Source organism: Streptomyces sp. NRRL F-525 (assembly GCF_000716605.1).
In the GTDB taxonomy this organism is placed as follows: domain Bacteria; phylum Actinomycetota; class Actinomycetes; order Streptomycetales; family Streptomycetaceae; genus Streptomyces.
This window is the reverse complement of sequence record NZ_JNXE01000001.1, coordinates 229,691-456,678: the sequence shown is the minus strand read 5'-3', so window position 1 is coordinate 456,678 and position 226,988 is coordinate 229,691. Positions and strand designations below refer to the sequence as shown.

205 protein-coding genes and 3 pseudogenes (2 of these 208 running past the window's edge) are annotated in these 226,988 nt (G+C 70.7%); 88 read left to right on the top strand and 120 right to left on the bottom strand.

The window, feature by feature from the left end; translation table 11 throughout:
* Window positions 1-805 carry the 3' portion of a serine/threonine-protein kinase gene (locus OO69_RS02025; protein WP_078652255.1) on the top strand. The gene continues 395 nt to the left of window position 1, outside the view, so 805 of the gene's 1,200 nt are visible here — the last part of the coding sequence; the start codon falls outside the window, past its left edge; it ends in the stop codon at window positions 803-805.
* A 2-nt stretch (window positions 806-807) separates the two neighbouring features.
* Here the strand turns inward: OO69_RS02025 and OO69_RS02020 are convergent, their stop codons facing one another.
* The 6 genes from OO69_RS02020 to OO69_RS49325 all read right to left on the bottom strand — a co-directional run bounded on the left by OO69_RS02020 (window position 808) and on the right by OO69_RS49325 (window position 10,770).
* Window positions 808-1,467 carry a hemerythrin domain-containing protein gene (locus OO69_RS02020; protein ID WP_033278550.1) on the bottom strand — a complete coding sequence of 220 codons (660 nt, stop codon included), beginning with the start codon at window positions 1,465-1,467 and terminating at the stop codon, window positions 808-810.
* An 8-nt stretch (window positions 1,468-1,475) separates the two neighbouring features.
* Complete coding sequence (locus tag OO69_RS02015) at window positions 1,476-2,393, bottom strand: TIGR03619 family F420-dependent LLM class oxidoreductase (protein WP_033278549.1); 918 nt, start codon at window positions 2,391-2,393, stop codon at window positions 1,476-1,478.
* Window positions 2,394-2,508: 115 nt separating this feature from the next.
* Entirely contained in the window at window positions 2,509-5,154 is a 2,646-nt protein-coding gene (locus tag OO69_RS02010) for an AfsR/SARP family transcriptional regulator (protein WP_234444319.1), read from the bottom strand.
* Between the two features lie 334 nt (window positions 5,155-5,488).
* Complete coding sequence (locus OO69_RS02005; RefSeq protein ID WP_078652254.1) at window positions 5,489-6,412, bottom strand: SGNH/GDSL hydrolase family protein; 924 nt, start codon at window positions 6,410-6,412, stop codon at window positions 5,489-5,491.
* 127 nt (window positions 6,413-6,539) lie between these two features.
* A complete protein-coding gene (locus OO69_RS02000; protein ID WP_033278548.1) occupies window positions 6,540-7,472 on the bottom strand; it encodes a catalase family peroxidase in 933 nt (310 codons plus the stop codon).
* A 127-nt stretch (window positions 7,473-7,599) separates the two neighbouring features.
* Window positions 7,600-10,770: an AfsR/SARP family transcriptional regulator gene (locus OO69_RS49325; protein ID WP_051800714.1), complete on the bottom strand. Its 3,171-nt coding sequence runs from the start codon at window positions 10,768-10,770 to the stop codon at window positions 7,600-7,602.
* Window positions 10,771-10,905: 135 nt separating this feature from the next.
* Between OO69_RS49325 and OO69_RS01990 the strand changes: the two genes are divergently transcribed.
* Together OO69_RS01990 and OO69_RS01985 are read left to right on the top strand one after the other, a co-directional pair.
* Window positions 10,906-11,268: a winged helix-turn-helix transcriptional regulator gene (locus OO69_RS01990; RefSeq protein WP_051800713.1), complete on the top strand. Its 363-nt coding sequence runs from the start codon at window positions 10,906-10,908 to the stop codon at window positions 11,266-11,268.
* Window positions 11,269-11,449: 181 nt separating this feature from the next.
* A complete protein-coding gene (locus OO69_RS01985) occupies window positions 11,450-12,460 on the top strand; it encodes a zinc-binding alcohol dehydrogenase family protein (protein ID WP_420707846.1) in 1,011 nt (336 codons plus the stop codon).
* Between the two features lie 462 nt (window positions 12,461-12,922).
* Here OO69_RS01985 and OO69_RS01980 read toward each other — a convergent pair whose 3' ends face one another.
* From OO69_RS01980 to OO69_RS01965, 4 genes are all read right to left on the bottom strand, one after another.
* Window positions 12,923-13,492 (bottom strand): sigma-70 family RNA polymerase sigma factor, encoded by a 570-nt coding sequence (locus OO69_RS01980; protein WP_033278546.1) that lies wholly within the window; start codon window positions 13,490-13,492, stop codon window positions 12,923-12,925.
* Between the two features lie 231 nt (window positions 13,493-13,723).
* A complete protein-coding gene (locus OO69_RS01975; RefSeq protein WP_033278545.1) occupies window positions 13,724-13,987 on the bottom strand; it encodes a zf-HC2 domain-containing protein in 264 nt (87 codons plus the stop codon).
* Between the two features lie 6 nt (window positions 13,988-13,993).
* Window positions 13,994-15,394, bottom strand: coding sequence for an FAD-binding oxidoreductase (locus OO69_RS01970; protein ID WP_033278779.1), 1,401 nt, complete (start codon window positions 15,392-15,394; stop codon window positions 13,994-13,996).
* 212 nt (window positions 15,395-15,606) lie between these two features.
* Window positions 15,607-18,765 (bottom strand): AfsR/SARP family transcriptional regulator, encoded by a 3,159-nt coding sequence (locus OO69_RS01965; protein ID WP_234444308.1) that lies wholly within the window; start codon window positions 18,763-18,765, stop codon window positions 15,607-15,609.
* A gap of 178 nt (window positions 18,766-18,943) precedes the next feature.
* On the opposite strand from OO69_RS01965, the gene OO69_RS01960 reads away from it, so the two are divergent.
* Window positions 18,944-19,240 (top strand): Dabb family protein, encoded by a 297-nt coding sequence (locus tag OO69_RS01960; RefSeq protein ID WP_033278543.1) that lies wholly within the window; start codon window positions 18,944-18,946, stop codon window positions 19,238-19,240.
* A 242-nt stretch (window positions 19,241-19,482) separates the two neighbouring features.
* Here the strand turns inward: OO69_RS01960 and OO69_RS01955 are convergent, their stop codons facing one another.
* The gene (locus OO69_RS01955; protein WP_234444307.1) at window positions 19,483-20,382 is read right to left on the bottom strand and encodes a hypothetical protein; all 900 of its coding nucleotides are present in this window, start codon (window positions 20,380-20,382) and stop codon (window positions 19,483-19,485) included.
* Between the two features lie 280 nt (window positions 20,383-20,662).
* Here OO69_RS01955 and OO69_RS01950 point away from each other — a divergent pair, with 280 nt between their 5' ends.
* Window positions 20,663-21,457: an SDR family NAD(P)-dependent oxidoreductase gene (locus OO69_RS01950; protein ID WP_033278541.1), complete on the top strand. Its 795-nt coding sequence runs from the start codon at window positions 20,663-20,665 to the stop codon at window positions 21,455-21,457.
* 136 nt (window positions 21,458-21,593) lie between these two features.
* Window positions 21,594-23,006, top strand: a complete 1,413-nt coding sequence (locus OO69_RS01945) for an MFS transporter (RefSeq protein WP_033278540.1) — start codon at window positions 21,594-21,596, stop codon at window positions 23,004-23,006.
* Between the two features lie 46 nt (window positions 23,007-23,052).
* Here the strand turns inward: OO69_RS01945 and OO69_RS01940 are convergent, their stop codons facing one another.
* From OO69_RS01940 to lnt, 4 genes are all read right to left on the bottom strand, one after another.
* Window positions 23,053-25,005 carry a helix-turn-helix domain-containing protein gene (locus OO69_RS01940; RefSeq protein WP_033278539.1) on the bottom strand — a complete coding sequence of 651 codons (1,953 nt, stop codon included), beginning with the start codon at window positions 25,003-25,005 and terminating at the stop codon, window positions 23,053-23,055.
* A 77-nt stretch (window positions 25,006-25,082) separates the two neighbouring features.
* Window positions 25,083-25,883 (bottom strand): 3-hydroxybutyrate dehydrogenase, encoded by an 801-nt coding sequence (locus tag OO69_RS01935; RefSeq protein WP_033278538.1) that lies wholly within the window; start codon window positions 25,881-25,883, stop codon window positions 25,083-25,085.
* A gap of 54 nt (window positions 25,884-25,937) precedes the next feature.
* Complete coding sequence (locus OO69_RS01930; RefSeq protein WP_033278537.1) at window positions 25,938-26,417, bottom strand: NUDIX hydrolase; 480 nt, start codon at window positions 26,415-26,417, stop codon at window positions 25,938-25,940.
* Between the two features lie 77 nt (window positions 26,418-26,494).
* Window positions 26,495-28,105: an apolipoprotein N-acyltransferase gene (gene lnt / locus OO69_RS01925; RefSeq protein WP_033278536.1), complete on the bottom strand. Its 1,611-nt coding sequence runs from the start codon at window positions 28,103-28,105 to the stop codon at window positions 26,495-26,497.
* A 235-nt stretch (window positions 28,106-28,340) separates the two neighbouring features.
* Between lnt and OO69_RS01920 the strand changes: the two genes are divergently transcribed.
* Window positions 28,341-29,408 carry an O-antigen ligase family protein gene (locus tag OO69_RS01920; protein ID WP_051800711.1) on the top strand — a complete coding sequence of 356 codons (1,068 nt, stop codon included), beginning with the start codon at window positions 28,341-28,343 and terminating at the stop codon, window positions 29,406-29,408.
* Between the two features lie 15 nt (window positions 29,409-29,423).
* On the opposite strand, the gene OO69_RS01915 is transcribed toward OO69_RS01920, so the two are convergent.
* Together OO69_RS01915 and OO69_RS01910 are read right to left on the bottom strand one after the other, a co-directional pair.
* Window positions 29,424-29,969, bottom strand: coding sequence for a hypothetical protein (locus OO69_RS01915; RefSeq protein ID WP_033278535.1), 546 nt, complete (start codon window positions 29,967-29,969; stop codon window positions 29,424-29,426).
* A 105-nt stretch (window positions 29,970-30,074) separates the two neighbouring features.
* Window positions 30,075-30,860, bottom strand: a complete 786-nt coding sequence (locus OO69_RS01910) for a glutamate racemase (RefSeq protein WP_033278534.1) — start codon at window positions 30,858-30,860, stop codon at window positions 30,075-30,077.
* Between the two features lie 69 nt (window positions 30,861-30,929).
* On the opposite strand from OO69_RS01910, the gene OO69_RS01905 reads away from it, so the two are divergent.
* Window positions 30,930-32,096 (top strand): glycosyltransferase, encoded by a 1,167-nt coding sequence (locus OO69_RS01905; RefSeq protein WP_199810867.1) that lies wholly within the window; start codon window positions 30,930-30,932, stop codon window positions 32,094-32,096.
* A gap of 4 nt (window positions 32,097-32,100) precedes the next feature.
* On the opposite strand, the gene OO69_RS01900 is transcribed toward OO69_RS01905, so the two are convergent.
* Window positions 32,101-33,414, bottom strand: coding sequence for a TerD family protein (locus tag OO69_RS01900; protein WP_033278777.1), 1,314 nt, complete (start codon window positions 33,412-33,414; stop codon window positions 32,101-32,103).
* Window positions 33,415-33,712: 298 nt separating this feature from the next.
* Between OO69_RS01900 and OO69_RS01895 the strand changes: the two genes are divergently transcribed.
* From OO69_RS01895 to OO69_RS01880, 4 genes are all read left to right on the top strand, one after another.
* Window positions 33,713-34,147: a DUF6643 family protein gene (locus OO69_RS01895; RefSeq protein ID WP_033278532.1), complete on the top strand. Its 435-nt coding sequence runs from the start codon at window positions 33,713-33,715 to the stop codon at window positions 34,145-34,147.
* Between the two features lie 42 nt (window positions 34,148-34,189).
* Entirely contained in the window at window positions 34,190-35,014 is an 825-nt protein-coding gene (locus tag OO69_RS01890) for an MOSC domain-containing protein (RefSeq protein ID WP_033278531.1), read from the top strand.
* 200 nt (window positions 35,015-35,214) lie between these two features.
* On the top strand, window positions 35,215-35,820 hold the full coding sequence (locus OO69_RS01885) for a hypothetical protein (protein ID WP_033278530.1): 606 nt from the start codon (window positions 35,215-35,217) through the stop codon (window positions 35,818-35,820).
* Window positions 35,821-35,926: 106 nt separating this feature from the next.
* Complete coding sequence (locus OO69_RS01880; RefSeq protein ID WP_033278529.1) at window positions 35,927-38,362, top strand: right-handed parallel beta-helix repeat-containing protein; 2,436 nt, start codon at window positions 35,927-35,929, stop codon at window positions 38,360-38,362.
* Here OO69_RS01880 and OO69_RS01875 read toward each other — a convergent pair.
* Window positions 38,332-40,674, bottom strand: coding sequence for a membrane protein (locus OO69_RS01875; protein WP_033278528.1), 2,343 nt, complete (start codon window positions 40,672-40,674; stop codon window positions 38,332-38,334). The two genes, OO69_RS01880 and OO69_RS01875, sit on opposite strands and share 31 nt — an antisense overlap.
* A 290-nt stretch (window positions 40,675-40,964) precedes the next feature.
* On the opposite strand from OO69_RS01875, the gene OO69_RS01870 reads away from it, so the two are divergent.
* Entirely contained in the window at window positions 40,965-41,795 is an 831-nt protein-coding gene (locus tag OO69_RS01870; protein WP_033278527.1) for a DeoR/GlpR family DNA-binding transcription regulator, read from the top strand.
* Window positions 41,796-41,865: 70 nt separating this feature from the next.
* Window positions 41,866-42,336 carry an SRPBCC family protein gene (locus OO69_RS01865; protein WP_033278526.1) on the top strand — a complete coding sequence of 157 codons (471 nt, stop codon included), beginning with the start codon at window positions 41,866-41,868 and terminating at the stop codon, window positions 42,334-42,336.
* Window positions 42,337-42,552: 216 nt separating this feature from the next.
* Here the strand turns inward: OO69_RS01865 and OO69_RS53815 are convergent.
* Window positions 42,553-42,792: pseudogene (locus tag OO69_RS53815) on the bottom strand (IS5/IS1182 family transposase); the annotation flags it as partial.
* Between the two features lie 117 nt (window positions 42,793-42,909).
* On the bottom strand, window positions 42,910-43,671 hold the full coding sequence (locus OO69_RS01860) for an SDR family oxidoreductase (protein WP_033278525.1): 762 nt from the start codon (window positions 43,669-43,671) through the stop codon (window positions 42,910-42,912).
* Window positions 43,672-43,838: 167 nt separating this feature from the next.
* Between OO69_RS01860 and OO69_RS01855 the strand changes: the two genes are divergently transcribed.
* Window positions 43,839-44,726 carry a helix-turn-helix transcriptional regulator gene (locus OO69_RS01855; protein ID WP_033278524.1) on the top strand — a complete coding sequence of 296 codons (888 nt, stop codon included), beginning with the start codon at window positions 43,839-43,841 and terminating at the stop codon, window positions 44,724-44,726.
* A 72-nt stretch (window positions 44,727-44,798) separates the two neighbouring features.
* Here OO69_RS01855 and OO69_RS01850 read toward each other — a convergent pair whose 3' ends face one another.
* Entirely contained in the window at window positions 44,799-45,923 is a 1,125-nt protein-coding gene (locus OO69_RS01850) for a PLP-dependent cysteine synthase family protein (RefSeq protein ID WP_033278523.1), read from the bottom strand.
* 362 nt (window positions 45,924-46,285) lie between these two features.
* Here OO69_RS01850 and OO69_RS01845 point away from each other — a divergent pair, with 362 nt between their 5' ends.
* Both OO69_RS01845 and OO69_RS01840 read left to right on the top strand, forming a co-directional pair.
* Window positions 46,286-46,609 (top strand): hypothetical protein, encoded by a 324-nt coding sequence (locus OO69_RS01845; protein ID WP_019058105.1) that lies wholly within the window; start codon window positions 46,286-46,288, stop codon window positions 46,607-46,609.
* Between the two features lie 339 nt (window positions 46,610-46,948).
* Window positions 46,949-47,494, top strand: coding sequence for an ATP-binding protein (locus OO69_RS01840; protein ID WP_033278522.1), 546 nt, complete (start codon window positions 46,949-46,951; stop codon window positions 47,492-47,494).
* 382 nt (window positions 47,495-47,876) lie between these two features.
* Here the strand turns inward: OO69_RS01840 and OO69_RS01835 are convergent, their stop codons facing one another.
* The 3 genes from OO69_RS01835 to OO69_RS01825 are packed head-to-tail and all read right to left on the bottom strand — an operon-like array spanning window position 47,877 to window position 51,492.
* The gene (locus OO69_RS01835; RefSeq protein ID WP_033278521.1) at window positions 47,877-50,438 is read right to left on the bottom strand and encodes an ABC transporter permease; all 2,562 of its coding nucleotides are present in this window, start codon (window positions 50,436-50,438) and stop codon (window positions 47,877-47,879) included.
* The gene (locus OO69_RS01830) at window positions 50,435-51,187 is read right to left on the bottom strand and encodes an ABC transporter ATP-binding protein (protein ID WP_033278520.1); all 753 of its coding nucleotides are present in this window, start codon (window positions 51,185-51,187) and stop codon (window positions 50,435-50,437) included. Before OO69_RS01830 ends, OO69_RS01835 begins: the two co-directional genes overlap by 4 nt.
* Window positions 51,184-51,492 (bottom strand): SHOCT domain-containing protein, encoded by a 309-nt coding sequence (locus OO69_RS01825; protein ID WP_033278519.1) that lies wholly within the window; start codon window positions 51,490-51,492, stop codon window positions 51,184-51,186. Before OO69_RS01825 ends, OO69_RS01830 begins: the two co-directional genes overlap by 4 nt.
* A 222-nt stretch (window positions 51,493-51,714) precedes the next feature.
* On the opposite strand from OO69_RS01825, the gene OO69_RS01820 reads away from it, so the two are divergent.
* From OO69_RS01820 to OO69_RS01795, 6 genes are all read left to right on the top strand, one after another.
* The gene (locus OO69_RS01820; RefSeq protein ID WP_199810862.1) at window positions 51,715-52,281 is read left to right on the top strand and encodes a TetR/AcrR family transcriptional regulator; all 567 of its coding nucleotides are present in this window, start codon (window positions 51,715-51,717) and stop codon (window positions 52,279-52,281) included.
* A gap of 12 nt (window positions 52,282-52,293) precedes the next feature.
* A complete protein-coding gene (locus OO69_RS01815) occupies window positions 52,294-52,689 on the top strand; it encodes a cupin domain-containing protein (protein ID WP_033278517.1) in 396 nt (131 codons plus the stop codon).
* 11 nt (window positions 52,690-52,700) lie between these two features.
* Complete coding sequence (locus OO69_RS01810; RefSeq protein ID WP_033278516.1) at window positions 52,701-53,285, top strand: DUF4865 family protein; 585 nt, start codon at window positions 52,701-52,703, stop codon at window positions 53,283-53,285.
* Window positions 53,279-54,193 (top strand): phosphotriesterase family protein, encoded by a 915-nt coding sequence (locus tag OO69_RS01805; RefSeq protein WP_033278515.1) that lies wholly within the window; start codon window positions 53,279-53,281, stop codon window positions 54,191-54,193. Before OO69_RS01810 ends, OO69_RS01805 begins: the two co-directional genes overlap by 7 nt.
* 102 nt (window positions 54,194-54,295) lie before the next feature.
* The gene (locus OO69_RS01800; protein WP_199810861.1) at window positions 54,296-55,309 is read left to right on the top strand and encodes a permease; all 1,014 of its coding nucleotides are present in this window, start codon (window positions 54,296-54,298) and stop codon (window positions 55,307-55,309) included.
* Window positions 55,306-56,034 carry a TIGR03943 family putative permease subunit gene (locus OO69_RS01795; RefSeq protein WP_033278514.1) on the top strand — a complete coding sequence of 243 codons (729 nt, stop codon included), beginning with the start codon at window positions 55,306-55,308 and terminating at the stop codon, window positions 56,032-56,034. Before OO69_RS01800 ends, OO69_RS01795 begins: the two co-directional genes overlap by 4 nt.
* A gap of 4 nt (window positions 56,035-56,038) precedes the next feature.
* Here OO69_RS01795 and OO69_RS01790 read toward each other — a convergent pair whose 3' ends face one another.
* Complete coding sequence (locus OO69_RS01790; RefSeq protein WP_033278513.1) at window positions 56,039-57,508, bottom strand: ketol-acid reductoisomerase; 1,470 nt, start codon at window positions 57,506-57,508, stop codon at window positions 56,039-56,041.
* A gap of 88 nt (window positions 57,509-57,596) precedes the next feature.
* On the opposite strand from OO69_RS01790, the gene ilvY reads away from it, so the two are divergent.
* The gene (gene ilvY / locus OO69_RS01785) at window positions 57,597-58,448 is read left to right on the top strand and encodes an HTH-type transcriptional activator IlvY (protein ID WP_033278512.1); all 852 of its coding nucleotides are present in this window, start codon (window positions 57,597-57,599) and stop codon (window positions 58,446-58,448) included.
* Between the two features lie 94 nt (window positions 58,449-58,542).
* On the opposite strand, the gene OO69_RS01780 is transcribed toward ilvY, so the two are convergent.
* From OO69_RS01780 to OO69_RS01750, 7 genes are all read right to left on the bottom strand, one after another.
* A complete protein-coding gene (locus OO69_RS01780) occupies window positions 58,543-59,724 on the bottom strand; it encodes an SPFH domain-containing protein (RefSeq protein ID WP_033278511.1) in 1,182 nt (393 codons plus the stop codon).
* Window positions 59,725-59,734: 10 nt separating this feature from the next.
* Window positions 59,735-59,986, bottom strand: coding sequence for a hypothetical protein (locus OO69_RS01775; RefSeq protein WP_033278775.1), 252 nt, complete (start codon window positions 59,984-59,986; stop codon window positions 59,735-59,737).
* A 130-nt stretch (window positions 59,987-60,116) separates the two neighbouring features.
* The gene (locus OO69_RS01770; protein ID WP_078652252.1) at window positions 60,117-61,358 is read right to left on the bottom strand and encodes an ROK family protein; all 1,242 of its coding nucleotides are present in this window, start codon (window positions 61,356-61,358) and stop codon (window positions 60,117-60,119) included.
* 121 nt (window positions 61,359-61,479) lie between these two features.
* Complete coding sequence (locus OO69_RS01765) at window positions 61,480-62,121, bottom strand: alpha-ketoglutarate-dependent dioxygenase AlkB family protein (protein WP_033278509.1); 642 nt, start codon at window positions 62,119-62,121, stop codon at window positions 61,480-61,482.
* Between the two features lie 25 nt (window positions 62,122-62,146).
* Complete coding sequence (locus OO69_RS01760) at window positions 62,147-62,758, bottom strand: DUF6879 family protein (protein WP_051800710.1); 612 nt, start codon at window positions 62,756-62,758, stop codon at window positions 62,147-62,149.
* A 17-nt stretch (window positions 62,759-62,775) separates the two neighbouring features.
* Window positions 62,776-63,993 (bottom strand): hypothetical protein, encoded by a 1,218-nt coding sequence (locus tag OO69_RS01755; RefSeq protein WP_051800709.1) that lies wholly within the window; start codon window positions 63,991-63,993, stop codon window positions 62,776-62,778.
* The gene (locus OO69_RS01750) at window positions 63,990-65,153 is read right to left on the bottom strand and encodes a HesA/MoeB/ThiF family protein (RefSeq protein ID WP_234444305.1); all 1,164 of its coding nucleotides are present in this window, start codon (window positions 65,151-65,153) and stop codon (window positions 63,990-63,992) included. The genes OO69_RS01755 and OO69_RS01750 overlap by 4 nt, the downstream gene beginning before the upstream one ends.
* 335 nt (window positions 65,154-65,488) lie before the next feature.
* On the opposite strand from OO69_RS01750, the gene OO69_RS01745 reads away from it, so the two are divergent.
* On the top strand, window positions 65,489-66,622 hold the full coding sequence (locus OO69_RS01745; RefSeq protein ID WP_033278771.1) for a methyltransferase: 1,134 nt from the start codon (window positions 65,489-65,491) through the stop codon (window positions 66,620-66,622).
* Here the strand turns inward: OO69_RS01745 and OO69_RS01740 are convergent.
* Window positions 66,612-67,493 (bottom strand): class II fructose-bisphosphate aldolase, encoded by an 882-nt coding sequence (locus OO69_RS01740; RefSeq protein ID WP_033278508.1) that lies wholly within the window; start codon window positions 67,491-67,493, stop codon window positions 66,612-66,614. The genes OO69_RS01745 and OO69_RS01740 overlap by 11 nt on opposite strands.
* A 33-nt stretch (window positions 67,494-67,526) precedes the next feature.
* Window positions 67,527-68,408, bottom strand: a complete 882-nt coding sequence (locus OO69_RS01735; protein WP_033278507.1) for an SIS domain-containing protein — start codon at window positions 68,406-68,408, stop codon at window positions 67,527-67,529.
* A 124-nt stretch (window positions 68,409-68,532) separates the two neighbouring features.
* Between OO69_RS01735 and OO69_RS01730 the strand changes: the two genes are divergently transcribed.
* Window positions 68,533-69,312 carry a DeoR/GlpR family DNA-binding transcription regulator gene (locus OO69_RS01730; protein ID WP_033278506.1) on the top strand — a complete coding sequence of 260 codons (780 nt, stop codon included), beginning with the start codon at window positions 68,533-68,535 and terminating at the stop codon, window positions 69,310-69,312.
* A 26-nt stretch (window positions 69,313-69,338) separates the two neighbouring features.
* On the opposite strand, the gene OO69_RS01725 is transcribed toward OO69_RS01730, so the two are convergent.
* The 4 genes from OO69_RS01725 to OO69_RS01710 all read right to left on the bottom strand — a co-directional run bounded on the left by OO69_RS01725 (window position 69,339) and on the right by OO69_RS01710 (window position 72,463).
* Window positions 69,339-69,929 carry a dihydrofolate reductase family protein gene (locus OO69_RS01725; RefSeq protein WP_033278505.1) on the bottom strand — a complete coding sequence of 197 codons (591 nt, stop codon included), beginning with the start codon at window positions 69,927-69,929 and terminating at the stop codon, window positions 69,339-69,341.
* Window positions 69,930-70,015: 86 nt separating this feature from the next.
* Entirely contained in the window at window positions 70,016-70,468 is a 453-nt protein-coding gene (locus OO69_RS01720; RefSeq protein WP_033278504.1) for a phospholipase, read from the bottom strand.
* Window positions 70,469-70,685: 217 nt separating this feature from the next.
* Window positions 70,686-71,423, bottom strand: a complete 738-nt coding sequence (locus tag OO69_RS01715; RefSeq protein ID WP_033278503.1) for a TIGR03943 family putative permease subunit — start codon at window positions 71,421-71,423, stop codon at window positions 70,686-70,688.
* Window positions 71,420-72,463: a permease gene (locus OO69_RS01710; protein WP_234444304.1), complete on the bottom strand. Its 1,044-nt coding sequence runs from the start codon at window positions 72,461-72,463 to the stop codon at window positions 71,420-71,422. The genes OO69_RS01715 and OO69_RS01710 overlap by 4 nt, the downstream gene beginning before the upstream one ends.
* A gap of 49 nt (window positions 72,464-72,512) precedes the next feature.
* Between OO69_RS01710 and OO69_RS01705 the strand changes: the two genes are divergently transcribed.
* Window positions 72,513-73,355 (top strand): PhzF family phenazine biosynthesis protein, encoded by an 843-nt coding sequence (locus tag OO69_RS01705; RefSeq protein ID WP_033278502.1) that lies wholly within the window; start codon window positions 72,513-72,515, stop codon window positions 73,353-73,355.
* Here OO69_RS01705 and OO69_RS01700 read toward each other — a convergent pair.
* Window positions 73,352-74,059 (bottom strand): FadR/GntR family transcriptional regulator, encoded by a 708-nt coding sequence (locus OO69_RS01700; RefSeq protein ID WP_234444303.1) that lies wholly within the window; start codon window positions 74,057-74,059, stop codon window positions 73,352-73,354. The two genes, OO69_RS01705 and OO69_RS01700, sit on opposite strands and share 4 nt — an antisense overlap.
* 293 nt (window positions 74,060-74,352) lie before the next feature.
* Here OO69_RS01700 and OO69_RS01695 point away from each other — a divergent pair, with 293 nt between their 5' ends.
* Genes OO69_RS01695 through OO69_RS01665 form a run of 7 tightly spaced genes read left to right on the top strand, consistent with a single transcriptional unit; the run spans window position 74,353 to window position 81,576 of the window.
* Complete coding sequence (locus tag OO69_RS01695) at window positions 74,353-75,249, top strand: proline iminopeptidase-family hydrolase (RefSeq protein ID WP_033278500.1); 897 nt, start codon at window positions 74,353-74,355, stop codon at window positions 75,247-75,249.
* A 58-nt stretch (window positions 75,250-75,307) separates the two neighbouring features.
* Complete coding sequence (locus OO69_RS01690) at window positions 75,308-77,035, top strand: ABC transporter substrate-binding protein (protein ID WP_033278499.1); 1,728 nt, start codon at window positions 75,308-75,310, stop codon at window positions 77,033-77,035.
* The gene (locus OO69_RS01685) at window positions 77,032-78,060 is read left to right on the top strand and encodes an ABC transporter permease (RefSeq protein ID WP_078652251.1); all 1,029 of its coding nucleotides are present in this window, start codon (window positions 77,032-77,034) and stop codon (window positions 78,058-78,060) included. Before OO69_RS01690 ends, OO69_RS01685 begins: the two co-directional genes overlap by 4 nt.
* 5 nt (window positions 78,061-78,065) lie before the next feature.
* The gene (locus OO69_RS01680) at window positions 78,066-79,034 is read left to right on the top strand and encodes an ABC transporter permease (RefSeq protein ID WP_033278497.1); all 969 of its coding nucleotides are present in this window, start codon (window positions 78,066-78,068) and stop codon (window positions 79,032-79,034) included.
* Window positions 79,027-80,070 carry an ABC transporter ATP-binding protein gene (locus OO69_RS01675; protein WP_033278496.1) on the top strand — a complete coding sequence of 348 codons (1,044 nt, stop codon included), beginning with the start codon at window positions 79,027-79,029 and terminating at the stop codon, window positions 80,068-80,070. Before OO69_RS01680 ends, OO69_RS01675 begins: the two co-directional genes overlap by 8 nt.
* Window positions 80,067-81,074: an ABC transporter ATP-binding protein gene (locus OO69_RS01670; protein WP_033278495.1), complete on the top strand. Its 1,008-nt coding sequence runs from the start codon at window positions 80,067-80,069 to the stop codon at window positions 81,072-81,074. Before OO69_RS01675 ends, OO69_RS01670 begins: the two co-directional genes overlap by 4 nt.
* A gap of 34 nt (window positions 81,075-81,108) precedes the next feature.
* A complete protein-coding gene (locus OO69_RS01665; protein WP_234444302.1) occupies window positions 81,109-81,576 on the top strand; it encodes a DUF5990 family protein in 468 nt (155 codons plus the stop codon).
* A 6-nt stretch (window positions 81,577-81,582) separates the two neighbouring features.
* Here OO69_RS01665 and OO69_RS01660 read toward each other — a convergent pair whose 3' ends face one another.
* The 3 genes from OO69_RS01660 to OO69_RS01650 all read right to left on the bottom strand — a co-directional run bounded on the left by OO69_RS01660 (window position 81,583) and on the right by OO69_RS01650 (window position 86,325).
* On the bottom strand, window positions 81,583-83,316 hold the full coding sequence (locus OO69_RS01660; protein ID WP_199810860.1) for an LCP family protein: 1,734 nt from the start codon (window positions 83,314-83,316) through the stop codon (window positions 81,583-81,585).
* A 187-nt stretch (window positions 83,317-83,503) separates the two neighbouring features.
* A complete protein-coding gene (locus tag OO69_RS01655; protein ID WP_106970945.1) occupies window positions 83,504-85,258 on the bottom strand; it encodes a hypothetical protein in 1,755 nt (584 codons plus the stop codon).
* A 197-nt stretch (window positions 85,259-85,455) separates the two neighbouring features.
* On the bottom strand, window positions 85,456-86,325 hold the full coding sequence (locus OO69_RS01650; protein ID WP_199810859.1) for a helix-turn-helix transcriptional regulator: 870 nt from the start codon (window positions 86,323-86,325) through the stop codon (window positions 85,456-85,458).
* Between the two features lie 158 nt (window positions 86,326-86,483).
* Between OO69_RS01650 and OO69_RS01645 the strand changes: the two genes are divergently transcribed.
* Window positions 86,484-87,374 (top strand): SDR family NAD(P)-dependent oxidoreductase, encoded by an 891-nt coding sequence (locus tag OO69_RS01645; RefSeq protein ID WP_199810858.1) that lies wholly within the window; start codon window positions 86,484-86,486, stop codon window positions 87,372-87,374.
* On the opposite strand, the gene OO69_RS01640 is transcribed toward OO69_RS01645, so the two are convergent.
* The 4 genes and pseudogenes from OO69_RS01640 to OO69_RS53465 form a co-directional block, all read right to left on the bottom strand.
* The gene (locus OO69_RS01640; RefSeq protein ID WP_234444301.1) at window positions 87,371-88,162 is read right to left on the bottom strand and encodes a DUF1963 domain-containing protein; all 792 of its coding nucleotides are present in this window, start codon (window positions 88,160-88,162) and stop codon (window positions 87,371-87,373) included. The two genes, OO69_RS01645 and OO69_RS01640, sit on opposite strands and share 4 nt — an antisense overlap.
* Window positions 88,163-88,229: 67 nt before the next feature.
* Window positions 88,230-89,105 carry a PhzF family phenazine biosynthesis protein gene (locus tag OO69_RS01635; RefSeq protein WP_033278491.1) on the bottom strand — a complete coding sequence of 292 codons (876 nt, stop codon included), beginning with the start codon at window positions 89,103-89,105 and terminating at the stop codon, window positions 88,230-88,232.
* Window positions 89,106-89,216: 111 nt separating this feature from the next.
* Window positions 89,217-90,965, bottom strand: a complete 1,749-nt coding sequence (locus OO69_RS01630) for an esterase (protein WP_234444318.1) — start codon at window positions 90,963-90,965, stop codon at window positions 89,217-89,219.
* 381 nt (window positions 90,966-91,346) lie between these two features.
* Window positions 91,347-91,589, bottom strand: a pseudogene (locus tag OO69_RS53465) (protein kinase domain-containing protein); the annotation flags it as partial.
* Between the two features lie 467 nt (window positions 91,590-92,056).
* On the opposite strand from OO69_RS53465, the gene OO69_RS01625 reads away from it, so the two are divergent.
* Complete coding sequence (locus OO69_RS01625) at window positions 92,057-93,163, top strand: sugar ABC transporter substrate-binding protein (protein ID WP_033278489.1); 1,107 nt, start codon at window positions 92,057-92,059, stop codon at window positions 93,161-93,163.
* 35 nt (window positions 93,164-93,198) lie between these two features.
* On the opposite strand, the gene OO69_RS01620 is transcribed toward OO69_RS01625, so the two are convergent.
* From OO69_RS01620 to OO69_RS01605, 4 genes are read right to left on the bottom strand one after another with little or no spacing between them, the layout of a single operon-like run.
* Window positions 93,199-94,578 (bottom strand): acyl-CoA reductase, encoded by a 1,380-nt coding sequence (locus OO69_RS01620; RefSeq protein WP_033278488.1) that lies wholly within the window; start codon window positions 94,576-94,578, stop codon window positions 93,199-93,201.
* On the bottom strand, window positions 94,575-95,918 hold the full coding sequence (locus OO69_RS01615) for a hypothetical protein (protein WP_078652273.1): 1,344 nt from the start codon (window positions 95,916-95,918) through the stop codon (window positions 94,575-94,577). Before OO69_RS01615 ends, OO69_RS01620 begins: the two co-directional genes overlap by 4 nt.
* An 18-nt stretch (window positions 95,919-95,936) precedes the next feature.
* Window positions 95,937-96,641 (bottom strand): ABC transporter ATP-binding protein, encoded by a 705-nt coding sequence (locus OO69_RS01610; RefSeq protein WP_033278487.1) that lies wholly within the window; start codon window positions 96,639-96,641, stop codon window positions 95,937-95,939.
* Between the two features lie 21 nt (window positions 96,642-96,662).
* On the bottom strand, window positions 96,663-97,898 hold the full coding sequence (locus tag OO69_RS01605; protein ID WP_033278486.1) for an ABC transporter substrate-binding protein: 1,236 nt from the start codon (window positions 97,896-97,898) through the stop codon (window positions 96,663-96,665).
* Window positions 97,899-98,040: 142 nt separating this feature from the next.
* Here OO69_RS01605 and OO69_RS01600 point away from each other — a divergent pair, with 142 nt between their 5' ends.
* Window positions 98,041-100,737, top strand: a complete 2,697-nt coding sequence (locus OO69_RS01600; protein ID WP_033278485.1) for an ABC transporter permease subunit — start codon at window positions 98,041-98,043, stop codon at window positions 100,735-100,737.
* A 233-nt stretch (window positions 100,738-100,970) separates the two neighbouring features.
* Here OO69_RS01600 and OO69_RS01595 read toward each other — a convergent pair whose 3' ends face one another.
* Genes OO69_RS01595 through fabG form a run of 5 tightly spaced genes read right to left on the bottom strand, consistent with a single transcriptional unit; the run spans window position 100,971 to window position 106,442 of the window.
* Window positions 100,971-101,765 carry an SDR family NAD(P)-dependent oxidoreductase gene (locus OO69_RS01595; protein WP_033278484.1) on the bottom strand — a complete coding sequence of 265 codons (795 nt, stop codon included), beginning with the start codon at window positions 101,763-101,765 and terminating at the stop codon, window positions 100,971-100,973.
* 16 nt (window positions 101,766-101,781) lie between these two features.
* Window positions 101,782-102,990, bottom strand: coding sequence for an acetyl-CoA acetyltransferase (locus OO69_RS01590; RefSeq protein WP_033278483.1), 1,209 nt, complete (start codon window positions 102,988-102,990; stop codon window positions 101,782-101,784).
* Window positions 102,987-104,426, bottom strand: coding sequence for an OB-fold domain-containing protein (locus tag OO69_RS01585; RefSeq protein ID WP_033278482.1), 1,440 nt, complete (start codon window positions 104,424-104,426; stop codon window positions 102,987-102,989). Before OO69_RS01585 ends, OO69_RS01590 begins: the two co-directional genes overlap by 4 nt.
* The gene (locus OO69_RS01580; protein WP_199810857.1) at window positions 104,426-105,673 is read right to left on the bottom strand and encodes an acetyl-CoA C-acetyltransferase; all 1,248 of its coding nucleotides are present in this window, start codon (window positions 105,671-105,673) and stop codon (window positions 104,426-104,428) included. The genes OO69_RS01585 and OO69_RS01580 overlap by 1 nt, the downstream gene beginning before the upstream one ends.
* A 22-nt stretch (window positions 105,674-105,695) precedes the next feature.
* The gene (gene fabG / locus OO69_RS01575; protein WP_033278481.1) at window positions 105,696-106,442 is read right to left on the bottom strand and encodes a 3-oxoacyl-ACP reductase FabG; all 747 of its coding nucleotides are present in this window, start codon (window positions 106,440-106,442) and stop codon (window positions 105,696-105,698) included.
* A 125-nt stretch (window positions 106,443-106,567) separates the two neighbouring features.
* Between fabG and OO69_RS01570 the strand changes: the two genes are divergently transcribed.
* Window positions 106,568-107,794: an acyl-CoA dehydrogenase family protein gene (locus OO69_RS01570; RefSeq protein WP_033278480.1), complete on the top strand. Its 1,227-nt coding sequence runs from the start codon at window positions 106,568-106,570 to the stop codon at window positions 107,792-107,794.
* Here OO69_RS01570 and OO69_RS01565 read toward each other — a convergent pair.
* Window positions 107,781-108,362 (bottom strand): DUF2889 domain-containing protein, encoded by a 582-nt coding sequence (locus OO69_RS01565; protein WP_033278479.1) that lies wholly within the window; start codon window positions 108,360-108,362, stop codon window positions 107,781-107,783. The genes OO69_RS01570 and OO69_RS01565 overlap by 14 nt on opposite strands.
* On the bottom strand, window positions 108,359-109,186 hold the full coding sequence (locus tag OO69_RS01560; RefSeq protein WP_033278478.1) for an enoyl-CoA hydratase-related protein: 828 nt from the start codon (window positions 109,184-109,186) through the stop codon (window positions 108,359-108,361). The genes OO69_RS01565 and OO69_RS01560 overlap by 4 nt, the downstream gene beginning before the upstream one ends.
* A 156-nt stretch (window positions 109,187-109,342) precedes the next feature.
* Between OO69_RS01560 and OO69_RS01555 the strand changes: the two genes are divergently transcribed.
* Together OO69_RS01555 and OO69_RS01550 are read left to right on the top strand one after the other, a co-directional pair.
* A complete protein-coding gene (locus OO69_RS01555) occupies window positions 109,343-110,161 on the top strand; it encodes a FadR/GntR family transcriptional regulator (protein ID WP_234444300.1) in 819 nt (272 codons plus the stop codon).
* A 136-nt stretch (window positions 110,162-110,297) separates the two neighbouring features.
* On the top strand, window positions 110,298-111,479 hold the full coding sequence (locus OO69_RS01550; protein WP_033278477.1) for an amidohydrolase family protein: 1,182 nt from the start codon (window positions 110,298-110,300) through the stop codon (window positions 111,477-111,479).
* 34 nt (window positions 111,480-111,513) lie between these two features.
* Here the strand turns inward: OO69_RS01550 and OO69_RS01545 are convergent, their stop codons facing one another.
* From OO69_RS01545 to OO69_RS01520, 6 genes are read right to left on the bottom strand one after another with little or no spacing between them, the layout of a single operon-like run.
* On the bottom strand, window positions 111,514-112,638 hold the full coding sequence (locus OO69_RS01545; protein ID WP_033278476.1) for a serine hydrolase domain-containing protein: 1,125 nt from the start codon (window positions 112,636-112,638) through the stop codon (window positions 111,514-111,516).
* Window positions 112,631-114,082 carry a class I adenylate-forming enzyme family protein gene (locus tag OO69_RS01540; protein ID WP_051800707.1) on the bottom strand — a complete coding sequence of 484 codons (1,452 nt, stop codon included), beginning with the start codon at window positions 114,080-114,082 and terminating at the stop codon, window positions 112,631-112,633. The genes OO69_RS01545 and OO69_RS01540 overlap by 8 nt, the downstream gene beginning before the upstream one ends.
* A 4-nt stretch (window positions 114,083-114,086) precedes the next feature.
* Complete coding sequence (locus tag OO69_RS01535) at window positions 114,087-114,509, bottom strand: MaoC/PaaZ C-terminal domain-containing protein (protein ID WP_033278475.1); 423 nt, start codon at window positions 114,507-114,509, stop codon at window positions 114,087-114,089.
* Entirely contained in the window at window positions 114,506-114,958 is a 453-nt protein-coding gene (locus OO69_RS01530; protein ID WP_033278474.1) for an FAS1-like dehydratase domain-containing protein, read from the bottom strand. The genes OO69_RS01535 and OO69_RS01530 overlap by 4 nt, the downstream gene beginning before the upstream one ends.
* Before the next feature lie 15 nt (window positions 114,959-114,973).
* Entirely contained in the window at window positions 114,974-115,825 is an 852-nt protein-coding gene (locus OO69_RS01525) for an enoyl-CoA hydratase-related protein (RefSeq protein WP_033278473.1), read from the bottom strand.
* Between the two features lie 4 nt (window positions 115,826-115,829).
* The gene (locus OO69_RS01520) at window positions 115,830-116,339 is read right to left on the bottom strand and encodes a PaaI family thioesterase (protein WP_033278472.1); all 510 of its coding nucleotides are present in this window, start codon (window positions 116,337-116,339) and stop codon (window positions 115,830-115,832) included.
* Between the two features lie 146 nt (window positions 116,340-116,485).
* On the opposite strand from OO69_RS01520, the gene OO69_RS01515 reads away from it, so the two are divergent.
* Window positions 116,486-117,682: a CaiB/BaiF CoA transferase family protein gene (locus OO69_RS01515; protein ID WP_033278471.1), complete on the top strand. Its 1,197-nt coding sequence runs from the start codon at window positions 116,486-116,488 to the stop codon at window positions 117,680-117,682.
* Between the two features lie 4 nt (window positions 117,683-117,686).
* Here OO69_RS01515 and OO69_RS01510 read toward each other — a convergent pair whose 3' ends face one another.
* From OO69_RS01510 to OO69_RS01495, 4 genes are read right to left on the bottom strand one after another with little or no spacing between them, the layout of a single operon-like run.
* On the bottom strand, window positions 117,687-118,442 hold the full coding sequence (locus OO69_RS01510) for an SDR family NAD(P)-dependent oxidoreductase (RefSeq protein ID WP_033278470.1): 756 nt from the start codon (window positions 118,440-118,442) through the stop codon (window positions 117,687-117,689).
* Window positions 118,442-118,954 (bottom strand): nuclear transport factor 2 family protein, encoded by a 513-nt coding sequence (locus tag OO69_RS01505; RefSeq protein ID WP_078652249.1) that lies wholly within the window; start codon window positions 118,952-118,954, stop codon window positions 118,442-118,444. Before OO69_RS01505 ends, OO69_RS01510 begins: the two co-directional genes overlap by 1 nt.
* Window positions 118,951-120,129, bottom strand: a complete 1,179-nt coding sequence (locus OO69_RS01500) for an acyl-CoA dehydrogenase family protein (RefSeq protein ID WP_033278469.1) — start codon at window positions 120,127-120,129, stop codon at window positions 118,951-118,953. The genes OO69_RS01505 and OO69_RS01500 overlap by 4 nt, the downstream gene beginning before the upstream one ends.
* 17 nt (window positions 120,130-120,146) lie before the next feature.
* Window positions 120,147-121,268 carry an acyl-CoA dehydrogenase family protein gene (locus tag OO69_RS01495; RefSeq protein ID WP_033278468.1) on the bottom strand — a complete coding sequence of 374 codons (1,122 nt, stop codon included), beginning with the start codon at window positions 121,266-121,268 and terminating at the stop codon, window positions 120,147-120,149.
* Between the two features lie 107 nt (window positions 121,269-121,375).
* Here OO69_RS01495 and OO69_RS01490 point away from each other — a divergent pair, with 107 nt between their 5' ends.
* Window positions 121,376-122,197 (top strand): enoyl-CoA hydratase/isomerase family protein, encoded by an 822-nt coding sequence (locus OO69_RS01490; RefSeq protein ID WP_033278467.1) that lies wholly within the window; start codon window positions 121,376-121,378, stop codon window positions 122,195-122,197.
* 25 nt (window positions 122,198-122,222) lie between these two features.
* Entirely contained in the window at window positions 122,223-122,726 is a 504-nt protein-coding gene (locus OO69_RS01485; protein ID WP_033278466.1) for an FAS1-like dehydratase domain-containing protein, read from the top strand.
* Here the strand turns inward: OO69_RS01485 and OO69_RS01480 are convergent.
* Together OO69_RS01480 and OO69_RS01475 are read right to left on the bottom strand one after the other, a co-directional pair.
* Window positions 122,705-124,114: a glycoside hydrolase family 1 protein gene (locus tag OO69_RS01480; RefSeq protein ID WP_033278465.1), complete on the bottom strand. Its 1,410-nt coding sequence runs from the start codon at window positions 124,112-124,114 to the stop codon at window positions 122,705-122,707. The genes OO69_RS01485 and OO69_RS01480 overlap by 22 nt on opposite strands.
* A 339-nt stretch (window positions 124,115-124,453) precedes the next feature.
* Entirely contained in the window at window positions 124,454-125,320 is an 867-nt protein-coding gene (locus OO69_RS01475; RefSeq protein ID WP_033278464.1) for a crotonase/enoyl-CoA hydratase family protein, read from the bottom strand.
* Between the two features lie 105 nt (window positions 125,321-125,425).
* Here OO69_RS01475 and OO69_RS01470 point away from each other — a divergent pair, with 105 nt between their 5' ends.
* Genes OO69_RS01470 through OO69_RS01460 form a run of 3 tightly spaced genes read left to right on the top strand, consistent with a single transcriptional unit; the run spans window position 125,426 to window position 128,378 of the window.
* Window positions 125,426-126,211, top strand: coding sequence for an enoyl-CoA hydratase/isomerase family protein (locus OO69_RS01470; RefSeq protein WP_234444299.1), 786 nt, complete (start codon window positions 125,426-125,428; stop codon window positions 126,209-126,211).
* Window positions 126,212-126,216: 5 nt separating this feature from the next.
* The gene (locus OO69_RS01465; protein ID WP_033278463.1) at window positions 126,217-127,359 is read left to right on the top strand and encodes an acyl-CoA dehydrogenase family protein; all 1,143 of its coding nucleotides are present in this window, start codon (window positions 126,217-126,219) and stop codon (window positions 127,357-127,359) included.
* Complete coding sequence (locus tag OO69_RS01460) at window positions 127,356-128,378, top strand: LLM class F420-dependent oxidoreductase (protein WP_033278462.1); 1,023 nt, start codon at window positions 127,356-127,358, stop codon at window positions 128,376-128,378. The genes OO69_RS01465 and OO69_RS01460 overlap by 4 nt, the downstream gene beginning before the upstream one ends.
* Window positions 128,379-128,385: 7 nt before the next feature.
* Here the strand turns inward: OO69_RS01460 and OO69_RS01455 are convergent, their stop codons facing one another.
* The 5 genes from OO69_RS01455 to OO69_RS01435 all read right to left on the bottom strand — a co-directional run bounded on the left by OO69_RS01455 (window position 128,386) and on the right by OO69_RS01435 (window position 133,534).
* Window positions 128,386-129,135, bottom strand: coding sequence for a FadR/GntR family transcriptional regulator (locus OO69_RS01455; protein ID WP_234444298.1), 750 nt, complete (start codon window positions 129,133-129,135; stop codon window positions 128,386-128,388).
* 14 nt (window positions 129,136-129,149) lie between these two features.
* On the bottom strand, window positions 129,150-129,533 hold the full coding sequence (locus OO69_RS01450; RefSeq protein ID WP_234444297.1) for a Zn-ribbon domain-containing OB-fold protein: 384 nt from the start codon (window positions 129,531-129,533) through the stop codon (window positions 129,150-129,152).
* A gap of 14 nt (window positions 129,534-129,547) precedes the next feature.
* Window positions 129,548-130,699 (bottom strand): thiolase family protein, encoded by a 1,152-nt coding sequence (locus OO69_RS01445; RefSeq protein WP_033278460.1) that lies wholly within the window; start codon window positions 130,697-130,699, stop codon window positions 129,548-129,550.
* A 4-nt stretch (window positions 130,700-130,703) separates the two neighbouring features.
* On the bottom strand, window positions 130,704-132,278 hold the full coding sequence (locus OO69_RS01440; RefSeq protein WP_033278459.1) for an AMP-binding protein: 1,575 nt from the start codon (window positions 132,276-132,278) through the stop codon (window positions 130,704-130,706).
* 113 nt (window positions 132,279-132,391) lie between these two features.
* Window positions 132,392-133,534 (bottom strand): acyl-CoA dehydrogenase family protein, encoded by a 1,143-nt coding sequence (locus OO69_RS01435; protein ID WP_033278458.1) that lies wholly within the window; start codon window positions 133,532-133,534, stop codon window positions 132,392-132,394.
* A gap of 85 nt (window positions 133,535-133,619) precedes the next feature.
* On the opposite strand from OO69_RS01435, the gene OO69_RS01430 reads away from it, so the two are divergent.
* Genes OO69_RS01430 through OO69_RS01405 form a run of 6 tightly spaced genes read left to right on the top strand, consistent with a single transcriptional unit; the run spans window position 133,620 to window position 138,966 of the window.
* Window positions 133,620-134,375, top strand: coding sequence for an SDR family NAD(P)-dependent oxidoreductase (locus OO69_RS01430; RefSeq protein ID WP_033278457.1), 756 nt, complete (start codon window positions 133,620-133,622; stop codon window positions 134,373-134,375).
* Between the two features lies 1 nt (window position 134,376).
* Complete coding sequence (locus OO69_RS01425) at window positions 134,377-135,156, top strand: enoyl-CoA hydratase/isomerase family protein (RefSeq protein ID WP_033278456.1); 780 nt, start codon at window positions 134,377-134,379, stop codon at window positions 135,154-135,156.
* A 30-nt stretch (window positions 135,157-135,186) separates the two neighbouring features.
* Window positions 135,187-136,353, top strand: coding sequence for a CaiB/BaiF CoA transferase family protein (locus OO69_RS01420; RefSeq protein WP_033278455.1), 1,167 nt, complete (start codon window positions 135,187-135,189; stop codon window positions 136,351-136,353).
* A gap of 3 nt (window positions 136,354-136,356) precedes the next feature.
* Window positions 136,357-137,268 (top strand): SDR family NAD(P)-dependent oxidoreductase, encoded by a 912-nt coding sequence (locus OO69_RS01415; RefSeq protein WP_033278454.1) that lies wholly within the window; start codon window positions 136,357-136,359, stop codon window positions 137,266-137,268.
* A complete protein-coding gene (locus OO69_RS01410) occupies window positions 137,265-137,798 on the top strand; it encodes a DoxX family protein (RefSeq protein ID WP_033278453.1) in 534 nt (177 codons plus the stop codon). Before OO69_RS01415 ends, OO69_RS01410 begins: the two co-directional genes overlap by 4 nt.
* Before the next feature lie 10 nt (window positions 137,799-137,808).
* On the top strand, window positions 137,809-138,966 hold the full coding sequence (locus tag OO69_RS01405; RefSeq protein ID WP_033278452.1) for an acyl-CoA dehydrogenase family protein: 1,158 nt from the start codon (window positions 137,809-137,811) through the stop codon (window positions 138,964-138,966).
* A 67-nt stretch (window positions 138,967-139,033) separates the two neighbouring features.
* Here the strand turns inward: OO69_RS01405 and OO69_RS01400 are convergent, their stop codons facing one another.
* Genes OO69_RS01400 through OO69_RS01370 form a run of 7 tightly spaced genes read right to left on the bottom strand, consistent with a single transcriptional unit; the run spans window position 139,034 to window position 145,943 of the window.
* Complete coding sequence (locus tag OO69_RS01400; RefSeq protein WP_033278451.1) at window positions 139,034-140,149, bottom strand: acyl-CoA dehydrogenase family protein; 1,116 nt, start codon at window positions 140,147-140,149, stop codon at window positions 139,034-139,036.
* Window positions 140,146-141,366 carry an acyl-CoA dehydrogenase family protein gene (locus OO69_RS01395; protein WP_033278450.1) on the bottom strand — a complete coding sequence of 407 codons (1,221 nt, stop codon included), beginning with the start codon at window positions 141,364-141,366 and terminating at the stop codon, window positions 140,146-140,148. The genes OO69_RS01400 and OO69_RS01395 overlap by 4 nt, the downstream gene beginning before the upstream one ends.
* A gap of 13 nt (window positions 141,367-141,379) precedes the next feature.
* A complete protein-coding gene (locus OO69_RS01390; protein WP_033278449.1) occupies window positions 141,380-142,528 on the bottom strand; it encodes a thiolase family protein in 1,149 nt (382 codons plus the stop codon).
* Complete coding sequence (locus tag OO69_RS01385; protein ID WP_078652248.1) at window positions 142,525-142,968, bottom strand: Zn-ribbon domain-containing OB-fold protein; 444 nt, start codon at window positions 142,966-142,968, stop codon at window positions 142,525-142,527. Before OO69_RS01385 ends, OO69_RS01390 begins: the two co-directional genes overlap by 4 nt.
* A gap of 4 nt (window positions 142,969-142,972) precedes the next feature.
* A complete protein-coding gene (locus OO69_RS01380; protein WP_033278448.1) occupies window positions 142,973-143,884 on the bottom strand; it encodes an SDR family oxidoreductase in 912 nt (303 codons plus the stop codon).
* Window positions 143,885-143,886: 2 nt separating this feature from the next.
* Window positions 143,887-144,621, bottom strand: a complete 735-nt coding sequence (locus OO69_RS01375; protein ID WP_033278447.1) for a hypothetical protein — start codon at window positions 144,619-144,621, stop codon at window positions 143,887-143,889.
* Window positions 144,621-145,943, bottom strand: a complete 1,323-nt coding sequence (locus OO69_RS01370) for a phenylacetate--CoA ligase family protein (protein ID WP_033278446.1) — start codon at window positions 145,941-145,943, stop codon at window positions 144,621-144,623. Before OO69_RS01370 ends, OO69_RS01375 begins: the two co-directional genes overlap by 1 nt.
* 163 nt (window positions 145,944-146,106) lie before the next feature.
* Here OO69_RS01370 and OO69_RS01365 point away from each other — a divergent pair, with 163 nt between their 5' ends.
* The 6 genes from OO69_RS01365 to OO69_RS01340 all read left to right on the top strand — a co-directional run bounded on the left by OO69_RS01365 (window position 146,107) and on the right by OO69_RS01340 (window position 153,051).
* Window positions 146,107-146,868 carry an electron transfer flavoprotein subunit beta/FixA family protein gene (locus OO69_RS01365; RefSeq protein WP_420707843.1) on the top strand — a complete coding sequence of 254 codons (762 nt, stop codon included), beginning with the start codon at window positions 146,107-146,109 and terminating at the stop codon, window positions 146,866-146,868.
* A 39-nt stretch (window positions 146,869-146,907) separates the two neighbouring features.
* A complete protein-coding gene (locus tag OO69_RS01360) occupies window positions 146,908-147,873 on the top strand; it encodes an electron transfer flavoprotein subunit alpha/FixB family protein (protein ID WP_033278444.1) in 966 nt (321 codons plus the stop codon).
* 85 nt (window positions 147,874-147,958) lie between these two features.
* Window positions 147,959-149,038: an amidohydrolase family protein gene (locus OO69_RS01355; protein WP_033278443.1), complete on the top strand. Its 1,080-nt coding sequence runs from the start codon at window positions 147,959-147,961 to the stop codon at window positions 149,036-149,038.
* Window positions 149,039-149,052: 14 nt separating this feature from the next.
* Complete coding sequence (locus tag OO69_RS01350; RefSeq protein WP_033278442.1) at window positions 149,053-151,470, top strand: GNAT family N-acetyltransferase; 2,418 nt, start codon at window positions 149,053-149,055, stop codon at window positions 151,468-151,470.
* Complete coding sequence (locus OO69_RS01345; protein WP_033278441.1) at window positions 151,467-152,441, top strand: LLM class flavin-dependent oxidoreductase; 975 nt, start codon at window positions 151,467-151,469, stop codon at window positions 152,439-152,441. The genes OO69_RS01350 and OO69_RS01345 overlap by 4 nt, the downstream gene beginning before the upstream one ends.
* A 16-nt stretch (window positions 152,442-152,457) precedes the next feature.
* Window positions 152,458-153,051, top strand: a complete 594-nt coding sequence (locus OO69_RS01340) for a PaaI family thioesterase (RefSeq protein ID WP_234444296.1) — start codon at window positions 152,458-152,460, stop codon at window positions 153,049-153,051.
* Here OO69_RS01340 and OO69_RS01335 read toward each other — a convergent pair.
* Window positions 153,045-154,196: an acyl-CoA dehydrogenase family protein gene (locus OO69_RS01335; protein WP_033278440.1), complete on the bottom strand. Its 1,152-nt coding sequence runs from the start codon at window positions 154,194-154,196 to the stop codon at window positions 153,045-153,047. The genes OO69_RS01340 and OO69_RS01335 overlap by 7 nt on opposite strands.
* 334 nt (window positions 154,197-154,530) lie before the next feature.
* On the opposite strand from OO69_RS01335, the gene OO69_RS01330 reads away from it, so the two are divergent.
* Complete coding sequence (locus OO69_RS01330; protein ID WP_033278439.1) at window positions 154,531-156,312, top strand: serine/threonine-protein kinase; 1,782 nt, start codon at window positions 154,531-154,533, stop codon at window positions 156,310-156,312.
* 211 nt (window positions 156,313-156,523) lie between these two features.
* On the opposite strand, the gene OO69_RS51845 is transcribed toward OO69_RS01330, so the two are convergent.
* The 3 genes from OO69_RS51845 to OO69_RS52820 form a co-directional block, all read right to left on the bottom strand.
* Complete coding sequence (locus tag OO69_RS51845; protein WP_158713344.1) at window positions 156,524-156,994, bottom strand: hypothetical protein; 471 nt, start codon at window positions 156,992-156,994, stop codon at window positions 156,524-156,526.
* Window positions 156,995-157,962: 968 nt separating this feature from the next.
* Window positions 157,963-158,409: a hypothetical protein gene (locus OO69_RS01320; protein WP_033278437.1), complete on the bottom strand. Its 447-nt coding sequence runs from the start codon at window positions 158,407-158,409 to the stop codon at window positions 157,963-157,965.
* Between the two features lie 28 nt (window positions 158,410-158,437).
* A complete protein-coding gene (locus tag OO69_RS52820) occupies window positions 158,438-159,976 on the bottom strand; it encodes a restriction endonuclease fold toxin-2 domain-containing protein (protein ID WP_234444295.1) in 1,539 nt (512 codons plus the stop codon).
* A 701-nt stretch (window positions 159,977-160,677) separates the two neighbouring features.
* On the opposite strand from OO69_RS52820, the gene OO69_RS01310 reads away from it, so the two are divergent.
* The gene (locus OO69_RS01310) at window positions 160,678-161,856 is read left to right on the top strand and encodes an MFS transporter (RefSeq protein ID WP_033278436.1); all 1,179 of its coding nucleotides are present in this window, start codon (window positions 160,678-160,680) and stop codon (window positions 161,854-161,856) included.
* Between the two features lie 162 nt (window positions 161,857-162,018).
* A complete protein-coding gene (locus OO69_RS01305) occupies window positions 162,019-162,834 on the top strand; it encodes an SAM-dependent methyltransferase (RefSeq protein ID WP_033278435.1) in 816 nt (271 codons plus the stop codon).
* 39 nt (window positions 162,835-162,873) lie between these two features.
* On the opposite strand, the gene OO69_RS01300 is transcribed toward OO69_RS01305, so the two are convergent.
* The gene (locus OO69_RS01300) at window positions 162,874-163,764 is read right to left on the bottom strand and encodes a helix-turn-helix domain-containing protein (RefSeq protein WP_033278434.1); all 891 of its coding nucleotides are present in this window, start codon (window positions 163,762-163,764) and stop codon (window positions 162,874-162,876) included.
* A 350-nt stretch (window positions 163,765-164,114) separates the two neighbouring features.
* On the opposite strand from OO69_RS01300, the gene OO69_RS01295 reads away from it, so the two are divergent.
* Genes OO69_RS01295 through OO69_RS01270 form a run of 6 tightly spaced genes read left to right on the top strand, consistent with a single transcriptional unit; the run spans window position 164,115 to window position 170,301 of the window.
* On the top strand, window positions 164,115-165,206 hold the full coding sequence (locus OO69_RS01295; protein ID WP_199810855.1) for a sugar ABC transporter substrate-binding protein: 1,092 nt from the start codon (window positions 164,115-164,117) through the stop codon (window positions 165,204-165,206).
* A gap of 59 nt (window positions 165,207-165,265) precedes the next feature.
* Window positions 165,266-166,360, top strand: coding sequence for a mandelate racemase/muconate lactonizing enzyme family protein (locus tag OO69_RS01290; protein ID WP_033278433.1), 1,095 nt, complete (start codon window positions 165,266-165,268; stop codon window positions 166,358-166,360).
* Window positions 166,357-167,418 carry an ABC transporter permease gene (locus OO69_RS01285; protein WP_033278432.1) on the top strand — a complete coding sequence of 354 codons (1,062 nt, stop codon included), beginning with the start codon at window positions 166,357-166,359 and terminating at the stop codon, window positions 167,416-167,418. Before OO69_RS01290 ends, OO69_RS01285 begins: the two co-directional genes overlap by 4 nt.
* Window positions 167,415-168,458, top strand: a complete 1,044-nt coding sequence (locus OO69_RS01280) for an ABC transporter permease (protein ID WP_033278431.1) — start codon at window positions 167,415-167,417, stop codon at window positions 168,456-168,458. The genes OO69_RS01285 and OO69_RS01280 overlap by 4 nt, the downstream gene beginning before the upstream one ends.
* Complete coding sequence (locus OO69_RS01275; RefSeq protein WP_033278430.1) at window positions 168,455-169,981, top strand: sugar ABC transporter ATP-binding protein; 1,527 nt, start codon at window positions 168,455-168,457, stop codon at window positions 169,979-169,981. The genes OO69_RS01280 and OO69_RS01275 overlap by 4 nt, the downstream gene beginning before the upstream one ends.
* The gene (locus OO69_RS01270; RefSeq protein WP_033278429.1) at window positions 169,978-170,301 is read left to right on the top strand and encodes an L-rhamnose mutarotase; all 324 of its coding nucleotides are present in this window, start codon (window positions 169,978-169,980) and stop codon (window positions 170,299-170,301) included. The genes OO69_RS01275 and OO69_RS01270 overlap by 4 nt, the downstream gene beginning before the upstream one ends.
* A 39-nt stretch (window positions 170,302-170,340) precedes the next feature.
* On the opposite strand, the gene OO69_RS01265 is transcribed toward OO69_RS01270, so the two are convergent.
* Window positions 170,341-171,069, bottom strand: coding sequence for a GntR family transcriptional regulator (locus tag OO69_RS01265; protein WP_033278428.1), 729 nt, complete (start codon window positions 171,067-171,069; stop codon window positions 170,341-170,343).
* An 84-nt stretch (window positions 171,070-171,153) separates the two neighbouring features.
* Window positions 171,154-172,725: an MFS transporter gene (locus tag OO69_RS01260; protein ID WP_033278427.1), complete on the bottom strand. Its 1,572-nt coding sequence runs from the start codon at window positions 172,723-172,725 to the stop codon at window positions 171,154-171,156.
* Between the two features lie 309 nt (window positions 172,726-173,034).
* Here OO69_RS01260 and OO69_RS01255 point away from each other — a divergent pair, with 309 nt between their 5' ends.
* The 3 genes from OO69_RS01255 to OO69_RS01245 all read left to right on the top strand — a co-directional run bounded on the left by OO69_RS01255 (window position 173,035) and on the right by OO69_RS01245 (window position 178,152).
* Window positions 173,035-176,715, top strand: a complete 3,681-nt coding sequence (locus OO69_RS01255; RefSeq protein ID WP_063744400.1) for a helix-turn-helix domain-containing protein — start codon at window positions 173,035-173,037, stop codon at window positions 176,713-176,715.
* 55 nt (window positions 176,716-176,770) lie between these two features.
* The gene (locus OO69_RS01250) at window positions 176,771-177,361 is read left to right on the top strand and encodes an RICIN domain-containing protein (RefSeq protein ID WP_033278425.1); all 591 of its coding nucleotides are present in this window, start codon (window positions 176,771-176,773) and stop codon (window positions 177,359-177,361) included.
* Window positions 177,362-177,543: 182 nt separating this feature from the next.
* Window positions 177,544-178,152 (top strand): flavin reductase family protein, encoded by a 609-nt coding sequence (locus OO69_RS01245; protein WP_033278424.1) that lies wholly within the window; start codon window positions 177,544-177,546, stop codon window positions 178,150-178,152.
* A gap of 28 nt (window positions 178,153-178,180) precedes the next feature.
* Here the strand turns inward: OO69_RS01245 and OO69_RS01240 are convergent, their stop codons facing one another.
* Entirely contained in the window at window positions 178,181-179,002 is an 822-nt protein-coding gene (locus tag OO69_RS01240; RefSeq protein ID WP_033278423.1) for a class I SAM-dependent methyltransferase, read from the bottom strand.
* Between the two features lie 198 nt (window positions 179,003-179,200).
* On the opposite strand from OO69_RS01240, the gene OO69_RS01235 reads away from it, so the two are divergent.
* Complete coding sequence (locus OO69_RS01235; RefSeq protein ID WP_234444294.1) at window positions 179,201-179,857, top strand: TetR/AcrR family transcriptional regulator; 657 nt, start codon at window positions 179,201-179,203, stop codon at window positions 179,855-179,857.
* An 82-nt stretch (window positions 179,858-179,939) separates the two neighbouring features.
* Here the strand turns inward: OO69_RS01235 and OO69_RS01230 are convergent, their stop codons facing one another.
* Complete coding sequence (locus OO69_RS01230) at window positions 179,940-181,577, bottom strand: MFS transporter (protein WP_033278421.1); 1,638 nt, start codon at window positions 181,575-181,577, stop codon at window positions 179,940-179,942.
* A 179-nt stretch (window positions 181,578-181,756) separates the two neighbouring features.
* A complete protein-coding gene (locus OO69_RS01225) occupies window positions 181,757-182,212 on the bottom strand; it encodes a MarR family winged helix-turn-helix transcriptional regulator (RefSeq protein WP_199810854.1) in 456 nt (151 codons plus the stop codon).
* Window positions 182,213-182,415: 203 nt separating this feature from the next.
* On the opposite strand from OO69_RS01225, the gene OO69_RS01220 reads away from it, so the two are divergent.
* Both OO69_RS01220 and OO69_RS01215 read left to right on the top strand, forming a co-directional pair.
* A complete protein-coding gene (locus OO69_RS01220; protein ID WP_033278420.1) occupies window positions 182,416-183,384 on the top strand; it encodes an alpha/beta hydrolase in 969 nt (322 codons plus the stop codon).
* 62 nt (window positions 183,385-183,446) lie between these two features.
* Window positions 183,447-184,181, top strand: a complete 735-nt coding sequence (locus tag OO69_RS01215) for a maleylpyruvate isomerase family mycothiol-dependent enzyme (RefSeq protein WP_033278419.1) — start codon at window positions 183,447-183,449, stop codon at window positions 184,179-184,181.
* 13 nt (window positions 184,182-184,194) lie between these two features.
* Here the strand turns inward: OO69_RS01215 and OO69_RS01210 are convergent, their stop codons facing one another.
* Window positions 184,195-184,572, bottom strand: a complete 378-nt coding sequence (locus OO69_RS01210; RefSeq protein ID WP_033278418.1) for a MarR family winged helix-turn-helix transcriptional regulator — start codon at window positions 184,570-184,572, stop codon at window positions 184,195-184,197.
* 87 nt (window positions 184,573-184,659) lie between these two features.
* On the opposite strand from OO69_RS01210, the gene OO69_RS01205 reads away from it, so the two are divergent.
* On the top strand, window positions 184,660-186,150 hold the full coding sequence (locus OO69_RS01205; RefSeq protein ID WP_033278417.1) for an MFS transporter: 1,491 nt from the start codon (window positions 184,660-184,662) through the stop codon (window positions 186,148-186,150).
* Between the two features lie 160 nt (window positions 186,151-186,310).
* Complete coding sequence (locus OO69_RS01200) at window positions 186,311-186,598, top strand: DUF6332 family protein (RefSeq protein ID WP_199810853.1); 288 nt, start codon at window positions 186,311-186,313, stop codon at window positions 186,596-186,598.
* Here OO69_RS01200 and OO69_RS01195 read toward each other — a convergent pair.
* From OO69_RS01195 to OO69_RS01185, 3 genes are all read right to left on the bottom strand, one after another.
* The gene (locus OO69_RS01195) at window positions 186,559-187,224 is read right to left on the bottom strand and encodes a response regulator transcription factor (RefSeq protein WP_033278415.1); all 666 of its coding nucleotides are present in this window, start codon (window positions 187,222-187,224) and stop codon (window positions 186,559-186,561) included. The two genes, OO69_RS01200 and OO69_RS01195, sit on opposite strands and share 40 nt — an antisense overlap.
* Window positions 187,221-188,429 carry a sensor histidine kinase gene (locus OO69_RS01190; protein ID WP_033278414.1) on the bottom strand — a complete coding sequence of 403 codons (1,209 nt, stop codon included), beginning with the start codon at window positions 188,427-188,429 and terminating at the stop codon, window positions 187,221-187,223. Before OO69_RS01190 ends, OO69_RS01195 begins: the two co-directional genes overlap by 4 nt.
* Before the next feature lie 159 nt (window positions 188,430-188,588).
* Window positions 188,589-189,281, bottom strand: coding sequence for a TetR/AcrR family transcriptional regulator (locus OO69_RS01185; RefSeq protein WP_033278413.1), 693 nt, complete (start codon window positions 189,279-189,281; stop codon window positions 188,589-188,591).
* A gap of 167 nt (window positions 189,282-189,448) precedes the next feature.
* Between OO69_RS01185 and OO69_RS01180 the strand changes: the two genes are divergently transcribed.
* The gene (locus OO69_RS01180) at window positions 189,449-189,898 is read left to right on the top strand and encodes a nitroreductase family deazaflavin-dependent oxidoreductase (protein ID WP_019065153.1); all 450 of its coding nucleotides are present in this window, start codon (window positions 189,449-189,451) and stop codon (window positions 189,896-189,898) included.
* Here OO69_RS01180 and OO69_RS01175 read toward each other — a convergent pair.
* Complete coding sequence (locus tag OO69_RS01175; protein WP_033278412.1) at window positions 189,888-191,156, bottom strand: geranylgeranyl reductase family protein; 1,269 nt, start codon at window positions 191,154-191,156, stop codon at window positions 189,888-189,890. The two genes, OO69_RS01180 and OO69_RS01175, sit on opposite strands and share 11 nt — an antisense overlap.
* A gap of 132 nt (window positions 191,157-191,288) precedes the next feature.
* Between OO69_RS01175 and OO69_RS01170 the strand changes: the two genes are divergently transcribed.
* From OO69_RS01170 to OO69_RS01160, 3 genes are read left to right on the top strand one after another with little or no spacing between them, the layout of a single operon-like run.
* Window positions 191,289-192,644: a dipeptidase gene (locus tag OO69_RS01170; protein WP_033278411.1), complete on the top strand. Its 1,356-nt coding sequence runs from the start codon at window positions 191,289-191,291 to the stop codon at window positions 192,642-192,644.
* A 38-nt stretch (window positions 192,645-192,682) separates the two neighbouring features.
* Window positions 192,683-192,985 (top strand): DUF1905 domain-containing protein, encoded by a 303-nt coding sequence (locus OO69_RS01165; protein WP_033278410.1) that lies wholly within the window; start codon window positions 192,683-192,685, stop codon window positions 192,983-192,985.
* Between the two features lie 15 nt (window positions 192,986-193,000).
* On the top strand, window positions 193,001-194,032 hold the full coding sequence (locus OO69_RS01160) for a hypothetical protein (protein WP_033278409.1): 1,032 nt from the start codon (window positions 193,001-193,003) through the stop codon (window positions 194,030-194,032).
* Here the strand turns inward: OO69_RS01160 and OO69_RS01155 are convergent.
* The 8 genes from OO69_RS01155 to OO69_RS01120 all read right to left on the bottom strand — a co-directional run bounded on the left by OO69_RS01155 (window position 194,029) and on the right by OO69_RS01120 (window position 202,673).
* Complete coding sequence (locus OO69_RS01155) at window positions 194,029-195,099, bottom strand: ABC transporter ATP-binding protein (RefSeq protein WP_033278408.1); 1,071 nt, start codon at window positions 195,097-195,099, stop codon at window positions 194,029-194,031. The genes OO69_RS01160 and OO69_RS01155 overlap by 4 nt on opposite strands.
* A complete protein-coding gene (locus OO69_RS01150) occupies window positions 195,096-196,193 on the bottom strand; it encodes an ABC transporter ATP-binding protein (protein WP_033278407.1) in 1,098 nt (365 codons plus the stop codon). The genes OO69_RS01155 and OO69_RS01150 overlap by 4 nt, the downstream gene beginning before the upstream one ends.
* 17 nt (window positions 196,194-196,210) lie before the next feature.
* A complete protein-coding gene (locus OO69_RS01145) occupies window positions 196,211-197,131 on the bottom strand; it encodes an ABC transporter permease (protein WP_033278406.1) in 921 nt (306 codons plus the stop codon).
* A complete protein-coding gene (locus OO69_RS01140) occupies window positions 197,124-198,110 on the bottom strand; it encodes an ABC transporter permease (protein WP_033278405.1) in 987 nt (328 codons plus the stop codon). The genes OO69_RS01145 and OO69_RS01140 overlap by 8 nt, the downstream gene beginning before the upstream one ends.
* 114 nt (window positions 198,111-198,224) lie before the next feature.
* Entirely contained in the window at window positions 198,225-200,042 is a 1,818-nt protein-coding gene (locus tag OO69_RS01135) for an ABC transporter family substrate-binding protein (protein ID WP_033278404.1), read from the bottom strand.
* Window positions 200,043-200,292: 250 nt separating this feature from the next.
* Window positions 200,293-201,333 (bottom strand): NUDIX hydrolase, encoded by a 1,041-nt coding sequence (locus tag OO69_RS01130; RefSeq protein ID WP_033278403.1) that lies wholly within the window; start codon window positions 201,331-201,333, stop codon window positions 200,293-200,295.
* A 143-nt stretch (window positions 201,334-201,476) separates the two neighbouring features.
* Entirely contained in the window at window positions 201,477-201,671 is a 195-nt protein-coding gene (locus OO69_RS01125) for a hypothetical protein (protein ID WP_078652246.1), read from the bottom strand.
* Between the two features lie 30 nt (window positions 201,672-201,701).
* A complete protein-coding gene (locus OO69_RS01120) occupies window positions 201,702-202,673 on the bottom strand; it encodes a TIGR01777 family oxidoreductase (RefSeq protein ID WP_033278402.1) in 972 nt (323 codons plus the stop codon).
* A 197-nt stretch (window positions 202,674-202,870) separates the two neighbouring features.
* On the opposite strand from OO69_RS01120, the gene OO69_RS01115 reads away from it, so the two are divergent.
* Complete coding sequence (locus OO69_RS01115) at window positions 202,871-204,892, top strand: NPCBM/NEW2 domain-containing protein (RefSeq protein WP_199810852.1); 2,022 nt, start codon at window positions 202,871-202,873, stop codon at window positions 204,890-204,892.
* A gap of 63 nt (window positions 204,893-204,955) precedes the next feature.
* Here OO69_RS01115 and OO69_RS01110 read toward each other — a convergent pair whose 3' ends face one another.
* Window positions 204,956-205,909 (bottom strand): ROK family protein, encoded by a 954-nt coding sequence (locus OO69_RS01110; protein WP_033278400.1) that lies wholly within the window; start codon window positions 205,907-205,909, stop codon window positions 204,956-204,958.
* 205 nt (window positions 205,910-206,114) lie between these two features.
* Between OO69_RS01110 and OO69_RS01105 the strand changes: the two genes are divergently transcribed.
* Together OO69_RS01105 and OO69_RS01100 are read left to right on the top strand one after the other, a co-directional pair.
* The gene (locus OO69_RS01105; protein WP_033278399.1) at window positions 206,115-207,152 is read left to right on the top strand and encodes a LacI family DNA-binding transcriptional regulator; all 1,038 of its coding nucleotides are present in this window, start codon (window positions 206,115-206,117) and stop codon (window positions 207,150-207,152) included.
* 31 nt (window positions 207,153-207,183) lie between these two features.
* The gene (locus OO69_RS01100; RefSeq protein WP_420707842.1) at window positions 207,184-207,897 is read left to right on the top strand and encodes a hypothetical protein; all 714 of its coding nucleotides are present in this window, start codon (window positions 207,184-207,186) and stop codon (window positions 207,895-207,897) included.
* Window positions 207,898-207,955: 58 nt separating this feature from the next.
* On the opposite strand, the gene OO69_RS49320 is transcribed toward OO69_RS01100, so the two are convergent.
* From OO69_RS49320 to OO69_RS01080, 3 genes and pseudogenes are all read right to left on the bottom strand, one after another.
* On the bottom strand, window positions 207,956-208,393 hold the full coding sequence (locus OO69_RS49320) for a hypothetical protein (RefSeq protein ID WP_158713343.1): 438 nt from the start codon (window positions 208,391-208,393) through the stop codon (window positions 207,956-207,958).
* Window positions 208,394-210,171: 1,778 nt separating this feature from the next.
* Window positions 210,172-211,080 (bottom strand): annotated as a pseudogene (locus OO69_RS51165) (serine/threonine-protein kinase); the annotation flags it as partial.
* A 71-nt stretch (window positions 211,081-211,151) separates the two neighbouring features.
* Window positions 211,152-212,459, bottom strand: a complete 1,308-nt coding sequence (locus OO69_RS01080) for a DUF6986 family protein (protein WP_033278397.1) — start codon at window positions 212,457-212,459, stop codon at window positions 211,152-211,154.
* A gap of 179 nt (window positions 212,460-212,638) precedes the next feature.
* On the opposite strand from OO69_RS01080, the gene OO69_RS01075 reads away from it, so the two are divergent.
* Window positions 212,639-213,535 (top strand): endonuclease/exonuclease/phosphatase family protein, encoded by an 897-nt coding sequence (locus tag OO69_RS01075; protein ID WP_033278396.1) that lies wholly within the window; start codon window positions 212,639-212,641, stop codon window positions 213,533-213,535.
* A gap of 55 nt (window positions 213,536-213,590) precedes the next feature.
* Here the strand turns inward: OO69_RS01075 and OO69_RS01070 are convergent, their stop codons facing one another.
* The 4 genes from OO69_RS01070 to OO69_RS01055 form a co-directional block, all read right to left on the bottom strand.
* On the bottom strand, window positions 213,591-214,553 hold the full coding sequence (locus OO69_RS01070) for an electron transfer flavoprotein subunit alpha/FixB family protein (protein ID WP_033278395.1): 963 nt from the start codon (window positions 214,551-214,553) through the stop codon (window positions 213,591-213,593).
* Window positions 214,554-214,783: 230 nt separating this feature from the next.
* Complete coding sequence (locus OO69_RS01065) at window positions 214,784-215,572, bottom strand: electron transfer flavoprotein subunit beta/FixA family protein (protein ID WP_033278394.1); 789 nt, start codon at window positions 215,570-215,572, stop codon at window positions 214,784-214,786.
* 243 nt (window positions 215,573-215,815) lie between these two features.
* The gene (locus OO69_RS01060; protein WP_033278393.1) at window positions 215,816-216,331 is read right to left on the bottom strand and encodes a flavin reductase family protein; all 516 of its coding nucleotides are present in this window, start codon (window positions 216,329-216,331) and stop codon (window positions 215,816-215,818) included.
* A 242-nt stretch (window positions 216,332-216,573) separates the two neighbouring features.
* Window positions 216,574-216,987, bottom strand: coding sequence for a TlpA family protein disulfide reductase (locus OO69_RS01055; protein ID WP_051800703.1), 414 nt, complete (start codon window positions 216,985-216,987; stop codon window positions 216,574-216,576).
* A gap of 75 nt (window positions 216,988-217,062) precedes the next feature.
* Between OO69_RS01055 and OO69_RS01050 the strand changes: the two genes are divergently transcribed.
* Together OO69_RS01050 and OO69_RS01045 are read left to right on the top strand one after the other, a co-directional pair.
* Complete coding sequence (locus OO69_RS01050; RefSeq protein WP_019062580.1) at window positions 217,063-217,479, top strand: DUF4395 domain-containing protein; 417 nt, start codon at window positions 217,063-217,065, stop codon at window positions 217,477-217,479.
* 186 nt (window positions 217,480-217,665) lie between these two features.
* Window positions 217,666-218,394 carry a lysophospholipid acyltransferase family protein gene (locus tag OO69_RS01045; RefSeq protein ID WP_033278392.1) on the top strand — a complete coding sequence of 243 codons (729 nt, stop codon included), beginning with the start codon at window positions 217,666-217,668 and terminating at the stop codon, window positions 218,392-218,394.
* Window positions 218,395-218,397: 3 nt separating this feature from the next.
* On the opposite strand, the gene OO69_RS01040 is transcribed toward OO69_RS01045, so the two are convergent.
* The 5 genes from OO69_RS01040 to OO69_RS01020 form a co-directional block, all read right to left on the bottom strand.
* Window positions 218,398-219,090 carry a B3/4 domain-containing protein gene (locus tag OO69_RS01040; protein WP_033278391.1) on the bottom strand — a complete coding sequence of 231 codons (693 nt, stop codon included), beginning with the start codon at window positions 219,088-219,090 and terminating at the stop codon, window positions 218,398-218,400.
* 8 nt (window positions 219,091-219,098) lie between these two features.
* Window positions 219,099-219,671, bottom strand: coding sequence for a transglutaminase-like domain-containing protein (locus OO69_RS01035; protein WP_033278390.1), 573 nt, complete (start codon window positions 219,669-219,671; stop codon window positions 219,099-219,101).
* A gap of 97 nt (window positions 219,672-219,768) precedes the next feature.
* Window positions 219,769-220,839, bottom strand: a complete 1,071-nt coding sequence (locus OO69_RS01030) for a threonine aldolase family protein (protein WP_033278389.1) — start codon at window positions 220,837-220,839, stop codon at window positions 219,769-219,771.
* Window positions 220,836-221,582 (bottom strand): SDR family oxidoreductase, encoded by a 747-nt coding sequence (locus tag OO69_RS01025; RefSeq protein WP_033278388.1) that lies wholly within the window; start codon window positions 221,580-221,582, stop codon window positions 220,836-220,838. The genes OO69_RS01030 and OO69_RS01025 overlap by 4 nt, the downstream gene beginning before the upstream one ends.
* 38 nt (window positions 221,583-221,620) lie before the next feature.
* Entirely contained in the window at window positions 221,621-223,018 is a 1,398-nt protein-coding gene (locus OO69_RS01020) for a DUF6421 family protein (protein WP_033278387.1), read from the bottom strand.
* A 426-nt stretch (window positions 223,019-223,444) separates the two neighbouring features.
* Here OO69_RS01020 and OO69_RS01015 point away from each other — a divergent pair, with 426 nt between their 5' ends.
* A complete protein-coding gene (locus tag OO69_RS01015) occupies window positions 223,445-224,128 on the top strand; it encodes a glycerophosphodiester phosphodiesterase (protein ID WP_033278386.1) in 684 nt (227 codons plus the stop codon).
* 21 nt (window positions 224,129-224,149) lie between these two features.
* Here OO69_RS01015 and OO69_RS01010 read toward each other — a convergent pair whose 3' ends face one another.
* A complete protein-coding gene (locus tag OO69_RS01010) occupies window positions 224,150-224,689 on the bottom strand; it encodes a GNAT family N-acetyltransferase (RefSeq protein WP_033278385.1) in 540 nt (179 codons plus the stop codon).
* Window positions 224,690-224,766: 77 nt separating this feature from the next.
* On the opposite strand from OO69_RS01010, the gene OO69_RS01005 reads away from it, so the two are divergent.
* Window positions 224,767-225,159 carry a VOC family protein gene (locus OO69_RS01005; RefSeq protein WP_033278384.1) on the top strand — a complete coding sequence of 131 codons (393 nt, stop codon included), beginning with the start codon at window positions 224,767-224,769 and terminating at the stop codon, window positions 225,157-225,159.
* A gap of 98 nt (window positions 225,160-225,257) precedes the next feature.
* Complete coding sequence (locus OO69_RS01000; RefSeq protein WP_033278383.1) at window positions 225,258-226,025, top strand: VOC family protein; 768 nt, start codon at window positions 225,258-225,260, stop codon at window positions 226,023-226,025.
* Window positions 226,026-226,047: 22 nt separating this feature from the next.
* Here OO69_RS01000 and OO69_RS00995 read toward each other — a convergent pair whose 3' ends face one another.
* Window positions 226,048-226,988, bottom strand: partial view of a cellulosome protein gene (locus tag OO69_RS00995; protein WP_420707845.1) — the 3' end only. It continues 1,678 nt past the right edge of the window; only the last 941 of its 2,619 coding nucleotides appear in the window; the start codon falls outside the window, past its right edge — the gene reads right to left on this strand; its stop codon occupies window positions 226,048-226,050.

Below are 226,988 nucleotides of genomic sequence, written 5' to 3'. Positions count from 1 at the left end.
GGACATCAAGCCCGGCAACCTTCTCCTCGGCTCCGACGGGTCCGTGAAGATCGCCGACTTCGGCATCGCGCACTTCATGAACGACCCGAACGGCGCGCTCACCGCGACCGGCCAGATCGTCGGGACCAGCCTGTACATCGCGCCCGAGCGCGCCCTGGGCCAGCCCGCAGGACCGCCGTCCGACGTCTACTCGCTCGGCTGCGTGCTCTACCAACTCCTCACCGGACAACCGCCGTTCCGCGCCGGCAGCGCCATCGCCGTCCTCCACCACCACCTCGACACACCCCCGGTACCCCCGCGGGAACTCGGCGTCGGACTCCCGCCCGCCTTCGAGAACTATCTGCTCGGTCTCCTGGCCAAGCGCCCCGAGGACCGTCCTACGGCGCGCCAGGTGGCCGAGTGGTTCGCGTCCGGCGCCTGGCGGGGGCGTCCCGAGCCCCTCCCGGCAGCCGCACCGCGCCCCGAGCCGACACCCAGCGCGACCGCCTGGGACGCGGCCGTGAAGCCCCGCACGAACACGGCTCCCCGCTCTGACTCCAGCCCCGGCTCCGTGACCACGTACGCCTTCCCGACCGCCGCCACCGCCGGCACCGCTCCGGCCCACCGCAACCGGCGCCGGCAGCGACCGGGAGGCCGCGGCGTCGCCGTACGCCGGTCGAAGACGCTGGTCACGGTCGCCGCCGTGGCGATCTTCCTCGGGGCACTGTTGATCGGCCTCGCCTGGTTCTCCCCCGACCACAGCTCGGCGGACACGACACCGACCGATCCGCCGAGCAGCACGAGTTCCGGCACGGCCGCGCCGTAGGCTCACGCCCCGCGCAGGCGGGCCTCCCAACGGGCGTGCGAGCGGCGGCCGGTGAGGCGCCACAGGACGCGGGCGGGCAGTGGCGCCTTGGCGAGGATCGCCCGCTGCTCCTCGGGGGTCGCCACCGCCATCAACGCGCTGAAGGCGCGCAGCAGATGCTTCTTCTCCAGTTTGGCCAGGCTGATCTCGCCGAGTTCCTCCCACTCGGCGACGCTCAGATGGTCGGCGGCCAGCGGGAGGATGGTGTTCTCCTCCTCGTCCATGTGCGCGGTCAACACCGTGCCCAGTTCGGTGAGTTGAGCCGCCACCTGCTCACAGACGGACGGCCGGGGATCGGCGGCCAGCCCGTCCAGCGCGCCCCTCACCAGCGTGACCAACTCCTCGAGCCGGTGGTGCTGTTCCTCCATGCGCGCGATCGCCTCGGCGTGCGGCGTCGTCCGCGCCGAGAGCCGGGGCCAGAGGAACTCGTCCTCGCTCACGTGGTGGGCTTCCAGACCCATCAGCATGAACCGCACCGCTTCCACGACCAGTTGGGCCCGCGCGGTGTCGCCGGGCCGCAGTCCGCGCACCAACTCCGGCAGTTCCGCGCTGGATTGGCGGAAGGTGCGGTGCACCACCACCATGTCGTGGACATCCGGCTTCGAGGTGACTACGTCAGACATGGTGCTCCCTAGCCCTTGCTCAGCTGGTCGTGGAAACGGTCTGCCAGGTCCGTCAGCTCTTCCGCGTCCCGCGCGGTCTGCTGCAGGTCGATGAGCACCTCGTCGGCGCCGGCCGCGTGGGCGGCGAGCAGGTAGTCCGAGACCTGTACGACCGTTCCCCGGTGCGGGACGGCATCGGTCGGCGCGGCCTCGGCCGTCACCGCGGGGTTCACCCGGACCACGGTGCGCAGGGCCTCGGGGTCACGTCCGTTGGCCTCCGCGATCTGCCTGATCTGGCTGATGACATAGGCGAGTTGGGGCACCGGAAGTGCCACGCCGGCCCAGCCGTCCGCGCGCCGGCCGATGCGTTCCAGCGTGGCCGGGGTGAAGCCGCCCAGGAGGACCGGCGGGCGGGGGCGCTGCACGGGGAGCGTGCCGATGTGCGCGCTCGGGATCGTCCACAGAGCGCCCCTGTGCTCGGCCGACGAACCGGACCAGACGTGATCGAGGACGTCCAGGATCTCCTCCAGGCGGGCCCCGCGCCCTCGCCACGGGACGCCGATGGCCTCGTACTCGTCGGACGACCAGCCGAGCCCGAACCCGATGTCGAGCCGCCCCCCGCTGAGGATGTCGACGGACGTCAGCGAACGGGCCAGTAGCAGCGGGGAGTAGAAGGGCGCGTTCAGCGTGCTGGTCCCCAGGCGCAGCCGTCGGGTGGCGTGGGCCAGGAAGGACAGTGTGGCGACGGGGTCCAGGAAGGTGCGGTACTCCTCCGGTACGGGACCGCCGCCCGGATACGGGTCGCGCGGCTGTGTCGGCACCAGGGCCCGGTCGCCCACCCACAGGCTGTCGTAGCCGATCGCTTCGACGGCGGAGGCGAAGCCGGAGATCGTGGCGGGGTCGGTGAACGACCCGTACTGGGGAGAGCCCAGGCCGATTTTGAGCATGTCTGTCACCTGTTCGAGGAGGTCTGCGGTCCGTTCTCGGATCACCCTCCGGGATACGGATCGACAGGCGATCAACGGCACGTGAACGCGGAACCGGCTCGGCGGACGGACGGCCTCAGCGCTTCGCCGCTTCCCGCCGCAGGCTGTCACTCACCTCGTACACATGCCGGGCCGCGGCGATGTCCACCTCGGCCCGGTCCGAGCTCAGGGCGGTGTACAGGCGGGCCACCTGCTGGAGGAAGTAGGCGGGGCTTTTCGGATCGTCCTCCGCTCCGGCGACGGTCTCCGACTCGGCGAAGAACATGACGGCCTCCGAGCTCCGTCCCTGGTCCACCAGCACGACGGACAGCAGCCGGGTGGCCATGAAGAACGTCAGCGGGTCGGCGCCGTCGCGCAGCCGCCGGACCGCCTCGCGCAGATCGGTCTCCGCCGCCGCGAGATCACCGCGGATGAAGGCGAGCCAGGCCCGGATGTGCCGGATCTGTGCCTTCAGCGCCAGGTCGTCGCCCCGTTCGGTGGTCGCGACCGCCTGGTCCGTGATCCGTTCCAGTTCCCGCTGGTGCGCGGGCCCGGCGAAGAGTCCGCTCGACGCGATCACCGACAGCGCGGCGACGACGATCGTCGAGGCGCCGGGAATGTCGCGCAGCACCCGGGCGAACACCGAGACCAGCAGCGTGTGTTCGGCCAGCAGCCAGGTGCGCGCCTCCTCGGCGTCGGCGAACCGCAGCCCGGTCAGCGGCACGGAGAAGAGATGGATGCTGAGCGAACCGGCCTGCTCGGTCGCGCTCATGGCCTGCAGCAGGGTGGCGTGCAGGAACATCGTCAGCCGCACCAGCGCCGCCTCGCGGTCCGCTACGGCGTCCTCGCGCTCGGCCCGCCGGGCGGCGAACGCCCGTACCAGATCGTGGAACCGGTAACGGTCGGCCGAATGCGGTTCGAGCAGACCGGCCTCCACCAGGTGCTCCAGTTGCTCCTCGGTCTCGTGTTCCGGCTGGTCGAGCAGGATCGCGGCGACGGCGACCGGGAAGTCGGCGGCGTCGAGCAGCGCGCACAGGCGCATCGCCCGGGCCCGGTCGGGGGCGAGGGCCCGGTATCCGACCTGGAAGGTGGCCTCCACCGACATGTCTCCGGCCCGCAGCTCGTCGAGCCGCCGTTCCTCGGCGCGCAGGCGCTGCAGCTGCGCGCCGAGCCCGCGTCCGGGACGGGCTGCCGTACGGGCGCCGATGATGCGCAGCGCCAACGGCAACTGCCCGCACGCGTGGACCAGTTCGAGCGCGAGTTCCGGGGCGGCGGCGATCTCGGCGTCGCCGGTGAACCGGCCCAGCATGGCCACCGCCTCCCGCTGATCGGGCACCGGCACCTCGAAACGCGTCGCGCCCGGCGGTACGAGCGACCGGTGCCGGGTCGTGATCAGCGCGGCGTTTCCGGGGGTGCCCGGGAGCAGCGGGGTCACCTGGGCGGTGTCGGACGCGTTGTCCAGGAGCACCAGGATCCGGCGGTCGGCGGTCAGGGTCCGATAGGCGCCGGCGCGGGCGGTGGGCGTCACGGGGATGTCGGCGGCGGGCATGCCGAGCGCGAGGAGGAAGTCGACCAACACGTCGGCGGGGTCGGCGGGTTGACCCCCGTCGCCCCGCAGGTCCACATAGAGCTGCCCGTCCGGATAGTCGCCGCGGATGCCGTGGGCGACGCGCAGCGCGAGCGCGGTCTTCCCCACGCCGCCGATCCCGCTGAGCACCGCGAGCGCGACCGCTTCCCCGCTGGGCCGCAACGCCAGCCGGAGCCGCTCCAGCAGCCGCTCCCGGCCGACGAAGTCGCCCGGCGCCGGGGGGAGTTGCTGGGGGCGGACGCGGGCCGGCGCCTCCTCGGTCCGTGTGGTCGCCGACGGGTCGGGGGCGACGGCGGAGGCTGTGGCATCGGTCGATGCCGTAGGAGCCGTAGGACCGGTCGAGGCGGTGGCACCGAACGACGGCGCGGCGCCGGCGAGTTGCCCCTCGGGGCGCGGCTCGACGGCGTCCGGCTCGGTGCCGCTGAGGATGCGGGTCTGCAACTCACGCAGTTCCGGCCCGGGATCCATGCCCAGTTCGGCCACCAGGGTCTCGCGGGCCTCGGCGTGGACGGCCAGGGCCTCGGCCGTCCGTCCGGCGCGGTACAGCGCTCGCATGCGCAGCGCGTACAGGTCCTCGCGCAGCGGATGGTCGGCGATCAGGGAGATCAGTTCTGTCGCGACGCGGGCGTGGTCGCCCAGTTCGTCGGCGCAACTCAGCCGCGCCACCTGGGCGTTGAGCCGGAGATCGACGAACCGTCCGCGGTGGCGGCGGGCGTAGGGGCCGGGTACGCCGGACAGCGGCTCGCCCGACCACAGCGCGAGCGCGGCGTCGAACGCGCGCAGGGCGGGGGCGGTCCGCCGTGCGGCGCGCAGTTCCTCGCCTTCGCGGACGAGCCGCTCGAAGCGCAGCGCGTCAACTGCCTCTTCCGGGATGCCGAGTTGGTATCCGCCCTGGGTGGTCTCCAAGCGGGACCGCTCCTCGCTCAGCGAGAGGCGGATGCGATAGACGTACGTCTGCACCGAGCGCACCGCGTTGCCCGGCGGCTCTTCCCACAGCGCGTCGATGAGGTGGTCGAGGCCGCACTGGCGTCCCTCTCCGAGCAGCAGCCGGACCAGAACCGCGCGCTGCAACGGGCTGCCGAGATCCAGCACCCGCCCGCCGAGCCGACCGCTCAATGGCCCCAGCAGCCCGAATTCGTACCCATCCACCGCCATTGCCACTTGACGGAGTCTAGTGGCGGAACAAAGCGGAAGTCGTACCGGCGCCGGTCGTGACCATGCCCGCCCGGGGATCCATAAAGGGGAATCCAGGGCGGGCTGTGGTTATGGCTGCTCGTGCTGTACGAGGGGCACGGGTCAGCCGCGGCGCAGCATCATGACGACCGCGACGATGACAATGATGACGACGACGGTGCCCAGACCTATGTACACGGGTTTCTCTTTCCCTCGGGGAGCGGCACCCCTGGGTGCCGCAGAAAGCCGAGTACCCCCGACAAAGCCTTTCAGCCCACTGCGGCACCATGTTTGGAAAAGCCCCGGAAAACTCAGGTCAGCGGCGGTACGTACCGCAGCGGACGGCCCGCTCCACCGTGGCGGCCATGGCCTGCTGGCCCTGGGCGTTGGGGTGGGCGGGCGCGATCGGGGCCGGCGCTACCAGGGGTTCGATCCAGCGCTCGCCGGCCGCCTTGCACATGTCGTGTCCGACGGTCGGGGAGTAGGTGTCGACGTACCGCGCGCCGTTCGCCGCCGCCCGGTCCGCGAGCATCGCGTTGAGCTTCTTCTCGGTGTCCCGCAGATAGGCGAAGTCACCGGCGGCGAGCGGCACGGCGGAGCTGGTGCAGCCGACCCCGTCGTCCGGGAACAGGTCGGGATAGCCGACCACCAGGACCTCGGCGTACGGAGCCCGCTGCCGTACGGCGTCCAGCGCGGCGGTGATCCTGGGAGCGATGTCGTCGACGCGCTGTGCCAGCCTGTCGGTGCCGTCGCTCGTGAAGAAGGTCTGGCACGGGTTGCCCGTCGGGTCCTTCGACGTCAGTCCGGCGCAGGTGGCCAGGTTGCTGGAGAAGCCGAGGTCGTTGCCGCCGATGGTCAGGGTCACCACGTCCGTGTCGGCGCCGAGTGCGTCCAGTTGCGGCGGCTGTGAACCCTGCGGTCCGGCCAGGGCCGTTGTGGTCGCGCCCGAGCAACTGACGTCGGTCAGCCGCCAGTTCCTCGCCGCCGCGAGGAGGGACGGGTAGTTCTGGTCGGACCGCGCGCAGGCGGCGTCGACCTGGGTCGGGATGCCGGGGCCTGAGGCGTAGGAGTCGCCCAGGGCAACGTAGTTGACGGGCGTACGCGCGGTGGATATCGGGCCGGCGCTCGCCGCTGTCGCTCCCGCGGCGGAGAGGGCCATCGCGCAACACGCCACCGTGGCGCCGCGCGACAGGCCGCGCCGGCCCGAAGTTCCCTTGGTCGGTTCGCTGTTCAAGTCCATCCATTCGTCGGGCCCCCGAAGCTCTCGTCGAGTCGCTCGGCCAACAGGCCTCAGCCTCGGGGGCGTTGTGCTGGCGTGACGTCAAACGGCCCGCGCACCAAGGAGGTTCACCGCTGGGGGCAGTGCCCTATTGGTTGTGGCTGCGCCGGAGGTGGGACTCGGCGTAGGCGTGGGCCCGGAAGGCGAGGACGGGGTCGTCGGAGAGCTGGATGCCGGCGGTGACACGGGTGGGGTTGAAGGCCTGCGCGTTCCCGTGGTCCTGGTCGTCGGCGGGTGCGGTGATCTCCAGTCGCCCGGCGGTGAACTCCCTGCGGTGATCGGGCCAGACGGTGCTGGGGTCGTGGGTGGGGTCGTCGGGTTCGGCGAGCTGGATCCGCAGGTCGAACGCCACCGGTGCGCGTTCCAGGCGCCGGTGCAGTTCGTCGGTCAGGTAGTGGGCGGTGCGGGTGGCGGCGTCGGCGGCGGTGAGTTCGGCGCGTCCGGCCTCCGGTTCCCAGCGGTACCGCACGGGCCGCCTGGCGCCGTCCGCGTCGACCCAGATGAAGGCGTGGATGGCCCAGTAGGCGGCGGTGGCGTAGCTGACGGGTATGGGCGGCCGCTGCGCGACGGCTTCCGCCAGGTGGGGATGGACACCGACGAACGCGTGCACCCGGGCCAGGTCCGGCCGGTGGGTCACGGGGTCGGGGCGCAGGGCCTCGGTCAGCTCAAGGAACTCCCTGGGCGTCGAGGCGACGAACCGGGGGACGCTGAGGGCGACGAGGTCGGTGTCACCGCCGTCGTACAGGTGGAAGCGGACCGCCATGCCACGGGTCACCGGCGCGGTGTCGGGCGTGCGCGGATCTCCCTCGGAGTTCGAGAACCGTACGGTCGCCGGAACCGGCCGCGTCTGCAGATGCGCGGCGGTGGTCAGCGCGGCCGCGGCCCCGCTGGGCGTGAAGGTGGCCCGGAAGCCGGCCCCCCGGGCACTGGACCGGCGGTATCCGGGATGCCTCCCGCTCATCCGCTCCATGCTGTCGACGACCCGGACGGCCATGGTCTGATCTGCGGTACTGCTTGACATGGCATTCCTTAGAGGACGAACCGATCACGGGGCCGTTGCGGTCTACGAGCCGCTCCGGGACCCGGTTCACTCGTCGCCGGGATCAGTCGCCACGATCGAAAGCAGTGCGGGTACGGGACTTCGCGGATCAGCGATGCCGGCCCGGGCCGTTCAGCACTCCGGTGAAACCGGCGAGCAGGGAAGGGTTGTTGGAGAGCCAGGCCCGCACATGGTCCGTCCCGATCGCGCCGCTGGGACCGGACGTGAAGTAGGCGTCCAGCTTCTCCAGCAGGGCGCCGACCGCTCGGCGGGCCAGCGGCTCGCGTACCCGGTCGAGCGCTTCCCCGGCGCGGTCCATCCACAGCCTCGCGTCGCCGGACGCCGAGGGGGTGGGCGGGCCGAACGTCGTCACCGCCACCAGGCCCACGGCGGCCATCGCCCGGCGGTCGAGCGGCGCCGTGGGGCTGTCCCAGACGGCGGCGAAGATCGTCCGCGCGTCCTCGAAGCGGCCGCCGTAGAACGCCAGGGTTCCGCGCAGGATGGCCGCCGCCGCCCGGAGGTCGTCCGCGCTCAGTTCGTCCGCGAGGCGGACCACCTCCGAGAGCCGGTCCTCGGCCGTCTCGACCGCGCCCTCCGCGATGTCCAGGCACACGATCCTGAGCGCGGCGTACGCGTACTGGCCGCGCGCGCCGATGGAACGGAGGATGCGTGCCGCCTCGGTCCAGTGCGCGCGGGCGCGGTCGCGGAGGCCGGCGCTCTCGTCCGCGTCGCCGCGGAGCGTGAGGGTGCACGCCCTGGCGAAGTCGTCGCCGGAGGCGACGGCCGCCGCGACGGCGGTCCGGCCGTGGCCGCGGGCACCGTCGATGTCGCCGACCTGGAGGCAGTACGTCGTCCAGTTGGTCTGGAGGATCGCCCGGTCCCAGTGGAACTCGGTGCCCGCGACGCCCTGTTCGGCCCGTACGAAGAGCTCCGCCACGTCGTCCTGCCCGGTCAGCATGGCGTGGAGCGGCTCGTAACAGGGGCCCAGGACAGCGAGGTCGGGGTTCTTGGCCTGGCGCCAGGCCTCCTTGAACCGGTCGATGAAGTGACCGCCCTCCGCGTACCGACCGACGACGTGGTTGAGCCAGACGAGCCACGCGAGGGCGTAGAAGAGCGCCCGCTCGTCCTCTTCGGTGGGCTCCGCGGCAGCCCCGTCATGGGCCAGCACACTGCGCTGGAGACGGTCGATGCCCTCTTCCTCACGGCCGCTGATGATCCAATAGCTGCCCCGCCGTGCCTCCAGCGACAGGGCCTGAGGTGCCCTCGACCGGGCCATCATGAGGTCCGAGGCCGCCCTGATGTTGGCGGACTCCGCGGTGTGCCGCCGGATCAACTCCCCTTGGTCGCCGGGCGCGTTGGCGTCGGTGCTCTCCTCTACGAAACGCAGGGCCCACGCCATGAAGCATTCCTCGGCCTTCGCGGCCCTTCCTTCGGCCCGGAGCCGGTCCAGCGCGTACTCGCGGACCGTCTCCAGCATCCGCAGCCGGCTTCCGTCGGGCGTCGAGACGGTGAACAGGAGGGATTTGTCGACCAGTTGGGCCAGTACTTGCAGGATCTCGTGGCAGTCCGCCCCGGGAAGGCAGATGGCCGTCTCCGCGAACTCGACGGAACAGCCGCCGACATACAGGGCGAGTTCCGTCAACACCCGCTGCTCGGTGGCGTCCAGGAGGGCGTAGCTCCAGTCGAGGACGGCCCGCAGGGTGCGGTGCCGGGCGGGAGCGGTCCGTTTGCCCTTGGCGAGCAGGGCGAAGCGGTTGTCAAGGCGGAGTTCGATCTCGCACACCGGCAGCAACCGCACGTGCGCGGCGGCGAGTTCGACCGCGAGGGGCAGTCCGTCGAGCCTGCGGCAGAGCGAGCGGATGTCGTGCATGGCCGTCTCGTCCGCGGTGAAGGACGGGTCGATCATGAGGGCGCGGGTGCTGAACAGGTCGGCGGCCTCACCGTCGGCCATCGGCGCCAGGGGATACAGCGTCTCGCCCGCAACTGCCAGCGGGGCTCTGCTCGTTGCCAGGACGGTGAGTGCGGGGCACCGGCCGAGCAGGACCGCCACGAGCGGGGCGACCGCGTCGAGCAGGTGCTCGCAGTTGTCGAGCACGAGCATCGCCCGGCGTCCGGCCAGGAACGAGGTGAGCCGGCGCACATAGTCGTGCGGCGGCTGATCGGGCCGGACCGACGCGTCCGACAGCCCCAGGACTCCGGCGATCGCCGCGAGGACACCCGCGCCGTCAGCCGCCGCCAGATCGACCCACCACACACCGTCGTACGCGGGCTGCGTCAGCACACACGCCTCAAGCGCGAGACGGGTCTTCCCGACACCGCCTGGCCCTACGACGGTCACCAGCCGCTCGCGACCCAGGGCCGCGCGCAACCCGTCGAGTTCCTCGGCGCGGCCGACGAACGGGCCGAGGGGATGGTCGGGACCGCCTTCGCCGGGCGTCGGATGGGAAGCGGGGCGGTCCGTCGGGCGGGGATCGGGGCGAGCCGAGGACAGCCGTACGGGGTCCGTGGCCGCCGTCCCGGGACGCGGGTCGCCCGCGAGTATCGCGTCGTGCAGGGAACGGAGTTCGGGGGACGGGTCGGCGCCCAGCTCGGACCTCAGGAGTCTGCGGCCCGATTCGTACACGTCCAGCGCTTCGGCGTGCCGCCCGCACCGGTGGAGCGCGAGCATCAGGCGCGCCCGGGACCGTTCCCGCAGCGGCGCGGCGGACACAAGTGCCGTGAGTTCGGGGACCAGTTCAGCAGCGCGGCCGAGTTCGAGACCCGCCGCGCCCGCGTCCTCCTGTGCGCCCAGGCGGAGTTCCTCCAGGCGCAGGCGCTCGGCGTCGAAGACCCGGCCCTTCAGGTCGTCCAGGGCGCGGCCCCGCCACAGGGCGAGTCCCCGCCGCAGAACGTCCTCGGCCTGCCGGTGCGCCCCGGCCGCCAGGTGCTCGCGGCCCTCGCGGACCGTCGTCTCGAAGCGGACCGTGTCGAGTTCGTCCTCCGGCGCCAGTACGAAGCGGTATCCCCCGTACTGCGACCGCAGCCGTCCGTCGCGGCCCCGGGTCGCGAGGGCCGCGCGGAGCTTCGTCACCTGGACCTGGAGGGCGTTGACCGGGTCCTTCGCCTCACGCTCCTCCCACAGTTCGTCGATGAGGGTGTCGCGGTGGACGACCGCTCCCCCGGCCAGCAGCAGCCGGGCGACGATCGCGCGGGAGACGGCTCCCGGAAGAGCGACGGCACCGCTCCCGTCGGCCAGTTCCAGGCGGCCGAGCAGTCGGAGGTGCAGGGCGTCGTCGTTCATGTGTCAGCCTTCATCGGCGGTTCCGATGCCCGAAACCTGGATTTCCCACCTGTATTCCGAGCATGCCCATGACCGTACGAGGCAGGCGGTGGTTACCCGCAAGGGATACTAGTACCCATTGGGTACTGTTGGCCTATGACCAAGACATCGGGCCTCTGCGACGACCCCAAGAGCGTCTACTCCGCGGCCTGCCCCTGCCGCGACATGCTGGACCTGCTCGCCAACAAGTGGAGCGCCCTCGCACTGGGCGCCCTCGAGGACGGACCCCAGCGCTTCGGCGCGCTGCGTGCCCGGCTGCAGGGTGTGAGCCCCAAGGTTCTCACCCAGACGCTGCGCCGCCTGGAGGACTACGGCCTGATCGACCGCGAGATCTACGCCGAGGTCCCGCCGCGGGTCGAGTACAGCCTGACCCCGCTCGGCAAGGACGCCTGCGCCCCGCTCTCCCATCTGCGCAGCTGGGTGGAGCAGAACATCGACCGGTTCCCGGAATCGGCCTGATCTCACGACACGCGGGGCTCCTCACGCCCTTCCTACCTGGATGGTTTCCATTGGGAAGCAGGATCCCTTGATGGTTACTACCTCCCGATAGGTACCTTGCGGGTCGTGGCCGCCGGTCCTCGTCGGCCCACCGCACGAGTCGAGGAGATCCATGATGAGTGAGACCCGGCAGTCGGCGACGATGCCCGCCGTCGCGTATCGCAAGAGCCTGCCGATCGACGACGCCGAGAGCCTGGTGGACGTCGAACTGCCCGTGCCGCAGCCGGGTCCCCACGATCTGCTGGTCCAGGTGGAGGCCGTCGCGGTCAACCCCGTCGACTACAAGGTGCGGCAGAGCAACGACCCGGGCGGCGAGCTCAAGGTGCTCGGCTGGGACGCCGCCGGCACGGTCGTCGCGGTCGGGGAGCAGGTCGAGCTGTTCGAGGTCGGCGACGAGGTCTTCTACGCCGGCGCGATCGACCGGCCGGGCACCAACTCCCGCTTCCACACGGTCGACGAGCGCATCGTCGGCCACAAGCCCCGCACGCTCTCCTTCGGCGAGGCGGCGGCGCTGCCGCTGACCTCCCTCACCGCCTGGGAGGGGCTGTTCGAACGCCTCGGTCTGCGCGAGGGCGCCACGGAGGAGACCGGCACCCTGCTGGTGACCGCGGCGGCGGGCGGCGTGGGGGCCATGGTCGCTCAACTGGCCCGAGCCCTCACCGGCTTGACCGTGATCGGCACGGCTTCCCGGCCGGAGACCGTCGAGTTCGCCCGTCGTATGGGCGTGACACATGTGGTCGACCACCACCGTCCGCTGCCGGAGCAGGTGGCCGAGGTGGCGCCCGGCGGGATCGACCACATCTTCGGCACCGCGGGGACGGACCGGAACCTCGCCGCGTACGCCGACATGCTCAAGCCGTTCGGCGGGCTGATCGCCATCGACGACTTCGGCCCCGTGGAGATCGGCCTGCTGAAGGCGAAGAGCATCTCCTTCCACTGGGAACTCATGTTCACCCGCTCGCTGTTCAAGACCCCGGACCAGGTGACGCAGCACCACATCCTCGACCGGATCGCCCACCTTGTGGACGCGGGCGCCCTGCGGACCACGGCCACGCGGGACCTCGGCACCGTCAACGCCGAGCACCTGCGCGAGGCGCATCGCATCCTGGAGTCCGGCAGCACCATCGGCAAGGTGACGCTCACCGGATTCTGAGTCCGCTGTGAACCTCCTTCTTCCTCGCTCCGTTTACAGGGCGGATGAAGAGCAGGCCTTCTCGTAACCATAGAAAGGTGACGGGCATGCAATTGATGAGGTTCACGCAGGAGCAGAGAATAGGCCACCTGCTCAGCTGGGCACATGAATGGAACGGAACCAGGCGAGGGCGAAGTATGTGGGCGTACTCCCTGAGCCTGGGGGGTTGTCACGCCCTTCTGAACGATTGGGTCAACAACGAACGGCTGATGAATCGACTCACCGCGGAGCAGCGGAACGCGGTGGAGGAAGCGCGTCAGCGGGCGGCCCGGCGTGAGACCGCCGTGGACCGGGTGGCTCGGTAACGGGCTATATCCGTCCGCCATTACGGGACCGTGTGCCGAGAAAGGGAGCGCCGAGGTCGTCGGCGCTCCCTCTGCGCGTTCCGGGCGGGCGTCACGCTCTCTCAGCATCGCCGGCCGCTCACGGGGTGTACCCCCGCTCGGCCAGCGCGGCCCGAAGTGCCTTGAGAGCAAGGTGTGTTCGGGACTTGACCGTGCCCGGCGGTATGCCCAGCGTCTCCGCCGTCCGGGCCACCGACCGGTCCAGGAACTCGACGTGGACGAGGATCTCGCGATGCTGCAGGGTCAGGTCGGCCAACGCCTCGCGCACGATCTTCCTGGTGAGGGCCGATTCCATGGACTCCGGGCCGGGCATGTCGTTCAGCGCGGTGTCGATCGTCTCCGGCGGCCGGGCCTTGCGTGCCCGGTAGCCGTCGATGACGAGGTTGCGGACGACCGCGACGAGCCACGGCCGGATGCCCTCCGCCTCGGGATCGAGGATGCCGGCGTTCTGCCAGGCGCGCAGGACGGCCTCCTGGACCAGGTCCTGGGCCTGATGGCTGTCGCCCCAGAGCAGTCCGGTGGTCACCCTCAGCAGGAACACCCCGTGTTTGTCGTAGACGGCGCGGATGAACGCCTCGTCGCGCGCCCTGTCGCGCGGTGCGCCGGTCCGGTCCGGCCGTACGTCCCGGATTCCTGTGTTGTGCCTCATGGCCACGTTCCCCCGATGCGCCGTGGGTCGATGCACGGCGCGCCAATTCGTTGAAAGCTGAACGGGGAAACCTTCGGGGGGACCCCTTGCCGGCGGCTTGATCTCCGCTTGCCCGGCCCGCGTCCGCGAGGACAGACGCAGGACAGCTGCAGGAAAGGCGCGGGAAAGGGCGCCCCGCCGAGCACGCGGACATGCCCTACAGGCGTGCGGGAGCCGGGGTGCCGGGGTTGCTCAGGAGCCGGCCACCCCCGGGATCTCCGCCAGGGCAGCGCGGACCGCCGCCTCCCGCAGTCCGGGGAGCTTGCCGGACCAGTCGCCCAGCAACTCGTCGCCGGGCAGGGTCCGGACGGCGGCGAGAGTGGTGCGGAGCCCGTCCACGTCGGCCGCACACGCCGGGCACTCCCGTACATGGCCGTCGACGCGTACGGCGTCCGCGGGATCGAGGGCCGCCAGGGCGTACGCGGCCAGTTCGGGTCTGTCCTGCTCGCAGTTCACCGCAGGTCACCGCTGTTCCGGAGCGACTTTGTGGTTGTTGACCCGGAACAGGTTGCGCGGGTCGTAGTGCCGCTTCAGGACCCGCAGCCGTTCCAGGTCCTCGGCGGTGAACACGTTCTCCGCCCGGTCGTCCCGCCCGGCGAAGTTCGTGTACGCCAGCCCCGTGGACCAGGGGCTCAGCCGCTCGACCAGCCCGCTGAGCATGGCCGTCCCGGCGTCGACGACCTCCGGCGGTCCGACGGTCGCTCCCCGCACGGTGAACACGGCGTCCCGGGCCGCGATGGGGCTCGCCGCGACCGGCCGATGGGCCAGCGCCCCGCCGAGATGCCTGATCTCCAGCACCGTGACGAGTCCGCCGGCCGCCAACTGGGCGCTCTCCACGAGGGATTCGACGGCCCGCGCCGGCAACTCGGCCAGCAGGGCGCCCTGTTCCTCGTACGGGAAGGGATCGGCCGGGTCGGCGTGCACGAGGGCGTACGCGCCGTAGGGATGACGGCCGACCGTGTCGATGACGCCCTCGCCGATGGCCCGGAAGGGTGCGATGCGCTTCTCGGCCTCCTCGTCGGAGCCGAGGTGGGTGACCCGGACGTGGGCGAGGAAGCGGCCGCGCAGGAGTTCCGGAATCTCCGGTACCGACGGGAAGTTGAGCAGCGCCACCGAGCAGGTGAAGGCGTCGGGTGCGTCGCGGACAACCTCGGGGAAGGTGCGGAGGACGGCCTCGACGTTCTCGGCGGGGAAGTAGATTCCGCCGCCGTAGAAGGAAGTTACCGGGAAGAGCCTGATCTCCAGCTCGGTCACGATCCCGAAGTTGCTGCGTCCGCCGCGCAGGCCCCAGAACAGCTCCGGTTCCAACTCCGGGGAGACGCGCCGCAGTTCACCGTCCGGTGTGACGACCTCGATCGCCACGACGTGGTCGGCGGCCCAGCCGTAGGACCGGCCGAGGAACGGGCTGAGTCCGCCGCCGAGCGTGGAGCCGACGGCTCCCAACAGCGGGCTGGATCCGTTCAGCGGCGCCAGTCCCTCCGCCTGGGCGGGCTCCACGACGTCCGACCAGAGCGCGCCCGCGGCCACCCGGGCCACGCCACGCTCGGCGTCGATCTCGACGGCGCGCATCGCACCTGTCGTGACGAGCAGGAAGTCGTCCTCGGCGGGGAACGGCTGGTGCCCGGTGGCCATGACCCCGACGGGCAGGTCACGCGCGGCGGCGAAACCGACCGCGGCCCGCACATCGGCGGCGCCGGCCGCGGCGACGACGAGGCAAGGCCGTTGCCGCGAGCGCGAGTTGAAGCCCGCGACCGCTCCCGCGTAGCCCGCGTCGTCCGGGGCGAACACGGATCCCTCGATCCGGTCGGCCAGTTCGGCGACGGTGTCCTCTCCGAGAACGATCCGCCCCTGGTACTCGGTCATGGTGCTGTGCCTTTCGTCGGAGAACCGGCCCTGTCCGACGGTCACTTGGCACAGCGAGGGACACGGCTCCGCGACCTGACGCAACGCGACACGGCGACGGAGACGTCCCGGGGACCAGGTGCCGTCTGGTCGCTGCTACGGCGCACACCCCGAAGAGGTTCACTGTCCGCGTACGACTCGTAGCCGACCCCGCCCGCCGCGGCCGGAGTCGCTCAGCTGAAGGCGGCCAGCACGGAGGGACTGTCCGCGAGCCAGTCGCACTGTGGGTGCGTCCCGCCCGGCGGGTTCGTCCCGTGGTGGGCGTCCAGCCTGTCCAGCAGTACGCCCACCGCGTGCCGGGCGAGCGGTTCCAGCAGTCCGGCGTGCGTCCGGCGCCCCCGGTCGATCCAGGCCCGCGCGACGTCCGGGGCGGTGGGGCTCGGCGGACCGAAGGTCGCGATCACCGCGAGACCGACGGCCGCTACGGCTCTGCGGTCGGGCGGCGCTGCCGGACAGTGCCAGACCCCGTGGAGAATCCGCTCCGCGTCCGCGAAACGACCGGCCCGGACCGCCAGCACCCCGCGCAGGTTGGCCACCGCCGCCTGGAGATCGTCGGCACTCAGTTCGTCCGCGAGCCGGCTCACGTCCGCCAACCGCTGCTCGGCCGACGCGAACTCCCGCTCGGTGATGTCCAGGCAGACCAGCCTGAGCAGGACATACGCCCAGCGGGTACGCGCCCCCACGGCACGCAGGATGCGGGCCGCCTCGGTCCACTGCTCGCGGGCCCGGGCGCGCAGGCCGTCGCTCTCGTCCGCGTCGCCGCAGAGGGTGAGGGAGAAGACCCGGGCGAAGTCGTCGTCGGCCGCGCGCGACGCCGCCACCGCGATCAGCCCGTGCCGCCGGGCGCCCTCGGTGTCCCCGTGCTGGAGGCAGTAGGTCGACCAGTTCGTCTGCAGGACCGCCCGGTCCCAGTGGAATTCCGTGTCCACCACGGCGGCCTCCCCCGCGGCGAAGCGTTCCTCCACGTCGTCGTGCCCGTTGAGCATCGCGTGGAGCGCGTCGTAGCAGCGGCCCAGGACGGCGAGGTCGGGGTTCTTCGCGTAGTGCCATGCCTCCTTGTGCCTGTCCACATAGGAACTGGCTTCCGTGTGGTGTCCGGCCACGTGATGGAGCCAGGTGAGCCAGGCGATGGTGTAGAAGAGCGCCCACTCGTCGTCCTCGGTGGGTTCCGCGGTCCGCCGGCCCGCTGTCGCGTCGTAGGCCTGAAGACTGCGCTGAAGGCGGTCGATTCCCTCCTCCTCGCGGCCGCTGATGAACCAGAAGTAGCCCAGCCGCGCCTCCAGCAGCAGGGCCTCGGCCTGCCTGGACCGGGCCGACATCAGGTCCGACGCCGCCCTGATGTTGGCGGACTCCTCGGTGAGGCGCCTGGCCCACTCCCGCTGGTCGGGCGAGGAGAGTCCCGCGCTGCCGTCACGGACGAAGCGGGCGGCCCACGTCATGAGCCGTTCCTCGGCCTCCGGTGCGCGGCCCTCCTCGCGGAGCCGGGTGAGCGCGTACTCGCGGACCGTCTCCAGCATCCGCAGCCGGTTGCCGTCGGGCGTGGAGACCGGGACGAGCAGGGACTTGTCGACCAACTGCCCCAGGACGTGCAGCAGTTCGGCACTGTCCGCCCCCGGCAGGGGAGTCGCCGCTTCCACGATGTCGAGGGAGCAGCCGCCCACGTACAGGGCGAGTTCCGTCAGCAGCCGCTGTTCGGTGGTGTCGAGGAGGGCGTAGCTCCAGTCGAGGACGGCGCGCAGGGTGCGGTGTCGGGCGGGCGCGGTGCGCTCCCCCTTGATCAGCAGGGTGAAGCGGTTGTCGAGGCGGGCCTCGATCTCCCGGACGGTCAGGAGCCGGACGTGCGCGGCGGCGAGTTCCACCGCCAGCGGCAGTCCGTCGAGCCTGCGGCAGAGGCGGCGGATGTCGTGCAGCGCCGCCGCGTCCGGGGCGAAGGACGGGTCGATCATCGCGGCGCGGGTGCCGAACAGGTCCGCGGCCTCCTCGTCCGGCATCGGCGCGAGCGGGTACAGCACCTCGGCCGCGACCTCCAGCGGCGCTCTGCTGGTGGTCAGGACGGTCAGTTCGGGACACCGGCCCAGCAGGGTCGCGACGAGTGGGGCGACGGCGTCGAGCAGGTGCTCGCAGTTGTCGAGGGCGAGGACGGCCGAGCGTCCGGCCAGGAACGAGGTGAGCCGGTGCACATAGTCGTGCGGCGGCTGGTCCGGCCGGACGGCGGTGTCGGACAGGCCGAGCGCGGAGGCCACCACCGCGAGCACGTTCGCGTCGTCGGCCGGGGCCAGGTCGACCCACCAGACGTTGCCGCGGGACGGCTGGACCAGCGCGCACACCTCAAGCGCCAGCCGGGTCTTACCGACGCCGCCCGGTCCCAGCACGGTCACCAGCCGCTCCCGGCCGACGACTTCGCACAGCGCTGCCAGTTCCTTGCGCCGGCCGATGAACGGGCCGAGGGGTCGGCTCAGGTTGCCTTCACAGGAGACGGAGCTCGGCTCCCGGACGTCTGTGCGCGGTGAGGAAGGTCGGTCGGGCCGGGTGACCGTCCCTCGGACAGCCGGCTCGGGCCCTTGCCGGGACGCCTCGGGCCCCTGGAGAGACGGATCGTGGCGGAGTATCGCGCCGTGCAGGGAACGCAGTTCCTCCGAGGGAGCGACACCGAGTTCGGACTTCAGCAGCCGACGCCCCGTGTCGTAGACCTCCAGCGCTTCCGCGAACCGCCCGCAGCGGTAGAGCGTGAGCATGAGTCGGGCCCGGGACCGCTCGCGCAGCGGTGCGAGGGACAGCAGGGCCTGCAGTTCGGGGATCAGTTCCTTCGCGCGGCCGAGTTCGAGGCCCGCGGCGGCCGCGTCCTCCAGAGCGCCCAGCCGCAGATCCTCGAGGCGGGTCCGCTCGGTCTCGAAGACCCGTCCCTCCAGGCCGTCCAGCGCGCGGCCGCGCCACATCGACAGCCCCCGCCGCAGCTCGCTCTCGGCCTTCTCGTACTCCTCCGCCGCCAGATGCTCACGCCCGTCCCGGACCACGGCCTCGAAGTCGGGTACGTCGATCTCGTCCTGCGGTCCCAGGACGATCCGATAGCCGCCGTGGTCGAACAACAGGCGGTTGTCCTCGCCCCGCGCCGCGAACGCCGCGCGCAGCTTGGCCATCTGGACCTGAAGGGCGCCGACCGGGTTCTTAGTGGTGCGCTCCTCCCACAGTTCGTCGACGAGGGTGTCGCGTTGTACGACCGCCCCGCGGGCGAGCAGCAGCCGTCCCACGATCGCCCGGGACACGGCGCCGGGCGGGACGACCGCGCCGTTGGCAGTCACCAGCTCCAGTCGGCCGAGCAGTCGAAAACGCATGCCCGCCATCCTGCCGTGGCCGGCCGAAAGCCCCGAAGGGCTCGTCGGCGCGTCGCGGAGCCGGCGGCCCGGGTCGACGTCCGTCGAGGTCCCTCGTGGTGAACCAAGTCGTGGGACGCGCCGTAGCCGTCAACGTTCACCGAGTTCGTCGCGGCACGACACGGCATCAGGAGCGGAAATGATCCGGAACATCGTCCTCTTCAAGCTCAACGAAGGCCTCACGCGCGAATCCCCCGAGGTCACGGAGGGATTCGAACTCGTGCGGAGACTCGACCAGGAGATCCCCGAGATCCGCCAGTGGGAAGTCGGATGGCACGTCTTCGACGAGACGCCCGCCTCCTACGACTTCGCCCTGAACAGCCTTTTCGACGACACCGCCGCCTTCCAGCGCTATTTCAACCACCCCGCGCACCTGGCCGCGATCGCCCACTGGATGCACCACGCTTCGTGGGTGGTCGTGGACATCCACATCTGAGGCCCGTGACGCCCGGAGCCTCGCGTTGCGGGCGTCGATCGCCTCCCGCGTGGGGGGAACCCCGAGGTCACCCCACCCGCCAAGGTGAACTGCCCCCGGTCTACGGCTACTTCCTCGCCGTGCTGCTGACCGGCCCGGTCCACCTGTACGTCAGCCGCGGCCCGCGCCACCCGGCCGAGCAGGGTGCCCGGCAGGCAGAAAACCCGCCGGGCACCCTTCCCCGATCACTGGCGCCTACCGCATCATCGCGACGTCAGGCCCGAGATCCGCCACAGACCGTCACCCGCGCCACCGGCCATGTACGCCTCCCCGGACGCCGTCAGCGAGAAGCTGAAGCCGTTGATCCCGAGGAGGTTGGTGACGTGGGACTGCACCCCGGTGGCGGCGTTCACCCGCTTCACCTCGTCGCCGACCATGAAGTAGACGAGGCCGTCGCCGCCCACCGAGATCGACGTGGGTTCGTAGGCCTCGCTCGCCAGCACCCGCGTCGTACCGGTGGTCACGTTCGTCTGCAGGATGCGGCCCTGGCCCATGTCCGCGGTGTAGGCGAGTCCCGCCTTGTCGAACGCGAGGCCGTAGGAGAAGCCGAGCCCCGTGGCCACCACGCGCGATGTCCCGCCGTCCGGGACGGCGACGATCTCTCCGTTGCCGTCGGTGACATAGGTCGTGGTGCCGGAGCGGGCCACGCCGAAGAGCGAGGGCAGGCCGGCGGCCAGGGTGCGGCGAGCGCCCGTGGCGAGGGTGACCTGCTGGAGCGTGCCGTCGAAGGCGGTGATGTACGCGCTGCCGTCGGCGACGGCGACCCCGCGGAGGTTGCCGAGCCCGGTGGTGACCGTGTCGAGCGCTCCGGTGGCCAGGTCGAGCTTGAGCAGATCGCCTCCCGAGTACGCCAGATACAGCGAGCCGGCGTTGTCGGAGGCGATGGCGACCGGTGAACCGGCCGCCGGCGCGATCCGTACACAGTCCGCGGACGGGCACTTGATGTCCCCCGTCGCGGCAACTGCCGGAGCGGCAAGGGTCATTGTGGCCCCCGACGCGAGCAACGCGCCGAGTGCCAGCGCCACGCCGAACGCGCGCCCACGGCTGGTGAGCGAGCGGGCGGGACGGTCGAGCGGGAGTCGCGTCGCGGTCCTAGATCTCATCATTGAGTCCATCCGTTCCTGTCCGTCGACGATGGGTACGCGCCCACGGGATCGCCGCGGGCACCGCACTGGCTACGCACAGGGATACGGGGAGGTTCACCAAGGGGTCGAATTCAGGTCCGGACTTTTGACGGCGGGCGGTACCCGGCCAGGAGCAGTACCGCGCCCGTCCGAATCCGCCGAAGTGGCGGCCCGATCGCCCTGCCGCCAGGCTGACAGCAGACGTGCCACCACACAGGACGAACAAGACCGCGCAGACACACAAGGGGACTGGTTCCACATGCAGATCGATCTGACCGGACGCACCGCCCTGGTGACGGGCTCGACGCAGGGCATCGGCGCCGCGATCGCCGCCGGACTCGCGCGCTCCGGCGCCCGGGTCGGGGTGAACGGCCGGGACGAGAAACGGGTCGCGGAGGGTGTGGCGCGGCTCGCGGCGGAGGTCCCCGGCGCGGACTTCGTCCCCGTGGCCGCCGACGTCGCGAACGAGGAGGGCGCCCAGCGCGTCCTGGAGTCGCTGCCCGAGGTGGACATCCTCGTCAACAACCTGGGCATCTTCGGCTCCGCCGACCCGCTGGAGATCAGCGACGAGGAGTGGCGGCGCTATTTCGAGGTGAACGTGCTGGCCGCGGTCCGGCTGACCCGCATGTACCTGCCGGGCATGACGGCACGCGGCTGGGGCCGGATCCTGAACATCGCCAGTGACTCGGCGGTCGTCATCCCGGCCGAGATGATCCACTACGGCATGTCCAAGACCGCCCTCCTCGCCGTCGGCCGCGGCTTCGCGAAGCAGGCGGCGGGCACGGGCGTGACGGTCAACTCGGTCATCGCCGGCCCGACCCACACCGGCGGCGTCGAGGACTTCGTCTACGAACTCGTCGACCGCGACCTGCCCTGGGACGAGGCCCAGCGCGAGTTCATGCGGAAGCACCGGCCGCAGTCCCTGCTGCAACGGCTGATCGAGCCCGAGGAGATCGCCCACATGGTCGTCTACCTCAGCTCCGACCAGGCCTCGGCCACAACCGGCGGAGCCCTGCGCGTCGACGGCGGATACATCGACTCGATCCTGCCCTAGCGCCCTCAACTCATAGTCGCCGCACGCACTTCGTCCCCCAGAACTATGGTGTCCCACCACATGTGCCGCTGACGTGCCCCTTCCTACCGTGTGCCATCACGTACCCGTCCCCACGGCACCCAAGGAAGTGGCGCACATGGCCTCGGCAACCCCCGCTCCCCCACCCCCCGCCAACCTCAAACGCATCGTCGCCGCCAGCCTCATCGGCACCACCATCGAGTGGTACGACTTCTTCCTCTACGGCTCCGCGGCCGCCCTCGTGTTCAACAAGCTGTTCTTCCCCGACTCCGACCCGCTCGTCGGCACCCTGCTCTCCTTCCTGACCTATGCCGTGGGTTTCGCGGCCCGCCCCCTCGGTGCCCTCGTCTTCGGGCACTACGGCGACCGGCTCGGCCGCAAGAAGCTGCTGGTGCTGAGCCTGCTGCTGATGGGCGGGGCGACCTTCGCCATCGGGCTGCTGCCGACCCACGCGACCGTCGGAGCTGCGGCCCCGGTCCTGCTCACCGCGCTGCGCCTGGTGCAGGGCTTCGCGCTCGGCGGCGAGTGGGGCGGAGCCGTCCTGCTCGTCTCGGAGCACGGAGACGCCCGCAGGCGCGGCTTCTGGGCGTCGTGGCCCCAAACCGGCGCCCCCACGGGGCAGTTGCTCGCGACAGGCGTGCTGTCCCTGCTCACCGCCGTCCTCTCGGACGAGGCCTTCGGCAGCTGGGGCTGGCGCATCCCGTTCCTGCTCTCCGGTGTCCTGGTCGCCGTCGGTCTGTGGATCCGTCTGTCCGTCGATGAATCCCCGGTGTTCCAGGAGGCGTTGGCCCAGGCACAGGCCCGCAAGGCCGCCGCCCGGACAACATCCGGAAGCACCGCCCCCGAGCAACTCCCGCTCGTCTCCGTACTGCACCACCACTGGCGCGACATCCTCGTCGCGATGGGCGCCCGCATGGCGGAGAACATCAGCTACTACGTGATCACCGCCTTCATCCTCGTCTACGCCACCACCTCGGCCGGCGTCTCCCGACAGACGGCCCTGAACTCCGTACTCATCGCCTCCGCCGTGCACTTCGCCGTCATCCCGGCCTGGGGCGCCCTGTCGGACCGGATCGGACGCCGGCCCGTGTATCTGCTGGGCGCGGTGGGCATCGGGCTGTGGATGTTCCCCTTCTTCTCGCTGATCGACACCGGCGACTTCGGCAACCTGGTCCTCGCCGTGACCGTCGGCCTGGTCCTGCACGGCGCGATGTACGCGCCCCAAGCCGCCTTCTTCTCCGAGATGTTCGCGACCCGGATGCGGTACTCCGGCGCTTCCATCGGCGCCCAGTTCGCCTCGGTCGCGGCGGGCGCCCCGGCCCCGCTGATCGCCACCGCCCTGCTGGCCGACTACGGCAGCTCGACCCCGATCGCCCTGTATGTGATCGCGGCGGTCGTCCTGACCCTGATCGCGGTGGGCCTGGCCAAGGAGACCCGGCACCGCGACCTGACCGAGATCGAGTCCACCACCGACGACCGGGCCGCGACGACCGCTCCCGCGAAGGACGCCGCGGACGCCCGCACCGCCTGACCACCGTGCGCGGCACCGGCCCTCGTACGCCCCGCGCCTACGAGGGTCACCGCCGCGCCGGAGCAGCCAACCTCCTGAGTCTCAGGGCGAGTTGGATCTCCAGGACACGTCCCGGTTCCTGCCAGTCCTCGCCGAGGAGCCGGCCCACCCGCTCCAGCCGCTGGGCGACGGTGTTGACGTGGACGTGCAGATCGTCCTTCGTCCGGGCCGGGCTCATGCCGCAGGCGAAGTAGGCGTCCAGCGTGCGCAGCAGATCCGTACGGCGCCGCTCGTCGTACCGCACGAGCCGCCCGATGGTCCGCTCGACGAAGCCCCCGATGTCCCGGTCCCCGGCGAGGAGCAGTCCGAGGAAGCCGAAGTCCTCGGCGGCGGCGCCGTCTCCCGTACGGCCCAACAGCCGCAGGGCGTCGAGGCAGCGACGCCCTTCCTCGTAGGCGGCGACCACTACGTCGGGCCGGGCACCGGGTTTCTCGACGGGGGCGGAGGCGCCGACGGTGACCGCTTCGTGGACCGCCGCTCCCAGGTGGGCGGCGGTGCGCCGGGCCAGGTCCGTGGCGGTGTCGCCGGGGTCGAGTGGCAGCAGGAGAACCGTGCCGCCGTCGCGGGCGGCGGCCAGTCCGTGCCGGGTCCCGGCGAGGTGCGAGGCGGCGGACCACAGGCGTCTGCGGGCGGCGGCCTCCTGGTCTGCGTCGCCGGCCGTGCCGTCCAGCCGGGCGGCGAGGACGACATGGGTGGCGTCCAGGTCGGCGTCCAGTCTGGACGCACGCTCCCGCAACAGCCGTGGGTCACCGTCACGGGCGTCGAGCAGATCGTCCAACAGCTCGCCGCGCACGCGCTGTTCGGCCTCGGCGGCCGACCGCCGGGCGAGCAGGAGCAGGGAGGTGACCATGGCGGCGCGCTCCAGGGTGCGCTGGTCGACGGGGTCGAGGCCGGGGTGGCCGCGCAGCACGAGCGCGCCGAGCAGTTCGCCGCCGGCGGCCACGGCGGCGATCCAGTCGTCCCGGTGCCGCACCGCGTGACCTTCGACGCGGGACGCCTCCAGCGCCTTCGTGGGAGCGGCGTCGATCTCGGTGAACTCGACCACTCCGTCGAGGACTTGGGAGACGGCGGCAGCCACGTCGTGGACTCCGCCGCCGCGCAGCACGAGTTCGGCCAGCCGGTCGTGGATGTCCGACGCGCGCTCGATGACTCCGCTGCGGTCCTGGATGATCTCGTTGGCGCGCTCCAGACCGGCCAGGGCCGAGCGCGTCTCGGTGAGCAGGTTCGCGGTGTCGATGGCGGCCGCGGCGAGCGCGGCGAAGGAGCCGAGCAGCGCGATCTGCTCCCGCTCGAAGACCCGCGCCCGCCGGTCCGCCGCGAACAGCACCCCGATGACACGGTGCCCGAGCATCAACGGCACCCCGAGGATCGCCACCAGCCCCTCGTCCCGCACCCCGGTGTCGATGGTGAGGGTGTGCTGGAAGCGGTCGTCCTTGAAGTAGTCGTCGGTGACGTACGGCCGTGCCGTCTGGGCCACGAGTCCGCCGAGCCCCTCCCCCATGCCCAGCCGCAGCTGCTGGAAGCGGGCCGCGACCGAGCCCTCGGTCACCCGCATGTAAGTGTCGCCCCTGGCCGGGTCGTTGAGGCTGAGGTAGGCGATGTCGGTGCCGAGCAGCGACCGGGCGCGCTGGACGATCGCCCGCAGTACGGCGTCGAGGTCGCGCAGTCCTGCGAGGTCGTGGGCCGTCTCGAAGAGCGCGGACAGCTCGGCCTCGCGCCGTCGGCGTTCCTCCAGCTCCGAACGCACGCGCAGCGCGAGCACCTTGGCGTGTTCGAGCCCGGCGATCGCCTCGGCCGGTCTTCCGTCGGCGCGGGCGAGCAGCACCGGCTGCTCGTAGGCGTCGGCGGAGGCGCCCCGGGCCAGCAGGTCGAGGAACGGCGTCTCGGCACTGCTCGGTCGCGCTGCGGCACCGGTGGCGGTGGCGGAGCGCTCGGCGGACTGCACGTGATCGCTGGACATGCTCACAGGATTCCCCATCGCCGGGCCGGCCGGTCAGGCCTGTGGATAACTCGAGAATCGCCTGCGCGCCCGGTGCTTCAGTGCGCGGTCCAGCCGCCGTCCAGTACCAGCGAGGTGCCGGTGACGAAGGACGCGTGCGGGCCGCAGAGATAGGCGACGGCCTCGGCGACCTCCTCCGGTTCGATGAGCCGTTTGACCGCGCTGTCCTGCAGGAGCACCTCGGTCAGCACGCGTTCCTCGGGGATGCCGTGCGCCTGTGCCTGGTCGGCGAGTTGTCGCTCGACCAGGGGGGTGCGCACATAGGCGGGGTTCACACAGTTCGAGGTGACGCCGTGGGGTGCGCCTTCGAGGGCGGCGGTCTTGGAGAGTCCCTCCAGACCGTGTTTGGCGGCCACATACGCGGACTTGAAGGCGGAGGCGCGCAGCCCGTGGACGGAGGACACATTGACGATCCGCCCCCAGCCCTGCCCGTACATGTGGGGCAGGGCCCCGCGGATGAGCCGGAAGGGCGCCTCCAGCATCACGGTGAGCACCGTGTGGAAGACGTCGGGCGGGAACTCCTCGATGGGGCGCACCAGTTGGAGCCCCGCGTTGTTCACCAGGACGTCCGTACCGGCGGCGGCGTGCTCGGCGGCGTCCAGGTCGGTGAGGTCGAGGACGTGCGGTTCGACGGTGCCGGCGAGGCCCTGCGCCTGCTCGGCGAGCGCCGCCAGTCCCGGGGCGTCCACGTCGACCGCTCTGACCTTCGCCCCGGCCGCCGCCAGCCGCAGCGTGCAGGCGCGGCCGATACCGCCGGCGGCACCGGTGACGAGGGCGGTACGGCCGCTGAGGTCGAGGAGGTTCGCGTGGGTCCCCGGGAGGGCGTTGGGCACGGTCATGGGGCGAGCCTAGACAGCGGCCCCGCCCTACCGCATATGGGCCGAGCACATACTTCAGTCGGAACTCGTGGTGTCAAACCATGTGGGTGCGTCGGCCAGGGTCTGCTTGATCCGCAACAGCTGGTGATCGCTGAGCTCGGGCAGCGCGTCCAGCTCGAACCAGCCGACCTCCAGCGACTCGTCGTCGTTCACGGCCGCCTCACCACCGACGGCCCGGCACTGCAGCGTGATGTCCATGAACTGGCAGGCATCGCCGTTGGGATAGCTGATCGGTCCCCCGGCCTTCACCATGACGACCCGCTCCGCGACGCACTCGACGGCCGTCTCCTCGAACACCTCGCGCACCGCGCAGACCGCGGGCTGCTCACCGGGGTCGGGGATGCCGGAGGGCAGCGCCCACTCGTGGTTGTCCGCCCGCTTGCCCAGCAGGATGCGACCCGCGTCGTCGAAGACGACGGCGCTGACCCCGGGAAGCCAGAGCAGTTGATGCCCCGCGGAGGCCCGGATCGTACGGATGAAATCAGGAGTAGCCATGCTCCGACCCTAACGGGACGATCCATGGCCACTCCACGAACTACCGTGCGCACGGCGGGCGTACAGCAGGCGTACGGCTACACGTCGCCCGCGCGCCGCCCGCGCACACCGGCGGCGACCGCCCAGCCGAGACCGGCCGCGGCGATGAGCACCAGGGCCATCTCGGGCAGGATGCCGAGCCTGGTGGCCGGGGTCTCCGAGGAGCGCAGCGGCACCTTCTGGACCAGGGAGTCGGCGACGAACATGCCGGTCTTCTGGGTGATCTTCCCGTCCGGCATGATGATCGCGCTCACGCCGCTGGTCACCGGGACGGTGACGGTCCGGCTGTGCTCGACCGCGCGGACCCGGGACATGGCGAGCTGCTGGTAGGTCATCTCGCTGCGGTCGAAGGTCGCGTTGTTGCTGGGCACGGAGATCAACTGGGCGCCGTCGGTGACCTCGGAGCGCACGGCCCAGTCGAAGGCGGCCTCGTAGCAGGTGACCAGGCCGATCTTGGCGCCGTTCATGGTGAAGACGCCCGGCTTGGTGCCCCGGCTGAAGTCCTGGCGGACCATGCTGGTCCAGTTCTTGTTGATCGCCCCGAGCAGCGAGCGCATCGGGAGGTACTCGCCGAACGGCTGGATCTGCCGCTTGTCGTAGGTGTCGGTCGGGCCCTTCACCGGGTCCCAGAGGATCTGCTCGTTGTAGAGCTTGCCACCCCGTTCGACGACACCGCCGACCGAGATGGGCGCGCCGATCGCCTTGGCCGCCGCGTCGATGTCGGTGTACGCCTGCGCGTCGGCGAAGGGATCGACGTCGGAGGAGTTCTCCGGCCACAGGACGACATCGGGCTTGGCGACCTTGCCCGCCTTGACCTTGGCGGCCAGCCGCAGGGTCTCCTTGACGTGGTAGTCGAGCACGGCCCGCCGCTGGGCGTTGAACTCCAGCCCCGCGCGCGGGACGTTGCCCTGGATGACCGCGACCGTCGTGGTGCCGTCCTCGGCCTTGTCACTGACCAGCCCCCGCGCGGCGACCGCACCGACCACGGGTACGGCCACGCTCAGCAGCGCCACGGCAGCGGCGGACCGCCGTACGACCCGGGTGTCGCGGGTCTCCAGGGCCAGGCGCACGATCTCGTACAGGCCGAAGCCGCACAGGACGACCGCGAAACCCAGGACCGGGGTGCCGCCCACCGCGGCGAGCGGCAGGAAGACGCCGTCCGCCTGGCCGAACGCGATCTTGCCCCAGGGAAAGCCGTGGAAGGGGACACGCGCGCGTACCGCCTCACCGGCGATCCACAGTGCCGCCGCCCACAGCGGCCAGGCGGGCAGCTTCGAGACCGCGGTGATGGCCGCGCCGACCAGCGCGACGAAGATCGCCTCGACCACGACCAGCGCGATCCAGGGCCCCGGGCCGACCTCGACGCCGGTCCACACCAGCAGCGGCAGCAGGAATCCGAGGCCGAAGAGGTAGCCGAGACCGAGGCCCGCCTTCCAGCTGCGGCCGCGCAGCACCCACCCGAAACAGGCGAACGCGGGCAGCGCCAGCCACCACAGGGTGCGCGGCGGGAAACTGACGTAGAGCAGCACTCCGGAGAGTGCGGCTACGGCGGCCGGGACCAGACGGACGAGGCGGGCGAGGCGCGATGTGGGCGCGGCCTGCGGCTCCAGCTGGTCCGACTCGCCCGCGGAAGTTGCGGTGACGGTCACTCCGGGAGTGTACGGCGGTAATCCTCGGCGCCGACAGCACGGTCCGGATGGCAGCCCGGGGCACTGAGCAGGGCCGCAGCAGCATCGTTCCTGCGCAACTCGTCCACAAATCGGTCATCAGCCGTTACGGTGTGCCGGAGCCCCAGTCGTGCGGTCGGTCCAGGCCAGGACGGCCGGGGCCGGTCACGGGTCGGGGAGGCCCGGTTCAGGGGGCGGCGGGGTGGGTTCCACGGGGATGGCGTCGGCGACCGGTCCGGACGCCGACAGTGAAAGACGAAACGTTTCCGATGCGGCGGGCATCGCCGTGCTCGGATCCTGCGCCGCGTGGTCGCTGATCACCGCCGCCATGCACGACGGCCGGCCCGAGGGCGTGCTGCTCGCGGTCCTGGCGGTCGCCGCCGGTTACGCGTCGGGGCGGATCTCCGGGGCGCTCGTACCGGTCGCCGCGCCCTGTGTGGGGGCGGTGGCCGGGCTCGGTATGGCGCTGGCCGAACCGCGTCTCGCCCCGGGCCCCCAGTTCGCCGTACCGCTGGGCCACGCCGGTGCGACCGCGGCCCTGCTGACGCTGGCCGTGGGTGCCGCGTGCTGCTCGGCCTGGGCCGCCCCGGCACCGGCCCTGCGGCTCGCGCTGCGGCTGCTGGCGGCCGGGATCACGGTCGTCGCGGCCGTCCTGGGCTCGCTCTCGGGATTCGTCCTGTGCACGGCGGTGCTGCTGTGCTCGCTCGCCGCCGGCCGCATGCGGCGCCGGGGTCTGGGCATCGCGGGCCTGGGCCTGGCCACGGCGCTGGTGACCGGCGCGACCTGGGCCGTGGCCGGGAACGTCCTCCCGGACGGGCTGACCGCATCCCTGGAGGGCCAGTTGACCCCGCACCGGGTCCAGCTGTGGCAGGACGCCCTGCACATGGCGCACCAGGATTCCGCCCTTGGGGTGGGTCCGGGGCGCTTCGGAGAGCTGAGCAGCGCGGCGGCCGAGGCCCTGCTCCCGGACGGCAAGCCGCACTCCGCGCCGCTTCAGCTGGCGGCCGAGCAGGGAATCGTCGGCGTGCTCCTGCTGGCGGCGGCCTACGGCTGGGTGCTGCACGCGCTGTGGCGCACCACGCGCTCCACGCCGATCGCGCTCACGGCGGGGGCGGCGCTGACGGGGCTCGCGATCGTCGCCGCGGTCGGCAACGCGCTGAGCTTCACCTCGGTGTCGGTCGGCGCGGGCTTCCTGGCCGGGCTGGCCACGGCCCACCCGCTCGCCGAGGAGGCCGCACGCACCGCGCCGGACGCACACGCGCGTGGCGACCGATTGGCCCCGTGACGCACGAGGAACGCGTCAGAGCACCGCGCCGGGCTTGGGCGGCGCCAGCCGGTCCGTGATGATCCGTACGGCCGTCTCCGCGTTGTCCACGGTGATCGTGAACGTGTGCCCGTCCCACAGCCGCAGGACGATGCCCTCACCACGCCGTACAACGACCGCGGTGCCCTTCTCGGGCCGCCAGCGGTAGCCCCAGCCGCCCCACTGGCGCGGGGTGACGTGCGGGGCGAACTCGGCGCCCGCGACGCTCGCGAGGGGGATGCGGCGGCGCGGCACACCGATGTGGCCGCAGCGCACTTCGAGGGACTCCGTGTCCACCTTCAGGCCGACGTGCACGAAGGCGAGCGTGCCGAACAGCATGAGCAGCCCGGCCGCGATGCACCCGACGACGGACATGACGAGCGGGGCGATGCCGGACGTCCAGGTGGAGTCCACGGCCAGCTCGATGCCGAGCGCCATGCAGGCGGCACCGGCGAGCGCCAGCAGCCACTGGAACCGGTTCGTGGCACGTCCGGTCCAGATCTCGCTCTGCGGGAAGATTTCGTCGCGGGGGTGGTCCCTCATGCCTACGAGACTACTCAGGTTTCGCTGCGCGGGTATGCCGTTGCGGAGGGTGACCGTTTTGTGGGGCGACACGGCGAACGCACAGGATCGCGGGCGTCGCCGTGGTCAGTGGGCGGGTGTGACGGCCCGCAGGAGCCGGCCCTCGGCGTAGACCGACGCGGCGGCGGGCAGCGCGCCCTCGCGGCCGTTCAGGAGCACCGTGACGGTGCCGTCGGGCAGCGCCTCCGGGGCGGGCTTCTCACCGATCCGGCGCAGTGCCTGGGCGGCCACCGCGTCGGCGGAGCCGTGCAGGACGAGTGGCGGGCGGTCGAGGCGCTGGACAGCGGCGCGGATGCGTTCGGCGACCAACTCGTAATGGGTGCAGCCCAGGACGACGGTCGTTACATCGTCGGGGGTGAGCTCGGCGGCCGCGGCGACGGCGGCGTCGATGGCCGCCTCGTCCCCGTGCTCCACCGCTTCGGCCAGTCCCCAGCACGGGACCTCGGTCACCGGCACACCGTCGGCGAAGTCCTTGATGAGGCCGCGCTGATAGGGGCTGCCGGTGGTGGCGGGCGTCGCCCAGATCGCGAAGGGCGTGCCACCGGCGGCGGCCGGCTTGATCGCCGGGACCGTGCCGATGACCGGGATACCGGGCTCCAGGTGCTCACGCAGGACCGTCAGGGCATGCACGGTCGCGGTGTTGCAGCCGATGATCAGGGCGTCGGGCCGGTGCGCGGCGGCGGCCTCGGCGACGGCCAGCGCGCGCTGGGCGACGTCTTCCGGTGTCCGCGGCCCGTACGGCATGCCCTCGGGGTCCAGGGACAGCACGAGATCCGCGTCGGGGCGCACCCGCCGTACCGCGGCGGTGGCCGCCAGAAGGCCGATTCCGGAGTCCATCAGCGCGATCTTCACCCGGCCACGATAGACGATGGCCTCGGTGGATCCGCCGCCGTGGGGCAGACTGCGGCCGTGAGCGCCATCGTGTGGATCGCCGCCGGATCACTCGCCGCCTGGCTGTGGCTGCTGCTCTGTCAGGGCTTCTTCTGGCGCACCGACATCAGACTCCCGGCCCGCACCGACCCGGACGACTGGCCGTCGGTGTGCGTGGTCGTCCCGGCCCGCGACGAGGCCGCCGTACTCCCCGAGAGCCTGCCCTCACTCCTCGCCCAGGACTATCCCGGGCGGGCCGAGATCTTCCTTGTCGACGACGGCAGTTCGGACGGCACCGGGGAACTGGCCCGCGAGCTGGCGTCCCGGCACGGCGGGCTGCCGCTGACCGTGGACTCCCCCGGCGAACCGCCCGCGGGCTGGACGGGCAAGCTGTGGGCCGTACGGCACGGCATCGCTCTGGCACGCGCGCGTGACCCCGAGTACCTGCTGCTGACAGACGCGGACATCGCGCACGCCCCGGACAGCTTGCGGGAGTTGGTGGCGGCGGCCCGCTCCGGTGGCTTCGACGCCGTGTCGCTGATGGCGCGGCTGCGCGTGGAGAGCCTGTGGGAGCGGCTCGTGGTACCGGCGTTCGTCTACTTCTTCGCGCAGCTGTATCCGTTCCGCCGGATCGGCAAGCGGTCGGCGAGAACCGCGGCCGCGGCGGGCGGCTGCGTCCTGCTGCGCGTCGACGCCGCCGAGCGGGCGCGGATCCCGGACGCCATCCGGCAGGCGGTGATCGACGACGTGGCGCTCGCGCGTGCCGTCAAGGGCGGCGGGGGTCACATCTGGCTGGGGCTCGCCGAGCGGGTGGACAGCCTGCGCCCGTATCCGCGGCTGCACGACCTGTGGCGGATGGTCTCGCGCAGCGCGTACGCGCAACTGCGGCACAACCCGCTGCTCCTCTTGGGCACCGTCCTCGGGCTGGCGCTGGTGTATCTGGTGCCGCCGGTTGCCCTGTTCACCGGTCTGGCCGTCGGGAGTACGGGGACCGCGGTCCTCGGCGGTCTCGCGTGGCTGGTGATGACGGGGACGTACATCCCGATGCTGCGCTACTACGGGCAGCCGCTGTGGCTCGCTCCCCTGTTGCCGTTCACCGCGTTTCTGTACCTCCTGATGACCGTCGATTCCGCGGTGCAGCACTACAGGGGACGCGGTGCGGCCTGGAAGGGCCGCACCTACGCGCGTCCCGACGCCGTTGTCGGCGAGGAGAGTTGAGGGCTCACTTGCGGCCCGGGGTCCAGTTCATGCCCCACCCGTAGACGCGGTCCACGGTCCGCTGCGGGCTCACCCCGCGATCCGGGACGAGGTAGCGGGCCTCGCGCTGGACGACGAGGTCGCCCCCGGTGTTGGTGATCAGGGCGAGCGCGCACACCGTGGAGGGCACCGTGCACTCGTCGAGCGAGAAGTCGATCGCGGCGCCGTGCTGCGGCTGGAGGGTGACCGTGGCGTGCAGGTTGGCGAAGGAACGGGCGCCTTCGTAGATGGTCACGAAGACGAGGATGCGCCGGAAGTCCTTGATGTGGTCGAGGTTCACGGTGAGGTTCTCGCCGCTCGCCGACGCGCCGCTGCGGTCGTCGCCGTCGAGATGGATGTACGGGGGCCGCTGCAGGGAGCCGAACGCGTTGCCGAGTGCCTGGACGACGCCCTTGCGGCCGTCGGCGAGTTCGTACAGGGCGCACAGGTCGAGGTCGAGGTCCGCGTGCATCGCGACCGCGCGGCCGCGCTTGCTGCCCCAGCCCGAGAACTGCTTGCGCACCTCCCAGTTGAGGTTCACGCGCATGGCACCCGAAGTGCCGCCCTGCTTCGTCAGCGAGACGGAGGGGGCTGCCTTGGTGAGCGTCACCTTGGAGAGCCGCACGGGGGTCACCGAAGGGGGCGGGCTCGCTGGAGGAGGCGGCATGGTCACGGGCGGCTGGACCGGCGGCGGCAGGTTCACGGGCGGCCCGGACGGCGGCGGCATGTGCACCGGTGGGCCGGCCGGCGGCGCCATGGTCGCGGCCGGTGCCGCCTGCTGCGGCTCGTCCACGGTGATGCCGAAGTCGGTCGCCAGGCCCTCGAGTCCGCTGTCGTAGCCCTGGCCGACGGCCCGGAACTTCCAGGCGCCCTGGCGGCGGTAGAACTCGCCGAGCACGAAGGCGGTCTCGACCGTCGCGCCCGTGCTGTCGAAGCGGGCGACCGCGGTGTTCTGCACGGCGTCCCGGACCTCGATGTACAGGTCGGGGACCCGGCCGAACGTTCCGCCGTCGGCGGAGGCGGCGAGGACGATGCGGTCGACGGCGGGCTCCACGCGCGCGAGGTCGACGAGGAGGCTGTCGGTCACCTTCCCGCCGGCGGTGCCCTTGCCCTCGTGGCGGACCGCGCCGGAGGAGTGCGCCGGCTGGTTGTAGAACACGAAGTCGCCGTCGGAACGGACCTTCCCGCCGACCAGCAGCAGGGCCGAGGCGTCCGCGTCCGGGACGCCGGGTCCGGACCGCCAGCCCAATTCGACGCGCAGTGCCGTCGTCGGCACCGGAACATTCGATCCCTTCGGCATCGACATGTCTGCCCCCATATCACGTCTCACCGTGCCAGGACACGCCCCGGCAGCCCATCGGGTGTCTACCGCACAACCTATTCCCCGGGGCGGCGAACGCCCATCAGGAGCGCGTCAACAGCGTCGGCCAACCGCTGGTAACCCGCCGGGAACTAGGCTTTTACCCGATCCGAACACAGGTCGATGCCCTTTTTTGGCAAGTTCGCTCGCATTGGGGATCCCGTGCCACCCCCGACACGGAAAACAACCCTCTAATCGGTCTCCCCAACCAGCACATCGTGGGCTTAACTTATGTGCCATGACCTCCCCCCGCTCCACTTATGGCGGCGGCTACTACTCCGCCTCCTTCCCGGACACCCCGATCTACGACTCCCTCGTGGCCGAGCGGGGTACCCCGCAGATCGCCCCGATCCGGGTCCCCGCCGCCTACGACATGCCGGGGAGCAACCTGCCGGCGCTGCCGTCGGCACTGCCCGCTCTGCCGGCGGGTCCCTCGCAGAACTACGGCTATCCGCAGGCTCAGCAGCCCGCCCCGCTGCAGCAGGCGCCCGCCGCCTACATCCCGCAGCAGGCCCCGCCGCGCGGTTACCCCGGGCAGCAGCAACAGCAGCCGCGCCCGATGGCGGCTCCGGCCGGTTACGAGGCGATGCGTCCGGCGGCTCCCCGCCCGGCCCCGGCGCCGTACCAGCAGGACCCGTACAACAACCAGCAGCAGCAGTACCGCGGTTACTGATCCGCACCCTGCGTTGTCGGTGCCACCTGGCACGATGGAGCGATGGGGAATGCGGAGCTGCGGTCGATCCACGTTCATCCGGTCAAGGCGCTCCGGGGCTTCTCGCCCCGGGAGGCTCTCGTGGAGCCTTGGGGACTGGCCGGGGACCGACGCTGGGCACTGATCGACGACGGGGGAAAGGTCGTCACGCAACGCGAGCACCCGCGTCTCGCACTGGCCGCCGCCGAGCTTCTGCCCGGCGGCGGTGTTCGTCTGTCGGCGCCCGGCCACGACCCGCTGACCGTGCCCGTTCCGGAGCCGGTCACCACCGTGGCGATGGAGATCTTCGGTACCAAGGTCGACGCCGTGCCGGGGCCGGACACAGCGCACATCTGGCGCAGCGACTATCTGGGCTTCGGCGTACGTCTCGTCCACATGGACGATCCCGCCACGCGCAGACCCGTCGACCCGGACTACGCGCTTCCCGGTGAGACCGTCGGTTTCGCCGACGGCTATCCGCTGCTGCTGACTTCCGAGGCCTCTCTCGACGCCCTCAACTCCCTTGTCACGCAAGGGGATCACCCCGCCGAGGGGCCGCTGCCCATGAACCGGTTCCGGCCCAATGTGGTCGTCGCGGGCACCGCCGCCTGGGCCGAGGACGACTGGTCGGGCGTCACGATCGGCGAGGTCGTCTTCCGGGTCGCGAAGAAGTGCGGGCGCTGCGTCGTGACCACCACCGACCAGGGCACCGCCGAGCGCGGCAAGGAGCCCCTGCGCACCCTGGCCCGGCACCGCCGTATCGGCGGCAAGCTCGTCTTCGGGCAGAACCTGGTGCCCCGGTCGACCGGCACGATCCGCGTCGGTGATCCGGTCCGGATCCTCGCGTAGGCGGAGTTCAGCCGAGAGCGCACGAGGTTCCGCCGAAGAGCGCGGGAGGCGGGAACCCTCCCCGTGGGCCCGGTCGTTGAGATCCCGTGAGAAGTTCATGAGAGGCCCTGGGAGAGGTGATTTCGCTCTCTCTTTGCCGGGGCTCTTGGGTGAACGGCCACGCCTGGAGTTATCACGGAGCGGGAAGGGGGTGCGGGACGGTGGGAGCAATCAGGGGTGTGTGGCGCTGGCGGCGCAATCCGCTGCGTCGCGCGACCGATCTGGTCGAGGCCTGGCTGGCCCTCGTGGTCCTGCTGCTGGTCCTGGTCGCCGCACCCGTGATCGGTTCGCTCGTCGGCGCGGTCGCGCAGGACAGCCTGCAGCGGTCGGTGCGGGAGCAGCGCGCGGACCGGCACGCCGTGACGGCGACCGTGGTCAAGAAGCTCAAGGGGGCCGAGCTGGACCCCGATCCCGACTCGTCCACCGCGCGGGACATCCGCAGCAAGGTCCTCGCCAACTGGACCGCCCCGGACGGCACCGCCCAGCACGGCGCGGTGATGGCGAGCCTCAACACCCCGCACGCGGGCGACCACTTCCGGCTCTGGACGGACCAGCAGGGACACATAGTGGCCCGCCCGCTGGACTCGGCCACGGCGACGACGCACGCCGTGCTCGCCGGGCTCGGCGCGGCACTGCTGACCGCCGGGCTCGTCGACAGCGGCAGACGGTTCGTGCTGTGGCGCATGGTCCGCCGCAGGTACGCCCGTTGGGACCGGGCATGGGAGCGGGCGGGCCCGGACTGGGGCAGGACCGGCACCGGCAGCTGACGGCCTTCCGGCTCTGGTCAACCCACCGCCCGCACGCACGCTACGGTGGACCGGCGAAGGCTTCGGCATCAACCCGCGTACCACGAGGTGGGGGCACAGCAGCGCCATGGCACAGGGCACGGTCCAGGTGACGCACACCGGTACATCGCGGTGGCGGCGCCGCACAGGTGAGTACGCGTCGCTCGCCGCCGCCCTGGAGGCCGCGGCCGAGGGAGACGTGCTCACCGTCGCCCCCGGCACCTACCGGGAGAACCTCGTCGTAGCGCGGTCGGTGACCCTGCGCGGCCCCGAGGGTTCGCCCGGCTCGGTGCGCATCGCGCCCCTGGACGGCGTGCCGTTGACCGTCCGCGCCTCGGCGATCGTCCAGGACCTGCATGTCGAGGGCCAGGACTCGGCCGCGCCCGCGCTCCTTGTCGAGGACGGCGCGCCGGAGTTGACGGACCTTCGGATCGTCACGCGGTCCGCGTCCGGCATCGAGGTCCGCGGCGGTGCCCGCCCCACCGTGCGGCGCTGCACGGTCGACAACCCGGCCGGCATCGGCATCGCCGTACTCGACGGCGGTGGCGGGGTGTTCGAGGAGTGCGAGGTCGTCTCGGCCGGCCAGGCGGGCGTAGCGGTCCGCGGCGGCGGTCACCCGCGCCTGGAGCGCTGCCGTATCCACCACGCGTCGGGCGTGGGTCTGTCCGCCACGGGTGAGAACTCCTCGCTGGAGGCGGTCGGTTGTGAGGTCTACGAGACGCGGGGCAGCGGCGTCCAGATCACCGGCCGGGCCACCGCGCACCTCACCGACTGCGATGTGCACCGTACGGCCGCGGACGGCGTCACGCTCGACACCGACGCGGTGCTGACCCTGGCCGACTGCCGCATCCACGACATCCCGGAGAACGCGGTGGACCTGCGTTCCCGTTCGGTGCTCACGCTGACCCGCACGACGGTGCGTCAGTTCGGGCGCAACGGACTGTCGGTGTGGGACCCGGGCACGCGCGTGGACGCCAACCAGTGCGAGATCTTCGACAGCACCGGCGACTATCCGGCGGTGTGGGTCAGCGACGGCGCGACCGCGGTCCTCGACTCCTGCCGGGTGCACGACGTACCGGACGCGCTGTTCGTGCTGGACCGGGGCTCACGCGCGGACGTCGTCGACAGCGACATCTCCCAAGTACGCAACACCGCCGTGTCGGTGAGCGACGGCGCGACCGCGCAGCTCGACGACTGCCGGATCCGGGACGCGGCCACGGGCGCGTGGTTCCGCGACCACGGCAGCGGCGGCACCCTCAACAACTGCACCGTGGACGCCACCCAGACCGGCGTGATCGTCACCAAGGGCGCCGACCCCACCATCGAGCGCTGCACGGTCGACTCCCCCGCCGAGGCGGGCTTCTACGTCTCCGCGGGCGGCCGGGGCACCTTCCTGGGCTGCCGCGTGACGGGCAGCGGCGGCTACGGCTTCCATGTGATCGACGGCTGCCGTACGACGCTCAAGAAGTGCCGTACGGAGCGGTGCGCGCGCGGCGGTTACGAGTTCGCGGACGCCGGACCGGACGCGGCACCCGGCACGGGACCCGTCGTCGAGGACTGCACCAGCGACGAGAGCAGCCTCAAGCCGTCCACCGCCCACGAGACGGCCGTGGAGACCGCGAGCCAGTCCACCAGCGTGCTGGGCGCGATCCCCACCCAGCGCACGGCCGAGCAGGACCCGCTGATCACCGCGACGGACCCGGAGAAGGAGTCCCGCTCCTCCAAGGCCGTCCTCGGTGAACTCGACGCGCTGGTCGGCCTGGACAGCGTCAAGCGCGAGGTGCGCGCCCTCACCGACATGATCGAGGTGGGCCGCCGCCGCCAGCAGGCCGGCCTCAAGGCGGCCTCCGTCAAACGGCACTTGGTCTTCACCGGCTCCCCCGGCACCGGCAAGACGACGGTCGCCCGGCTCTACGGCGAGATCCTCGCCTCCCTCGGAGTCCTGGAGAAGGGCCACCTCGTCGAGGTGTCCCGCGTCGACCTGGTCGGCGAGCACATCGGCTCCACCGCGATCCGCACCCAGGAGGCCTTCGACAAGGCGCGCGGCGGAGTCCTGTTCATCGACGAGGCGTACGCCCTCTCTCCGGAGGACTCGGGACGCGACTTCGGTAAAGAAGCCATCGACACGCTCGTGAAGCTGATGGAGGACCACCGGGACGCGGTCGTGGTCATCGTCGCGGGCTACACGGCCGAGATGGAGCGGTTCCTGTCCGTCAACCCCGGTGTGGCGTCCCGTTTCTCACGGACCATCACCTTCAGCGACTACAACCCCGAGGAACTGCTCCGGATCGTCGAGCAGCAGGCCGAGGAGCACGAGTACCGGCTGGCGGAGGGCGCGTCCGAGGGGCTGACGAAGTACTTCACGGCGATCCCCAAGGGCGCCGCTTTCGGCAACGGCCGCACCGCGCGGCAGACCTTCGAGGCGATGGTGGAGCGGCACGCGAGCCGGGTCGCCCAGTTCGAGGAGCCGAGCACGGACGACCTGACCCTGCTCTACGCGGAGGACCTGCCCGAGCTGCCCTGAGGCGGCACCTCGGGCCGCAGCCGGGCCAGCAGCCGTTCGCGTTCCTCCGCGAACGCCGGGTCGGCCTGGTAGTCGGAGTGGCCGAGGATCGGCGCGGGCAGCGGATGCCGTGCCGTACGGCCGTACTCCTGGGGGTCCTTGAGGGGCGGCTCGTGGTCGACCTCGGGGCCGCAGTCGCCGGACACGCGCACCGGGCCGCCGATGGGGTCGGTGAGCCGGTACAGATTGCGCCAGCAGTCCACCTCGCGGTGCAGCCGGGTCAGCGCGGCCGGTCCGAAGTGGGCGGGGAACCAGCGGCCGTAGAGGCGCTCCAGGGGTGAGCCGTAGGTGAGCAGGGCTACGCGTTTGCGCTGGGCGGGCTTGAGTTGCCAGGCCGCGGCGGCGGCGAGGACGCTGCCCTGGGAGTGGCCGGAGATGACGAGGCGGCCGCCGGTGGCGCGGGTCCAGGTGGCCATCCGCCAGGTCAGGTCGGGGACCGCGCGCTCGGCGTAGCAGGGCGGGGCGAAGGGGTGGGCGGCGCGCGGCCAGAAGGTGCCGACGTCCCACAGGATGCCGATCGTGCGCCGCGCGGAGGCGTCCTTGTAGGCGCGCCTGCCCCAGGTGACGAAGAGTATGAACCCGAGCCCGATCAGCCAGGACCCGAGGCCCTGCGAGGTCTGGGCGGCACCGTGCACGAAGGCGTGCCCGTCCTCTCCGGCCCGCGACGGTGTCCGGTCGGTGGTGAAGGCGCCGACGAGCGCTCCGGCGCCCAGGAGCAGGGTCGCGGTGGAGATGACCGCGACGAGAAGGGGTCCGCGGTCGGTGAGCGCGGCCATCGCGCGCGTGCTCGCGATCTTGGCGGTGCGCGCCCGGTCCTTCCGCCCGCCCGGGTAGTCGCGCGCCACCGCGGCCAGTTCGCTACGGCGCAGCCGCCACGTGCGATGGCCGATCCCGGCGCACAGGACGAGGACGACGACGAGCAGCGTCGGGATCACCGAGGCCTGCCAGGTGAGCAGGACGGGCGGGCCCGCGATGGACGTCCCGGTGCCGTCCAGCCAGTCGGAGACACGCTGGGAGACCCCGCCGGACATCACGCCGCCCAGGGCGCAGGCCAGCATCGCGACGGCCGGTCCGCCGAGGCCCCGCATCGCGGACCGCGGATCGGGGTGGGTGCGGTGCAGGAGATGCGCCACGACGGCCAGGGCGACCACCAACAGGCCCTGAACCAGGGCGATTCCGCCGAACGTCATGTCGCCCGGCAGCCGCCCGGACGACTCCCACCCCGGGCGCGACCAGCCGGCGTAGAGGAGGGAGAGGGCGAGCAGCAGGAGTGCGCCCAGCGGCAGGCGGCGGACGAGACGGCGGTCGAGGGCCTGGTCGAGGCGGTTCTCGCTGCGGCCCCGGCGGCACACTACGTAGACCACGACGAACGCGAGGCCGGTGAGTGCGGTCTCCAGGAGGGTGCCGAGGCGGGCCAGTGGGTCGGAGCCGTCGGGTCCGCGGTCGAAGCGGGCGGCCGAGACGGTGACGGCCGCGGCGACCGTGAGGAGGCCCGCCGCCGTGTGGGCGGCGCGCAGCCGGGCGACCAGGCGGCGGCCGTACCAGAAGCCGGGGCGGCTCAGGGAACTGCGGTCGGGCTCGTCGTCGGGCTCGGCTCTGCGGGGCATCGGCTGCTGGGACTCGTACTCGCTCCAGGTGCGGCGGGAGAGGTACCAGAGGAGGACGGTGAGCGCGGTCGGCACCAGAGCGGCGAGCGCGAGGCGGCGGCCGGGGCGGCTCCACCAGCTGTCGTGGGACATCGTGGGCGACAGGAAGCCCAGCCAGGTGTGCCGTTCGGCGCACGCGCGCGTGCCGGCGCACTGCCAGGCGGCGAGGTCCAGGGCGACCTCGCAGGCCGCCGCGACGAGCAGCACGGTCAGGGTCAGTCCCGCGAGCCGCACCAGCAGGCCGTAGAAACGGACCGTCCGTTTCCGGTCGCGGGCGGTGGGGCGCATCCAGTGCGCGAGGTTGACGACCATGAACGGCAGCAATAACAGCCACAACGCGCGCGTGCCGTTGCCGGAGGTGAGGTTGCACCAGACGTAGGCCTCGCGGATCGGTCCGGTGCGCCGGTCGGCGGGCCGGGACTCGGCGTCCACGTCGGCGGCGCGCCGGAAGACGGCCGCGGTGTCGTCGCCGGTGATCCGTACCGTGCGCGGATCGCCGAGCATCTCCTCGGGTGTGGCGCCGCCGACTCCGTGGACCAGGAGTTCCAGGGCGGGTTCGGTCTGGTCGGACCGTCCGGCGAGGCTCTTCGCCTCGCTCGTGACGGCGTGTTCCTGTACACGCTCCACTGTTCGCACATCCCCCGTGACGCACTGTCTGTCCGTGTCCGTGTGCACTCCAGGATCGTCCTTTCCGGCGCGTCGCACACGCCCCGTCACCGAATCTCCCCGATCCGTGTGACACGCGAGCGACGGATGATGACCGAATGACATGTGCGCGTCGGGACAGGCGGTGGCGCGGTGCTTGCGGGGGCGTGCGAGGATTGGGGCGTCCGCGCACCGCCGCCGGGGAAAATGTCCTGGTCGGGACGGGCGCGACGGGCAGTCTGACGGGTTGCGGCGAAAGGACCGGAGCGTACGTGAGTGAGAATCAGAACCTCCTCGCGGAGCAGCGGCGCGCCCTGATCCTCGACGAGGTCCGGCGCCGCGGTGGCGTCCGCGTCAACGAACTGACCCGCAAGCTCGGCGTGTCGGACATGACCGTGCGCCGCGATCTCGACGCGCTGGCCCGCCAGGGCGTCCTGGAGAAGGTGCACGGCGGAGCGGTCCCGGTCGTCGAGGCGAGCACGCACGAGCCGGGCTTCGAGGCGAAGTCGGGGCTGGAGCTGACCGCCAAGGAGGACATCGCGCGGGCGGCGGCGGAACTGGTGGCGCCGGGTACGGCGATCGCTCTCTCGGGCGGTACGACGACGTACGCGCTCGCGCATCACCTCCTTGAGGTCCCCGACCTCACCGTGGTCACCAACTCGGTGCGGGTGGCGGACGTGTTCCACGCGGCGCAGCGCACCTCGGGGCAGCGGCAGGGGGCGGCGACGGTCGTGCTGACCGGCGGAGTGCGCACGCCCTCCGACTCGTTGGTGGGGCCGGTGGCCGACCAGGCGATCGCGGCGCTCCACTTCGACATGCTGTTCCTCGGTGTGCACGGCATATCGATCGAGGCGGGCCTGTCGACGCCGAACCTCGCGGAGGCCGAGACCAATCGCCGGCTCGTGCAGTCCGCGCGGCGGGTCGTGGTCGTCGCCGACCACACCAAGTGGGGGACGGTGGGGCTGAGTTCGTTCGCCGCGCTGGAACAGGTCGACACGCTCGTGACGGACGCGGGGTTGCCGGCGGAGGCGCGCGCCGATATCTCTGAGCATCTGCGGCTCGTGGTGGCGGGCGAAGCGGCCGGTGACGGGGCAGACATCTGACGGTGCGCCAGCTATCGTGACGTCGCCCATCCCGGTCAACTTCCCTTAACCGTCAAGGGGGTTCGCGTCCATGGCCAACCAACTGCGGCCCGTCGGGCTCGACTTCATCGATACCGCTCCGGTACGGCTGGTCTTCACGCAGGAGATGACCGCGGCACCGGATGCCGTCTTCCATGCTCTCAACGACGATGTGCCGGGCTGGGCGGAGTGGTTCTCGGCCGTCACGAGCGCGCGGGCCGTCGACGACGGGGCGGGGCGGGATATCCGGCTCAGGGGCGGCGGGCACTTTCGCGAGACGGTGATCGCGGCGAAGTCGGCGGAGGTGTACGCGTATCGGGTCGACGTCACCAATGCGGTGGGCGCCCGCGCGATGGCCGAGGAGTGGCGGCTGAGCCCTGCGGGGAGTGGGACTCGGGTTCAGTGGACGTTCGCCGTGGATGGGACGGCTGTGTTCCGGGGGGCTGTGCGGGTGGCTCGGCCTGGGTTGGGGCGGGCGTTCAGGGGTGCGGTGAGGGAGTTGGACCGGCGGTTGGCCCGCTAGGAGCGTGGGTCAGTGACGGGCAAGTGTCCTCGCTGCCCGTGATCGGTTGATCGATCGTCGCCGCCGCTGTCGCTGTCGGCGCTTGCGAGGCTCCGGCTGGGGCCTGTTGTCGGCGTGCACCTGAGAAAGGCCCGTACTCCGGGTCCTCGGTGGTGTCGGCGATCTCGGCATCGGCCAGCACAGTCGCAGCCCGGGCTTCAGGAGCGCCGATCTCGGCTTCGACAAGCGAACCCCGGTGGTGTAGCCGTAGAGCAATGACCGCAGCGTCAACCGAGGATCGTAGGGTGGGTGGTCGCGCCGCGCGGTGCGGGACGTGCGGATCGCCGTCAAGTCCAGCACCTCGTCGACCAACTCGGCGACGAACCGGGCCAGATGCGCCTTGGGCAGCCAGTCGTCGAATGACATGGGCATCAGCAGCATCTGGTCCGGTGTGAACGCCCGGAACGTCTTGTCCAGCGGCGTGGAACGGGCCTTCCAGCCGTTCGGCTCGACGACACCGGCATCAGAGTTCGGTGATATCGCTCTGCTGAGTTCAGCGGTCCTGGGTCGGCGTCCGGTGAGGGGCCCTCGTGCTCACTGACGGCTCGGGAGCATCGCGAGTGCCTGCGAGCGTCGGGTGACCAACTCGGGGTAGGTGCCGTCGCGTTCGGCCCAGCGGTGCATGAGTACGCCCTGCACCAGGATCTCGTGCGGAGTGGGGTTGGTCTGGAGCAGGTCCATCACCTCGGTGGTGAATTCGGCCAGTTTGAGCGCGCTGGGGTTGCGCTGTTCGTGCTCCGGTGTGGTGGCGACGGCCGGAGGGACGAGCTCGGCGACCTCGATGCCGGTTCCGTCCAATTGCGCACGCAGTGCTTCGGAGTAGGCGTGCACGCCGGCCTTGGAGGCGGCGTAGGTGGGCATGACCGGGAACGGCAGGAACCCGATGCCCGAGGTGACCGTGACGATGGTGCCGGTGCCACGCGCGATCAAGTGGGGGGTGAACGCGTCAATGACGCGGATGGTGCCGAGGAGGTTGGTGTCGATCGTCTTTTCGGCAGCACTGAAGTGTGTGGGATCGCGGAGGTCCTCGGGGACTCCGATCCCGGACATCGTCACGATCGTGTCGAGGTTCGGGTGGGTGCGCAGGATCGTGTCGCGGGCACGGTCGACGCTGTCCTGGTCGGTCACGTCGATCTGAACGGTGGCCGGCCCCTCGGCTGCGATCCGGTCGAGCAGGTCGGTTCGTCGGCCGCCGACGATGACGGTACTGCCGGCCGTGGCGAAGCGTCGTGCGAGGTCGAGGCCGATTCCCGAGGTGGCCCCGGCGATGAAGACGGTGCGGCTGGTGATGTCCATGGCTGCTCCCGGCTCAGGGCGCCGACAGCGACAAGGCTGCGGGCGCAGTGGATATCAGGCGACTCCTTCAGCTTCGACCTGTTCCCCGACCCGAGGCAGTACCCCCGGCTTCCATGGTCCTCTCAGGGCCCCCCTTCCGTGACGGCGCCGGGGCTACGATTTTCACTATGGGTGACGATGACCGCGCGAACCTGCTTGGCAGCTATCTCCGGGCCCGGCGGGCGCTGGTCACTCCGGAGCGTGCCGGCATTCCCTCGGGTGCGCATCGGCGTGTTCCCGGACTGCGCCGCGAAGAGGTGGCCCTGCTCGCCGGCATCAGCGCCGACTACTACCTGAGACTGGAGCGCGGCCGCGACAACAACCCCTCGCTCCAGGTACTCGAATCGCTCGCGCGAGTCTTGCGACTCGACGAGGTGGAGCAGGAATACCTCCTCGGCCTCACCGCCGCACGCCCCAGGCCGCAGCGGCGCCGAAAGCCCGAACGCGTGCCCGCACGGCTGCACCAGCTGCTCGCAAGCGTGCGGATTCCCGCGTTCGTGGAAGGGCGCGCGTTCGATGTGCTCGCGTCCAACCAGCTCGCAGTCGCGCTCTCCCCGCGCCTTCAGCCCGGGTACAACCGCCTGCGATCACTGCTCCTCGATCCGGAGGAGCAGGCATTCCAGCAGGACTGGACGCGCTCCGCGGAAGGATTCATCGCCGCTTTCAGAAAGTCCGTCGGCGACGACGTCGACGACCCGCGATTCGTGGAACTGGTGGGTGAACTCGCCTTGTCGAGCGAGCGGTTCCGATCCCTCTGGGCACGCCATGACATCCGCGGCCTGGACGGCGGCACCACCACCGTGAACCATCCCGTCGTTGGCGAGCTCCGCCTCCACCGGGACAAACTCCCCGTCGGCGAGCTGCTCCTCGTCCTCTACTACCCCGACCAGAGCAGTGAGAGCGATGAGAAGCTACGGGTCCTCGCCTCCTTGGCCCAGACGGCTCACACCGAGATGCATGACGGATCGCACACGGCCGAACCGAACAGCCACTCCGAACACCGCAGCGACCACTGAGCACTGTCCCGTGAAGAAGGACGCTGACCAACCGGCGCTCATCCAGCGCGAGTTGGCCGTACTCCCGTCAACTCAGCTCGGCCATACTCCCGTTGCCAGAAGCGAGGTGATCGCCTTGCTGTACGGGGTGATGTCCAGGCCCTGTTCCGCCAGCCACGTGTCCGAGTAGTACTTGTCCAGGTAGCGGTCGCCCGGGTCGCACAACAGGGTTACCACGCTGCCCTGTTGGCCCGCCGCGACCATCTCGGCGATGATTTTGAGGGCGCTCCAGAGGCCCGTGCCGGTGGAGCCGCCCGCCTTGCGGCCGATGGCTTGTTCCAGGGCTCTCACGGCGGCGACGCTGGCCGCGTCCGGGACCTTCATCATGCGGTCGATGGCGCCGGGGACGAAGCTCGGTTCCATGCGGGGGCGGCCGATGCCCTCGATGCGGGAGCCGCAGTCACGGGTGACGTCCGGATCGCCGGTGGTCCAGCCCTCGAAGAAACAGGAGTTCTCCGGGTCGGCGACACAGACGCGGGTGTCGTGCTGCATGTAGTGGACATAGCGCGCGAGGGTGGCCGACGTACCGCCGGTGCCGGCCGTCGCGACGATCCACGCCGGCTCCGGGAAACGCTCCAACTCCAGCTGGCGGAAGATGGATTCGGCGATGTTGTTGTTGCCGCGCCAGTCCGTGGCCCGCTCCGCGTAGGTGAACTGGTCCATGTAGTGGCCGCCGGTCTCCACCGCGAGGGCGGCCGACTCCTCGTACATCTTGCGCGGGTCGTCCACGAAGTGGCACTGCCCGCCGTGGAATTGGATCAGGCGGATCTTCTCGGCACTGGTCGTGCGCGGCATGACCGCGATGAAGGGCACCCCGATCAGCTTGGCGAAGTACGCCTCGGAGACCGCCGTGGAACCACTGGACGCCTCGATCACCGGGCGGGCGGGCCGGATCCAGCCATTGCAGAGGCCGTAGAGGAAGAGGGAGCGGGCGAGGCGGTGTTTCAGGCTGCCTGTGGGGTGGGTCGACTCGTCCTTCAGGTACAGGTCGATGCCCCAGCTCTCCGGGAGCGGGAAGCGGAGGAGGTGGGTGTCGGCGGAGCGGTTGGCGTCGGCCTGCACCTTGCGGACGGCTTCTTTCAGCCAGCTCCGATAGGCGTCGTCACTGCGGTCGACGTCGAGGGTGGCACCGGTCAGGGCCTGGGGGGTGGTGCTCACGGCGGGGCTCCTTACGCGTTGCGCCGACGGCGCCTCGCGCGGCCGACACCTCGATCATATGCACCTTCCGCACGCTTCTCACCTGCATAAACATGCCTTTGGGCGGCCCAAAGGCGGCCCTGGGGGCAGGGTGTCGGTGGGCTCGTGGTGGGTTTGCGTTCGCTTTGCTACGGGTTTGCGATGGGCTGCCCGCAGGGCTCGGGGGCGCACTCGCGCGAGTGCTTCGGATACTCACCGTGACCGGGTCGTACGCACTGGTGCTCGACGGCCCCGGCGGGCAGACTGCACCGGAGCGGGACGAACGTCCTGAACGGGGGCGCACACTGGATCACCAGATGCCTGGACCAAGGGGGCGGGGAAGCATGGCGGAGCCGGAGTTCACGGCCACGGGCGTGCGGATCGGGAAGCGGCTGCGGTCGCTGACCCGGGCCGGACAGGTCCGGATCAATGACGGCAGGCTTGAGTTGCTCACCAGTTACGGCAGCGAGATCGACAGCGCGCCGGTGCAGGCGGTGCGTGCGTCGAAGCCGTGGTTCGCGCCTGAGGATCGGGCGTTGGCCGACCTCAACGGCAACAGGTATCTGTTGACCCTCGGCGAGCATGACCCAGCGCCCGGGCAGCCGGGGCCGCCTGCGGCACGGCGGTTCATCGAGGCTGTGCGGAAGGCGGCGGGGCGGGGCGGGTGAGCGGTGGGGGCGAGCAGTGTGGGCTAGGTCTGCGGTGGGGTGGCCGATCCGTGGGCGCTCCGTTCGGTGGAGCAACTCCGCAGCGCCATGCAGCAGCCCGTGCGTGCCGGAAAGCCGATCGCCGCGGAGCGTCGTATCCACGCCATTGATGAGCAATGACCGGCCGCGAGTTGCGGGACCGCGGCCCCTGAGTCACTCTGGTCTCACGTCACTCTGGGTTTACCGGCGATAACGCTGCGAACCAGCCCGCCGGACACAACAGCAGGCGGCCGTTTCTCCGACCACCTCGCTGGATCCGAACTCCGTGTTCTTCCGGACCTCAGTCGGGGAGTCGCAGCCGTGATCAGTCACCCAAGCAGGCACTGCACGGTGGAGCTCCAAGCCCTGCCGTCGCGGATCGGCCAGGTCCGCAGAATCGTATCTGCGCAATTGCGCTACTGGCATCTGGACCCTCTGATCGACCGGGCCGCGCTCGGTGTGACAGAGCTTCTGACCAACGTCCACCGGCACGCGCAGCCGGACAAGACGTGCGTCGTCGAGATCGAGCTGCTGCTGGACCAGCTCATGGTCTCGGTGCGCGATCGCGATCCCCGGCTTCCGGTGGTGGGCGACATCGACGAGGTTTCGCCTACGGCCACTTGTGGGCGGGGGCTCGCGATGGTCGCCGCGGTGAGCGAGAACTGGGGGGTGCGGGCGGACGGTGAGTCCGGGAAGGTCGTGTGGTTCACGCTGACCGCGCCCTCGTCCGCCACGGCTGCGCCGGCTCGTCCGCCGCGTCGTACGGCCGCGGAGAAAACCGCGCACCGGTTCGTCACCGAGGTCGAGCACCCGGTCGACGGCCACCGGCCCCAACACGCTCCCGCCCGGTCCGCCGTTGCCGGTTGATCGGGCGGTGATTCGTTATGGGTTGCGGGGGGGGGAGAGTCGGTCACGGACGGGACATCTAAGTCAGTCTTGAGACAACGACACCCAGGCCTGCGTTCAGACAACGACTTACCTGGGCCGGTATCGAGAACTCGCCATACCTGAACCGGTGTTGAAAACGCACCCCGCGCGCACCTCTTTTGGTTCGGTCGCCTTCGGGGCGCTGGGAGCCGGTGTTGAGAGCCCCACCGTGCTCGGCGCTGCGCGCCTCCGCGCGCTGGGGCTCTCAACACCGGCGCGCCCCTACGGCTCCCTCTCGGCCGTCCACGTGGGGACAGTTGGACTTGGTGGGCCCGCAGCGCTGGTGATGGATGACGCCGTTCGCTTCTCTAGCGGCGTTTGGTCATTCGGTGGCGATCGCCCGCAGTACGTCCAGCCGGGCCGCTCGGCGTGCCGGGCGCAGGCCCGCAAGGGCGCCTGCGGCTACGCCCACCAGGGCCACCACTACGAGTTGGACCGGTGGGAGTGCGAAGGCGAAGGCGCTGTCGCTCGCGCCGTCCGAGGCCTTGACCAGGACCCAGCCCAGGAAGGCGCCCAGGGAGAGGCCGCCGAGCGTGCCGAAGGCCGCCACCAGGACCGACTCCCAGCGGACCATCGCCCGGAGTTGGGAACGGGTCTGGCCTACCGCCCTCAACAGGCCCAGTTCGCGGGTGCGTTCGTGGATCGCCAGGGTGAGGGTGTTGGCGATGCCCAGGAGTGCGATGAGGACGGCGAGGGCGAGCAGTGCGTAGACGAGGGTCAGCATCATGTCGATGCCGCCGGCTGAGGACTGCGCGTACTCGTGGCGGGTCTGGACTTGGGGGTTGCCGTAGTGGGCGGCGGCTTTCTGGACTGCCGCCTTGCCTTTGGCCGTGCTCACGCCGGTCTTGAAGGAGACGGCGACCAGGGTGTCGGAGTCCTGGGTGCGGTGTGGGGCCCAGGCTGCGCGGGTGATGACGTAGTCACCGGCCAGTTCGGACTCGCCGTAGACCGCTCGGACCGTGAAGGTCTGCTTCTTGCCGTCGGTGAAGGCCAGTTGGGCCTTGCTGCCGGTGGTCAGGTGTTGGCGGTCGGCCTCTGCTTTGGTGATGGCGATGCCGTCCGTGCCTAGGGAGTTCAGGGAGCCGTGGACCGTGCCCAGGTCGAAGGTGCGGGACAGGGCGGTGGGGTCTGTCACTGTCAGCGCCCGTCCCTTTCCGTCTACTTCGGCTACGCCCCGGCCCAGTCCCACTGCCGTGTCCACCTCGGGCAACTTGCCGATCGCTCCGGCGAGTTGGGGGCTCAGGCCGCTGCCTCCCGCGCCGAAGGACGGGGTGCTCACGGCCACGTCACCGGCGAAGGAGCGGGACACCGTCTGGTCCATCGTCGCCTTCAACGAGGCCCCGAACACGGTGAACAGGGACACCACGGCCACGCCGATCATCAGCGCGCTCGCGGTCGCGGCCGTACGGCGGGGGCTGCGCAGGGCGTTGCGGCGGGCGAGGCCACCTGTGACGCCGCGCACGCGGTCGAGGGGGCTGCCCAGGATGCTGACCGCCGTGGTGGAAGCTACCGGGCCGAGGACCACGAAGGCGACCAGGGCCAGTACCGCCCCAAGTCCCGCCAGCAGCAGGGACGGTGAGATGAGTACGCCGGTGAGGGTGGCACCGATCGCGAGGGCGGCGAGGGCCATTCCCGTCACCGCGCGGACCGGGGACGCGCCTGACTGGTCCACGGCCGTCTCGCGCAGGGCCGCCAGGGGTGCGGTGCGGCCCGCTCGTACCGCCGGCATGAGTGCGGAGCCCAGGCAGACGATGATGCCGACTGCGAGGGGGAGGGTCATGGAGAGTGTGCGGATCACCAAGTCGCCCCCAGGGAAAGGGAATCCGATCGCCGGGAACAGCATCTTCAGGCCGGCCGCGATGCCGATGCCGCCCGCCAGTCCGGCGGCCGACGCGGTCACGGCTACGACGGTCGCCTCGGTGACCGTGGCCGCGGTGACCTGGCGGCGGGAGGCGCCGAGGGCCCTCAACAGGGCGTTCTCCCGGGCGCGTTGGGCGATGACGATCGCGAACGTGTTGTGGATGGAGAAGGTCGCGACCAGGAGGGCGATGCCGGAGAAGACCAGGAGGAACGTGGTGAAGATGGTCAGGAACTGGGACGAGATCATGTCCGTGTTCTCCTGCGCCGACTGCTGACCCGTGATCGCCTCAACTCCCTTGGGGAGGACGGGAGTCAGGCGGTCGACCAGTGATTGTTGGCTTACGCCCGGGCCTGCCCTTACCTGGATGGTCGCCGCCTCGCCCGGCTTCGCGGTGAGGTACTTCTCGGCGTCGGACTGGGTCATGCCTGTGAAGGTCACCTGGGCCATGCCGTCCTCGCCGCCGAAGGTCGCGAGGCCGACGACGGTCACCTTGACGGGGTCGGGGGTGCGCAGTGTTGTCGTGTCGCCGATCTTCAGCTGGCCCTTGTCGGCGGCACCCCGGTTGATGACAACCTCGCCCGGCCTGGCCGGAGTTCGACCCTCGGCGAGTCGGTACGGGTTGAGTTGCGGGTCGGTGATCCAGTTGCCGGCGAGGGTGGGCGGGCCCTTGCCGCCGATGGCCTCGCCGTTGGCGCCGACGAGTTGGCCCGCGCCCTGGATGTTCGGGGCGGCGGCCGCCACGCCGGGGACCTGGTCGATGGCCTTCACCAGGGCCGTGGGCACCGGTTGCCGAACTCCCTGGCTCTCGCCCGGTGTTGTGATGGCGTCGGCGCTGCGGACCACCGCGTCCGTGCCGCTGGTCGCGTCGCCGAACATGGTGTCGAAGTTGGCGCGCAGGGTGTCGCCCATGACGAGGGTCCCGGCCAGGAAGGCCACCCCGAGGAACACGGCGAGGAACGTACCGGCGAAGCGCCTTTTGTGGGCCCGCAGGGAGGACATGCTCAGGCGTACGGACGCGTTCACGACCTCACCTCCTCGAATGCCTTCAGGCGGTCCAGGACCTTGTCGGCCGTGGGGGCCCGCATGCGGTCGACGAGGTGTCCGTCCGCGAGGAAGACGACCTCGTCGGCGTGGGCGGCCGCTACCGGGTCGTGGGTGACCATCACGACCGTGCGGTCGGTCTGTTGTACGGCTCGGCGGAGCAGGCCGAGGACCTCGCCGCCGGAGCGGGAGTCGAGGTTGCCGGTCGGCTCGTCGGCGAAGACGACCTCGGGGCGGCCCGCGAACGCCCTTGCCACGGCGACGCGTTGCTGTTGGCCGCCCGAGAGTTCGGAGGGGCGGTGGTGGAGGCGGTCGCCCAGGCCTACGACGTCGACGAGTGCGTCGATCCAGTCCTGGTCGCCGCTTGTTCCGGCGAGGGCCAGGGGCAGGGTGATGTTCTCCGCGACGGTCAGCGTCGGCACCAGGTTGAACGCCTGGAAGACGAAGCCGACGCGGTCGCGGCGCAGGAGGGTCAGGCGTCGGTCGTCGAGGGAGCCCAGTTCCGTGTCGCCGATGTAGGCCGAGCCGGAGGTGAGCGTGTCGAGACCTGCCGCGCAGTGCATCAGGGTGGACTTGCCGGAGCCCGAGGGGCCCATGATCGCGGTGAAGCGGCCGGCCGGGAAGTCGACGCTCACCCCGTCCAGGGCGCGTACGGCGGTGTCGCCGACGCCGTAGACCTTGACGGCGTTGACGACCCGCGCGGCCGTGCGGGTGGTGGTCGCGGTGGTCATGCCGGGCCGCCCTTGCCGGCGGTGCGGCCGAACTGCTCGTCCAGGACGGACAGGCGGCGCCAGTACTCGTCCTCGTCGATCTCGCCGGAGGCGAAACGGCGGCCAAGGACGGCGAGCGGGGAGTCGCCGGTGGGGCGGGTGTCGGCCATCGCGCGCCACGGTCCGCCGCGCCCGATCCCCCGGCCGCGCCAGACGGTGCGGCGCAGGACGGTCACCACGCCGACCACCATGGCCGCCCAGATCAGCGGGAGGAACAGGATCCACGGGCCGGGGCCGCCGCCGTGCCAGTTCGCCAGAGTCTGCATGTCGATTCATCTCCAAGAGGTCCGGAGCCCCGGAGGGGGCTTCCTGTGATCCGGTGACGTCCGGTGATGTATCGAGACTGGCTCGCGGGAGGGGTCCGGGTCGTCGTACGGCCAGCGGCAGTGTGCGTACCTCCCGGGGAGTACGCGGGGTCGTTCCGGCTGCTCCGGCCGTCCGTCGATAACCCCTCGACTTCTGTACCTACTAGTATGTACAGTCCTACCATGAGCACCTCGGATCGACTGATCGAGTCCACCCGTGAGCTGTTGTGGGAGCGCGGCTACGTCGGCACCAGCCCCAAGGCGATCCTGGAACGCGCGGGCGCCGGGCAGGGCAGCATGTACCACCACTTCAAGGGCAAACCCGAGCTGGCGCTGGCCGCGATCCGGCGGACCTCCGAGGAGTTGCTGGCTACCGCCGAGGGAGTACTCGACGGGCCCGGCACACCGTACGAACGGATCGAGGCGTATCTGCGGCGCGAGCGGGATGTGCTGCGCGGGTGTCCGGTCGGGCGGCTGACGATGGATCCGGACGTGATCGCCAGCGCCGAGCTGCGCGAGCCGGTCGACGCGACGCTCGACGCGATCCGTGAGCGGCTCGCCGGGATCGTCGAAGAGGGCAAGGAACAGGGGCAGTTCGGGCCGGAGCTGGACGGCGAGGAGATCGCCGCCACCATCCTCGCGACCGTGCAGGGCGGTTACGTGCTCGCCCGCGCGTCCGGGTCTCCGGCCGCCTTCGACGCCGGTGTCCGGGGCCTGCTCTCCCTTCTCTCGCCCATGTCCTCCCGATAGGAGTCCAGGTACGTGCGGATCAACAGGAAGCGCCCCGACACCCGGCAGGGCCCGGCGGAGAACTTCACCGGCACGGTGTGGCTCGACGAACTCGCCGCGCCCGAACCGCCGTCCCGCATAAGGATGTTCAGCGTGCACTTCACGCCGGGCGCGCACACGGCATGGCACACCCACCCGCACGGCCAGGTGCTGCACGTGACGGAGGGCGAGGGTCTGGTGCAGCGCAAGGGCGGTGCCGTCGAGCCGATCCGCGCGGGCGACACCGTCTGGATCGAACCGGACGAGTGGCACTGGCACGGCGCGGCGCCACGCACGTTCATGACGCATCTCGCGGTCGTCGAGGCCGCGGAGGACGGTACGACCGCCTGCTGGTACGAGCATGTCGACGCCGCCGACTACCCTGCCTGAGGGGGCACTTGATGCACGCGATGCAGTACGAACTCACCCTGCCCGCGGACTACGACACGGGCATCATCCGAAGCCGGGTCGCCCGGGTCGGCCAGCTGCTCGACGACTGGGGCGGGCTCGGCCTCAAGACGTTCCTGCTGCGTGAGCGCGGGGTGCACGGATCGCCGGTCAACCAGTACGCGCCCTTCTATCTGTGGAACACGGTCGAGGGCATGAACCGCTTCCTCTGGGGCGGCGCCTTCCAGGGACTCGTCAACGACTTCGGGCGGCCGGAGGTCGCGCAGTGGACGGGTCTCGCCTACGAGGAGGGCGGCGCCGCGGGCTCACCGGCGGCCGTCGCAGTGCGGAGGCGCCAACGGCTGGCGGAGGGTGTGGAGTTGGCCGCGTTCATGGAGGACGCGGTGGGTGAGACCCGGCGGCTGGCCGGGGAGGAGGGCGCGGTGCTCGCGGCGGCGGCCGTCGACCCGCACCGCTGGGAGATCGTCCACTTCTCGCTCTGGGAGGACGAGACGCCGAAGGCGGAGGGGGACGTGTTCCAGGTGCTGCATCTCTCGGCGCCGGGGCGCGGCGAGCTACCGCGAGGTCGGCAGTGGTAAATGCCCTCATCCGTACGGTACTTGGGGATGTGGAGCCGCGGCTGTTGGGCCTGTGCGACGCGCACGACCATCTCTTCATCCGCAGCCCGCAGCTCCCCGGCCAGGAACTGGGCGACGCCTCGGCCGCGCGGGCCGAGCTGAACGCGTTCCGTTCCGTCGGCGGGGGCGGTGTCGTGCAGTGGACGCCGTACGGGCTGGGGCGGCGGGTCGCCGATCTGCCGCTGCTGTCCCGGGCGTCGGGGGTGCACGTGGTCTGCGCGACCGGGTTGCACCAAGCGGCGCACTACAGCCCGGAGTTGCTGGAGAGTCTGCGCGGCGGGCTGGCCGAGGTCTTCGTCTCCGAGCTGACGGAGGGCGTCGGTCCGTCCGGGATCCGCGCCGGGCTCATCAAGGTCGCGGGCGGCTTCCACGGCCTCGACGCGCACGCCCGCTGGACGATGACCGCCGCGGCCGAGGCCCACCGGGCGACGGGCGCGCCGATCGCCGTGCACCTGGAGCTGGGCACGGGCGCACTGGACGTACTCGACCTGCTCTGCGGCGCGTTGGGGGTCGAACCGCACCGGGTGATCCTCGGCCATCTCAACCGCTCCCCCGACCTCGTGGTCCAGCGCCAGGCCGCCGACGCGGGCGCCTATCTGGCGTTCGACGGCCCGTCCCGCGCCCACCACGCCACGGACTGGCGGATGCCGGACGCGGTCCGGGCGCTGGCCGAGGCCGGGTTCGGAGACCGGCTGCTGCTCGGCGGGGACACGGTGGTCGCCGGGGCGCGTTCGGCGGACGGCGGTCCGGGGATGCCGTATCTGCTGCGCCGGGTGGGGCCGCGGCTCGCGGTGGAGCTGGGTGAGGAGTTGGTGGAGCGCGTGTTCAGGGAGAACCCCGCCAGGGCGTTCTCCGTCGAGTGGCGTTGACGGAAATCCCGTGAGGCCGGACTCGCTCTCCCTGGAGGCGGTCGCCGAGGGCTGAGGCGGGCCCGCTATGTTCGACGCGAACATCGAACATGTGGAGCTCGTGTGCAGACGACGACGGTGGAGCCGCCGAGAGCGGCGGAAACGGATGTCGCGGCGTCCGGGTGGCCCCGGTCCTGGCCGCTCATGCTGCTCGGGGCGGCTGTCGTTCCGGGGCTGCTGCTGTTCGTCGTCGGACGGTGGCTGGACGCGCCGGCCGTGCAGGCCTGGCGGACCGTGTGTCTCGCCATCACCACACAGGCGCTGCCCTTCCTGCTGCTCGGCACGGCTCTGTCGGGAGCGATCAACGCGTTCGTGCCGGCGCGGGTGTTCACGAAGGTACTGCCCAAGCGGGCCGCGTTCGCCGTGCCGGTCGCCGGGATGGCCGGGGTCGTGCTGCCGGGGTGTGAGTGCGCGTCGGTGCCGGTCGCGAACAGTCTGATCGGACGCGGGGTCACCCCGGCCGCCGCGTTCGCGTTCCTGCTCTCCGCGCCCGCGATCAACCCGGTCGTTCTCACGGCCACCGCGATCGCGTTCCCCGCCAGCCCGGTCATGGTGCTGGCCCGGCTGCTCGCCTCGCTCGCGACCGCCGTGGTGATGGGCTGGCTGTGGCTCTGGCTGGGGCGCGAGGAGTGGCTGCGGCCGGTCGCGCGGCACACCGGACACCGGCCGGGGCACAGCCGTTTCACCGAGTTCCGCACCGGCTTCCAGCACGACTTCCTGCACGCGGGCGGCTTCCTGGTCGTCGGCGCGATGGCGGCGGCGACCTTCAACGTCGCGGTCCCGCGCTCCGTACTGGACACCTTCGCCGGCTCGCCCTGGCTCTCGGTGCTCTTCCTCGCCGCGCTCGCGATCATCCTCGCGGTCTGCTCCGAGGCCGACGCGTTCGTGGCGTCCTCCCTCACGGGCTTCTCCCCCACAGCCCGGCTCGCTTTCATGGTCGTAGGCCCCATGGTCGACCTCAAACTGATCGCCCTCCAGGCGGGCACGTTCGGCCGGGCCTTCGCGGCTCGCTTCTCCGCCGCCACGACGGTCGTCGCGGTGCTGTCCAGCGCGCTGATCGGAGCCGTACTGCTGTGAGACGCCCCCTCCAGGTGACCCTGCTCGTCCTCAGCGGCCTGGGCCTGCTGCACGCCTCGCTCTTCACCGACCTGTGCCTGCGCTACGTCAAGCCGAGCATGCGCCCGCTGCTCGTCGTGTCCGGGTTCCTGCTGATCCTGCTCGGCATCGCGGAGGCGTGGTCACGGCGGAGACCGGACGAAGGCGACGACCACGCGGGCCACAACCATTCCAAGGTCCCCCGAGTCGCCTGGCTGCTCTTCCTCCCCGCGCTCAGCCTCCTCTTCTACGCCCCGCCCGCCCTCGGCGCCTACACCGCCTCCCGCGCCGCCCCCAAGGCCGTCCCCGTGCAGGACGCCTTCGATCCGCTGCCCGCGACCTCACCGCTGCCGATCACCCTCACCGACTTCACGACCCGCGTGCAGCAGGACCGCAAGCGGGCCATCAAGGGCCGCACCGTCCAGATGACCGGCTTCGTCACGCCCGACAAGGGGTCCGCCTACTGGGACCTGACCCGCATCATGATCTCGTGCTGCGCGGCCGACGCCCAGTCCATCAAGGTGCGGGTCTACGGCATCCCGGCCCTGTCCGCCAACACCTGGGTGACGATCACCGGGACCTGGCACGCGAGCGGAACCCTGGGGACGAGTTCCGCCGTGGCCGCGCTCGACGGCGTCACCGTCGAGAAGGTCGCCAAGCCGGTGAACGCCTACCAGGACGCCCTGCCGTTCGGGGCCCCACACTGAGGCACTAGGCCACCGAGATGTCCACGGAGGGCCGCAGTTTCGCCGCCGCGGCCAGCGCCTCGTGCATGGGGTGGGTGTCGAAGGCCGCCAACAGGGCACCGTCCGCCGGGAGTTCGGCCGCCGGGTAGGCGATCTGCTCGTAGGCCGCCTGGAAGCGCGGGCCCCAACGCCGGGCGCCCAGGCGGGCCGTACGGGAGCAGTTGTCGACCATGTAGGCCACATCGCGGGCGTGCATGTAGGGCAGCAGGGAGTCGACCGCCTCGATGACGGACTCGTTGACGATCTCCGACCAGGGGTGGCCGCGCTCGGCGAACTCGTCGACCTGGGCGGTCATCGTCGCCACGAACACCCCGGCGGTGAACGCCTCGACGGGCAGGGCCCGTTCGGCCCGGCACGCCCGCACCTGCGCCCCGGCCGCCCACATCGGCGATCCACCAATACCGCTCATCTCCCGTGCCCCGAGCCGCCGTTCGGCGAGGACGACGCTGCGCAGCTCGGTGCCGTCGGCGACCTCGTCGTAGATCTCGGCGACGATCTCGCGGGCGGGGCCGTAGGTCGCCGAGTACGCGCGGTCGAAGACCTCGCGCCCTGCCGGGTCCAACTCCTCGCGGACGGCGCGGAGTCCGGCCTGGGAGATGGTGCGGGCGATGGGTCCTGTGACGTTCTCGCAGGAGCGCTCGTACGCGGTCACCGGGTCATCGCCGGTCAGGCGGTAGCGCGTGAAGAGGCTCTCGACGATGCCGTGGACGGCGCCGAGGAGGATGGCGCGTTCGCCGACGATGTCGGAGCGGTACTCGCTCTCCAGGGTGGTACGGAAGGTGTACGGCGACCCGAGCGCGACCGACCAGCCGAGCGCGCGGTCGCCGGCCCTGCCGTCGGGGTCGGCGTGGACGGCGTAACTGCTGTTGATTCCGGCGCCGTTGATCTCGGCGCCCTGTTCGTAGAGCCGGCGCACGGAGTCGCCCATGCCCTTCGGACAGACGGCGATGACTCCGTGCCCGGGCGGGAACTCCCCACCGGTGGCCCGGAGATGACCGAGCAGGAAGCCGTGCGAGAGGCCGATGGTGGCCCCGGGCTTGAGGACCGCGAAGATCTCCTCGTGGTGGGCGGCGAGGGCCGCGTCGGCGATGAGCAGGATCACCAGGTCGCTGTCGGCGGCGACGGCGAGCCAGTCGCCGAGCGAGCCGTCCGCCTCGGTGAAGCCGTGCGCGCGGGCATCCGCCGCCGACGCCGAACCGGGGCGCAGGCCGACGCTCACCCGGATGTCCGTACCGGCGAGGGAGTCGCGCAGGTTGCGCGCCTGGGCCCGACCTTGCGGCCCCCAGCCGATGACGCCGATGCGGCGGACGCCGGCGAAGGCCTGCGGGAGCAGCGGGAAGAGGTGCCGGCCACCGCGCAGGATGGTCTCCGTGCCGCCGGGCACGTCCATCGTTTCGAGAGGGAAGACGGCGGAGGTGTACGTGGTCGAGGTCATGGTGGAGTTGTAGGCTCCCGGCGAGCGTTGCGGCAAGCGCAACCTGTGCAGCGGCCTGTTGCACGAGCTGAAAGGCCCAGGTCACGGCATGCGGGACGACCATCGGGAGCTACGCCTTTTCCTGCATCTGGCGCAGACGCTGAACTTCGGACGGACGAGTCTCGACTGCCATGTCAGCCCCGCGACGCTGACGCGGACCGTGCAACGGCTGGAGGCCGACCTCGGACACCGCCTGTTCGACCGCGGGGCACGCGGGGTCTCCCTGACCGCCGAGGGCCACCGCTTCCGTGAATACGCCGTCCAGTCACTGGAGTTGTGGCGCGCCTACCGCGAGGAGCACCCCGACCCGGCCGAACTCACCGGCAGACTCGCCCTGTTCGCCACGGTGACCGCCTGCCAGGCCCTGCTCCCCGACCTGTTGGCGCCCTTCCGCGCCGCGCACCCTCAGGTACGGCTCGACCTGCGCACCGGCGACGCGGCGGCCGCGCTGGCCCGCCTCGACGAGGGCGAGGTGGACGTGGCGGTCGCGGGCATCCCGACCCGGCTACCCGAATCACTGGTGAGCCGGACGGTCGCGGTGACCGAGTTAGTCCTGGTCACCGCCCACGACCGTCCCGACCCGCATCTCGACGGCCCCTTCGTCCTCCCCCACCGGGGCCTGGTCCGCGAGGCCGCCGACCGCTGGTTCCGCACGCGGGGCACAACACCCGACGTAGCCTGCGAACCGGACGGCCACGAAGGCCTGTTGACCCTGGTCGCCCTAGGCTGCGGCACGGGCGTGGTACCCCGCCTGGTCCTGGACAACAGCGCCGTACGGGAACGCCTGACGGTGATCCCCGCGGACCCACCCCCGGAGCCGTTCCCGATCGGCCTGTGCGTACGGCGAGCGGACTTGCGCCGCCCACTGGTGTCGGCCCTATGGAGCCTCACAGCACCGTAGGCGCCCAAAGGGGCGCGGGGAACTGCGCGCCCAGCCACGACAGCGCCGCAGCAAACAGACGACGCACGCCGCCCCGCTACCCCCAGCGAAGCGCCTAGTCCAGATCAACCGGCCCGTCATTCTTCTTCTCGTCCTTCTTCGCCTGCAACTGAAGCAGGTTCTTGACCTCCTCGCCGGGCCGACGCCCATCGGGGTCCGCCCCGCTGAGGTTCCCCCGCACAGAGTCCAGAATCGTCAGCCCCTGCGAAACAAGCCCCGCGGCGATCTCGCCCAGCCCATCCGCCCCGTTGAGGACGTTGACGTTGGCCCCCGCAAGACCCCCCGCCGCTTCCTTCACGATCTGCGGAAGCTGGTCGATGAGCATCCGGTCCAGCGCGACGCGGTCGTACGACGCCGCCGCCTCCGCCTGGATCTTCATCCGATCCGCCTCGGCGATGGCGAGCAGCTTGATCCGCTGAGCCTCCGCCTCGGCCGGCTTCACGATCTCGGCGACGAGCTGCTGCTGCCGCAACTCGGCCTGGCGCTGCGCCAGTTCGGTCTGCGCGGCCAGCACCTCCTGCTGGGCGTGCGCCTGCGCGAGCGGCCCGGCCTGCGCGGCCTGCGCCTGCGCGCGGTCGACCTCGGCCGAGTACTCGGCCTTGACGACCGCGGTCTGCCGGGCGTACTCGGCCTGGTTACGTGCCGCGACCTGCTCCGCCTCGACGGAGGCCTGCGTGGCCTGGGCCTGGGCGATCTGGGCCTGCCGCTGGATGGCCGCCTTGTGCGGCGCGGACATGGCCTCGATGTAGCCGACCTCGCCGTCGTCGATCGACTGGATCTGCAGCGAGTCCACGATCAGGCCGATCTTCGCCATCTCGACCTTCGATGTGTCCAGCACCTCCGCGGCGAGCTTCTGCCGCTCCGTGACGATCTCCTCGACCGTCATCGAGCCGATGATGGACCGCAGGTGACCTGCGAAGATCCGGCCGGTCAGCACCGACATCTGGTCCTGGTCGGAGAGGAAACGCTGGCCCGCGTTGATGATGCTCTCCGTGTCGTTGCCGACCTTGAACGCGATCACGGCGCGGACGTGCAGCGCGATGCCCTGGCGGGTCACACAGGTCTCGGTGACCTCGGCCTCGCACATCGACAGCGTGAGAAAACGGGTCTTGCGGAAGACCGGCAGCACGAACTTTCCGTGCCCCGTCACCACTCGGAACGGCGCGCCCCCCAGTCCCCGCCTGCCACCCGAGATCAGCATCGCCTCATCGGGGGCGGGAACGCGGTAACCGAACATGTCTTGCTCCTCACTCTGCGCCGGCGGGTTCGCCGTCCAGCGCGTCCAATGGATCCGCCCACTCGATGACGTGCACGGCACGTCGTCCACGGGACTCGATCACGAGCACCCTGGCCCCCGTGGGCAGGGGATCATCCGACCAGGCCAGGAATGTCTCCGAGCCGCCCCGGACCCGCACGAGGATCTCGCCGGGCCCCGCGCTTCCCCGGGTCTCGATGATCACCTCTCCCGTGCATCCGATCACGGGCTCGTCCTGCGGCATCACCGGCCGCCTCCATCCTCTGGCCTTAGGTTTCCGACGATAGACCCACTCGGGTCACGGACCCAACGGGCCCACCACACACCTTTTCCACGGCGTCTTCCAGGCGGCCGCCGGGCGCCCGCGTCCGCTGTCAGGACAGTGCGGCCAGCGGGTCGTCGAGGACCGGCTGCCACGCCAACTCGGCTGCCCCGACCAGGCTGTTGTGATCCAGGGTGCAGGCGAGGATCGGCACGCCCCCGCTCTGCCCCCACAGGCTCCGGTCGGCGACGACCGCGCGCAGCCGGTCCGGGTCGGCGTCGAGGAGCGTGCGGTGCAGTCCGCCGAGGATGATCCGGTCGGGGTTGAGGATGTTCACCAGGCCCGCGAGCCCCAGTCCGAGCCGGTCGATGAGCGCTTCGGCGGCCTTCCGGACGGACGGGTCGTCGTAGTGGTGGCGGATCAGCTCGTTGGACTCCTGGAGCAGGGACACCTCGGGGCCGGGCTCACGGCCTGCGGCGGTGAGGAACGCGAGCGGGTCGGCCTCGACGTCCAGGCAGCCGCGGCTGCCGCAGTAGCAGGGGCGGCCCTCGGGGTTCACGGTGAGGTGCCCGACCTCCAGCGCGAGGCCCGAACTCCCCGTGTGCAGACGCCCGTCGAGCACCAGCGCGCCGCCGACACCCCGGTGCCCGGTCGCCACGCACAGCAGGTCGCGGGCGCCGCGGCCGGCACCGTGCCGGTGTTCGGCGAGTGCGGCGAGGTTGACGTCGTTGCCCGCGAACGCGGGTCCGGTGAGGCCGGCCGCGCGCACGCACTCGGCGAAGATGCGCCGCACGGGGGCGCCTGCGGGCCAGGCCAGGTGGAGGGGGTTGAGGGCCAGGCCCTCGGGCTCGGCTACGGCGGACGGTACGGCGAGTCCGGCGCCTACGCAGCGCCGGCCGGTCTCGCGCAGCAGATCCGCGCCGGCCTCGACGACTGACCCCAGTACCTTCGCGGGGTCGGCGTCCACGGCCTCGCAGCCGGGGGCGGTCGCGACGATCTGGCCGCCCAGGCCTACCAGCGCGGCGCGGAAGCCGTCTGCGTGCACCTGGGCCGCGAGGACGACGGGGCCGTCCTCTGCGAGGGCGAGGCGGTGCGAAGGTCGTCCCTGTGAACCGGCTGCGGCGCCGGGCCTGGCGTCGACCCTGATCAGGCCGAGGGCCTCCAGCTCGGCGGCTACCGCGCCTGCCGTTGCGCGGGTCACGCCCAGTTCGGCGGTGAGTACAGCTCGGGTGGGGGCGCGGCCGGTGTGCACGAGCTCGAGTGCGGGGCCGAGTGCTCCGCGACCCCGGTCCAGTCGTGCCCTTGAGGTGGTTCCATCCCCCGCCGGCCGGGGGTCCGCCTTGCCGCCGCTCATGAGGGCGAGTCTCCCATGATCCGCGGAGAGAACCGATGGAGGTCGAGTTCACAGTGACGGCCGGTGGGGGCTGGTCGCGCAGTTCCCCGCGCCCCTTCAGGGCGCGTCCCACTCCCCCCGTTCAGAAGCCGCTCACTCTCAGCGTCACGTTCAACCTCCCCCTCAGCCCCAACTCCCTTGGCCCCGTGCCCTCGTACACCCTCGGCACCCCGTGATACGCCAGCCTCGACGGCCCCCCGAACACGAACAGGTCGCCGCTTCTCAACTCGACGTCCGTGTACGGCTTCGTGCGGGTCTCGGTGTTGCCGAAGCGGAAGACGCAGGTGTCGCCGAGGCTGAGGGAGACCACGGGGGCGCCGGAGTGTTCGTCGCTGTCGCGGTGCATGCCCATGCGGGCGTCGCCGTCGTAGAAGTTGATCAGGGCGATGTCGTACGACGCCGTCGGTGCCCCCAGTGCGTCGGTGACCGCCCGCTGGGCGAGTTCGTCGAGCCAGGTCGGGAAGGGTTTGACAGGGGTGCCGTCGCCGTCGGTCGCCGTGCGGGAGTAGGCGTACGGGTACCAGTGCCAGCCCAGGCAGACCTGCCGGGCGGTCATCGTGCCGCCGCCGGGGGTGTGGACCGTGCGCAGGCCGGCGGGTGGGCGGGCCCAGGTGCGGCAGGCCTCCAGCAGGTCGCGCTGGTGCTCGGGGTCGAGCCAGTCCGGGAGGTGTACGGCGCCGGGAGCGACCTCCGTCCGGAGCCTCGGGAAGAGTTCGGCGTCCATGCCCGCCATTCTGCCCGGGCCGGCGTCACAGACCGCGGGGAGCCGGCAGTCCGGCCACCTCGCGCGGGAAATAGGTGTCCAGGGCCTCGCCGGCCGCGTAGAGGCGCTGAATGAAGGTGCGGGCCCGGGTCACCGTGGCGGGGTCGGTGTGGCGGACGGCGCCGTTGGGCTCGTCCGCCGGGGAGTAGTCGAGGACGTACACCGCGTCGGTGCCCATCACGCAGAGTTCCGGCAGAGGGCCCTCGGTCTCCTCCCCCGCCACCTCCGCGGCGTCCAGTACGTTGACGCGCTCCCCGTACCCGAACTTGGTGTGGAGGATGGTCAACTCCCACTGGATGTACGGGATGAGCGGGGTCTCGACGACACGGACCCGGTGCATCGCGAAGCCCGCCGCCGCGATCTTGCCGTAGTGCTCCTCGTACTCGGGGCGCAACTCCTCGATCAGGCGCAGGGATTGGTCCCAGTCGCCGTGGCGCAGCGCCTGCCAGCTGGGGAAGTCCCCCTCGTCGTAGCTCTGCATCCGCTCCAGTTTCCAGAAGCCCTCGGCGTCGGTGCGCCAGAAGCGGCGGTCGAAGTCGGCGATGTACGCGTCCTGGTCGAGGTATGTGCCCCCGGTGGCCGGGAACAGGTCTGACATGCGGGGACACCTTTCGGTCAACTTCCGCGACGGGACCGGCGGTTGCGCCAGCGCGTGGTGAGCCACAGCACGTGGATAGCGGCCAGCGAGGCGAGGGTCAAGAGCGCGTCGGCGAGGTCGGCGCCCGTGTGCGCCGCGCGCAGGTGGGCCACCGCGCGGACGGCGAGCCGGACGTCCGCGGGAGCGGTGTAGAACGCGAGTCCGGCCAGGCAGAGGGCGGTTCCGACGACCAGGACCGCGCTGTAGACCCGCACGGCACGCCGTTCGGCCGGCGGCAGCGGGCGGCTGGGGTCGGCCGCGGGGTCCTCCCGGCGCAGCAGGCGCCTGGTCAGGTGACGGGCGTAGGCGCGGCCGTCCCCGTACAGGTCCCGGCAGCCGGTCAGGTCCTGCAGGACGAAGTAGACGTCCGTGCGCATGAACATCATCAGCTGGAAGGTGAGCGGCAGCAGCGCCCACAGGACCGTCGCCGCGAGCAGCCGGTGCGCGGCCGAGCCGGGCGTTGTCACGGTGAGGAGCAGGAACGCGGTGGCGGCCACGCCGAGGTTGACGGCGATGCCGGCGAGATAGGCCGTCAACCGGTGGCGTCTGGGGGCGAGTTCGATGCCGCTGATGTCCGTCTGGACGACCAGGAACTGCAGTCTGGTCCCGAATCCGATCCGGCCGGGGACGCCTGCGGCCCGGCCCACGGCGAGGTGCGCCAGCTCGTGCAGCAGGACGATCGACCAGCCCACGACGGCACCGGTGAGGATCACGACGCTTCCCCGGTCGCTCCACAACAGGTCGTGGTAGGTGGGCATGAGTTCGGGATGCCGTAGGAAGGCGGTCAGGGCGGCGAGGACGAGGGCGGCCGGGAGCAGCGGGAGCCATGGGTTCAGCAGGAAGCGCACGTGTGCGGGCCGCAGTCCGGCGAGGGACGCCGGGCGTACCGGGTCCGTGGCCAGCGGGCGGCCCTCCGCCTCGGCCACGAAGCCCAGGGCGATGAGGTCGCGGACGAAGTCGGCCACGTCGACCTCCTCGCCGGTCTCCGCGAGCAGCCGCTCCTGGGACTCCTCGACGCTCAGGCCCCGCTCCAGCAGCCGGATGACGCGGATACCGGCTTCGGGTACGGCCACGAACGTCCGGGTCTCGCGGCGTCCGACGATCCACTCCCCACCGTCCGGCCGCCGGGTCAAGTCGTGCAGCCGCACCCGGGAGGCCGCCCCCACCGCGATCGTCGTCGCCGCGCCGTCGCTCACGGCGCGTTCCCGCCGCAGGACCGGCAGGCGGGTCGCCGGGGGTAGCGGTTCAGCTCCGCCTCTCCCGGCAGCATCAGGTTGATGCCGTACCGGTAGCCCGGTTCGACCGCCGGCACGCCGGTGAGGAGGCTGATCGCCGCGTGGACGAGCAGGCCGGCCGAGAGGGTGGCGGTCGCCGCGTTGACGGGGCCCCAGTCCATCCGCGGCGACACCGACTCCGGGTCCTGGCCGGGCGCGAGGCGCAGATCGCGGGAGTCGGCGTCCTGGTCGCGGTGGCACTCGAAGCAGGCGCCACGGCCGGGCGCGAACACCCCGACCGTGACGTACGGTCCCCGGTAGCCGCCCTCGATCCACGGTGTGCCGGTCCGCAGACAGGCATGGTTGGCCCAGTGGCGGATCTCGGGCGGATGGTCGGCGCTCAGCACGAGCAGGTCGGGGCCGCCGCCACCTGGTCCCGGGCCCAGGAGTGCCTCCAGTTCGTCGGGGCTGTCGATCCGCTGCCGCGCGCCGGTGATCTCGACATCGGAGTTCAGAGCACGCAGGGACTCCAGGGCCGCGTCCACCTTGGGCCGGCCGATGTCCCGTTCCCGGTAGAGGACCTGCCGGTTGAGATTGGAGAGCTCCACGACGTCGGGGTCCAGGCAGCGCAGGTGACCGATGCCGGAGGCGACGAGCCCCTGGGCCGCGCCACCGCCGGCGCCGCCGAGTCCGACGAGCAGCACGCGCGCGTGTGCCAGCCCGCGCTGCACCTCCCAGCTCCCGGTGCGGGGCGAGAGGTCCATCCAGCGCAGCAGGGCGACCCCGCGGCCGTAGCGCTCCCGGTCGCGTTCGGTGAACTCCGGGGGCAGCGGGGCGGACGCGTCCTCCAGGAACCCGGCCTCGGCGAGATCGGCGATGGCTCCCAGGACGTCGTCGGTGGTGAGTCCGGGGTGGGCCGCGGCGACGGCGGCGGCGATCTCGGGCGCGGTGCGGATGCCGTCCAGAGCCTGGGTCAGCGGCCACACCCAGCCGTCCGGGTCCTCGATCTCGGCGCCGATCCCGTGGACGACGCTCCCGATGCGGACATGGCCGTCGCGAGTCACGTAGGGACGGTGCTCCGGCTTCACCCGGGGCCGCCAGGGCGAGGTCGCGTTCCGCTCCCACAGGACAGGTTCCGTCACCCGGGCATCCCCCTCGCCTCACTTGACGCGCACATGACATACTGGTCCACTCGTGAACCACGTGACAAGGTTCTGCCCGTCTTTCGATGGAGGCACCCATGATCAAGAAGATCACGATCCGGCCGCTCGACAAGAAGGAGACCACCGACCTGAGTCAGGGCGGCAGCAACTGAGAACCTGAGCGACGGCACGAACGCGGCGGCCCCGGGACTCCCGTGCGACGGACGGGCGGACTCCGGGGCCGCCGCTCCAGGGCGGCCGCCCCCGGCGGTCCGATCGGCCATGAGCTGGCGCTCGGTTAGCCTTGGCGCACGATGGACGACCATATCGACCGAATGACGACTCCGTGGGGCGACCGCGCCCTGGCCCGCTTCCCCGAGGACCCGCGCGACCGGCTGCGCGCCTGGGATGCCTCCGACGAATACCTTCTGCGGCAGCTCGCGGAACAGGACACACCACTGTCCGGCACGGTCGTGATCGTGGGCGACCGCTGGGGCGCCCTGGCCACGGCGCTCGCGGCGCACGGTCCGGTGCAGATCACGGACTCGTTCCTCACCCAGGAGGCGACCAGGGCGAACCTCGCGCGCAACGAGGTGGACGCTGATTCCGTACAGCTCCTCACCACCCAGGACCCGCCGCCCGAGCGCGTCGACGTGCTGCTGGTCCGGGTGCCGAAGAGCCTCGCGCTGCTCGAGGACCAGTTGCTGCGGCTGGCGCCCGCGGTGCACGCCGACACCGTCGTCGTCGGGACCGGCATGGTGAAGGAGATCCACACCTCGACGCTGAAGCTGTTCGAGCGGATCCTCGGCCCCACCCGGACCTCGCTGGCCGAGAAGAAGGCCCGGCTGATCCACTGCACGCCCCGGTCGTCAGGGGCACGTGGCACCAACCCCTGGCCGCACAGCTACGCCCTGCCCGACGGCATCGGTGTCGTCTCGGGGCGGACCGTGGTCAATCACGCCGGTGTGTTCTGCGCCGAGCGCCTCGACATCGGGACTCGTTTCCTCCTCCAGCATCTGCCCTCAAATCGTGGGCTCGGCAAGGTCGTTGACCTCGGGTGCGGCAACGGAGTCGTCGGTACGGCGGTGTCGCTGGCCGATCCGGAGGCCGAAGTCCTGTTCGTGGACGAGTCGTTCCAGGCCGTGGCCTCGGCGGAGGCGACGTACAAGGCCAACGGCGCACCCGGGCATGCCGAGTTCAGGGTCGGGGACGGGCTGGTCGGGGTCCCGGCCGACAGCGTGGACCTCGTGCTGAACAATCCGCCGTTCCACTCCCACCAGGCGACGACCGACGCGACGGCCTGGCGGATGTTCAGCGGGGCGCGGCGCGCGCTGCGGCCGGGCGGCGAGCTGTGGGTGATCGGCAACCGTCATCTCGCCTACCACGTGAAGCTGAAGCGGCTCTTCGGCAACAGCCAACTGGTCGCCAGCGACGCGAAGTTCGTGGTGCTGAAGGCCGTCAAGCGCTAGGCCGTGTCCGCAAAGTCCCGCCTCCCGCGAGCACGCCGATGATCCGGGCCACCGCCCCGGCCATCGCCTCCCGGCCCACGCTCAGGTACTTGCGGGAGTCGACCGCCTCGGGGTGATCGGCGAGGAACGTGCGGATCGCGCCGGTCATCGCCTGGTTGAGGGCCGTGCCCACGTTGACCTTGGTGATGCCGCCGGCGACGGCCGCGGTCAGTTCGTCGTCGGGGACTCCCGAGGAGCCGTGCAGGACGAGGGGGACGTCCAGGGTGGCGGTGAGCCGCTTGAGGAGGTCGTGGTCGAGGGTGGCCGTGCGGGTGGTCATGGCGTGCGAGCTGCCGATGGCCACGGCCAGTGCGTCCACGCCGGAGTCGGCGACGAAGGCGCGGGCCTGGGCGGGGTCGGTGCGGGCGCCGGGGGCGTGGGCGTCGAGGGGCGGTTCGCCGTTCTTGCCGCCGACCTCTCCCAACTCGGCCTCGATCCACAGCCCTTGGGCGTGGGCCCAGTCGGCGGCGGCGCGGGTCGCGGCGAGGTTCTCGGCGTAGGGCAGGCGGGCCGCATCGTACATGACGGAGCTGAAACCGGCGGCCTGTGCCTGTCGCAGCAGGTCGTCGCTCTGGACGTGGTCGAGGTGCAACGCCACTGGTACGGCGGCCCGTTCGGCGGCGGCCACGGCCGCGCGGGCGAGCGGGAGGAGGCGGCCGTAGCGGAACTTGACGGCGTTCTCGCTGACTTGGAGGACGACGGGGGCGCCGGTGGACTCGGCGCCGGCGATGACGGCCTCGACGTGTTCCAGCGTGATGATGTTGAAGGCGGCGACCGCGGAGCGGGCCTCGGCGGCGCGGGTGACGAGCTCGCCGGTGGTGACGAGGGGCACGGGCTTTCCTTTCCTGGCCTGGAGTCGCGGGCTTCAGGGGGCGAGGATCACCGAGCGGGTGAGGTGGCGCGGGCGGTCCGGGTCCAGGTCGCGGTACGCGGCGACGGCGACCGCGAGGCGCTGGGCGCGGACGAGTTCGGCGAGCGGGTCCAGGCCGCCCTCGATCCACAACCCGCCGGTGGCGCCCACCTGTTGGGCGAGTCCCTCGGGTGCCTCGCCGAGCATCCAGGTGGCGGTGCCGTGGGTGGTGATGCTGATCGGTCCGTGCCGGTACTCCATCGCCGGGTAGGCCTCGGTCCAGGACAGTGAGGCCTCGCGCATCTTCAGCCCGGCCTCGTTGGCGAGCCCGACGGTCCAGCCGCGGCCGAGGAACGTGAACTGGGTGCAGGCGACGAGCTGTTGGGGCAGGTCGGCGGTGAGCGCGGTGCGGGCGTCGGCGACCGCGGCATCGGTGTGCAGGCCCAGGTGCGCGCGGAGCAGGGTGACGGCGGTGGTCGCGAACCGGGTCTGGACGACGGACCGTTCGTCGGCGAAGTCGAGCACGACGATGTCGTCGGCGGCCGTCATGACGGGGGTGTGCGGGTCGGCGGTGATCGCGGTGGTGCGGGTGCGCCCCCTCAACTCCCGCAGGAGTTCCAGCACTTCGGTGGTGGTGCCGGAGCGGGTGAGGGCGAGGACCCGGTCGTACGTCCGCCCGTGCGGGAACTCCGAGGCGGCGAAGGCGTCGGTCTCGCCCTGGCCCGCCCCCTCACGCAGGGCGGCGATCGCCTGGGCCATGAAGTACGAGGTGCCGCAGCCGACGATCGCGACCCGCTCCCCCGGCGCCGGCAGTACGTCCCGGTACCGGGGCGCCTCCGCCGCGGCGCGTATCCAGCACTCGGGCTGACTGTTCAGCTCGTCCTCGACATAGGTCATGCCGTACCCCTCCCCGTTGATGCTTGTTCCTGCAAGATATAGCGAGCTTTCGAGCACAATCAAGCAATTGAGGAAGGATCGTGTGCGCTAGGGTCGCCGGAGAATCGAGGAACGGAGAGTGCGGATGTCGCGCGACGCCCGCTGGAAAGCGCTGCTGGACCTGCTGGTCGAGCGCGGCCGGCTGGATGTCGAGGAGGCCGCGGCCGACCTCGCGGTGTCGGCCGCGACGATCCGCCGTGACTTCGACCAGCTCGCCGAGCAGCAGATGCTGGTGCGCACCCGGGGCGGCGCCGTCGTGCACGGGGTGTCGTACGAACTGCCGTTGCGCTACAAGACCGCCCGGCACGCCTCCGAGAAGCAGCGCATCGCCGCCGCGGTCGCCGAACTCGTCGCGCCCGGCGAGGCGGTGGGCCTGACCGGCGGCACGACGACCACGGAGGTGGCCCGCGCCCTGGCCGTGCGCAGCGACCTCACCTCCGGAACACCGGCGCTGACCATCGTGACCAACGCGCTCAACATCGCCAACGAGCTCGCCGTACGGCCCCAGTTCAAGATCGTGCTGACCGGCGGGGTCGCGCGACCGCAGTCGTACGAACTCGTCGGGCCGCTCGCGGACGGGGTGCTCTCGCAGATCACCGTCGATGTGGCGGTGCTGGGTGTGGTGGCCTTCGACGTGACACACGGCGCGGCGGCCCACGACGAGGCGGAGGCCGCCATCAACCGGCTGCTGTGCGAGCGCGCCGAGCGTGTGGTCGTCGCGGCCGACTCCAGCAAGCTGGGGCAGCGGGCGTTCGCCCGGATCTGCTCGGCCCAGGCGGTGAACACGCTGGTGACGGACGCGGGGGTGGGGGCGGACATGGTGCGGCGGTTCGAGGAGGCGGGGGTGCGGGTCGTCGCCGTGTGACGGCGGCGGGGCACCGTGAGCCCTGGTCAGTGCTTGGTCAGGACCTCGAAGCGCAGGTGGGTGATGTCCGGCGACTCGCGCGTCCAGAGCCGGCGGAGTTCGACGGGACCGCCGAGGTGGTCGAAGAGCCGCTTGCCGGCGCCCAGGAGCACCGGGACGAGCATGATGTGGATCTCGTCCAACAGACCGGCGTTCAGGGCCTGTTGGGCGGCGGTCGCACCGTGGACCCCGACGTCCCGGCCGGCGCCGATCTCCTTGGCGCGGGCCACCGCGGACTCGATGCCGTCGGTGACGAAGGTGAACACGTCGGGGGCGACGACGTCGGCCGGATCGGGGGCGTGGTGGGTGAGCACGACACAGGGGACCTTCCCCACGGGCCCTCCGTCGCCCCAGCCGCCCTCGCCTTCGCAGATGTCGTAGGAGTGGCGGCCCATGAGGACGGCGCCGACGCCGTCGGCCATCTCGGCGAGGACCTTGGCGTCGGTGTCGTCCATTTCCTGGACCCATCGGTGCAGGCGTTCGCCGCCGACACCGAGGGGGTTGGCGCGGGTGTCGTCCGGGCCGGTGATGAAGCCGTCGAGGGACATGGACATTCCGGAGATCACTTTTTCGCTCATGCCCGGTAGACCTCCCGCGCCGCCCGAACTCATCGGTCGGCCCGGTCCCCAGCCCTTCCCGCACCGCCTGAGCAGTTCCGGGTCGGTCAGCCGAAGACCTTCACGGCCTGGTAGTACGTCCACGCCGTGCTGTTGCAGGTGGTCGCGACGGCGCTGCTGTAGCCCGCGCAGACGCGCTTGAGGTCGTCGTAGAAGGCGCTGTCGAGCCGCGACTTGTTGGCGCTGAAGGCGTTCGCGGCCTTGTAGTTGCGGTAGCCGAAGTCGTGGCGGGCGCAGGAGGTGGCGAAGGGGAAGCCGAAGGGGTTGTCGGGCGAGTCGGAGCAGTAGTCGGTGGTCCAGTCGAACGCGTAGGCGGACCAGGCGACTTGGTTGGCGCGGGCCGCGGCCCAGAGGGTGTAGCTCGACGCGCTGGTCTGGGTCCAGCTGGAAAGGATCTGGGGCTTGTCGGCGGGGGCGGCGGTGGCGGCTGTCGCGGTGGCGACGACGGCTGCCAGGGCCAGAGTCGAGGCGGCGAGACCGGTGGCGAGTCTGCGGTGCATCCAACACCTCCATGAGACCGCGATCCGCCCGTCGGATAGCAGGTCCATGACAAGATGATTTACGCGGTGACCCCCTCTTCACACCGCATGTGCCCCAATGACCCGTTAACTCTCGGACATGCCAGGCGATCGGGACATGAACCCGGCGGGACGGACCGGCAGAGGGGATGCACAACACCCCTGCTGCCGGCCGGAGTTCATGCCCGCGGGAAGGGGTTCAGGACGGGGTCAGGGGCAGGTCGTCCGTGAAGGCGTTGACCGGTTGGGCGATGTTCCGGGTGGCGTGGACGTCGAGGGCCGCCGCGGCGGTCCGTGTGCCGAGCGCGCCCTGGGTGTGCCAGGTCCCGGTGACGGCCAGCCAGGTGTTGGCGGGCGGGGCGGGGGTGCCGTACATGTGCACCTTCACGGTCTGGGCGTCCGCCGCGCAGCAGGTGAAGATGATCCGGGTCAGATCCCAGCCGCCGCCCCGGACCGGCGTCGCGAACCCGGTCATCTCGACGCTGCGGCCCTTGATGGCCAGCTCCTTGTCCTGCTGGACCCGGGTGGTGAAGTCCGTGAGGGTCATCGGCAGGGGCGAGGTCGCGGGCAGGGCGGCGAACCCCTTCTGTTTCTTGACGGTCTCGCTGCCCGCGTGGGAGGCGGTGTAGGCGCCGAGGGCGGGCGGGGCGTAGAAGAGGAGGCTGAGCGCGGGGAGGAAGAGCAGCCAGGCGATGCGGGGGGCCGTGGAGTGGTCGTGTCCATGACCGTGGTCGTGCTCGTGGTCCTCCGCGTCGCCGGATCCGCGGTCGAACATCGCGTGCGCCAGGCCGAGGAGCAGGAGCAGGGCGCCGGAGATGATCAGGAGCGGGCGCAGGCCCTCCTTGACGTAGCGCAGGTACAGGTCGGTGAAGAGGGCGGTGTGCAGGAGGCCCAGGCCGGTCAGGACCAGGAGGAGTACTTGGGCGGTGCGCTTCACAGCAGGGCGCCTCCGATCAGGACGCTGGCGGCCACGGCCACGACGGTGGTCGCGGTGGAGAAGCGCACCGCGAACGCCCGGCCGAAGGTGCCCGCCTGAAGGGCGATCAGCTTCAGGTCGACCATCGGGCCCACGACCATGAAGGCCAGCCGGGCGGTGGGCGAGAAGCCGGTGAGCGAGGCGGCGACGAACGCGTCGGCCTCGGAGCAGACCGCGAGGACGACGGCGAGACCGGCCAGGAACAGCACGGACAGCCAGGGCGAGCCGGAGAAGGTGTCGAGGACCGAGCGCGGGACGGTCACGTTGAAGGTGGCCGCGGCCATCGCGCCCAGCACGAGGAAGCCGCCGGCGTGCAGGAAGTCGTGCTGGAAGCCGAGCCGGAACTCCGTGAAGCGGCTGTGCCCCGACCGGTGTCCGGTGTGCCGTACGACGGGACGCAGCCACTCCTCGCGCCCCAGCCAGAGCCAGAGCCAGCCCATGACGGCGGCGGTGGCGAGCGAGGCGAGCAGCCGGGCCAGCACCATGGCAGGGCTGCCCGGGAAGGCGACGGCGGTGGCGGTCAGCACGATCGGGTTGATCGCGGGCGCCGAGAGCAGGAACGCGAAGGCGGCGGCCGGGGTGACGCCGCGTCGGATCAGGCTGTTCGCGACCGGCACGGACGCGCATTCGCAGCCCGGCAGGACCGCGCCCGCGATACCCGCGACCGGGACGGCGAGCGCGGCCCGCTTGGGCAGCACCTTGGTGAACAGGTCAGCCGGGACAAAGGCGTTGATGGCCCCGGACAGGGCGGTGCCCAGGAGGAGGAAGGGCAGCGCCTGCACGGTGATGGCCAGGCAGACCGTCCGCCAGGCCGCCACGGCGGGGTCGTTCAGCCATGGCGTGCCCGACAGCAGGAGGACGGCCACGGCGAGGCCGAGCGCGATGACGAGCGCCGTGGTCGGCGGGGGCCTGCGGAGGACGCGGCGCCGTCGCTCGGGTGGGCGGACGGCGGCCGGGAACACCGTCTCCGTCACATCAAGCAGCTCATCCGTTTTTGGCATATTTGCTCCGAATGTCTGATGTTGTGACAGAAGATAGTACGGTTCTCGTGTGATCAGCCGACTGTCCGTCAGCATCGTCCGCGCGTGTCTGCGTGCGGGTACCGGCGGGAGTCCCACCGCGGTGCTGGACGAGGTGCCGTTGAGCGACGACGAACGGTGTCGGGTGCCGGTCCTCGCGGGGACCTCGCACGCCGTGTTCGTGTCGGTGCGCGCGTCCGAGGTCTCGCTCCGTTTCTTCACCGCCGCGGGCGAACTGCCCGCCTGCAGTCATGGCACGGTCGCCGCGCTGGCCTTCCTTGCGGCACGCGCCCCAGGCTCGGAGTACCGGGGCACCCTGCGTGCCGCGGGGCGTTCGTTCGCCGGCCGGGCGGTTCGGGAGGGGACGCGGTTCCGAGCCGTCTTCGAGCCGGGTCCCGTCGAGTCGCGCGAGCCGACCCCGGACGAGTGCGCACATGTCCTGCCCGCCTTGGGCGTCACCTCGGACACGCTCGCTCCGGGTGCCCGTGTGGCCTCGGTCGGCCGGGCGCGCCTGCTCGTCCCGGTCGTGTCGCGCTCCGAACTCGCCGCACTGGCACCGGACTTCGAGGATCTCCGGTCGGCCTGCGACCGGTTCGGACTCCTCGGCTGCTACGTCTACTCGGTGCCGACGCGCTCCGGCCGGCTCGCGGCACGCATGTTCGCGCCCTCGATCGGCGTCCCGGAGGACATCGCCAACGCCAACAGCACCGCCTGCCTCGCCGCCGACCTGGCCGGTCGGGGCATCACCGAGATCGCCGTCGACATGGGCGACGCGCTCGGCAGCCCGGCGACGATCACCGCGAGCGCGCGACCTGTGCTGCGGCTGGGCGGTGTCGCGGAAGTCGCCGGTGCCGTACGGGAGTTGACCGTCTAACGGGCCCGGACCCGTTCCAGTACGTCCCGGATCAGGTCGGCGCTGATCGTGAAGTGGCCCCGGGCGATCTCCTCGGCGCGCTCGGGCTCGCCCGCGGCGATGGCCTCGTACAGGGCCTTGTGGTCCTCGCCGCCCTGGTGGAAGTGGGCCTGTTCGCCCTTGCCCCAGGGTTCGACCGGGAAGCCGAGGCTGATGCGGGCCAGCAGGTCCTGGCTGAGGTTGACGATCTGCGGGTTGCCCGTGGCAGTGCGGACGGCCTGGTGGAAGGCGCTGTCGGCGGTGTGGGCGTCGCGCTGGGTCTTCGCGGAGAGGTAGGCGGACAGGGCGTCCCGCATCGGTTCGAGGTCCTTGCCGCTCCGGCGTCGGGCCGCCGTCGCGGCGACCATGCCCTCGACCAGGCCGCGCAGGTCGAAGAGCTGCTCGAACTCCTCCCAGCGGGGCAGCAGGGTGTGCCGGACGGCGGCGGCCGTCGAGTCGGTCCAGCTGTCGCGGACGTAGGTCCCGCCGTTGCGCCCGCGGCGGATCTCGACCACGCCGACGGCCTGGAGGCGGGCGACCGCCTCGCGGACGGTGGGGCGGCTGACCCGCAGCAGGCCGGTGAGTTCCCGCTCGGCCGGTAGCCGTTCGCCGGGCAGGAAGTCGCCGACGGCGATCGCGGTGAGCAGCCGGTCGGACACCTCGTCGACCGCCGAGGCCACCCGCACCGGGCGCAGCGCGGAGGACGGGGAGCCGCCGAGGAGGACGCGGTCGAGGACGCGGGAGAACTCGTCCCCCGCTTCGGATGCCTCAGGTACGGATGTCAGCTGTCCTCCCCCTTCGGTGCCACTTCTGTAAACGCGGGCGGGCCACGTGAACTCGCCGTTACGTCTTGCCCAGTCCCCACTAAAAGGTCTTGTGCGCTGACCTTTTACCCAATCACCATCACAGCCATCCGTCACTTCCTTTTCCGATTCCGCCAGAGGCCGGCTCGCGTCCGGCCCGTCTGGGAGGCCCTCGCGTGGCGATTCCCGCACCGAACCACACCGGCACCGTCGACTTCAACGGCCATTCGACCTGGTACCGGATCACGGGCGAACCCGGCAGGACACCGCTGGTCGTCCTGCACGGCGGACCCGGCGCCGGTCACAACTACACGCTCAGCATCGCGGGCATCGCCGAACAGGGCCGCCAAGTGGTGCACTACGACCAGCTCGGCACCGGGCTGTCCACCCATCTGCCCGACGAGGGCGCCGACTTCTGGACGGTCCAGCTCTTCCTCGACGAACTGGACAACCTGCTCAAGGAGTTGGGCATCGCCGACTCCTATCACCTCCTCGGCCAGTCCTGGGGCGGCATGCTCGCCGCCGAGCACGCGGTACGCCGCCCGGCCGGGCTGCGCGGTCTGGTCATCGCCAACTCCCCCGCGTCCATGGAGCTTTGGCTCGCGGCGGCGGCCGAACTGCGCGCCCAGCTCCCGCCCGAGGTCCAGCGCACCCTGCTCGCCCACGAGGCGGCCGGGACCACCGACCACCCCGACTACCTCGCCGCCGAGCAGGTCTTCAACGAGCGCCATGTGTGCCGGCTGAACCCCAACCCGCCCGAGGTGCAGGCCACTTGGGAGAACATCGCGGCCGACCCGACCGTGTACCACACGATGAACGGGCCGAACGAGTTCCATGTCGTCGGCACCATGAAGGACTGGACCGTGGTCGACCGGCTGCATCTCGTCGAGGCGCCGACCCTGCTGGTGTCCGGCCGGTACGACGAGGCGACTCCCGAGACCCTGCGCCCGTTCGCCGACCACATCCCCGACGTGCGCTGGCACATGTTCGAGCGCTCCAGCCACATGCCCCACGTCGAGGAGGAGGAGCTCTACCTCCGGGTCGTGGGCACCTTCCTCGACTCCACCGACTGAGCCTTCGGCCCCTCCCCCGGCCGCCCCGACAGCCCTTCCCCCGACGGGAGTTCCCTGGATGTCCCGCACCACGAGACGGAGCGCGTTCGCCGCCGCCACCGTCGCCCTCGCCCTGACCACCGCCGCCTGTTCGTCCTCCGACAGCGGCTCCGCCGACCCGGCCACGTCGTCGTCCTCGTCGGCGTCCGGCTCCACCGCGTTCCAACCCCAGCACAAGGGCGGGACGTTGAAGCTGGTCGCCCACGCGGCCGCCGGGAGTCTCGATCCGCAGGTCAACTACACGCTCCAGTACTGGCAGTTGTACCAGTCGATGTACGACGGGCTGCTGTCGTTCAAGAAGGTCGGCGGGCAGGAGTCGTTCACGGTCGTCCCGGACCTCGCCGCGGCGCTGCCGAAGGTCACCAACGGCGGGAAGACGTACACCTTCACACTCCGCAAGGGCATCAGCTTCTCCAACGGCAAGGCGCTGACCACCGACGACGTGGTGGCGTCCTTCCAGCGCATCTTCAAGGTCTCCAGCCCCACCGCCGGCACCTTCTACAACGGCATCGTCGGCGCCACCGCCTGCCTGAAGACGCCCGCGTCCTGCACGCTCAAGGGCGGTGTGACCGGCGACGCGAAGGCGAACACCGTCACCATCAACCTGACGTCGGCGGACTCGGAGTTCCCCTACAAGCTGGCCGTCCCGCACGCCAGCATCCTGCCGAAGGGCTCACCGACGAAGGACGCGGGCACGAAGCCGCTGCCGACGACCGGCCCGTACATGGCGGCCTCCTACGACCCGAACCGTGCGCTGAAGCTGGTGCGCAACCCGCACTTCAAGGAGTGGTCGCGGGAGGCCGAGCCGCAGGGCTACCCGGACCAGATCGACTACACCTTCGGGCAGACCGTCGAGTCCGAGGTGACCGCCGTCGAGAACGGCCAGGCGGACTGGATGTTCGACCCGCCGCCCGCCGACCGCCTCAACGAGATCGGCACCAAGTACACGTCCCAGGCACATGTGAACCCGCTGACCGCGTTCTGGTACGCGACGCTGAACGTCAACTCGGCCCCGTTCAACAACAAGTTGGCGCGCCAGGCGATCAACTGGGCCGTGGACCGGTCGGCCGTGGTGCGGCTCTACGGCGGCACCAACCTCGCCTCCCCCGCGTGCACGATCCTGCCGCCGGGCTTCCCCGGGCACGTCGACTCGTGCGACTACACCAAGGGCGGCGGCACGACCTGGACGGCCGCCGACCTGGCCAAGGCCAAGGCGCTGGTGAAGCAGTCCGGTACGGCGGGGCAGGCGGTCGGCATCGTCGTGCAGGACGACGACGTCAACAAGTCGATCGGGCAGTACCTGCAGAGCCTGCTCACCCAGCTCGGCTACAAGGCGACGCTCAAGCCCCTGTCGGCGAACATCCAGTTCACGTACATCCAGAACACGAAGAACAAAGTCCAACTCGCCCTGACGTCCTGGTACCAGGACTATCCGGCGGCCTCGGACTTCCTCAACGTGCTGCTGTCCTGCGCCGCGTTCCACCCCGGCAGCGACTCCAGCATCAACATCTCCGGCTTCTGCGACAAGGGCATCGACGCCAAGATGCAGACCGCGCTGAAGACCGCCCAGACCGACCCGACGGCGGCGAACAAGCAGTGGGGCGCGATCGACCAGTCAATCATGCAGCAGTCGCCGGTCGTCCCGCTGATCAACCCGAAGATCATCGACTTCACGTCGAAGCGGCTGGGCAACTACCAGTTCAGCAAGCAGTTCTACATGCTCGTCGGCCAGACATGGGTCAAGTGAGCACCGCCGCACCCGAGTCGGCCACCGTCGAGGCCCGGCGCTCGCCGGGCCCCTGGCGGACGGCCGGCGCCGACCTGCTGCACAACAGGTCGGCGTTGGCCGCGGCCGTCGTCCTCTTCCTCGTCGTCCTGGCGAGCCTGTGCGCACCGCTGTACGCGCACCACATCGCCCACACCGACCCCTTCCAGTCCCATGTCTCGGGCACCACGGTCGTCGACGGCAAGACCGTGCCGGTGCTCACCCCGAGCAGCACCGGCCTCGGCCTCGGCGTCACCCCGATCGGCCCGACCTGGGACCCCGCCCATTACTTCCTCGGCGCCGACAACCAGGGCCGCGACGTCATGGCCCGCCTGCTCTACGGCGGCCGCACGAGCCTGTTCATCGGGTTCACGGCTGCGCTGGTGACCTGCGCCCTCGGTACGGTCGTCGGAGTCGTCGCCGGGTACGCGGGCGGGGTGGTGGACGCCGTCATCTCCCGCGTCCTGGACGTCATTTGGGCGTTCCCGGTGTACCTGCTGGCGATCTGCCTCTCGGTCGTCCTCCTCACCGACGGACTGCACCTCGGACCGCTCACCGTCGAGGCGGGGAGTCTGTGGCTGCCCGTCGCGATCATCGCGGCGATCTATGTGCCGTACATAGCAAGGCCGTTGCGCGGTCAGGTGCTGGTGTTGCGCAACAAGGAGTACATCCAGGCGGCCATCGGCTCCGGGGCGCCAACCGTGCGCATCCTGCGCCGCGAGGTACTGCCCAACGTCCTGCCGACGGCGATCGTGTTCGTGCCGCTGATGACCGCGCTCGCCATGCTCACCGAGTCGGCGCTGTCCTTCCTGTCCGTCGGGGTCCAGCCGCCGGACGCCAGTTGGGGCACGATCATCGAGGACGGACTCGGGCTGCTCTACACCCGCCCCGCCGTGACGATCGCGCCCGGCCTCCTGATCGCGCTGACCACGGCGGCCCTCAACGTCCTCGGCGACGGCGTGCGCGACGCGCTCGACCCGGGCGCCCGGCTGCGCGGAGGGGTGTGACTCCGATGCTCCGGTTCATCGTGAAGCGCTTCGCGTCCGCCCTGCTGGTGATGTTCGCGATCAGTGTGCTGGTCTTCCTGATCTTCTTCGCCACACCGGGAGTCGACCCCGCCGCCCGCATCGCGGGCCGCAACGCCGACCCGGCCACGCTCGCCCAGGTCCGACACTCCTTCGGCCTCGACCGCCCGATACCCATCCGCTACTTGCTGATGATGCGTCACCTTCTCATCGACCGCGACCTGGAGTCGTTCGTCAACCGCGGCTCCCGCGTGATCCCGCAGATCGTGCAGGCCACCCCGGTGACCCTGTCGCTCGTCATCGGTGCCGCGCTGATCTGGATGACGGCCGGCATCATCATGGGCACGGCGGCCGCGGCCCTGCGCGGCAAGGCGGCCGACCCGGTCATCATGCTCGTCGGCGTGGTCGGCGTCTCCCTCCCCGCCTACTGGCTCGGCGAGGTCGTCAACCTCATCACCCAGAAGCAGCTGCACAGTTCGGTCTTCTCCTGGGTCCCGCCACCGGGCTACGTCGGCATCGGCCACGACCCCGGCCAGTGGGCCCTGCACCTGCTGTTCCCCTGGCTGACCCTCGCACTGCTCTACGCCGGGATCTACGCCCGGCTGCTGCGCGGCGAGGTCGTCACCGCCCTGAACGAGGACTACGTCCGCACCGCGCGCGCCAAGGGCCTCTCCGAGCGGCGCATCCTGATCCGGCACGCCCTGCGCTGTTCCCTGATCCCGATCGTGTCGCTGTTCGGCCTGGACTTCGGCGCGTTGGTGGGCGGCGCCGCGCTGCTCACCGAGGTGGTCTTCGGCCTCCCCGGCATAGGCAAGCTGACCTTCGACGCCCTGCAGAACCTGGACCTCCCCGTGATCATGGGCACCGTCCTGTACGCGGCGTTCTTCGTGGTCCTCGCCAACGCGCTGGTGGACATCCTGTACGCCCGACTCGACCCGAGGGCCCGCCATGTCTGACCAACCCCTGCTGGACGTACGTGACTTGAGGGTGTCGTTCCGCACCCGCCGAGGCTCCGTCACCGTCGTCGACGGCCTGTCCTTCTCGGTGGCACCCGGTGAGATCCTGGGCGTGGTGGGCGAGTCGGGCTCCGGCAAGAGCGTCTCGATGCTCGCCGTGCTGCGCCTGCTCACCAGTCCGAACGTGACCGTCGAGGGCGAAGTCCGCTTCCGCGGCCGGGACTTGCTCGCCCTTCCCGACAAGGAGATGCGGGCGGTACGGGGCCGGGAGATCGCCATGGTCTTCCAGGACCCGATGACCGCGCTCACCCCCGTGTACACCGTGGGCTGGCAGATCGCCGAGCAGATCCGGGCGCACGAGAAGGTGTCCCGCAAGGTGGCCCACGCGCGTGCCGTCAGCCTCCTCTCCGACGTCGGCATCCCGGACGCGGCCTCCCGCGCGAACGCCTACCCGCACGAGTTCTCCGGCGGCATGCGCCAGCGCGCGGTCATCGCCATGGCCCTGTCCTGCGGCCCGGCACTACTGATCGCCGACGAGCCGACCACGGCGCTGGACGTCACCGTCCAGGCTCAAATCCTGGACCTGATGCGGGAGTTGAACGGGCAGGGCTCGGCCGTCATCCTCATCACGCACGACATGGGCGTCATCTCGCAGATCGCCGACCGTGTCCTCGTCATGTACGGCGGCCGGGCGGCCGAGGAGGGACCACGCCGGGCGGTGTTCCACGGACCGCGGCATCCGTACACCTGGGGGCTGCTGGATTCGGTGCCCCGGGTGGGCGGGCCCCGGCTGCGGCGGCTGCCCACCATCGCGGGGATGCCCGTCGCGCCGGGGAGCCTGCCGGAGGGGTGCGCGTTCGCGCCCCGGTGCCGGTTGCGGCACGAACGGTGCGAGGAGCGGCCCGAGTTGTCGACCGGGGCGGGTCCCCACCGCGACGCCTGCTGGCTGCCCGACGACGACCGCGCCTCCCTGCGCCTGACCTCCCGCGCTGCGGCGACGGACGTACCGGACCTGGAACGAGAGGCGACACCATGAGCGCGCTGACGACATCGACAGAGGTGCTGCTGCGCGCCACGGACGTCACCAAGCACTACCCCCTGCGCGCGGACGGGCTCTCCCCGCGCCGCAGAGTGCTGCGGGCCGTGGACGGCGTGTCGTTGGAGGTGCGCGCCGGTGAGACGCTCGGCATCGTCGGCGAGTCGGGCTGCGGCAAGTCCACGCTCGGCCGCTGTCTGGTCCGGCTCACCGAACTCACCGGCGGGCGGGTCGAGTTCGACGGCCAGGACATCAGCACGCTCTCCACGCGTCGGCTGCGTCCGGTACGGCCGGGCATGCAGCTGGTGTTCCAGGACCCGCAGGCCTCACTCAACCCCCGCCGCCGTGCCGGGGACATCGTGGCGGAGCCGCTGCTCGTGCACCGCTACGGCGACGGGCGCGCGGTCCGCCGTAGGGTCGCCGAGCTCTTCGACGTCGTAGGGCTGGCTGCGGCCCATCTGGACCGGTATCCGCACGAGTTCTCGGGTGGGCAGCGGCAACGGATCGGGATCGCGCGGGCGTTGGCGACGAACCCGAAGCTGATCGTGGCGGACGAGCCGGTGTCGGCGCTCGATGTGTCCATCCAGGCACAGGTGTTGAACCTGTTCGCCGATCTGCAGGAGGAGTTCGCGCTCACCTACGTGTTCATCGCGCACGACCTCGGGGTGGTCCGGCATGTGTCGGACCGGATCGCGGTCATGTATCTCGGGGAGATCGTCGAACTCGCCGAGACCGAGGCCCTGTACAAGGAGCCCGCGCATCCGTACACGCAGGCGTTGCTGTCGGCCGTGCCGGACATCGACGACGGCACGCTCACCGATGAGGCTCCCCGGGAGCGGATCGTGCTCACCGGCGAGGTGCCCAACCCGGTGGACAAGCCGACGGGATGTCCGTTCCGGACTCGGTGCCCTTACGCGCGTGAGCGCTGTGCCGTGGAGCGGCCCCGGCTGACCATGACCGCCTCAGGTCGGTACACCGCCTGCCACTTTCCCTTGATCGACTGAGGGTGCGGCGGGCGGACCCTGCATGATGGCCCGTATGCACCTCCGCATCGACGCCGTCGACCTGCCCGGCCGTACCTTCCCCGCACCCGCCGACAAGCCCGTCGCGACGTACGACAACGTCCATGTCGCCGTGCAGCGCCGGGACCGGCCGGTCGAACTCCTCGAACCGCAGCCGGGGGACGGCTCGTCCGCGAGCTGGACGCTGGAGTGCGCGGCGGAGGTGACGCCGGACGGCGTCGTGGTCACGGGCCCTTATGTGCAGCACCGGATGGGTCTGCGGTTCGTGTATCTGTCGTGGGGGACGGTCGACGCGGCCGGTCTCTTCACGATGTTCCGGCGGGCCAAGCTCATGCTCGACTCGGTGCCGGACGACGTCCTGGCCGCCGCCGCGCCCGACGGTCTGCTGGTCGGGCGGCTCGGGCTGACGGACGCGAACGGCGGCCCGCTGTGCGCGAGGGTGGATCCCCCGCACATCACCTGGACCGCCGAGAGCGTCGTCTAGCGCCCGTCAGGACGCCGAGTCCTTCTTGTTCGTCGCCAGCCGGTACGCCTCGGTCGGGGTCATGGCGACGCCGTTCAGGCTGACCGTCTTGTACGTGCTGACCTTGGCGCAGGACTTCGACTGGTCGGCGGTCGAGGCCTGGGCGTTGGAGGTGGCCGCCTTGGTGTCGGCGGGGGCCGGGGACGAACCGCCGCCGGGGAACGTCGTGCCGCTCGGCCAGTCCGTGCCGATCACCAGGGTCAGGCCGGTGCCGGTGCCCTGCTTGAGGTGCGAGGAGGAGAGGCCGATCGCGCTCGCCACCGTCTGGGCCTCGGCCTTCTGCCCGGTGCCGTAGGTGAGCGTGGTCGTGGTCGCGCTGACGGAGGCGTTGCCCGTGGTGGTGCCGGAGCTGAAGCCGCCGTCTATCAGGGAGGTCGCGACCGTGGAGGCGCGTCCGCTGATGCTGGTGCCGTTCTCCACCGTCACGGCGATCTGCGCGGCGGGGACGGCGACGGCCGTGGCGGTCGCGGTGGCCGCCGAGGACTTCTTGCCCGAAGAGGTGGTCAGCGACTGGTCGTTGGCGATGGTGGCGAACAGGCTCTTCGCCGCCGTCGCGGGCACGACGCGGTCCGCGTTGTTCGGGTCGGCGCCGGTCTGCATCGTGGTGAAGGTCATGCGCTTCGTGGGGACCTTGTCCAGGTCCGCGGCGAGCCCGATGAGCTTCTTGACGGTGCCGAGGCCGGTGTCCACGGTGAGCGCCTTGGTGGCGGCGTCGGCCAGGTTGTAGACCGCCTGGGGGTCGGTGAGCGTGCCGGCGCTCTTGAACTTGCGGATCATCGCGCTCAGGAACAGGTGCTGCGAGACGGTACGGCCGAGGTCGCTGCCGTCGCCGAAGCCGTGCCGGGAGCGGACGAACTCGAGCGCCGCGTTGCCCTTGAGGGTGTGGGTGCCCTTGGCGAGCTTCAGGTGCGAGTAGGTGTCGTAGACGTCGGCGTTCACGCACACCGAGACGCCGCCGACCGCGTCGGACATCTTCACCACGCCGGAGAAGTCCATCTGCACGAAGTGGTCGATGGTGATGCCGGTGAGCGCGTGCACGGTCTTGACCTGGCACTCCTGGCCGTACTGCAGCGCGCTGTTGATCTGGCCGTAGTAACCGGCCGTCGACTGGCTGCTGTCCGGGTCCTTGCAGGCGGGGACCTGGGTCATGGTGTCGCGCGGGATGCTCATCACGGTGGCGTTCGAGCGGTCGGCGGAGATGTGGACCACCATCTCGACGTCCGCGTTGCCGTTCCCGGTCTGCACGCCGGTGGTCGAGCAGCCGCCGCCGAGCTTGCAGTCGGTCGCGCTGCTGCGGGCGTCGCTACCCATCACGAGGAGGTTGATCGGCGTACGGCCGAAGGCGTCGGCCTTCTCCTTGCCGCCCGCGCCGTCGTCGATCGCGATGCTGTTGATGTTGCCGTTCAGGTGCTCGTAGAACCACCAGCCGGCACCCGCGGTCACCATGATCAGCACCGACAGGGATATCGCGCTGATCTTCAGCACCCGCTTGCCGCCCGCGCTCTGCTTGACGCGGCGGCGCGAGGCGGTGCGGCCGCGGGCGCGGGATCCGCCGCGCGGGGCCTGCCGGGCCGCGGCACGGGCGGCGGCCCGGCCGCCGGTGGGCAGCGGCTCGTCGGCCTCACCGGCACGCGGTCTCGGCACGCCTCGTGTGCGGCTGCGCGTGGCGTGTCCCACGGGGCCGTCCCCGAGGTCGGTCATCTGGCACTCCCACGTACGGTCGGGCCGTTCAGGCCGTTCGATGCTGCGGCCAGGGGCGCGCGGCCGTGTCGGGTCGGGCGAGGCGGGGGTCCGCTCTCTCTTGCGTGGTTGCGCAATATAACAATCTCAGATGAGAACCCTGTAGGGCCTTTCTCATTTACGGGATATCCTTTTACGTCAAACTCGGTCAACTAATCGGAATCCGTGCGGTGGTGATGGTCATCGGGGTACCGGTCACGGCGATGAGGTAGAAGCGCGGATGCGACCCTCCCGGGGCCCGCCGCACACCGCCGGGCGGCTTCACCTCGTAGGTCGCGGAGGCGTGCGGGGCGAGGGTCGCGGGGCCTCCGGAGGCGGTCCACCAGTCGGAGGCGCCCTGTCCGAGGCGGCTGGCGAAGTGAGGGGTGAGCCGGGTGCCGGTGATGTTGACGACCCGGACCGCGAGACCGGTGATGTCCAGGTGGCCGGCCCGCTCCGCGAAGCTTGGTGTGACGTTCATCCTCAGCGGCGGAGCACTGGCCGCGGCGACCGCCGCGCACACCACGGCGGGCGTGACGAGTCCCGCCGCCAGGACGGCCTTGGCCCGGTGGCCGGTGATGTGCGGGATGCGGGGCTGCCAGGCGGAGGCGAACGCGGAGGCCGGGACGGTCGCGGCCGCCGCGAGCCACAGCGGGGTCATCATCAGGAAGTAGCCGTCCTGGGACCGGGTGGCCAGGTAGAAGCTGAGCCAGGGCAGCACGGTGATCGCCGGTCCGAGCCGCCTCACGAAGAGCAGCGTGGCGGCGAGCAGGCCGAACAGGAGCAGCTGGCTGCCGTAGGAGTAGTAGTCGAGGTGCCTGCTGCCCGCGGTGAAGTAGTACGAGATCCCCATGAGGCCCTGGCCGTGCAGGATCGCCTTCTGGGTGAGCGGGAGCAGCAGGCCGTGCAGCCAGGTGTGGAAGTCCTGGGTGGCGAAGTAGGCGTTGATCGCGGCCCAGGTGAGGGCGGCGGTGCCGGTGTAGCGGGCGATCACGCCGAGGGCGGGCCGGGGGCCGAGGTCGCCGCGGCGGACGGCGTAGAGGCCGATGAGGAGGAACGGTGTGAGGAACCAGGCGAGTTGCTGGGTGGCGCAGGCCGCGCCGAGGCAGAGAGCCTGGGCCACGCCGGGGAGTCCGAGCCGGCCGCCGGCTCCGGTGTCGGGCCAGCGGACCACCACCGGGATGAGGAGCGCCAGGGCGAGGACGGCGGGGTAGCCGGAGTAGGCGTAGCCCGGCAGGAAGCCGAAGCCGAGGCACACGGCGGTGGCGCCGGACCGCCAGGGCGCCGGGAGCAGCCACCACAGCAGGACGGCGCCCGCGAGCAGGGCGCCGGTGGTGACGAGGGTCGCGGCGGCCGTCGAGTGGACCACGGCGTGGACGGGGGCGGCGAGCAGCGCGGTCAGGGGCGGATAGCCGTAGGTGTAGTCGGCGCCGCCCGCCATGGTCTTCGTGATGCCGACCGACGAACGGTCGAACAGCCACGGCCAGGGCTGCCCGTAGATGGGGTGTCCGTGCAGGATCTCGTGGGCGGCCTGCGCGGTGAGGACGCCCTCGTCGGTGCCGGCGTGGTTGAGCCAGTACCCGCACAGCACCAGCACGACCGCGAGCACCAAAACGCCCGCGTCGACCCGGGTCAGGGCGCGCCGGGTGCGTGTGGTGAGGGCCAGCACGCCCGCGACGAGTATCCCGGCGTAGCAGACGGAGATGATCCCGGCGACGTCCGGGCGGGACGTCATCGCCCTCGTCCAGGCGTCGCGCGTGCCGATGAACAGGCTGATCGCGGCGATCAGCGTCATCCCCCGGTGCAGCTGCTGCGGTGCCGGGGCCTCGGTCGCGAGCGGCCGGGCCCACAACGGCCCCGCCATGGCAGGCGCGTCGCGCCGCCTCAGCCGCAGACCACCGCCGGCACGGGGACCGTCATCCATGGCGTCCTTCTCCTCGCTCCGTCCCGGTCGGTCGGCAGTTCACTCCGGGGCAACCTCCACTACACGTCGTAGAGGTGAAAGGAGCCGGCGAGGTTCACCGGCGGAAGGAAAGAGCTGGGGAAGAAAGTGAGGAAAGTGCCGACACGCAGGGCGCGTTGACGCTTCGGGCAGGGCCGTAGCCCTCGGTACTCGCAGGATCACTCGGTGTCGACGGCGAACCGGTCGGTGCCGAGCACGGTGAGGAGGGCGAGTTTCTCGTGGCTCTCCGTACCGGGGGTGGCGGTGAAGACGAGCAGTGACTGGCCCTGGTCCGGCTCCAGGAGGAGCTGGCAGTAGAGGTCCAGCCGGCCGACCTGAGGATGGACGAACCGCTTGGTCTCGCTCCAGCGCAGGCCCACCTCGTGCCGCTCCCACAGCCGGGCGAACTCGTCACTGGTGCGCCGCAGGACGTCCGCCAGGCCCGCCGCGGGCGAGCCGGGCCCGTCCCGGGTGACGGCGGCGCGCAGGAGCGCGACGTTGGTCCGGCTGTTGACGTCGTGGTCCTCGGGGTCGTAGCGCTCCCGCTCGGCCGGATCGGTGAACCAACGGTGCGTCGCGCTACGGGAGTTGCCCGTGTACCGAGTCTGCTCGCCGAGCAGCGCCACGGCGGACGGGGTCTGCAGCAGCGTCTCCCCCAGCGGTCCCATGACCTGCGCGGTGGTGTCGGCCAGGCCGTCCATGACCCGCATGAGGCCGGGGCTCACATGCTCAAGTCGCGCGCCCCGGCGGGCGGTTCGGTGTCCGGCGAGCAGGAACAGGTGATCGCGTTCGTCCGGGGTCAGCCGCAGGCCGCGGGCGATGGCGGCGAGCATCTGCTCCGAAGGCTGCGGCCCGTCGCCGCGCTCCAGCCGGGCGAAGTAGTCGGCGGACATGGTGCACAGCTCCGCCACCTCCTCGCGGCGCAGGCCCGGAGCACGCCGACGCTGCCCGCGGCGCAGCCCGACGTCCTCCGGTTGCAGGGCCGAGCGCCGGGTGCGCAGGAAGGCGCCGAGGGACGCGCGGTCGAACGTGTGGTCCATGGTTCTCATCGTCGGCCATGCGGTGCGGCTCAGCCACGACCTGGCGTTCAGTGGTTGCGGAGGTCCTTCCGGGGGTCGTGGCGGGGCGGGTTCACTGGCGAGGCGATCAGCGGTCAACCGTCAACGGTCAGCCGTCAGCCGTCACAGCGAACCAGGAGCCAACTCCCATGAGCCGTATGCCCAGTTGGACCGAGCAGGATCTCCCGGACCTCACCGGCCGTACGGTGGTGATCACCGGTGCCGGCCGCGGCCTCGGCCTGATCACGGCACGCGAACTCGCCCGCGTGGGTGCCCGCGTCTTGCTGGGGGTACGCGACACCGGCAAGGCCCGCAGCGCGGTCGCCGGTCTGCCCGGCACCTTCGACGTCCGACCGCTCGACGTGTCCGACCTGACCTCCGTACGCGCCTTCGCCGACGCCTGGTCCGGCGGCCTCGACATCCTGATCAACAACGCCGGCGTGATGGACATCCCGGCCGCGCGCACGGCCGACGGCCTGGACCTGCAGACCACCACCAACCACACCGGCCCCTTCCTGCTGACCAACCTGCTCCTCGGTCACATCACCGACCGCGTCGTGCACGTCACCAGCGAACTGCACAAGCAGGGCAGGCTCGACCTGGACGACCTCGACTGGCGCACCCGCAAGCACAACGGGATGCAGGCATACCAGGCGTCGAAGCTCGCGGTCGTCCTGTTCTCACTGGAGTTGCAGCGCCGGCTCACCGCCGCGAACAGCCCGGTCCGCTCGATCCTGGCCAGTCCGGGCATCGCCCGCACCTCACTGGCGGCCCACTCCCGGTCGAACGTCGTCAACCGGTTCACGTTCCTCACCAACGCCCCCGAGCGCGGAGCACTGTCCCTGCTCTACGCCGCGACGCAGGACGTCCCCGGCAACTCCTACGTCGGCCCGGACGGCCTGGGCGGCTTCCGGGGCTCCCCGGCCCTACGACGACAGAGCAAGGCCGGCTTGGACCCGGCCTTGGCCGGGCGGCTGTGGGACGCAACTGCCGACCTCGTAGGGGCAGTTGACGGCCGAGCCGCACGACGGGGTGCCTAGCACTGCTGCTCGTACTGGAGCCCGGTGTACCGCCGGGCCGCGATGTCCTCCCGGGTCCCGACGATCAGGTTCATCGTGAACACGTTGTAGTCGATCGCCTGCCCGGCCAACTGCGCGAAGAGGACGAGTTCGCCCGTGTCCGGTGCCATGTCCCACGGGTCGGAGAAGCCGCCGATCTGGACGCGGACGCCGGGGCGATGGCCGCCGTAGGCCAGGTCGAGGACGGCCTCCTCGAAACTGTGCAGCGCGTCCTGGCCGCCGTCGCCGTTTCCGTCGCCGTCGAGGAACGCGCCGATCTGCGGGCCCCCTTGCCACTCGCCGTCGAAGGTCAGCCCGGCCACGGGGTACAGGGTGCGTGGTTCATAGACCCTGGACCGCACGTCCTCACCGTCGAGTTGATATGTGGCGGGGCGCTCCGAGGTGCGTACCCCGGCAGGTATGTGGAGCACCGTGGACGACTCCGGCGGGTACTCGATCTCGGTGAAGAGCAACAGGTGCCCATCGGCAGGCAGTTCGATGTCCAGGACGTCGCGAGGCAGGGCCGCGCAGTCGACGCTCAGCGCCAACGGCTCATTCCCGTCGGGCCAGTTCACCCCGTCCGGCAGTGCGGGGAGCCCGCCCGTCCGTGCGGCGGGGCGGGCCGTTTCCCGACGGGACTCGGGCACTTGCTCGTACGGCACCAGGTAGAGACACGGCCGCGCGTGGGCCATCAACTCCCTTACGACTGGGGCGGGTACGCCGTGTTTGGCGGCCGTCTCAAGAAGGAGCTGTTCGTCGATCGCTGTCATGACCGGGATCGTGCCACGGGCCACTGACAACAGGTGCGTATCCCGGAGGCGGCCAGGGGCTCACCCTTCAGCCGATGCGTGTTCCCGCGCCGCCGACACGGACCCGCGGGTCGCCCGCGCGCAGGGTCACCGTGAGTTCGCCGGGGCGGCCGAGGTCCTCGCCCTGGTGCAGGGTGAGGACGGAGTCCTCGGGGACCAGGCCGAGTTGACGCGCGTACGCACCGAACGCGGCCGCCGCCGCGCCGGTCGCCGGGTCCTCGACGACTCCGCCGACGGGGAAGGGGTCACGGACGTGGAAGACGGTGGCCGACTCCCGCCACACCAACTGGACGGTGGTCAGGTCGAGTTGGTGCATCAGGGCTTCGAGGCGGGCGAAGTCGTAGGCGAGGTCCGCGAGTCGGGCGCGGGTCGCCGCCGCGAGGACGAGATGGCGGGCGCCCGCGAAGGCGATGCGGGGCGGGAAGGCGGGGTCGAGGTCGGCCTCCGGCCAGCCGAGCGCGGCGAGCGCCTCCGTGAGATCGGCGTCGGTGATGTCCTCGAGGTGCGGTTCGACGCTGGTGAGCGTGGCCCGGAGCGTCCCGTCCTCCTCGACCACCTCCACCGGCACGGTGCCGGCGCGTGTCGCGAACACCAGCTCCCCTGGGCCCACCCGTTCGGCGAGCGCCAGGGCGGTCGCGACGGTGGCGTGCCCGCAGAACGGCACCTCGGCCTTGGGACTGAAGTACCGGATGGTGTACGCCCGCCCGTCCTCGGCGCCGAGACCCTCCGGGGGCGCCGTCAGGAACGCGGACTCCGAGTATCCGAGGTCGGCGGCGATGGCCAGCATGGCGCTGTCGTCCAGAGCGGTGGCGTCCAGGACGACACCCGCGGGGTTTCCACCGGCGGGGTCGCTGGAGAAGGCTGTGTAGCGCAGGATCTCGGGGCGTGGCGCAGTCGTCGTCATGATCGTGGCAACCGGGGTGGGGCCGCGGCCATTCCCGCACGCGAGCGGAGACGATGCCGGGCGCCCGACCGAAAGTCGCCGGTCGGGCGCCCGGGGTGTCCTAGTCGCCGGTCACTTCTTGACCACGGACTCCACCCAGCTGATGAAGTTGGTCGTCGCGTCGCCGGTGCGCTCGGCCATGGTGTGCGCCATGGCCCACACGGTGGCGAAGTCGACGTCGCGGATGCCGTAGTTCAGCAGGGCCAACTGGACGTTGATCTCGGTGGTGTTGGCCGTGTCGCCCTGCATGATGCCGGTGCGGATGCGCCAGTGCCGCGCCACCTTCGACTGCCGGTAGCCGGCGAACGCGGGCGAGAGGAAGTACAGCGGGTTGTACGCGTCGCCCCGCCAGGCCATGTCCTTGCCGACGCTGTCCTTCTTGGCGAAGTCGCTGTCGTAGGCCGAGGAGCCGTAGGCGGAGTCCCAGTCGGAGTACGTGGCGTACGTCGTCTCGTTCGCCTTGATGACGTCACGCGTGAGCGGCGCGAAGTGCGACGGGGCGTTGAGTCCCATCGCGAAGACGCTGTTCTCGCCCTGCCCGCGGGAGTATCCGTCGAACGCGCCGACCGGCTTGTTCGCGGTCTTCTGGCTGTTCACGAAGCCTTCGAGGCCGGACACCGTGGCGGTGTTCGTCGTGGCGTCGTAGGTGACCCAGGTGCTGCCGGTGTTGAGGTAGGCGATGTAGTCGGCGACCGTCTCGTACGTGGTCGAGGTCCCCGTCTGGCCCGATCCGGGCGGGCCGCCCTGGGTCGTGATGGTGTACGGGAAGGTGTTGTCCGACAGGAAGTTGTTCAGCGAGGTGGTGATCACCCCGATCAGGTGGTCGTAGTAACTGCCGGACAGATACGTGCCGTTGCTGGACTCGGTCAGCCGCAGGCGCCTGCCGTGCTCGTCGCGCAGGCCCAGGCGGTTGAGGTACTTGGGCCAGGCCTTCGCGAGGTCCGCCGAGTAGGCGCTGGTCCACGTGGTGGACGCGCGCGTGCCGGTCGAGGCGAACTGGCCCATGTTCCACTCGTAGGACAGGTTGGCCTCGGCGAGGTCGGTGATCGGGCACCAGGCCATGACACCGGCGACCGCGTCGCTGAGCGGCCGGCCCTGGGCGTCCTCCATCGCCGCGCCGATCGTGCGCAGGTACGGCTCGAACAGGGGGCTGTCGCCGGAGGTGCCCGCCACGGTGTCCTGGGCGCCGCCGCCGCTCATGCCGAACAGGACGATGTCGTCCGTGCTGCCGGGCAGGACTCCGCTGTTGTACCGGAGGAAGCGGACCGCGGCCTTGAGGTCGGTCACGCCCCAGGGGGCCGCGTCGGAGCGGGTGCTGGTCGAGCTGTCCCGGCCGCGCAGGCCCGGCCACACGTAGACGAGCCCGGCCTCCAGGTACGCCGACACGCTGGTGTAGCTGTAGGACGTGGCCGGCGCCTGCTGGGCGTAGCCGGGGGTGTTGACCGGGATCACGATCGGCGCCGTGCGGCCCGAGTACGCGCCGACGGTGCCCTTCGGGTTGGCCTTCGCGGTGTACGTGGTCCCGTCGCTGTTCGCGGTGGCCGTCAGGTAGGCGCCCGGCACATAGATCGACAGGTTCTCGTAGTCCGTCGCAGCCGGGTTCGCGACGTACACCTTCCCGATCTGGTAGTACACGTCGTTGGTCGCGTCGTACGACCAGGCCGTGGGGTCGAGCTCCAGCGAGTACGCCGAGGACGTGCTCGACGAACTGCTCGACGACGAGGTGGCGGCGAACGCCGTGCCCGCCGTGCCCTCGGCGACTCCGAACGTGGCCAGGGCTGCGACGCCCGTGGCACTGCGGATGACCGTTCTGCGGTTCATGTCCACCCGTGGACCTCCTTGTACAGCGAGTTGCGTGGTCACAGCCGTACTTGGGCACCACCCCGGCGACGCCGCGGGCAAGTCTGGCTGTGCGGCTCGTACGAGTCCCAGACTGTAGGCGGGGACCCTGAGCCGGAGCCGGGAATTGTTAACAATTTCGATGATAATTTTGTTAGAAGACGTCGGCGCGCCGACAATTCGGTCGCGGTGAAGCGCTCGAAACCCGCGTCGGGGTACGCGGCGACCCGGGTGCCGTCGACGGCGAGCTCCACCTTCAGGCCCAGGAACCCTTCCAGTAGCCGAACGGACCGGCTCCGGCACCGAGTTGAGATCCGCGTCGCGGGTGCACACGGCGACGAGCACCTCGTAGTCGCCCTCCCCGTCGAAGGGGTGCCGACCCGTGGCGGCGAAGTACAGCGTGCCGCCGAGGGAGAACACGTCGGAGGCGGCGGCGACCGGGAGCGACTTGACCTGCTCGGCGACATGTACGTGGGCGATCCCGAAGTCGATGATCCTCGGTCCGTCCGGGGAGAGCAGGATGTTGGACGGTTTGATGTCCCGGTGCACGACGCCCGCCCGGTGCACCTGTGCCAAGGCGTGCGCGACGGCCAGCCCCAGGGCCACTCCCTGTCCGCCCCGCCCCGCCCCCGGATCATGGCGACCCCCTTCAGCGTGTCGGCAACTCCCGGCCCCGACAGGCCTCTTGGCGCGGAACGGAAGTTTCGGGCATCGGCGCGGTGCCGCTGGACGACGGAACCGTAGACCCCAACACCCGCTGCGGCCCACGCGTCTCAAACCGGGTCACCGAAGCCGCCACAACCTCTCCCCGTGATCGCCACCCCGTCCACATCAAGGAAGTGCGACGGTGGCGACCGGAGACAGGAATCGCACAGGCGAAGGAGCAACTCCCGGTCGCGGAGGCCGAATCGAAGCCGCCCTGCCCCCGCGGACGCAGGGGACAAGTCCCCCCGCCTGACAGCCACTTCTCACCCGACACCGGACTTCAACGCCCCCCAAAGACACCCGGCCCCCCTCCCCCACACACTCGAAAGGCGCCTCACGTGAGCGCTCCCGCCCTCTGTGGAATCCCCGTGCGTCACCTCGCGACGGCACTGACCGCCTCCGCGTCCGCCCTCGCGCTCACCGCGTGCGGCGTCGTCGACGGAGTCGTCGGAAGCGATGGTTCCGCTTCTCCGAAGAAGGGCGACGACATCACGGTGGGACTGCTCCTGCCCGACAAGGACACCGCACGCTTCGAGGCCTTCGACCACCCCGTCATCGTGAAGGAGGTCGCCGCCCTCACCAACGGCAAGGGCAAGGTCGTCTACGCCAACGCCGAGGCGAGCGAGGCGAAGCAGAGCCGGCAGTTCCAGCAGATGGTGGACCGGAAGGTCGACGTCATCCTGGTGGACGCGCTGAACTCCAAGGCCATCGCGCCGGACGTCCGGAAGGCGAAGGACGCCGGCATCCCCGTCATCGCCTACGACCGGCTCGCGGAGGGCCCGATCGCCGCGTACGTCTCGCACGACAACGAACTCGTCGGCGAGATCCAGGCCCGCGCCCTCATCACGGCGCTCGGGAGCAAGGCGGCTGTCAGCAAGGTCGTCATGATGAACGGCGACCCCGCCGACACGAACTACGCGAAGTTCAAGGACGGTGCCCTCGGCGAACTCAAGGACAAGGTGAAGATAGCCAAGGAGTACGACACCGCGGCGTGGTCGCCCGCGGTCGCCGAGGCGAACATGAAGAAGGCGATCAAGGCGGTCGGCCTCGACGACATCGCCGCGGTGTACGCGGCCAACGACGGACTGGCGGGCGCCGTCATCAAGGCCCTGAAGGACGCGGGCGCGACCAAGATCCCGCCGGTGACGGGCCAGGACGCGAATCTGGACGCGGTGCAGCGGATCGTCTCGGGCGAGCAGTACATGACCGCGTACAAGCCGTTCCCCGAAGAGGCCACCCGGGCCGCGGAGATGGCGGTGTACAAGGTCCAGGGCCGCGACATCCAGTTCGACGCGCTGACCCGCGACACGGTCGACAGCCCCACGGAGGAGAAGATCCCCGCGATGCTGGTACCGGTGGTCTCGCTCACGAAGGACAACATCAAGGACACCGTGATCGCGGACGGCATCTACACCGTCAAGGACATCTGCACCCCGGAGTACGCGGCGGCCTGCGCGGCGATCGGGCTGAAGTAGCAGCCGTGCTCCCGCCGGGTCGCGGGGCCGCCGCGTCACTCGTCGTTCACCCAGCGCATGAGGCGTTGCAGCGGGTAGAAGCCGTCGTGGGAGAGGCCCGGCGGCATTCCGCCCGCCCTGCCGAGGGAGACCACGCGCTGGACTCCGGCGCAGGCGAGGGCGTCGCGCAGTTCCGCCTTGCGGGTGTCCGGGTACACGCCGACCGTCTGCGTGGCGACTCCGGCGTGTGCGACGGCTTCCGTCAACGCGCCGACGGGGACGACGTCGACGATCTTTCCGTCGGGGTGGAAGTCGACCGGTTCGGGCGAGCGGATGACCAGGCCCCGGCCGTCGTAGCCGCCCCACACCCGGTAGTCGGGTGTCAGGGAGCGCAGGACGTCGATCTCCTCGCGGAGTCCGGCGGCGACCCGCGGACCGTCGGCCGAGCTGAACTCCCTTGCCACGCCGAGGCGTTCGCACAGCAGGGCGGCGTAGCGGTCGGCGTCCTCCCAGGAGCCCTCGACGAACTGGAAGCGGCTGGCCACGCAGGCCTGTTGGTTGAAGAAGGTGGCGTCGGCGGCGCCCGCGTCGGCGGCTCGGGCGAGAGTCTCGGGGGACTCGAACGCCTCGCGGCCGATCAGCGAGATGGAGGTCTTGGGGTCGAAGGAGACGAGCTCGAATCCCGGACCGACATACCGCAGTGCCCCGCGGATCGTGGCCTCGCCGCCCCAGGCGACCAGCTTGTCGAAGAACTGCGGGCGGAACAGCACGCTCTCCACGGCCTCGTCGCCGCCGCGCCAGTACACCGCGGAGAACGAGCGCACCACGGGGTGGCCGGGGGCGACCGCCGCCATCGTGCGCAGGATCGCGGTCGCGGTGAACAGGTCGTTCGAGGGCAGTTTCAGCAGGTTGACGCCCTTGGCGAGGGCGCCGCGCACGACGGACATCGCGGCGACGCCGGGGGCGTTGCCCGCGATGATGTGCACCAGGCGCGGCGGGAACGCGCGGGTGGCCGCGGTCCGGTTCTCGGGCAGGCGTACCTCGCGCCAGCCGTCGAGCACGTCCGCTCCGCCGAGTTCGTGGTCGATCTGGGCGTACAGGCCCGGCCGTTGGAAGCTGCGCCACAGCACGGCGTAGGCGCGTTCGAGGACCTCGGCGGGCAGGGGGCTGACCGGGATCATCCGGTCGAGGGCCTCGGCGAGCAGGCCCTCGCGGTCGGCCTTGAGTGCCTCGCCGGTCTCCACCAGCAGGTCGACGATCTCCGCGACGGGCACGTGGAAGGCGGGGCCGGGTTCGGTGCGGGGCCAGACGAGGCGGTCCAGGTCGAGGGCCGGTGCGGTGAAGGCCGAGCCGGCGCGGCCGTGGCCGACGGGCGCGCCGTGATCGACCTCGCCGCGTATGACGTGCACGACCTCGGTGTCGGTCGAGGTGCTCATCCGTGGATCATCCCCCGCACATAGGAGTCGAGTGTCGCGGCGCAGGTGATCTTGTCCTCGCCGCCCAGGTCGCCGTAGCGCCGGATGTCCGGGAGGACGGTCGGTCCCGGTCGGCCGCAGTCGCACGGCGAGAAGTCGACGAAGACGCGGTCGCCGCTGATCAGCCCGCCCCACCGGCCCTCCAGCGAGACGTCCAGGAAGGCGAACCGCCCCTCCACCACGCCCTGTTCGGTGTTCAGCAGCTTCTCGCCCGGCTCGTCCAGGACCAGGGGGATCACCCACGGCGGCACGTGGTAGTTGCCCGACTCGCAGGCCAGGCAGGAGCCCTGGAGTTCCGTCATGCCGTAACTGCGCACGCGCCGTACGCCGTCGTAGAAGGCGGCGAACTGCTCCTGGTAGTCGTCGGGCAGGACCCCGTTCTTGTTGCCGCCGCCGCTGAGGACCAGAGTGTCCGGGTGCAGGCTCCCGTCGGGTACGCCCAGGGCGCGCAGGGCCTGGATCAGGGTGAACTGCTGGTTGTTCATCCCGGCGATCAGCAGCGGCTCGGTCCGGTGCGCGGCGATGTCGTCGACGATCTGGGTGACGGCCGCGCCGAGTTCCCGCTCGCGCGTTCCGGACGCGGCCTCGAAGGAGCTGATCTCCTGCGGGGTCGCGGTGCCCTCCGCCATGCGGCGGCGCAGCAGGGCGCTGCTCATCAACTCCGAGACCCGCATGGGGTCCTCGGTCAGCAGTCGGGTCTCGCCGGGCCGGACGAAGACCTCGGCGTGCCAGCGGTAACCGTCGATGGAGCGCATCGGACCGCTCGCCGGTGCCAGGAGGTAGCCGCGGCGGGTCTGCGCGGGCGGCAGCGGGTCGGGCCAGCAGGTGAGGTTCTCCAGGATGTCGTGCAGGAAACTCAGGTCGCTCGCGGCGCAGTTGAGGAAGGAGACCTTTCCCGAGGTGCCGCTGGTGATGTACGGGCGGTGGCCGGCGGCGGTGACGCGGTCGGTCCATTCGTCGATGTCGGTCACGCCCTCGACGTCGACGTCGCCCGGCTCGACCACCGACACCGTCGAGTACCAGCGCAGGAGCCGGTCCCACCGGCCGCCGGTGATGAGGGAGAGGGGGTACGACTTGTAGCTGGTGTGGGAGAAGAGCAGGGGGACGAGATCGTCGGGGCTCTCGATCCCGTGGACGCCGCTCTCCTCCGCCCGGGTGCGCAGCAGCGGAATGCGTTCGCGGTGGGCCGCGAAGGCCTCGCGTGCCGCGTCGAGCTGCAACTCCCGCAGCTCCCGGGCGGGTTGGTCGAATGTGTCACCGGACCGGACCATGGCCCGGATCTGCTCACGTGCGCTGGGCACGGCAACCACCTCCATCAGTCATGAGGACGGGTTCTTCGCGAGATAGGAGGACTCGATGGCGTCGAGGTCCCCGCGCAGTTCCTTCGGGGTGCCGGTCATGACGACCCGGCCTCGGCGCAGTACGTAGACGCGGTCGGCGATGTCGAGCACCTTGCGCACGTGCTGTTCGACCAGCAGTGCGCCCAGCCCCTGGTCGGCCGCCTCGCGGACCGCCCGCAGGAGCCGGTCGACGACCAACGGGGCGAGGCCCAGGGAGAGTTCGTCGGCCAGGAGGAGCCGGGGGGTACGGCACAGGGCGCGCGCCAGCGACAGCATCTGCTGCTCGCCGCCGGACAGCATGCCCGCGCCGGTCCTGAGGCGTTTCTCGAGTTCGGGGAAGAGCGCGACGGCCTGGTCCGGCGGTACGCGCCCGACCCGTAGGTTGTCGGTGGTGTCGAGGCGGGTGAAGACCGCGCGTTCGCCGACGTAGGCGAGGCCCTCGCGGGCGCGGCGGTGCAGGGGTGCGTGGCCGGGGGTGCCCAGCCAGCGGACCTCGCCGCTCATCGGGGTCAGGTCGCCGGACAGCGCCCTGAGGGTGGTGGTCTTGCCCGCGCCGTTGGGGCCGAGCAGGGCGACGACCTCGCCCGGCCGGACCTCCAGGTCGAGGTCGCTCACGACGGGTCGGCTGCCGTATCCGGCGGACAGGGCGCGGGTCGCTATCAGGGGCACAGCGGTGTCGGACACGGGGTTGCTCCTCAGCCGGGCTCAGCCGTGCGACGCGGCCGTCAGCACCTTGCGGACGTCGACGAAGGTGGACCCGGCCTTGGCCCACTCGATCTTCCCGTCGCGGATGGTCAGTTCGGTGGCGGTCGTGTTGTGGATGCGGTCGAGTCCCTTGATCGGCAGGGCGGTCGACGCCTTCCAGTTCAGGGGCGGGGTCAGGCCTCCGGTGTCGATGCCGTCGGTGGTGTTCAGCTCCTGCACCAGCGCCTTCGCCGAGATCGTCGGCAGCTTCTTGGCGGCCTCGGTGAAGACCTTGAAGGCCACCCAGGTCGTGGCGTTGGCGCCGTTGGTGGTGTCGATGTCCTTGCCCTTGGCCGCCGCGACGAAGTCCTTCCAGACGGCGTCGGAGGTCGGCGGGTAGTAGCCGGTGATCGCGGCGCCTTCCAACGGGCTGCCGCTGCCGCCGGTGCTCGCGGCCAGTTGCGGGGTGAGGTTGCCGACCACGCTGGCGAGCTTGGTCTTGTCGCCGGACTGGACGTACGACTTCACGAACAGGTCGGAGGCGGTGCCCAGGATGACGCTCACGCAGTCGCTGCCCTTGGTGGCGGCGACCTGCGGGGCGAGGTCGGTGGCGGTGAGCGGCACCTTGAGGTCCTTGGGCGGCGCCCCTCCGGCGGAGGTCACGCCCAGAGTGAGGAACTGGGAGACCACGGCGGCCGCGGCCACGTCGTACCGTACGCCGGTGATCTTCTTGCAGCCCTGCTCCACCAGCTGCCGGCCGTGCGCGGCGAACACCACCGGGGTGCCGCCGTTGACCGGGAATGACAGCGGGTTGGAGAACTCCGCCGCGGAGACCCCGGTGCCGCCGATGTAGGGGATGCCGGCCTTCTGCAGGATGGGCATGTAGCGGTCCCCGGCGAGGCTGTATGAGCCCACGACCGCGGCCACCTTGTCGGCGACGGCCTGCTGGGCGCACTTCTCGGCTTCGTCGGGGTCGCCCTTCTCGTTGCAGAACTCGACCTTCAGGGGCCCTCCCTTGATCCCGCCGTTGGCGTTGATCCACTTCTCGTAGGCCGTGGCGGTGAGGTGGATCCCGGGCTGGGCGCTGCCCTGGGTGTTCTCCGGCGCCCAGACCATCACCTTGACCGGGGTGCCCTTGAGCGAGGAGGTCTCGGCCGAGCTGCTGGCCGCCTCTCCCCCGCATCCTGCGGCGAGCAGGGCTCCGGTCACCGCGAGACAGCTGGCTACGGCGCTTCTGCGTCGGCGTGAGTCGTTCATGGTCCCTCCGGGGCTCGCGCCCAAAGTGGGCGACGTCGAGATGCCGAACAGCATGGGGCGCATTTTTGGGTTAGTGAAGTACTCTCGGCACAATTATTTAAATGAATGCACTGTCTCGTCCCGTGTCTGGGAGGTTCCTCGGATGGACGACGTCCTGCGTTTCGCGCTGCTCGGCCTGGGGCTCGGCGCCCTCTACGCGCTCACCGCACACGGCATCGTGCTGGTCTACCGGGGCTCCGGAGTCCTGAACTTCGCGCACGGCGCGATCGGGATGGCCGGCGCCTACGTCCAGTGGGAACTCGCCGTCAACCACGGCGTGCCGTACTGGCCTGCCACCGCGTGCGGCGTGCTCACCTCCGCCGTACTGGGCGTGCTCACCCACCTGTTGGTGATCCGCCCGCTGCGCAGGGCGTCCACCCTGGCCCGGCTGGTCGGCACCCTCGCGGTGTTCATCGTGCTCACCGCTATCGCCGTCAAGCGCTACGGCGACAGCCTGCAGCTGGTGCCGGGGAAGCTGCCCACCCGGCTGCTCACGATCGCCGGTGCGACGGTCTCCGAGGACCGCGTCTGGCTGCTCGGCATCGCGATCGCCGTGACGGCCGTGCTCCATCTCCTGTACCGGCGCACCCTGTTCGGCCTGGGCACCACCGCGGTCGCCGAGAACGAGGGTGCCGCCGCCGCGCTCGGCTGGTCCCCGGACCTGATCGCCGCCGGCAACTGGGCACTGGGCTCCGCGCTCGCGGGCCTCACCGCCATCCTGATCGTGCCGGTGATCGGCCTGTCGGTGACCGGGCTGACCACGCTGCTGCTGAGTGCGCTGGCCGCCGCCCTGGTCGGCAGGTTCTCGTCGTTCCCGATCACCCTGGCGGGCGGTCTCGTCATCGGGGTCGCACAGTCCGAACTCACCCGCTTCGGCTCGGGCGTCACCGGGCTAGCCTCCTCGGTGCCGTTCCTCTTCATCGCCCTGGTACTGGTCGCGCGCGGCCGGGCGCTGCCGCTGCGCGGCACGTTCCTCGACCGCCTCCCGGCACTGGGCACCGGCAAGGTGCGCCCGGTCCCGCTCGCCCTGACCGTCGTGATCGCCCTGGTGCTGGTGAGCCTGTCCACCCCACTGTGGGCCGACGCGATCACCAGCACCCTGGTGCTCTCTCTGATCATCCTGTCGATCATCGTGGTCACCGGCTACGCGGGGCAGGTGTCGCTCGCGGCCTACGCCCTCGCCGGGACCGGCGCCTTCATCGCCGGGCACGCGGCGGCAGACTGGGGCTGGCCCTTCGAACTGGCTCTGCTGGCAGGCGTGTTGGGCACCGTCCCGATCGGCCTGCTGTTCGCGTTGCCGGCCGTGCGCACCCGCGGGGTCAATCTCGCGATCATCACGCTCGGGCTCGGCACCACCCTGGAGGCGATGGTCTTCCAGAACACCGACCTGTCGACGACACCCGGCAGCGACGGCATCGCGGTGGGCAGGCAGACGCTCTTCGGCATCAGCATCTCCGGGGTCGACCATCCACAGCGGTACGCCGCCGTGGTCCTGGTCCTGTTCGTCGCCGCCACGCTCGTGGTCGCCAACGTCAGGCGCGGCCGCACCGGCCGCCGGCTCATCGCCGTACGGGCCAACGAACGGGCCGCGGCCGCCCTCGGCATCGACGTCCGGGCGGCCAAGCTCTACGCCTTCGGCCTGTCCTCGGCCATCGCCGCGCTCGCCGGAGTACTGACCGGATTCCGCTCGACCTCGGTCGTCTTCTCCGACTTCGCGAGCTTCGACTCCGTCACCGCGCTCGGGCTCGCCGTCATCGGCGGTGTCGGCTTCCTCGTCGGGCCGCTGTTCGGCGCCACGTTCGCCGCGGGTACGGTCGGCGCCCGGTTCGGGGACCTGGTGGTGCCCGGGCTGAGCGAGTGGATGCCGCTGATCGGCGGGATCATCCTGGTGCTGACCCTGGTGGGCAACCAGGACGGCATCGGAAAGGAACTCGGCAAGCAGGCAAGGGGACTTGAGCGAAAGCTGCGCCCGCAGCGCGCTGCCACCGTGCCCGAGGAGGAAACAGCCCCCCTACCGGACGTCCCCCGCGCCGCGCCCCTCCCCCTGCAGGTACGCGACCTCACTGTCCGCTACGGCGGTGTCGTCGCCGTCGACGGGCTCTCGCTGGACGTCGAACCGGGCCGGGTGGTGGGTCTCATCGGCCCCAACGGCGCCGGCAAGACCTCCGCCATCGACGCCGTCACCGGCTTCACCCGGGCCGCTTCGGGCAGTGTCCGCCTCGGGGAGCGGGACGTGACCCGGGTGCCTGTGCACCGGCGGGCCGGGGCCGGGCTGAGCCGGTCCTTCCAGTCGCTGGAGCTGTTCGAGGACATGACGGTGCTGGACAATCTCTACGCCGCCTGCGAGCGGCCGGGCCGATGGACCTGGCTCACCGACCTGATCCGTCCCGGCAGCCGCCCGCTGCCCGCCCAAGTACTCGTCGCAGTAAAGGAGTTCGGGCTGCAGGACAGTCTGACCAGGCCGGTGGGCGACTTGTCGTACGGCGAGCGGCGGTTGCTGGCGATCGCGCGGGCGGTGGCGACCTCGCCGTCGGTACTGCTGCTGGACGAACCGGCGGCGGGGCTGTCCGACGACGAGACACGGGAGTTGGCCGAGCTGGTCCGGCGGTTGGCCGAGGACTGGGGCATGGGGGTGCTGCTCGTCGAGCACGACGTCGACATGGTGATGAGCGTCTGTGACCAGGTCGTGGTGCTGGACTTCGGCCGCCGGATCTGTGCCGGCACCCCGGACGAGGTGCGCCGCGATCCGGCGGTCCGGGCGGCCTATCTGGGCGACCTGGAGCCGGAGACGACGGCTTGAGAGCAGACGGCGTCACGACACGGCCGGCCCGCGGCGTCTGGCGGACGCTGTCGGCCCATCCCGTCAGCGGGCCCGGGTGACCCGGTACAGCTGAGAAAGCGTGACACTTTCGCGAGAAGTGTCACGCTTTTTCGGAAGGGTGCCTGCCCCGGCCGCACCGGATTCGCCAACAGCGTCCGCGAGACGCGGCGTTCGCACGCCGACTCCCGGAGGTCCGCCCCGACGGGACCGCGTCACGCCTCGCGCAGGTCCGCCACGTACGGCGCGTGGGACAGCAGTCCGCCGTCCACCCGCAGGGTGTGCCCGGTGACGAAGGCGGACTCGTCGGAGGCGAGGAAGACGACCGCCGACGCGACGTCCTCCGGCCGGCCGAGGCGCGGGGTGAGGTGATGGCGGAGCATCTTCTCCCGGATCGCCCCGTGCGCCGAACCGGCGCTGGCCGGGGTGACGATGAACCCCGGGGCGATGGCGTTGCAGCGCACCCCCTGCTTGCCGTACTGGGTGGCGACGTACTGCGTGAGGTTGATGAGGGCGGCCTTCGAGGCGCCGTACGCGGGATTGCGCAGGTCGCCCGTGAGACCGGCGCCGGACGAGGTGTTGATGATGGATCCGGCGCCGCGGGCGATCATGTGCGGGACGGCGGCCTGGATCGCGACCATCGTGCCGCGCAGGTTGATCCGCATGGTGTCGTCCCAGACCGCCGGGTCGGCGTCCAGGACGGCGAGGTCCTGGCGGGCGGCCAGATGGGTGGCCGCCGCGTTGTTGTGCAGGACGTCGAGACCGCCGTACGTGTCAACTGCCGTGGCCACCATGGCCCGTACGGAGTCGATGTCGCCCAGGTCGACCGGGACCGCCGTGGCGGAACCGCCGGCCGCCCGGATCTCCTCCGTGACCGCCTTGGCACCGTCGAGATTCAGATCCGCCACGACCGTGTGGGCGCCCTCGGCCGCCACGCGGCGGGCGGTGGCGGCACCGATGCCGGACGCGGCTCCGGTCACGATCACGATCTTGTCGTCGAGTCGTCCCATGACTCAACCACCTTTCTCAGTCGGTGAGTTCGCTGCCGACGACGGAGACGAAGGAGACGCATTCGCCGGGGCCGCCGCCGAGGTTGTGGGTCAGGGCGAGCGAGCGGCCCTCCGCCACGGACCCGACCGTCCGCTCGGGCGGTGCCTCGCCGCGCAGTTGGAGCCAGGCCTCGAACATCATGCGCAGGCCGGAGGCGCCGATCGGGTGGCCGAAGGCCTTGAGGCCGCCGTCCGGGTTGACCGGCAGCGATCCGTCGAGGTCGAAGGCGCCGCTGGTGACGTCCTTCCACGCCTGTCCGCGCTCCGAGAAACCCAGATCCTCCATGAGCACCAACTCCGTTGGCGTGAAGCAGTCGTGGACCTCGGCGAGGGCGAGTTCGGCGCGCGGGTCGGTGATGCCCGCCTGCCGGTAGGCCTCCCGGGCCGAGACGACGACCTCGGGGAAGGTCGTGAAGTCGTAGTCGGGGTCCAGGAGTCCGTCCGCCGGTCCCGCGACAAAGGACAGCGCCTTCACGAAGATGGGCTTGTCGGTGTACCGGTAGGCGTCCTCGGCGCGTACGACGATCGCCGCCGCCGATCCGTCGGAGACCCCCGAGCAGTCGAAGACGCCGAGCATGCCCGCGACGATCGGCGCCGACCGGATGCGCTCCAGCGGCACCTCCTTGCGGAACTGGGCGCGGGGGTTGCGGGCGCCGTTGACGTGGTTCTTCCAGGCGATGCGGGTGATGACGTCCTTCAACTCCTCTTCCGCGAGGCCGTACTTGGCGGCGTAGGCGGGGGCGAGGAGGGAGAAGTTCGCCGGGGCCGTGATCTCACCGCGGCTGTCGTCGCCGGCGCCCGGCATCGAGGTGCCGGAGAGCCCGGACATGCCGGAGTCCTTGAGCTTCTCCACGCCGACCGCCATCGCCACGTCGTAGGCGCCGGAGGCGACCGCGTAACAGGCGTTGCGCAGCGCCTCGGAGCCGGTCGCGCACATGTTCTCCAGGCGGGTGACCGGCTTGTACGGCAGGTGCAGCGGGCGGCTGAGGGTCAGTCCGGAGACTCCGGAGGCCTGGGTGCCGAGCCAGAACGCGTCGATGTCGTCGAGCGTGATGCCTGCCGAGGTGACGGCCTCGCCGACGGCGTCGACCAGCAGGTCGTCCGCCGAGCGGCCCCAGTGCTCGCCGAAGGGCGTGCAGCCCATGCCGACGATCGCGACCCGGTCCCGGATTCCGTGCGAGCTCATGCGCCTGTCCCCTCGGTCTCGCCGGTGCGTACCGGCCGGGCCTTCCAGAAGTAGTTGTGGACGCCGGCGGCGGTGACCGTGCGCCGGAAGGTCATCTCGACCCGGGCGCCGATGACGGCCTCGGCCTCGGTGGCGTCGGTGAGCTGGCAGCGGAAGCGGCCACCGCCGTCGTAGTCGACGACCACGACGAGCATCGGAGGGCTCGGTGTGTGGGCCAGCCGGTCCACGGTGAACGTGGCGACCGTGCCCCGCACCTGTTCCATCGGCTCGTCGGTCATGGCGTCGACGCTCCGGCAGGAGACGCACACCCGGTCCGGCGGCAGATGCCGGGTCCCGCACTTCTCGCAACGGGAGGCGACGAAGCCGTACTTCCAGCTGTTGCGGCGGTGCGCGGGCGGGGCGTAGGGCGGCTCGGGGTCCGGGCGCCGGGGCGGTTCGCGGTCGAGGAGACCGCGCCAGGAGAGGTAGGTCGCGTACGGCATGGGGGCACCGCCCGCGGCGATCTGCGCGGCGACCGGGCGGGCGGCGCGGTGGGCGGGGAGGGCGTCGGTGGTGCGCAGGAGCAGGACTCCGGCGCCGTCGCCGAGGACGACGAGCGCGATGATCCGGCCGGGTTCGGCCCGGTCGAGGACGTCGGCGAGGAGCAGGCCGGGCTGGGCGGTGCCGGCGTTGCCGATCTCCGCGGTGAGGTCCGCGGTCGCCGCCTCGGGCCGTACGCCTGAGGTACGACGCACCGTCGCGCACGCGCGCGCGTGCAGGCCGGAGACGACGAGGTGGTCGATGGCGCCCCGGTCCAGGCCCGCCTGGTCGAGGGCGGCGGTGAGCGCCTTGTCCGCGAGGGACACGTAGATCTCCTCGGCGAAGCGCTCCTCCCAGACGCGGGAGGCGGGCGCACCGGGCAGCCGCCAGCGGTCGAGGATCTCGTCGCTGACCGTGTCGTGGGCGAGCAGCTCCGCGAGCACGGGGGCACCGTTGCGGTGGCCGCCGAAGGCGAAGGCCGCCGCGCCGTCGCCGCCCGTGCTCTCCTCGGCGCCGCCGGGCAGACCGGTGCGCAGGTCGGACAGGACCGCGAGCGTCGGTACCGGGGAGCGGGCCGCGGTGACCAGGGCGCCGAGGCCGGAGCGGACCGAGCCCGCCATGTCGACGGCGAGGACGTGCGGGTCGAGGCCGAGCGCGGCATGGACGGCGGTCGCGTTGGTCTTGTCGAGGTAGGCGGGCGCGGCGGTGGCGAGGAAGAGCTGGCCGACGCGGGTCCGCAGCCCGTCCCTGGCCAGGGCGGACCGGGCCGCCTCGACGGCCATCGAGGTGGTGTCCTCGTCGTAGCCCGCGACCGCGCGCGTGCCCCGGGACGGGGTCGTCCCGAGGGTGGCCGCGATGTCGGCGCGGGCGAGGCGGTGGTACGGCACGTAGGCGCCGTATGCGATCAGTCCGGCCATCAGCGTCCTCCATTGGCGTCGATTGCGGGCGTCCGTTCGAAGACCGCGGCCAGGCCCTGGCCGCCGCCGAGGCACATGGTCTCCAGGCCGAACCGGGCCTGGCGGCGGTCGAGTTCGCGCAGCAGGGTGGCGAGGATGCGGCCGCCTGTGGCGCCGACGGGGTGGCCCAGCGAGATGCCGGAGCCGTTGACGTTGAACCGCTCGAAGTCGGCCTCGCTCAGGGCCCATTCGCGGGTGCAGGCGAGCACCTGGGCGGCGAAGGCCTCGTTGAGTTCGATCAGGTCGATGTCGGCGAGCTTGAGTCCCGCGCGGTCAAGTGCCTTGGCCGTGGCGGGTACCGGGCCGATGCCCATCGTCTCCGGGGGCACGCCCACGACGGCCCAGGAGACCAGGCGGGCGAGGGGGCGCAGGCCGAGTTCGGCGGCGCGCTCGGGGTGGGTGACGACGCAGAGGGCCGCGCCGTCGTTCTGTCCGCTGGCGTTCCCGGCGGTCACGGTCGCCTCCGCGTCCTGCCGTCCCAGTACGGGGCGCAGGCTCGCGAGTTTCTCCAACGTCGAGTCGGGGCGCGGGTGTTCGTCGGTGCCGACGACCGTCTCGCCCTTCCTGGTCCGCACGGTGACCGGCACGATCTCGTCGGTGAAGCGGCCCTCGTGCTGGGCGGCGACCGCCTTCTCGTGGGAGCGCAGGGCGAGTCGGTCCTGCTCCTCGCGGGGGATGTCGTACTCGCGCCGCAGGTTCTCGGCGGTCTCCAACATGCCGCCCGGAACAGGGTGGTTGACGCCTCCGGAGGTGACCCGACCGCGGGCCAGCCGGTCGTGCAGGGTGGTGCCCGCGCCGCGCACACCGAAGCGGACGCCGGTGGTGTAGAACTCCGCCTGGCTCATCGACTCGACGCCGCCGGCCAGCACGAGGTCGCTCGCGCCGGTCTGCACCTGCATCGCCGCCGTGATGATCGCCTGCAGTCCGGAGCCGCAGCGGCGGTCGATCTGCAACCCTGGCACCTCCACCGGCAGACCGGCGTCCAGGGCGGCCACGCGGCCGATGGCCGGGGCCTCGCCGTTGGGGTAGCACTGGCCCAGCAGCACGTCGTCGACGGCGGCGGGCGGGATGCCGGTGCGGTCCAGTACGGCGCGTACGACGGCGGCGGCCAGCTCGGTCGCCGGTACGTCGCGGAAGACGCCTCCGTAGCCGCCGACGGGGGTACGCACGGGTTCGCAGATCACCGCGTCACGCAGGAGGGCGGACATCAGCCATGCCTTTCACGAGGGGTCACATGTACCGGCCGCCGGTCACCTCGAGAACGGCTCCGGTGATGTAGCTCGCCATGTCGGAGGCGAGGAAGAGGACGGCCTGGGCGACCTCGGCGGGCTCGCCCGCGCGGGCCAGGGGGATCTCGGCGAGCTTCGCGTCCCAGGCGGCCGGGGGCATCGCCTCGGTCATGGCGGTGCGGATCAGGCCGGGCTGTACGGCGTTGACGCGGATGCCCGCCTTCGCGAGTTCCTTGGCGGAGGCCTTGGTGAGGCCGATCAGTCCGGCCTTGGCGGCGCTGTAGTTGGTCTGGCCGAAGTTGCCGACCTTGCCGGCGATGGAGGAGATGTTGACGATGCTGCCGCCGTGTCCGTGCGCGCGCATCGCCTCGGCGGCGAACCGGGTGCCGTTCCAGGCACCGGTCAGATGGACGTCGACGACCGCGCGGAAGTCGGCCACGGCCATCTTGCGCAGGGTCGCGTCCCGGGTGATCCCGGCGTTGTTGACCATGACGCCGACCAGTCCGAAGGTGTCGGCGCAGTGGGCGACCAGGGCGGCGACCTCGTCCTCGTCGGTGACGTCGCAGCGCAGCGAGGTGGCGGCCACCCCGTTCTTGGCGAGGCGTTCGGCGGCTTCCGCCGCGGCGTCCTCGTTGATGTCGCCGAGGACGACGGACGCGCCCGCCGCACCGAGCACACCGGCGATCTCGAAGCCGATGCCCTGCGCACCGCCGGTGATCACCGCGTTGCGGCCGTCCAGAAGCCCCATGTCAGCCCGCCCTCCGGCTCGACGCCGTGCCGCTCTATTCCTTCTAAATAGATAACCTATTATGCTGAAACAATCAATACAGCGATCGGCTGGGGCGAGCGAGGCCGGGCGAGGAGAGCACACGGGTGGACATCAGCTATCCCGCGGAGACCGAGACGTTCCGCACCGAGGTCAAGGGGTTCCTCGCCGAGGCGCTGCCGCCGGACTGGAAGGGCATCGGCGCCCTCGACGAGGAGGCCGCCTGGTCCTTCGCCCGGGACTGGCGGCGCCGGCTCGCCGAGCACCGCTACCTCTCCCTCACCTGGCCCGAGCAGTACGGCGGCCGGGGCCTGTCCAAACTCCACCAGGTGGTCCTGATGGAGGAACTGGCCCTGGCCGGCGTGCCGTTCGGGCTGCCGCAGGACACCTTCGGCGTCAAGATGCTGGCGAACACGCTGCTGCGCTGGGGCACGGACGAGCAGCGCGTCCACTTCCTGCCGCGCATCCTCAGCGGCGAGGACACCTGGTGCCAGGGCTACTCGGAGCCCGACGCGGGCTCGGACCTGGCCTCGCTGACGACGCGCGCCGTCCGCGACGGCGACGAGTGGGTGATCGACGGCCAGAAGGTGTGGACGTCCGGCGCCCACCACAGCGACTGGATCTTCGTCCTGGCCCGCACGGACCGCACCGCCCCCAAGCACCGCGGCATCTCCTTCCTCCTCGTCCCGCTGGACCAACCCGGCGTCGAGGTACGGCCGTTCCGCATGATGAGCGGCCAACTCCACTTCAACGAGGTCTTCTTCAACGGCGCCCGCACCCGCGCCGACCTGGTCGTGGGCGGCGTCGACAACGGCTGGACCGTCGCCCAGAGCCTGTTGGGCGTGGAGCGCGGGGAGGAGGCGGCCACCAACCCGATCCTGTTCCGGGCCGAGGTGGAACGCCTCGTGGAACTGGCCCGCCTCTACGGCAAGGACCAGGATCCGGTCGTCCGGCAGCGGATCGCCTGGTGCTGGTCCAAGGTCGAGATCATGCGCTATCTCGGCTACCGGATCCTCACCGGCTGGCTCAAGGGCACGGAGCCCGGCCCCGAGTCGTCCATCGCCAAGCTGTACTGGAGCGAGTACCACACGAAGGTCACCGATCTGGCGATGGACATCATGGGCCTGCACGCCCAAGTCCCGGTCGGACGACCGCCGTTGCGCACCTACCGCACGGACGACCCCGGCGCCGCGAACTCCTCGGCGTCCTGGTCGACGACGTACCTGATCGCCCGCTCCGGCACGATCTACGCGGGCACCTCGCAGGTACAGCGGAACATCCTCGCGGAGAAGGTGCTGGGGCTGCCGCGCGAGCCGAGGCTCACGAACCCGTAGGCCGCTCGAAGGCGTCGAGTCCGGGAACCGGGCGGGGGCCGGTCCCGGGGCGCCAGCCCGCGTCGAGCTTGCGCAGGCCCACGCCGTCCGGGGCCCAGATGTGGCAGCTGTTCAGCACCCCGGCCGTGGCGCGCGGGCCGTTCGCGGGTTCGCCCGCGTCTCGGCGGCGCGCGTTGGCCGACATGGCCGCCTGCACCACGGCGGGGCCGAGCACCCGGGCCAGTTCGTGGAGGTGGGAGCAGCCCAGGACACCGCGGAACCGCTCCTGGATCGCCCGGTTGTACCCGGCGGTGACGCCGAGGCCGACCAGGCTGTCGAAGACCGGGGTGATGAACGGGCACTCGGCGTGCGGAAACGTCAGCATGTCCGCGTCGGCGGCCACGATGGTCATGTCGGCGAGGCGGACCCGCACCGCCAGCACCATCCGGTGGATGTCGGCGACCGCCGGCTCGGCCCACGGCCGGTCGTCCCGCAGCTCCGCCTCGACCGAGATCTCCTCGCCGCCGGGCTCCTGATGGGCGGTGACGGTGATGGTGCGGCGGTGCAGCGGGAGTTCGGCGCGGCTCACGACGAGGCCTCCGCCGGCTCCGGCACGTTCTCGCCCAGCCCGGCGAACTCCGGCTGTCGGCGTTCGATGAAGCTGCGCACGCCCTCGCGGTAGTCGGGGGCGCGTTTCGCCGTGGCCAGCAGCGCGGCGGCGGTGTCGCGGCTCTCGGTGAAGCTTCTCGCCTGATCGTCGGCGAGCTGCCGTTTGATGAGGGACATCGCGTACGGGCTGGCCGAGCGGGCGAGTTCCGTGGCGTAGGCGAGGGCCGCCGGGAGCAGCTCCTCCGGCTCGACGAGACGGTTGACCAGGCCCATCGCCTCGGCCTCCGTGCCAGTGACGCGGCGCGAGGACAGCAGCAGGTCGCTCGCGTTCCCGTAGCCGATGATCCGGGGCAGGAGCCACGAGACGCCGTCCTCGGCCACCAGGCCGCGGGCGCTGAACGCGGCGGCGAACTTGGCGTGCGGCACGGCGAACCGTACGTCGCACATCAGCGCCTGGTTGAAGCCGATGCCGGCGCAGGCGCCGTTGACGGCCGCCACCAGGGGCTTGGGGAACGACATGGGCCGGGTGCGCGGCGGCAGCCGGTCGGTCGGCCACGGGCGCGCACCCGAGGACGCGCCGTCCAGCACGCTCATGTCCATGCCCGGGCAGAAGCTGCGCCCCGCGCCGGTGAGGACGACGGCCCGTACCGCCGGGTCCGCCTCCGCGCGGTCGAACAGCTCGTTGTAGAGCAGCTCCATCTCCAGGGTCCAGGCGTTGTGCCGCTCGGGCCGGTTCAGGGTGAGCAGCATGACTCCGTCGCCGGTCAGCTCACTCAGGATCACCGGGGCCGCATGCTCGTTCATCGAGGTCACTCCCAGAGCCCGTTGGTGGCCTTATAGCTAGATGAATCATCTATATACCCAACCACGGTCCGGGCACCAGATCGGGTCCCGCCGAGAGAAGATCACCCAACCCTTGACCTGGTACCCTCGATGCACTAAGACGATTCATTTTGCTATATGACGGAGGAGCCCGCCGTGGCCGAGGCAGCCCGCGCAGAAACGCCAACCGTGCCCGTCCCCGCGCGTGGCCGCGTCGGACGCCAGGTGCGTGTCCCCAAGACCGCCGAACTGGTCGCCGCGGAGTTGCGTCGCCAGATCGTGCGGGGCGAACTGAAGCCGGGCGACGCCCTGCCGCCGGAGTCGGGGCTGATGGAGCAGTTCGGCATCTCCCGGCCGACGCTGCGCGAGGCGTTCCGCGTCCTGGAGTCGGAGTCGCTGATCACGGTGCGGCGCGGCGCGCACGGCGGCGCCCGGGTGAGCGCGCCGGACTCCGACGTCGCGGCCCGCTTCGCCGGCCTGATCCTCGAGTACCGCGGCGCCACCCTGGGCGACGTCTACCGCGCCGCGGCCGTCATCGAGCCGCCCTGCGTACGCCAGTTGGCCGCCAAGCACACGGCGGACGACATCAAGCGACTGCGTGACGCGGTGGCGGCCGAGAAGGCCGTGCTGGACGACCCGCTGAGCCTGGTCGAGGCCCAGGACACCTTCCACGCCCTGCTGGTCGAGCTGACCGGCAACCAGACGCTGATCCTCCTGTGCGGCATGCTGCGCAACATCATCGACCGGGCCAACGCCTCGTACACCGCGGCCGCCACCGACGCGGCGACCCAGAAGGCACAGGCCCTCAAGGGGCACCGGGCCCATGTGCGCCTGGTCGGGCTGATCGAGTCCGGCAAGGCCGACGAGGCGGAGAAGCTGTGGCAGCGCCACATCAGCGGCGCCGACGACGTGGTGAACGGAGCCGGACCCAAGACGGTCCTCGAACTCATCGACTGACCAGGCGAATCCTCATCGGCCGACCGCGCGGATCGAGCATCGCCGAGCCGTTTCCCTCTCACCCCTTGCGCCTCCGAAACAGTTAGATAATTATAGGAGGCGTACTGAATAGATCTGGGGTCCGGAGGCGACGGCCATGGCCGAACAGCGCAAGCGCATCTTCGACTGCGACCAGCACATGTACGAGGAACGGGACTCCTTCACCCGCTACCTCCCGAAGGAGTTCCTCGGCCAGGCAGTGGCCCCGGTGACGCTCCCGGACGGCCGCGAGGTCATCCTCGCCGGGGACCGGATCGTGGTCTGCCTGGAGCCGGAGTTCGGGCAGGTCTACCGGCCCGGCTCGCTCAAGGAGATGCTCAAGGCGATGGCCTCGGGCAACCCCGACGAGACGTACCAGTTCGAGCCGATGCACGAGTCGTACCAGAACCGCGAGGCCCGGCTGCGCGTCATGGACGAGCAGGGCCTCGACCAGACGATCATCTACCCGGGCGGGTGGGCACTGGTCGCCGAGGAGTACGTACAGGGCGTCGAGCCGCTCTACGCCAACTACCACTCGTTCAACCGCTACATGAACGAGGTGTGGGGCTTCAACCACCAGGACCGCATCTACTCCCCCGCGCTGCTGTCGCTGCGCGACCTGGACAGCGCGGTGAAGGAACTGGAGTACGTCCTGGAGCGTGGCGCCCGGTTCATCATGCTGCCGACCGGGCCGCAGTACGGCCGCTCACCGGGCGACCCGTACTTCGACCCGTTCTGGAAACTGGTCAACGAGGCCAAGGCCAGCGTCTGTTACCACATCAGCGAGTTCTACTACAACTCGAACGTCGCCCCCGCCTGGGGCCACGACGCGAGCCCGATCCACTTCCGGATGTCCGCGTGGCAGTGGATGAACACCTACGGCCAGCGCCCGATCGAGGAGACGCTCTCCGCGCTCATCTTCGACAACCTCTTCGAGCGCTTCCCCGACATCAACGTCCTGGTCTCCGAGTTCGGCGCCGAGTGGGTGCCGCACTTCGTCCGGCACATGGACAAGAGCCGCGGCATGGGCCGCAACGGCCCCTGGATCGGCGGGCAGTTGAGCGAGCGGCCCAGCCAGGTGTTCCGCAAGCACATCCGTGTGGTGCCCTACCCGGAGGACGACATCCCGAGCCTGGTCAAGCGCCTCGGGTACCACGAGTCGATCGTGATGGGCTCGGACTTCCCGCACGCGGAGGGCATCGCCAATCCGGCCGACTACCGCAAGCTCCTCGCGGAACTCGACGAGTCCGTCCAGGACGACATCATGTACAACAACGCCCAGCAGCTGATCAGCCGCTGAGCGTTCCAGCCCCTCCGCCTGGCGGCGGACCCGGTCATCGGACCAGGTCCGCCGCCAGGTTCGCGATGTCGGTGAGCAGCGCCGTGCCACGCGGGGTGTGGTCGTAGCCGGCGAGCGGATAGCCGTTGCTCAGGCAGGCGAAGGACAGGCCCGACTCCGGGTCCATGAAGCCGAGTTGATAGGCGGCGCCCGCGCTGCCGAAGAGCGACGGCGAGCCGGTCGACGGGAGTTGGCTACCGGCGTCCGGACCGGCCACCGTCACGAACAGGCCCATGCTGGTACGGCGGCTGCCGCCACCCCCGTAGATCTGCTCCCCGTACGGAAGTCGGGTCAGCCGGATCCGGGTGCCCTCCGCCACCGCCTCCGGCTTCCACAGGCCCGAGTGCTCCAGTGCTTGGAAGTACAGGGCGACATCGGCGGCGGTGGCGACCAGGGCGTGGCTGGGTTCGCCTGCCGCCAGGACACGAGGGTCGGCGAGGTACCACGGTCCCCAGGGGTCGGGTTCCTGGGTGTCGTCGGTGCGGTCGGTGGCGGTCATCGGGGCGACGGTGCCGGGCTGTTGGTCGACCGGGACGCCGAGTTCGATCGAGGTGAGGCCCAGCGGCCGGGCGATCCGTTCGTGGAGGTAGTCGGCGAAGGGCAGACCCGTGCGCCGTTCGACGATCTCGGCGATCAGCCAGGCGGCGGCGGTGAGATGGAACTGGAAGCGGGTGCCGGGCGGGGTGTCGAGCCGCCAGCGCCCGAAGGCGGCGAGCCGCTGCTCACGGTCCAGCATCTTCGGGTAGCCGAGGGGGGCGAAGGGGAAGCCGGCGGTGTGCGTGAGCACCTGCTCGACGGTCACCGTCTCCTTCCCGTTCGGCGCGAACTCCGGGATGATCGCGGCGACTTGCTCGTCCAGGTGGAGGAGTCCCTCGCCGAGCAGCTTCCACACGACACCGGCGACGATCGACCGCCCGACGGACTGCAGCACATATCGGGTGTCCGGCCCGGCGTCCCCCCAGGTCTCGAACGCCACCAGGCGACCGCCGCGGGCGACGGCGACCTGCGCGGACGGCAGCGGCCCGTGCTCGACCTCCAGCCGGATCCGGCGCAGCAGGACGTCCAGCCGGTGCGGGTCCACCCCCACGCTCTCCGGCTCGACGACGGAACGGTCACTCATGGGCTTCTCCTTGGCCGGGCTCGCGCAACCGACGCCGCACGATCTTGCCGTTGGCGTTGCGCGGCAGGTCGTCCACGAACCACCAGCGGACGGGGACCTTGAATCCGGACAGCCGGGCGCGGGCCTGCGCCCTGAGCGACGCCGGTTCCGGTGGGGCGTCGGGGTCGGCCGGCACGACGAAGGCGACGACGGTCTGGCCGAGCCGTTCGTCGGGGGCGCCCGTGACCGCCACGTCCGCGACGCCGGGGTGCGCGGCCAGGACGGTCTCGACCTCCAGCGGGTGGACGTTCTCACCGCCCCGGATGATCATGTCGCTGCCCCGGCCGTAGAGATAGAGGTAGCCGTCCGACGCCACCCGGCCCAAGTCACCGCTGTGCAGCCAGCCTTCGGCGTCGATCCGGAAGAGGTGGTCGGCTCGGGCGTGGATCTCGCCGACACCGTCCGGTGCGGCGTCACGCACCCGCAGTTCGACCCCGGGGGCGGGCCGTCCCACGGACAGCAGCAGGTCGCTGCGTCCGGCGACCGCCTCCCGGTGGTCCTCGGGGGTGAGCACGCTGATGGGTGAACCCTCGGTCTGCCCGAACATGTTGAGCATGCGGACGCCGGGCATCGCCTCGTACGTCCGCCGCAGGGTGCCGGGGCGGACGGGCGCGCCGCCGTACTGGAGGACTCGCAGCGTCTCGTGGTGCGCCTGGCCGGCCGCCAGCAGGGTCTCCAGCATCGCCGGGACCATGCTGGTGTGCGTGGCGCCGAGTTCGCGCAGCAGGGCCCAGCCGTCGACGGTGAAGCGGGGCAGCCCGGTGACCAGTGCGCCCGCGGCGAGGGCGACGGCGATGTTGCCGAGGCCGGCGATGTGGTGGAAGGGCGCGCTGCCCCCGTAGAAACTGTCCGGATCGAGCGCGCAGAGGCGGCCGTTGACGCGGGCGCGGGCGGCCAGGCGGCGTTGGGTCATGCGGACGGGTTTGGGGAGGCCTGTCGTGCCCGAGGTGTGCAGAACGGCGGCGAGGTCGTCGGGGTCGGCGGTCAACGGCCTTGTGCTCGGGCGGAGTTCGGGGACGACGACGGCCCGGCGACCGGACAGCTTGGCGACTTGTTCGCCGAGTTCCGCGAACTCGGGTTGCGTGACGAGGAGTTGAGCCCCTGACGCCTCGACCACGGCCGCGATCTCGTACGGCGTCATACGGACGCCTAGCGGGGCGAGCGGGTGGCCGGACCCGGCGCCGCCGATGACGAGCGCGAGGGCGTCGGCGGAGGTGGCGGCCAGGGCGGGTACCGGGGCGCCGGGAGCGAGGCCGAGGGTGTCCAGCCAGTCGGCGGCGCCTGCCGCCCGGTCGAGGAGTTCGCGTCCGGTCCAGGTGAGGTCCCCGAACCGGACGGCGGGACGGGAGTGGTCGTAGGCGGCGAGCACTGTCGCCGTCCAGGTCAACTCCTGCTCGGCGCCCACCGGTTCAGGGCTCCAGCAGAGCCGTCGCGGTGCCGGTGACCACCTCGGCGCCGTCCTGGGTGACGGTGCGCAGCGAGAAGTGGGCGACCGGGCCGTCCGGCGAGTCCTCGACCGCCTCGACGGTCGCCGTCGCGGTCAGGGTGTCGCCGGGCCACACCTGGGCCTTGAAGCGCACCCCGAAGGTCAGCAGCGCCTCAACGCCGACCCAGTCGGTCAGGACCCGGCCCGTCATGCCCATCGTGAGCATCCCGTGGGCGAAGACACCGGGGTAACCGGCGACCTCGGTGGCGAACCTCTCGTCGGTGTGCAGCGGGTTGAAGTCGCCGGACGCGCCCGCGTATTGGACGATCCGGGTGCGCTTGAGATCGTCGACCAGCACGCTCTCGCGGGTCTCGCCGACCTTGACGTCGTCGACGCTCAGGCTCATCGGGCGTCCTTCCTGGTCGCGGGGCCCTCGGGCACGACGGCCACGGTGCGGGCGCTGACAACCGGTTCGCCGTCGGCGTCGCGGTACTCGGTGATGCGCTCGCTGAACAGCAGGCGCCCGGTGCGGCCCTGCTTCTCCCAGTTGCGGCCGGCGACGGTGGTGGCGTACAGGGTCTCCCCCGCGCGCACCGGCCGGTGGTACTCGAAGTGCTGCTCGGCGTGCAGACCGCCACCGCCCTCGGGCATCACGCCCGGCTCGGCGCCGGACCCGAACCACTCCTCGCCCGGCTTGGGCCGCAGCCGGTAGTCGGGATCGTGGTGGGCGCTCGCCATGGTGAAGGTGGGCGGCGCGAGCGCGGTCTTGCCGACGTAGGCCGGGTTCTCGTCGCCGATGGCCCGGGCGAACGTCAGGATGTGCCCGGCCTCGACCGGGAAGGGCTGCCCTGTCATCTTCCAACTCCTCGGTCAGTACGGCAGGAACGCGTCGCGGGTGGCCTCGTCCGGGTCGAAGTCCGGGGGCAGGCCCTCGAACTTGGGCTCCCGTTTCTCCACGAAGCTGGCCACCCCTTCGCGGAAGTCGGGCGAGCCCGCGAAGAACTCCATGGCGGAGTAGGAGCGGGCGAGCGCTTCGGTGAAGGGCCGGTCGAGGTCGCCGTAGACCTGGTGGCGTACTACGGCCATGGCGCGCGGTGAGCAGTTGCGGGCGATGTCGCGGGCGTAGGCGCGGGCCGCGTCGAGCAGGTCCTCGGGCTCCACCACCCGGCTGACGAGGCCGAGTCGCTTCGCCTCGTCGGCGTCGAAGACGCGGCCGGACAGGAGGAGGTCGAGGGCGTTCTCCAGGCCGATGACGCGGGGCAGCACGTAGGGGAGGTTGTACTCGCCGGCGAGGCCGCGGCGCGTGAAAGCGGTGGTGAAGCGGGCGCCTCGGGCGGCGAAGCGTACGTCGCAGATCAGGGCCTGGACCAGTCCGATGCCCGCGCAGGCGCCGTTGACGGCCGCGATGAGCGGCTTGGGCATGTTCCGCCTGCTGTACATGGGCACGCGGGCCTGGAGGTTGAGGGACTGGCCCGGCTGTGCGTTCTGCTCCAGCCGCTGGACGTCCATGCCGGGGCAGAACGCCCGGCCGGCGCCGGTGACGATCACGACGCGGACGGCGGGGTCGGCGGCGGCCTCGTCCAGGAGGGCGAAGAAGCGGCGCTCCATGGGGAGGCTCCACGCGTTCTTGCGCTCGGGCCGGTTGAGGGTGACAGTGGCGACACCGTCCTCGTCGACCTCGTACAGCACCAGGTCCCGGTCCTGGTCGGGTTCGTCGGGCATCGCGTCACTCCTCGGTCAGCGGGTCGATGGGGTCGATGGGCTGGATGGGTTCGCCGACGCCCGGTCGCTCGCCGGAGATCGTCACCACCACCTGCCCCCGGGCGCAGACGACCCCGTCGGTCATCACGTCGACGTCGGCGAAGTGCAGCCTGCGGCCCCGTCGGACGCAGCGCGCGTAGGCCACGGCCTCCCGGCCACGGGCGGGCGCCAGGTACTGCACCGACATCGAGACGGTGCTGAGCCGACTGCCCTTCTGGAAGTCGTGCCCGGCGATCACGGCTCCCGCGCCCGCGGTGTCGATGAGCGCGGAGAGCACTCCGCCGTGGAACACGCCTTCGTGGGCGGTGAGTTGCTCGGCGTAGGGCAGCACGACCTCGACGCCGTCGGGGTCCCAGCGGACCATGCGCAGCCGACAGAGGCGGTTGAACGCGACGCCGCGCTCCCAGCGGGACCGGAACCACTCACGGCGTTCGCGCTGTTCCTGGTCGGTGAGGGGTCTCGCCGCGACGGTCATCCGCACGCCCTCCGGTCTCGGCCGGTCAGCCGATCAATATAGTTACATGAATTGGATAGTTGAAGCAATCACACGGGGCGCAGCCAGGGCGCCAGATGTATTATTTATATAACTGATTCGATGCCTGTGAACAGAGGGAGACCCAGATGCCGTCGACCGCCCTGGCCGGGATCCGCGTCCTCGACCTGTCCCGCATCCTCGCGGCGCCCCTGGCCACCCAGATGCTGGCCGACCTCGGCGCGGAGGTCATCAAGGTCGAGCGGCCCGGAACCGGCGACGACTCACGGACGTACGGTCCGCCGTTCGCCCCCGGCACGGACACCGCGGCCTTCTACCTCTCCTGCAACCGCAACAAGCGGTCCGTGACGGTCAATCACGCGACCGCCGAGGGGCAGGAGTTGATCCGCTCCCTCGCCGCCCGCTCGGACGTCCTGGTCGAGAACTTCCGCGCGGGGACGCTGGCGAAGTACGGCCTCGACCACGAGAGCCTGCTGGCGCTCAACCCGCGCCTGGTCTACCTGTCGGTCACGGGCTTCGGCCAGACCGGCCCCTATGCCGGGCGGCCCGGCTACGACGGCATCTTCCAGGCCATGTCCGGGATGATGAGCGTCTCCGGACACCCCGACGAGCCGATGAAGGTCGGCGTCAGCATGGTCGACATCCTCACCGGCTTGTACGCCAGCACGGCCGTCCTGGCGGCGCTGCGGCACCGGGACGCCACCGGCGAGGGCCAGTTCGTCGACCTCTCCCTGCTGGACTGCGGGCTGGCCTCGCTGTCGCACTTCGCCATGAACTACCTGGTCTCCGGGGAGGTTCCGCAGCGGCGCGGCAACGGCGGCTACGGCGGAATCCCCTCCCAGGCCTTCCAGTGCGCGGACAAGCCGCTGTTCCTCGTCGCGGGCAACGACAAGCAGTTCGCCGCGTTCTGCGCGGCGGCCGACCGCACGGACCTGCTCCAGGACCCCCGGTTCGCCACGACCTCCGCCCGGATCACCCATCGGGAGGAGATCCTGCCGGTGCTCGAAGACATCATGCGGACCCGGACCCGGGACGACTGGCTGGCCCTGCTGGACGAACACGACGTGCCGGCGGGCCCGTTCAACGAGATGCCCGAGGTCTTCGCCGACCCCCAGATCCGGCACCGGGGGATGCTGGTCGAGGTCGAGGATCCGGTGTCGGGCCGGCTGCCGCTGCTCGCGAATCCGATACGGCTCACGGCGACCCCGGTCGAGGGCTACGCCCCGCCGCCCGCGCTGGGCGAGCACACCGCCGAAGTCCTGTGCGGGCTCGCAGGAGTGACGGAGGATCAGCTCGCGGGACTGCGCGCGCGGGGGGTCGTGTGACGCCTCACCCAATGAGCGTCCGGCCGCCCTCCAGCATCAACGTCGCGCCCGTCAGATACGCCATGTCGTCGCTCACCAGCGCGGCGACCGCCCGGCCGATGTCCGCCTCCGGGGCGCCGAGCCGGCCCAGCGGGATCTCGCGGGCGAGTTCCTCCGCCTTCTGCGGATGCGCGGCCAGATAGTCCTCCGCCGCCGGGCTGAGCGCGGCCGGGCAGACGACGTTCACGCGGATCCCGTACCGTCCCCACTCCCGCGCGGCGACCCGGCTCAGCCCCCGGATCGCCTCCTTGGCCATGGCGTACGCCGCGAAGGTCGCCTCGCCCTGCACCGCCGCCGAGGAACCGAGGTTGACGACACTGCCGCGGCTCTCCTTCAGGTGGGGCAGGGCCGCCTGCATCGCGTGGAAGACGGCCAACGGCCCGCTGCGGTAGGTGAGTTCGACATCGTCGTACGACGTCTTCTCCAGCCGTCGCTGCACCGAGGACTGGGCGTTGTTGACGAGCACGTCGAGCCCGCCGAACTCCCGTACCGTCTCGGCCACCATCCGGTCGACGTCGTCCCGCTCCCCCACGTCCCCGACGACGGTGTACGCCCTGCCGCCACGCTCGGCGATCTCCCCGGCGGTGTCCTTCAGCTTGCCCTCGGTGCGGCCGGTGATGACCACGGCCGCGCCCTCGGCCGCGAGTGCCAGGGCGATGCCTCGGCCCACGCCCTGGCCTCCGCCGGTGACCAGTGCCGTCCTGCCTGACAACCGTGTCATCACGTCTCCTTCCAGAAGGTCGTCCAGGTGGGGAAGGCGTCGGGCAGCGCCGGTTCCCCCGCGCCCTCCCAGCCGGTGAAGCCGACCGCCTGGGGGCGGTCGGTCACGTCGGCCGCGTACCAGTGCTGTTCGCGGCGCCGGGAGAAGTACCAGTCGCCGTCGACGCGCGCGTAGTCGTCGAAGTAGCAGATCGCCATCACGATCCACCGGTCGCCGACCTCGTGCTCGGCGCGGCAGTAGACCGCGCCGGTCGCGGTGTCGCGGCCGGTGAACTCGATGCGGTGGCCGCAGAGTTGATGCACCGACCGGTGGAAACCGCGCACCAGGGGCTCGATGTGCTGCCGCAGGACCTGTCGTCCCCGCCCGTGGCGCCCCATGTCGACGTCGGGGCGGAAGCAGCCGACCCAGGCGTCGAGGTCGCGGGAGTCCACGGCCAGGGCGTAGCGGATGGGCAGTTGCTGGATGGCCTGGTGGGACTCGATGCGGTCGAGGCGGTCCTCGGTCGAGGTCATGGCCGCGGCTCCCTCGGCAGACCGAGGAGAAGCTCCCCGATGATGTTGCGCTGGATCTCGCTCGAACCGCCGTAGATCGTCTCCGCGAGGGAGAGCAGGAACGAGCGCTGCCGGGTGTCGAGTTCGTAGTCCTCGCCCACGATCTGCCCGGCGGGTCCGGCCAACTCCATGGCCAGATGGCCGAGTTGCTGGTGGCGTGTCGAGGCGTAGAGCTTCGCCGTGGTGGCCTGGGCGCCCGGTGTGCGGCCCGCGGTCAGTTCGGCGATGGTCCGCAGGTTGGTGGTGCGCATGATGCGTACGGAGATCCAGGCGTCCACGATCCGGCGGCGCAGCATGGGGTCGTCGAGGGCGCCGCGCTCGCGGGCCAGGTCGATCAGTGCCTCGGCCTCGCGCTCGAAGGAGAGCTGCTGGGGCAGCAGGGTGGTGCCGCGTTCGATGCCGAGCGTGGCCATCGCGGTGCGCCAGCCCTGGCCGACCTCTCCTACGGCCATGTCCGCGCCGGTGCGCGCGTCGGAGAGGAAGACCTCGGCGAACTCGTCCTGGCCGGCGAGGTTGCGGATGGGGCGGATCTCCACACCCGGCTGGTCGGTCGGGAGGAGCAGGAGCGTCAGGCCCTTGTGGCGCCGGGAGTCGGGGTCGGTGCGGGTGAGGACGTAGAGCCAGTCGGCGTGGACGCCGAACGAGGTCCACACCTTCTGCCCGTTGACCACCCACTGGTCGCCGTCGCGCTCGGCGCGGGTGCGGACGGAGGCCAGGTCGGAGCCCGCGCCGGGCTCGCTGAAGCCCTGCCCCCACAGTTCCTCGACGGCGAGGATCGGTGGCAGGAAGCGCTTCTTCTGGGCCTCGTCGCCCATCGCGAGGAGCATCGGGCCGAGCAGGTCGAGAGCGTTGACGGTGGCGCGGTAGGGGGCGTTCGCGCGGGCGTACTCGTACTCGAAGACGATCTCCTCGATCAGTCCGAGCCCGCGTCCGCCGTACTCCTTCGGCCAGCCCACGCCCAGCCAGTTCCCGGCCGACAGCTCGCGGTCCCAGGCGAGGCGTACGTCCCAGGCCGCGCCGTCGGTGGGGCCGCCCACGCCCCGGTGCTCGGCGAACTCCCCCACGAGGTGGTCCGCGAACCAGTCCCGCAGTTCGTCGCGGAAGTCGCGTACGGCGGGCCCGAAATCCACTTCCATGTCTGCCTCTCCTGGTGTCAGATGCCGAGCCGGGCGGCGAGCAGTTCCCGGTGGTACGCGGGCGTGCCGAGCAGCACCTCGGAGCTCTTGGCCCGCTTGAGGTAGAGGTGCGCGGGGTGTTCCCAGGTGAAGCCGATACCTCCGTGGACCTGGATGGTGTCGGCGGCGACCTTGGTGAACGCCTCGGAGCAGAAGGCCTGGGCGAGGGCCGCCGCGACGGCGATCTCCGTCTCGTCACCGGCGTCCAGGGCCCACAGTCCGGCATACGCGGCCGAGCGGGCGGACTCGATCTCGACGAGCATGTCGGCGCACTTGTGCTTGATGCCCTGGAACGAGCCGATGGGGCGGCCGTACTGCTCGCGGATCTTGGCGTAGGCGACCGCCGTGTCCAGGGCTGCGGCGGCTCCGCCGACCTGTTCGACGGCCAGCAGCACGGCAGCCGTGGCGAGGGTCCGGGCGAGCGCCGGCCAGGCCGTGCCGTCGGTGCCCAACAGGCGGGCCGGGGTGTCCGTGAAGGTGACGCGGGCCTGTTTGCGGGTCTGGTCGAGGGTGGGGAGGGGGGTGCGGGTGAGGCCCGGGGCGTCGGCGGTCGTGACCGCGAAGAGGCTGATGCCCGCGGGGGTGCGGGCGGCGACCAGGAGCAGGTCGGCGAGGTGTCCGTCGGGGACGTAGGTCTTCACGCCCGTGAGCCGCCAACCCCCCGTTCCTTCGCGGGCGTTGAGCCTGATGCCCGGCTCGTCCCAGCGCCCGCTGTCCTCGGTGAGGGCGAGCGTGGCCACCGTCTCGCCGGATGCGATGCCCGGGAGGAGTTCGGCGCGGGCGGCCTCGTCGTCGCAGCGCAGCAGCGCCTCGGCGGCCAGGGCGACGGTGGCGAAGTACGGGGCGCACAGCAGGGCGCGGCCCGTCTCCTCGAAGACGACGCCGAGGTCGACGTAGCCGAAGCCGGAGCCGCCGTACTCCTCCGGTACGGCGAGTCCCTGGAGTCCGAGTTCCGTGGCCATCCGCCGCCAGATCCACGGGTCGTGTCCGCGCGGGTCGGCGGCCAGGCGACGCACGTCCGCCTCGGTGGCGTGCCGGGTGAGGAACGACCGTACGACCGTGCGCAGTTCGTGCTGTTCCTCGCTGAAGGTGAGATCCATGCCGAGCTTCCCGTCCTCGGTGCGCCCGTGTGCCGGACGCTTGCCGCCCGCCTCTCGATACAGTTAGATAATTATAGTATCCGCACTGAATACACCAGGAGCGCGACGTGACCGATCCCTACGCCCCGTTCACGAGCCTGACCTTCGAGCGGCCCGCGCCCGGTGTGCTGCGCATCGTGCTGGACGCGCCGAACCTCAACGCCGTGGATCCGCGGATGCACGGTGAACTGGCCGACGTCTGGCCCGTCATCGACCGGGACGAGGAGACCCGCGCGGTACTGGTCCAGGGCGCCGGCAAGGCGTTCTCGGCCGGTGGCACCTTCGACTCCATCGAGGCCATGACCGAGGACTACGCCGTGCGCGCCCGGACGATGCGGGAGGCGCGGGACATGGTCTACGGGGTGATCAACTGCTCGAAGCCGGTGGTCTCCGCGATCCACGGCCCGGCGGTCGGCGCGGGGCTGGTCGTCGGCATGCTGGCGGACATCTCCATCGCCGGACGCAGGGCGAAGATCGTCGACGGGCACACGCGGCTCGGGGTCGCGGCCGGCGACCACGCGGCGATCTGCTGGCCGTTGCTGTGCGGGATGGCCAAGGCCAAGTACTACCTGCTGACCTGCGAGGCGCTGACCGGCGAGGAGGCCGAGCGGATCGGCCTGGTGTCGAAGTGCGTGGACGACGAGGACGTGCACGCCGAGGGGCTGCGGGTCGCGACCCTGCTGGCCGCCGGGCCCGCCAGTGCCCTCAGCTGGACCAAGCGGTCCCTCAACCACTGGTACCGCACGGCCCAGCCGCTCTTCGAGGCCTCGCTGGGGCTGGAGTTCTTCGGGTTCGGCGGGCACGAGGTCGTCGAGGGACTCGCCGCCCACCGCGAGAAGCGCGCCCCGGACTTCGAGGGCGTGGGCGGCAAACACCCGATCGACCTGTGACCCACGGACGCACGAGGAGCCCGCGATGACGGCAGAGCCCACCACCGCCACCGAAATCCCCCCGCTGGTAAGGGGGTTGACCTACGAGGAGATGCCGGTCGGGCAGATCTTCCGCACCGCCCGCCGCACGGTCACCGAGACCGACCTCGTCAACTTCGTCACCTGGGGCGGCTTCAACGAGCCGCTCTTCTGGGACGCCTCGCACGCGGCCGACAGCGGCTACAGCGGGCGGCTGGTGCCGGGCGCGCTGACGTACTGCATCGCCGAAGGACTCGTCCTGCAGACGAACGTGCTGCACGGCACGGGTCTGGCGTTCCTGCACATGGAACTGACCGTGCGGGGACCGGTGTACGTCGGCGACACGCTGTACGCCGTCGTGGAGACCACCGACTGCCGGCCGTCCAGCAAGCCCGGCCGGGGCGTCGTGACGAGCCGCATCGCCGTACGCAACCAGCGGGACGAGGACGTGCTCGTCTACACGCCGGTACGGCTGATCCGGGGCGGGGACTACGAGGCTCCGACGCGCTGATCCCGGGGGTCTGGCGGAACCAGGGTCAGGCCGGCCGCCGGGCCCGGTGTCTCGGGTCCGGCGAAGGCTCCGGCCCGCAGCCAGTCCGAGGGCATCGGCGGACGCGGCGGGGGCTCGTGGTCCGGAACCGCCATAGCGTAGAGGCGGGTGTAGCGGAACTTCGCCTCCAGGTTGTCGAGCACCGACCAGTACTCGTAGCCGCAGACGTCGACACCGCGCTGGATCACCCGCCCCAGCCAGGACAGCCGGGCGCGCAGCAGGGCACGGCGCCGGGTGTCGTCACTGTGGCCGGTCTCGTCGACGAGGTCGAGGTCGCCCATGCCGTTGTCGACGACGGACAGCGGCGGCAGCAGCTCGCCGTAGAGATCGTGCAGGTCCGCGACGGCGTCGGCCAGGCCCTCGGGGAGGATGGGCCAGCCGTACGCCGTCGTCTCCACGTCGTCGAAGGGGACGACCGCGAAGCCCAGGCCGACGAGGAGGCGGTTGACCTCGTTGAGCCTGCTCTGGCACTTGTCGGCAGGCAGCGCGCGGGCGAGGTTCTCCGGTGCGGTGACGCGGAACGGGGTGTGCCAGGACAGGCCGAGCAGGTCCTGTGGGGTGGCGATGACGTCCAGGTCGCCCGGGCGTACGCAGCCGGTGTCCTCGACCGGTGAGACGTCGTCCTCGGTCACCATGTGCTCGCCGAGCAGCAGGGGGTCGAGGAAGAGGCGGTTGGTCCAGCTCAGCAGGCGGTCCAGGGCGAGCCGGTCGAAGGGGTCGTCGGTGGCCGCGTAGCCGCCGACGAGAGTGACCGTGGTCCCGATCGAGCCGCTCACGCCGGCGGCGCGGAGAGCGCGGGTCGCGAGTCCGTTGGCGAGCAGGATGTGGTGGACGGCGGGCAGACCCGCTCGACCGATGCCCCGTCCCGGTGTGTACATCCCGGCCACATGGTCGGCGAGGGTGGGGCCCGCGAGGTCGGTGGAGGTGATCCAGCGGGTCACGCGGTCGCCGTAGCGACGGCCCAACTCGGCGGCGTAGACGGCGAAATGCTCGGCCGTGTCGCGCTCCAGCCAGCCTCCGCCGTCCTCCAGCCACTGCGGCAGCGAGCGGTCGAACAGGGTGAGGCAGGGGCGCAGGCCGAGTTCGAGCAGGGAGTCGAGTTCGCGGTCGCAGCGGTCCAGGGCCGCGTGGTCCCAGCTGCCGGGGCCGTCGGGCTGGAGCAGCGGCCATCCGGCGACCATCCGGTGCGTGTCGGGCGTGACGCCGACCAGCTGCCGGATGTCGTCGGTCCACTGCCTGAAGTGCCCCGCGCGTTCCGGCGGGGGAGGCGGCGGAGCCGCGATGGCATCCGCCGTGGCGACTCCCCAGTCGACACCACGGAAGGATTCGTGCAGGAAACCATCGCTCATGGTCACCGTCCCGGGGCGGAATAGCTAACGCATTCAACTGAATGCCCGCCGTCCGGACGCTAACACTTCGGGGATACGACGACAATGTTTCGGACAGATCTCATCGGTCCGTCAACGGGTCGCGCCGGGGTCGACTCCTGGCCAGGTCCAGTGGCGGGGGATTCGACGGCGTGGCCGGGCGGCGTTTCGGCCATGATCCGGTCCGCGGTCGTAGAGCGAGGGGTCGGACGCTGTCGGCGCATCCGAGCTACCTATCTGGGAAAAGTGTGACACTTTCGCGAAAAGTGACACACTTTCCCAGACACCTACGTCCGCCCCGGCCCGGGCGCGACGGGACGCCTACTCCCCCAAGGGCCGGAACTCCTCCTCCGGCCACCAGGGGTAGACCGCCGGCATGTCCTTGCTGACCCGACCCGGGAACTCGGGCGGCCGTTTGGCGAGGAAGGACTCGACGCCCTCCACAGGGTCCGGGCCGCCGCCGATCTGGCTCATGATCCGAGAGTCGAGCCGGTGCGCGGCCATCGGGTGGGGTTCGCCGAGCATGCGCCACATCATCTGGCGGGAGAGGGCGACCGAGACCGCCGAGGTGTTGTCGGCGATCTCCCGGGCTAGTTCGTACGCCGCCGGCAGCAGCTCCTCCGGCGGGTGGACGGAGCGCACCAGCCCGGCCGACAGGGCCTCGTCGGGGCCGAAGACGCGGCCGGTGGCCACCCATTCCATGGCCCGTTGCATCCCCACGGCCCGGGGCAGGAACCAGCTCGCCGCGGATTCCGGCACGATGCCCCGGCGCGCGAACACGAAGCCGAACTTCGCCGAGGTCGAGGCCAGCCGGATGTCCATGGGCAGGGTCATGCTGGCGCCGACGCCCGCGGCTGGTCCGTTGATCGCCGCGATGACCGGTTTGGCGCTGGAGAAGATCCGCAGCGCGACCCGGCCGCCGGTGTCCCGGTGCCAGGCACCCGCCCCGCGGTGGTCGAAGGACGACCCGCCGGAGCTGACATCGGCGCCTGCGCAGAAGCCCCGCCCGGCGCCGGTCACCACGATCACCCGCACGTCGTCGTCGGCGTCGGCCGCGTCCAGGACGTCGAGGAGGTCGCCCATCATCTGCGGGTTGAAGGCGTTCAGCCTCTCGGGCCGGTTGAGCGTGACGGTGAGGATCCGGTCCGCCACCTCGGTCCGCACGGTCTCGTACTCCTGCTCCGGCATGCGCGTCCTCCGTCGGGCTCGTCACTCCGCGGCCTGGTTCTCATAAAGCTCAATTAGTTATAGCATTCAACTCTACTGACCTGTTCCTGGATGGTGGCGGTGGAGATGACGGATCTGGTGGTGACGGCCCGCGGGCCGGTCCGGCTGGTCGAGCTGAACCGGCCGGACCAACTCAACGCGATGAGCGAGGAGTTGCACTCCGGCCTCGCGTCGGTCTGGGACACCGTCGCCGACGACCCCGAGGCGCGGGTGGTCGTGCTCACCGGACGGGGACGGGTGTTCAGCGCGGGCGGCAACTTCGACATCATGACCCGGGTCCAGCGCGACCCCGTCTTCCGGCAGCGGAACGTCGACGAGGCCCGGCGGATCATCACCGGCCTGGTCCGCTGCCCGTTGCCGGTGATCGCGGCGGTCAACGGGCCTGCCGTGGGCCTCGGTTGCAGCCTGGCCCTGCTGAGCGACCTGGTGCTGATCGCGGACGACGCCTATGTGGCCGACCCGCACGTCCAGGTCGGTCTCGTCGCGGGCGACGGCGGCGCGCTGGTCCTGCCGCTGCTCGTCGGCGCGACCCGGGCGAAGGAACTCCTTTTCCTGGGCGACCGGGTCAGCGCCGAGGAGGCGGTCCGGCTCGGCATCGCCAACCGTGTCGTACCGAAGGACAAGCTCCTGGACGAGGCCATGGACCTGGCCGGACGGCTGGCCGCCCTGCCCGCGCAGGCGCTGCGCGGCACCAAGCGGGCGGTGAACCTGCATCTGGAGCAGGCCATGGCCGCCGTACTGGAGCCGGCACTGCTCGCCGAAAGGGACAGCATGCACGACCCGGACCACATCGCCGCGGTGGAGGAGATCATCGCCTCGCGCGGGCGTCGCCGAGCCGGTAAGGAGGGCTGAGCGGCATGGACTTCGCGTTCAGTGACGAGCAGGACGAACTGCGGCGCACGGTACGGGCGTTCCTCGCGGACACCTCGCCCGAGACCGAGACGCGGCGGCTGATGGAGACCCCGGAGGGCTTCGACCGGGCGCTGTGGCACCGGATGGGGACGGAACTCGGCCTGCAGGGGCTGGCCGTACCCGAGGAGTACGGCGGTGCCGGGTGCGGTCCGGTCGAAGTGGGCGCGGTCATGGAGGAGTTGGGCCGGGCGCTGGTGTGCACGCCCTTCCTCGCCTCGGCCGTACTGGCGACGACCACGCTGCTGCGCAGCGACGACGAGGACGCCCGTAAGCGTCTGCTGCCAGGGCTCGTCTCGGGCGAACTGATCGGAACGCTGGCCCTGAGCGAGGACTCCGCCCGCTGGGACGCGACAGGGGTCCAGCTCAACGCCCGGGAATCGGACGGGCGTTGGCTGCTGACCGGACACAAGATGTTCGTCCTGGACGGTGCCACCGCCGATGTCGTCCTCACCGTCGCCCGGACCGACGACGGCATCGGTGTCTTCTGGGTGGACGGCGACGCGGCCGGGCTGACCCGCGTTCCCCTGCCCACGATGGACCCCACCCGCCGGCAGGCCCGCCTCGACTACGACGAAGTGCCGGCGACCCGGTTGCGGACGCACGGCGACGGCTGGGATCTCGTCTCGCAGGTGCTCGACCGGGCCGCGGTGGCGCTCGCCGCCGAGCAGGTCGGGGTGGCTTCCCGCGCGCTGGACATGGCGGTGGAGTACGCGAAGGTGCGGCACCAGTTCGGGCGGCCAATCGGCTCCTTCCAGGCCGTGAAGCACCTGCTCGCCGACGTCCTCCTCGAAGTGGAGTCGGCGCGTGCCGCCGCGCACTTCGCACTACTCGCGGCAGCGAACGAGGACCCAGAGCTGCCCGCGGTGGCGAGCCTGGCCAAGGCGTTCTGCTCGGACGCCTGTCTGCAGGCGACGGAACAGAACATCCAGGTCCACGGGGGCATCGGCTTCACGTGGGAGCACCCGGCCCACCTGTATCTGAAGCGGGCCAAGACGTCACAACTCCTGTTCGGGGACCCGGCGTACCACCGCGAACTCCTCGCGCGGCGCATCGGGTTGGACACGGCCACGGCAAAGGGAGCGGCATGAAGGTCGACGGCAAGCTCAGCGTGTGGGGCACCACGGAGGTCGTGGCGGAGGCCCTCCACCACGAGAAGGCGGGCTACGACGGCCTGTGGGCCTCGGAGTCGAAACACGACCCGTTCCTGCCGCTGCTGCTCGCGGCCGAGCACACCGAGCGGCTGGAGGTGGGCACGGCGATCGCGGTGGCGTTCGCCCGCTCCCCCATGCAACTCGCCTACACCGCACACGACTTGCAGACCTACTCCGGCGGGCGTTTCTCGCTCGGCCTGGGCAGCCAGATCAAACCGCACGTCGAACGGCGCTTCTCGATGCCGTGGAGCCGCCCCGCCGCCCGTATGCGGGAGTACGTGAGCGCGCTGCGCGCCATCTGGTCCGCCTGGAACGAGGGCGAGAAGCTCGACTTCCGCGGCGACTTCTACACGCACACGCTCATGTCCCCCTTCTTCTCTCCCCCGCCCGCTCCCGGCGGCGCCCCGAAGGTCTTCGTGGCCGCGGTCGGCGAGGCGATGACCCGGGTGGCGGGCGAGGTCGCCGACGGACTCCTGGCGCACGGCTTCACCACCGAGCGGTACCTGAGGGAAGTGACCCTCCCGACCGTCCAGTTGGGCCTCGAACGGTCCGGACGCACACGCGGCGACTTCTCCGTCTCCCATCTCCTCCTCACCGCGACCGGCCGCACCGAGGAGGAACTGGCCCGCGCGATCGACGGCACCCGCCGCCAGATCGCCTTCTACGGCAGCACACCCGCGTATCGCGGCGTCCTGGAGCTGCACGGCTGGGGCGAACTCGGTGACGAGCTGAACGCGCTGTCGAAGTCGTCCCGCGAGGACAAGTGGGAGGCGATGGGCGGCCTTGTCGACGACGAGGTCCTGCACACCTTCGCGGTTGTCGCGGAGCCGGAGCGGGTGGCGGGCGAGATCAGGCGCCGGTACGGGAGTCTGGTCGACCGGGTGTCCTTCTACACCGCGTACGAGATCGACGCCGAGGTGTGGGAGCCCATCGTGCAGGAGCTGCACGGGAGTTGACGGTACGTCAGCCGAGCAGGTCCAGGACCGTCGTCATGGATCTGCTCTGCAGCAGGTAGTCCTCGGCCTCCTGGAGATGGAGGCGCCACAGTTCCTCGGCGGCCTCGGTGCTGCGCCCGGCGACCAGTTCGACGAGGGCGCCGTGGGCGCGGAAGCCCCGGCGGTTGGCCCGGATGTTCTCGGGGCTGCCGGCGTCGAGGTCGACGTGGGACCAGTTCGCCTGGTCGATGATGTGCCGGACCATGCCGTTGAGAACGCTCAGCGTCTCGTTGCCGGCGAGTTCGACGACGAGGGCGTGGAACTCCATGTGGGCGCGGATGAAGGCCGAGGGATCGTCCATGAGGCCCTCCGCCTCGGCGACGGAGGCCCGCAGCCGCTCCAGGTCCCGGTCCGTGCGGCGCTCGGCCAGCAGACCGGCGCACGGCGCCTCGATGACCGTACGGGCGTCGTAGACGTCCTTGAGGGTCGTGCCCCGGTACTCCAGGACGACTCCCGCGTAGCGGGCGGCGACCGTGCCCTCCGGGACCTGTACCCGTGCCCCGCCCCGGGCGCCCCGGCGCACGCTGATCAGCGACTCCGACTCCAGGACCCGGAACGCCTCGCGCAGGGTCGGCCGGGAGACGGCGAACTCCGCCATCAGGGCCGTCTCGGCGGGCAGCGCCTCCCCCTCGGCCAGTTCCCCGCGCACGATCTTGCGGCGCAGCTGTGCCGCCACCAGTTCGGCCATCTTGGGGACCCGCACCGGCGTGTTCGTCACGGCATCCAACTCCTTCAGTCGGCTGGGAGCGGCACGAAGTACGGCAGGGTGATCTCGTCGGTGAGGGGCCGGAAGTCCACCCGCACCCGCATGCCGATGACGACGTCGTCCGGGTCGCCCGCGTCGACGTGGGACAGCAGGGTGCCGCCCTCGTCCAGGTCGATCACGGCCAGCGCGAACGGCGTCTCGAAGCCGGGGCTGGGTGCGCGGTGGACCACGGTCACCGAGTAGACGGTGCCCCGGCCGGCGCTGGGCACGTACCGCCAGTCCGCCGACATGCAGCCGGGGCAGGCTGGTTCGGGCACGAGGAAGCGCAGCCCGCAGGCCGGGCAGTGCGGGACGACCAGGTCACCGCGCCGCGCCGCGTCCCAGAACGGCTGGGACAGCGGAGTGGGCACGGGCACAGGGCGGCTCAACGTGTCCTCCCCAGCACGCTCATCTCGTAGTGCTGCGCGCCGGAGCCGGCGTTGCCGACGACCGCCAGCTCCGCGCCCTCGACCTGGTGGACGGCGGTGCCGCGCAACTGCCGTACCGCCTCGACGACTTTGAGGGTCATCTGCTGGGTTCCGTTCCACGCGTACGCCAGGCAGCCGCCGTCGGGATTGACGGGGTGCTTGCCACCAACGGCGATGGCGCCACTGGCGGCCAGGGGCCCTCCCTCGCCCTCGCCGCACAGTCCGAGGATCTCCAACTGCCGGATGATCTCGAAGGAGTTGGGGTCGTAGAGAGAGAAGACGTCCACGTCCTGCGGGCCGATGCCCGCCATGGCGTAGGCACGGGTGGCCGCGTCCCGGCCGAGCTGTCCGACCTCGCGGTACAGGGCGGGGTTGGCGTACGCGGCCTGGTGGTACTCCATGCCGCCGCCGAGCACGGCGACGGGCGGGTGGGGCAGGTCCCGGGCGCGTTCGGCGGTGGTCACCACGAGGGCGGCGCCGCCCTCGCCGACGATGCAGCAGTCCAGCAGGTGGAACGGTGTGGCCACCATGCGGGAGGCGAGCACGTCGTCGGCGGTGTACGGGCCGCGGCCGTACATCATCGCCTCGGGGTTGGTGGTGCCGTTGTTGCGGACGGTGGCGGCGACCTCCGCGAGCTGGCGGGCGGTCGTCCCGTACTGGTGCATGTGCCGGGCCGCCACCAGCGCGAACTGGGCCACCACGTAGCTGCCCCAGACGTCGGCGAACTCCAGCGGCACCCCGGCGCCGACCGGACCCGTACCGCGCGAGACCAGCTTGCAGCCGCCGACCACGACGGTGTCGGCGAGCCCGGCGCGTACGGCCGCCGCCGCTTTCAGCAGGCCGCGCGAGCCGGCGTTGTCGAGCATCGAGTCGCTGGTCCAGCGCAGGTCCCGGCCGAGCATCCGCGCCCAGGAGCTGCCCTCGCCGGGCACACCGCCCGGACCGGGCCAGTCGACCTGGGCGCCGTCGACGTCCGCCGGGGCAAGCCCGGCGTCCTCGATCGCGCCGCGTACCGCTTCGAGGGCAAGGCCCATCGCGTCGCGGTGCGGGAGGGACAGGGCCTGCTCGGTGGCGTGCACGCCGACGACGACGGGCTGGCGGTCGCTCATGCCGTCACCGCCCCGCGCCGAGCTGCTCGCCGCCGGGGTAGCCGCCCCCGCCGAAGCGCTCGTCGAGCGCCTCGTAGTCCTTGCCGAAGTCCTTGGTGCGCGGCAGCGCCTCGACGAACTCCACCGTCTTCGGCTTCTTGTACGAGGCGATCCGGGCCCGGCAGTGTTCGATGACGTCCGCGGCCGTGACCGGTTCGGCGTCCGGGTGGAGGACGACGACCGCTTTGACGTCCTGCGCCCAGCGCTCGTTCGGGACGCCGATGACGGCGGCCTCCTTCACCGCCGGGTGGGACTCGATGCAGTTCTCCACCTCGGCCGGGAAGATGTTCTCGGCCGCCGACTTGAGCATGCGGGTCGTGGTGCCGAGGAAGCTGATCGTGCCGTCCGCCTCGCGCCGGCCGAGGTCGGTGGTGTGCCACCAACCGAAGCGGAAACGCTCCTCGTTGATCTCGGGCCGGTTCCAGTAGCCGAGGTGCACCAGATCACCGCGCACGCAGATCTCGCCGGCGTGGCCGATCTCGCACTCCTTGCCGGTGCCGTCCAGGACGCGTACGGCGGTGAAGGGGCCGGGGCGTCCCGCGTTGCCGGTGCCCGTGCCGCCGTAGGCGCCGGTCACGGCGAAGCCGGTCACCTCGGTCTGGCCGTAGCCGCGGCCCTCGCCGCCGCCGTTGCGGGTGAAGCGGCTGGTGTCGGTGGGGACCGTGCCCTGCCACAGGGGGGCGGCGACGCTGGCCCGCAGGTGTGAGAGGTCGTGGCCCGCTTCCCGGTTGAGGGCGACGAGTTGGGCGATCGTCGGCGGCATCAGGTACGCGTGCGTGCACCGCTCCTCCGCCAGCAGCGGGAGCAGCTCCTCCGCGACGACCCGGCGGACGACGACGTTCTTGCCGCCGTGCACGAAGGCCGGGACGCCCCAGAACTGGTAGTTGCCGATGTGGAACATCGGTCCGGCGCCGAGGAAGGCGGTCTCGGTGCCGATGTCCCCCATCCAGGCGGAACTCGCGCCCATGGCGAGGAGGTTGCGGTGCGAGAGCATCGAGCCGGACTGGCGGCCGGAGATCGCCGCGGTGTAGATGACCAGCAGCGCGGAGTCCGGGTCGACGTCGACGGCCGGGTCCTCGGCCGCGCCGGAGGCCAGGAACGCCTCGTAGGAGCCGGGGCCCTCCGCATCGTGCCGCAGCCACAACGCCCGGTGGTCGCTGCCCAGTTCGGCCCGTGCCTTGCCGACCGTGTCGCCGATCTCCTCGTCCTGCCAGACCACGACCTTGGGGTCGAAGTCCTCGACCGCGAACGCCATTTCGGGGGCGGCCCAGCGCCAGTAGCCGGGACAGACCATGGCACCGATCTTCGCGGCGGCGCCGAGCAGTTCCCAGATGCGGAAGGAGTTCTGCCCCAGCCAGAGGATCCGGTCACCGGGGCCGACCCCGGCGATCGTGAGGGCCTGGGCGAGGCGGTTGGTGCGCTCGTCCAACTGCGGCCAGGTCAGCCGGACTTCACCGTCGACGAGGGCGATGCCGTCGGGGAAGGACCTGCGGTGCTCACGGATGATGTCGCCGAACGTCAGGCGGCGGGCGGAATGCATGCTCTTGACTCCAAGGGCTTTCGGAAGGGGTCGGAAGTCGGAAGCGGCCGTGCACTCATCCAGGTTAAATAGCTAACCTATTTATCCAAGGTAGTCAATGAGTGCACCCGATGTCAGAGCCCCAGCGAGCGCCCGATGATCTCCTGCATGATCTCCGAGGTGCCGCCGAAGACCCGCTGCACCCGGCTGTCCCGCCAGATCCGGGCGATCTCGTACTCGTTGACGTAGCCGTAGCCGCCGAAGAGCTGCATGCAGCGGTCGATGACCTGCCAGCCGGTCTCCGAGGTCCAGTACTTGGCCGCCGCGGCCTCCTCGGCCGTCAACTCGCCCTGGAACAGGGCCATGATGCAGCCGTCGACGTAGACGCGGGCGGCACCCAGCTTGGCCTTGATGTCCGCGAGGGCGAACCGGTTCGCCTGGAACTCCCCGATCGGCTGCCCGAACGCGGTGCGGGTCTTGGCGTAGTCCAGCGCCAGTTCGTACGCCCGCTCGGCGGCCGCCAGCGAGGAGACGGCGATGGCGAGGCGCTCGGTCGGGAGGTTGCCCATCATGTGGTAGAAACCGCGGTTCTCCTGCCCGATGAGGTTCTCGGCGGGGACGCGGACCTCGTGGAAGAAGAGTTCGGCGGTGTCCTGCGCCTTCATCCCGACCTTGTCGAGCTTGCGCCCCCGCTCGAAGCCTTCGGTGTCCCGCTCGACGACGATCAGGCTGATGCCCTTGTGCCCGGCCTCCGGGTCGGTCTTGCAGGCGACGATGACCAGGTCGGCCAGGATGCCGTTGGTGATGAAGGTCTTGGACCCGTCGATCACCCACTCGTCGCCGTCCCGGCGGGCGGTGGTGCGGATGGCCTTGAGGTCGGAGCCGGCGGCCGGTTCGGACAGCGCGAGCGCGCAGATCGTCTCGCCGCTGATCACTCCGGGCAGCCAACGGGCCTTCTGCTCAAGGGTGGTGAGCTGCGTCAGATAGGGCGGGATGACGTCATTCTGCAGTCCGAGCCCGATGCCGACCGAGCTGGTGGCCGCCATCTCCTCCGCCATGATGGCGTTGTAGCGGAAGTCCCAGATCCCCTGGCCGCCGCACTCCTCCGGGAACTGCCAGCCGATCAGCCCGGCCTTGCCCGCCGCCGTCCACGCGGCCCGGCTCACCTGCCCGTCCCGCTCCCACTGCTCGGCGTACGGGGCACATTCCCGCAGGTAGTAGGAGCGGGCGGTCTCCCGGAACAGCTCGTGCTCCTCGGTGAAGATCGTTCGGCGCATGCTCGACTCCGCTCAGGCATCTCGCTTATTTAGCTGAAGTAGTTATACGATAGCGCTGTATCGACAGCCGGGCGAGGGAGGGCGCGTGAGCGTACGGGACAAGGTGGCGCTCGTCACCGGAGCGGGCCGCGGCATCGGCGAGGCGATCGCCGGCCGGCTCGCCGCCCAGGGAGCCTCGGTCGCCGTCTGCGACCTGGACGCGGAGGCGGCCGGCAAGGTCGCGGGCCTGCTCGCGGAGCGGTACGGCGTGCGGGCCACGGGAGTCGGCGCGGACATCTCCGACAGCGCGGCCGTACGCGCGGCCGTGGACCGGGTGGCCGCCGAACTCGGCCCGGTGGACGTCCTGGTGAACAACGCGGCCGTCGACGTCATCGGCCGGTTCGCCGACAGCTCCGAGGAGACCTGGGACCGGATCATCGCCGTCAATCTGCGCGGGACGATCACGATGACCCGGGCCGTCCTCGACCCGATGATCGAGCGGGGCGGCGGCCGGATCGTCCACATCGCCTCGGACGCCGGCCGGGTCGGCTCGTCCGGTGAGGTCGTTTACTCGGCGACGAAGGGCGGGGTCATCGCCTTCGGCAAGGCCCTGGCCCGCGAGGTGGCCCGGCACGGGATCACCGTGAACAGCGTCTGCCCGGGGCCCACCGACACCGCGCTGCTCGGGCAGGTCGCCGAGTACAGCCAGAAGATGTACGACGCGACCGTGCGGGCGATCCCGTTGCGCCGCGTCGCGCAGCCGGCCGACATCGCCGGTGTGGTGGCCTTCCTCGCGTCCGACGACGCCGCCTACATGACCGGGCAGACGCTCTCGGTCAGCGGCGGACTCACGATGGTCTGAGGTGGACACCGTGCTGCGTGTCGAACTCCGGGACCGGATCGCCGTGTTGACCCTAGACCGGCCGGGGCAGCTCAACGCGATCGGCTCCGAAACCGTGGACCGGCTCACCCGGGCTCTGGACGAGCTGCGCGACAACGACGACGTGCGCGCCCTGGTGGTGACCGGGGCGGGCCGGGCCTTCTCGGCCGGGGCCGACATCGGTGAGATCGAGTCGTTCACGGCACCCCGGCAGTTCCATTCCTTCGTCCAGCAACTCACCGACGCGTACGCGCTGTTGGAGGACTTCCCCAAGCCCTCGGTCGCGGCCGTCCACGGATTCGCCTTCGGCGGCGGTCTGGAGCTGGCGCTCGCCTGCGACCTGCGGGTGGCGGAGCGGGGCGCCCGGCTGGGCCTGCCCGAGATGAAACTCGGCGTACTGCCGGGCGCGGGCGGCACACAGCGGCTGCCGCGTCTGATCCCGCCCGCGATCGCCAAGCAGATGATCCTCACCGGCGAACCGATCGACGCGGAACGGGCCCACGCGCTCGGGCTGGTCAACGAACTCGCCGAGCCCGGAGAGGTGTTGAGCGCCGCCGAGGCACTCGCCGCCGCACTGACGGCCGGGGCCCCGCTGGCCCTCGCGGCGGGCAAGCGGCTGATCGACTACGGCCTCGGGATGGACCTGGATGCGGCGATCTCCTACGAACGCGAGACCGTCTCGGTGCTCTTCTCCGCCGAGGACCGGGCCGAGGGACTGAAGGCCTTCCGGGAGCGCCGCCCCGGCGACTTCCAGGGCAAGTAGCGGGCGGACCGACAGACAGGGAGGTGGGCCGTGCGGCCACTGGAGGGCATTTCGGTCGTCGAACTGGGCATGTGGGTGGCGGCTCCGGCCGCGGCCACCATGCTCGCGGACTGGGGCGCGGACGTGGTGAAGGTGGAGGCGCCGACCGGCGATCCCAACCGCTACACGCTCCGCCATGTCGGCCAGGACATCGACAGCGCGCCGCCGTTCGAGACCGACAACCGCGGCAAGCGCGGGATCGTCCTCGACCTGCGCGCGGAGGACGGCAAGGCGGTACTGGAACGGCTGTTGGAGCGCGCCGACGTCTTCGTCACCAACCTCCGCCCCGGCGCGCTGGAACGACTGGGCCTGGCCCCGGACGAGCTGCGCGCCCGCCATCCCCGCCTGGTCGTCGGCACGTTGACGGGCTACGGCTGGACGGGCGCGGAGCGCGACCGTGCCGGGTACGACGTCTCCGCCTTCTGGGCGCGGCCCGGCATCGCCGCCATGCTCAACCCGGCGGGTGAGCCGCCGCCCGGCATCCGCCCGGGACTTGGTGACCGTACGGCCGCCGCCAACCTGGTGGCCGGCGTCCTGGCCGCGCTGCTGCGCCGCGAACGCACCGGCGAGGGCGGCGTCGTGGACGTCTCGCTGCTCCGCGCCGGCACCTACGCCAACGGGAACGACCTGGCCCTGCAGAACTTCTTCGGCAGGCGCGGCCGCACCCGGCACCGCACCGAGCACGAGTCCCCGCTCTACAACTCCTACCGGGCCGCCGACGACCGCTGGTTCTGGCTGGTCGGTCTGGAGGGCAACCGGCACTGGCCCGGCGTCGTCAAGGCACTCGGCCGCGCGGACCTGGAGACGGACGAGCGGTTCGCGACGGGCAAGCAACGGCGAGCGCACGTACGGGAGTTGATCGCCGTGTTCGACGAGGAGTTCGCGCGTCGGCCACTCGACGAGTGGGCGCGGCGGTTCGACGCCGAGGGCGTGTGGTGGGCGCCGGTGCAGACCCTGGCCGAGGTGGCGGCCGATCCGCAGGCAGAAGCGATCGGCGCGTTCGTCGAACAGCCCGGCATGGGTGACGCGCCTCCGCTGCGGACCGTGGCAACACCCGTCAGTTTCTGGGGTGTTGACGACAAACCACGCAGCGGTGCGCCGACGCTCGGCGAACACACCGACGACGTACTCCGCGAACTCGACACAACCGGGAGGTAGCAGGTGGGCATCCTCGACGACAAGGTCGCCGTCGTGACCGGCGGTGGCAGGGGGCTCGGCCGGGCGCACTGCCTGGCGCTGGCCGAGGCCGGCGCGACCGTGGTGGTGAACGATCTCGGCTCCGGCGTGCACGGGGAGAGCACCGGCGACTCCCCCGCCGACGAGGTGGTCGCCGAGATCACCAAGCTCGGCGGGCAGGCGGTCGCCAACCACGCGTCGGTGACGGACTGGGCGGCGACCGAGACCATGGTCGCGGACACGGTCGCGGAGTTCGGGCGCCTCGACATCGTCGTGAACAACGCGGGGATCGTGCGCGACCGCATGGTGTTCTCGATGACCGAGGCCGAGTTCGACGCCGTGATCGCGGTCCACCTCAAGGGCACGTTCGCGCTCACCCGGCACGCGTGCGCGTACTGGCGCGAGGCGTCGAAGCGGGGTGAGCGCGTCACCGGCCGCGTCATCAACACCACTTCGGGGACAGGCCTGTTCGGCAACCAGGGGCAGTCCAACTACGGTGCCGCGAAGGCCGGGATCGCCGGTCTCACGGTCCTCACCGCCCTGGAGATGCGCAAGTACGGCGTCACCGCGAATGCCATCTCGCCGATCGCGGCCACCCGGATGACGGACGGCCTGTCCGTCGGCGAATCGCTGCAGGCCGTCGACGGCTTCGACCCGCGCGACCCCGCCAACGCCTCGGGCGTCGTCGTCTACCTGGCCTCCGACAGCGCGGCCTGGCTGACCGGCCAGGTCCTGCGCATCGAGGGCAACCGGCTCAACCGGCTCCAGGGCTGGACCGTCGCCGCCGTCCACCCCAGCGAGTCGGGCCAGGCCCTCACCTACGACGAACTCGTGGACGCCGTACCGCAGTTGTACGGTGTCGCCCCCGCGGGCCGGGCCACCGGAGTCGGCCAGTGACAGCACGGGGCCACGACGTCGCCGCGCTCGTCCTACGGGCGACGCTCGGCCCGATGCTCTTCGCGCACGGCTGGAACAAGGTCGCCGGGCCGGGCGGACTCAAGGGCACGGCGGGTTGGTTCGAGGCACTCGGTCTCCGGCCCGCCGGGGTGCACGCGCGCATGGCGGCCGGGGCGGAGATGGCGGCCGGCGTGGGGATCACGCTGGGCGCGGCCAATCCCCTACCGGCTGCGGCGGCCGTCGGTCTGATGACTGTGGCCGCCCGAACCGACCACCGGGGCAAGGGTTTCTTCGTCTTCAAGGGCGGCTGGGAGTACGTCGGTGTCGTGGGCGGCGCGGCCGTCGCTCTGGCGGCGCTGGGCCCCGGCAGGTACTCGCTGGACGGGGTGCTGCGGCGCCAACGCGCGGGCGTGGGGCCCGCGTTGCTGGCCGTGGGGGTCGGTACGGCGAGCGCCGCCGCGCTGCTGGCCGTGTGCTACCGGCCGGAGCGGAAGCCGGACGAGACAGAAACAGATAACCAAGGGCAATAAGGGAGTCGACATGGACGCGGCTGACTTCAGCGCGGTGCTGTCCGAGGTCCGGCGCTTCGTGCGCGAGCGCGTCGTACCGCTCGAGGCGGAGATCGACGAGAAGGACGAGATGCCCGCGGAGATCCGCGAGGCGGCCAAGAAGATGGGCCTGTTCGGCTTCGCGCTGCCCGAGGAGTACGGCGGGCTGGGGCTGTCGATGTACGAGGAGGCCCAGTTGATGTTCGAGCTGGGGTACACCACCCCGGCCCTGCGCTCGATGTTCGGGACCAACAACGGCATCGCCGGGCATGTCCTGATGGTCGGGGGCACCGAGGAGCAGAAGGCGGAGTGGCTGCCGAGGATCGCCTCGGGCGACGTCCTGGCGTCGTTCGCGCTCACCGAGGCGGAGGCGGGTTCCGACCCTTCGACCCTGACCACGAGGGCACACCTGGACGGCGACGAGTGGGTGATCAACGGTGCCAAGCGGTACATCACCAACGCCCCGCTCGCCGACGTCTTCATGGTCTTCGCCCGCACCGACCCCGACGCCCCGCGCACCCGCGGCATCTCCACCTTCCTTGTCCCGGCGGGCACTCCGGGTCTCACCGTGGCTCCCAAGGACCACAAGATGGGCCAGTTCGGCGCCTGGACGGCGGACGTGTACTTCGACGACGTACGCGTTCCCGCGTCCGCCCTCGTCGGCGGCGAGGCGGGCCTCGACCGGGGCTTCGGCACGGCGATGGGCTGCATCGCACACGGCCGGGTGCACATCTCGTCCCTGTGCGTGGGCATGGCCGAGCGGCTCGTCGACGAGTCCGTGGAGTACGCCAGCACCCGCCGCCAGTCCGGGAAGCTCATCGGCTCCTTCCAGCTCGTCCAGGGCCTGATCGCCGACTCCATGACCGACTACTACGCCGGCCGCGCCACGGTCCTGGAGGCGGCCCGCGCGTTCGACGCCGGCACGGACACCAAGATCGGCCCGTCCTGCACGAAGTACTTCGCCAGCGAGATGGTGTGGCGGGTCGCGGACCGCGCGGTCCAGGTCCACGGCGGGGCGGGCTACATGCGCGGGGTCGCCGTCGAGCGCTTCTACCGCGACGCCCGGCTGTTCCGTATCTACGAGGGCACCAGTCAGATCCAGCAGGTCATCATCGCGAAGGCGCTGCTCGGCGAGGCCGCCAGGGGCTGACCGGCACCGACGACGAGGAAGGCCCCGAGGTCACCACCTCGGGGCCTTCCTCGTCGTCGTGTCCTCCTCAGATGCCGAGCCGGTCCAGCAGCCTCTCGTGGTACACGGCGGGCCCGCCGAACAGCAGCTGCGAGGACTTCGCCCGCCGGAAGTACAGGTGCGCCGGGTGCTCCCAGGTGAAGCCGATGCCGCCGTGGACCTGGATGTTCTCCATGGCGGCGAACATGTACGCCCGTGAGCAGCAGGCGTGTGCCACGGCCGCGGCGACGGGGAACTCCGCGGAGCCCTCGTCGGCCAGTCGCGCCGCCTCCCGGGACGCGGCCTCGGCCAGTTCGACCTGGACGAGCATGTCCGCGCACTTGTGCTTGACCGCCTGGAAGGCACCGATCGGCCGGCCGAACTGGTGCCGGGTACGGGCGTGTTCGGTGCTCAACTCCAGGCACCTGCGGGCCCCGCCCGACTGCTCGGCGGCGAGGGCGACCGACGCGACGTCCAGGACCTTGGCCATGGTGCGCCCGCCCGCCCCGTCCGAGCCGACGAGTGTCGCGGGCACCGCGTCGAACGTCAGCCGGGCCATCGCCCGGGTGGCATCCAGGGTCTCCATGGGTTCGCCCGCCAGTCCTACGGCGTCCCGGTCCACGGCGAAGAGCGAGGGACCGGCGACGGTGCGGGCGACGACGAGGACCAGGTCGGCGGTCGTACCGTCGATGACGAAGGACTTGCGGCCGGTCAGCTTCCAGCCGCCGTCCCCGTCCGGCACCGCACGCGCCGAGATCAGCGCGGGGTCCCAGGATCCGCTGTCCTCCGCCACCGCGAGGGCGGCCGTCGTCCCGCCGGCCGCGATGCCCAGGAGGTGACGTGCGCAGGCCTCCCGGTCACCGGAGGCGAGCAGCGCCTGGGCCGCGAGCACGACCGTCGCGAAGAAGGGGGCGCACAGCAGGGCCCGGCCCATCTCCTCCAGTACGACGCCGAGTTCGACGAGGCCGAAGCCGTCGCCGCCGTACTCCTCCGGGATCACCAGGCCCGGCAACCGCAGTTGGTCGGCCGCCTGCGCCCACACCGCCGGGTCGAAGCGCGGCTCGCTCTCCATGAGCTTGCGCACGGCCTCCTCGGGTGACTTGGCTTCCAGGAACTCCCTTACTGAGGCTCGCAGTTCGCGCAATTCGCTCTCGTCGGCGGTCATGACCGCACCTCCTTGGGCAGTCCGAGGACGCGTTCCGCGAGGATGTTCTTCATGATCTCCTCGGTGCCGCCGAGGATGCGCAACGCCGGGGTGGCGAGGAGCAGTTCGGACCAGGCGTAGGTGCCCCACTGTCCGGTGTCGGCGATGATCCGGGGTCCGAGTGCGTCGGACACGAAGTGTGCGGCGCGGGTGAGGTTCTGGCCGTACATCAGCTTCGAGACGGACATCTCGGGACCCGGCGTGCCCCCCGCGCGAAGCGTGCGCAGGGCCCGGGTGTTGAGGTACCGGGTGGCCAGGGCGTCCACGAGGAGTTCCGCGAGCCGGGCGCGCAGGGCGCGGTCGTCCCAGGTCCAGGTGGCGCGCATCAGGGCCGAGAGGTGGTCCGGGGACAGCGCGGCGGCCACCGGTCCCGCGCCCTCGCTGCCGACGGTCGCGCGCTCGTTCATCAGGGTGGTCAGGGCGACGGTCCAGCCGCCGTCGACCTCGCCGAGCCGGTGGTCGTCGGGGATGCGGACGTCGGTGAGGAAGACCTCGTTGAAGTCCGCGCCGCCGGTCATCTGCCGCAGTGGTCTGACCTCGACGCCGGGGGCGTCCATGGGGACCAGGAAGGCGGTGATCCCGCGGTGCTTGGGCGCGTCCGGGTTCGTCCGGGTGAGCGCGAGCCCGATCTGGCTGTGCTGGGCGACCGAGGTCCACACCTTCTGGCCGTTCAGCACCCAACTCTCGCCCTCGCGCACCGCCTTGGTGGCCACGCTCGCGAGGTCGGAGCCGGCGCCGGGTTCGCTGAACAGCTGGCAGGCGACGGCGTCCCCGCGGTACATCGCGGGCAACCACCGCTGCTTGATGGGTGGTTGGGCGTGGGCGAGGATCGTCGGCCCGATCATGCCGAGGCCGATCACGCTGAGCACACCGGTGTCGGCGACGTCGTACTCGGACTCGACGGCGTCGTAGACCAGGTCGTGGACGGGGGTCAGGCCCCGGCCGCCGTACTCCGTCGGGCCGGTGATCCAGCCGAAGCCGTTCTCGTGGCGGACGCGCTGCCAGTCGCGCGCCCGCTGTACGTGCTCCTGTTCCGCCTCGGGCGGAAGGCTGCTGAAGTACGCCATCGAGTCGTCGCCCTCGCCCCAGACGGGGGCGGTGCGGTCGGGGGCCTTGGCCGCGTGGGCGTCGAGGAAGGCGCGTGCCTCGGCCGCGAAGTCCTGCATGTCGTCTGCCATGTCCGCTCCGCCCTCAGGTGCTCAGGATGGTGACCGCCGACACGCCAGGCGCGCCGTACAGGTGGGTGTAGCCGACGCGTGGGGTGCCGGGGATCTGCCGGTCTCCCGCCGCGCCGCGCAGTTGGAGGACGATCTCGTGGATCTGGCGCAGTCCGGAGGCGCCGATCGGTTCGCCGTTGCCGAGGAGTCCGCCGTCGGTGTTGACCGGGAGTCTGCCGCCGATCTCGGTGGCGCCCTCGGCGATGAGGCGTTCCTGTTCGCCGTCCTTGCAGAGGCCGTTCTCTGCCATGTGGATGACCTCCGATCCGGCGTCGGTGTCCTGGAGTTGGGCGACGTCGACGTCCTCGGGGCCGATGCCCGCGCGTTCGTACGCCTCCCGCGAGGCGTCTACGGTCGGGCTCGCGACGAGCTCCCCGACCGGGAAAGACGGGCTCTGCACCTCGAAGGCGCCGAGCCGACGGCTGCGCAGGGCGGTGGACCGGATCCGTACCGGCTTCCCGGTGTACTTGTGGGCCTGGTCGGCCCGGCACAGCACGAGGGCCGCCGCACCTTCGTCCGGGCCGCAGTACATGTACTGGCGGAGGGGGTGGTTGAGTACGGGCGAGGCCAGAATCTCCGCCACGGACAAGGGAGTTCGGCGCCAGGCCTTCTCGTTCCGGGCCGCGTTGCCGAAGTTCTTGGCCGCGACGCGCGCGAGCGTCTCGTGGGAGATGCCGTGGTCGTGCATGTAGCGGTTGATCTTCATGCCGAAGAAGTGGGTGGTGAGGAAGAGGCCGGTCTGTCCGTACCAGGAGGGGATGCCGGCCACGGACGGGTCGGCGGCGAACGCCCCGCGCGGGTGCTTGTCCAGGCCGATCGCGATGGTCAGGTCGTGCTCGCCGGTCTCGATGGCGCGGGCGGCCAGCGCCACCGAAGTACCGGCCGTGGCACAGCCGTTGAACACCCCGCGCAGGGGTACGCCGGTCAGGCCGAGCCGGGCGACGATGGCGTCCGGGTTGGCGACCTCGTAGCTGCCGATGTAACCGCCCTGGATCTGCGGCCAGTTGACGCCCGCGTCGGCGAGCGCGAGCCGTACCGCGTCCGCGCCCATGTCCAGTGCGGGCTTGCCGGGGAACCGGCCGAAGGGATGGAGCCCCACGCCGATGATGACGGCCTCTGTCACGGTGTCTCCTCCTCGGCCGGGGCGAACGCGAACGTCATGACCTCGGTGCCGTCGTCCTGCACGCGGTACGGCACGAGCGTCAGCCGCATGTCCTGCCCGATCCGCAGCCTGTCCGGGTCGGGTTCGGTCAGGCGGGCCTCGACCAGCAGTTCGCCGGGGAGTTCGATGTACCCGACCGCGTACGGCTCGAAGGCCTCGGGGCCGTCGTACGGCGGGGACGGCGGCCTGAAGTCCTGGGTGGTGTACGTCCAGAGCGTCCCGCGGTCCGCCAGGAGCCGTTCTTTCGACTCCGTGCTCGCGCACCGGACGCAGTCCGAGGCGGCGGGGAAGCTCACCAGCCCACAGGCCGTGCACTCCGAGCCGATGAGGCGGAGGGGCGTGCTCTCGTCGGGAGGCCAGGTGAACAGGCCTTCGGCCACCGGTATTTGAGTGGTCGTCATGTCTTCACGCCCCGTTCCTGTTGCCCAGGGCGTCGGCGTTCGGAGCCGCCTTGGCCACCAAGTTCGGGACGACCGAGGTCAGTTCCTCAGGCGTCCAGCGCGACTCCGCGCTCGCGCCGGGGCCGTTGACCCAGCCTTCGAGGACCGTGATGCGGTTGCCGACGACGCCGAAGACCCGGCCGGTGACCTCGCGCGAGGCGGCCGAACCGAGCCACACGACGAGCGGGGAGATGGCTTCGGGGGTGAGGTCCTGGGCCTCGGCGGCCCGTTTCATCATCTCGATGTCCTCGGTGAGCCGGGTGAGCGCGGTGGGCGCGATGGCGTTCACCGTCACGCCGTAGCGGGCGAGTTCGGCGGCGGCGATGACGGTGAGGCTCGCGATGCCGGCCTTGGCGGAGCCGTAGTTCGACTGGCCGGGGTTGCCGAAGATCCCGGACGGGGAGGTCGTGTTGATGACCCGGGCGTCGTTGTCGTGACCGGCCTTGGCGCGCTCGCGCCAGTACGCGGCGGCGTGGTGCAGGGTGGCGAAGCTGCCCTTGAGGTGGACGGCGATCACACTGTCCCAGTCCCGCTCGGTCATCGACACGATCATCCGGTCCCGCAGGATGCCGGCGTTGTTGACCAGGACGTCCAGGCCGCCATAGGTGTCGACGGCCTGCCGGACGAGGCGGCCGGCGCCGTCCCAGGCGGAGATGTCGTCCGTGTTGGCCACGGCCTCGCCGCCGGCCGCGACGATCTCGTCGACCACGGTCTGGGCGGGTCCTGCCGAGGCGCCTCCGCCGTCGCGCGCGCCGCCCAGGTCGTTGACGACGACCTTCGCTCCGTGCGCGGCGAAGGCCAGGGCGTGGGCCCGGCCGATCCCGTTGCCGGCGCCGGTGACGACCACGACCCGGCCGTCGACCACTCCTTCGGACATCCTCAACTCCTCGATGACGGTGACTGGTTGGTGGTCCCGGCGAAGAGGACCCGCGGGTCCCCGCTGCCACAGGCGCAGCGGCCGGTGAGCACGCGCCCGGCGATGCCGAGCGGGGTCTCGGCAAGCAGCGAGGTGCGCTCCTCCCCCGCCGCCACGGACAGCTGCCCGTCCCGCACGCCGAGCCGCCACTCGGCGGCGTTGACGTGCGCGCCACCCCGCTCGGGGCACTCAAGGGCGAGGGCCGGGCCGACGGCCGCCATCAGGGCGGCGGACACGCCCACCCCGCGCAGCACCGGTACGGCGGCGGGCCGGGCCAGTACGACCGGCGTCGTCCGGAACATCTCACCGACGTCGGCCGCACCGGCCAGCCCCTCAAGGGTCTCGGCCGACAGGCCGATGACCGCGTGCGGGTCGAGTTCGCGGTGGAAGACCGCGGTCCTGCGGTGGTCCCAGCCCATCGCCTCGGCGATGCCGTACGTCACCTTCAGCGTGCGCAGGGCGCCGATCATCGCGTGCCCCCAGAAGCCCTCGAACCCGGAGGTGGTCAGCAACGCCCGCTGTCCCGCGGCCAGTCCGTGGTCCCGGAGCCTGGCGGTGGCCCAGTCGGTGTCGCGGGCGAGTTCCGCCCAGGTCAGTTCCACGTCCCGGATGCCGTCGGCGGTGGGAAAGCGTACGAGGTAGGCGAGTTCGGGCCGGTCGAGGGTCCGGGCCCGGGCCAGGGTGTCGGCGCGGGTCATCAACTCTTCACCACCCGGGGGAACTTGGCGACGCTGGTCATGGTCTTCAACAGGTCCTCCTCGGTGCGCATGTCGAGCACCGGCTTGACGCCGGTCCGCTCGCGCACGGCCTCGCCCAGGCGTCCGGCCAGGGCGTCGACGTCGTCGGTGAGCCGGGGGTCGTAGCCGACGCGCAGGCGCAGTTCGTCGACCTCGCGTCCGGCGCGGACGATCTGGAAGACGCCCGCCACGGTCTCGGGCTGGTCCTCGACCGCCTGCCAGATGTCCCGCAGGACCACGGAACGCCCCTGGACCAGGGTCTCGTCGCCGCGCCTGCCTGCCACCCACATCCGGGCGTGGGTGCGCCCGCAGCCGCAGCGGTCCCGGGAGAGGCGGACGAGGTCCTCGCTGCGGTAACGGATCAGCGGCGCGGCCCGGTTGTCGAGGTCGGTGGCGACCAGTTCGCCGAGGTCGCCCTCCGCCGCGTCGCGCCAGCCGTGCTCGTCGACCTCGACGCACTCCGCGAAGACGGTGTCCTCCCAGAGGTGGAAGCCGTCGTGCTCGCGGCACTCCCAGGCGGTGCCGGTGTCGGCGGCGCTGGTGTACTCGTAGACGTCGATGCCCCAGTCCTCGCGGATCCGCTCGCGCATCTTCCGGCTGAGGGGCTGCCCGGCGCAGGAGGCGCCCTTGAGGGAGGAGAACGCCTCCTTGAGGTCCGTCCGGCCGGCCAGGTGCTCCAGCTCGACCATCTGCGGATACATCATCTGCAGGTAGGCCGGGCGGTACGTGCGCAGGGCCTCGACGACCTCGTCCATCTTCCCGAGCCAGGTGTCCACCTCGATGACGACCGCGCCGAGCGCCTGGTAGCCGGGGTCCATGAGGTTGCGGAAGGTGCCGGGCGGGCTCAGCACCCGGTCCCCGGGCCGGAGGCCGAGTTCCCACAGGTCACGCACCTGCGCGGTGACCAGGGGCGGCGCGCCCTCCCAGATCTCGGCGAAGAACTCCGGGTCGCCGGTGGTGCCCGAGCTGGAGGAGACCGAGGTCAGCTCCTCGGCCGGGACGCAGAGCAGCCCGCCGAAGGGATCGCCGGTGCGGACCCGGTGGGCGCGCACCATGTCCTTGGTGATGAACGGGACGCGGGCCCGGAAGTCGTCGAGGGTGCGGACGTCGCGCGGATGCACCCCGTGCTCGTCCCAAAGTGCTTGGTAGAAGGCGGAGTTGGCGTAGGCGTACTCGACGAGTTCCACCACCCGCTCTTCCTGCCGTGCCCGCAGCTGGTCCCGGGCCATGGTCTCCACCTGTGGCTCGAAGTACCTGTCAGCGGTGTCCCTGTCCCCGGCCATGGCGCCTCCTCGCGGCTCAGCTGCCCAGATCTTCCAGCTATCAGCGCAATCAGTCAACTAATTCGACTGAATCTCGGGGAACTCTCGCGCTCACTCGATCTATATAGTTAACTATTAGCACTCATTAGACCCTCGGGAGGGCGATGTGAAGATCGTTGTCTGCGTGAAGCACGTGCCCGACGCCACGGCGGACCGCACCTTCACCGAGGACGGCACCACCGACCGCGGATCGGTCGACTCGCTGCTGTCCGAACTCGACGAGTACGCCGTCGAACAGGCCCTGCGGATCGCGGAGTCGGGCGCCGACGTCGAGGTCTCCTACCTCACCGTCGGCCCCGACGACGCGAAGGACGCCCTGCGCAAGGCGCTCGCGATGGGCGGCGACTCGGCGATCCACGTGAGCGACGAGGACATCGAGGGCAGCGACGTGTTCGGCACCTCACTCGTACTGGCCGAGGCGATCGGGCGCCACGGCTTCGACCTCGTCCTGTGCGGAATGGCCTCGACGGACGGCACCATGAGCGTCGTACCGGCGCTGCTGGCCGAGCGGCTCGGGGTCCCCGCCGTCACCCATCTCGAGGAACTGGCGGTGGAGGACGGCACGGTGACCGGCCGCCGCGAGAGCGATTCCGCGACCGTGCGGGTCCACAGCGCGCTGCCGGCCGTGGTCTCGGTGACCGACCGTTCCGGTGACGCCCGTTACCCCTCCTTCAAGGGGATCATGGCCGCGAAGAAGAAGCCGCTGGAGACGCTCGACCTCGCCGATCTCGGCATCGGCACCGAGCTGGTCGGCCGGACCGGTGCGCGATCCGCCGTCGACACCGCGACCAGGCGGCCACCGCGCGCCAAGGGAGAGATCGTCACCGACGACGGCGCGGGCGGCGCCGGTCTGGCCGCGTTCCTCACCGCCAAGAAGTTCGTCTGAGCGACACGCTCGTCCGACCGACCCAAGGAGCGCAGCACCGTGGCCGAGATCCTCGTCCTCGTCGACCACCTGGACGGCACCGTCCGCAAGCCGACCCTCGAACTGCTCACCCTGGCACGCCGGTTGGGCGAGCCGTCGGCCGTCTTCCTCGGCCCGGGCGCGGACACCGCGGCCGAGACCCTCGGCCGGTACGGCACGCACAAGGTGTACGTCGTGGACGCACCCGAGGTCGGGGAACTCCTCGTCACCCCGGCCGTCGACGCCCTCACCCAGATCGCCGGCAGCACCACCCCGGCGGCGATCCTGCTGCCGTCGAGCCCGGACGGCAAGGAGACCGCCGCACGGGTCGCGCTCCGCCTGGAGTCGGGGCTGATCACGGACGCGGTCGACATCACGGCGGGCGAGGACGGCCACCCGGTCACCGAGCAGTCCGCGTTCGCGGCCACCCACCAGGTCACGGCGCACATCACGCGGGGCATCCCGGTGATCACGGTGAAGCCGAACGCCACGGCACCCGAACCGGCCCCCGTCGCAGCCGAGTTGGAGAAGTGGGACGTCGTCTTCGGCCCGGCCTCCGCCGCCGTCAAGGTCCTCTCCCGCACCCCCCGGGAGCGCGGCGACCGCCCCGAACTGACCGAGGCCGACATCGTCGTCTCCGGCGGCCGCGGGGTGAACGGCGCCGAGAACTTCGCCGTGATCGAGCGCGTCGCCGACACCCTGGGCGCGGCCGTCGGAGCGTCCCGGGCCGCCGTCGACGCGGGCTGGTACCCGCACAGCCACCAGATCGGCCAGACCGGCACCCAGGTCTCCCCGCAGCTCTACCTCGCCGCCGGGATCTCCGGAGCGATCCAGCACCGCGCGGGCATGCAGACCTCCAGGACCATCGTCGCCGTCAACAAGGACAAGGACGCCCCGATCTTCGAACTCGCCGACTACGGCGTCGTAGGAGATCTCTTCCAGGTGCTCCCGCAGCTGGTGGAGGAGATCGAGCGGCGGCGGAGCTGATCTCCGTCGCCTCCCGGCCTTCCACTCGGCGGCCGATACGATTAAAATCGCTAACTGATTGCATCTATTGACCCGAAGGAGCGCCATGACGAAGATCTGGGTCAACTCCGGGGACTCCCATGTGATGGAACCCGACGACCTGTGGATCCAGTCGCTGCCGCCGCGCCTCGCCGACCGGGCGCCGCGCAGTGAGCGCGGCGACAAGTACGAGGTGCTGTACATCGACGGCGAGCGCATCGACCGCCAGCTCAACGACTTCATGGACGCCATGCGGCCACCGGGCGCCCGGGACCTCCAGGTCCGGCTGAAGGACCTGGACCAGGAGGGCGTGTGGGGTCAACTGGCCTTCCCCTCCATGGGGTTCTGGCTGGTGTCGATCACCGACCGGGAGCTGGCCCGCGAGACCGTACGGGCCTGGAACGACTGGGCGCACTCCGAAGTCCTCGGGAAGCAGAAGCGCATCATCACCCCCGCCTGCGTGTCGACCGCCGATGTCGAGGACGCGGTCGCCGAGGTCGAGCGCGTGGCGGAGCTGGGCTTCCAGTCCGTCTTCCTGCCGTGCCAGACCCGGCCCGGCGAGGAGTACGCCCTCGACCGCTGGGAGCCGCTGTGGACGGCGGCCGAGCGGGCCGGACTGACCCTGGGCTTCCATATCGGCACCGGTGGCGAGAACGTCGTCTTCCGCGGGCCCGGCGGCGCGGTCGTCAACTACATGGAGACGACCTACCCGGGCATGCGCGTCGTGTCCCACATGGTCGCGGGCGGCGCCCTGGACCGGCACCCCGACCTGAAGATCCTGATCGCGGAGGGCGGCGCGGGCTGGGTGCCGGCCATCGGCGACCGGATGGACGAGGCCTACCGTCAGCACGGCATGTTCGTGCGGCCGAAGCTCAGCCGACTGCCCAGCGAGATCATCAGGCAGCAGGTGTACGCCTCCTTCCAGCACGACAAGAGCTCGGTGGAGATCGTCGAGTCGACCGGCTACCGCAACGTGATGTGGGGCGACGACTACCCCCACCTGGAAGGCACTTACGGCCACACCCAGTCCACGCTGCACGAGCTGTTCGACGGCGTGTCCGCGGACATCCGCGAGCGCGTCACCCGCGGCACCTTCGACGAGCTGTTCAGCCTGCCCGAGCAGACTCCCCAGGAGGCGGCCGTCTGAGCGGCGACACCCCGATGAGCAGTCCGCCGTATCCCGAGGATCTGGAACGACCGGGCCTCGTGCGCACCGGCCGGTCGACCTTCGTCCGGCCCGTCCGGCCCGAGGACGCCGACCGCCTGGTCGCCTTCGTCGGCGGGCTGTCCCGGGCGACCCTGGCCTACCGCTCGCTCGGTCCGGTGGTCCGCGCCCGCGACGACGTGATCCGGCGCGGCGCGCACGTGGACTACCTGAACGAGCTGGCGCTCGTCGCGCTGGCCGGCGACGAGATCGCGGGCCTGGTCCGCTACGTCCGTGACCCGGAGGAACCGGAACACGCGGAGGTCACCTTCACCATCCGCGACGACCACCAGAGCGAGGGGTTCGGCAGGCTGCTCCTGGAGCACATCGCCGCCGCCGCGCGCACCCGGGGCATCCGGGTCCTGGAGGCCGACGTCCTCGCCGACAACACCCGCATGATCAACGTGTTCCTCGGCTCCGGCTTCCGGGTGGAGGCCGGGCCGCCCGGCCAGATCGTCCACTTCGAGATCGCCGTCGACCCGCAGGCCCAGGCCGTGGCCCGCGCCGAACGCCGCGAGCACACGGCCGTACGACGTTCCCTGCGACCGCTGCTCGAACCCCGCTCGGTCGCGGTGGTCGGCGCGAACCGCAGCCCCTTGACGATCGGCCACGAGATCGTCGCCAACCTGCTGCGGGGCGGGTTCCGCGGTTCCGTGTTCCCGGTCAATCCGCGCGCCGAGCAGGTCGCCGGGGCACGGGCGTATCCGACCGTCCGGGAGCTGCCCGAGGTCCCGGACCTGGCTCTGGTCGCCGTGCGGGCCGAGGCGGTGCCCGATGTCGTACGAGAGTGCGCCGAGGCCGGCGTCAAAGCGGTGGTCGTCGTCTCAACTGGCTTCGGGGAAACGGGAGTCGAAGGCCGCGCCACCGAACTGGAGCTGGCCCGCTTCGCCCGTGCCTCCGGGATGCGGCTGGTGGGCCCGAACTGCATGGGCGTGGTCAACACGACGCCCGCTGCCCGGCTGGCCGCGACCTTCTCCCCCGCGCTGCCGACGCCGGGCCGGGTCGCGATGTCCAGTCAGTCCGGGCCGCTCGGGCTCGCGGTGCTCGACTTCGCCCGGCGGCTGCGGCTGGGCTTCTCCGGGTTCGTGTCGGTGGGCCACGCCGTGGACGTCTCCACCAACGACCTGCTCCAGTGGTGGGAGGAGGACCCCGAGACGTCGGTGGTCCTGCTGCACGTCGAGACCTTCGGCAATCCGCGCCGCTTCGCCCGCATCGCGCGCCGGGTCGCCCCGCGCAAGCCGATCGTCGCGGTGCACCCGGGGCACGCGGACGCGGCGGTCGACTCGCTCTTCGCCCAGTCCGGCGTCATCCGCACCCGCAGCCTCCAGGAACTCTTCGACGTAGCGCTCCTGTTGGCGCACCAGCCGCCCCCGCCGGGCAACCGGGTCGCCGTGATCACCAACGCGGGCGGCCCCGCCGCGCTGACCGTCGGAGCGTGCGAGGCGAGCGGCCTGCGGGTGCCCGAACTCGGCGCGCCCGTACGGCACTTCCTCCGTACGGCTCTCTCGCCCCGCGCGGACGTAACCAACCCGGTCGACCTCACGCCCACGGCCACCGCCGCGCACTACCGGCAGGCGCTGGACGCGGTACTGGCCGACGACGGCATCGACGCCGCCGTGGTCCTCTTCATGCCCCCGCTGGCGGACAAGCCCGACGAGGTGGCGGCGGCGATCCTCGACGCGGCCGAAGCCGCCCCCGGGAAGCCGGTGTTGGCGAGTTTCCTGGGCGGCGCGGGCGTCGCCGATCTCCTGCACCGGGGCGAACTCGTCGTCCCCACCTACGCGTTCCCCGAGTCCGCGGCGACCTCGCTCGGCCACGCGGCGGCGTACCAGGCGTGGCGCAACACCCCCGCGGGTGTCATACCGGACCTCCCGCAGGTCGACACGGACCGGGCCCGCTCGCTGATCGCCGGGTGCGCTCCCGGAGCCGTACCGCCACAGCTCGCCGCCGAGTTGCTGGACTCGTACGGCATCTCCGTACGGAACACGGACTCCTACGGCCCGGACGCGTTCCTCTCCGTCCGCGCGGACCCGGTCTTCGGCCCGGTGATCGCGTTCGGTCTCACCGGGGACTACGCCGACCTCATGGCCGACGTCGCCCACCGGATCACCCCGCTCAGCGACCGCGACGCCCGGGAGATGATCCGCTCGCTGCGGGCGGCCCCGCTGCTGGACGGCCGGGTGGGCGGCCCGGGCGTGGACCTGACGGCCCTCGAAGACCTCGTGCTGCGGATCTCCGCGATGGTCGAGGACCTGCCCGAGATCGAGTCGATGGAGCTGCGTCCGGTACGGCTGCTGCCGCCCGGGGACGGAGTCGCCGTAGCCCACGCGACGATCCAACTCACCGACGACACAAGGAGAGGTGGCCCCTCATGAAGGTCGGCATCTACTTCGACATGCGCAACCCCCCGCCCTGGCAACAGAGTTGGTCACGCGTCTACGGGTTCGCCCTGGAGATGTGCGAGGAGGCGGACCGGCTCGGCCTCGACTCGGTCTGGTTCTCCGAACACCACGGCTTCGAGGACGGATACCTCCCGCAGCCGCTCACGATGGCCGCCGCCGCAGCGGCCCGCACCCGCCACGTCCGCCTGGGCACCGCGGTCATCCCCGCGCCCCTGCACGCGGCCCCCGAGATCGCCGAACAGGCCGCGATCGTCGACATCATCAGCGACGGCCGCCTGGACCTCGGACTCGGCACCGGCTACCGGGTACCCGAGTACCAGCTCTACGGCGCCGATCTCGCCCGGCGCTACTCCACGACGGACCAGCGCGTACGGGAGATCCGCGGCCTGTGGTCGGAGTCCCTGGTCACCCCCGGCCCGGTCCAGGACCCGCTGCCGATCTGGCTCGGCTACCAGGGACCGCAGGGCGCGCGCCGGGCCGGACGGCTGGGCACCGGGCTGCTGTCCCTCAACCCTGCCCTGCTCACGCCGTACCGGGAGGGGCTCGCCGAGGGCGGTCACGACGTGTCGGCGGCCCGGATGCAGGGTTCCTTCACCACGTTCGTCACCGAGGACCCCGACGGCGACTGGCCGGTGGTGCGCGAACACCTGGCGTACCAGTGGGACAGCTATCGCCGGTACATGGTCGAGGGGACGGACGAGCCCGCTCCCCGCCCCATCGATCCCGAGAAGTGGCGGGAGACGGGGCTGCAGGCGACGGGTGTCGGTCAGTTCCTGTACGGCACCCCGCAGGACACCGCCGAGGCCATCAAGGCGTACGTCGCCGGGTTGCCGGTCGAAGGGGTGTTCCTGTGGGCCTCGCTGGCCGGGATGCCCGAGGAGATGGTCGCCCGGCAGGTCCAGTTGATCGCGGGGAAGCTGCGGCCGCTGCTCGCCGATGTCTGACACGAGGAGTTCGAGCATGTCGATGGGAACCGGTGAGACCAGAGTGTGGGCGGGGTCGGACTTCCAGGAGCCGCCCCGCACCCAGGGCGGGGTGGCGCTGTGCGGTGCCTGCCGTGTCACCGGTTCCTGCCGCCTGGGCGTGGAGCGCGAGCGGCTCGACGAGGACGGCGTGGCGTGCTTCGGACTCGTCTGCCCGCGCTCGCAGGAGGGCGGCCCGAATGTCGCGCACGGCGGTTGGACGGCGGCCGTACTGGACGACTGCCTCGGTCATCTCCCGCTGCTGCACCGGGTGTTGAGCGTCACGGCGGAGTTGAGCGTGAGCTTCGTGAAGCCGGTGCCGGTGGAACGGCCGCTGGAGGTCCGGGCCTGGGTCGAACGCCGGGAGGGCCGGCGCTGGTACATCGCGGGCGAGATGGTCCTGCTGCCGACCCGTGCCGTGCTGGCCCGGGCCTCCGGGATCTGGGTGACCCGCGACCAGGGCCACTTCGCGCGGCACGAGGCGTGGCTGACCGCCCAGGAGGCCAAAGGCGAGGTCGAGGGCGGGGGTCATCAGGTCGAGGGCGCGGGTCAGGGCGAAGGCGCGGGTCAGGTCGAGGGCGCGGGTCAGTAGGACCGCAACCCCATGCTCCGGGCGATCCCGTTGCGCTGGATCTGGCTGGTTCCCCCGGAGATCGTGGCCACGATGGACTCCCGGTAGCGGAAGCTCATCACGCTCTCGGTCGAGAAACCGTGCCCGGCACACACCTGCATCCCGAGCCGGGCGGCGGCCACGTACGTCTCCGACCCCTTCAGCTTGGCCATCGAGCCCTCCCGGGTGCACGGCTTGCCCTGGGCGAGCAGCCAGGCGGCGCGGTACGCGAGCAGCCGGGCGGAGTCGATCTCGGTCTGCAGGTCGGCCATGGCGTGGGCGAGGGCCTGGAAGTTCCCGATCGGACGCCCGAAGGCGTGCCGGGTACGCGAATACTCCAGCATCTCGTCCAACGTGGCCTGCGCGGCTCCCAGGTACCCCCCGGTGATGATCACCTTCTCCAGCTCGATGTTGGAGAGCATGACCTTCCAGCCCTCGTCGCGCGGGCCGACGAGGTTCTCCTTCGGGACCAGGGCGTCGTTGAAGAAGACCTCGTTGGTGCCGAGGATGTGCCGGGCCAGCGTCGGGGTCCGGCGCACCTCGACGCCGTCCGTCGCGGGGTCGACGAGCAGCAGGCTGATGCCGCCGTGCTTGGGCTCGCGGGGACCGGTGCGCACGTAGGTCGCGATGGTCGTGTCGGGCAGGCCGCCGCCCGTGCACCACGCCTTCTGACCGCGGACGAGGAACTGGTCGCCGTGGTCCTCGGCGGTGGTGCGCAGGGCGGCGGCGTCGGACCCGCTGTCCGGCTCGCTGAGGCCGACGGCGAGGCGATGGCGCCCGGTCATCACCTGCTCACGAATGAAGTCGCGCTGCGCCTCGCTGCCCCACCGGAACACAGTGATCCCCGGGATGAGCACGCCGATATAGCACATGGCGACGTCAAAGCTGGCCCGCCCCAACTCCTCCGCGATCAGGATGAGTTCGAGCGGGCCGCCGCCGTCGCCGCCCTCCTCCTCACTGAACGGGAGGGAGAACCACCCCAGATCGGCCATACCGCGGAACAACTCGGGCGGCACGACACCCTCCTCGTCCCACCGCTTGGCCTTCTCGGCCGGGCACACATCGGCGACGAACTGCCGTGCCGTCGCCCGCAACAGGTCCTGCTCGTCGGTCAGCCCGAAGTCCACGGCCACTCCTCGCCAGCACTAGGCTATTCATCTAGCTAATTATTCTATGTTAGCTGATAGAGCAGTCCCGAGGAATGCACCTTCCGTCACCCGCACCTACGGTCGCATCGCTACGAGGTCACGTTCCGACACGGCGAGCCCACGTGCCCGAGCCCGGGACGAACGGGGCGTCGAAGGCGGGGCCATGCGTACGACGCCGTGCACGGGCCGCGTGAACACGCCTGCTCCGGTGGAACGGAAGTGAGGGAAACTCTGAACGGACGCCACGGCTCGGATAGCCTCGTCATTCCTTGGGGCCGAACTGACGTACGGCGCACATCACTTCGGGGGATCCGTGTCAGAACAGCGGCCGCTGCCACCGGACCTGGCGACGAACGAGGCCGCCGCACTGCGGCAGACCGGTGCCGCGCCCCTGCGCCTCGGCGACCCGGATCTCATCGGTCCCTATGCGCCACTGGCCCTGCTCGGCAGCGGCGGTATGGGGCGGGTCTACCTCGCACGTCCCGCGGACGGCAGCCCCGGTCTGGCCGCGGTGAAGGTGATCAGGCCGGAGTACGCGGACGATCCCGGCTTCCGCCGCCGGTTCGAACGCGAAGCGTCGGTGCACGAACGGGTCAGTACGTCGCACACACCGAGACTGTGCGGCACGGGCTTCCAGGACGAGTTGCTGTGGATGGCCACCGAGTACCTCCCGGGGCTCGATCTGGCGCATGCCGTACGTGAGCACGGCGCCCTGGAGACGGCCGCGGTCTGGCGTCTGGTGGCGGAACTGGGGCAGGCGCTGGCCGACCTCGCCGCAGCGGGGATCGTGCACCGGGATCTGAAGCCGTCCAACGTGCTCTTGTCCGTCGGAGGCGCGCATGTGATCGACTTCGGCATTTCGAAGGCCCTGGACGCCAGCACGATCACCGGCACGGGTGTCCGGGTGGGCACTCCGGCCTACATGTCGCCGGAACACCTGCGGACCGGCAGGTCCGACACGGCGTCGGACGTGTTCTCACTCGCCGGGACACTGGTGTACGCGGCGGTGGGACGTGCCCCGTTCGGCGACGGAACGGGGATCGATGTGATGCACCGGGTGGCGTTCGAGGAGCCGGATCCGGAGTTGATCGCAGAGATCTCGGCGGCGGACGCTGCGCTCGGCTCGCTGCTGACCGCCTGCCTGGCCAAGGAGCCCGAACGGCGGCCCACTGGGCTGGATTTGATCAATGCGGTCGGGGCACGCACCGAAACGACCGTGTGGCCCGAGCCGCTGGCCGACCAACTGCTGGCCCGGCAACGGGCGTACGAGGTGCTGTACCGCCTCCCCGTCGCATCGCAAGCCCGATTACTGTCTCCGGACGAACGGCCGATGGCGATGCCGTCGGCACCGGCCGGGCAGGGCGGCCGACCTGGTCCGCCCGTTCTCGAACCACCGGTGGTGGCCGCCGACGCCACCTCCGGCACACCATCGGCACGCTCCCAGGAGAGCACAGTCCGCACCTGGGCACGGAAGAACTCGGTACGGGCCGTCGCCGCGGGCATCGCCGTCTGCGCGGTGGCCGCGGGGGTCTTCGTGCTCAGTCACCACGACGCCCAGCCCGCCGCTTCCGCCCCGGGGTCCGCTACGACGACCGACCGCACCGTGCCCGGCGGCACCGCCTTCTCGTCGACACCCGGAGCCTCGGACGCGAGGGCTGCCTCCGGCAAGAACGTCGACGGCGCCGCGAACCCCGACGGCGCGGCCACGCACCCCGCGGACTCCGGCTCCGCCGCACCGGCGGTGCACGGCACCCCCTCCGCTCCCGATGCCGATCCCAGTGCCCCGGCAGACGCGACTCCCTCCTTGTCCCCGAGCAGTCCGCCCACCATCGAGCCCGCGACCCCGGACTGGATCTCGGACTGCACGTACTACCGCGGCAGCGGACGCACGCGCCTGGGAGACAGCGGCAAGCGTGTGCTGCAGGTGCAGTGCATGCTGACGAAGCGCGGATACGGCGTCGGGAGCACCGGCGTGGACGGCGACTTCGGTGCCGGAACCGAGTCGGCGGTACGGAGCTTCCAGAGCGACAAGCTGCTGGACGCCGACGGCATCGTGGGCCACGAGACATGGCTCGCCCTGCGCAGCACGGACTGATGCACGTGCCCCACCGGCCGCGGGGCTGGACAGCTGCGGCCCGGTCGCCGAAACCGAGCTGGGCGGCACGGCGTTCAAGGATCCCTGAAGCGGCACCGTGGGCGAACTGTGCGCGGTGGTGCACTGTCCACGGAACGTGACCGGCCGGCTCCCGCTCTCCCTGTCCGGCCGGGTAGCGCCCGCGCAGCTGTCCGTGGGGCGCGGCTATGCCCTACTGCAGGAGCCAATGCGTAGCTTCGTACCCGATGTTGGGTGAGCTCGTGCATGTGCTGGAAGTGGAGACCTCGTACCAGCCACCCCAGGTGTTGGTCGCGTAGTCAAGATAACTGCAGTAAGAACTACTCGCCGTGACGACTCTTACAGCTTTTCCAATGTTCTGAGCGTTCGAGGAAATGCCGTTGTAGATGTCATAAGCATTTGCGACCCACGAGGCACGGCCGTTGCCCGGCATCTCGTACCACGTGTCGGCAGTCTGCCATGTGTGCCAAATACTGCCGGACGGCGCGACGCCGAAACATTCGCTTTCGCCTCGGTCCCAGTCCACCAGGAGAAGCCAGTTGTCGTTGAAGTTTCCCGTCTTGCCGTAGCAGGTGCGCTCCACGGCCGAAGCGGGCGATGCAAGAGTGCCCAACAGGGCCGTCATTGCAACGGCGAGGACGAACGGCAGGCGAAGTACCTTCACGCGTTTCTCCCGTATTCGGAATCCACGGATACTGGTTCTCGTCGTCTCATGGTCGTCGATCTGATTGCACGCCAGACACTAACGGCAGACACCCCAACAAAAATCGAACGAGAAGTGAACAGACTCACCCCAAGTCACCCACCGGGTCCTGGCGTTCGACTTCGGCCGGTCATACCTACGGCGGAGTGGTGGCCCTGCACCGGACCTCGCCCCCACCCCGGTCGACGAGAAGTCGGTCGACAGCTCCCGTTCGCCGTTCGGCTCGAACTCGCGTGGTCTTCATCCTCGCCGGCCGGGTCGGCCGCATCCCCGCCATCAAGGAAGCTCACCGGCCGCCTCTGCCACCTCTACGGCAACCACCAAGTCACCGTCGCCTGCGCCGTGTTGCTCTCCCTCAGCGTCTCCCTCCCACCGCTCACCCTCAGCCTCCTGGTCTTCGGCGCCGCCTACGGAGGCATCAACAACCAGCAAACACATAGACTTTGGCGGCCCCGGACGGAGCACCGTCGCGTCACCAGCAGCACTTCGGGCCCTGCCATCCGTACGAGCTGCACATGCTGGCCCACCCCGGTGTCCTCAGGACCGACCGCGCATGACGTTCAGCTTGGAGCCCCGTCCTGCGCCAGGCCGACGTGGCTCGGAACTCAGTGCTGAAGCAGGCCGAGGCCCAACTGGAGGTGATGCGCGAGACTTTGCGCGCACAAGCCGCCGCCACGCGGCGCGGAGTTCACCGGGCCGCCTACGTCGGTTTCCTCGGCCGGACCGACCAAGCCCGTCAAGCGGTCTTGGCGTGGGCGGCGCCCCCCGCCTCGGTCGCGCTGCGAGAGAGTCGTGACGTCGCCCTTCCCACCGTCGACGAAGCACTGAACGTCCTGAGGCTGGCGCAAATCCTGCGCAGCCCTTTCAGCGTTACCGCTCCAGGGTTTCGCGACCGCACTCATGAGCCCCAGGTTGTGTCGATTCCGCGTTCAGTCGAGGTCCCCGGTCTCCTCAAGGTGTGCCACAAAGGCAGCGGCGATTCGCGGGCGAGTCGCGTCGGGGACGGGCGTGGACGGCAGATCGGCCTCAAGTCCCCACTCGGTGTTGAACATGACGACCGTGTCGCCCGGCAGCACGGTGTTCCTCAGCCAGAGGGCGAACCGGGCCGCCGAGTGAGCGGTGCAGTCCAGGACCGACACACCTTCGGGCGACAGCAGGGCCATGGCCTCCAACTGCTCGTCGTCCAGGGTGATGCCGAAGTGCATCGACGAGCCGCGGACGGGGCCGCCGGAGCCGTCGTTGACGCGGACGAACTCCTCGGGGTTCCGCTCACGCAGCTTGGCTTCCAGGCTCTCGTACGTCAGGCCCCAACTCTGTCCGTCCGGTGGGGTGAAGACGTACATGGTGCGCAGTTCGGCGATCTCGTCCGGTTCCATCGTGTGCTTCCTGGAGAGCTGGGGAGGGTCAGGGGACGTAGCGGGCGTGACCTTTGACGCCGTAGGCGGCCATCATGATGCGCCAGTACTGGACGGAGTCCTGGTTGTTGGTGACGGTCTCCACGCCTCGCATCTCCGTGTTGCGAGGGTCCTTGAGCGCGGCCGAGTACTTTTCGAGCTCTTGGCGGTCCTTGTAGTAGAGGAAGTCCTTCTTCCCGCTCTCGTGGTTCTGGCGCAGTTCGTCCAGAGAGCGGTAGCACTTCTGGTTCGGCTTGTTGACGTACTTCGGCTCGATCGCCATCCCGTCGGAATCCCGGAATCCGTCCACCATCAGTGTGTTCCCGGCACTGATCCCCGGCGGGATGGGGACCTCGTACTCGGGATAGCCGGCCACCCGCTTCTGGTAGGCGACCTCCGCGGGTCTGCCGCCCGAGACGTCCCCCTCACGCAGGGAGTTCAGCCACGTGTGGAAGTTCTGCTGCTGTCCGGACGTGAGCGGCGGGAAACGGGGATCGGGCGGTATTTCGGGGGCGATCGGCTGGACGCGGGGGCCGTTCGCCGGACGGTATGCGGCCGGAACCAGGGTCGGGACGCGGATCAGAGGGCCGAGGAACGGGGGGAGACCGGGAAAGAGGCCGCCGTTGTCCGGCCGGGGCATCTTGACCCTCGACTTGGAGCTGTCCAGGGCTGGTGGAATCTTGCCCAGCGAGGTGATCCGTACATCGTCCAGGACGAGATCCTGCAGACCGCCGTCGTGACCGTCCCCGCCGAACCGCGGCTGTTCCCAGGGCCAGAGGAACTCGCCGGTAGGAGAGGTGTCCTCCACCGGGAGCCGTTGCTTCGCCGTCTCGACGTGATCGGCGTAGGCGTCGCAGGCCTTGGCGAGCATTCCGCAGGCCGTGGGCAGATTCGCCATGAGGGTGTGGTCCCCGCTGACCTCGCTGGGAGGCTCGGCCTTGCCGACGAACTTCTTGAAGAAGCTCTCGACGGAGTCCGCGGTCTCCCCGGCCTGATCGAGGCCGGCGGTCTTCCACGCATCCGACGAGTCCCAGTACGCGTCTTCGAGGACCTTGGCAGCGCTGCGCCAGGTCTTGGCGACTGCACGCAGCTTGTGGGGCTGTCCGAGGAAACGGTCGTTGAAGAGGTACTGGTCGACACCGCTGGTCTCACCGACGACCTCGGGCAGGTCCTCGGCGTTGTGGCTGGCCCGAGGGCTGCAGTCCGGACCGGACGGCTGCGCGCCGATCCCCGGCGCTTGGGGGCTCTGCTCCAGGAGCTCCGCCGCGGTCCTGTCGTCGCGCTTGAGGAGTTCCTCGGATGCGCTGAGCAGAGCGCCCGCGCCGTTGGCCATCACCTGGTGCGCGAAGCCGGACTTGTCGAAGACCGTCTTCACCGCTTCCTTGTACACGGTGGCGAAGGCCCGGCCCGCCTTGCCGTCGCCGGCCATGCCGCCGTTGTCGCTCAGCTCCGTGAAGAGCAGGCTCAGCATGTCGTAGATCAGGTCACGCAGCTGCACCATCGACCAGGACGCGTTGACGAAGTTCGCGGTCTGATGCCGAAGATCCAACGTTTCCCCCCGCGGTGCCGTGACGAATACCCACGGCACCGTACACGGTTGCGAACTACACCTGCACGAAGGGGCGTTGCCGCAGGGTGGACGGGTGAGTCGCAGAAGCGGACGGCGATGCAGCAGCACAGGGCCTGTCGGTCCAGAGTTTCGAACACCGCACGGTTCCAGATGCTCCGGGTCGATGGAACACCAGGGAGCGGATGAGGCACGAGAGCCCGGAGACCAAGAAATTCACAGTGACCTGTGTCCGTTGGGGAGGTCCTGCCTACACCGCCACGACTTCCGGCGCCTCAGCTGATGCGTGCATCTGCGCCGCCGGCACGGACATGCGGGTCGTCCGCCCGCAGCGTCTCCGTGAGTTCGCCCGGGCGGCTCAGGTCCTCGCCCCGGCCGCAGGGCGAGGACGGCGTCCCTGTCAGCCACCCTGCGCGTCCCGGTTCCGGAAGACCAAGCCGGGAAAGGCTCGGATGGTCGCGCCGTAGAAGGCGGCGCGGATGCCGGTCAGACGGCTCCGACCGTCGCCCCGACCTCACGTTCACCGTCGCCACACCCCCGCGTTCACCCACTCACCACAACCCATGCCTCCGCAGGTTCGGGCCGCCCGCATCGGCTCCGCCCCACACCCCCTTGCCCCACCCCCTCCCCCCACCTAACCTGACTTTGTGCCGCAAATAAACAAACCCCGAACGCACAACGCCGTGCCGGGCACCCCCACCGACCTCACCCGACTCCGGATCACCCTCACCGCGTTCTTCGCCCTGGACGGCTTCATCTTCGCCGGCTGGGTCGTCCGCATCCCCGCCATCAAGGAACAGACCGGCGCATCGGCCAGCACCCTCGGCCTCGCGCTCCTCGGCGTCTCTGCCGGTGCCGTCATCACCATGATGCTCACCGGCCGCCTCTGCCACCGCTACGGCAACCACCAAGTCACCGTCGTCTGCGCCGTGTTGCTCTCCCTGAGCGTCTCCCTTCCCCCGCTCACCCACTCCCCCCTCACCCTCGGCCTCGTCCTCCTGGTCTTCGGCGCGGCCTACGGCGGGATCAACGTCGCGTTCAACAGCGCGGCGGTCGACCTGGTCAGGGCCATGCGGCGGCCCATCATGCCCAGCTTCCACGCCGCGTTCAGCCTCGGCGGCATGGTCGGCGCCGGGCTCGGCGGACTGGTCGCCGGATTCCTGACCCCGACCCAGCACCTGTTCTGCCTCACCGTGATCGGCCTGCTCGTCACCGCCGTCGTAGGCCGCAATCTGCTGCGCCTGAAGCCCCCGGCTCCCCCAGAACCCCCGAAGGACTCCCCCAAGCAGGAGACCGCCCCCCGCCGCCTCACCCCCCGCACCCGCGGCCTCGTCTTCACCTTCGGCCTGATCGCCCTCTGCACCGCCTTCGGCGAGGGCGCGCTCGCCGACTGGAGCGCCCTGCACCTGGAGCAGGACCTCGACGCCACCGCCGGTGCCGCCGCGATCGGCTACTCCTGCTTCGCGCTCGCCATGACCGCCGGCCGGCTCTCCGGCACCCGGCTGCTCGAACGGCTCGGCCGCACCCGCACCCTCGTCGCCGGCGGCACGACCGCCGCCCTCGGCATGCTGCTCGGCGCGCTCGCGCCCACCCTGTGGGCCGCCGTCCTCGGCTTCGTGATCACCGGGCTCGGCCTCGCCAACCTCTTCCCCGTCGCCGTCGAACGCGCCGGCACCCTCGCCGGCCCCGACGGAGTCGCCATCGCCTCCACCCTCGGCTACGGCGGCATGCTCCTGGGACCGCCCGCCATCGGCTTCATGGCCGACTGGTACTCCCTCCCCGCCGCCCTCACCAGCGTGGCCGTACTCGCCGCCGTCGCGGCTGGAATCGGATTCCTCACCCGGCACGCCGCAGAGGGCTGATTCCACGTCACCGGACGCAGCGAACCAGCCAACGCGCGTGCCGGTAAGGGCAGTTGGGGCCGACGAGGCGCATGAGCCGCGCCACGGGGTAATAACGTGGGTGTCCACGGCCGATCTTCGACGGTTCCGTGGTTCTCACCGCCGTAAAGCACAGGAGCGTCCATGACCGAAGCGGCAGACAACTCCGAGCAGGATCCGCTCGCCAGGTTCGACACCACCGTGCCGCAGTCGGCCCGGATCTGGAACTACTGGCTGGGCGGCAAGGACAACTACGAGGTGGACCGTCTCGCCGGTGACGCGTTCCGCGAGATCTTCCCCGGCATAGAGACCGGCGCCCGTGCCGCCCGGTACTTCCTCGCCCGCGCCGTCCGCCACCTGGCCGCCGAGGAAGGCATCCGGCAGTTCCTGGACATCGGCACCGGACTGCCCAGCGTGGACAACACCCACGAGATAGCCCAGCGGGTGGTCCCCGAGTGCCGCATCGTCTACGTCGACAACGACCCGCTGGTGCTGGCCCACGCCCGCGCCCTGCTCACCAGCTCCCCGGAGGGCGTCACCAACTACGTCGACGCCGACCTCCGCGACCCGGCCACCATCGTCCGCGAGGCCGCCAAGACCCTCGACTTCGACAAGCCCGTCGCCCTCATGCTGATGGGCATCCTGGGCCACATCGAGGACTACGACGAGGCACGCGCGATCGTACGGCGCCTGGTGGACGCCCTGCCCGTCGGCAGCTACCTCGTGCACTACGACAGCACCGACACCAGCGAGGCCTACGTCGACGCCATCCGCCAGTACAACGAGGGCGGTTCGATCCCGTACATCCTGCGCAGCCCCGAGCAGATCGCGGGCTTCTTCGAAGGGCTGGAACTGCTCGAACCGGGCGTGGCCTCCTGCTCGCGCTGGCGCCCCGACGAGAGCGCCTGGGGTCTGCCGGCTGAGGTGCACCAGTACGGCGGTGTCGCCCTCAAGCGCTAGACCCCGCGCGGCAGTTCAGGTCTTCTGAGGTCTGAGGGATCACGTCTCCTGAAGGATGCGATGCAGGATCGTCGGAGTCTCCTCCGGCGATTCCGCCTCCACCACCAGCCGGTTCATGACGTCCCAGTAGCACTCGATCTCGGTCGGCCGGTCGGGGTAGAGGGCGGTGACCCGCTGCTCCAGGTAGACCATGTCGGGCAGCCGGCCCCCGGGCAACCGCAGGATGGTCACCGGCCCGGCCTCCCCCGCGTGCCCGCCCGCGAGGAACGGCATCACCTGGACGGTGACCTGCGGCAGCCGGCAGATCTCGATGAGATGCCTCAACTGGGCCCGCATCGTGCCGATTCCGCCCACCGGACGCCGCAGCGCCGCCTCGTCGATCACGGCCCAGAGCTGCGCCGCCGGCCGTCGGCGCAGAATCCGCTGCCGTGTCATCCGCAGCTTGACCCGCCGGTCGAGTTCCGCCCGCCCGGCGCCCGCGTGGGTGAACCGGAGGGAGGCCCGCGCGTAGTCCGGGGTCTGCAGCAGGTGGGGAACGCGCTGGACCTCGAAGCAGCGGACGAGGCTAGCCGCCTGTTCGGCCCCGAGGTAGGCCCGCGCCCACGTGGGCACCACGTCGTTGAAGTGCTGCCACCAGGCAGGGGAGTTGGCCTCCTCGGCGAGGGCCAGCAGGGTGGCGCGCTCTGACTCGTCCGTGAGGCCGTAGAGAGTGAGCAGGTCCGCCACGTCGCGCGGCTTGAAGCGGTGGCGCCCGGCCTCCAGGCGGCTGATCTTGGAGCGGGAGGCCCGGATGGCCTCCCCGGCGACCACGCGGGCGATGTGCCGCTCCTCCCGCAGTTCACGCAACCGCGCGCCCAGCACCAGCCGCGGCACCACGGGGCCGGCCGACAGCCCGTCCAGCGGCGTGGTTAAGACCTCATCGGAACCCATGCACGATCTCCCTGCGGTGAACTACCCCTGCACGCCCGCGAGTTGTACGTCCACGACGTGCGCACCAGCGAACGCTGAAGCCAGCCATCCTAGAGGGCCGCCGGGCCCGCGATCTTCGACTCGCGGGAATGATCTGTACCTTTACGGCCAGGCCGACACGTAGGTATTTCCTATACGATTTCGCGCGCAGCCGGCCCCGGCGGCAGACGCGAACACGGTCCGCCGGAGCCATAAAACCCCTATCCACCAGACCAGTTCATGTCGCAAGCCTTGACGCGCCCGACTTCCTCCCCCACGATCGCCGCATCGATTTCCTATCTGATTCCTACTTGAATCCGCAGGGGTGGGTCATGCGCTTCCCAACCAGATCTGTCCTGCCCGGAGTTGTCGCCGTCGCGCTGCTGGCGACGGGGACAGCGGCCTGTACCTACAAGAACTCCAGTGCGCAGTCCGGCAGTCAGGCCGCGCCGGCCGCCCGGACCGGTGGCGGCGCCGAACTCGGGGACGCCTCCGGGACCAAGGTCGCCCTCGTACCCGGTGGCGCCCACCCGTACTTCCAGCCCTGGAAGACCGCGGGCGCCGCCGCGAAGAAGACGTACGGTCTCGGAGCCGTCGCCTTCGACGAGACGGCGGAGTGGGACCAGCAGAAGCAGAACAACCTGCTGTCGACGCTCGCGGCCCGCGGCTACAACGCGTTCGGGGTGTTCGGCGTCTCCCCCACCGACATCAACTCGACCTTCGCGGACCTCAAGTCCCAGGGTTTCCCGGTGGCTTCACTGGGCTCGTGCCCGGCCGGCACCAAGGACGACGCCGACTTCTGTCTCTCCACGGACGTCCAACTCGCCGCCTACAAAGCCGCGAAGGCGGCGATCGCGGCCATGGGCGGCAAGGGCACCCTGGTCCACCTCACCGGCAACAACGTTGACGCCAATACCCAGTTGAGGATCAAGGGCGTCGCCCAGGCCGTGAAGGAGTCGGGCGGCAAGGTCAAGCTCCTCCAGACCATCACCGACATCGACACGGACCTGCAGACCGCGCAGAAGGCGGTGTCCGACCTGATGGCCGCGAAGGGCGGTCAGATCACGGGCATTGTCGCGACCGCCTACAACCCGGCCGTCGCCGCGGCCGACGTCGTCAAGTCGTCCGGTTCCAAGGCGAAGGTCATCGCCATCGACGACGACGCCAAGATCCTCAGCGGCATCAGGCAGGGCACGGTCACCGCCACCGTCGTACAGAACCCGGTCGGGCAGGCCGAGATCGGGGTCTGGGCGCTGGCGCTGCTCCAGACGAAGCAGTGCACGGTGCGCTCTCCCGGGGTCGAGGTGGACTCGGGTTCGTTCGTCGTCACCAAGGCGAACGTCGCCGGTTACGACAAGGCGCGGCAGGCGAAGACCGCCGAGCTGAAGAAGCAGTTCGCCGACAAGATCCTCTCCTGCGCCTGACGGCCGCCCACCGTTGACCGCTGATGGCCAACTCCCCCGACAGAAACCGGAATTGCTGAATGAGCAGCAGCATCATCACGGCCGCGACCGCCAGGCTGGCCGACATCGCCGTCGAGCAGGACCGCACCGACGCGGTGCAGTCGTTCGTCAAACAGGAGACGGTCCTGGTCGACCTGGAGTCGGCCGACGGCCTCGCGGGAACCGGCTACTCCTACACGATCGGCACCGGCGGCAGCTCCGTACTCGCCCTGCTGCGCGACCACTTGCTGCCCGTGCTCGTCGGACAGGACGCGCGCAACGTCGAGGCGCTGTGGCAGCGGCTGTTCGCGCTGACCCGGTCCACCACTACCGGCGCCATCACCTCGCTCGCCCTCGCGGCCGTCGACACCGCCCTGTGGGACGTACGGTGCAAGCGCGCGGGCGAACCGCTGTGGCGACTGGCCGGAGGTCACCGCCAGGAGGTGCCGGTCTACGACACCGAGGGCGGCTGGCTGCACCTGAGCGCCGAGGAACTGGTCAAAAGCGCCTTGCGCGCACAGGAGTTGGGCTGGGCGGGCGTCAAGATCAAGGTGGGCCGACCGCACCCCGCCGAGGACGCGGAGCGCCTGCGCGCGGTCCGCGAGGCCGTCGGACCCTCCCTCCACATCATGACCGACGCCAACCAGTCCCAGACGGCCTCCTCCGTCCTCCGGCTCGCGGCGGCGCTGGAGCCGTACGACCCGTACTGGCTGGAGGAGCCGCTGCCCGCCGACGACATCAGCGGGCACGCGCGGCTCGCGGCGGCGACCCAAATCCCCATCGCAGTAGGCGAATCCATGTACTCACTCATGCAGTTCCGCAGCTACCTGGAGGCGGGTGCCGCGTCCGTCGTGCAGGTCGACGCCGCGCGGATCGGTGGCATCACGCCGTGGCTGAAGGTCGCGCACCTCGCGGAGAGCCACAACGTCGCGGTCTGCCCGCACTTCCTGATGGAACTGCACGTGAGCCTCGCCGCCGCCGTACCGAACGGCCAATACGTCGAGTTCATACCGCAGTTGAGGGCGGTCACCCGCACCGAACTGACCATCCGCGACGGGAAGGCCGTGGCCCCGGACGTACCCGGCATCGGCATCGACTGGGACTCCGACGCCCTGGACGACCGGAGGGTGGCATGACGACCATCAGCCCACCCGACACCGTCCCGGAGGAGAGGACGGCGAGCCACCGCATGCCGTTCTGGGTCAACCAGCGACTCGGCCTCCTGGTCCTGGTCATCGCGCTCAGCGTCCTGTTCGGCGTGCTCCGACCGGCGTTCCTGGACCAGCAGTTGGTGCTCTTCCCGCTCCTGCGCGACGTCGCCACCCTCACCGTGGTCGCGCTCGCGCAGATGGTCGCCCTGTCCGTGGGCCACATGAACCTCGCGGTCGGCCGCATGGCCGCCTTCGGCGCGATGTTCGCGGGCCTCGGCTACGACCGTCTCGGCGTCCCGATGCAGGTGGGGCTGCTGATGTGCCTGGCCGCCGGGGCGGCGATCGGCGCGGTCACCGGCTGGCTGATCGCCCGTACCGGAGTGAGCTCCTTCGTCGTCACCCTGGCCATGGACTTCGCCCTGCTGGGCCTGGTCTCCCTCCTCTACTCGTCCCTCACGGACGACGCCGCCTTCACCACCCACCCGACCGGAATTGACCAACTGCGCTCCTACTCCCTCGCCGACATCTGCGCGGGCCCTATTTGCGGGTCCCCGGCGGTCCCGCAGATAGCCCAGTTCACCGTCCTCGCGATGCTCGCCCTCGGTTTCCTCTACGGCTGTACGCGCATCGGCCGGGAACTGCTGCTCACCGGCGCCAATCCGGCCGCAGCGGAGCTGTCCGGCATCCCCACCGGCCGCCGGATCCTGCTCGCGCACACGCTGTCGGGGCTGCTGGCGGCGCTCGCCGGGTTCATGGCGGCGGCCGGGACGGGTACGTTCCGTGCCTCCATCGGCGACGACTTCATGCTGCCGTCCTTCCTGGGCGCGGTACTTGGCGGCACCTTGCTCACCGGCGGGGTGGTGTCCGTGCTGGGCACGCTGCTCGGCACCGCCCTGGTCGGGGTGATCCGCAAGGGCCTCGACCTGCTCGGCGTCGGGCTGGAGAGCCTGAACATCTATCTCGGCTGTGTCCTCCTGCTGGCCCTGTCGGCCGACCGGATCCGCACGGTGGTGTCCTATCGCAAGGTGGTGCGTTCGACATGAACCGCTTGAACGTGACGCTGGGCCAAGGGAGTTGGGGCGCTGAAGCGCTGCGCCGGTTCTCCCGTTCCACGGCGGCGATGCTGCTGTGCGTGGTCGTGGTGGGATACGTGGCGCTGGGCATCGCCTCGTCGGGCTCCTTCTTCGAAGGCCCTTCGGTGCGGGTCTTCCTCCAGTACCTCGCCACGCCCATCCTCATCGGGCTGGCCCAGATGGTGGCGCTGTGCGTGGGTCAACTCAACCTGGCCGTAGGCGCGTTGGGCGGATTCACCGCCTGTCTCATGGGCGTCCTCATGGCCGACCACGGTGTGCCCGCCGGAGTCGCCGTGGTCGTGGGCCTGTTGACGGCGACGGCCATCGGGCTGGCGACTGGTGTCGCCATCGTGGGCACCCAGATCAACGGGTTCATCGTCACCCTCGCGACGATGACGATCCTCCTGGGGGCGCAGTACCGGCTCACCGGCACCCGTACCGTCGACGGCTACTCCCGCACCCTGCGCGACTTCGGCACGGCGGCGCCGCTGAACATCCCGCTCGTCTTCGTCACCGCGCTCGTCGCGGCGGCGCTGCTGGCCGCGTTCATGTACCGCACGGTCGCGGGCCGACGGCTCCTCGCGGCGGGCGGCAACCCGCTGGCGGCCCGGCTGTCCGGCATCTCCACCGACCGGCAGATCGTGGCCGCGCACACGTTGTCCGGGCTGCTGATCGGCGTGGCCGCCGTGACCGCCACGGCCTCCCTTCCCGGCGTCAACCGCAGCGTCGGCGGCGACTGGCTGCTGCCGAGCTTCGCCGCGCCGATCATCGGGGGCGTGGCCCTCACCGGCGGTTCGATCGCCGTACTGGGCACGGTACTTGCGGCCTTCGTGACGCGGCTGATCGACGCGGCGCGGGCCCAGTTCTCCCTGGACCCGAGCTGGGTGAACCTCCTCATCGGCCTGGTCGTGCTCGGCACGGTCGCCGGTGGCCGACTGCACCAGACCCGCCTGGAGAAGTCCGCGACGACCGACGGCGCCGTCCTGCCGCAGACCGGAGGTGCCCAGTGAGCGACACGGTTCTTCTCGAATGCCACGACCTCGTCAAGGTCTTCCCCGGGGTGCGGGCGCTGGACGGCGTGGGGCTACGGCTGACCGCCGGTTCCGTGCACGCGCTGCTCGGCGAGAACGGCGCCGGCAAGTCGACCCTCATCAAGGTCCTCACCGGAGTCCACTCCCCCGACGGCGGCCGCCTCACCTGGAACGGCCAACTGGTCCATCTGCGCTCGCCGTTGGAGGCGACCCGCACCGGCATCGGTGTCGTCCACCAGGAGCGCAACCTGATCCCGGGCTTCTCAGTGGCGGAGAACATCACCCTCCAGAACCCGCCCTCCCACCGCGGCCTGGTCGACCGCGAGGCCATGACCGCACCGGCCGTGGCATGCCTCGCGGAACTCGGCGTCGACCTCGACCCGCAGCGCCCGGTACGCGAACTCTCCGTGGCGCAACAGCAGTTGGTGGAGATAGCCAAGGCCCTCTACACCGAGAGCCGAGTCCTCCTGCTGGACGAACCGACCGCGTCCCTCTCCCCACAGGAGACGGAACGCCTCTTCGAGGTGATCCGGCGACTGGCCGCCCGCGGCGCGTGTGTCGTCTTCGTCAGCCACAAGCTGGAGGAGGTCTTCGAGGTCTGCGACACGGTCACCGTGCTGCGCGACGGCAAGTCGGTCCTGGAGTCCTCGCCCCTGTCGGACCACACCCACGACGACATCGTCGGCCTGATGGTGGGCCGCGCCCACGCGGCGACGGAGATGCGCCCCCGCACGGTCGACCGCTCCGCCACCCCAACTCTCGTACTGGACAAGGTCTCCACGGCCGGCGGCCACCGTGACATCAGCCTGGAGGTCCGGCCCGGCGAGATCGTCGGCCTGTACGGCTTGGTCGGCGCCGGGCGCAGCGAACTGGTCAAGGCGGTGCTCGGCCTGGACCGCATCACGAGCGGCGAGGTCCGCGTCCACGGCAGCCCGGTCCGCATCACATCACCCCGCCAGGCCCTGCACGAGTACGGCATCGGGTACGTCACCGAGAACCGCAAGGAGGAGGGCGTCTTCCTCGAGCAGCCCATCGTCCGCAACATCACGGTGACGGTGTGGAAGCGGCTCGCCAAGGCGCTCGGGTTCGTGTCGGCGCGCGAGGAGCGGGACGTCGCGCAGGACCTCGTCGACCGCCTCGGCATCCGCGTCTCGGGGCTCGGGCAGAACGCCGGTGAACTCTCGGGCGGCAACCAGCAGAAGGTCAGCCTCGCCAAGTGGCTTGCCGCGGACACCAAGTTGCTCGTCATCGACGAACCGACGGTCGGCGTCGACGTCCGCACCAAGCGCGCCTTCCACGAACTGATCTGGGACCTGGCCCGCGACGGCCTCCCCATCCTCCTCATCAGCAGCGACCTCGCGGAGATGGTCACCCTCGCCGACCGCATCGTCGTCATGACGGACCACCGCATCCGCGGCGAGGTCGACAACGACCGCGACTACGACCGCATGAGCGGCCGGGTGATCCGCCTGATCCACGACCGCGACGCGGTGCGCTCGTGAGGCGCGTGGCCCAGGTCATCGCCGTACGCCCGGAAAAGCTGGACGAGTACCGGGAGTTGCACCGGAACGTGCCCCAGCCGGTGCTCGACCGCATCCGGCGCAGCCACATCTCCGACTACTCGATCCATCTGCTGGGCGACCGCCTGTTCAGCTATTTCGAGTACCACGGCGACGATCTCGCGGCGGACCTGGCCTCGATGGCCGAGGACGAAGCGACACAGCGGTGGTGGGAGCTCACCGCCCCCTGTCAGGTGCCCGTGCCGGAGGCGGCGCCCGGCGAATGGTGGGCCACGGCAGAGCAGGTGTTCCTCATGGAGTGAGCGGCGGCAGGCCCCAACTCCGGCTTCCGCAGCCGCCGTTCAGGAAACGGGCTCCTCGCCGTCCTCGATCTGCCGCTCCAGGCTGCGCGTCAGGTGCTCCGTCATCGCCTCCGCCGCCCGCTCGGGGTTGCGGCGGAGCACCGCGCGGACGATCCGCTCGTGCTCGGCGACGGTCGGACCCCAGGCTCCAACTACCTTGCTGAGCCTGAAGATGTGCAGATGTGCGTGGAGCCGTTCCACCGCGTCCGCGAGCAGCGGTCGGTGCGCGGCCCGGCCGATCGCCTCGTGGAAGCGCTGGTCGAGGGCGGCGAAGTCGCGGTAGGACGCGTACCGTTCGTTCGGGCTCGGGTGGGCCTGCATCTCCTCGACGATCCGCTCAAGGCCGTCGAGTTGCGCCTCGGTCGCGTTGACGGCGGCCAGCGCGGCCGCCTTCGGCTCCAACAGCAGCCGCATCTCGAAGAGTTCGTCGAGACCCTGACTGGTCAGGAGCTGCGTGGCGCGGTATCCGGAGAGCGCCCGCTTCACCACCAGGCCGTCGGACTCCAGCCGAGCGAGGGCCTCCCGTACGGGAGTTGGTGAGACCTTGAGGGTGCGGGCGAGCGCCTCGATGCCGACGCGGGCGCCGGGGGCGATCTCGTGGTCCATGACCATCGCCTTGATGCGCTCGTACACACTGTCCGACAGCGCCTGCCGGACGGGCGGCGCACTCCGCTCGTCACCCTCGCCCTCGTCCGCAACCCCGGCCGCGGAAGGACTGTGCGGCGGCATCCCGGCTCCCCCTCAAGGCACTTGGCGTTCCCGACAGTTTACCCAGGTAGACGGGTTGAGAGGGGCTCCCGCGGAACATCGCCGTCAGCCCGCTTCCGCGGGAACCGCCGCTCCCCCGCTCTTCTCGGTCAGGTCGAGGCTGCTGCGCAGGCTGACCGGCTTCAGCAGGACCGCGGCGATCACCGCGAGGAGGGCGGCCGCGGCGGAGAGGAGGAAGATCCGCGCGGTGGCGTCGCCGTAGGCGACACGGATGATCTCCTGTACGGCGGCTGGCTGTGCGGCGATGTCCGTGGCGGAGCCGGTGGTCCGCAGTCCCGCCGAGGCAAGGCCGTGCGCGATCTGGTCCTGGACGTGCCTCGCCAGTACGGCACCGAGGACGGAGACCCCGATCGTGCCGCCGAGGGAGCGGAAGAACGACACCGTGGAGCTGGCCGCGCCGATGTCCCGCAGCGGCACGGTGTTCTGCACGACGAGCACCAGGTTCTGCAGCGTCATGCCGACGCCCATCCCGACACACAGCATCGCCACGGCGAGAAGGAGCATCGGCGTCCTGGAGTCGATCGTGCCGAGCACGGCGAACCCGACCGTGAGCAGGACGGCGCCGGTGATGATGAACGGCTTGATCTTCCCGGTCAGGCTGATCATCCGCCCCGCGACCGTCGAGGCGATGAGAATCCCGGCCATCATGGGAATCGTCAGCAGGCCCGCCTCGGTGGGGCTGTGCCCGCGGCTGAGCTGGAAGTACTGGCTGAGGAACACCGCGGCACCGAACATGGCCGTACCGACGGAGAGGCTGCCGACGATCGCCAGCGCGGTCGTGCGCTGCCTCACGATGTGGAGCGGTACGACGGGTTCGGCGGCCCGCGACTCCACCCACACGGCCGCGCCGATCAGCACCAGCCCGCCGGCCACCATGACCCCGGTCTGCCAGGAGGCCCAGCCGAAGGAGTTGTCGACGAACGACACCCACACGAGCAGCACGCTGACACCGGAGGCGATGAGGGTCGCCCCGAGGTAGTCGATCCTGACGTTCTCGCGCCGGAGGACGGGAAGGTTCAGCGTCCGCTGGAGCATGAACAGCGCTACGGCCGCGATCGGCACGCCGATGAAGAAGCACCAGCGCCATCCCAGCCACGAGGTGTCCACGATGACCCCGCCGAGCAGCGGCCCGCCGATGGTCGACGTGGCCGTGACACTGCTCAAGTAGCCGCTGTAGCGGCCGCGTTCGCGGGGCGGGATCATCGCCGCGAGGGTGATCTGGACGAGGGCCTGCACACCGCCGACGCCGACACCCTGCAAGGCACGCGAGGCGATGAGCTGCCCCGCGGTCTGGCTCACCCCGGACGCCACGGCGCCCAGCACGAAGACCCCGATGGACACCTGCACGAGGGTCTTCTTGCTGAACAGGTCGGCGAGCTTGCCCCAGATCGGCGTCGTCGCCGTGGTGGTGAGCAGCGTCGCGGTGACGACCCACGTGTACTGCGTCTGCGACCCGTGCACCGCCCCGATGATCTTCGGCAGCGCGCTGGAGACAACTGTACTGCTGAGCGTGGAGACGAACAGCGCGAGCAGCAGCCCGCTGAGCGCCTTCAGCACCTTCCGGCGGGCCGCGGGGGTTATGTCCGACGGACTCGACTCGTTCACTGCCGTGCTCATACGCCGGACTCCAAGCGACCCGTTCGCTATACACGGCGTATAGCGACACCGGCTCACCATACATGGCGTATAGCGGAGGAAAACAGAGCCGCTGCACCCAACTCCCCCTTTCTGCGCGCCGGTTCCTATTGATTGGCGACGCCGAAAGGGCTGCCAATCAACCGTCCGGCCGGTGGACTCGGTGCAGAGGGGGATCTTCGCCGGGCCCGCGGTTCCGCGGGTGACACTCCGCGGAACGGGAATCCCCGTTCGAACGGAACATCCGGCGGGGACGGACGGTGTCGTCGCGTCGCGCAGAGGGGGGATGGCATGGGGCGTCCGGAGAGTCCGCTGGACCCTGAGACCGGGCCGGTGCAGCGGCTCGCGTACGAGTTGCGTCAACTGCGGCGGGAGGCAGGGGGGATCACCTATCGGGCCATGGCCGGCCGGGTCGAATTCTCCGCGGCCACGCTGTCGGAGTCGGCGGCCGGCGAACGCCTCCCGTCCCTGGCCGTCGTCCTCGCCTACGTACGGGCCTGTGGCGCGGACCCCGGTGAGTGGGAGCGGCGTTGGCGGCACGCGGCCGAGGAGGAGGCGGGGCGGCCGGCCGAGGACGAAGAGGGGGCCACGCCGCCGTACCGGGGGCTGTCCCGGTACGAACCGGGTGACAGCGGCCGCTTCTTCGGCCGGGACCAACTCGTCGCCGATCTGGCGGAGTTGGCCCTGGACAACCGCTTCGTGGCCGTCGTCGGCACCTCGGGCAGCGGCAAGTCGTCCCTGCTGCGCGCCGGGCTGGTCCCGGCCCTGCGCGGCGACGCCTGGCCGGGAGCCCGCCCGACGGCCGTACGCATCCTGACCCCCGGCGAGCACCCGGCCCGTACCCACGCCCGGGCGCTCACCCCCGCCGAGGGCACCGCCGCCGGCACGGAGGGCGGGGAGACGTGGGTGATCGTGGACCAGTTCGAGGAGGTGTTCACGCTCTGCCGGGACCCCGCCGAGCGCACCCGCTTCCTCGACCGGCTGCTGGCGGGCTCCCGGCCCGCGGGCGGGCTGCGGGTGGTGATCGCGGTACGCGCCGACCTCTACGGCCGGCTCGGCGAACACCGCGGTCTCGCGGCCGCCCTGCACGGCGCGAGCCTGCTCGTCGCCCCGATGACCCCGGACGAACTGCGCGAGGCCATCGCGAAACCCGCCACGGCCGACGGCCTGAGCGTCGAACGGGCCCTGGCCGACCGGATCGTCGCGGACGTCACCGATCAGCCCGGCGGCCTCCCCCTGATGTCCCACGCGCTCCTGGAGACCTGGCGCCGCCGCCGCGGCCGCACGCTGACCCTCAAGGGGTACGAGGCCGCCGGCGGTGTCAGGGGCGCGATCACCCAGACCGCCGAGGACCTCTACGGCAGCCTGTCCCCGCAGGAGGCGACGATCGCCCGCCAGGTGATGCTGCGGCTGATCGCCCCCGGCGAGGACAGCGACGACACCAGCCGTCCCGCCCACCGCGCCGAACTCGACGGCGCCGGCGACACGGCCGTGGTCCTGGACCGGCTGGCCCGGGCCCGGCTGATCACCCTCGACGACGACACCGTCGGCCTCGCCCACGAGGCCCTGATCACCGCGTGGCCCCGGCTGCGCGAGTGGATCGACCGCGACCGTGAGTCGCTGCGCAGACGCCGATTACTCACCGAAGCGGCCACCGCCTGGAAGCAGTTGGACCGCGACACCGGCGCCCTGTACCGCGGGGCGCGGCTGACCGCGGCCGAGGAAGCCTTCACCGGCTTCCGCAGTACCGACCAACTCACCTCGCTGGAACGGGAGTTCCTCGCCGCGAGCGTCCGGGCGCGGGACGCTGAGATGCGCGTGGCGGCTCGTGCGACCCGTCGACTGCGTTCCCTGATCGCGGCGTTGGCCGCGCTGCTCGTGCTGGCGGTCATCGCCGCCGGGCTGGCGTTCGACCAACGGCAGGGCGCCGTCACCGCGCAGCACACGGCGTTGTCCCGGCAACTCGCCGCCCAGTCGGCGGCGTTGCTGGACACCGACCCCGACCTGGCCTCGCTTCTCGCGGTCCAGGCGTACCGCACGAGCCCCAGCACCGAGGCCGTCACCAGCCTGTACACGGCTGCCGCGTTGCCGTTGCGGCACCGGCTGACCGTCGGCGGAAAGGTGCGGGCGTTGGCGTTCAGCCCGGACGGCCGCACCCTGGCCACCGCGAGCGCCGACGAGGCCATCCGGCTGTGGGACACCGCTACCGGCACACTGCGGGTCACCCTCGCCGGCCACACCGGACCCGCCCGGTCGGTGGCCTTCAGTCCGGACGGCCGTACGCTGGCCGACGGCGGGGAGCACGGCCTTGAGCTCTGGGACGTGGCCACGGGCATGGCCCGCGGCAGACTCACCGCGCATGGCCGGGTGGTGGCGGTGGCGTTCAGCCCCGACGGCCGTACGATCGCCGCTGCCGCAGGCAAGAAGGTGAGCCTGTGGGACGTGGCCTCGCGGAAGACCCGCGCCACGCTCAAGGGGCACACCGCCACTGTCTGGTCGGTGGCGGTCAGTCCCGACGGCCGTCTCCTTGCCACCGGCAGCGACGACGGCACCACGCGATTGTGGGACGCGGCGACCGGGAAGCCCAGGGCCGTCCTGCACGGCAACGGCGCCTCGGTGTACTCCTTGGCCTTCAGCCCCGACGGGCAGACCCTCGCCGGCGTCGTCGGCTACACCGTCCGTGCCTGGCAGGTACGGTCCGCCCTGCTGCCACACGGCGGGAACGGTACCGGCCGCGTCCTGCTCTCCGACCACCCCGGCGTGGAGTGGTCGCTGGCCTTCAGCCCGGACGGCAGCACCCTGGCCACCACTGGGAACGACAAGACACTGCGGCTGACGAACTTGGCCACCGACGAGACCCGGTTCATCACCACCGGGCACACAGAGGAAGTGAACGCGGTGGCCTTCAGTCCGGACGGCCGTACCTTGGCCACCGGCAGCGACGACCGCACGGCCCGCCTGTGGCAGCTGGACACCGGAAAGGCCCGTACGACCTTCAGCAGCCCGCCCGGTTCCATCATGTCGGCGGCCCTCAGCCCCGACGGCCGCACCCTGGCCACCGGCGGACTCGACGGGAAGGTCCGCCTGCGGAACACCGCATCCGGAACCCTCCGGGCCACCCTCACCGGCAGGACCGGGCAGATGGCCCAAGTGGCGTTCAGCCCGGACGGCCGCACCGTGGCCGCCGGGGGCGTCGGCGGGACCGTACGGCTGTGGGGCGTGCGCACGCTGACGTCCCGCCTGGCCCTGCCCTACAACAGGGCCGGCGTCGAGTCGGTCTTGTTCACCCCGGACGGCCGCAGCCTGATCAGCCGTTACGCCGACGGCAAGCTGCGGCAGTGGAACACGACCACCGGCAAGGCGCGCGCTCTCACCACCGGGCACACCACAGCAGTGTGGTCCGTCGCTGTCAGCCCCGACGGCCGCACCCTCGCAACCGGCGGCTACGACAGGACGATCGAGCTCCAGGACCTCGCCACCGGCACCACCCTGGCCACTCTCAGCGGCCACACCAGCGGCGTCCAAGCGCTCGCCTTCAGCCCCGACGGACGGACCCTCGCCAGCGGCAGTGCGGACCGCACCGTACGGCTGTGGGACACCGCCACCGGCAAGCAGCGGGCCGTCCTGAGCGGCCACGGCGACGAAGTAAGGACGGTGGCCTTCAGCGCCGACGGCCGCACCGTGGCCAGCGGCAGCGACGACGGCACCGCGCGCCTGTGGGATGTGGCCACGGGAAGGCCGCGGGCCGCGTTGACCGGTCACGTCGGTCCCGTGACGTCCGTGGCATTCACCTCCGACGACCGCACCCTCGCCACCCGCGCCGACGACGGGACCGCTCGGCTGTGGAGCCTGACCCTGCTCAACACCGAGCAGGCCACCGCCAAGATCTGCGCCGCCGTGCACCGCGACCTCACGCCGCTCGAACGCGCCACCTACCTCGGCGGCCACCGGGACGCGACCTGCCCCGCCTGACCGCCCCGCGCCTCTCTCCGCATCAGGCTATCTTCCTCAACAGAAGGAGAAGGACATGTCCATGTCCGTATTCAAACGAGTCTTCGCCATGGCGACCGCCATGGCCGCCGCGGCGGTGGTCTTCGCGACCCCGAGCGCGAGCGCGGCCCCGTCCACTCCGTCGGGCTTCACCCTGGTCACGCATGGCGACGTGTCGGCCGACGTGGTGGGTGGCCCGTACTACTGGGAGAACGCGGCGAGCGGCCAGTGCCTCAACCAGGACTACAGCGGTGGCACCGCGCACCACGACGTCCTCGCGTGGGCCTGTGACACCGCTGCGGACAACCAGTGGTGGTGGCTCTCCAGCGATTCCGACAACAGCGCTCAGTGGATTCTGGAGAACTACCAGAGCGGCCAGTGCCTCAACCAGGACTACAGCGGCGGCACCGCACACCACGACGTCCTCGCCTGGCCCTGTGACAGCTCGGCGGACAACGAGAAGTGGTACCTCTACGCGAACACGGCCAGGACCGTGTTCTATCTGCAGAACGTCAAGAGCCAGCAGTACCTGAACCAGGACTACAGCGGCGGCACCGCACACCACGACGTCCTCGCCTGGCCCTGGGCCGGCGGCACCGCCAACGAGCGGTGGTACCGGGAGCCGTAGGCCACCCTTCGCCACCAGGCGGTGTGCGCGGGCCGCGCGTCATCCGGACGCGCGGCCCGCGTACGACCGTCCGGGCGCTGCCTTTTCGCGTCGGCGCACCATCCTTTCCCGTGGACGTGCTGTCCAGCCGGAACCGCCGGACGGCGGCGCGGTGCCTCCTCGGCATCTGATATATCGCTGGTATGCGCACTGAATACAACCCGGCCCAGATGGATCCGATGGCTGTCTACCGCCTGCTCACCTCGACCGTCGTGCCACGTCCCATCGCCTGGGTCTCGACGGTCTCGGCCGAGGGGACCGACAATCTCGCTCCGCACTCCTTCTTCACGGTCTCGTCGGTCGCGCCGCCCATCGTGCAGTTCACCTCGGTCGGCCGTAAGGACTCGCTGCGCAATGTCGAGGCCACCGGGCAGTTCGTGGTCAATCTCGCCCCGGAGTCGCTCATCGACGAGGTGAACAAGACCGCCACGGACTTCCCGGAAGGGGTCAGCGAGTTCGACGCCGTGGGAGTGGAGCGCGAGGCGAGCGCGCGGGTGAAGGCACCGCGCGTCGCCCGTTCCCCCGTGGCGCTGGAGTGCGAACTGCACAGCACGCTCGGCCTGGGCAACTCCACCGTGGTCTTCGGACGCGTCGTGCACCTCGCGATCGACGAGACCGTCCTCCACGACGGTCACCCGGAGATCACCCGGCTGCGCCCCTTGGCCCGCCTGGGCAAGGACGAGTGGAGCACCGTCGGCGAGGTTCTCGACCTGCGCCGCATCCGGTACGCCGACTGGTCCGAGTCGAGCTGAGCCGAGGTCGGAGGTCCGCCCCCTCCTCTCAGTTCGGCCGTCCCCACGCGGCGACCAGCTCCGACAGGTAGAGCGTCGCCCCCGCTTCCGCGCACGCGTCCGACAGCCGGCCGCGCAGAGTCTCGACGTCCACGTCCTCACCGTCGGCGGCACCGCTGCGCTCGATCAGCGGCAGGAGACTGCGCACGGTCTCGGCGACGAGAGTCATCGCCGTCGAGTCCGCGTCTCCGGTCGGCACGGCGACGGCGACGGCGGGGCCGGCCAGCCCGGCGGATCGCAGCACCTGTGCCAGTCGTTCACCCATGTCGGGGTCGCTGCCCGCCTCTCGCTGCCCCGCGCAGATCCACTCCCGGCAGCGCGTCACCAGCGGCACGTCGGGGATGGCCCGCGCCCGCGAGATGTTGATCTCCTGGAACGTCACGAGCCCGCCGGGGCGTACCAGCCCGGTCAGCTCCTTCACCACCGCCGCCGGGTCGGCGAGATGCATCAGGATCAGTCGGCCCACCAACGCGTCGACAGGCTCCGGGAGTTGGACATCGGGCAGCACCTGGTGCTCGAAACTCACGTTCCGGATGTCGGCCGCGGCGGCGTTCCCGCGCGCGACCTCCAACACCTCGGGATTCATGTCCACGCCGACGACATGACCGTCCGGGCCGACGATGCGCGCGGCCGCGAGAGAGACTCCGCCCGTGCCGCAGCCGACGTCCAGGACGCGCATTCCCTCCCGTAGGCCGGCGGCCCTCAAGAGGTATTCGGTGCACCCCGCGTACAGCGCGTCCTGCACGTCCAGCCGGACCGCCTCCCCGGAGGTGTTGCCCATCGCGTAGGCGGTCGTGTCCGTCCCTGGCATGTCCGTTCCGTCCTCTCGGCGTTCGTGAGCACCGGGCGGAACACTGCGTCTCCGTCAGAAAGGCCGGTGCGGTCCAGACTCTGCCAAGGCCGGACGAAGCCGTCTTTCGCGTCGGCGCACAGCCCTTTCCCCTGGACGTGCTGTCCGGCCGGAACCACCGAGCCGCAGGTCGCACCGCACGCGGCGTACAGTCGCCCCATGCCGGACACTGGGCGAATGGAGCCGACGCCGCCCCGCAAGAACCTGCGCGAAGAGCAGAAGCTCCTCACCCACCGCCGACTGCTCGACGCGGCAGTCACGGTGTTCACCGAGAAGCCGTTCCTCGACGCGCGGATGGAGGACATCGCGCAGGCGGCCGGGGTGACACGGGCCACGGTCTACGCCCACTTCCCCGGAAAGGCCGAGATCGTCGACGCGCTGGTGGAGCGTGTCTACGGCGTGATGGGCGAGGCCTACGCCGACCTGGCCGCGCTGCCGCGCTGGACCCGGGCCGACATCCGCACCTGGCTGGACGAGGCCGCGGACCGCTGGCGCGAGATGGCACCCCTCCGCCGCGTCGCCAACGCGGCGGCCCCGGCGGCGCTCCGGAGTCTGGGTGAGGGCCGGGTGCAGTACGTCGAGGCGCACGAGCGGTACGTCGCGATGCTGGTCGCTCCGCCGGAGCGGTGGCAGGGCGTCGACCCGGCGGAGGCTCGCCAGCGCGCGCTGATGGCCGTACTGCAGACCGAGTCGTTCTTCGCTGCCTGGATCGCCGTGGAATGGCCGTTGGAGACCGCCGACCCGCTGGAACTGCTGGCCGACTCGCTGTGTCATCTCCTCGCCCCCGCGGTGGAGAACGACGGCACGCCCGGCTGACCGCTGGAGGACGTACCGCAGGGGTGGCCGTCCTTCGGCGTCGCGGCCGAAGGGCAACCACCCCTGGAACAGCGGGTGTTGGTCAGGCGGTCTCGCCGACCGTCGCCGCTCCGGCGGCCGGATGTGTCGCCGCCGCGGCCTCCTCCTCACCGTGCGGCGCCCGTGCGCGGATGCCGATCGTGAGGAGGGCGACGGCCGCGGCCACCAGCATGCCGATGCCGCCGACGAGGGCGCAGGTGTGCAGCGCGTCCGTGAAGCTCGCTCCGTAGGCGGCCAGCGCCTGGCCCGTCGCCTCGCCGGTGTTCAGGTGCAGGAAGGCGCCCGCCTGGATGCCGGCGCCGTTGACCATGCCGATGACCTGGCCCTGGTCGGCCGGGTCCAGGCCGGACGCGGCGACGTGTCCGGGCAGGGTGCCGAGGGTGCGGTGGGTGAGGACGACGCCGAAGATGGCGGGGCCCAGGGCGCTGCCGATCTGGCGGAGGGCGCTGTTGGCGGCACCGGCGGTGCTGCCCAGGCGGCGCGGCAGGCTGTTCATGGCGATGGTGGTGATCGGGGCCATCGCCAGCGCGATGCCGATCCCCAACACCGCGATGACCAGGGCTGCTTCGCCGGTGCCGGTGGCCGCGTCGAAGAGGTTGACCAGGAGCGCCCCGATGCCGCCGACGAGCAGGCCGGTCACCAGCACGAGGCCGGGCGAGAACCGGTGCATCAGCCGGCCGACGACGGGACCGAGGACGACGGTGAAGCCGTTGAGCGCGATCAGGCGCAGCCCGATGTCCCACGTCGAGGCGTGATGGACGAGCCCGAAGTACTCGCTGAGCGAGAAGACCAGACCGACCTGGGCGAACAGGGTGAGCGCCATGACGAACGCGGCCCCGGAGAACGCCGGGGACTTGAACAGCCGCATGTCCAACATCGGGCAGCGCGACCGCAGTTCGACCAGGACGAAGGCCGGCAGGGCGAGCGCCGCCACGACGAACGCGGTGACGACCTCGGCCGAACCCCAGCCCGGAGCGCCGCCGCCCTCGATGACGCCGTAGACGACGGCGGTGATGGCGACGATCGCGAGGAGTTGGCCGGGGATGTCGAGGTGGCGTTCGCGGTCCGAGCGGGAGTCGGTCAGGGCGAAGGCGCCGACCAGGACCGTGACGGCGCCGATGGCCAGGGTGGGCAGGAAGATCCAGCGCCAGCTCGCGTGCTCCACGATCAGCCCGTTGAAGAGCGGGCCCAGGGTCAGGCCGAGGCCGAGGGCGGCCGTCCACAGGGCTATCGCGGCGGCCCGTTTGCGGTGGTCGGGGCAGACGTGGCTGATCAGGCCGAGCGTGGCGGGCAGCAGGGCGGCGGTGCCCACGCCGGTGAGCGCCTGGCCGACGCAGACCTGGACGACGCTGTGGCCGGTCAGGGCGACGAGACAGCCGAGACAGGACAGCGTCAGGCCGATCAGGTACATCTTCTTGCGGCCGTAGAGGTCACCGATGACGCCGCAGGTCAGAAGCAGTGCGGCGGTCGGCAGGATGAACGCGTCGGTGATCCACTGGAGCCCGGTGGTGGACGCGTCGAGCGCCTGCTGGATCACCGGCAGCGCGACCGACACCCCGACGACCGGCAGGTAGGAGACGAAGACTCCCACGCAGGCCAGGACGATGGTGGCGGTGGCGTTCCGGGACGGACTGTCCGGCTGCGGGGCCGGAGGCGAGACTTCGGACACCTGGGTCGGCATGGCACCTCACGCTTGATCGGCTCGAATCTCCATTGACATAAGCCATTTCCTTTCGGGAAATCGCTTCGGACCGTATACGGGGACCCGGTCCAGGAGATGCCGTTGGGCCTGCAAGCTAAGGTGAACAGCGGCGACGCCACACCGCCCCGAGAGGCGGGAACGCGCAGGTGGCGGGTGGTTCAGCCGGCGGCGACGTTGGCGGTGATCAGCCGGAGGAGCTGCTTGGCCAGGGCGTCCTGAGCGGGGGTCAGGCCCATCGCGTCGCCGATGGCGAGGGGCACGGCGGCGGCCTGCTCGCGCATCCGCTCCCCGGTGCCGGTGAGCCGGATGGCGACCGAGCGCTCGTCGTCCCGCCGGCGTTCGCGGAGCAGCAGACCGCTCGCCTCCAGCCGCTTCAGGAGCGGGGAGAGCGTGCTGGACTCCAGCTGGAGCGCGGTGCCCAGGTCCCGTACGGAGATCGAGTCCTGCTCCCAGAGGACGAGCATGACGAGGTACTGCGGGTAGGTCAGGCCCAGTTCCTCCAGCAGCGGCCGGTAGCGGGCGGTCACCGCGCGGGAGGCCGCGTACAGCGCGAAGCACAACTGGTCGTCGAGGAGCAGCGATCCCTCGGCCGGTACCGCGGCGGCTGGGCTCATGGTCCGGCTCCTCGCTCCTGCGTCTGTGGCGTCCACGGCGCCCTTCAGGGCAATCACCACCTTATCGCTCAAGTCCGGTCGATTCTATCGAGCGCGCTTTAGTTGTGCACGACTTAATCGCACGCTACTGTCACCCCTGTGCCGCACCACCGGCCCGGTCCCCGCCGGAACTCACCCGCGGCCCCCGATCCGAGGAGATCGCCATGACAGACAGCACCGCACCCCGCCCCGTCCTCGAACCCGCCGCCCAGGCCTTCGCCGAGGCGACCGCCAACCCGCCGTACCTCTTCGACCTCGCCCCGGCGGAGGGCCGCAAGGCGGTCGACGAGGTCCAGTCCGGCGACATCGCGAAGCCCGCCGTCGACGAGGAGTGGATCACCGTCCCCGGCGGCCCGACGGGCAGCGTCCGGACCCGGATCGTGAAGCCCGAGGGCGCCTCCGGGCCCCTGCCGGTGATCCTCTACATCCACGGCGCGGGCTGGGTCTTCGGCAACGCCCACACCCACGACCGCCTGGTGCGCGAACTCGCCGTGGGCGCGAACGCCGCCGTGGTCTTCCCGGAGTACGACCTCTCCCCCGAGGCCCGCTACCCGGTCGCCATCGAGCAGAACTACACCGTCGCCAAGTGGGTCGCGGAACAAGGCACTTCGAAGGATCTCGACCCGGCCCGCATCGCGGTGGCAGGCGACTCCGTGGGCGGCAACATGGCCGCCGCACTGACCCTGATGGCCAAGGAGCGGGGCGATGTCCGCCTCGTCCAGCAGGTGTTGTTCTACCCGGTCACCGACGCGAACTTCGACACCGCTTCCTACGACCAGTTCGCCACCGGCTACTTCCTGCGCCGCGACGGCATGCAGTGGTTCTGGGACCAGTACACGACCGACGAGGCGGAGCGCGCCCAGATCACAGCATCCCCGCTCCGCGCCACCACCGAGCAACTCACCGGCCTGCCCCCGGCGTTGGTCATCACCGGCGAGGCCGACGTCCTCCGCGACGAGGGCGAGGCCTACGCCAACAAGCTCCGCGAGGCCGGAGTCCCCGTCACCGCCGTCCGCTTCCAGGGGATCATCCACGACTTCGTGATGCTGAACGCCCTGCGCGAGACGCACGCCGCCGAGGCCGCGATCACGATGGCCGTCACCGTCCTGCGCGAGGCGCTCGCCTCCGCCTGACGTACCGGCCGCCCTCCCTCGGCGACACGCGCGCCACCCTGCGATACGGCACACTCGGCCGCATGGACACCGATGCGTTCGTACGGACCCTGGACCGGGAGGGCGGCCTGCTGGCCTCGGCCGCCGAGGAGGCGGGCGTCGGCGCCGAGGTGCCGCCCTGTCCGGGGTGGCAGGTGCGGGATCTGCTGCGGCACACGGGGATGGTGCATCGCTGGGCGACCGCGTTCGTCGCCGAGGGTCACACCGAGTACCACCCCGACGGCGGCCTCCCGGACCTCGACGGCGCCGAGTTGGTGGCCTGGTTCCGGGAGGGGCACCGCTCCCTCGTGGACACCCTCACCGCCGCCCCGCCCGACGTGGAGTGCTGGCAGTTCTTCGCGGCGCCGTCACCGCTCGCGTTCTGGGCACGGCGGCAGGCGCACGAGACGACCGTGCACCGGATGGACGCCGAGGCGGCGCGCGGCGGAACGGCCGGCACGATCGCCCCGGACTTCGCGGCCGACGGCATCGACGAATTGCTGCGCGGCTTCCACGGTCGCCGCAAGAGCCGGGTCCGCAGCGAGGAACCCCGGGTGCTGAGGGTGCGGGCGACGGACGCGGACGACGCCGTGTGGACCGTACGGCTGTCCCAGGAACCGCCCGCCGCCGAGCGGGACGGCACCGGGGACGCCGACTGCGAACTGGCCGGTCCTGCCGGGCAGTTGTACCGGGCACTGTGGAACCGGGGACCGTTCCCGAGCGTAACCGGGGACGCGTCGGTCGCCGCGCTGTGGCGGGAGAAGTCCGCCGTCACTTGAAGCTGATGACCCGTCAGCCGGTCAGCATCTTCGTCAACACTGCGCGCTGCAACGGGAGTACCTCACCGTGCAGCGCGCGACCCTTGTCCGTGAGGGTCACGCGGACGCCCCGCCGGTCCTCCGCGCACATGCCCCGCTCGACCAGACCGTCCTTCTCCAGCCGGGCAATCAGGCGGGACAGAGCGCTCTGGCTCAGATGGACACGCTCGGAGATCTCCTGGACGCGGAACGCGCAGGCCTCGGCCGACAGGACGTCCAAAACCTCGAAGTCGCTTCCGCACAGGCCGTGTTGATGCAGGGCGCGGTCGAGTTCGCACTGGGTGCGGGCATGCAGCGCCAGCATCTCCCGCCACTGGTCCACGAGCGCCTGCTCGGCCTTCTTCGCCGCCATGACAGCGCACCGTAGCAGAGAAACGAGTTTGTTGCATCGTAATTAAATGCGCTCGCATTCGATGCATGCGCATGTATTGTCTGCGGCATGACCTCTCCGCTCTCCCCTCCCGCGGCCCCGTCCTCGGCGGTCCGCTGGACCCCACGGCTGTGGGGCACCCTGCTGGTGCTCTGCGCCGCGATGTTCCTGGACGCGCTCGACGTGTCGATGGTCGGCGTCGCCCTGCCCTCCATCGGCTCCGAACTCGACCTCTCCACCTCGACGCTCCAATGGATCGTCAGCGGCTACATCCTTGGCTACGGCGGCCTGCTCCTCCTCTGCGGCAGGACCGCCGACCTGCTCGGCCGGCGCCAGGTCTTCCTGGTCGCCCTGGGTGTCTTCGCGGTGGCCTCGCTGCTCGGCGGGCTCGTCGACTCGGGCCCGCTGCTGATCGCCAGCCGCTTCATCAAGGGCCTCAGCGCGGCGTTCACCGCACCGGCCGGCCTGTCGATCATCACGACGACCTTCGCCGAGGGCCCGCTGCGCAACCGCGCCCTGTCCATCTACACCACCTGCGCCGCCACCGGTTTCTCGATGGGCCTGGTCCTCTCCGGCCTGCTCACGGAGGCCAGTTGGCGCCTCACCATGCTGCTGCCCGCGCCGATCGCGCTGCTCGCCCTGCTCGCCGGCCTGAAGCTGCTGCCGCGCAGCGAACGCGAGAAGGACCACAACGGCTACGACGTCCCGGGCGCGGTCCTCGGCACCGCGTCGATGCTGCTGCTGGTGTTCACCGTCGTACAGGCACCGGAAGTCGGCTGGGCGTCGGCCCGAACTCTCCTGTCCTTCCTGGCGGTTGCCGCCATGCTGACCGTCTTCGTATACGTCGAGCGGCGCTCCGCGGGGCCGTTGATCCGGCTCGGGGTGCTGCGCTCCGGCAACCAGATCCGCGCCCAGCTCGGCGCGATGGCCCTCTTCGGGTCGTACGTCGGCTTCCAGTTCCTGGTCACGCTGTACATGCAGCAACTGCTCGGCTGGTCGGCGTTGCACACGGCGCTCGCCTTCCTGCCGGCCGGTGCGCTGGTGGCGGCGTCCTCGACGAAGATGGGGGCGATCGTCGACCGGTTCGGTACGCAGCGGCTGATCGTGGTGGGCTTCGCGCTGATGGTCGTGGGGTACGCCCTGTTCCTGCGGGTCAGTGTCGATCCCGGCTACGCGTCGATGATCCTGCCGTCGATGCTGCTGATCGGAGCGGCCTTCGCGCTGGTCTTCCCCTCGCTGAACATCCAGGCGACCAACGGGGTCGACGACCACGAACAGGGCATGGTCTCCGGGCTGTTGAACACCTCGGTGCAGGTGGGTGGCGCGATCTTCTTGGCGGTCGTCACCGCCGTGGTCACCGCCCACGCCCCGACGCACGCCACCCCGCAGGCGGTGCTGGACAGTTACCGGCCTGGGCTGGTCGTGGTGACGTTCATCGCGCTGGCCGGGTTGCTGATCACGTTGCCGGGGTTGCGTAGCCGGCGTAGCCAACAGTCCATCGTCGTTGCCAAGTCCACGGTGACGGAGGCGGAAGCGGAGCGGGTGGCGGTTCGCGACTAGGCACCCCGCTAGACGGCTGGTTCGTCGTCTGCGGGTGCGTCGTGGCTGGTCGCGCCCACGCGGCGGAGCCGCACATCGACACAGCCCCGCGCCCCTTTGGGGCGCGTACGCCCGGCGGAGTTGATTGCTCCGTCGGGCGTACGCGTGTGAGACTTTCGGGATGGATATGTACGGGGGACGGCGGACGCAGGCCGAGCGGGATGCGATGACCGTGGAGATCGGGTACGCGCTGGTCAGTGCGGCGTTCGTGGCGGCGGTCGTCTTCGGCGTACTCGCCGGGCCGGTGCTGCTCTTCGAGCTGCCGGACTCCGTGGGCACGTTGCTGGAGCGGGTGGCGATCGTGCTCGTGCCGGTCGTGTTCTTCGCCCGGGTGGCGACCGTGCTGTACCGGTACCGGCAGGGCGCCGGTCAGCCCAGCCAGCCGGGGCGTACCAACCCCGACTCGTAGGCCAGCACGACCAGTTGAGCCCTGTCCCGGGCGCCGAGCTTCACCATCGTGCGGCTGACGTGGGTCTTCGCGGTGAGGGGGCTGACGACGAGGCGGCGGGCGATCTCGTCGTTGGAGAGTCCGATGCCGACGAGGGCCATCACCTCCCGTTCCCGCTCGGTGAGTTGGGTGAGGGCGTCGGCGGTCGCGGGTTCCTTGGAGCGGGCCGCGAACTCAGCGATCAAGCGGCGGGTCACGCCCGGCGACAGCAACGCGTCACCCTCGACCACCGCCCTTACCGCGCGCAGGAGTTCGTCCGGTTCGGTGTCCTTGACCAGAAAGCCGGAGGCACCGGAGCGGATCGCCTCGAAGACGTACTCGTCGAGTTCGAAGGTCGTCAGCATGACCACCTTCACGTCCTTCAGATCACCGTCCCCAGTGATCCGGCGGGTCGCGGCCAGGCCGTCGAGCAGCGGCATGCGGATGTCCATCAGGACGACGTCGGGGCGCAGTTCGCCCACCGCGCGCACGGCCTCCTCACCGTCGGACGCCTCACCGGCCACCTCGATGTCCGGCTGCGCGTCCAGCAGCGCCTTGAATCCGGCCCGGACCAGGGCCTGGTCGTCGGCGAGCAGTACCCGGATCACCGGTCGTCCTCCTTCGGCGTGACCTTCAACGGCAGTACGGCGAGCACCCGGAAGCCGCCGTCCGGGCGGGCGCCCGCCTCGATGGTGCCACCGAGCGCGGCGGCCCGTTCCCGCATTCCGGCCAGCCCGTTCCCGCTGCCCCCGGCGTCCGCGCCGGTCGCGGGCCCGTCGTCGTCGATGCGCAGCCGTAGCGCACCGCCTTCGTGCCCGATGTGCACGCGCGCGTGCCGCGAACCGGAATGCCGTACGACATTGGTGAGCGCCTCCTGGACGATGCGGAAGGCGGCGAGGTCGGTGTTGGGCGGAAGGCGGGGCGGTGTTCCGTCGACCGCGACGGTGAGGCCCGCGCTCGCCGCCTGCTCGACCAGTTCGGGCAGCCGGTCGAGGCCGGGGGCCGGGGCGCGCGGGGCGTCGCCCGGGGTGCGCAAAGTGTCCAGGACCTGGCGGACCTCGCCGAGCGCCTCCTTGCTGGCGGCCTTGATGGTGGTCAGGGCCGTGCGGGCCTGCTCGGGGTCGGAGTCGAGGAGGGCGAGGCCGACGCCCGCCTGGACGTTGATGACGGAGATGCTGTGCGCGAGGACGTCGTGCAGTTCGCGGGCCATCCTCAGCCGTTCCTCGTCGGCGCGGCGCCGGGCCGCCTGGGCCCGCTCGGCCCGCTCCCGGGCCCACTGGTCGCGGCGGGTACGGGCCAGTTCGGAGACCGCGGCGATGGCCACCACCCAGGTGGCGACGGCCAGTTCACCACCCCAGGGCATCGCGTGATCGTGCGCCGGAGGCAACCACCGGTACAACCAGTGCGAGATCAGCAGATGCGCCACCCACAACACCCCGAGCGCGGCCCAGGCGGCCCACCGCCGCCCGGCGACGACCGCACTGAAGCACCCGAGGGCAACGGTCACGAAGACCGGGCCGTACGGATACCCGGCGCCGACGTAGAGCACGGTCGCGAACACCGTGCCGAAGGCCACCCACACGGGGTACCGATGCCGCCACAGCAGCAGCCCCGACCCGGCGATGAGCAGCACACGCCCGAAGAGATCGAGGTGAACACGATCGGGCTGACTGTGCGAGGCGAAGTTGCTCCCACCCAGCACAAACACGGTAACCAGCAACGTAGAACGCCACGGCCACCGCGCCGAGTCCCCCCACGGCGGCCCATGCCGCCACCAGGGCGGTCCCCCAGCCCCAACCCGCTCCACATCCATGCACGTCACGCTAGACGCCGGGCGGCATCTACGGCGTGAGCCGACAGGAGCGATCACCCATACTCCCCGCGAAGTACAGCGCCCCGTAAGGGACGCGGGGAACTGCGCGACAGGCCCCCACCGGCTCGCAGCCAAAGAACCACCTATCCGGCAGTGCACTCACACCTCCGCAAGCCCCACCCCCAGCGCAAGCCGCCGCACCGCATGCCGAAAGAACACCTCCCGCTCCTCCACCACACGCCGAAACTGACCGAAAAGCTCAAAGCTGACCATCCCGTACAGCTCAGCCCACGCGCCCACAAGAGCCACAGCCACCGCGGGCGGAAGATCACCGGCAAAGTCCACGACCATGCGCTCCCCCTCGGCACGGAGGTCGGCAGGGAGCGGAGGTTCAGTCAACGTGCCGGCCTCCTGGGCATCCCGCGCGATCCCGATAAGCAGCAGGGCAACACGAGCAGCAGACGCAACGGTGGTCTCGGGAGCGACGTAACCAGGAACCGGCGACCCGTAGATCAACGCGTACTCATGCGGATGCCCAAGCGCCCACCCCCGCACCGCCTCACACACAGCCACCCACCGCCGCAACGGCCCCGCATCCACAACACCGGAATGCGCAGCCTCCGCAGCCTCCCCGAGGGAGTCGTACGCATCGATGATGAGAGCGGTCAGCAAGTCGTCGCGGCTGGGGAAATACCGGTACAGCGCGGAGGACACCATGCCCAACTCACGCGCCACGGCCCGCAGCGACAGCCTCGACGCCCCCTCCGCCGCGAGCTGTCTGCGCGCCTCGTCCTTGATGGCCGCGGTGACCTCGATCCTGGCTCGGGCGCGGGCGCCTTGTGTGGTGCTCATACGGCCCAGTGTGGCACGGAATCAGAGCACCGCACACAAACAAGAGCACCGAACAAAAAAGAGAGCACCGCTCTTGCATTGGATCGCCGAGCCGATGCAGACTGTTCACGAGAGCGAGAGCAGTGCTCACAAAAGTGAGCCGCGCTCTCCACAACCTGGGAGTAGTCATGAGCACGCACGTCCAGAAGCCCGGCTGGTTCACCGTGAACGTCTTCAACCGCGCCGTCGCCTGGTTCACCCGCCGCGGTCTCAGCGTCTGGGGTTCCCGCGTGCTGGCGGTCCGCGGCCGGAAGAGCGGCGAGTGGCGGACCACCCCGGTGAACCTGCTGACGGTGGACGGACAGCAGTACCTCGTCGCCCCGCGCGGCCACGTCCAGTGGACGCACAACATGCGCGCGGCGGGCGGCGGCGAGCTGCGGCTCGGCAAGAAGGTGGACGCGTTCACCGCGACCGAGGTCACCGGCGACGACAAGGTGCCGCTGCTGCGCGCCTACCTCAAGCGGTGGAAGGCCGAGGTCGGGGTGTTCTTCGGAGGAGTCGGCCCGGACTCCTCCGACGACGAGCTGCGCCGGATCGCCCCCGACCACCCGGTGTTCCACGTCACGGTCAGGAGCTGACCTCGCCCTCCACGGGCTCCGTGGGCTCCACGCGCTCCACCGGCTCCGCGTTCCTGCGGTCGATCGCGGTCAGCGCGCGCTGGGCCATCGGATGGCTGCGTACGAGTTCGCCCAGCGTCGTCGAGCCCCGGGTGATGTCCATGAAGGCCTTCCAGGCCGGCCGGAAGCCGGTGAGGGCGGCGTGGAAGAGACCGGGGCGCTTCTCGAAGATCGCCAGCATGCTCTTGCCGACGCTCATCTCGACGCCGAGCCCCGCCTTGATCGCGAACGCGTAGTTCAGCGCCTGGCGGCGGGCGTCCACGGCGTCGTGCGCCTCGGCGATCCGCACCGCCCACTCCCCCGCGAGCCGCCCCGACCGCAGCGCGAACGAGATGCCCTCCCGGGTCCACGGCTCCAGGAGTCCCGCCGCGTCGCCGCAGACCAGCACGCGCCCGCGTGAGAGCGGCGAGTCGTCCGCCCGGCACCGGGTCAAGTGCCCGGAGGAGATGCTCGGTTCGAAGCCGGCGAGGCCGAGCCGGGCGATGAAGTCCTCCAAGTACCGCTTCGTGGCGGCGCCTTCACCGCGCGCGGAGATCACCCCGACCGTGAGCGTGTCGCCCTTGGGGAAGACCCAGCCGTAACTCCCGGGCATGGGGCCCCAGTCGATGAGCACCCGGCCCTTCCAGTCCTCGGCGACCGTCTCCGGCACCGGGATCTCCGCCTCCAGGCCCAGGTCCACCTGGTCGGTCTTGACCCCGACGTGCGCCCCTATGCGGCTGGCGCTGCCGTCGGCGCCGACGACGGACCGCGCGAGCACCGTCTCACCGCCCTGCAGGACGACCGCGACCGTACGACGGTCCGGCACCGCCGAGCCGTGCTGCTCGACTCGTGTCACTGTGACGCCCGTCCGCAGCTCGGCGCCCGCCTTCTGCGCGTGCTCGACGAGCTGCTGGTCGAACTCGGGCCGGTTGATCAGCCCGAACAGCATCTGCCGGGACCGGCGCGTGCGCGTGAACCGTCCGTTGTTCGAGAACGTTATGGCGTGCACCCGGTCCTTCAACGGCAGTTCGAAGCCGGGCGGGAGGGAGTCGCGAGAGGGTCCGATGATGCCGCCGCCGCATGTCTTGTAGCGGGGCAGCTCGGCTTTCTCCAGCAACAGCACGCGCCGTCCCGCGACCGCCGCCGCATAGGCGGCCGAAGCCCCCGCGGGTCCCGCGCCCACCACGACGACGTCCCACACCCGCTGTTCGTCGTCCGCCGAAGAGTTCTCGCTGCTCACGATGGTCTACTGCTCCCGATCAAGCCGCTGCCGCACCTGTCCCCCGCATCCTACGGCGGACATCGCCACAGACCGCTGTGGGAGGATCGACGGCATCATTCGTACAACGTCGCACCCACAAGGAGCGTGCCCATGTCGTCGCATCCGGTCGCCGAGACCGTCGCCTCGCTGATGCCCACGGCGCGGACCGAGCTCACCGAGCTCGTGGCTTTTCGATCGGTGGCTGACTTCGACCAGTTCCCGAAGAGCGAGAGCGAGGGCGCCGCGAACTGGGTCGCCGACGCGCTGCGCACCGAGGGTTTCCAGGACGTGGCCCTGCTCGACACCCCGGACGGCACCCAGTCGGTCTACGGCTTCCTGCCCGGCCCGGAGGGCGCCAAGACCGTGCTCCTGTACGCCCACTACGACGTGCAGCCGCCGCTGGACGAGGCCGGCTGGACGAGCCCGCCGTTCGAACTGACCGAGCGCGACGGCCGTTGGTACGGACGCGGTGCCGCCGACTGCAAGGGCGGCGTGATCATGCACCTGCTCGCGCTGCGCGCCCTCAAGGCCAACGGCGGTGTCCCGGTGCACGTCAAGGTGATCGCCGAGGGCTCGGAGGAGCAGGGCACCGGCGGCCTGGAGCGGTACGCCGAGGAGCACCCCGACCTCCTCGCCGCCGACACGATCGTGATCGGCGACACAGGCAACTTCCGCGTCGGTCTGCCCACGGTCACCTCGACCCTGCGCGGCATGACCATGGTGCGCGTGCAGGTCGACACCCTCGAAGGCAACCTGCACTCGGGGCAGTTCGGCGGTGCCGCGCCCGACGCGCTGGCCGCGCTGATCCGCGTCCTGGACTCGCTGCGCGCGAAGGACGGCTCGACGACGGTCGACGGCCTCGCGTCCCACGCGAACTGGGAGGGGCTGGCCTACGACGAGGAGCAGTTCCGCGAGGACGCGAAGGTGCTGGACGGCGTCGAGCTGATCGGTTCCAACGCGGTCGCCGACCGCATCTGGGCGCGTCCGGCCGTCACGGTGCTCGGCATCGACTGCCCGCCGGTCGTCGGCGCGACCCCGTCCGTGCAGGCCGGCGCCCGCGCGCTGGTCAGCCTGCGGGTGCCGCCGGGCACGGACGCGGCCGAGGCGACCAAGCTGCTCCAGGCCCACCTGGAGGCCCACACCCCGTGGGGCGCCCGCGTCCGCACCGAACAGATCGGCCAGGGCCAGCCGTTCAGCGCCGACACGACCAGCCCCGCATACACGGCGATGGCCGACGCGATGGCGGTCGCCTACCCCGGCGAGGAGATGCAGTACGCCGGCCAGGGCGGCTCCATCCCGCTGTGCAACACCCTCGCGGCCCTCTACCCGCAGGCGGAGATCCTCCTCATCGGCCTCAGCGAGCCGGAGGCCCAGATCCACGCGCTCAACGAGAGCGTGTCCCCTGAGGAGTTGGAGCGGCTGTCGGTGGCGGAGGCGCTGTTCCTGCAGAACTACGCGGCCAACTGAGCCTGAACTGACGGTCCTTGAGGAAGGGCACCGAATCCATGAGGTTCGTCTTCACCGGCCGGGTGATCGAGTGGCGCGGCCCTTCGCCGTACTACTTCGTCCCTGTGCCGGACGAGGAGTCGGCGGACATCCGTGAGGTCGCCGCCCTGGCCTCGTACGGCTGGGGTGTCATCCCGGTCGAGGCCAGGATCGGCGACGTGGTCTTCACCACGTCCCTCTTCCCCAAGGACGGCGGCTATCTGCTGCCGCTCAAGAACGCCGTGCGCAAGCCGCAGGGCCTCGCGGCGGACGACGAGGTGAGGGTCGACATGACCATCGACCTCCAACTCCGGTCCGGCTGACCGAAGATGGGAGGCATGGCTCCCGTCTCGCGCCTCGTCGCCCACAGTGACACCGCCACGTCCCTCGCGCTGCTCTCCGACCACGAACTCGCCGAACTGGTCGAGGCCGGCACGCCGTTGGGCACCAGTGTCGGCGGCCGCTCGGCACTGATCGAGGTGGACGGCAGAAGGGTGTTCGTGAAGCGGATGCCGCTCACCGATGTGGAGCGACGGCCGGAGAACGTCCGGTCCACGGCCAACGTGTTCGGAGCCCCCGCCTACTGCCACTACGGCATCGGCGCGGTCCCGAGCCCCGGTTTCGGCGTCTGGCGGGAGCTGGCCGTCCACGAGATGACGACCAACTGGGTCCTCTCCGGCCGCTTTTCGGACTTCCCGCTCCTCCACCACTGGCGCGTGCTGCCCGACCCGGAACAGTCACTGCCCGAGGAACTCGCCGACGTGGAGCGGAACGTGGCGTACTGGGGCGGCGGCCGCCAGCACATCGAGGCGCTGCGCACGGCGTCCGCGAGTCTGACCCTGTTCATGGAACACCTGCCGTACACCCTCCACGACTGGCTCTCCGCCCAGCTGCGCACCGACGACCCCGACACCGCCTGCGCCCTCGTGGAGCGGGGCCTCGAAGCCGTCACCGGCTTCCTCCACAAGCACCAACTCACGCACTTCGACGTCCACTTCAGGAACATCCTGACCGACGGACACCAGCTCTACCTCGCCGACTACGGCCTCGCCCTCACCCCGCGTTTCCGACTCGCAGCGGACGAACGGGACTTCTACGACCGTCACCGGCACTACGACCGCGCGTACGCCTTCTCCTACCTGGTGCACTGGCTCGTCGTGGACCAGTACGGCTACGGCCCGGACGAGCGCCAGGACTTCATCCGCGCCTGCGCCGACGGCAAGCGGCCCGAGGGGATCCCCGACGCCGCCGCCGAGCTCATCTCCCGGTACGCCCAACTCGGCGCGACGGTGGGCGACTTCAATCGCCGCGTGCAGGACGAGAGCAGGGTGACCCCGTACCCGTCCGCCGAAGAACTCGGCCTCGACTAAAGCAACTCCACACTCTCCGCGTAGTGACAGGCGACCGGGTTGCCGCCGCCCCGGTCCACCAGCGCCGGTGCCTCCTCGACGCACGACGTCCGTTCGCTGTCGGTGAGTTGGTTGGCGAACTTGGGGCAGCGGGTGCGGAAGCGGCAGCCGCTGGGCGGGCGGACCGGGCTCGGGACGTCGCCCTGGATGGTGATCCGTTTCCGGGCGCGTTCCTTGCGCGGGTCGGGCAGCGGGATGGCCGAGACCAGGGCCTGCGTGTACGGGTGCGCCGGACGGGCGAACAGCTGCCGGGCCGGGGCGATTTCGACCAGGCGACCCAGGTACATGACGGCCACCCGCCCTGCTACGTGGCGCATCACCGACAGGTCGTGGGCGACGAAGAGGAAGGACAGGCTGAGTTCGCTCTGCAGGTCCATCAGCAGGTTGAGGACGCCCGCCTGGATCGACACGTCGAGCGCCGACACCGGCTCGTCGAGGATGATCACCTTGGGGTGCAGGGCCAACGCCCGTGCGATGCCTATGCGTTGGCGCTGGCCACCGGAGAACTCGTGGGCGAAGCGGTTGCCGTGCTCGGGGTTGAGGCCGACCAGGCGCAGGAGTTCGCTCACCTCGCCGGCCGCCCCGGATCCGTACCGGCCGTGGATGCGCAGAGGTTCGGCGACGATCTCGTGGACGGTCATCCGTGGGTCGAGGGAGGCGTACGGGTCCTGGAAGACGATCTGCAACTCGCGCCGCAGCGGCCGCATCTGACGTCTGCTCAGCTCGGTGAGTTCGTGTTCCCCGTAGCGGACCTGGCCCGAGGTGGCCCGTTCCAGGCCGAGGACGGTGCGGGAGATCGTCGTCTTGCCCGAGCCCGACTCCCCCACCAGGCCCAGGGTCTCGTTCTCGTAGAGGTCGAAGGAGACCCCGCACACGGCGTGGACGTCGCCGACGCGGCGGCGGATGACGCCCTTGGACATCACCGGGAAGTGCTTGACCAAGTCCCTTACTTGGAGGACCGGTTGGCCGGTGCCGCCGTGGCCGGGCAGCGGCGGCAGGGGGGTGGCGGCCTGCGCGGGCGCGGTCATACGGCGTCCTCCTCGGGGTTCGTGACGGGTGCCGCTTCCGCGAAGCGGGCCAGGGCCTCGGTGTCCGCGCCGACGGCGTCGAAGACCTGTCCGGCACCGGTGTCGACGAGTTCGTCGGCGAAGTGGCAGGCGCTGAGGTGGAAGTCGCCGCCGGCCCGGCGCAGCGCGGGTTCGTCCGTTTCGCACACGTCCCGGCGCATGGGGCAGCGAGGTGAGAAGGGGCAGCCGGGTGGCAGGTTGAGCAGGCTGGGCGGGGATCCGGTGATGGGGGTGAGCCGTTCCTCCTCGCGGTCGAGGCGGGGCAGGGAGCCGAGCAGGCCCAGGGTGTAGGGCATGCGCGGGGTGTAGAAGATGTCCTCCACGGAGCCGGTCTCCACGATCCGTCCGGCGTACATGACCGCGACCCGGTCGGTGTGTCCGGCCACCACCCCGAGGTCGTGGGTGATGAGGACGAGCGCGGCTCCGGTCTCGGCGCGGGCGGTCTCCAGGGCTTCGAGGATCTGGGCCTGCACGGTGACGTCAAGGGCGGTGGTCGGCTCGTCGGCGATGATCACGTCCGGGTCGTTGGCCATCGCGATGGCGATGACGACGCGCTGGCGCATACCGCCCGACATCTCGTGCGGGTAGCTGTCGACGCGCCGTTCGGGGCTGGGGATGCCGACCGTGCCGAGCAGTTCGATCGCGCGTCCGCGGGCGTCCTTGTGTTTCATCCCGGGGTTGTGGCGGAGCAGGGTCTCGGCGATCTGATAGCCCACGTTGTAGACGGGGTTGAGGGAGGTCATCGGGTCCTGGAAGATCATCGCGATTCCGCTGCCGCGCAGGTCGGACAGGCGCCCGTCGGACAGCCCGAGCAGCTCCGTGCCCTCGAAGCGGACCGAGCCGCGCACCTTGGCGCCGGTCGGCAGCAGCCCCATCACGGCGAGCGCGGTCACCGACTTCCCGGACCCCGACTCCCCTACGATGCCCAGCGACTCGCCCCGGTCGAGCCGGTAGCCGACGCCGCGCACGGCCCGTACCGGACCGTCCTCGGTGGCGAACTCCACGCTGAGGTCCTCGACTTCGAGCACGGCGGACGTCACGGGGACCTCCCGCACTCCATGACTCGTGGTCGTCACTGTCGCACCCTTTGCTGCCGGGGGTCGAAGGCGTCGCGCAGTCCGTCGCCGATGAAGTTGATTGTCAGCGCGATGGCGATGATGAACGCGCCGGGGATGTAGAAGAGCCAGGGCCGGGTGTCGACCGCCGTCTGCGCCTGGGAGACCAGCAACCCCAGGGAGGTGTCCGGGGGTTGGACGCCGAAGCCGAGGAAGGAGAGCGCGGTCTCGGTGAGGATGCCGGTCGCCACCAGGATCGTCGCGTTCACGATGATCGGCCCCAGCGCGTTCGGCAGCAGATGCCGGAAGATGATCCGGGTGTCCGAGGCCCCGAGCGCCCGCGCCGCCTCGATGAACTCCTTCTCGCGCAGCGACAGCACCGAGGAGCGCACCACCCGGGCCACGTACGCCCAGGTCAGGCCCGCGATCACGATGGCGATCCAGTACCAGGAGCCGCCGGTGCGCGAGGAGATGACCAGCGCGATCGCGAACAGCGGCAGCGTCAGCACCAGGTCGGCGATGCGCATCATGACCGCGTCGACGATGCCCTTGTAGAAACCGGCGACGGCTCCCCAGACCGCGCCGAGCAGCGTGGAGCCGAGCGCGATCATGATGGCGATCTTCAGCGAGGTCTGGGTGCCGCGCATGACCTGCGCGTAGCCGTCGTAGCCCGAGGAGTCGGTGCCGAACGGGTGCTTGAGGGAAGGGGGTTTGGAGTTGTCCTCGGTGTATTTCTGGTACGAGTAGTGCCACAGGTGCGGGCCGATGAACGCCCACAGGATGATCAGCACGAACACGACCAGGCTGACCATCGCGGCCCTGTGCCGCACGAAGCGGCGCAGCACCAGCTGGGTCTGGGTGCGCTGTCGTACGGTGAACTCATGGTCCCCGCGCGGTAGTTGCGTGCCCGCGGACCCCGGTGCCTCGATGTCAGTCATAGCGGATCCTCGGGTCGAGTACGGCGTAGAGCAGATCGGCGATGAGGTTGAACCCGATGACGACGACGGCGGAGAGCAACAGCCAGGCCATGGTGCGGTAGACGTCCAGCGTGGTCGCCGCCTGGACCAGCATCTCGCCCATGCCGTGCCACTGGAAGATCGTCTCCGTGATCACCGCGCCGCCCAGGATGATCGCGATGTCGAGCGCGGTCACGGTGGCGAGCGGGATGAGGGCGGTGCGCAGCGCGTGCCGGGTCATCACCCGGCCGCGCCGCAGCCCCTTGGCGCGGGCGAGCCGTACGTAGTCGCTGTTGAGGACCTCGAGCATGGAGGCGCGGGTGTAGCGGGTCCAGGACGCGAAGGAGACCAGCGCGAGGGTGATGGTGGGCAGGATCAGGTGGCCGACGTGATCGGTGAACTGGTTCCAGGTGGTGTCGACTTCGAGGTACGGCGACTTCTCGCCGATGGTGCCGAGGAACTGGCTGCCGGTCTTCTGGTTGAACCAGATCCCGGCCTGCTTGAGCAGTACCGCGAACCAGAACACAGGCATGGCGAGGAACAGGAAGCCGAAGAAGGTGATCGTGTAGTCGGCGGCCGAGTACTGGCGGATCGCGCTGAACACCCCGAAGACCACGGCCATGATCAGCGCGAGGATCATCGCGGCGGCGACCAGGGTGATGGTCACCTTGAAGCGGGTGAACAGGTCGTGGCCGATGTTCAGGTTGGCCTGCACGGAGGGGCCGAAGTCGCCGTGCAGGACGCCGGTGATCCAGTTCCAATAGCGTTCCATGACCGGCTCGTTGGCGTGGATGTGCCGGGCGAAGGCGGCCACCGCGGCTTTGCTGGGCGCGGGTTGGCGTGAGGTGGCGAAATTCGCCACCGGGTCACCGGAGTTGATGACGACGAGGAACACGACGAACGTCGAGACGATGAGGACGGGGATGGAGACGAGGATGCGACGCACGGTGTAGGCGAGCATGCGGTCTTCTCTCGGAGGCCGGCGGGTCGTGGAAGCCGTCCGGGCCGGGCCCGGCCCCCGGAGTTCGCGGGGCCGGGCTCGACGGGCGTGCCGGTGGAGCTGTCAGCCGTGGGACTACTTCTTCAGGCCCCACGTGCCGGTGTTGTAGGCCGGGCCCACGTTCGACGAGTTGTTCCGCATGTTGACGAACCGCGACTGCACCGCGAGGAACGTCGGCTTCTGGTACAGCGGCAGGACGTAGGCGTCGTTCACCATGATCTGGTCGGCCTGGTTGAGGAGCGCCGCGGCCTTCGTCGCGTCGGTCTCACCGATGGCCTGGGAGATCAGGGAGTCGACCGTCTTGTTGCTGTAGCCGCCGTAGTTGCCGCCACCGCCGGTGAACCAGTTCTGCTGGGCGCCGCTGCTCGGGAACGGCGGTGCGACCCAGGCGAAGACGATGATGTCGTACTGGTGCCCGGCGAGGACCGTGCCAAGGTCGGCGGCGCCGATCGGCTTGATGGTGATCTTGATGCCGAGGCTCGCCAGGTTGCTCTGCAGGATCTGGCACTCGCTCTGCCGGATCTGATTGCCGGTCGTGTAACGGCAGTTGAAGGGTCCGACGGCCTTGCCGTCCGGGGTCTTCAACGCCGTGCCCACACCGGTGAACTTGGCGTCCGTGAGGTACTTCTTCGCCTTGGTCAGATCACCCGATCCCTGGCCGGTACCGGAGACCACGTCCTTGTAACCGGCCTGCCCGGGAACGAAGTTGTGGTTGCCGAGCGGCTTCACGGCCGGGTCGAACTGGCCGACCGTCTTGGCGATGATGTCCTTGGTGTTGATCGCCGTGAACATCGCCTGCCGCAGGGCCAGATACTTGCCGATCACCGGGTCGTGCAGGTTGAGGTCGAAGTGCTCCCAGGTCAGCCCGTTGCCGATGGTGTAGGTGATCCCCGGGATGTCCTTGACCTGGTTGACCAGGTCGACCTCGGGCTGCGGGTAGATCGCCTGAACCTCGTTGTTCTTCAAGGCTGTCGGCTCTTGGGTGGCGTCCGAGATCACCTTGAAGATCAGCCGCTGGAGGGTGGCCTTCTTCGCGCCGGTCCACTTGGGGTCGGGCACGTAGGTGGCGTGGTCGTTGTCGACCCACTGCTGCATCTTGTAGGCGCCCGCGGTGGGGTACTTGGTGGGCGGCGTCTTCAGGAAGTACTGCCAGGCCTTGGCCATCTGCGTGGCCGTCATGGCGGCGGCGTCACCGACCTTGGCGCCGGAGAGCTTCTCGGCGGTGTGCGCCGGGTAGAGCGGATAGCCCGCGCCGAACAGGGACTTCCAGTCCGAGTACGGCTTCGACATCACCATGGTGAAGGTCTTGCCGTTGTCGGACGGCGTGAGGGACTTGATGCGGTCGTAGCCGGCGGTGCTCTGCGGCAGACAGCCGTGGGTCTGCGTGGAGTCGCTGGCGGGCGGCGGCGGGCAGTCCTTGCCGTTGTTGGTGCGCCAGTAATACGTGAAGTCGTCGGCGGTGATGGGCGTGCCGTCGTTCCACGCCGCCTTCGGGTTGATCTTGTATACGATGGTCTGCGGGCTGGTGCTGGTCTGGGTCGCCGACGTCACCAGGTCGGTGTTGAGCGCGACGGTGAAGTCGGGCTGGGGTATGAACACCTGCGGCAGGACGACCTCCAGGGCCTCCCCGTTCTCGAAGGTGTTGCCGTTGACGTCCTGGACGTTCCACTGCTGGATGTTCTTCTCCAGCACATAGGTGAACGTTCCGCCGGACTTGGTGGTGGCCGAGTTGCAGGTGTTGGCCTTGCCCACGGTGTTGCAGGACGTGAGCCCGGCCGAGCTGCCTTTGCTGGAGCCGCCGCCCCCGCCACTGCTGCTGCAGGCGGTGAGCACCAGGGCGAGCCCGGCGGCGAGAGTGAGGGCCCGGGTGAGGGCCGAGGATGGCGCGCGCATGTTCCTCTCCTTCGACCGGCGATATGTCCGGTCCCGTCGAGGCGGCCGGCGGCCGCTAGAGAACTGAGCTGCGCAAAGACGTTAGAGCTCCGATGTACCTTCTTCACGTTCTTGTTCATACCGGGAAGGCGACAATTCACCCTCGCTTTGTCATCGGAATGACCCACACCCCGCAAAATCGCCAGGTGGTGTCCCCGAAAAGGCAAAGTCACGTCCAACATCGTTGATCAGACCGCAAATTGACGCGTCGTCAGCCGAGCGGTACGCCCGCCTCCAGATAGAGCGCGGCCCCGCGTTCCCGGGCCCTCAGCGCCCAGCGCAGCCGCTCGTAGCGGACCGGCGGCAGCAGATCGGCGGCCTCTTCCTCGCTGGCGAAGCACCAGCCGCGCAACTCCGGTCCGGGCAGCAGCAGTTGATCGGCCACCGCGGCGTCCAGCCGACCCCCGTCGAAGAGGAGGCGCAGCCCGCCGTAGCCGGGCGGCACGGGCGGCTCCCAGTCGACGACGAGCAGCCGGGGGACCTCGTCGAGCACGATGCCGGTCTCCTCGGTGACCTCGCGCATGCCGGCCCGGGCGGGTGCCTCGCCGGATTCGACGACACCGCCGGGGAACTCCCAGCCGGCCTTGTAGGTGGGGTCGACGAGCAGCACGCGGTCCTGTTCGTCGAAGAGGAGCACTCCGGCCGCGAGGGTCTCGGAGGTGGGCTCCGGGGTCTGCACGATGTCGCACACCGGCACGGCGCCGCTGCCGACGGCTCCGGCGATCCGGGCGGCCGTCTCGTACGGGGTGAGCGCGCTGGTGTCGACGAGATGGGCGTCGGCGGTGAGCCAGGAGCCGAGCGCGGCACGGTACGACTCGATGTGGTCGTACGCCCACTGCCGTGTCCTGATCTCGCCGTCGGGAAGGTCCGGTGGGACCTCCCGGCCGGCTATTCGCTCGCGCAGGATCGTTTCCGCCGGAGCCAGGAGGACATGCCGGACCGTGACCCGGCGGGCCGCGAGACCGCCGAAGATCTCGTCCCGGTACTCCTGGCGCAGCAGGGTCATCGGGACGACGAGGGTCCCGCCCAGCTCGGCGAGCATCGCCGCCGCCGTGTCGATCACGAGCCGCCGCCACATCGGCAGGTCCTGGAAGTCGCCGACCTCTGCGAGGTGTTTGGGCGGGAGCAGATTCGGAAGCGCTCCGCCGATGACCTCGGGGTCGAAGAGCGTGCTGTTCGGGATCAGTTCGATCAGTTCCCGTGCGGTGGTGGTCTTGCCTGCACCGAACGCGCCGTTGATCCAGACGATCACGGACAGTTCCCCCTCTTCTATTGGCCCCCTGAGGCTTGCCCGTTCCACCCTGCCACGGAAACCAGCCGCAGTTGAGAGCGCACATACGACGGCGCCGGTGCCCCCTCCGACGAGGCACCGGCGCCGTGCGCTTTCGACCGGTATCAGGTGTTCTCTCCCAGGGCGCCCTCGTCGGTGGCGAAGCTGCCGTCACTGACGAGGTGATCCACGGAACCCACGGTGTCCTTGACGTTCAGATCGCCGAGTACGTCGTGGTCGTGGGAGTGCGACGGGGAGATCGCGGCGACGACGAACCCGGTGGCGAGGGAGGCGATGGCCAGCATGCTGCGCTTCTTCATGCCCCGTTCAACTGACGAAGCGCGCCGGGGTCACGCCCGGACCGGCCGCCGGATGGAACCCGCGCCGTCCCGCGCCCGCCGCACCAGGTCCACGGCCGCCTCGGGCCACTGCGGATGGTCAAAGGCGAACCCCTCCTCCAGCAGCCGTCCCGGCACGACCCGGCGGCTCTTCAGCAGGAGTTCGGTGTCCGAGCGCAGCGCGAAGGCGCCCAGTTCCGCCATCCACTTCGTGGCGGGCAGTCCGACAGGGACGCCCCGGGCGGCGCGCAGCACACGCATGAAGGCGCGCTGCGGGAGCGGCCCGGGGGCGGCGAGGTTCACCGGCCCGGCGATGTCCTCCCGGTCGATCAGGAACTCGACCGCGCGGACGAAGTCCTGGTCGTGGATCCAGGAGACGTACTGGGCGCCGCCCGCGACCGGGCCGCCGAGCCCGAGCCGGACCAGCCCCGACAGGACGTCGAAGACACCGCCCCGGTCGGGGCTCATCACCATGGCGGCGCGCAGGGCGACCTTGCGGGTGTGCGGGGTGTCGGCGCGCTCCTGCTCGCGTTCCCAGTTTTGGGCGATCTCCACGCTGTACGACCAGTAGTCGGGTACGTCGGGTTCGGCGCCGCCGATCACGCCGGTGGCCTCGTCGTTCGGGGCGTCGTGGCGGTGGGCGTAGACGGTGGCGGTGCTCATCTGCAGCCAGACGCGAGGCGGGTGAACGGCGGCCGCGACGGCTTCGCCGACGACCCGGGTGGACCGCACGCGTGAGTCCATCATGGCCTTGAGGTTGGCGGGGGTGTAGCGGCAACTGACGCTGCGGCCCGCCAGGTTGATCACGATGTCGCTGCCGTCGATCTCCCGGGCCCAGGTGCCCGGGTTCTCCCCGTCCCACCACACCTCGCGGTCGCGCGACGGCCGCCGGGTCAGGACGACGACCTCGTTGCCCGCCTCGGTCAGGGCGCGATCGAGGATCGCGCCCACCTGTCCCGTGCCACCGGGAATGACGATCTTCACCGGGCTCCCCCTTCCGATCGGACTGCTCGGGAGCGAGCCTAGCGCAGAAAGTTGAACGTGTTCAAAACTCGCGCGATGGAAAGTCGAACAATAAATACGCAACTCTTCCAACAGAGTTCGACACGTCCTACCGTAATCGCGCACATGACATGCACAGGAAGTCATCCCATCTTTCGCGAGTCCGGAGGAACGTAACGATGCGTCACCCTCACACCCGCACGACCCGCCGAAGAGTGGTCGGAGCGCTCGCCGCAGGGCTGTTGTGCACGGCGGGCCTCGCCGCGCCCGCCGTCGCCGCCCCCGCGCAGGACCCCGCCTCCCCCGCCCTGGCCGACGGCCAGGCGCTCACCCCGCCCATGGGTTTCAACAACTGGAACTCCACCAACTGCCGGGCCGAGTTCAACGAGTCGATGGTCGAGGGCATCGCGGACATCTTCGTCAACAAGGGCCTCAAAGCCGCCGGTTACCAGTACGTCAACCTCGACGACTGCTGGGCCCTGCCGAACCGCGACGCCGACGGCAAGCTCGTCCCCGACCCGGTCCGCTTCCCGCACGGCATCAAGGCCGTCGCGGACTATGTGCACTCCAAGGGGCTCAAGCTCGGCATCTACACCAGCGCCGGCACGAAGACGTGCAATGACGCCGGGTTCCCGGGCGGCCTGGGCCACGAGTACAGCGACGCGCGGCAGTTCGCCGACTGGGGCGTGGACTACCTCAAGTACGACAACTGCAACAACCAAGGCGTGGACGCCAAGTTGCGCTACACCACGATGCGCGACGCACTGAAGGCGACCGGCCGCCCGATCGTCTTCAGCATCTGCGAGTGGGGCCAGAACAAGCCCTGGGAGTGGGCCGCGGACGTCGGACATCTGTGGCGCACGACCGGTGACATCAGCGACAACTGGGGCTCGATGCTCTCGATCCTCAAGCAGAACCTGCCCCTTGCCCCGTACGCCGGTCCCGGGCACTGGAACGACCCCGACATGCTGGAGGTCGGCAACGGCGGCATGACGGACACCGAGTACCGCTCGCACTTCTCCATGTGGTCGATCATGGCCGCGCCCCTCCTCATCGGCTCGGACCTGCGTACGGCGACCCCCGCGACCTTCGACATCCTCGACAACAAGGAGGTCATCGCGGTCGACCAGGACCCGCTGGGCAAGCAGGGCAACGTTGTCACGTCCGAGGGCGGACGCTGGGTCGTCGCCAAGGAGATGAAGGACGGCAGCCGCAGCGTCGCGCTCTTCAACGAGACGGGCAGCGCCCAGCGCATCGCCACGACCGCCGCGGCCGTAGGCCTCCCGAACGCCCACGCGTACACCCTGCGCGACCTGTGGCAGCACAAGAGCTACAACACCGCGGGCGCGATCTCCGCGACCGTCCCGGCCCATGGCACGGTCCTCGTCCGGGTCTCCGCCGACCGGAATGCGCTCAAGAACCCGCCCGCCGTCGAACTCGGCCTGGACAGCGCCCCGTTGGTCCAGGCGGCCACTCCGACGCCGCTCACGACGACGGTGACCGACCTCGGCCGTACGACCGCCGAACACGTCTCGGTAAGCCTGACCGGGCCCGCGGGCTGGAAGGTGCGGGCCAAGTCGTCGACGACCGCGAAGGCCGTACGGACCGGCAAGGCGCTGCGCACGAAGTGGACGGTCACCGCCCCAGCCGGGACGCCGACGGGGTCGTACGACCTGACGCTCAGGGCGAGTTACCGCTCGCCGAGCGGTGCGCGGGTCACCGGCACGCTGCCGTTCACCGCGTCCGTGGTGGTGGCGCCGCCCTCGGGGACGTCGTACCTCGGCGACCTTCCGTGGATGTCAACGGCCAATGGATACGGGCCCGTTGAGCGCAACACCAGCAACGGCGAGGCCGCGGCGGGGGACGGTCATCCGATCACCCTGGGCGGGGTGGTGTACGCCAAGGGACTTGGTGTGCACGCCGAGAGCGACGTCGAGTACTACACCGGGAAGGCGTGCGAGAAGGTCACCGCGGACGTCGGTGTGGACGACGAGAAGGGGGCCAACGGGACCGTCGCCTTCGAGATCTGGGCGGACGGTACGAAGGTCGCCTCGACCGGCGTCCTCACCAACGCGATGCCCGCCCAGCCGGTCACGGCGGACGTGACCGGCGCCCAGGTGGTCCGACTCGTCGTCACCGACGGCGGCGACGGGATCGACTCGGACCACGCGGACTGGGCGGGCGCTCAACTCACGTGCTGAACACGGCACATCGCGCATCGAGGGGCGAAGGCCGCTGAACGAACGTTTCGGCCGGTCTGTTCCTCACACCCCGGCCGCGGTCGTGCTCGCCTGCCCGGCGAGCGCGGCCGCGGCCGCTCCCACCAGCCCGGCGTCCGTGCCCATTTGGGCCGGTGTCACCGTCAGGCGCTGCACGAAGGACAGCGTCGCGTAGTCGCTCAGCGCCTTGCGCAGCGGCGTGAAGAGTACGTCGCCCGCCTTGCCGACTCCCCCGCCGATCACGGCGATGTCGATCTCGACGAGGGTGGCGGTGGCCGCGATACCGGCGGCGAGGGCCTGCGCGGCCCGCTCGAAGGAGGCCACGGCGATCGGGTCACCGGCACGCGCGGCGGCGGCCACTGCCGCGGCCGAGGCGTCGCCGTCGGGACCCGGCCGCCAGCCGCCCTCGACCGCCCGCCGGGCGATGTTGGGACCGCTGGCGATCCGCTCGACGCAGCCGCGCGAACCGCACGGGCAGGCGTCGCCGTCCAGGTCCACGCTGATGTGGCCGATGTGGCCCGCGTTGCCGGTCGGTCCGGGATGCAGCTGCCCGTTGAGGACGAGGCCGCCGCCGACTCCCGTGGAGACGACCATGCACAGCGCGTTGGCGTGTCCGCGCGCGGCACCCTGCCAGTGCTCGGCCGCCGTGATCGCCACGCCGTCGCCGATCAGCGCGACGGGCAGGTCACCGGTCGCCGCACGCACCCGCTCGACGAGCGGATAGTCGCGCCAGCCGGGCACGTTGACCGGGCTCACGGTGCCGGCGGAGGCGTCCACGGGACCCGCGCTGCCGATGCCGAGGGCGCTCGCGCGCGACCACGAAGGTGATGCGGTGAGTTCGGCGAGCACCTCCTCCACGGCTCGCATCACGGTGTCGCCGTCGTCCTGCGAGGGCGTCGGGCGCTGTGCTCGCACCAGGATCTTGCCGTGGCCGTCCACCAGCGCCCCGGCGATCTTGGTGCCGCCGATGTCGAGCGCGGCCACGAGGTCGGTGTGCATCAGTGTCAGATCTCCCCGTCAAACATGAGAACCACCAGAAGGTGAGTTGGGCCGGTCTCGCGGTGGGGGCGCAGGCCGTTGATATCGGTGGACAGTCTCTCTCGCATATGACAACGTTGTCCAGGCTCTATGCTCGACGCCACATCCTCATACAAACCCATGGACCTATGCATCCCCCGTGGACGACAGGACAGGACAGCGCATCGTGCCAGAGACCGCCCGCCGCCCCGAGAACCGCTACGGCAACCGTCCGACGATGAAGGACGTGGCCGCACGCGCCGGTGTGGGCCTGAAAACGGTGTCACGTGTGGTCAACGGCGAACCGGGCGTCACCCCCGACACCGAGCGCCGGGTCCAGGAGGCCATCGACGCGCTCGGGTTCCGTCGCAACGACAGCGCCCGCGTCCTGCGCAAGGGCCGCACGGCCAGCATCGGCCTCGTCCTGGAGGACCTCGCCGACCCGTTCTACGGCCCGCTCAGCCGCGCCGTCGAAGAGGTCGCCCGCGCCCACGGTGCCCTGCTCATCAACGGCTCCAGCGCCGAAGACCCGGACCGCGAGCAGGAGTTGGTGCTCGCGCTGTGCGCCCGCCGCGTGGACGGCCTGGTGGTGATCCCGGCCGGGGACGACCACCGCTATCTGGAACCGGAGATCAAGGCGGGCGTCGCGACGGTGTTCGTGGACCGTCCGGCCGGGCAGATCGACGCGGATGTCGTCCTCTCGGACAGCTACGGCGGCGCGCGCGACGGCGTCACCCATCTCATCTCCCACGGCCACCGGCGCATCGGCTTCATCGGCGACATGCCCCGCATCCACACGGCCGCCGAGCGTCTGCGCGGGTACCGGGCCGCCATGGAGGACGCGGGGATACCGGTCGAGGACGCCTGGATGTCCCTCGGCGTGACCGACCCGGTCCGGGTGCGCCGGGCCGCCGAGGAGATGCTGAGGGGCTCCTCCCCCGTCACCGCGATCTTCGCCGGCAACAACCGTGTGACGGTCACCGTCGTCCGCGTCCTCGCCGAACAGTCCCGCCGGATCGCCCTGGTGGGCTTCGACGACTTCGAGCTCGCCGACCTGCTCCAGCCGGGCGTGACCGTCGTCGCCCAGGACGCGGCGACCCTCGGCCGCACGGCCGCCGACCGGCTCTTCCGCCAGCTGGACGGCACGCTGATCGCCCCGGAACGCATCGAGCTGCCGACCCGGTTGATCACCCGGGGCTCGGGCGAGCTGCCGCCGTCGGACTGAGGCGCGGGTGAACGACCGTGTGGGTGAGCGTGTGGACCGTACGTTGGAGGCGCTGGGGCTGGCCCGGGCGCCGCGGGAGGATCCGCTCTGCTACCCGGGTGAGTGGCCCGCCGAGTCCGGACTCCTGGTCGGGGACCGGCTGTTGCCCCTTGACGACCATGTGACGTACGAGGACCGCACGCCGGTCCTGGCCATCGGCTCCAACGCCTCTCCCGGTCAACTGCGGCACAAGATGGCGGAGTTCGGGATCACCTCTCCCGTCCCGATGGTGAAGGTACGGGTCACCGGTATCGACGTCGGCGTCTCCGCGCATGTGAGCCGCGTGGGGTATGTGTCGGCGTCGCCGGTCAAGGCACCGGGTGTCGTACGGGAGTTGTTCGTGACGTGGTTCGACGCGCGGCAGCTCGCTGTGGTGGACGCGAGTGAGCGGGCGTTCGACCGGACGCGGCTGGCCGGGCCCGAGTTCCGTCTGGAGCCGGAGTCCGGGGTGTTGCCGCGAGACGCGTACGTCTACGTCAACCGCAATGGCGTCCTGCACGACGGCACGGGCGTGCCGCGTCGGCATCCGGGCGAGCGGGCGCTGCTCACGGAACTGCTGGCTGGTTCGGCGGAGTTGAGGGCGCTGTTCGGGCGGACCCCGGAGGAGTTCTGTGAACGGGCGCGCGGGGACCGGGAGTTGTGCGAGCGGGGTACGAGGCTGTTCCGGGAGGAGGGGTTGGTGACGGCGTCGGGCCTGGAACGGTGAGCGAGGGGGTGCCTCGTGCGGGTTGTGGGCGTTGCGGGGTGTCCGGGGGCGGAGTCCGTCAACCGGTCTTCTTACGCCTGCCGATCCGGAGGGCGACGATTCGGAAACGGGTTCTTCCGTTCCGGGGAGTCTCGGCCGCCTCTATCGGCTCGTCCGTCTGTTGGAGCGCGATGTAGTCGGCCGCGCCCACGGTCACGGCATCGAGCGCCTCGGACGGATCACCACCGGGAGCGCAGCGGAAGGAAGTCGCCTCCCCCGGTTCCACCATGGCCGTCAGGGTCGGGCTGGAGCACCAGGCGATCCTCAGTTGCAGCCGATGAGGGCCGGCCGGCAGGTCGAAGCGCACGGTCTGCCCGCGGCCGATCAGGCCGACCTGGGTGTCGTCGACGAACACCTTGTAGCGCCGGAACCGATCACGTCCACCGTCCGGTGCCCTGGACACCACGAGGGTGCCTTGCTCCTGCCGATCCGCCTCTGCGGATTGGACGTTGTCCACCACCGTCACCTCATGTGATCGATTCAGCAGACCGGAAGGCCCGGTACCGGCTCGTCGTTGTCCCCGCCCTTGAGGTAGACGTCGCTGACATAGACGTTGGTGTTGCCGCTGTCGTCGTCCGTCTTCGCCCACCAGGTGTTGGTCCACTGACCGTATGTCTCGCGGCGGCCCAGGTTCTCCTGGCAGAAGAAATAGTTGGTGCCCGCGCCGAGGACGCCGACTTCGGTGCCGGAAGCGGTGTAGGACTTGGCGCTGCGCCACACCTGGCAGTTGTACTTGCCGCCGCCGATGGACTGGCAGGCGGAGGCGGGGCTGGAGCTGGGGCTGGCTCCGCCCGTCGTGGGGACGCTACCGCCGGTGCCTCCGCCGCCGGAGGACGTGGACCTGCTCGGGGCGGCGCTGGGAGCCTGGCCCGCCGCCGTGTCCTTCCCCTTGCCGGTGTGCGGCTGCGTCGGCGCCTGCGTCCCGTCGTCGCCCTGCCCGGTGGGCTTGGCGTCGGCCGAGGGGTGGGTGTCCTTGCGACCGCCGGGCGAGGCGGGGCCGGCGCCGCCACCAGCACCGGCCGGAGGTGAGTCGCTGGACTGCGATGTGACCGTGGTGTCAACGGAGTTGGCCATGCGGGCGACGACCACTCCGGCACCGGCGAGGACGGCGGCTACGACAGCGGCGGCTATCAGGATGCGGGCCGTGCGCCTGCGGCCGGGCGTGGTTGGACTGGCCATCGGCCCGGTGGACGGTGACGGTTGAGGTACGGAGGCTCCGAAGGCAGGGGGCGGGCCGAAGCCTTGGGGTACGGATGCGGGAGGGACCGTAGAAGTGGGCGGGAGGGTGTCCGACGAGGGCCGCTCCGGGGAACCGTGATCTGGGCCCTGGTCCCCCGATCCGTAGGGTCCCGCCGCGGCAGATTTGTACGGCGATGCCTCAAGTGGTCGCGAGGAGCCGGGTGTTGCGCCGCCCGGTCCGGGCAAGCCTGCCGCACCCGCGCCGTTCGCAGATGCTCCAGGTCGCTCTGCCGACCCCGACGCCGCCCCATCCGATCCGGTCAGGCCCGCCGCACCCGCCTCGTACCCGGATGCCTCAAGCCACCCCGCCGACCCCGAAGTCACTCCGCCAGGTCCAGGCAGACCCGCCGCACCCGCGCCGTTCGCAGACGCTCCAAGCCGCCCTGCCGATCCCGATGTTGCCCCTCCCGATCCCGGCAAGCCCGCCGCACCCGCGCCGTTCGCGGACGCTCCAAGACGCCCTGCCGATCCCGATGTTGACCCGCCCGATCCAGGCAAGCCCGCCGCACCCGCGCCGTTCGCGGACGCTCCAAGACGCCCTGCTGACCCCGATGTTGACCCTCCCAGTCCGGGCAAGCCCGCCGCACCCGCCCCGTTCGCGGACGCCCCAAGTCGCCCTGCCGACCCCGGCGTCACCCCGCCCGATCCGGACCACCCCGAGGCATCGACCCCGGCAGTCTCCGGCCCCGCTTCCTCAGGTGAGCCACCGGCCCCCGCCCCCATCCCACTGCCTCCGCCCGGCTCGTCGACGCCGAACCCCGGCCCGGCCGGAGCCGCAGGCTGCGCTGCCCCGATGCCCTGCCCGCTCTCCGTCGGCTCAGCGGCATCCGCTCCCCGGACCTCAGCCCCGGCACCGAGGTCCGCACCACCCAGGCCCGCCCCCGAAACCCCAACTCCAGCCGCCCGCGCCCCCATTGACCCCTTCGGTTCCGGAACCCCCGCTCCCGTCCCCGCACTCCCCGGCGGCACCGCAGGAACCCCGCCCCCGGTCCCCCGCAACACGGCCGTAGGCAAATCCACCCCCGGCGCCCCCGCAACCTCCTCCAGCAACCCACGCGCCACATCCGCCCCGGGCCGCAACTCCGCCCGCTTCTCCATCAGTTGGCGCAGAACGGGCCCAAGTCGCCCCGCCCGCCGGGGTTCCGGCAGGGGCTCGGAGACGATCGCCGTGAGGGTGGAGTACGTGGACGTGCGCCGGAACGGCGACGTGCCCTCGACCGCCGCGTACAAGGTCGCGCCCAAGGCCCAGACGTCCGACGCCGGTCCCGGATCCTCACCCTGCGCCCGCTCGGGGGCCAAGTAGTCCAGGGAGCCGATGAGTTCGCCGCTCCGGGTGAGATGCGTGGCGGAGCCGTCGCCCGGGTCGTCCATCGTCGCGATGCCGAAGTCCGTGAGGACGACCCGGCCCGAGCGGTCCAGCAGGATGTTCCCGGGCTTCACATCGCGGTGCAGGACGCCCACGGAGTGTGCCGCGGCCAGCGCCTCCATCACCTTCGCGCCGATCCCGGCCGCCTCGCGCGGGTCGATCGGACCGCGCTCGCTCAGCACGTCGTCCAGGGAGGGGCCGTCGATCAGCTCCATGACGATCAACGGGCGTCCGTCGACCTCGGTGATGTCGTGCACGGCGACCACACCGGGGTGGCGAACCCGCGCCGCCGCCCGCGCCTCGCGCTGCATCCGCAGGCGCAGGTCGGCCAGTTCGGGTCCGTGGGCATCGGTGAAGGTGCGCAGTTCCTTGACGGCGACCTCACGGCCCAGGACCTCGTCCACGGCACGCCAGACCACCCCCATGCCGCCGCGCCCGAGCCGGGCCACGACGCGATAGCGCCCGGCCAGCAACCGGTCGGCCCCGTCCACGCGTCCACTCTCCCCCGAAGGCACCGCCGCTCCGTCCCTGTGGCACATCCATGAACGCCGTACAGCCTACGGGGCGGCAGTGACAACAGAAGGCGGCGCCAACACCTGTGACAGGTCCGCTACTTGGCGGACGCCGTGAGGTCACCCCGGCGCGGCGACGCGAAGCCCTCCAGGTCCATCCGGGTCAGCCCGGTCGCCCTGGCCACCTCGGCGATGTCGAGCGCGCCGCAGTCCAGACCGCGCAGCAGATACCCGCTGAGGGCCTTGGCGGTGGCGGGCTCGTCCATGACGTCGCCGCCGGCGTGGTTGGCGTAGCGGGTGAGCCGCGCGGCGGCCTGTTCGAAGCCCTCGCGGTAGAAGGCGAAGACGGCCGCGTAGCGGGTGGGGATGTGGCCGGGGTGCATGTCCCAGCCCTGGTAGTACGCGCGGGACAGGGCCCGGCGGGTGAGACCGTAGTGAAGGCGCCAGGCGTCGTGGACCTTCGCCGTCGGGCCGACCGGCAGCACGTTCGTCGAGCCGTCCGAGACGCGTACGCCCGTCCCCGCCGCGGCGACCTGCATGATCGCCTTGGCGTGGTCGGCGGCGGGGTGGTCGCTGGCCTGGTAGGCGGCGGAGACGCCGAGGCAGGCGCTGTAGTCGAAGGTGCCGTAGTGCAGGCCGGTGGCGCGGCCCTCGGCGGCCTGGATCATGCGGGCGACGGTGGCGGTGCCGTCGGTGGCGAGGATGGACTGGCTGGTCTCGATCTGGATCTCGAAGCCGATCCGGCCCGGCTCCAGCCCGCGTGCCTTCTCGAAGGCCTCCAGGAGGCGCACCATCGCGGTGACCTGCTCGGCGTACGTGACCTTGGGGAGCGTCAGGACCAGGCCGTCCGGCAACCCGCCGGCCTCCATGAGTCCGGTGAGGAAGATGTCGAGGGTGCGGATGCCCCGGTCGCGTACCGGCGCTTCCATGCACTTCATACGGATGCCCATGTACGGGGCCGCCGTGCCCTGTTCGTACGCCTCGGCGATCAGGCGGGCCGCGCGGGCGGCGGCCGCGTCCTCCTCGGCGTCGGAGCGGGGGCCGTAGCCGTCCTCGAAGTCGACGCGCAGGTCCTCGATGGGCTCGCGCTCCAACTTGGCCCGCACTCGCGCGTGGACGGGCTCCGCGAGCTCGTCGGAGAGGCCGAGGACGGCGGCGAAGGAGGCCGCGTCGGGGGCGTGTTCGTCGAGGGCGGCCAGCGCCCGGTCGCCCCAGGTGCGGATGGTGTCGGCGGCGAACACGTCACCGGGGACGTAGACCGTGTGGACGGGCTGGCGGGTGCCGGGGTCGCCGGGGTAGCGGCGCTCCAGTTCGGCGTCGACCGGTGCCAGGGAGGCGCTGATCTCCTCGCTGACCGCGCCCGCGAGGCTCGTCGCCACCTGCTCGTGCTCCTGGCCCATTCCCACACCCTCCAGTTTTCCGCTCTACGGAATCAACAATCCGTAGAGCGAAGTTATCCATGGAGCTTCCCGCCGGTCAACACCCTGTCCACGCCGTGAACCCGTTGAGTTCACTGCCGTCCCCAGGCCCTCTTCCGTCCAGCGCCCCGCCCCTTCATCCTGACTCCCAAGGGGAGGGAACGCACATGTCGACTGCCAGGACGGTCACCCGTCGCGCCGGTCTGAGCGCGCTGGTGGCGGCCGCCATCGCCCTGCCGCTCATCGGAACCGCACGCTCCGCCTCCGTCCGGAAGGAGACCCGCCTGCTGGACGTCATGACATTCAACCTGCGCTACGCCGACACCACCGAACCCAACAGCTGGAAGGTCCGCCGCCCGGTGATGCGCGACCTGCTGCTCCGCGCGGCCCCCGACATCATCGGCACCCAGGAGGGCCTCTACGCGCAGCTCCAGGACATCAAACAGGACCTCCCTCACCACGACTGGATCGGCGGCGGCCGCAAGGGCGGCAGCTTCGACGAGGAGACGGCGATCTTCTACGACACCCGCCGCCTCGCCCCCGTGGAGTACGACCAGTTCTGGCTCTCCGACACGCCCGCCGTGATCGGGTCGAACACCTGGGGCGGCGCCCACCCACGCATCGCCACCTGGATCCGCTTCCGCGATCTCGGGGACGACGGGCGGGAGTTCTACGTCCTCAACACCCACCTGGACAACGCGAGTCAGTACGCACGCGAGCGTGCCGCCACGCTCATCGCCGAACGCCTCGCCCGCCTGGACAGCTCCCTGCCGCTCGTGGTGACCGGAGACTTCAACACCGCCGCGTACACCACCTCGGTCTACTCCACGATGCTGGACGCGGGCCCGGGTCTCAGGGACACCTGGGACGCGGCGGCCGCGCGCGGGCAGCTCTACGGCAGCTTCCACGGCTACCGCGCGCTCGTGCCGGAGGGTCCCCGCATCGACTGGATCCTGGTCTCCCCGGGAGTCAAGGTGCGCCGGACGGCACTCAACACCTTCTCCGAGAACAGCCAGTTCCCGAGCGACCATCTGCCCGTGCAGTCCACGATCACCCTGGGATGAACGAAGGCTCCCGCGACCACAGGGGTCACGGGAGCCTCGTACAACCTCAAAGACATCAGCCCTTGCGGGAGTTGACCTCTTCGGTGAGCTGCGGGACGACGTCGAAGAGGTCGCCGACCACGCCGTAGTCGACGAGGTCGAAGATCGGGGCCTCGGCGTCCTTGTTGACGGCGACGATCGTCTTCGAGGTCTGCATGCCCGCGCGGTGCTGGATCGCGCCGGAGATGCCGTTGGCGATGTAGAGCTGCGGGGAGACGCTCTTGCCGGTCTGGCCGACCTGGTTGGTGTGCGGGTACCAGCCGGCGTCGACAGCGGCGCGGGAGGCGCCGACGGCCGCGCCGAGGGAGTCGGCAAGGGCCTCGATGATCGCGAAGTTGTCCGCGCCGTTCACACCGCGGCCGCCGGAGACGACGATCGCGGCCTCGGTCAGCTCCGGGCGGCCGGTCGACTCGCGCGGGGTGCGCGCGGTGACCTTGGTGCCGGTGGCCTTGTCCGAGAAGGTGACGGCGAGGGCCTCGACGGTGCCGGCGGCCGGGGCGGCCTCCACGGCGGCCGAGTTCGGCTTCACGGTGATGACCGGGGTGCCCTTGGAGACACGGGTCTTGGTGGTGAAGGACGCGGCGAAGACCGACTGCGTCGCGACCGGGCCCTCGTCACCGGCCTCCAGGTCGGTGGCGTCGGTGATGATGCCGGAGCCGATGCGCACGGCCAGACGGGCGGCGATCTCCTTGCCCTCGGCGGAGGACGGCACCAGGACGGCGGCCGGGGAGACGGCGTCGTAGGCGGCCTGGAGGGCGTCCACCTTCGGTACGACGAGGTAGTCGGCGTACTCGGCGGCGTCGTGCGTGAGCACCTTCACCGCGCCGTGCTCGGCGAGCGCGGCGGCGGTGTTCTCCGCACCGGCGCCGAGGGCGACCGCGACGGGCTCGCCGATACGGCGGGCCAGGGTCAGCAGCTCCAGGGTGGGCTTGCGGACGGCGCCGTCCACGTGGTCGACGTAGACGAGAACTTCAGCCATTGCTACTCCTGCGCGGGAATCCCGAACTTCGTCCGGGGGAAGACTTGTTGACTGCTACGCTCGCGCCCGTGCCTTGGGGCACCGGGCAGGGCTTGTCCGTCATGAGGCCGTCTCGACAGTCGATTGAGAAGCCCCTTCGGGGGAGGAGTCACGGGAATGGTCTCCTGCGAAGGCAGAACCACTCCGAGAGGCGCGGGTCGTGTTGCAACCGGCCCGCGCCGCCATTCCCCTCAGATGAACTTCTGGCCCGCGAGGAACTCGGCGAGCTGCTTGCCGCCCTCGCCCTCGTCCTTGACGATCGTGCCGGCGGTGCGCGCGGGGCGCTGGGCCGCGGAGTCGACGGCGGTCCAGGCGCCTCCGAGGCCGACCTCGTCGGTGTCGATCTCCAGGTCGGAGAGGTCCCAGGCCTGAACGGGCTTCTTCTTGGCGGCCATGATGCCCTTGAAGGACGGGTAACGCGCCTCGCCCGACTGGTCGGTGACCGACACGACGGCCGGCAGGGAGGCCTCGAGCTGCTCGGAGGCGGTGTCGCCGTCACGGCGGCCCTTGACGACGCCGTCCTCGACGGAGACCTCGGAGAGCAGCGTGACCTGCGGGACGCCCAGGCGCTCGGCCAGCAGGGCGGGGATCACACCGGCGGTGCCGTCGGTGGAGGCCATGCCGGAGACGACCAGGTCGAAACCGGCCTTCTCGATCGCCTTGGCGAGCACCAGGGAGGTGCCGATGGCGTCGGTGCCGTGCAGGTCGTCGTCCTCGACGTGGATCGCCTTGTCGGCGCCCATGGACAGCGCCTTGCGCAGGGCGTCCTTGGCGTCCTCCGGGCCCACGGTCAGGACGGTGATCTCCACGTCGTCGTCGGAGTTCTCGGAGATCTGCAGCGCCTGCTCGACCGCGTACTCGTCGAGCTCGGAGAGCAGACCGTCCACGTCGTCCCGGTCGACGGTCAGGTCATCGGCGAAGTGCCGGTCGCCAGTGGCGTCGGGCACGTACTTCACAGTGACAACGATCCTCAAGCTCACGCCGGCTCTCCTACTGCATCGTCATTTTCGGCTGCCTACTTCCAGGCAGCATAGGCGCCCTGAACGGCCGTTCCCGGTGGGGGCGACCGGCGCTCCGAGCGAAATATTACTCGCCAGTACGCACTCCTACGCTCCCCCAAGGGGTGCCCGCTAAGCAAGCGCTTTGAACTGTGACCTGTGCAACGCAGCGTAATCGGAACTCGACGCTTCCGCAGGGTGGCCCGTCACCCACCCGGAGTGGCCTCAGTCACGCAGCCCGTTGAAGCGCCCCTGGTGGTAGAGGAGCGGGCGGCCGGTGCCCGCGTGGTCGCCGAGGACGACCTCCGCCAGGACGATGCGGTGGTCTCCCGCCGGCACGCGCGCGACCACGCGGCACACCAGCCAGGCGAGCACGCCGTCGAGGACCGGGACGCCCTCGGGTCCCTCGCGCCAGGCGGTGGGCGCCCCGAACCGGTCGGCACCGCTGCGCGCGAAGGTGGCGGCCAACTGCTCCTGGTGCTCGCCGAGTATGTGCACGCCGACATGGTCGGCCGCGGATATCGCGGGCCAGCTGGAAGCGCCGGTGCTGATCCCGAAGGACAGCATCGGGGGCTGCGCGGAGACGGAGCTGAGCGAGGTGGCGGTGAAGCCGACCGGGCCGTTCTCACCGCGCGCGGTGATCACCGCCACACCGGCCGCGTGCTGCCGGAAGACGGAACGCAGCAGATCGGGAGAGGCGTGCTGAGGAGTACGGGTGCCGAGGTCGGGCGTCGCCGTCATGGACGTGTCCTTCTGGGGAGGGGGCTGGGGGTCCCCCCGGTCGAGCGGAGCCGAGAGTGGGGGAGGGGGCCGTGCTGCTCAACAGCCCGGACAGCGCGCGCTCGCGGTGCGGGCCAGGTCGACGTGCACCCGCCCGTAGAGAAGGAGTTCCGAAGGCATACGGTCAGGCTGACGATAGGTGGCACGCGCAGTCAAGTACGTTCCGACATATGGGAGATGACTCACCGTCGCCCTCACGACCGTCAGACCGCCTCCCCCAGAGCCGCGATGACATCCGCCTTGCGGGGGAGGCCGGTGGCACGCCGTACGACCCGTCCGTCGGCGTCGAGAACCAGCACGGTGGGGGTCTTCAGGATGTCGAGTTCCCGTACGAGGTCCAGGTGGTCCTCGGCGTCGATCTCGATGTGGCTCACTCCGGGGACCATGCCGGCCACCTCGCCCAGCACCCGGCGCGTGGCCCGGCAGGGCGCGCAGAAGGCGCTGGAGAACTGCACCAGGGTGGCCTTCTCGCCGAGGTCGCCGCCCAGCTCGGTCGCGCCGAGCCGTTTTCCGCCGTCGCGCCCACGCACGCGTACTCTCCCGCTCCGCCGCCGATGCAGCACTCCGTAGGCGCTCGCCGCCGCGAGCACCACCACGCACACCACAAGTCCGGTCATCGACCCTTCCAGCGTTCACGAGACTGCAAAGATTCCCGGTGCCCCGAATCCTTTCCGTTGCGGAATCCTTGATTCATGGACATCGACGTAAGAGGACCGCGCTTCGGGGCGGCCCTGACGACCGTGGTGCTGGCGGTCGTGCTGATCACCGGCAGCTTCTGGCTGCTGGCCTGGCAGACCCTGGCGTTCGCGCTGGGCGCGGCGGGCGGCGTGGGCCGCTCGCCGTACGGCTGGCTGTTCCGGAAGGCCGTACGGCCGCGGATCGGGCCGCCGACCGAGTTCGAGTCGCCGGAGCCGCCGCGGTTCGCGCAGGCGGTCGGGCTGGTCTTCGCCGGGGTGGGACTGGTCGGTTTCGGCCTGGGTCCCGAGTGGCTGGGGCTCGCGGCGACGGGGGCCGCGCTGGCGGCCGCGTTCCTCAATGCCGCGTTCGGGTACTGCCTGGGGTGCGAGATGTACCTGCTCGTGCGCCGAGTGACAGTTCGCGCACAGTAAAGGAAACTTAAAAGGCCGAGGTGGATCAAGCGATGGACGTGACGAGGATCTCGCCGTTCTGCGGCACGAGGACTGGCCACTCGTCCGTTCTTGGGGCACGATCTGCGCAATGCCGTAAACCTACGGCTGCGTAACTTTCCCGCCCGGAGAACCCCTTCCAGGCAGAGAGAAGGGTCCACCCCGTCCATGGCTGAGCTTGTCTACCGCCCCGTCATCGGTCTCGCCCAAACGCTGTTCAAGGCCTGGGACCTCAAGATCGACTGCAAGGGGTCGGAGAACATTCCGCGCTCGGGCGGCGCCGTGCTGGTCAGCAACCACATCAGCTACCTGGACTTCATCTTCGACGGTCTCGCCGCCCTGCCGCAGAAGCGCCTCGTGCGCTTCATGGCGAAGGAGTCGGTGTTCCGGCACAAGATCTCGGGTCCGCTCATGCGCGGCATGAAGCACATCCCGGTGGACCGCAAGCAGGGCGAGACCGCCTACCAGCACGCACTGGAGTCACTGCGGTCCGGCGAGATCGTCGGCGTCTTCCCCGAGGCGACGATCTCCCAGTCCTTCACCCTGAAGAGCTTCAAGTCGGGTGCCGCGCGCATGGCCCAGGAGGCCGGCGTCCCGCTGATCCCGATGGCTCTGTGGGGCACCCAGCGCCTGTGGACCAAGGGCCACCCGAAGAACTTCAAGCGCAGCCACACCCCGATCACCATCCGGGTCGGCGAGCCGGTCGAGGCGCCGCAGGACCAGTACGCGGGCGCGATCACCCGCCGCCTGCGCGAGCGCATCCAGGAACTCCTCGAAGCCGCCCAACGCGCGTATCCGGTACGGCCGAACGGCCCGGACGACACCTGGTGGATGCCGGCCCACCTCGGCGGCACGGCCCCGACCCCCGAAGAGGTCAAGGCTGCCGAGGCCCGCTGATCGTCACACCGGGGCGTGGACGGTGATCCGCGCCCCGGGGCTGAACTTCTCCAGCAGTTCGGCCAGTTCGGCACCCGCGCGCTCGACATCGGCGACCGGCATCGGCGCCAGACTCTCCAACAGGAAGACGGCCGAGGTCGTTTCCTCCGTGAGCCTGGTGCGCGGCCCCTGCCGCCAGTTCCAGCGCCGGCACGTGACACCGACCGCGTCAGTCCACACCACCTCGCCCGCGTCGGGATGCTCGACGACCTCCTCGCCACCCGCGACGGTCACGAACTCCTCGTTCCCGACGGCCCGTTGGAGGGTCATCGCACCCTGGATGAGGTCGGTGTCCTCACCGCCCACGGGGATCAAGTGGGCGACGCTGATCGCGTTGTAGAGGTCGACCAGCACATTGATCCGGGGCAACCCACCGTCGGAAAGCGCCCTCTTGGCCAGCGCCTCCGCCGAGTTGCGGGTCCGCGACGGCTTCGACCCGAACGCCGTGTACATCTCGCGCCAGGCCACCATGTGCGGGTCCTCGTGTGGGGCGCGTCCGTCCAGTCGTACGGCGAGACGGCGGGCCGCGTCGTCGAGGAGCGCCGAACTCGCTTCGGTGCTGGGCCCGTTGACCAGTCCGTGGGCTTCGATCGCCACGTGGGTGAACCCGGGGGCGAGGGCACGGACTTCGTCGGACACGGTCAGGGTGAGGGTCATGGTCTTCCTCAGAGTGCGGTCGGGAGTGTCTGCCACAGGCGCGGCCGGTCGGGGGCGGCCTTAAGGGCGCTCAGCACGACCGGGTGTGGTTCAGCGTACAGGACCGGGTAGTCCAGCTCATTGAACTCAAGATCAGGCACGAAGGCCAGCCGCTCCCCGTCGAGCGAGAACTGCGCGTCCACGCCCGGCTTGTTGCCGCGCGGGTCCTGCCGATGCCAGCCCCCGTTGAAGCGCACGGCGACCAACCCGTGCACCACGTCGAACTTCTGGTAGCAGAGCGCCGTGGGAATGTCCTCGGCCCGCAGCAAAGCGGCCAGCGCGTGCGCCTTGGCGTAGCAGATGCCGGTGCCCTGCTCCAGGACGTCGGAGGCCCGCCAGGTGACGCGCGGGTCGCCGGAGTCCTGCGAGTGGGGAATGCCGTCCCGCACGAACTCGAACGCGAGGCGTGCATAGCCATACGAGTCGGCGGCACTTCTGGCCAGCCGCGCGGCCGTCTCCCGCACGAGGGGATGCTCATGGTCAATGGCCTCGTCAGCAGCCAAGTACGCGGACAGGTCAGGGGTGTTCTGGATCAGCTCCATGACCGCAGAGCATAGGAAAGCGATCACCCGAGAGTCAATGACTTTTCAGGCGAACGCATACCTATGCACAAAGCCATCCGACTCCGAGTCGGCAGACTCAGCGGGCCATCTCCTCCTTGAGCGCCGCCAGGAACGCGTCCACATCGTCCTCGGTGGTGTCGAAGCCGCACATCCAGCGGACGTCGCCGGCGGCCTCGTCCCAGAAGTAGAAGCGGAAGCGCTTCTGCAGGCGTTCGCTCACGTCGTGCGGGAGGCGGGCGAAGACACCGTTGGCCTGTACCGGGTAGAGGATCTCCACGCCGTGCACCGCGCGCACGCCCTCGGCGAGGCGCTGGGCCATCTCGTTGGCGTGGCGGGCGTTGCGCAGCCACAGGTCCTTGGCGAACAGGGCCTCCAACTGCACGGAGACGAAGCGCATCTTGGAGGCGAGCTGCATGGATAGCTTGCGCAGGTGCTTCATGTGGCTGACGGCGTCCTGGTTGATGACGACGACCGCCTCGCCGAAGATCGCGCCGTTCTTCGTCCCGCCCAGGGAGAGGAGGTCGACGCCGACCGCGTTCGTGAACGTCCGCATGGGGACGTCGAGTGAGGCCGCCGCGTTGGCTATCCGGGAACCGTCGAGATGGACCTTCATGCCGTGCGCGTGGGCGTGGTCGCAGATCACGCGGATCTCGTCGGGCGTGTACAGGGTGCCCAGTTCGGTGCTCTGGGTGATCGAGACGACCTGCGGCATCGCGCGGTGCTCGTCGTCCCAGCCGTAGGCCTGCTTGTCGATCAGTTCGGGCGTGAGCTTGCCGTCGGGGGTCGGGACCGTGAGGAGTTTCAGGCCGCCCATGCGCTCGGGGGCGCCGCCCTCGTCGACGTTGATGTGCGCGCTCTCGGCGCAGATCACCGCGCCCCAGCGGTCGGTGACGGCCTGGAGGGCGACGACGTTGGCGCCGGTGCCGTTGAAGACCGGGAAGGCCTCGGCCGTGGCGCCGAAGTGGCTGCGGATGACGCCCTGGAGGTTCGCCGTGTAGTCGTCCTCGCCGTAGGCGACCTGGTGGCCGCCGTTGGCGAGGGCGAGGGCGGCGAGCACCTCGGGGTGGGCGCCGGCGTAGTTGTCGCTGGCGAAGCCGCGGATCTCCGGGTCGTGGTGGCGACGGGCGTCGGTCTTCGGAGGGTTCACGGCTTCTCGGTCAGCCACAGACGGTTTCCGTTCACTTCGGTGGCGGGCTTGTCCCAGACGCCGGCGATGGCCTCGGCGAGGTCCTTGACGTCGGTGAAGCCCGCGAACTTCGCGTTGGGTCGCTCGGCGCGCATCGCGTCGTGCACCAGCGCCTTGACCACCATGACGGCGGCCGCGGAGCTGGGCCCGTCCTCGCCGCCTGCCTTGCGGTAGCCGTCGGCCATCGCGAGGGTCCAGGCCTCGGCGGCTGCCTTCGAGGCGGAGTACGCCGCGTTGCCGGCGGTGGGCTTGCTCGCGCCCGCCGCGCTGATCAGCAGATAGCGCCCGCGGTCGCTGCGCTCCAGGCCGTCGTAGAAGGCCAGGGAGGTGTGCTGGACCGTGCGGATGAGGAGTTTCTCCAGCAGGTCCCAGTCGGCGAGGTCGGTGTCGGTGAAGGACGAGCTGCCGCGCCAGCCGCCGACGAGGTGGACCAGGCCGTCGACGCGGCCGAAGTCCTTCTCGATGTGCTCGGCCCAGTCGCGGGTCGCCTGCGGGTCGAGCAGGTCGACGGTGTCCCCCACGACGGTCGCGCCGCCGTGCGCGTAGCGGGCCGCGTCCACGGCCTCCGCCAGGCGTTCGGGATGCGCGTCCGCGCCGACGACGGTCGCGCCGGCCTCGGCCAGCCGCAGCAGCACGGCACGGCCGGCGGGCCCGCCCGCTCCCGCCACCGCGATCACCGCGCCGTTGAGCGCCCCGTTCCCCATGGTCCTCGCCTCCTGAGCCACTTCGGTGCTGCGGTCGCTCACGCGGCGATCCGCTCGGCGCTCTCCGCCGTGATGCCCTTGGTCGAGGCGATCACGTTCTTGAGCTTCTTGGAGAGTGCCTCATAGAACATGCTCAGCGGAAACTCGTCCGGAAGCACGTCATCCACGAGTTTCCGCGGCGGCAGGCTCAGGTCCAGGGCGTCGGGGCCCTTGGCCCACTTGGAGCCCGGGTGCGGGGCGAGGTAGGTCGCGACCAGGTCGTAGGCCTTGAACCAGTGGACGAGCTTCGGGCGGTCGATGCCCGCGCGGTAGAGGTCCTCGATCTCGGCGCACAGTTGGTTGGTGACCTCGGGGGCGCGCTGCCAGTCGATGTGCAGCTTGTTGTCGGTCCAGCGGACGACGTCGTGCTTGTGCAGGTAGGCGAAGAGGAGCTGGCCGCCGAGTCCGTCGTAGTTGCGGACGCGCTCGCCGGTGACCGGGAAGCGGAACATGCGGTCGCAGAGGACCGCGTACTGCACGTCACGGGCCTGCGGGACGCCGTCGGCCTCCAGCTTCACGGCCTCCTTGAAGGCGGTGAGGTCGCAGCGCAGCTCTTCGAGGCCGTACATCCAGAACGGCTGGCGCTGCTTGATCATGAACGGGTCGAAGGGGAGGTCGCCGTGGCTGTGGGTGCGGTCGTGGACCATGTCCCACAGGACGAAGGCCTCCTCGCAGCGCTTCTGGTCGTCGACCATCGTGGCGATGTCCTCGGGCAGTTCCATGCCGAGGATGTCCACGGCGGCCTCGGTGACCCGGCGGAAGCGTGCGGCCTCGCGGTCGCAGAAGATGCCACCCCAGGAGAACCGTTCCGGCGCCTGGCGTACGGCGATGGTCTCCGGGAAGAGCACGGCCGAGTTGGTGTCGTAGCCGGACGTGAAGTCCTCGAAGGTGATGCCGCAGAACAGCGGGTTGTCGTAGCGGGTCGCCTCCAGCTCGGCCAGCCAGTCGGGCCAGACCATGCGCAGGACGACCGCTTCGAGGTTGCGGTCCGGGTTCCCGTTCTGCGTGTACATCGGGAAGACGACCAGGTGCTGGAGTCCGTCCCGGCGGTTCGCGGCGGGCTGGAAGGCCAGCAGGGAGTCGAGGAAGTCGGGCACCTGGAAGCCGTCGGCGGCCCACTGCCCGAGATCCCTGACCAGTGCGGCGTGGTAGGCCGCGTCGTGCGGGAGCAGCGGGGAGAGCTCCTCGACGGCGCCCGTCACGCGGCGCACGGCGGACTCGGCCTCCGTGCGGCCCGGGGCGCCCTCGGCCGCGAAGTCGATCGATCCGTCCTTCGACTGCCATGGCCGGATCTGCTCCACGGCATCCTTGAGCACGGGCCATGCCGGATGCTCCACCACCGTGGTCACGGGAGGAAGCCGCTCCTCAAAACCCACCTGCACAAGAATTTCCGTCATGTCCCATCCTCCACGGGAGAACCTCGCGTATGGACACCGTATGCGTTCGGGGTTTCCTCTAGCAAGGCAAGGCTCCGCAAATTATCCTGCGCCTCTTGTCCGTCACCGCTCTTTTTCCTGCCGGACACAAAGAAGGCGATTACTTCCGCTGCGGTGGGGTAGGCGGGTCGGCGCCCGCGATCAAGGCCCACCGAGGACCGCCGACGGCCGGTTTCGGTCAATGCCCGCCGGACTCGCCCACGGCCGGGTGACGGCGGCGCGCAGTACGCTCCAGGTACACCCCGGCCGTCGCCCCCAATCCCCCGTGTACGCACGGGTACAACGCCGGGCCCGGCCATTAGGCTGCGGCTCTGCCGCGTGGACGCCGGTGTCCGGCCGCGCCCACGCGCGCGTGCCGAGCCGCCGTCGACGGAAGCGAGTTGAACCTTGAACTTCCTTACCATCGGTCACCGCGGAGTCATGGGTCTCGAACCCGAGAACACTCTCCGTTCCTTCGTCGCCGCCGAGCAGGCCGGCCTCGATGTCATCGAACTCGATCTGCATCTGAGCAAGGACGGCGCGCTCGTCGTCATGCACGACGCCGACGTGGACCGTACGACCGACGGGACCGGCCCGATCGCCGAGCGGACCCTCGGCGAGCTGCGCACCCTGGACGCGGGCCGCGGCGAGCGCGTCCCGACCTTCGACGAGGTCCTGGACGCGGTCAAGTCGCCCGTCCAGGCCGAGATCAAGGACCTGGCGGCGGCACGCGCACTGGCCGAGGTCATGCACCGCCGCAACCTGGTCGAGCGGATCGAGGTGTCCTCGTTCCACGACGAGGCGATCGCCGAGATCGCCCGCCTGGTACCCGGCGTACGAACCGCGCTGATCGCCAGCCGCTTCGGCCCCGACGTGGTGGAGCGCGCCACCGAGGCCGGTGCCGAAACGGTCTGCCTCAACATCCGCAGGCTGACCCTGGAGGTCGTCGAGGCGGCCCGCAAGGCGGACTTGAGGATCATCGGCTGGGTGGTGAACACACAGGACCAGCTGCGGCTCGTCCGCGCCCTGGGCCTGGACGGCGCGACCACCGACTACCCGGAGATCAAACGAACGGGCCGCTTCACGGCATAGCGGGCCCAACGGCCGTAGGAATCAAGCGAGTTGCTTGACCAGCAGCTCGAACTGCAGGTCGTCGCGCTGCGGAATGCCGAACCGCTCGTCGCCGTACGGGAACGGGGTCATCCGGCCCGTACGGCGATAGCCGCGGCGCTCGTACCAGGCGATGAGGTCGTTCCGTACGGAGATCACGGTCATGTGCATCTCCCGCACACCCCAGGTCTCCCGGACCGTGCGCTCCGCCTCCGCGATGATCACCTTGCCGAGACCGCCGCCCTGGAGCTGCGGGCTGACGGCGAACATCCCGAAGTAGGCGTACTCACCCCGGTGTTCGAGCTGGCAACAGGCGACGACCTGCCCGTCACGTTCGACGACGAGCAGCCGGCTGTCGGGCGACTTGATGACCGCCAGCACGCCCTCGGGATCGGTCCGCTGCCCTTCGAGGATGTCCGCCTCGGTGGTCCAGCCGGCCCGGCTGTCGTCCCCCCGGTAGGCCGACTCGATCAGCACGACGAGGGCGTCCGCATCGGCGTCGGTGGCGTCGCGGAAGGTCGGTCCGGTGGCGGCGGTGTCCATGGGTGCACAACTCCGATCAGGGCGCGGCTCAGGCAGAGACGAGGGTAACGCGGCCCCGGAGACTAGGCTCCGGCCGCATGGTGCACGTACTGAGCAGCCGCGTCCTGCTGCGCCCCACCGATCCCGAACGCTCCCGGGTCTTCTACGGCGACCGACTCGCCCTGCCCGTCTACCGTGAGTTCGGCACGGGCGTCGAACGCGGAACCGTCTACTTCCTCGGCGGCGGCTTCCTGGAGGTCTCCGGCCGTTCCGACACCCGGCCCTCCCCCGCCGTACAACTGTGGCTGCAGGTCGCGGACGCGGGCGCCGCGCACGAGGAGCTGCGGGCGAAGGGCGTTGAGATCGTCCGGCCACCGGTGCAGGAACCCTGGGGCCTGGTCGAGATGTGGATCTCGGACCCGGACGGCACACAGATCGTGCTGGTCGAGGTCCCGGAGGATCATCCGCTGAGGTACCGGCCGGGGATGTAGGCCTACGGCGGCCGGGGCGCCCTCTTCCGTGCCGGATGGCCGGGGCCGTGGCGCGGGCTTAGCGTGCTGGGAGGGGAGCTTTCTGCGGAAGGAACGCCATGAAGCTCGACAGGCCGGTGACCGGTGGGCCCTGCTGGACCGAGCTCGGGACCAGTGACCTGGAGGCGGCCAAGCGGTTCTACTCGGACGTGTTCGGCTGGCGTCCCGAGACCGATCCCCGGCCGGAGGCGGGCGGTTACACGGTCGCGCACATCGGTGACGCGGCGGTCGCCGCGCTGACACCGCTGTTCCAGGAGTCGCAGCCGGTCGCGTGGAACGTGTCGTTCGCGGTGACGGACTCCGACGCGACGGCGGAACAGGTGCGCGCGGCGGGCGGAACCCTGCTCATGGAACCGATCGACGTGTTCGACATCGGCCGCTTCGCCGTCGCCCTCGACCCGGGCGGCGCCGCGTTCCAGATGTGGCAGGCCCGGACCTTCCCCGGCGCCGGGCTGTTCAACGCGCCCGGCGCGCTGGGCTGGGTGGAACTGCTGACGCGGGCGCCCGAGCGGGCCGAGAGCTTCTACACGACCGTGTTCGGCTGGACCGTCCGGCCCTCGGCGCACTACCCGCAATGGGGCATCGACGGCGCCGACTTCGGCGGGATGATGACCATGGACGCGAAGTTCCCACCGGAGGTGCCCCCGCACTGGCTGCCGTACTTCTCCGTGGCCGACGTCGACGCCACCGCTGCCGTGGCCACGGAGGCGGGCGGCACGGTCCTGATGGAGCCGACGTCCATCGGGGACGTGCGGCGGATCGGGGTGCTCCGGGATCCGCAGGGGGCGATGTTCGGGGTGTACGCGGCGGGCGACGAGGGGCACTGAGCCACCCGCCCGCGTCCCGTCCTCAGGCCAGCCGCGTCACCGTCACCGTGTCGATCACCGGTGCGTACGCGCTGCGTTGGCCGTACTGGTTCCTGGAGTGGCCGTCGTGGTCCGGGAGTTCGTCGGCGGTGAAGGTGAGGGTGTTGGCGCCCTGGTCGAGGGTGACGGGGACGGAGAGGTCGTGGAAGTTGTTGAAGTGGAAGGTGGTGGGGAACAACACGCGCTGTGGGACCGACCCGTTGATCGAGATGTCGGCGTGGCGGCAGACCGGGTCCGGGTTGTAGTGGGTGGCGGGCGCCTGCTCGCCGTTGGAGTAGCGGATCGTGAGCGCGTGACGGCCGGCCCGCTCCGCCGTCACGGTGAGCGTGAGCGCGTTCGCCGGGCCGCCACCGATGCCGTCGACCGCCTTGCCGCCCGTGGCGAACGTGTGGACGCCGGTGACCCGGGCGCTGCCGGTCGTGGTGCCTTCCTCGGCCGGGTGCGTGGAGGTGGGGAGGAGGCCGAGGGAAGCGCCTACCTGTAGGCGGTCCAGGACCAGTTGGTCCGACGTGGCGGTGATGGTGACTTTGTTGATGCCCGACGTGAGGAACAGGGGAGCCGGGGATCGTTCAACAATCCTCATGTCGTCTCCGCCGACCATCCCCACGTTCTCCCCGTTGATCGTCAACTCGCCCTCCCCTGGGCCGATCAGATCGACGCCCACAACAGCCTCGCCGTCCTCCGCCGCATGCACCCAGAACGTGGCGGTACCGCCCCGCGGCAGCACGACGACACCGGGCCCCGACGCTCCACCCTGCCCGTAGTCGACGCGAGCCCCACCGCCCAGGGCCGCGAACTCCGCGTCGTACAGAGCGGGCGCGGTCACCTGGTCGTCGCGCAGGGCGAGGTCCAGCCGGTCGACGACCGCGTCGCCCCGCGTGACACCGAGGTCATGGTCCTGCGCGGCGAGGGTGATCGTGTGCG

Excerpts from the sequence above, each read along its gene's own strand:
- OO69_RS01205 (WP_033278417.1), top strand. The coding sequence starts at position 184,660 with ATGACCTCTCCGCTCTCCCCTCCCGCGGCCCCGTCCTCGGCGGTCCGC.
- OO69_RS01220 (WP_033278420.1), top strand. The coding sequence starts at position 182,416 with ATGACAGACAGCACCGCACCCCGCCCCGTCCTCGAACCCGCCGCCCAG.
- OO69_RS01140 (WP_033278405.1), bottom strand. The coding sequence starts at position 198,110 with ATGCTCGCCTACACCGTGCGTCGCATCCTCGTCTCCATCCCCGTCCTC.
- OO69_RS01400 (WP_033278451.1), bottom strand. The coding sequence starts at position 140,149 with ATGACCGCCGACGAGAGCGAATTGCGCGAACTGCGAGCCTCAGTAAGG.
- OO69_RS01880 (WP_033278529.1), top strand. The coding sequence starts at position 35,927 with ATGGCACAGGGCACGGTCCAGGTGACGCACACCGGTACATCGCGGTGG.
- OO69_RS01605 (WP_033278486.1), bottom strand. The coding sequence starts at position 97,898 with ATGAACGACTCACGCCGACGCAGAAGCGCCGTAGCCAGCTGTCTCGCG.
- OO69_RS01155 (WP_033278408.1), bottom strand. The coding sequence starts at position 195,099 with ATGACCGCGCCCGCGCAGGCCGCCACCCCCCTGCCGCCGCTGCCCGGC.
- OO69_RS01200 (WP_199810853.1), top strand. The coding sequence starts at position 186,311 with ATGGATATGTACGGGGGACGGCGGACGCAGGCCGAGCGGGATGCGATG.
- OO69_RS01380 (WP_033278448.1), bottom strand. The coding sequence starts at position 143,884 with ATGTCCGAAGGAGTGGTCGACGGCCGGGTCGTGGTCGTCACCGGCGCC.
- OO69_RS01385 (WP_078652248.1), bottom strand. The coding sequence starts at position 142,968 with ATGACGACCACTCAAATACCGGTGGCCGAAGGCCTGTTCACCTGGCCT.
- OO69_RS01370 (WP_033278446.1), bottom strand. The coding sequence starts at position 145,943 with ATGGCCGGGGACAGGGACACCGCTGACAGGTACTTCGAGCCACAGGTG.
- OO69_RS01930 (WP_033278537.1), bottom strand. The coding sequence starts at position 26,417 with ATGGCTACTCCTGATTTCATCCGTACGATCCGGGCCTCCGCGGGGCAT.
- OO69_RS01510 (WP_033278470.1), bottom strand. The coding sequence starts at position 118,442 with ATGACACGGTTGTCAGGCAGGACGGCACTGGTCACCGGCGGAGGCCAG.
- OO69_RS01235 (WP_234444294.1), top strand. The coding sequence starts at position 179,201 with ATGCCGGACACTGGGCGAATGGAGCCGACGCCGCCCCGCAAGAACCTG.
- OO69_RS01635 (WP_033278491.1), bottom strand. The coding sequence starts at position 89,105 with ATGACGACGACTGCGCCACGCCCCGAGATCCTGCGCTACACAGCCTTC.
- OO69_RS01820 (WP_199810862.1), top strand. The coding sequence starts at position 51,715 with ATGAGCACCTCGGATCGACTGATCGAGTCCACCCGTGAGCTGTTGTGG.
- OO69_RS01665 (WP_234444302.1), top strand. The coding sequence starts at position 81,109 with ATGCACCTCCGCATCGACGCCGTCGACCTGCCCGGCCGTACCTTCCCC.
- OO69_RS01300 (WP_033278434.1), bottom strand. The coding sequence starts at position 163,764 with ATGGGTTCCGATGAGGTCTTAACCACGCCGCTGGACGGGCTGTCGGCC.
- OO69_RS01790 (WP_033278513.1), bottom strand. The coding sequence starts at position 57,508 with ATGACCTCGACCACGTACACCTCCGCCGTCTTCCCTCTCGAAACGATG.
- OO69_RS01520 (WP_033278472.1), bottom strand. The coding sequence starts at position 116,339 with ATGACCGTCGCGGCGAGACCCCTCACCGACCAGGAACAGCGCGAACGC.
- OO69_RS01480 (WP_033278465.1), bottom strand. The coding sequence starts at position 124,114 with ATGAGCGATGGTTTCCTGCACGAATCCTTCCGTGGTGTCGACTGGGGA.
- OO69_RS01660 (WP_199810860.1), bottom strand. The coding sequence starts at position 83,316 with ATGACCGACCTCGGGGACGGCCCCGTGGGACACGCCACGCGCAGCCGC.
- OO69_RS01240 (WP_033278423.1), bottom strand. The coding sequence starts at position 179,002 with ATGCCAGGGACGGACACGACCGCCTACGCGATGGGCAACACCTCCGGG.
- OO69_RS01640 (WP_234444301.1), bottom strand. The coding sequence starts at position 88,162 with ATGACAGCGATCGACGAACAGCTCCTTCTTGAGACGGCCGCCAAACAC.
- OO69_RS01530 (WP_033278474.1), bottom strand. The coding sequence starts at position 114,958 with ATGACAGGGCAGCCCTTCCCGGTCGAGGCCGGGCACATCCTGACGTTC.
- OO69_RS01770 (WP_078652252.1), bottom strand. The coding sequence starts at position 61,358 with ATGAGCGGCGGCAAGGCGGACCCCCGGCCGGCGGGGGATGGAACCACC.
- OO69_RS01645 (WP_199810858.1), top strand. The coding sequence starts at position 86,484 with ATGAGCCGTATGCCCAGTTGGACCGAGCAGGATCTCCCGGACCTCACC.
- OO69_RS01950 (WP_033278541.1), top strand. The coding sequence starts at position 20,663 with ATGCAGATCGATCTGACCGGACGCACCGCCCTGGTGACGGGCTCGACG.
- OO69_RS01580 (WP_199810857.1), bottom strand. The coding sequence starts at position 105,673 with ATGTCCGCCCTCCTGCGTGACGCGGTGATCTGCGAACCCGTGCGTACC.
- OO69_RS01775 (WP_033278775.1), bottom strand. The coding sequence starts at position 59,986 with ATGCCGCAGGACGAGCCCGTGATCGGATGCACGGGAGAGGTGATCATC.
- OO69_RS01355 (WP_033278443.1), top strand. The coding sequence starts at position 147,959 with ATGACGAAGATCTGGGTCAACTCCGGGGACTCCCATGTGATGGAACCC.
- OO69_RS01320 (WP_033278437.1), bottom strand. The coding sequence starts at position 158,409 with ATGGAACCGGACGAGATCGCCGAACTGCGCACCATGTACGTCTTCACC.
- OO69_RS01920 (WP_051800711.1), top strand. The coding sequence starts at position 28,341 with ATGGCGTCGGCGACCGGTCCGGACGCCGACAGTGAAAGACGAAACGTT.
- OO69_RS01465 (WP_033278463.1), top strand. The coding sequence starts at position 126,217 with ATGGACTTCGCGTTCAGTGACGAGCAGGACGAACTGCGGCGCACGGTA.
- OO69_RS01900 (WP_033278777.1), bottom strand. The coding sequence starts at position 33,414 with ATGCCGAAGGGATCGAATGTTCCGGTGCCGACGACGGCACTGCGCGTC.
- OO69_RS01545 (WP_033278476.1), bottom strand. The coding sequence starts at position 112,638 with ATGAGTGACCGTTCCGTCGTCGAGCCGGAGAGCGTGGGGGTGGACCCG.
- OO69_RS01290 (WP_033278433.1), top strand. The coding sequence starts at position 165,266 with ATGAGCAGCAGCATCATCACGGCCGCGACCGCCAGGCTGGCCGACATC.
- OO69_RS01255 (WP_063744400.1), top strand. The coding sequence starts at position 173,035 with ATGGGGCGTCCGGAGAGTCCGCTGGACCCTGAGACCGGGCCGGTGCAG.
- OO69_RS01955 (WP_234444307.1), bottom strand. The coding sequence starts at position 20,382 with ATGAGATCTAGGACCGCGACGCGACTCCCGCTCGACCGTCCCGCCCGC.
- OO69_RS01655 (WP_106970945.1), bottom strand. The coding sequence starts at position 85,258 with ATGGATGACGGTCCCCGTGCCGGCGGTGGTCTGCGGCTGAGGCGGCGC.
- OO69_RS01075 (WP_033278396.1), top strand. The coding sequence starts at position 212,639 with ATGTCGACTGCCAGGACGGTCACCCGTCGCGCCGGTCTGAGCGCGCTG.
- OO69_RS01865 (WP_033278526.1), top strand. The coding sequence starts at position 41,866 with ATGGCCAACCAACTGCGGCCCGTCGGGCTCGACTTCATCGATACCGCT.
- OO69_RS01070 (WP_033278395.1), bottom strand. The coding sequence starts at position 214,553 with ATGGCTGAAGTTCTCGTCTACGTCGACCACGTGGACGGCGCCGTCCGC.
- OO69_RS01190 (WP_033278414.1), bottom strand. The coding sequence starts at position 188,429 with ATGGATGTGGAGCGGGTTGGGGCTGGGGGACCGCCCTGGTGGCGGCAT.
- OO69_RS01210 (WP_033278418.1), bottom strand. The coding sequence starts at position 184,572 with ATGGCGGCGAAGAAGGCCGAGCAGGCGCTCGTGGACCAGTGGCGGGAG.
- OO69_RS01745 (WP_033278771.1), top strand. The coding sequence starts at position 65,489 with ATGACGACTCCGTGGGGCGACCGCGCCCTGGCCCGCTTCCCCGAGGAC.
- ilvY (WP_033278512.1), top strand. The coding sequence starts at position 57,597 with ATGCGGGACGACCATCGGGAGCTACGCCTTTTCCTGCATCTGGCGCAG.
- OO69_RS01245 (WP_033278424.1), top strand. The coding sequence starts at position 177,544 with ATGCGCACTGAATACAACCCGGCCCAGATGGATCCGATGGCTGTCTAC.
- OO69_RS01965 (WP_234444308.1), bottom strand. The coding sequence starts at position 18,765 with ATGCGTTTTCGACTGCTCGGCCGACTGGAGCTGGTGACTGCCAACGGC.
- OO69_RS01230 (WP_033278421.1), bottom strand. The coding sequence starts at position 181,577 with ATGCCGACCCAGGTGTCCGAAGTCTCGCCTCCGGCCCCGCAGCCGGAC.
- OO69_RS01670 (WP_033278495.1), top strand. The coding sequence starts at position 80,067 with ATGAGCGCGCTGACGACATCGACAGAGGTGCTGCTGCGCGCCACGGAC.
- OO69_RS01005 (WP_033278384.1), top strand. The coding sequence starts at position 224,767 with ATGGTGCACGTACTGAGCAGCCGCGTCCTGCTGCGCCCCACCGATCCC.
- OO69_RS02015 (WP_033278549.1), bottom strand. The coding sequence starts at position 2,393 with ATGCTCAAAATCGGCCTGGGCTCTCCCCAGTACGGGTCGTTCACCGAC.
- OO69_RS01600 (WP_033278485.1), top strand. The coding sequence starts at position 98,041 with ATGGACGACGTCCTGCGTTTCGCGCTGCTCGGCCTGGGGCTCGGCGCC.
- OO69_RS01555 (WP_234444300.1), top strand. The coding sequence starts at position 109,343 with ATGACGGAGGAGCCCGCCGTGGCCGAGGCAGCCCGCGCAGAAACGCCA.
- OO69_RS01585 (WP_033278482.1), bottom strand. The coding sequence starts at position 104,426 with ATGGCCGGACTGATCGCATACGGCGCCTACGTGCCGTACCACCGCCTC.
- OO69_RS01250 (WP_033278425.1), top strand. The coding sequence starts at position 176,771 with ATGTCCATGTCCGTATTCAAACGAGTCTTCGCCATGGCGACCGCCATG.
- OO69_RS01825 (WP_033278519.1), bottom strand. The coding sequence starts at position 51,492 with ATGCAGACTCTGGCGAACTGGCACGGCGGCGGCCCCGGCCCGTGGATC.
- OO69_RS01935 (WP_033278538.1), bottom strand. The coding sequence starts at position 25,883 with ATGACCGTGCCCAACGCCCTCCCGGGGACCCACGCGAACCTCCTCGAC.
- OO69_RS02010 (WP_234444319.1), bottom strand. The coding sequence starts at position 5,154 with ATGGCGGTGGATGGGTACGAATTCGGGCTGCTGGGGCCATTGAGCGGT.
- OO69_RS01135 (WP_033278404.1), bottom strand. The coding sequence starts at position 200,042 with ATGCGCGCGCCATCCTCGGCCCTCACCCGGGCCCTCACTCTCGCCGCC.
- OO69_RS01620 (WP_033278488.1), bottom strand. The coding sequence starts at position 94,578 with ATGAGCACCTCGACCGACACCGAGGTCGTGCACGTCATACGCGGCGAG.
- OO69_RS01945 (WP_033278540.1), top strand. The coding sequence starts at position 21,594 with ATGGCCTCGGCAACCCCCGCTCCCCCACCCCCCGCCAACCTCAAACGC.
- OO69_RS01940 (WP_033278539.1), bottom strand. The coding sequence starts at position 25,005 with ATGTCCAGCGATCACGTGCAGTCCGCCGAGCGCTCCGCCACCGCCACC.
- OO69_RS01295 (WP_199810855.1), top strand. The coding sequence starts at position 164,115 with ATGCGCTTCCCAACCAGATCTGTCCTGCCCGGAGTTGTCGCCGTCGCG.
- fabG (WP_033278481.1), bottom strand. The coding sequence starts at position 106,442 with ATGGGGCTTCTGGACGGCCGCAACGCGGTGATCACCGGCGGTGCGCAG.
- OO69_RS01265 (WP_033278428.1), bottom strand. The coding sequence starts at position 171,069 with ATGCCGCCGCACAGTCCTTCCGCGGCCGGGGTTGCGGACGAGGGCGAG.
- OO69_RS01375 (WP_033278447.1), bottom strand. The coding sequence starts at position 144,621 with ATGACCCGCGCCGACACCCTGGCCCGGGCCCGGACCCTCGACCGGCCC.
- OO69_RS01830 (WP_033278520.1), bottom strand. The coding sequence starts at position 51,187 with ATGACCACCGCGACCACCACCCGCACGGCCGCGCGGGTCGTCAACGCC.
- OO69_RS01515 (WP_033278471.1), top strand. The coding sequence starts at position 116,486 with ATGCCGTCGACCGCCCTGGCCGGGATCCGCGTCCTCGACCTGTCCCGC.
- OO69_RS01650 (WP_199810859.1), bottom strand. The coding sequence starts at position 86,325 with ATGAGAACCATGGACCACACGTTCGACCGCGCGTCCCTCGGCGCCTTC.
- OO69_RS01680 (WP_033278497.1), top strand. The coding sequence starts at position 78,066 with ATGCTCCGGTTCATCGTGAAGCGCTTCGCGTCCGCCCTGCTGGTGATG.
- OO69_RS01500 (WP_033278469.1), bottom strand. The coding sequence starts at position 120,129 with ATGGAAGTGGATTTCGGGCCCGCCGTACGCGACTTCCGCGACGAACTG.
- OO69_RS01730 (WP_033278506.1), top strand. The coding sequence starts at position 68,533 with ATGTCGCGCGACGCCCGCTGGAAAGCGCTGCTGGACCTGCTGGTCGAG.
- OO69_RS01045 (WP_033278392.1), top strand. The coding sequence starts at position 217,666 with ATGGCTGAGCTTGTCTACCGCCCCGTCATCGGTCTCGCCCAAACGCTG.
- OO69_RS01440 (WP_033278459.1), bottom strand. The coding sequence starts at position 132,278 with ATGCATTCCGCCCGCCGCCTGACGTTCGGCGACATCATCCGTGAGCAC.
- OO69_RS01055 (WP_051800703.1), bottom strand. The coding sequence starts at position 216,987 with ATGACCGGACTTGTGGTGTGCGTGGTGGTGCTCGCGGCGGCGAGCGCC.
- OO69_RS01010 (WP_033278385.1), bottom strand. The coding sequence starts at position 224,689 with ATGGACACCGCCGCCACCGGACCGACCTTCCGCGACGCCACCGACGCC.
- OO69_RS01560 (WP_033278478.1), bottom strand. The coding sequence starts at position 109,186 with ATGAACGAGCATGCGGCCCCGGTGATCCTGAGTGAGCTGACCGGCGAC.
- OO69_RS01445 (WP_033278460.1), bottom strand. The coding sequence starts at position 130,699 with ATGAGCGACCGCCAGCCCGTCGTCGTCGGCGTGCACGCCACCGAGCAG.
- OO69_RS01890 (WP_033278531.1), top strand. The coding sequence starts at position 34,190 with ATGGGGAATGCGGAGCTGCGGTCGATCCACGTTCATCCGGTCAAGGCG.
- OO69_RS01405 (WP_033278452.1), top strand. The coding sequence starts at position 137,809 with ATGGACGCGGCTGACTTCAGCGCGGTGCTGTCCGAGGTCCGGCGCTTC.
- OO69_RS01760 (WP_051800710.1), bottom strand. The coding sequence starts at position 62,758 with ATGTCAGACCTGTTCCCGGCCACCGGGGGCACATACCTCGACCAGGAC.
- OO69_RS01285 (WP_033278432.1), top strand. The coding sequence starts at position 166,357 with ATGACGACCATCAGCCCACCCGACACCGTCCCGGAGGAGAGGACGGCG.
- OO69_RS01160 (WP_033278409.1), top strand. The coding sequence starts at position 193,001 with ATGGCTCCCGTCTCGCGCCTCGTCGCCCACAGTGACACCGCCACGTCC.
- OO69_RS01765 (WP_033278509.1), bottom strand. The coding sequence starts at position 62,121 with ATGGACGCCGAACTCTTCCCGAGGCTCCGGACGGAGGTCGCTCCCGGC.
- OO69_RS01690 (WP_033278499.1), top strand. The coding sequence starts at position 75,308 with ATGTCCCGCACCACGAGACGGAGCGCGTTCGCCGCCGCCACCGTCGCC.
- OO69_RS01990 (WP_051800713.1), top strand. The coding sequence starts at position 10,906 with ATGACCAAGACATCGGGCCTCTGCGACGACCCCAAGAGCGTCTACTCC.
- OO69_RS01165 (WP_033278410.1), top strand. The coding sequence starts at position 192,683 with ATGAGGTTCGTCTTCACCGGCCGGGTGATCGAGTGGCGCGGCCCTTCG.
- OO69_RS01535 (WP_033278475.1), bottom strand. The coding sequence starts at position 114,509 with ATGAGCCTGAGCGTCGACGACGTCAAGGTCGGCGAGACCCGCGAGAGC.
- OO69_RS01350 (WP_033278442.1), top strand. The coding sequence starts at position 149,053 with ATGAGCAGTCCGCCGTATCCCGAGGATCTGGAACGACCGGGCCTCGTG.
- OO69_RS01505 (WP_078652249.1), bottom strand. The coding sequence starts at position 118,954 with ATGACCTCGACCGAGGACCGCCTCGACCGCATCGAGTCCCACCAGGCC.
- OO69_RS01980 (WP_033278546.1), bottom strand. The coding sequence starts at position 13,492 with ATGAGGCACAACACAGGAATCCGGGACGTACGGCCGGACCGGACCGGC.
- OO69_RS01725 (WP_033278505.1), bottom strand. The coding sequence starts at position 69,929 with ATGAGCGAAAAAGTGATCTCCGGAATGTCCATGTCCCTCGACGGCTTC.
- OO69_RS02000 (WP_033278548.1), bottom strand. The coding sequence starts at position 7,472 with ATGTCAAGCAGTACCGCAGATCAGACCATGGCCGTCCGGGTCGTCGAC.
- OO69_RS01040 (WP_033278391.1), bottom strand. The coding sequence starts at position 219,090 with ATGACCCTCACCCTGACCGTGTCCGACGAAGTCCGTGCCCTCGCCCCC.
- OO69_RS01810 (WP_033278516.1), top strand. The coding sequence starts at position 52,701 with ATGCACGCGATGCAGTACGAACTCACCCTGCCCGCGGACTACGACACG.
- OO69_RS01000 (WP_033278383.1), top strand. The coding sequence starts at position 225,258 with ATGAAGCTCGACAGGCCGGTGACCGGTGGGCCCTGCTGGACCGAGCTC.
- OO69_RS01435 (WP_033278458.1), bottom strand. The coding sequence starts at position 133,534 with ATGCGCCGAACGATCTTCACCGAGGAGCACGAGCTGTTCCGGGAGACC.
- OO69_RS01735 (WP_033278507.1), bottom strand. The coding sequence starts at position 68,408 with ATGACCTATGTCGAGGACGAGCTGAACAGTCAGCCCGAGTGCTGGATA.
- OO69_RS01185 (WP_033278413.1), bottom strand. The coding sequence starts at position 189,281 with ATGAGCACCACACAAGGCGCCCGCGCCCGAGCCAGGATCGAGGTCACC.
- OO69_RS01915 (WP_033278535.1), bottom strand. The coding sequence starts at position 29,969 with ATGAGGGACCACCCCCGCGACGAAATCTTCCCGCAGAGCGAGATCTGG.
- OO69_RS01170 (WP_033278411.1), top strand. The coding sequence starts at position 191,289 with ATGTCGTCGCATCCGGTCGCCGAGACCGTCGCCTCGCTGATGCCCACG.
- OO69_RS01895 (WP_033278532.1), top strand. The coding sequence starts at position 33,713 with ATGACCTCCCCCCGCTCCACTTATGGCGGCGGCTACTACTCCGCCTCC.
- OO69_RS01485 (WP_033278466.1), top strand. The coding sequence starts at position 122,223 with ATGACGGCAGAGCCCACCACCGCCACCGAAATCCCCCCGCTGGTAAGG.
- OO69_RS01225 (WP_199810854.1), bottom strand. The coding sequence starts at position 182,212 with ATGAGCCCAGCCGCCGCGGTACCGGCCGAGGGATCGCTGCTCCTCGAC.
- OO69_RS01675 (WP_033278496.1), top strand. The coding sequence starts at position 79,027 with ATGTCTGACCAACCCCTGCTGGACGTACGTGACTTGAGGGTGTCGTTC.
- OO69_RS01860 (WP_033278525.1), bottom strand. The coding sequence starts at position 43,671 with ATGGACATCACCAGCCGCACCGTCTTCATCGCCGGGGCCACCTCGGGA.
- OO69_RS01630 (WP_234444318.1), bottom strand. The coding sequence starts at position 90,965 with ATGAACCGCAGAACGGTCATCCGCAGTGCCACGGGCGTCGCAGCCCTG.
- OO69_RS01985 (WP_420707846.1), top strand. The coding sequence starts at position 11,450 with ATGCCCGCCGTCGCGTATCGCAAGAGCCTGCCGATCGACGACGCCGAG.
- OO69_RS01125 (WP_078652246.1), bottom strand. The coding sequence starts at position 201,671 with ATGAAGAAGCGCAGCATGCTGGCCATCGCCTCCCTCGCCACCGGGTTC.
- OO69_RS01460 (WP_033278462.1), top strand. The coding sequence starts at position 127,356 with ATGAAGGTCGACGGCAAGCTCAGCGTGTGGGGCACCACGGAGGTCGTG.
- OO69_RS01025 (WP_033278388.1), bottom strand. The coding sequence starts at position 221,582 with ATGGGGAACGGGGCGCTCAACGGCGCGGTGATCGCGGTGGCGGGAGCG.
- OO69_RS01495 (WP_033278468.1), bottom strand. The coding sequence starts at position 121,268 with ATGGATCTCACCTTCAGCGAGGAACAGCACGAACTGCGCACGGTCGTA.
- OO69_RS49325 (WP_051800714.1), bottom strand. The coding sequence starts at position 10,770 with ATGAACGACGACGCCCTGCACCTCCGACTGCTCGGCCGCCTGGAACTG.
- OO69_RS01050 (WP_019062580.1), top strand. The coding sequence starts at position 217,063 with ATGGACATCGACGTAAGAGGACCGCGCTTCGGGGCGGCCCTGACGACC.
- OO69_RS01845 (WP_019058105.1), top strand. The coding sequence starts at position 46,286 with ATGGCGGAGCCGGAGTTCACGGCCACGGGCGTGCGGATCGGGAAGCGG.
- OO69_RS01305 (WP_033278435.1), top strand. The coding sequence starts at position 162,019 with ATGACCGAAGCGGCAGACAACTCCGAGCAGGATCCGCTCGCCAGGTTC.
- OO69_RS01260 (WP_033278427.1), bottom strand. The coding sequence starts at position 172,725 with ATGAGCACGGCAGTGAACGAGTCGAGTCCGTCGGACATAACCCCCGCG.
- OO69_RS01780 (WP_033278511.1), bottom strand. The coding sequence starts at position 59,724 with ATGTTCGGTTACCGCGTTCCCGCCCCCGATGAGGCGATGCTGATCTCG.
- OO69_RS01710 (WP_234444304.1), bottom strand. The coding sequence starts at position 72,463 with ATGCCAAAAACGGATGAGCTGCTTGATGTGACGGAGACGGTGTTCCCG.
- OO69_RS01345 (WP_033278441.1), top strand. The coding sequence starts at position 151,467 with ATGAAGGTCGGCATCTACTTCGACATGCGCAACCCCCCGCCCTGGCAA.
- OO69_RS01470 (WP_234444299.1), top strand. The coding sequence starts at position 125,426 with ATGACGGATCTGGTGGTGACGGCCCGCGGGCCGGTCCGGCTGGTCGAG.
- OO69_RS01595 (WP_033278484.1), bottom strand. The coding sequence starts at position 101,765 with ATGGGACGACTCGACGACAAGATCGTGATCGTGACCGGAGCCGCGTCC.
- OO69_RS01180 (WP_019065153.1), top strand. The coding sequence starts at position 189,449 with ATGAGCACGCACGTCCAGAAGCCCGGCTGGTTCACCGTGAACGTCTTC.
- OO69_RS01550 (WP_033278477.1), top strand. The coding sequence starts at position 110,298 with ATGGCCGAACAGCGCAAGCGCATCTTCGACTGCGACCAGCACATGTAC.
- OO69_RS02005 (WP_078652254.1), bottom strand. The coding sequence starts at position 6,412 with ATGGACTTGAACAGCGAACCGACCAAGGGAACTTCGGGCCGGCGCGGC.
- OO69_RS01110 (WP_033278400.1), bottom strand. The coding sequence starts at position 205,909 with ATGCACACCGACCTCGTGGCCGCGCTCGACATCGGCGGCACCAAGATC.
- OO69_RS01855 (WP_033278524.1), top strand. The coding sequence starts at position 43,839 with ATGGGTGACGATGACCGCGCGAACCTGCTTGGCAGCTATCTCCGGGCC.
- OO69_RS01020 (WP_033278387.1), bottom strand. The coding sequence starts at position 223,018 with ATGACGGAAATTCTTGTGCAGGTGGGTTTTGAGGAGCGGCTTCCTCCC.
- OO69_RS02020 (WP_033278550.1), bottom strand. The coding sequence starts at position 1,467 with ATGTCTGACGTAGTCACCTCGAAGCCGGATGTCCACGACATGGTGGTG.
- OO69_RS01280 (WP_033278431.1), top strand. The coding sequence starts at position 167,415 with ATGAACCGCTTGAACGTGACGCTGGGCCAAGGGAGTTGGGGCGCTGAA.
- OO69_RS01060 (WP_033278393.1), bottom strand. The coding sequence starts at position 216,331 with ATGACGGCGACGCCCGACCTCGGCACCCGTACTCCTCAGCACGCCTCT.
- OO69_RS01970 (WP_033278779.1), bottom strand. The coding sequence starts at position 15,394 with ATGACCGAGTACCAGGGGCGGATCGTTCTCGGAGAGGACACCGTCGCC.
- OO69_RS01475 (WP_033278464.1), bottom strand. The coding sequence starts at position 125,320 with ATGCCGGAGCAGGAGTACGAGACCGTGCGGACCGAGGTGGCGGACCGG.
- OO69_RS01035 (WP_033278390.1), bottom strand. The coding sequence starts at position 219,671 with ATGGAGCTGATCCAGAACACCCCTGACCTGTCCGCGTACTTGGCTGCT.
- OO69_RS01525 (WP_033278473.1), bottom strand. The coding sequence starts at position 115,825 with ATGCCCGACGAACCCGACCAGGACCGGGACCTGGTGCTGTACGAGGTC.
- OO69_RS01590 (WP_033278483.1), bottom strand. The coding sequence starts at position 102,990 with ATGAGCTCGCACGGAATCCGGGACCGGGTCGCGATCGTCGGCATGGGC.
- OO69_RS01145 (WP_033278406.1), bottom strand. The coding sequence starts at position 197,131 with ATGACTGACATCGAGGCACCGGGGTCCGCGGGCACGCAACTACCGCGC.
- OO69_RS01395 (WP_033278450.1), bottom strand. The coding sequence starts at position 141,366 with ATGGCAGACGACATGCAGGACTTCGCGGCCGAGGCACGCGCCTTCCTC.
- OO69_RS01340 (WP_234444296.1), top strand. The coding sequence starts at position 152,458 with ATGTCGATGGGAACCGGTGAGACCAGAGTGTGGGCGGGGTCGGACTTC.
- OO69_RS01960 (WP_033278543.1), top strand. The coding sequence starts at position 18,944 with ATGATCCGGAACATCGTCCTCTTCAAGCTCAACGAAGGCCTCACGCGC.
- OO69_RS01115 (WP_199810852.1), top strand. The coding sequence starts at position 202,871 with ATGCGTCACCCTCACACCCGCACGACCCGCCGAAGAGTGGTCGGAGCG.
- OO69_RS01720 (WP_033278504.1), bottom strand. The coding sequence starts at position 70,468 with ATGCACCGCAGACTCGCCACCGGTCTCGCCGCCTCGACTCTGGCCCTG.
- OO69_RS01215 (WP_033278419.1), top strand. The coding sequence starts at position 183,447 with ATGGACACCGATGCGTTCGTACGGACCCTGGACCGGGAGGGCGGCCTG.